This is a genomic window from Rickettsia monacensis, from assembly GCF_000499665.2.
Lineage (GTDB): Bacteria > Pseudomonadota > Alphaproteobacteria > Rickettsiales > Rickettsiaceae > Rickettsia > Rickettsia tamurae.
The window spans coordinates 922,743-1,153,428 of sequence record NZ_LN794217.1 but is presented as its reverse complement, the minus strand read 5'-3'; the positions used below and the strand labels follow the sequence as shown (position 1 = coordinate 1,153,428).

Here is a 230,686-nt window from a genome sequence, read left to right as displayed (position 1 = left end):
TTTATTGAATGAGGATTATAAAATATCCCGTCAATTTCTAAATTTTTATAATTGCTTTTTAGTAGAATATCAGACTTCCCATATGCCCTAACATGATATACTCGCTTTAACCTACTTGAGGGTAGCTCAAACTGACGAGCTAAATCGCCGCTATTAGTTAGTAATAACAAACCTTCACTATTTAAATCCAGCCTACCTATTGAAATAACACGAGGTAAACCGGTTAGCTGTTCAAACACCGTTTTACGAGATAAGGGATCTTTGTGAGTGGTAATTAAACCGACAGGCTTGTAATAAATCCAAAGCCTTGGTGTTTGCGATTGATTGATTAATATGCCTGATACTTCAATTTGATTACTAATATCAACATTTGTAGCCGGTGATAAAATTGTAATGCCGTCTACTTTTACCTGCCCTTCAGCTATCAGCTTTTCAGCATCACGCCTAGAACAGATTCCTGCATTACTAATTATTTTGGCTAATCTATGCATTTTTAAATATAGTAAATTTCAATAAGAATATATAAAATACCCTTAAAAAGCAATTATACTAATATCGTTACATATATTTTAACAAAATTATACGAATGTTAATTTTACTTATCAAAACTTTTTATTCTTTAAAATTCTTATCTTCTTTTTTTAGCTGATTTTCTTTTTAGCAAAAATTAAGTCCTTTTCTTTAATCTAAACTTCATTATTATGTAAAAACTTATTGGTTCAATCCTGTTAATTTCAGGTATTTGTATAGGTAGCGGTATGATAGCACTACCCATGGTATTAGCAAAATTAGGTATAATACCTAGTTATTGATGTTTATAATTTGGTTTATAATGTATTATACTTCTTTAATTAACCTAGAGCTTAATCTTCAAGCGGGTCAAGGCTTAACACTTGGGGCATTGGGAAAATATTTTTCAGGACATACTGCTCAAATCATCGGTATGGTAAGCCTTAAGCTCCTTTTATATGCTTTACTTGCAGTATTTATATACGGAGGCTCTTCAATATTACAGAAGTTATTAGCTTTAGATACAAGTATAACTTATATAGGAGCATGGTATGTTATTATTAGCATTCTAATATTATTATTACCTCTAAAGTTAGTAGATTATATAAATCGAGTGCTATTTATCGGATTGCTTATAATAATTGCAATTTTAGTTATTGGACTTGTTTCTATGATTCAGTGGGATAATTTACCTTTATTCTCACCAAATTATAAAGAAATATCTATATGGGGTGTAGTAACTCCGGTAGTTTTTACTTCATTTGGTTTCCAAGTAATCTTCCATACCTTAACTAATTATTGTAACAAAAATGCTAAAGACGGCGTTTTTATTTGGAAGCTTAATTCCTGCAATAGTATATATAATTTGGACTTGTAGTATTCTTATTGTAGTACATCATAATAATACAACATTTTATCAACAAATGATTACAAGTAATGTAGAAGTCGGAGATTTAATTAAGTAATATAGCAAAATGGCAGTCCGTACAATTATTAGTTTAGATAATTTCAACTCTTACTATCGCTACATCGATACTCGGAGTAGGGCTATGTGATTCCCTTAAAACTATGTTTATGAATTCGATACCGAATGTAGTAATTCGTAATATGACCGCTTCTATTGTTACTATATTACCGGCTTATATTGTAGCAGTAGTAGTACCTAATGCTTTTATTACAATTTTAGGATTTGCCGGTATGATTCTTGTAATTATTGCAATTTTATTACCGGTTTATCTGTTATATAAAGCAAAGATAAATAAGTTTTATTATCCTGAATTGCAAAAACAATATCTAATTATTATATGCGTAATTGTCGGAATGCTTATAATGGGATATGAACTTGTTAATCTAGTAACTAGATAACCCCGATTATGGATAAGGAATAGAGAGGAAGGAAGGTTGCAAGAGTTATTAAACCTTATATAAATAGGGCACTGAAGGAGTAAAATAAAGGTTTAATAACATGTGTAAATATACTACAATATTTTGTATAGTAGATAAATTTTGTAAAATTTATGAGAAATGGGTAAAACATCAATTGCTGAAAAGTAATAAGCAAAGATTTAGAGAAGGTAAGCTTTCCTTAAGTGAAGAACTCTCAATAATGATTTTTACCATTTTAGTGCATATAAACATTTAAAAGCTTATTACCAAAACTTTATTATTAATGGTAATTTGTTCAGGAATCCACCTTGTTATGAGAGATTTGTTCAGCTTATTCCTTCATTATTTCTGCCATTGATTGTGATGTTACATTACTTAAGTGGGAAAAGAACGGGAATTTATTATGCAGATTCCACACATTTTGCAGTATGTAAAAATATCAGAATTAATTCTAACAGAACTTTTAATAATCTTGCAAAAATGGGACGTAGTTCTGTCGATTGGTTTTTTGGATTCAAGCTTCATATGATAATCAATGATAAGGGAGAAATTATTGCTGTTAAAATTACCAAAGGTAATGTTGATGACAGAATTGCATTTGAAGCAATGGTTATCAAAAAGGTCTAAAAGGTAAGTGTTATGATGATAAGGGGTTTATTTCAGAAAAAATGTTTACAAAACTTTATAAGCAAGGTTTAATAAAAATTACCGGAATAAGAAAGGATATGAAAAACTATTTATTACCTCTTTTGGATAAAATCCTTTTAAGGAAGAGATTCATTATCGAAACCATTTTTGGCTACATAAAAGAGAATTTTAATATTACTCCTTCCAGACATCGATCACCTATTAATTTTTTTACTTCTCTATTCTCTGCTCTTATTGCTTACCAACTTAAACCTAATAAACCATGTATTTCTTATCCATAATCGGGGTTAAATAAACTATTAAATGTGAACAGGTATTGTTGTGTGGGTTGGTAAAATCTACTGTGTCACCCCGTGGCTTGACCACGGGGTCCATAAAAACAACTTAAAATACTAATAATTTTAGTATTTTAAATTAGATCCCGCATCAAGTCGGCCTTGTTGCATGGATAGGTTTTTCCGTCATTGCGAGAAGAATTACGCAGTAATTCGACGAAGCAATCTCGGGAAAATTCCTGAGATTGCCACGCACTAACGTTTGCTCGCAATGACGACTTGGTATCCACATGAGTAATGCCTGCTCACAATAACGTTAAAGCAATTCTGATTTAATTAGAGTTAAAAGTTCTTTTCTCCAAATTACCAAATTTAGAAAACTGACTATCATAATAAAGCGGAACATTTCCAACCGGTCCGTTACGATGTTTTGCAACAATTATATCGGCAATATTATATACTTTGTTGAGCTTATCTAACCATTCGGCATGTTTAGCATCACCTGCTGCCGGTTCTTTTCTAGTTAAATAATATTCTTCACGGTAAATAAACATTACTATATCAGCATCCTGTTCTATAGTTCCTGATTCTCGAAGATCGGATAGCATAGGTTTTTTATCCTCACGTAGTTCTACCGCTCTTGAGAGCTGAGATAACGCAATAACCGGAATATTTAACTCTTTTGCTATTGCTTTTAAGCCTTGGGTTATTTCTGAAATCTCGCTAACTCTATTTTCGGATTTACTTACTCCTCTAATTAATTGTAAATAATCGATAAATAATATACCGAGATTATGCTTGCGTTTCATTCTTCTAGCTCTTGTTCTTATAGCGGAAATAGATAGAGCAGGGGTATCATCGATAAAAAATTGTAATTCCGATAAAGTATTTGCTTCCTTGCGAAGACGGTTATATTTTTCTTCACCTAGAATCCCCGTACGAAGAGAAGTAGAATCAATTTCTGCACACATTGAAAGTAGACGTGTGGTTAGCTGTTCTGAGGACATTTCTAAAGAGAAAAAACCTACCGACTGAATTTCTTGATTATCTCTAATATTTTTAAGACGCATATTATTACAGGCATTAAGTGCAAGGTTTATAGCGAATGTTGTTTTACCCATCGACGGACGTCCTGCGAGAATTATAAGATCGGAATTATGAAAGCCGAATAATTTATTATCTAGATCAATCAAACCGGTAGATATACCGATTACGTGATCGTTATTTTTCATAGCTCTATTAATGCTAGCAAGGGATTCTGAAATAGATATACCGATTTTGGTAAAACTTTTTTCATTTAAGCCTTCGCTAGCTAAATCGTAAAGCTTAGCTTCGGCATGTTCAATCTGTTCCTTTGCTTCAACTTCTAATGAAGAATTATAGGCATTATTTACTACTTCTTCACCGATATTTATTAAATTACGCTTTATTGCTAAATCATATATTATTTTACCGTAATCAATCGGATTTATTACCATCATTGACATAGTTATCAATTTTGCTAAATATTCCGCTCCTTCTATTCCTTGAAATAGTTCATCTTGAGTTAACATACTACGTAAAGTAATAGGTGTAGCTATCAGCCCTTTTTCAGTAATTTTCTCAATTGCTTCATAGATTTTTTGGTGAATAGGCTCAAAAAAATGTTCATCACGTAAAAATTCCGATACGTAATTTAGTAATTCATTATTGGTTAGAATCGCCCCAAGTAGCATTTGCTCTGCTTGAACATTGGAAGGTAAAACCCTTGGTATAGGAATATCTACTTCTTCGTTAGCAGCTATATTTTTGTCATTATTTATTTTATTACGTGCCATTGTTGTTTGTTAAATTATTATATGGTTTGAAAAAAGAAGCCCTTTATGTTATCCCCACGAGGTATTGTTTCGTGGATACCGAGTCGTCATTGCGAGCAGCCGTAGGCTGCGTGGCAATCTAGGAGAATAATAAAAAAATTCTGTAAATCAGAATTTTTTACTGGATTGCTTCGTCAAAACTTACAGTTTTTCCTCGCAATAACGTTAAAACCGATCCACGCAATAAAACTCAAAACAGAACATTTTATATTATTCATTTGAGTTTTTATAAAGATAATTTACCACACTAATATAGTTTATGAGATGAGTTTGTTATAAATACATCAGACAATAATTAGTTAATTCTACTCTCTGATACAAAAAATTACCAGTAAGAATCTTAGCAAGATTAAAACATAAAAATTATTAATAGATGCACATAAACATGAAGCAACACCAAAGAGAATTATCGATAATATATAAATATTTTTTAAACCAAATTTATCTCCCAACCAATTACTAATTGGAATGGAAATAGAGAGTGCTAAGAGAAAAGCTATACTGATCCAATTTGCATTGATAACAGAAATCCCAAAATGATCAGCAATAGTTGGAAGAGCAACATTAATAATTGTTAGGTCTAATCTATCCAAAAATAAGGTAATAGTATAAATTATAGCAACTATATGTTTATATTGAACACACATTAAATAATTTTATTTATTTCATAAAATTCAGGTATAACATTTTTAGATGGGGGATATTTACTAACAGCACGATGAGTTTTTTAATGTAAGTTTAATAGTAAAGTTGATACTTTATTGCTCATAACTACCCCAGCGTTTAATTAAATTAGTTTCGATATCGAAAAAATCTAAAACTCTAGTAATAGAGTGATTGACTATATCATCTATATTTACAGGGTTATTATAAAAAGCCGGCACAGGCGGTGCTATGATACCGCCGTAACTCGCTACTTTTAGCATATTTTCTAAATGTCCGATATGTAGTGGAGTTTCACGGGTCATTAAAATAAGTTTTCGTCTGTCTTTAAGTACAACTCCTGCCGCTCTACTAATTAAACTATCTTCCATTGAGTGAGCAATACTTGCTAAGGTTTTCATACTACAAGGGGCTATTATCATTCCCAAAGTTTTAAAAGAACCGCTTGAAATAGTAGCACCTAAATCTTTATCGTTATAATAATAATTAGCCAGTAGCTTAACTTCATCTATAGAATATTTAGTTTCGAGCTTTATAGTAAGAGCTGCTCCCTCTGAAATAATCAAATGAGTTTCGATATTTTGCTCCTTTAGTACTTCAAGCAAACGAATACCGTATATTGCTCCTGAAGCTCCGGAAATTCCTATAATAATTTTTTTCATCTAAATTTCTACAATCTATTAAATTTAGTATATAATAAAAAAAAAATTATAAAATACATTATATATGCGAATAGCAAAAATATTATTGCCGGTAGCAAAATTATTTCCGTTAGATTATTTAATATCTGAAGATTTAGAGCTAAATATCGGCGATCTTGTTGTAGTGCCTTTTAGAAATAAAGAATTAACTGGTATAGTATGGGAGCTTGCTTCAAATTCCGAGGCAAAAAAAATAAAAACTATTAGAGCGAAAGTACCGTTAAATTTAAATATTACTTTAGAAGTTTTAGAATTAATTAAATGGATGAGTAGCTACTATATGTCAGAACTTGGGAGCATAGCCAAGTTAGTATTACCTATAGATATTGCTGAAAAACCGATTAAAGTTAAAGAGCAGAAAGTAAATAATAACTTTGTGCTACCTGATTTGTCAGAAGAGCAGAAACAAGCAGTAACAATTTTAAATGAAAGTAATAAGCCTGTGCTTATTAAAGGTGTTACGGGGTCAGGTAAAACGGAAATATATTTTCATCTAATAGCAGATTACTTAGCAAAAGGCAAACAAGTGCTGGTTATGTTGCCTGAAATTGCTTTAAGTACACAAATTATTAATCGATTTATAGAGCGATTCGGTTTTGAACCTATCATATGGAACTCAAACGTTACTAAAGCTCAAAAGAAAATGATTTTAAGAGGCATATTAAGTGATAAAGTTAAAGTAGTAATTGGGGCTAGAAGTAGTTTATTTTTACCTTTTAAAAATCTCGGTTTGGTGGTTATAGATGAAGAGCATGACGATTCCTATAAACAAGATGACGGTATATTATATAATGCTAGGGATACGGCTATCGTAAGAGGTACATTTGATAAAGCACAAATTGTTTTGTGTTCGGCAACACCGTCTATTGAAACGATGTATAATATAGAAATAGGTAAATATCAATTGGTTACATTGGTTAATAGATACAAAAATGTCGATTTGCCGAATATAGAAATAATCGACATGACTAAAGAAAAGCTACCTAAGAATTCATATTTATCTAAGCTTCTTATAGAAGCTATTAAAGATAATTTAGATAATAAAAAGCAAGTATTATTATTCCTTAATAGGCGTGGTTATGCTCCGCTAATGCTCTGCAAAGCTTGCGGTTACAGATTTACCTGCAAATATTGTTCTAGCTGGATGGTAGTACATAAAGCGACTAAAAAACTTGAATGTCACCATTGCGGTTATCAAAGTAAAATTTTTAGTTCTTGTCCTGAATGTCTAGAAGATGAAACATTAACTATTTGTGGTCCAGGTATAGAGAGAATAGAAGAGGAAGCAAAAGCACTCTTTCCTGAGAGTAAAATTGCGGTGATAAGTAAAGATCATGCTAAAAGTCCTGAAAAAATAGCACAGCTTCTACATCAAATGGAAAATTTAGAAATTGATATTTTAATAGGCACACAAATAATAACAAAAGGTTACCATTTCCCGAATCTTACCTTAGTCGGTGTAATAGATGCCGATCTTGGGAGTAATAACGCCGATCTTAGAGCATCTGAGCGAACTTTCCAGCTACTACATCAAGTGGGAGGTAGAGCGGGTAGGGGAGATAGTAAAGGTGTGGTATATTTACAAAGCTATTATCCTGATAATATAATTTTTAGTTATGTTAAGGCCGGTGATGAAGATAGTTTTTTTACAAATGAACTTGAAATAAGAAAATTAGCAGATATGCCGCCATTTTCTAAAACGGCATCGGTAATTTTATCAGGTTCCAGTGAGGCTAAAATTCTAGAAATTGCTAGGGATATGGTCCGAATCGCACCAAAAGCAAACGTGAAAATTTTAGGACCGGCAAGCTCATTAATGTCAAAGCTCGCCGGTAAATATCGTTACCGGATACTCATTATAGCCGATAAGAAATTTAATTTGCAGAAATATTTAAAATTTTGGCTAAGCCTTATAAAAATTCCTTCTTTTTGTCATCTAAAAATAGATATCGATCCTAAAAGTTTTTATTAGCTTCTATATCTTTCTCCTTTATTCTTCGACGGTGGAACATTAGATGAATGAGGAGAAGGATTAGTAAGAGATTTTTGTATTTCTGCTATAGCTTTTTTAGTATTTTGAGTAGAATTTTTTATAGCATCTTTATAAAAAGCAGCTTTAGCTTTATCTCCAGTAAAAGAATATTTTATAAAATTACCAATATTTTTCCAAATAGGATTATTATCCATTTTTGTAGTTTCTTCACACCATTTACCTACCTCTTTCAGTTTTGCTTCAACTTTAACTATAGCAGTTGGATTATGTTTATTATCATCATAAATCTGAATAATATTATTTACTTTTTCTTTAAATTCAATGTGTTTTCTACTTTGTTTCAAATGAGCTATTATATCATCATTGTTTACTAATTTTCTAAGATTATCAATTATATCAGATAATTTAGGTGGTTCAGGTAATTTATAATGTTGATTGCTTTTCTCAAATTTATCTTTGTGTGGATGATTCTTTATTAGATCATCTTCTATAAAAGAAACAAACTCTTTTTGAGGTACTCCTACTTGTTTTATTAGCCGTCCTAATGATTGTTCATAAGCTTTAATAGTAACATCAAGACGCTTCCCTGCCATAGAACCGCTTAATTCTATATAGCGGCTAAATTCTGGAATCAAAGCATCTTTGGTATCAATATTATGATCTTTAAAAAATTTCTCTATTTTCTCTTTTACGGTTAAATTAGATTGTTTTTTAGGTGTTTCTTCCGGTACTTTTGTTTGTTCCGGAGCCGGTTTTGAAAAAATAATAGGCTTTTGGGTTTCAACTTGCGGAGATGGGGTATCGACAAATATATCAAGTGCTTGGGAATGTGTAGTTAAGTCAGTCTGTTTTTTATGTGCCTCGTTCCATGCCTTTATTTGCTCAGAAGTAGGTTTTGGAGGAACAGCCGGTTTTGTATTTTTTGGTGGGTTATTTGACATATTTGATTTTTTTTCCCACTCTTTTATTCTATCTTTTACTGATTTTGGAATATTACCTTGTGCCATATTAAGCTCCTAATTTACATATTTTTATATTTTTATTAGTTTGCTTAAATTTTTTATAAATTGCAAGCAAAATTTCTTTTTGTAATGCAATATTTTTACTATAAGATAGTTAGGTTATATATTAGAATCCAAGTTATTAACTAAAATGAGATATGAATTTTATGTACCCCCATATTAGACTTAGAAGAAATAGAAAAGTTTTTTGGCTTAGAGAATTAATAGCTGAAAATAATTTATCAATTAGTGATTTAGTGTTGCCTTTATTTATTGTTGAAGGACATAATGAAAGGCAAGAAATTAAGACTATGCCCGGTATATATCGTTTATCGATTGATCAAATAGTAGAAACGGCAAAAGAAGCAGCAGAGCTTGGTATTAATGCTATTGCATTATTTCCTAGTATTGATCAAAGTCTAAAAAGCGAAAATGCCGACGAGGCTTATAATTTAGATAATTTGATATGTAGAACTATTAGAAGCATCAAAAACGCTAATATTGATATCGGTATAATATGCGATGTAGCACTTGATCCTTATACTACACATGGTCATGACGGTATTGTGTATCACGGGGAAGTTGATAATGATAAATCAGTAAGAGCCTTGTGTAATCAAGCATTAGTACTAGCAAAAGCCGGAGTAGATATTGTTGCACCTTCTGATATGATGGATGGAAGAATCGGGGCAATAAGGGAATATATTGACAAAGAGGGGTTTATAAATGTTGGAATTCTTGCTTATGCCGCTAAATATGCTTCAAGCTTTTACGGTCCGTTTCGTGAGGCAGTTAGAAGCACTCAAAAGAATTATTTAGATAAATCAAGCTATCAAATGGATGTGCGTAATATTAAGGAAGCAATGCTTGAGATTGAGCATGATATAGCAGAGGGAGCCGATATGGTTATGGTGAAGCCTGGTATGCCGTTTTTGGATGTTATTCGTGAAGCGGCAAATAATTTTAATGCTAAAATTTTTGCATATCAGGTTAGCGGAGAATATGCAATGTTAAAATTTGCAGCAGAAGCAGGGGCGATTGATTGGGAGAGAGCTTTGATGGAGTCATTAATTAGTTTTAAACGTGTCGGTGCAACAGGTATATTTACCTATGCAGCTCTTGAAGTAGCTGAAATATTAAAGAACAAATAAAATTAAGTAGAAAACGGCTTCTATCCTTGATAAAAAATAAATAATATGTTTTATAATTATATCAAAATTATCAATATAAAGAGGCGAGGATGACTCAAAATAAGAAATCAGTATTTAAAGGTTGGAATTTTTTAAAGCCTAAAGGAGGCGGAGCTAATGAAGTAGGAGAGCATGGCGGCGTATATCAAAGCTCAGACGGTAAAATTACGGCGATGATAAAAAAAGAGGCTTCAAGCTCAAAAAATATAGCCGAGTTTTTAGGATCTCAAATTTTTGAAGCTATAAGTCCCGGAAATGGAGCAAAGGTTAATTTAATTGCTCCTGATGATTTTAATAAATCTAAAGCTGTTGATTCGCAAATATATGTCAAATCTGAATTTTTTGAGAATTATAGTAGCGATATGTATGTGGACATGGATAAACATATGTCTGCTAAAACTAAACCGAGTTCTTGGTTTAGAAAGGACGGCGGTAGACCGCTTTTTATGGGGGCTAGAAATAAATTATTTAGAACCTTAGAAAATGCTTTTAAGGAAATTAAGTATCAGAACTTTGAAAACATTATGCCGGCAAGTTTATTGATCGGCGATTTTGATATACATGTTGGAAATATAGGAGTTATCAGAGATCAAAAAAATCCAAAAACTTTACCTAAATTAGTAAGAATTGATTTTGCCGGTAGTTTTGATAATTTAACAAATAATATCTATCCGCATTCAAGAGCCAAACATTTGCCTGGATTCGGTCCCACTAACCATTTTAGAGAATTTCCTTCTAATTTAAGAACAAAAAATCCTAATTTTGCCGATAGCTTACTTGCAGTTTCTAAAATTGATTTAAGCAAAACTATTGATAAAAGTTTTGATGAATTAACTAAATATTATAGTAATGAAGCAATTGCAGAATTTGCAAAACAAGCGATGCCAAAGAAATTTAATAATAAAAAATCTAAAGAAATAACGCCTGAAGAAATTAAGGCTAGTTTAATAGATACAATGAAAAAAAGGCAAGAATCCTTAAAGGAATACGGCTTAGAAATTAAAGTAAATAGTTTAATTTCTAAAAAATATAGTTTTCCTTATTACGAAGTGAAAGAGCAAGGATTAAAAACATTAATGAAAGAATATCCTGATTATTTTGAGAAAATTCTTAATTATGAAGAAAGAAAAAAAGGGGGACAAAAACTTAAATTAAGAAATAAAGTTACTACTAATTTTGTAAGAATTTTAGAAATACTTGGTATTAGAGATAGTGCGAAAAAACATTTAATAAAGACAATAAAAAGTTTAAATGAAGATATTAAAGATGAAAGAAATTTAGCTGATTCTTCTGATAAAATAAAGAAAGAATCAAAACAAAAATCAGTAAAGACAAATATAGACGCAAACAGAGAATATGTAGACGCTCTAGAAAAATTCAAAAAAGAAGTCGGAACGGATGATATTGTTAGTGTTACTCCAAGTCAATTAGGTCTAGCTAAAAAAGCTAAACAGAAAGACCAAGATTTATTAAAATTAGATGAAGAAGATCTAAAACATATAAAGAATCTAAAAGAAAAGGTTGTGAAGCCTACTAAAACTACTGCGGCTAGTGTTGTTAATAAAAAGTCTACACCATCTAAAACGAGATAATAAATGAACCAAGCAACAAGAAGCCTACAACTAAGTAATTAATCAGTAAAAGCCCATATTGCATAGGAAGCTTAATTATCTCAATCTTTTTAGAAAAATACAGGGCTTTTACTACTTTAAGATAATAAAAAGCAGCAACTACGCTGGTAAAAATACCACAATAAGCTAATGCGAATTCTTCTTGATTAATTGCTTGGTAAAAAAGGTAATATTTACCGAAAAATCCTGTAAGAGGAGGGATTCCAATCATTGAAAACATAACTATGCTAATTACGGTAGCTATAGTTTTATGGTTCTCTGCAATTCCTTGTATAGTTTTAAAACTAGCTTTATCGGTGTCTTTACCGAGCAGCATGATTAAGCAAGTAAAAAATCCTATACTTCCTACCGCATATATTAGAATATATAGTAAAGCTGCTTTATATCCTTCTTGATTATGCAGAAGAACGCCGATTAATACATAACCGATATTTAAAATAGTACTATAAGCCATTAATCTTTTTAGAGAAGTTTGACGAATAGCTCCAAAAGCTCCAAACAGCATAGATAATATAGCAATTATCTTTATTAAATTATAATTAATAGGGTAGTAGTTACCTATGATTAATTTGCTGATATTTAATAAAACAATAACCATACCTATTTTTGAGGCAGCGGTGAAATAAGTAACCGAAGTAATCGGCGATCCTTCATATACGTCAGGGACCCAAAAATGAAGTGGAACGCTTGAGAGTTTAAAGAAAATACTACTTAAAAATAATACAATACCGATTATTAAACCAAGATCCATCCCAGAATTATCATTTAGTTTATATAAGATATCCTCAAATTGTAGGCTTCCGCCGAATCCGTATATAAAAGAAATACCGAATAATGATAAACAACTAACTAAACTACCTAAGATAAAATATTTTAAAGCACCTTCCGATGATTTAATATCATTTAATTTGAATCCTGCAAGTGCATATGAAGTTAAAGCAGTAAGCTCCATACCGCAGAATAATAATAGAAAATTCCGTGATGAAATTGCAACAAAAATACCTACGACCGATAATAACATTAAAGTAATAAATTCAAACTTTAATTCCTCAGCAACAAGAATAGAGTAATCACGGTATATAATCATGGAGATAATAGTGAATAGTAGCACTATGCTTTTACTAATACCGATATTTATTTCGGTAGCAAATGAGTGCCATACTCCTTCATAGCTTGAGTACTTAAAGGTAAGAAAAATTGATAATATGCATAATAAAATAATGATATTAGAAATAATTCTATTTTTATTTGGTATAATTACGGCAAAAAACTGCCCTAAAAGTGCTATTAAAGTCAAAGTTATTTCAGGAAGTAGCAGTAGCATATAAAACTAATATTATTTATGGAAATATAGATATTAGTAAATAAATCATTTTTTATCAACAAACTTATATATAATATTGAACTTTAATAAAAAAGATAAAAGAGTTACTTAGTAAAGAATCGGCTAATAAGAATGATAAAGATGATTCAGAAAAAATAAAAAGAATCATAGATATAATAAATACCGAAAAAGAAGAAAATAATAAGATTAATCTAGTACATAAGGAATTAGGTAAAAATAATATAGAAGAAATAAAAGATATAATTGAATCAATAAACAGAATCCAAGCAGATATAGGGAAAATATTATTATTAGGCGGTGCAGGAGTTGGAAAAACAACGTTATTGCATAATATATCCTATAAATGGGGGAAAGGGCAGTTGTGGAATGATAAGTTTGATTATGTATTTAGAGTTAAGTTAAAAGAGCTATTAAATGAAAGTTGGAGCAGAGAATATGAACCTAGTGAGTTACGTCAAGATAAAGTTGGTTGTTTCATTCATTACTGTTTAACGCATAGTGCAAAATTTTCAAAATCAGAAAAAATACAACTACTGAAAGATATATTAAGTATTGAGGAAAAACAAAAAGATAAGGTTTTATTGTTGCTAGACGGTTATGATGAAGTAGCACATTTAAATATGTCTAATAGAAATGATTTTCAAGACATAATAGATGAAGTATCAGAATATAAAAATGTAATAATGAGTTCTAGACCTAATGCGGTTGTAGAGGAGATGAGTAGTCAGTTTGAGCGGAAAGTAGAAAACACAGGCTGGGATATGGAGGGAATAGAGAAATATATAAATAAAAATTTTGAGAATGATAAGGATAAAGAGTTTGGAGTGCAGTTAAAAAGCTTTTTAGCAGTTAATAACCAAATAAAAGAGATATGTGAAGTTCCTATCAATACGGCATTAATATGTTTAGTTTGGGAAGATAAAGACATACGATATAAATTTCAAAAAAATAACCAAGAAGATTTTAATATAAGTCAGTTATATCATGAAGTAGTAATATGGCTTGGAAAAAATATTTTCAGAAATTTGAAAATGAAAGAATAGTAAATTACCGACGGACAAATATTATCTACACCTGAATTGCAGTTCTTACAAGAAATAGCTTTTGAAGCTTTGGTAAATACAGGGAAGCTAGTAACACATCAATTAAAAGTTAGACGATAAGAATTTCAAAACTCTTAATATAGAAAAAATAAATAAGCTTGGATTGCTTAAAGCAGAAGGAACAGGCGAAAGCATAATAAATCTAAATCATCAATTTATTCATTTAACATTTCAAGAATATCTAGCTGCATGTTATTTAAAAAATCAGTTAGCAGATAATAATACAAAATACAAAACAGCAAGTTTTATCGGGGAGCATAGAAACGAGCCAAAATATCTAATGACTCTGAAGTTTTTAGCAGGGATAGTAAATAATGATAGTAATCAAGAATTAACAGAAATATTTTGGGAAGCTGTAACATGTAATGTTGACGGAATATTAGAGCTAGAGATTGAAAGAAAGATTATATTATTAATGCACCTACTAACTCAAAGCAAAATCAATGGGAAATTTGATAACAGAATACTGAATTTAAAACAAATCCAAAATTTAATAGACGATACCGTATTAAAAGATATTACAATTTGGGAACAACATATAATAGAAAGCGGATATTTATCAGAAGACATAATTAAAACAGTAAATGAGAAATTACAACAGAAAAACTCTAAACTTCAAGAATTAAAAGCAGCTATAGAAATAATCACAGACTTAACAAATAAAAATGTATGGGGTAGTAAAACAAAAATTTATGAAAGATTAATCGGTTTATTAAAAGTTGATGGTACGCAATTACAGCAAATAGTACTACAAAAATTAGTACAAATATTAGATGAGACGATAATACGAAAAAGCATAGGAGAGATAGTATCATTATTGGATACTTGGGTATTAAATGAATATGTAAATATAACATTGATCAAAATAATTAATGTTCCTGACTTAAATAAAAAAGTATTGAATCATGTAAAAAAATTGGATGATAAGCTTTTAATTGTTGAAAGTTTAGTCGGTATAGTAAAGGCACTACCTGGTTTAACCCCGATTATGGATAAGAAATACATGGTTTATTAGGTTTAAGTTGGTAAGCAATAAGAGCAGAGAATAGAGAAGTAAAGAAATTAATAGGTGATCGATGTCTGGAAGGAGTAATATTAAAATGTAAAAGTAAAGAATTGATCTGACAGTTAAGGATTGTTGGGTACGAAGAAAAAAGATAAGATAGTACCTGGCAAGTTTTAACAACCTACTAAAAAGGAGACTGTCAGATGACAACATATCAAGAAAAAATCATAAAGCCAAGAATCGGTTTATTAAAACTCGCTGAACAATTAGGGAATGTATCACAAGCTTGCAAAGTAATGGGTTATAGCAGGGATACATTTTATCGTTACAAAGAGCTCCATGATCAAGGTGGGGAGGGGGGAAGCTCTATATGAGATGACTAGACGTAAAGCTTGCATTAAGAATCGTGTGCCCGCAAATATAGAGGATGCTGTAGTTAATATAGCTGTTGAATTTCCAGCATTTGGTCAGGAACGTGCTGCTAATGAATTACGCAAGAGTGGGATAATCATTTCTGGTGGCGGAGTTAGATCTGTGTGGTTACGTCATGATTTAGAAAGTTTCAAAAAACGTCTAAAAGCTCTAGAGACTAAAGTAGCAAATGATGGTATTGTTTTAAGTGATAATCAACTTGCTGTTCTTGAAAAAGTTAAAAACCAACGTGAAGCTAGTGGTGAAATAGAAACTATGCACCCTGGCTACCTTGGTTCACAAGATACTTACTATGTTGGTAATATTAAAGGCATAGGCCGTATTTATCAGCAAACTTTTGTCGATACCTATTGAGGAGTAGCTATTTGTAAACTCTATACCGAAAAGACGGCTATTACAGCTGCAGACCACTTAAATGATAAGGTTATTCCATTCTTTGCAAACCATGATATCCCTCTGCTTAGAATATTAACTGATAGAGGTACGGAATATTGTGGAAAACCAGAAAACCATGCTTACCAACTATATCTTGGCATTGAGAATATCGATCATTCCAAAACTAAAGCATATAGTCCTCAAACCAACGGTATCTGTGAGCGTTTCCATAAAACTATGCAGGAAGAGTGCTATCACATTCTATTCCGCAAAAAATTTTATAATTCACTTGATGAATTGCAAACAGATATAGATAACTGGCTTGTGAGTTACAATAATGCAAGACCTCATTCCGGTAAACATTGCTTTGGTAAAACACCAATGCAATCTTTTACAGATTCACTTTATATTGCTAAAGATAAAAATATTGGTAATATTGGTAATATAGATAAAAATATTGGTAATATAGAGAGAATATCAGACAATTTGATGATTGCCCATCAAGCTGCCTGATTACTCAACTCTGTCAGATTAAGTCGTAACTTGTACATTTTAATATTACTCCTTTCATACATCGATCACCTATTAATTTCTTTACTTCTCTATTCTCTGCTCTTATTGCTTACCAACTTAAACCTAATAAACCATGTATTTCTTATCCATAATCGGGGTTACTTAAGGTTACTGTATAATATTCTGTAAAATGGCCTTTAAATATAATTCTATAGAATGTTGCATAATAAATTTGATTGGATAGATTAGTCTATCTTTCTAGCAATGATACTGTAGTTGTGCTGAGATTAAACCCCTTACTGCATCATAATAACCTTGTATATAGTCTACATACTAGCCCCTCATGCATACTAACTATGACATTCATATCTTGTCCTTTTTGTCTCACTTAATATCTCATTGTTAATTTAAAATACATTTTATTAATGCGAAACTCGCGTTAATAAAAGAAAATTACCTGAACACAAAAAATCTTATTATAACACCCCTTAAAATCGCTAATTTAGCATTGTGAACTTTGTTACTAAGGTGGTATTAAAAAATTTTATAAAAACATCTGTAATATTTTACGATAAAGAACGAATAAAGTCTTCTTCAAGACCAGTGACACTAGAAATGAAAGAAAAATTACAACCTTGAGATAGCATTTTTTTTGCTATTTCTACTCTTTCTTCAGCTTTTCCTTTCATTTGACCAATTTGAATCCCCTCAGCTTTTCCTTTTTCAATGCCTTGAATTATGCCATGCTGAATGCCCTCATCTATGTATTTTTGTGCTATTGTTCTCATAATATTATCTTTTTCCTCTGTTGATAAATGCTTAACTATTATTTGTTCTAATTCTTGCTGCTTCTCTTCAGAGATCTTAGCATCAGTATACCATAAAAACGATCTTAAGTAAATATATCCTGATTCCTTATCCATTATTAAACTTGGTTTAAATCTAGTTAAAAACTCATCCCATAGTTTTAGCATATCCCTTTGGTATATGTGCTTTAAAAAATACTCCATCATCCCAAGATGCTTCTTCTTTGCTATCTCATCATCAGACTGACTTTGCAAATCTACTAGTTGATAATCTTTCATCATTAGTTTCTTTGCTTGCTCTGGTTTTGTAAATAATTCCCAGAAATTTCTTGGTGCACTATATACTTCATAACCATTATATATTAACAATGGACAAATTAATGGTAATTTCTCTTTATTTGTCATGTGACGTTCACATAGAAGCAGCATATATTTCCATAATCTTAATGCTATCCAATAATCACAAGTAGATTGAGCCTCTATTAGTACATAGACAAATGCTTCTTTTTGATCTCTAGTTTTTACCGAATAAATTATATCACTATATTTTCTTTTTAAATCATCTTCGATAAACGACTCTTTTTCTACTGTTATTTCTCTTAAATCTATTAAATCCTTAAAATCTGAGGGCAAATAATGTTCTAAAAATTCCTGGGCTGCTATCTTCTCAGTTAGAATATTCTTTACTAAAGCATCATGTTTTAATTTTTTTGCCATATAACTTTTATTATGTGATTCGTATCGCAGTACTACTTGGTGCTCTTAAAGTCTTATTCCTTGATTGAGTTTGATCTCAGCAGCATTTTGAATCTCAGTTTTTATTTCTTTACCTATTTCGGAAGCTTGATTTATATACTGCATGACTTGCTTATCTTTTCCGATAGCTACTAAATAATCTTCAAAAACGAGATGACTTTTGCCTTGAAAATCATGTACTACTATATCACAAAATCTTTTATAACCAAGATTATAAGTTGTATTATTTAGGATCAAATTTATTCTTCATTATTTGTAGATCTTGCTGTATCTTCTGCTCTATTGCTGCTACACAAATCTTGTGACTATAGAGCATACAAGAATCTAGACCTTTTTCTCTATATAGTTGTAACGCGGTATTTATATCTTCTATAGTGCCAAACTTTACTAAAGCTTTTATTTGCTGCTGCTGCACATTACTTAGTTCACTATTATCGTTATTTGCCATTTTTGAAAATAGTAATTCTATGGACTGAAGTTGTGATTTTCTATTATTATGTGCTTTCAATGATGATTTAAGTTCAGCTACATTGCTAGCTGCTGTTAATTTTGCTATTTCAGGCTCTATAAGCTTGTCTATAGATTCTGCTCCTTGTGATTTTAACATATCATTAAAATCACCTTTTTCTGGTGGTCTTATTATTGATACCACAGCTCCTTTACTAAATAACCCCGATTATGGATAAGGAATAGAGAGGAAGGAAGGTTACAAGAGTTATTAAACCTTATATAAATAGGGCACTGAAGGAGTAAAATAAAGGTTTAATAACATGTGTAAATATACTACAATATTTTGTATAGTAGATAAATTTTGTAAAATTTATGAGAAATGGGTAAAACATCAATTGCTGAAAAGTAATAAGCAAAGATTTAGAGAAGGTAAGCTTTCCTTAAGTGAAGAACTCTCAATAATGATTTTTACCATTTTAGTGCATATAAACATTTAAAAGCTTATTACCAAAACTTTATTATTAATGGTAATTTGTTCAGGAATCCACCTTGTTATGAGAGATTTGTTCAGCTTATTCCTTCATTATTTCTGCCATTGATTGTGATGTTACATTACTTAAGTGGGAAAAGAACGGGAATTTATTATGCAGATTCCACACATTTTGCAGTATGTAAAAATATCAGAATTAATTCTAACAGAACTTTTAATAATCTTGCAAAAATGGGACGTAGTTCTGTCGATTGGTTTTTTGGATTCAAGCTTCATATGATAATCAATGATAAGGGAGAAATTATTGCTGTTAAAATTACCAAAGGTAATGTTGATGACAGAATTGCATTTGAAGCAATGGTTATCAAAAAAGGTCTAAAAGGTAAGTGTTATGATGATAAGGAGTTTATTTCAGAAAAAATGTTTACAAAACTTTATAAGCAAGGTTTAATAAAAATTACCGGAATAAGAAAGGATATGAAAAACTATTTATTACCTCTTTTGGATAAAATCCTTTTAAGGAAGAGATTCATTATCGAAACCATTTTTGGCTACATAAAAGAGAATTTTAATATTACTCCTTCCAGACATCGATCACCTATTAATTTCTTTACTTCTCTATTCTCTGCTCTTATTGCTTACCAACTTAAACCTAATAAACCATGTATTTCTTATCCATAATCGGGGTTAGTTACTATCTGAAAATATTAAAGATAGATATATGGCAAGTAACAAAATTAATCCTACTTACGGTATAGGTTATTTATGGACAAGACTAGATCAAGCAAGTTATATTTTTAGTACTAAGTTTGATGGCAAAGAAGATAAAAGCGGTAAGGATATAAATGAATATGTAAAAGCGATTAACTCCATATACGGTAAAAATTATATTACTAAAAATAAAATTCGTTCATATGCTTATTTAGATTTATTTGATCCGTTTTTAGTTTATTCAGGTTATTCATTTGTAATGAATACTAACTTAAATGATATTCCGATGATTGATTAGGACCGGTTAAATATTTATCGGCTACTAGAGCGATACTTGCTCCATACAGTTTAGAGCGTGGTTTAGTTAACCATTTTGTTTTTGATAACAAATATATTCAAGTTAATGTTAATTACGGCAAAAATCAGAAATTTAAGTCTTACGGTGTCGGAGTTAAAGCTAATAACTTAGTCAAATTTGATTTTATCGGTTTAGGTTTAGAAGCGGCATTTTGGAATCAGCCTAAAATGTTAACCGCTACTCCTTTAAAAGAGAGCTGTAAACAAGGTGGACTTGGAGCAGTTAATTTTGAGCTTAGCTTAAATGAAACATTTAAGATAGTCGGCTTAGGCGGTTACAAAACAGCCAGATTTATCGAAGGTATGCCTTTAAAAGCCTCAGCTATTCTTAGAGCAGGGCTAAAATTAGATTTATAAGCATTGCAAAAAACGTCATTGCGAGCGGGCGTTGTTGCGTGAATCTAAAAATGCGTTCGGTGTCATACCGTGGCTTGACCACGGGAAAAACAACTTAAAATACTAAATTTTAGTATTTTAAGCTGGATCCCGCGATCAAGTCGCGGATGACACTGGAAAAACTGATCCACGTAGGCAATGCTTTCGTAGGCATAACATAAGGACACTTATTTTTTTATTAACTCTCTACTTATTTTAAAGTATATATGTAATCATGATATTAAAGTAATGATATATGACTATATATGCTAACTATTCTAGAAAAATTTTTATTCTCTTCTGTAAAAACGTTCATTAATATACGTGAAGATACCGTATCTGCTCTTAAAAGGCTTGGTATTAACAATATTCGGGATTTATTATTTTATCTACCCGTTTCTTATCAAAATAAAATATTATCACCTAATTTAACCGAAGTTAGAGACGGTGAAATAATCCAAACGGAAATTGTAATTGAGAGCATTAATTTACCGAAAAAAAGCCATCAGCCGTTAAAGATTACGGCTAGCAATGATACCGGTTCGTTGTTATTAGTGTTTTTCCATAAGCCCCCTCCATTTATTTTTAACAAGTTAAAAATTGGTACTTCTCATATTATCAGCGGGAAAGTACAATTTTTTGATCATTATTTGCAGATTCCACATCCTGAATTTATTACTAATCCTAAGCTTGCAAAGGAAATAGAGCCGATTTATTCCCTGACATATTTACTGAGTAACAAACAGCTATATTCGTATATCATAAAAGCAATAGAGATATTTGAAGAGAAATGTAAGAGTATAGAAGATAAAGAAGTAAAAGATTATTTAGATATTATATTGCAGAATTTGAAAATGTTGCATGTAAGTGAGGCTGTCATACCGTGGCTTGACCACGGTATCCATAACAACAACTGGATCCCGCGGTCAAGCCGCGGGATGACAACCCCAAGCAATACAATAAAGCCGTGGGATGACACTGAGTCGGCCAAAAAACAACTAGCAGCTAAGGAGCTTATCGCTAATCAAATATCTCTTTTAAATGTACGTACGCAAATAAGTAGAAGACAAGGTAATATTTACCCTAAAGCTGCAGCTATTCAAGCAAATATATTAAATGAGCTAGAATTTGAGTTAACTTCTTATCAAAAGCAGGTTATAGAAGAAATAGAGTTTGATCAAAGCGATAAAGTAGAAATGATGAGATTGTTGCAAGGCGATGTCGGCTCAGGTAAAACTTTGGTAGCTTTGCTTACGATGGTAAATACCGTGAAAGCCGGGTTTCAAGCAACTCTTATGGCTCCAACCGATTTGCTTGCTAACCAGCATTACGAGTTTTTTGTTAAAGCATTAAAAAATACTGATATAAGTGTTGCGTTGCTTACCGGTAAGATTCTTGGGTCAGTTCGCAAAAATATTATGCTGCAGCTTGAAAGTGGTGAGATTGATATATTAGTTGGTACTCATGCGTTATTTCAAGAGAAAGTAAGTTTTAATAAGCTAGGTTATATAGTGATCGATGAGCAGCATAGATTCGGAGTGCAGCAGCGTTTGAATCTAATAAATAAAGGAGTAAATCCCGATGTATTAGTTATGACTGCTACACCAATCCCTCGGAGTCTTGCACTTACTATGTTTGGCGATATGAGTATCTCAAAGCTAATGGGTAAGCCGAAAAATCGTTTACCTATCGCTACGAACACTATGTCCGTTAACAAGATAGAGCATATTATCGAAGCAATAAACAAGAAACTTGTATTAGGTGAGCGGGTATATTGGATATGTCCATTGATAGAGCAGGGAAAACCCCCTGTTGTCATACCGTGGCTTGACTGCGGTATCCAAAAAACAACTTATAATGCTAGTAATTTTGACTGGATCCCGCTACAAGCTCGTGGGATGACTCCAGAGGAGGAAGAGGATAGTTTATTGATGGATGTGATGAATCGTTTTAACTCTATTGAAAATATCTATCAAGGTTATACCGGTATTATTCACGGTAAGATGAAGAACGAGCAGAAAGACCAAATAATGAAGCAATTTAAGGAAGGTGAAATTAAGATATTAGTTGCAACAACCGTTATTGAAGTTGGAATAGACGTACCTGAAGCCACCTTAATAATTATTGAAAATGCTGAGCAGTTTGGTCTCGCTCAACTTCATCAGCTTAGAGGTAGAGTAGGGCGGGGTAGTTTGCAGTCATATTGTATATTGTTATATAATCCTAAAAGGCTTGGAAAAGTTGCCCGAGGTAGGTTTGAGATAATGAAACAAACTAATGATGGATTTTATATAGCTGAGCAGGATTTAAAACTTCGAGGTAGCGGTGAGATTTTAGGAGTAAAACAAAGCGGCGAAATCGAATTTTTCTTTGCCGATTTAGCGGACGATTATGACCTACTTCTTAAAGCTCATAAATTTGCGGAAATAGGCTCAAAAGGTAATTTAAATTTTGTTAACTTTCAGATAAAGCTCTTCGCCAAATCGCAAGTAAGCGATTTGGTTTAGGTTTAGTGATTTTCGTCATTGCGAGGCAATTGCATAGCAATTGACGAAGCAATCCAGTAAAAAATCCTAATCTAAAGTATTTGAATCTATTTTGTTAGCAAAGGATTGGATTACTATTTTATTAAGATCATGAAGCTCTGCTATTTTATGATAAAGAATTTTTGAAACTTTTTTATTGTCTGCTACTGCAGCAATATTATAAATTGTCTCACCGTTATTATTAGGTATTAAAGGAAATAATTTAAAACCAGTTTCTACTTTTGTCTTGCTAAAATAATTTTTTAGTAGAGGGGTATTTTGTGATTGAAGTATATTCATTAAAACTGAATTTCCTTAGGCGTCCTTATAATTAAGATTAAGTTGACCTGATGAAAGTAGTAGTTTTGCAGTTTTGTAAGAATTATTTTGTAATGAAGTTTTGAAAGCTTCATCTAGATGTATATTTACAGCATTATAAGCACGTATAGTAGTATCTAACCCCGATTATGGATAAGAAATACATGGTTTATTAGGTTTAAGTTGGTAAGCAATAAGAGCAGAGAATAGAGAAGTAAAGAAATTAATAGGTGATCGATGTCTGGAAGGAGTAATATTAAAATTCTCTTTTATGTAGCCAAAAATGGTTTCGATAATGAATCTCTTCCTTAAAAGGATTTTATCCAAAAGAGGTAATAAATAGTTTTTCATATCCTTTCTTATTCCGGTAATTTTTATTAAACCTTGCTTATAAAGTTTTGTAAACATTTTTTCTGAAATAAACCCCTTATCATCATAACACTTACCTTTTAGACCTTTTTTGATAACCATTGCTTCAAATGCAATTCTGTCATCAACATTACCTTTGGTAATTTTAACAGCAATAATTTCTCCCTTATCATTGATTATCATATGAAGCTTGAATCCAAAAAACCAATCGACAGAACTACGTCCCATTTTTGCAAGATTATTAAAAGTTCTGTTAGAATTAATTCTGATATTTTTACATACTGCAAAATGTGTGGAATCTGCATAATAAATTCCCGTTCTTTTCCCACTTAAGTAATGTAACATCACAATCAATGGCAGAAATAATGAAGGAATAAGCTGAACAAATCTCTCATAACAAGGTGGATTCCTGAACAAATTACCATTAATAATAAAGTTTTGGTAATAAGCTTTTAAATGTTTATATGCACTAAAATGGTAAAAATCATTATTGAGAGTTCTTCACTTAAGGAAAGCTTACCTTCTCTAAATCTTTGCTTATTACTTTTCAGCAATTGATGTTTTACCCATTTCTCATAAATTTTACAAAATTTATCTACTATACAAAATATTGTAGTATATTTACACATGTTATTAAACCTTTATTTTATTCCTTCAGTGCCCTATTTATATAAGGTTTAATAACTCTTGCAACCTTCCTTCCTCTCTATTCCTTATCCATAATCGGGGTTAGCTAAATCGTATTTATAAGTAAGTTTACTAAAAATGCTTTTTGGTGTTGCTGTTAGTACGCGGAGTATTGGCATAACTTAATCCATTAATATTGTTTAATATTCATATAGCTTATATATTAAAAATTATAAATTATAAATAAGCTTTAGTGATATACATATAATGGATTTAAATGTCAATTAATTAGTTTTTATTTTCATTATTTTTAACTAGATAGCGGATTATGTAATAATTCGCTATTTACATTAGTTAGGTAGATAAAGCTAATCCTGTGTGATTTCAGCAAGTCTAGTAAACAGAGCTTCAATCATATCCCAGCTTTTTTTGAATATTGAGTAAAGAAGAATCATTAATATTTATTTGTTTTAATAAATCTATTCCCATTTGTTCATGTTCAGGATCAAGATGCATATGTGTTTTGAAATGTTTTGCTGCTTTATGATTAAAAAATATTGATCCTAATTTTTTATAAAATATAGTAGCACAAGACTCTATTACTAAATGGGCAAGGACGGCTCTTTCACTATCTCCAAGAGTTATCATTTTTAGCGTAAACCAAGAACCTAAGGCCTCAAAAATAGAATCTGTAGCTTCTTTACCATTTTCTAGATTTTGGGATAATTCTATATTATGTCCAAATTCATCGGTAAGATGCTCCCATGCAAGTTGTTTAAATTCTTTTGTTTCAGAAAACACTACTCTTGCTAATACCATTTTTTGAAATTCGTCTGACCAAATCCAAAAATGTTTAAGAAATTTATTTTTTTGTAGAGTATTATCTAACTTAATTTTAAATAGTTTGTTTTTTCTAAATTGCTCTTTATATTGTTCATTATCCGGAATTAGACGATCTATCAAATCCATATAAGTAATATCAACATTATCTAAATCATATTAATATTAATCTAGGACCACTGTCACTAATTATTAATGTTTACTTACCAATTTTTAAAACCATATGTGTATTTATAGATAAATATGAATTGTAAGATCATAATTTTTATGCAGTAAATATATAAAACATTCCGGCTTATCCATTTTAAATTTATCGGTATTTTTTGTGAATAATCGCTTATGATCATTAATATATAGGTAATTGTTAAGAAAGTGAGGTTTAAAATTAAGTCAGTATTTGAAAAATTAAACTCATTAAAGGAAATTGCAAGAGTAAAAAGAGTTGAATGCACGAAAGAAGCAAAAATTGCTATAAAACAGCAAAGTTTTAGATTTGCCTGTTCATGTTTTGAAATAAATCCAAGTATCATTATAGCAATTACAAGAGTCCCGTAATCAATCAAAGCCCAGCTAATATACCACAATATTACCATTATAATTGCATGACAATAACCGCTATAGAAAAAGCGAGTTAAAGAATTACGAAAATAATAAATATACCATTGCCCTAAATAGATAGAGATTAGAATATTTGTAGTAAGAAACTGTTTAAATAGCACAGTGGTATATATTTGTAGCAAAACACCGAATATTATTATATGGGTTTTTGGCTTATCATGAAAATTATAACCGGCAAAAAAGCAAAATACCGGCATAGCTGTACGACCTATGATCCGCATAATTGTTAATTCGGGATATAGATATAAACCCACATGATCAATAATCATGGCTATAATAGCTAAGGTTTTTAGCAAATCCTGATAATTTGATTGGTGCTTATTTCTTGTTATTATCATAATTAACCACTTTTAATAAATATGCCATGCCGAAAAATGCTCCCATTCCAACTGCAATTGTACTGCCTAGCATACAGACCTTAATCAGTAAATATTCCGAATAAAAATATTCTAAATAATAATGCTTTATTAAAGCAATTATAATAGACATTAATGTACAACATAACAAAATTTTACCACAGAAAAGCTTTATACCGGCTTCTATATGTAGCTTATTTTGTTTTGTAGTATAGCTATATAATAAACCTAGATTATACCAAGCTGCAATAGATGTCCCGACTGCAATACCGATATGTTTCAAAGAATCCATTAATAATAGATTCATACCGGTATTAATTATTATTGAAAATAAGGTTATTTTGAGCGGTGTTTTAGTATCTCCGTTAGCATAAAAAATAGGAGTTAAAATTTTTGCCAAAATAAAAGCAGGAAGCCCAAGTGCAAACGCAGAAATAGCCTCAGCTGTATTTGTAGTATCTTGGCTCGTGAATACTCCTCTTTCATAAATTATATTAATAATCGGATGAGATAGAATTATAATACCGAATGTAGCAGGCAATGATAACAATAGCCCCATTCTAATAGCGTTATTCTGTATTTTTTTTGCAGCTACTATATCATTTGATTTATATATTTTTGACAGCTCAGGTAGCAATATAGTAGAGAAGCTAGTACCTATTATCGATAAAGGAAATTGATATATCCGGTCGGCATAAGATAATATAGAAATAGCACCTTCAATAAAGCTAGCAATAGATTGGGATATGAAAAGGTTTAATTGCTGTACGCCGGAGCTAATGGTCGCCGGTCCCATATTAATCAAAAGCTTTTTTACATCGGGATCGCTTGGGTTAAAAATTATCGGAAAGTTTAAATCCGCTCTTTTCACACAGACAAACATAAAAGAAACTTGTAATATTCCGGCAATTATTAAAGATAAGCTAATTGAGATAGTAGACTCTATATAATTGTCAAATGTTAGAGTAAAAATTATTACGCATACACTTAAAATAACCGGTGAAAAAGCAAAAGCTGCAAATTTCTTTACGGAGTTTAATATTCCGCCAAGTAGAGCCGTTAATGAAACAAATATTAAATAAGGTATTGTAATTCGGCATAAAAATACCGTAAGCTCAAACTTTTCTTTTTTACCGTGAAATCCAGGAGCAATAAACAGCATTAATTGTGGCATGAAGATTTGCATTAATGCTATTATTACTATTAATGTCAGAAGTAGAAGGGTAAAAACCTCACCTGAAAAATTATTAGCGGCTTTCTTAGAAATAAGCATTTTTTCATTATAAATAGGAATGAATACGCTTGATAATGCACCTTCTGCAAAAATTCTTCTAAATAGATTCGGTAGTTTAAAAGCAACATTAATGCTATCACCCATAGGCATAGAGCCGAATAATGATGCGATAAATTGTTCACGCACAAGCCCGAATATGCGAGAAATTAGTGTAAAAAAAGCTACTACGACTCCTGAACGAAATAATCGACTTCTTGCATAACTTGCTTCTAAAGGTAATTTGTGCGTCAATCCGGTACTCGCATCCTCACGTACTAAAGTGTATGCTGTGGTGCTGCGTTCCGTGTTTCCTTCAAATTCCTCTTTATTAGCTTCGTTATGCAAGAAGTCGGCCACTGTTTGTTTTTATCTTATTTTAATGTTATTGCATGGATCAAAAAACGTACGCGCTGTCATACTACCGTGGCTTGACCACGGTATGACAGCGTTGCTCTACGCTCCTGCCCTGTCTATACCTTCATTAATCAAGCTATCGGCTTTTGCTTTATTTTCCCATCCGGTAACTTTAACCCATTTACCTTTTTCTAAATCTTTATAATACTCAAAGAAATGCACGATACGTTTCTTGAGCATGTCACATAAATCATCTAGCTCTTTAATATGATCGAAAGTAATATCGAGCTTAGAAGTCGGTACTGCGATTATTTTCTCATCAAGCCCTGATTCGTCTTCCATCATCAATACGCCGACTGCTCGGCATTTTATAACCGACCCATGCACTACCGGATGATGAGCTACGACAAGTACGTCTACGGGATCGCCGTCATTTGAAAGAGTATGAGGAATAAAACCGTAATTACATGGATAGCTCATAGTGGTTTGCATAAAGCGATCAACAAAAACCGCTCCTGATTCTTTGTCAAATTCATATTTGATTGGACCGCTATTCATCGGAATTTCGATAATTACGTTTATTTCGTCATTATTTGCTTTTGCTTTGATTTTATCTATAAACATGTTTTTTGTCTTGTTTTTGTCATACCGTGGCTTGACCACGGCATCCAGTTAAAAATGTTGAAACAACCTGTGTTTTAAGTTGTTTTTATAGATACCGTGGTCAAGCCACGGTATGACACCGAGTATTTTAACTCGGAGGTCTGTAATTCTCATCATGCTTTGCAAGTAATTGTCTTGCTATAAATTTCCCATCCGATAATTGCCCGATGGCAATAATTCCTTGTCCTTCCCGAAATAGGGCAGGGACTACACCTTGGTATAATATCTCTAAATCCTTAATATTATCGGTAATAACAAAACTTGTCTTATCAGCAGCAATTTTATTTATTGAGTCTGTTTTAACAAGTCCACCGACTCTTAACTCTTTGCCTTGTTCTATTTCATTAATTTTTGACGGCGGCAAAAAAAATACTATATTTTTCTCTAAATTGTAAAGTATTATACTAATTCCTAAACATGCTGAGCAGAAACAAATAATTATTGTTATTAATCTATTTCTTACTCTCTTTTGCATTAAAGTTCTGTTTATTTTTCAATGACTTGTAATTTAAAAAACTTGCAATTAACAATATCGTTAAAACTAAAAAAGTAAATAAATATGCAGCTAATATATAATTACTCATTAATTGCCTTTTAAAAACTCCATAATTTCCTTAGGTGAAGAATCTAAATAGAAATGTTTCAGATATTTTCCGTTTGCATCGATTAAATAGGTAAAAGATGAATGATCAAGTATATAGTTCGGGTCGTCATCATCACCATTTACACGAGCATAGAAAACCTTGAATTTATCGGTTACATCTTTTATCTGTTGCTCGTTACCGGTAAGACCTATAAATTTTGGATGAAAATGTTTTAGATATTCTTTAAGTACTTCTGGTGTATCACGTTTTGGATCAATAGTGATAAAAACAGGTAGAATATCTATGTTATGTTTACTTAAAATTTCTACAATCTCCGTCATCTTATTTAGAAAGGTCGGGCATATGTCAGGACAAGAGGTGAAACCAAAGTAAATGAGACTTAAATTGCCTTGCAACTTATCACTATTAAATATCTTTCCATTTTGGTCAGTTAGTTCAAAATCACCGCCGATTTTTACGTTATCTTCATAGATATTAACTTGACCGGCAAGCGGTTTGTCAGGAGTTTTTAAAGATAGCAATAAATATAATGCTCCTACTCCTATTAATAAGCTAATTACAATAATTATTTTTATAATATTTGACTGTATTTTCATAATATATTGTCCGTTTTTTCGTTGTCATTCTGTGGCTTGAGGAACGTTGTCAAAATCGTCATTGCGAGCAGCCGTAGGCTTTGTGGCAATCTCATGAAATAATAACAAACTCCTGAGATTGCTTCGTCAATTGCTATGCAATTTCCTCGCAATGACGACTCCGGTACGCAACAATACCATAAAAATCATTACTTATAACCTCTTACACCAGACCTAGTTTTTTAGGTTTAAAATATTTTACCCAAATATCTATTAACAATTTAGTAATGATAATCGCCGAAAACATTGAAGATATAATCCCGATTGTTAATGCAACGGCAAAACCTTTTATTGCCCCGACTCCAAATATATAAAGTAAAAAGGCAACGATTAAAGTAGTTAAGTTGGAATCAAGGATAGTAGCAACCGCAGATTCAAAACCGGTTCTAATAGCATAAAGATTAGAAACTCCCTTATGTAATTCCTCTTTAATTCTTTCATAAATCAATACATTAGCATCAACAGCCATACCCATAGTTAGTATTATTCCTGCAATTCCCGGCAGAGTTAAAGTAGCTTGGAAAAGTGAAAGTAAAGCTAAAATATATAACAATGCAAGGCTTAAGGCTATATTGGCAAATAAACCAAGCACACCGTAAGACCAAACCATAAATATACACACTGCTATAAATCCTATAAGTCCTGCCTTTTTGCCCGACTCTATAGAATCAGCACCCAAATTTGGCCCTATACTTCTCTCTTCAATAATTTTAAGTGGGGCAGGGAGCGAACCGGCTCGCAATAATAGTGCAAGCTCATTTGCCGACTCAACGGTAAAATTTCCTGTTATTATACCGCTTCCACCCATAATCGCTCCGTTTATCGTTGGAGCACTTAGTAATTTATTGTCTAAAACTATAGCAAGGCGTTTACCGGTATTATTTTTGGTTATTTCACCAAATATTTTACTACCTAAATTGTTGAAAGAAAAAGCAACTACCGCTTGCGAATTTTGGTCAAAAGAAGCTGAAGCGGTTGTAAGCTGATCCCCACCTAAAACAACTTTTTTCTTTATAACTACATAATACTCCCCATGACTTTCGCTATCTCCCTTAACTAGCATTGAACCTACCGGAACATGTCCTTTTACCGCTTCTTCGATATTGGCATTTTCATCAACTAAATGAAAAGTTAGCTTTGCAGTTTTCCCTAATATATTCTTCAGGTAAGAGGGATTCTCTTCACCGGGAACTTGCAGCAATATATGCTTATCGCCTTGTTTCTGTAGGGTCGGCTCTTTAGTGCCGGTACTATCAACTCTCATGCGAACGATCTCAATAGATTGGTCTACTACCTTATTAAGTAAGTCATTTAATCTAGATTCGCTGTAGCTAAGCTTTATTTTATTTTCATTTACTTCAGCGATAATTTCTGGATCGATTTTATTAATTATTTTCTTTAATGGCTTTAATTCCTCAGGCGATCTTACTTCTAATTGAATGCTATTTTGTCTAACTAACAGATTTTTATAGCCGATTTTATCCTCACGAAAATTTTTGCGTAAAGTGTCGGCAAGATTTTCCATTGAATCATTTAAGTAGGTGTCAAAATCAACATCGAATAATAAATGGGCTCCTCCTCTAAGGTCAAGCCCTAGATTTACTGAATCATGAGGCAGAAACTTAGAGTTTACCTGCATGAAATTAGGTAAGGCACAAATAACCGCAAAAACCGTACATATAATTGAAAGAAAAATTTTCCATTTAGGAAGATTTTGCACCGCTTACCTTCTTATCTTTTTTGTTATTTTCTTTTTTTACTGCTACTTACTTTTGTACAGTTATATCGATAATAGCACTTTTTAAAGCTTTAATACGTACGTCTTTAGCTATTTCGATTTCAATATTATTGTCATTTTCACTTACTTTAGTCACAATACCGTAAATGCCGCTATTTGTTAGAACTTCTTCGCCTTTTTTAACTTCACTTACTAATTTCTCTCTTTCTTTGCGGCGTTTTTCTTGTGGACGTAATAATAAGAAGTAAAATACGGCAAAAATTAAAACCATCGGTATTAAGCTTGTTAACCCCGATTGTAGAAAATTTGTTTCTACAGGTACTACCTCAGTTTCCTGTATTTCTATAGTGTCGTTATTGTTTGTCTGGTTATCTTGCGTATTTGCTGACATATGTAATTTCCTAATTGTTGCAATAGACTTCTTGCATAACTTGCTTCTAAGGGTAATTTGTGTGTCGATCCGGTACTCGAATCCTCACGTACTAAGTGTATGCTGCGGTTCGAGGTGAAGTGTCTCCTACAAATTTCTCCTTATTAACTACGTTATGCAAGAAGTTTAATAATAAAATAAAAATAGCTAGCTAAACGCTTTTATGCAAGGGTAAAATAAATAAATGGTTTGGAAGATTGAATTTATGATAAACTTACCGATGTCATTTGTGAAAGGGCGTTGTTGCCTGGCTCGAAAAACATGTTCTATGTCATTCCCGCGTAGGCGGGAATCCAGAATAAATAGCTTCAATATTGATATAGATTACATATTTGATAAAATAAACAGATAAAAAAATAAGTTTTTTATCTGCTTTACTGGATTCCCGCCTACGCGGGAATGATATAAAACGAGTTATGCAACAAGGCCTTGCGAAAGCAGGAATGACATCCTAAACATTCAGGTTAATAATGAAATAGTTTTAATATTTCTTAAGAAAAAATCACTGGAGCGGGTGAAGGGATTCGAACCCTCGACTTCGACCTTGGCAAGGTAGCGCTCTACCCCTGAGCTACACCCGCTTAAATAAAATAACGGCGTTTTAATGTAAAAAGTTTAAGGGGATAAAAATTAATTACATATAAAACGCCTTAGTGCTTTTTAATCTAAGCGAATCTGAATATAAGTAATTATAAGATAAATTGCAAGTATTAAATTAGAAATTTATTGGTATTGCTAAATATAGATTATTTAATAAATTAACGCCATTGCAAGGAAATTACAAAGTAATTGACTAAGCAATCTAGATAATCCCGATTATGGATAAGGAATAGAGAGGAAGGAAGGTTGCAAGAGTTATTAAACCTTATATAAATAGGGCACTGAAGGAGTAAAATAAAGGTTTAATAACATGTGTAAATATACTACAATATTTTGTATAGTAGATAAATTTTGTAAAATTTATGAGAAATGGGTAAAACATCAATTGCTGAAAAGTAATAAGCAAAGATTTAGAGAAGGTAAGCTTTCCTTAAGTGAAGAACTCTCAATAATGATTTTTACCATTTTAGTGCATATAAACATTTAAAAGCTTATTACCAAAACTTTATTATTAATGGTAATTTGTTCAGGAATCCACCTTGTTATGAGAGATTTGTTCAGCTTATTCCTTCATTATTTCTGCCATTGATTGTGATGTTACATTACTTAAGTGGGAAAAGAACGGGAATTTATTATGCAGATTCCACACATTTTGCAGTATGTAAAAATATCAGAATTAATTCTAACAGAACTTTTAATAATCTTGCAAAAATGGGACGTAGTTCTGTCGATTGGTTTTTTGGATTCAAGCTTCATATGATAATCAATGATAAGGGAGAAATTATTGCTGTTAAAATTACCAAAGGTAATGTTGATGACAGAATTGCATTTGAAGCAATGGTTATCAAAAAGGTCTAAAAGGTAAGTGTTATGATGATAAGGGGTTTATTTCAGAAAAAATGTTTACAAAACTTTATAAGCAAGGTTTAATAAAAATTACCGGAATAAGAAAGGATATGAAAAACTATTTATTACCTCTTTTGGATAAAATCCTTTTAAGGAAGAGATTCATTATCGAAACCATTTTTGGCTACATAAAAGAGAATTTTAATATTACTCCTTCCAGACATCGATCACCTATTAATTTCTTTACTTCTCTATTCTCTGCTCTTATTGCTTACCAACTTAAACCTAATAAACCATGTATTTCTTATCCATAATCGGGGTTAACAGAAGTAAAAGAGCTAAAACAAGTAGCAACCCAAAGCTATAAGTCTTCTATATCAACCCCTATATCTCATGTTGAAAACCTTAATAAAAGTAGAGAGAGTAGGCAACAGTCAGGGCATAGTAAGTAGTGATTTATATGATAATATAGTTGCAAATTTTTAAGAAGTTTGATAATTTAGTTCATTATATCAAATAACTTAATAATGAGTATTATATGGCAGAGATTATAACTAATATAGATGATACTATTGAAAAAATTAAAAAAAACGATGAAGTAACTGAGATATCGGCTGCAGTAAAAGGTAAAATAGTTGATATAAAAAACGTAGATAGTAGATTAGATACTTTGAATAAAAATATTGTTACTCCCGATCCTATTCAACAATATTTACAATCTGAAGAATATATCACTAGTACGCTTGAAGTACTTGCCAGTAAAATTATTAGTGAAGTTGTAGAAAATAAAGATGTACAAAAATTAGTAGATAATCTGCATATCAATTTAGGACAAGATACAAAACTAATACCTAGTGCAGCAGATAAGCTAAAGTTTGATGTCGCAAGGGCTGAAGCAGCACTTAAGGGTTTTGTACTTCCTCTAAATAAAGGAGGACCTTTTGATGAATTATCATTTATGGGTATAGAAGATGAAGAAGAAATCTTTGCCAATCCTATAAGAGCAACTAAAGAAGCATTAATAGCCGTAAGCGGAAATTCTATACCTAAAGAGCAATATGCACAGGCTGTAAAAGATAAAGCTATAGAAATCTTAAAACAAGATCCTAAAAACACTCCGGAAAAACTTGAGAAATATGAAAAATTTATTATTCAAGGAGATAAAAACCAGAAATTTAATAAAGATAGTAAGCAGTTTATCCCAAGAGTAAATCAATTATCTCAAGCGGAATTTAAGGAATTACAAAAGGCAGCCACTAATATGGTGCAGCAGATTAGTAATAGATTAGAAAAAAATAATAAAATTAGTAAGCAATTAGAGCAAACTATTATACTTACTAACTCATCAGGCATAAAGAATCCTGAAATAATAATAAGGGCATTAAATAAGTTAGATTCTACTTATCTAACTGAAAATAGTACTAAAATAGCCACTGAATTAAAAGATATTAATGATAGAGGCACTTCTTTATGGGGAAAATTTAAGCAGATATTTACAGGTAGAAACTATTTGGAAGAAAGATTAGGAAAAGTTGTAGATAAATATATTACTCTGAGTGATGGATATGTAGTGAAGACAATTAATGATAAAATCTTTTCAAACGCTTTAACAAATCCTGAAATTGCTGAAGGTCTAACAAAATTTTTAAATGAAAATAAAGATAAAGCAGCAACTAATCCTAAATTTAAAAATTTAATTCCTGTTACGGGTGAGCCTATTATAGTTCAACCGCAACAAGTTAATAATTTTAATTTAGCAGAATTAAGAAAAATCAATCCAATAGCATTTGATAAAACAATATTTGAAGATTTAATAAAACTAAGAAGCTCTAATATAAAACCCCCGCAAACTACTCCTAATACTTCTACTAAAAATCAAGAAGCAGTACGAAGAAGGGGTTAAATTTTAATATAACTTCATCATTGTGAGGAGGCTTTGTTACATTGCGTCTATGTCATTCCTGCGAGGCATTGTTGCATGGACACCGAGTCGTCATTGCGAGCGACTAAAAGGAGCGTGGCAATCCAGTAAAAAATTCTGTAAATCAGAATTTTTTTTAATTATTTTTCTAGATTGCCGCGTCGCTTCGCTCCTCGCAATGACGACTCGGTGTCCATGCAACAATGCCTCGCAGGAATGACATCAGAACATAAAGATTTAGGTGAGATGCTTAAATACTCCTCTTTCCATAGCTCGTTATAAAGAATAGGGGCGATATTACCGCCTGAGATTAGTACTAGTAGTTTTTGAGGTTTGGATTGTGTTTTTAAAAAATTTATTACTGAAACCATATTTATACTACTTGACGGCTCGCATATAACTTTAAGTAAATGAGTAAGCCACGCCGTCCAGTAATATATTTCATATTCTTCTGCTAAATAAAAATGATCTAGCTTTTTCAGATATTCAAATGTACGAGCCGATACGTTCAAGGTTTTAAGACCGTCCGCAATAGTATTCGGAGCATAGTTAAATCTATATATTTTATTATCTTTAACAGATAAATAAGCATCATTGGCATTTAAAGGTTCTGAACCTATTAACAAGCTTGTCGGTGATATTAATTCCTTGGCAAGATATGAGCCGGAAATTAAACCGCCGCCGCCGCAAGAGGCAAAAATAGCATCAGGACTAAAGCCTAGCTGCTGTAATGCTTCATAGCATAACGTGCCTGCTCCTGCTATTGTAGAATCACTATCGGAAGGATGCATATAGTAAAATCCTTGCTTTGCATCTTCTTTTGCTTTTTCTTCCGCTTCTTGTCGAGTATCTGTATATATAACTTCACCGCCGTAATAAAGAGCTGCTTGCTGTTTTACTTTTGAAGTATTTAACGGTAAATAAATCCTTGTTTTAATACCGAATAATTTACTTGCATAAGCAAGACCAATCCCATGGTTACCCGTACTATAACCGACTATTTTATCAGGTAATTTCCCTTGCTCTTTTAATTCTAATAAATGATTTAACACTCCTCTAACTTTAAATGCACCGGTTTTTTGTAATGATTCAACCTTAAAAAAAATCTCATGACCGAGCATCTCATTTAAGCTTTCAGAGTGAACGATCGGAGTTAAATGTAGATATTGTTTTATTCTATTATGTGCGGCTGCTACATTTTGAGGAGGTTGTAGTAATAAATTCATAAATATAATTAATAATGGTAGCTTGAAATCAGGTTGATACTATATTATATAGTTAATAATTAGAAATTTTAAAAGGTTTTAATTGATGAATAAAAAATCCCTCCCATTAATGGCACTGAGAGATATGGTAGTATTCCCAGGAGTAATCGCTCCTATTTTTGTGGGTAGGCAAAAATCGCTGCAAGCACTCTCTCATACTACCATTTCCGAGGAAGATAATAATAAATATATTTTAGTAACTTTACAGAAAAAATTTGATCAAGAAAACCCTAGTAAACATGAACTTTATAACACAGCTATACTTGCTAAGATTATCCAAATAGTGAAGCTGCCTAATAATACGGCAAAAATCTTAATAGAAGCAGTAGCAAGAGTAAAGCTAAGCAATATCAAAGGCGCAGAAGCTTTTGAAGCAAATTACGAAATTATTCCGGATGAAGAAATATTTGACTTTAATAACATGCGTTCATTAGTGGATAATGCAGTACAACTATTTAGTAAATATGCGATTAATGATAAGAAAGTTAATGCGGAAATTATTGAAACTATCAATAAAGAAATAAGTAATAGCACTAATTTCATAAATATTATAAATATATTAGCTTCACATCTGATAACTTCACTTGAGGTAAAGCAGCATTTATTAGAAGAAACTAGTCCTTTTAAGCGTATCACTACGGTTATTAGTACGCTTACTTCCAATACAGTAAATTCAGAAACCGAGCAGGCATTGCAGCAAAGAGTAAGAAAGCAAATCGAAAAAACGCAGCGTGATTATTATCTGCACGAACAAATGAAAGCTATTCAAAAGGAGCTTGATGAAGATAAATCGGAACTTGCCGATATCGAGAAAAAAATTAAAAGTTTAAAATTATCTAAAGAAGCTAAAGAGAAAGCAGAATCAGAGCTTAAAAAACTCCGTAGTATGAATCAAATGTCGGCAGAGTCGGGAGTGACGCGTAATTATCTTGAGACTTTGCTAAGTTTGCCTTGGGGTAAGCATGATAATAGTAAAATAGATATTAACCAAGCCGAGAAAATTTTAAATCGTGATCATTTTGGACTCGAAAAAGTTAAAGAACGAATTATAGAATATTTAGCGGTATTACAGCGTTCAAGTAAAATTAGAGGACCTATATTATGTTTAATCGGTCCGCCAGGGGTCGGTAAAACTTCACTTGTAAAATCTATTGCCGAAGGAATGGGTAGAAAATACACTAAATTTGCTCTCGGCGGTGTTAGAGACGAAGCAGAAATCAGAGGGCATAGAAAAACTTACCTTGGATCAATGCCCGGTAAAATTTTAGGTCAACTTAAGAAAGTTAAGACTAGTAACCCTGTAATGCTACTTGATGAAATCGATAAAATGAGTTCTGATTTTAGAGGTGATCCGGTATCCGCTTTACTTGAGGTATTAGACCCTGAGCAGAATAGTCACTTTGTTGATCATTATTTAGAAGTAGAATATGATCTATCAAATGTAATATTTATTGCTACTGCTAACTCTCATGATTTACCTAGAGCTTTAAGTGATAGAATGGAAAAAATATATATTTCCGGTTATGTAGAGGAAGAAAAGCTCCAAATCGCCAAAAATTATTTAGTGCCGAAACAATTTAAAATGCATAAAATTAAGAAAGATGAAATTACTATATCCGAGACGGCAATTTTGGATTTAATTAGATATTATACCAAGGAATCAGGCGTAAGAGCTTTAGAACGTGAAATAGGGGCATTAACTAGAAAGGCATTAAAGCAAATTTTAGCAGATAAAAGTGTTAAGCATATTGCCATAGATAGTAATAATCTTGAAGAATTTTTAGGGGCTAAGAAATATAATTTCGGGCTTGCCGAGAAAGAAGATCAAATAGGAAGTACTACGGGACTTGCTTACACCGAAGTAGGCGGGGAGCTTTTAACTATAGAAGCTTTAGCATTTCCAGGGAAAGGTGAAATAAAGACCACCGGAAAACTTGGTGATGTTATGAAAGAATCGGCAATGGCTGCCTATAGTTGTTTTAGAAGCAGAGCAACAAATTTTGGATTAAAATATGACAATTATAAAGATTTTGATATTCATATTCACGTACCGGCCGGAGCTATTCCAAAAGATGGACCGTCTGCCGGCTGTGCTTTGTTTACGACTATTGTTTCGTTGATGACTAAAATACCCGTACACCGCACCGTGGCAATAACAGGCGAAATTACTTTAAGAGGAAATGTTTTACCTATCGGTGGTCTTAAAGAGAAGTTACTTGCTGCAAGTAGGGGAGGTATTAAAACCGTGTTGATTCCTGAGGAGAATGTTAAAGACTTAAAAGATATACCGCCGAATATAAAAGAAAGCCTAGAAATTATATCTGTGTCAAATATTGATCAAGTACTTAAGCATGCTTTGGTAGAAACACCGATAAATAAATAGAGATTTGTTAATAGTCAAAATATCATATATTAAATTAATGCAAGCTATAGTATAAAAGTAAAGAATTGATCTGACAGTTAAGGATTGTTGGGTACGAAGAAAAAAGATAAGATAGTACCTGGCAAGTTTTAACAACCTACTAAAAAGGAGACTGTCAGATGACAACATATCAAGAAAAAATCATAAAGCCAAGAATCGGTTTATTAAAACTCGCTGAACAATTAGGGAATGTATCACAAGCTTGCAAAGTAATGGGTTATAGCAGGGATACATTTTATCGTTACAAAGAGCTCCATGATCAAGGTGGGGAGGGGGGAAGCTCTATATGAGATGACTAGACGTAAAGCTTGCATTAAGAATCGTGTGCCCGCAAATATAGAGGATGCTGTAGTTAATATAGCTGTTGAATTTCCAGCATTTGGTCAGGAACGTGCTGCTAATGAATTACGCAAGAGTGGGATAATCATTTCTGGTGGCGGAGTTAGATCTGTGTGGTTACGTCATGATTTAGAAAGTTTCAAAAAACGTCTAAAAGCTCTAGAGACTAAAGTAGCAAATGATGGTATTGTTTTAAGTGATAATCAACTTGCTGTTCTTGAAAAAGTTAAAAACCAACGTGAAGCTAGTGGTGAAATAGAAACTATGCACCCTGGCTACCTTGGTTCACAAGATACTTACTATGTTGGTAATATTAAAGGCATAGGCCGTATTTATCAGCAAACTTTTGTCGATACCTATTGAGGAGTAGCTATTTGTAAACTCTATACCGAAAAGACGGCTATTACAGCTGCAGACCACTTAAATGATAAGGTTATTCCATTCTTTGCAAACCATGATATCCCTCTGCTTAGAATATTAACTGATAGAGGTACGGAATATTGTGGAAAACCAGAAAACCATGCTTACCAACTATATCTTGGCATTGAGAATATCGATCATTCCAAAACTAAAGCATATAGTCCTCAAACCAACGGTATCTGTGAGCGTTTCCATAAAACTATGCAGGAAGAGTGCTATCACATTCTATTCCGCAAAAAATTTTATAATTCACTTGATGAATTGCAAACAGATATAGATAACTGGCTTGTGAGTTACAATAATGCAAGACCTCATTCCGGTAAACATTGCTTTGGTAAAACACCAATGCAATCTTTTACAGATTCACTTTATATTGCTAAAGATAAAAATATTGGTAATATTGGTAATATAGATAAAAATATTGGTAATATAGAGAGAATATCAGACAATTTGATGATTGCCCATCAAGCTGCCTGATTACTCAACTCTGTCAGATTAAGTCGTAACTTGTACAATTAAAATTCTCTTTTATGTAGCCAAAAATGGTTTCGATAATGAATCTCTTCCTTAAAAGGATTTTATCCAAAAGAGGTAATAAATAGTTTTTCATATCCTTTCTTATTCCGGTAATTTTTATTAAACCTTGCTTATAAAGTTTTGTAAACATTTTTTCTGAAATAAACCCCTTATCATCATAACACTTACCTTTTAGACCTTTTTGATAACCATTGCTTCAAATGCAATTCTGTCATCAACATTACCTTTGGTAATTTTAACAGCAATAATTTCTCCCTTATCATTGATTATCATATGAAGCTTGAATCCAAAAAACCAATCGACAGAACTACGTCCCATTTTTGCAAGATTATTAAAAGTTCTGTTAGAATTAATTCTGATATTTTTACATACTGCAAAATGTGTGGAATCTGCATAATAAATTCCCGTTCTTTTCCCACTTAAGTAATGTAACATCACAATCAATGGCAGAAATAATGAAGGAATAAGCTGAACAAATCTCTCATAACAAGGTGGATTCCTGAACAAATTACCATTAATAATAAAGTTTTGGTAATAAGCTTTTAAATGTTTATATGCACTAAAATGGTAAAAATCATTATTGAGAGTTCTTCACTTAAGGAAAGCTTACCTTCTCTAAATCTTTGCTTATTACTTTTCAGCAATTGATGTTTTACCCATTTCTCATAAATTTTACAAAATTTATCTACTATACAAAATATTGTAGTATATTTACACATGTTATTAAACCTTTATTTTGCTCCTTCAGTGCCCTATTTATATAAGGTTTAATAACTCTTGCAACCTTCCTTCCTCTCTATTCCTTATCCATAATCGGGGTTAGTTAATATATTAATATAGCTGTTGAATTTCCAGCATTTTTAATAGTAAGTCACAAGTACTTCTTGCTATAATTCTAAGACCATTTTTTGTAGCTATGCTTAATGCTGTTTCGCCGTCATTATTAACATGATTAATAGCTTCATCGGACATTCTAGGTATTAGCGTTTCACAAACTTTTTCTAAACCTTGTGAAGCAGCTAAAGTTAATACTGTTTCGCCATTATTATTGATAATACTAATAGCCTAATTATTCGTTTTAGATATAAGTAATTCACAGACTTTTTCTAAACCTTTATAAGCGGCTAAAGTTAAAGCCGTATTGCCGTTAGCATCAATTTTGCTAAGCATATCACAATTTAGCTCTTTAACTAAACTTTCTGCTTCTTCTGCTTTATTATCTTTTATTGCTAAAATTAGTTGATTATATTTTAGCTCATCAAGTTTTAGGCTCTGCTGTTGTTCTTCCTCTGCCTGTTTCTTCGCTTCTTCTTCTGCTAATAGTTTTCTTTTTTCTTCTTCCGATCGTTTCTTTTCTTCTTCTATTCGTTGTTTTTCTAGTTCTTGCTGCTGTTGTTCTTCATATTTCTTTTCTGCTTTTGCTTTATTTTCTTCATATAAATTTTCTTTTTTTATAGCTATAGCCATCCAGTTCTTTCTTGATCTTTATTGCTGCTTTATATTTTTCTATAGCTTCATCATACTTTTCTTGACTGCATAAATTATTACCCTCTGCATTTAAGCTTTCTGCTTTTTTTCTCGGCTATAGTTTTATTTCTTTGCAGATATCCGTTAATTGTCTTTAATGTTGTATCGCCTATGTTGTTACTAGAAAGATTAAGTTCCGTTAAAGAGTTATTATCTTTTAAGCTTGCCGCTAAGTCCCTTGCTCCAGTCTCGCCTATTTTGTTATCAGAAAGATCAAGCGATGTGAGAGTAGAATTATCTTTTAGCATTAAGGCTAATTCCTTTGCTTCACTATCGCCTATTTGGTTACTCCCAAGATATTGTATCACCTTTTCTTAAACTATCTGCTTGCCGGCCCCCTCTTTTTTCTAGAAATTCTATTAGTTCTTTCATATTTATATCCTTGTTAAATCCTATAAATTTTAATATTTTGTTAAAAATGAGCTATAGACAGAATCATAATAAGGAGTTTTAAGAATACAATAGAAATTTAACTAAAAGTGTGAATAAATGAGTTGAAGTTGCTTTAATGAATATATATAAGTTAGTTTATTATAATATTTAAACGGTATTTAAAAGAGTTTAATATAAAAAATTAGACATTTTGGAACATAAAAGGAGCATATGGATTTTTTAGAAAACGAAGGGAAGCCCCGAAACCCTGAAAGGGCTTGGCGAGAATGACGGGACTCGAACCCGCGACCTTCTGCGTGACAGGCAGACGCTCTAACCAACTGAGCTACATCCCCTTATACATAAGAGATAACATATATATAACAATTCTTCTATTTCTGCAAGAGTAAAATATCTTATTTTATCAAATTATCAAAAAATATACAGAACCTAACGTTTAGATTTTATAGCTTATTCCTAATATTATAATCAATAGATATTTCTATTAATCTAAATTAGTCACTATTAGTTGAAGTCTTGAAAAATTATTATACTTTTTAAGGACTTTGTTAAAAAAGAAAAACCTATTGGTTACATCTATATTAACAAAGCCTTACTTTATTAATAATTATTAGAGGTTTTATATGACTAAACCATATGTCATTAAATTAACTACTTCTTTTGAATTAACTACTTCTTTTGAGCATATTAAACTTTATAATCCTATAGATATTGCTCTTAGAAGTGCTATTATTATGCAGGCAATAATAGATGCAACTAATACTTCTACCAAGAAAGAGGCAACAAAAGCAGAATATAATGCTAAAAAGTGGCTTTTTGAAAATAATGAAAATTTTAATGCTACCTAGAAATCGGTATTGAGCCTAATTATGTAAGAAAGACTGCTAAAAAACTAATTAAATCACAACAAAATAAAGATAAGCGTCCCAAACTCTACGGCTAAAGTTTAAATAAATTAATTTGTAATAAAACTTGAAATTACTCTAAATATAAATTAATTGTATAGGCGTTACTAAGTAACACCTATATATTAATTATTTCAGATTATAAAGGTTATTTATGATTATTTCAGTTTCAGCTCAACATATTTCGATCGGTAATAGCTTACAAGAATATTCAAAAGAGAGGGCTACGCAAGTCGTTAAAAAATATTTTACCGATATAATAAATATAGATATACATTTTTCAAAAGAGGGAATTAACTTTAAATGTGATATTATAGTAAAATATGGTCCAGGTAAACATAATATAGTCAAAAGTAATGATAGTTGTAGCGATATATATGTAGCTTTTGATAAAGTTATGTCAAAACTAGAAAAACAGCTTAGAAAATATAAATCAAAATTCAAAAATCATCATGCGGGTAAAGTAAAGATATCAGAAATTGCTTACGCAGGTACCAAATATATTATTAATCCGCAATCTGATAGTGAAACCTCTAACTCCGAAGATAATGATAATCCGGCAATTATCGCTGAAAAGCCTGTAGAAATATTAAAATTATCAGTAAAAGAAGCGGTAATGAAAATGGATTTAGAAGATTTACCTGCGGTAGTATTTAAAAATATCAATAATGATCGTATCAATATAGTTTATTATCGTAAAGACGGTAATATTTCTTGGGTAGATTATAATTAATGCTTATTATCCCTTATAAAGGAGTTACGCCAAGAATCGATAAAAGTGCATATATTGCCGAAAGCAGCTCTTTAATAGGAGATGTTGAAATAGGTAGTAATTCAAGCATTTGGTTTAATACGGTTCTTAGAGGCGACGTTGAATCGATAAAAATAGGAAATAATACTAACGTGCAAGACGGTAGTGTAATTCATACTTCAAGATTTAACGGACCGGTAGAAATAGGCGATAATATAACTATCGGTCATCTCTCTCTTATTCATGCCTGCACAATACATAATAATGCTTTTATCGGTATGAGTACTACGATAATGGATTATGCAGTAATAGAAGAATATGCTTTTATTGCTGCAGGAAGTCTTATCCCGCCAAAGAAGATAATTAAATCTAAAGAATTATGGATGGGATCCCCTGCAAAATTTGTTAGATATTTAACCGATCAAGATTTAGAATATATGCAAGATAACGTAAGAAATTATGTAGAACTTGCGAGTATTTATAATAACCCCGATTATGGATAAGGAATAGAGAGGAAGGAAGGTTGCAAGAGTTATTAAACCTTATATAAATAGGGCACTGAAGGAGTAAAATAAAGGTTTAATAACATGTGTAAATATACTACAATATTTTGTATAGTAGATAAATTTTGTAAAATTTATGAGAAATGGGTAAAACATCAATTGCTGAAAAGTAATAAGCAAAGATTTAGAGAAGGTAAGCTTTCCTTAAGTGAAGAACTCTCAATAATGATTTTTACCATTTTAGTGCATATAAACATTTAAAAGCTTATTACCAAAACTTTATTATTAATGGTAATTTGTTCAGGAATCCACCTTGTTATGAGAGATTTGTTCAGCTTATTCCTTCATTATTTCTGCCATTGATTGTGATGTTACATTACTTAAGTGGGAAAAGAACGGGAATTTATTATGCAGATTCCACACATTTTGCAGTATGTAAAAATATCAGAATTAATTCTAACAGAACTTTTAATAATCTTGCAAAAATGGGACGTAGTTCTGTCGATTGGTTTTTTGGATTCAAGCTTCATATGATAATCAATGATAAGGGAGAAATTATTGCTGTTAAAATTACCAAAGGTAATGTTGATGACAGAATTGCATTTGAAGCAATGGTTATCAAAAAGGTCTAAAAGGTAAGTGTTATGATGATAAGGGGTTTATTTCAGAAAAAATGTTTACAAAACTTTATAAGCAAGGTTTAATAAAAATTACCGGAATAAGAAAGGATATGAAAAACTATTTATTACCTCTTTTGGATAAAATCCTTTTAAGGAAGAGATTCATTATCGAAACCATTTTTGGCTACATAAAAGAGAATTTTAATATTACTCCTTCCAGACATCGATCACCTATTAATTTCTTTACTTCTCTATTCTCTGCTCTTATTGCTTACCAACTTAAACCTAATAAACCATGTATTTCTTATCCATAATCGGGGTTATAATAGGGAATTAGAATAATCTTAATGTTATTCTAGGGGCTTTGTTGCATGGATCGGTTTATCCGTCATTGCGAGGAAATTGCATAGCAATTGACGAAGCAATCTCAGGAGTTTGTTATTATTTCATGAGATTGCCACAAAGCCTACGGCTGCTCGCAATGACAACTCGGTATCCATGCAACAAGGCCTATTCTACACGGGAATAACATTATGTATTATAAGAATCCTTAAATGCCTTAACCGTATTTTTAAGTAAAAACGCAATAGTCATCGGTCCGATGCCGCCTGGGACGGGAGTAATATATTTTACTTTAGATTTAACATTTTCAAAATCAACATCACCGATAATTTTATTGCCGCTAATTCTATTAATGCCTACATCAATTACTATAGATTCAGGATTAAAATATTCTGCAGTTAATTTTAAAGGCAAACCTATTGCGGCAACGGCAATATCGGCTTTAGAAGTAATAGAGCTTAAGTTTCGTGATTTGGAATGGCAAATAGTAACACTGCAATTTTCTTTTAACAGTAAAGCACTTAAAGGTTTTCCTACTATATTTGAGCGTCCGATAATTACAGCGTTTTTACCGGTTAAATTAGGTTCGTATTTTTTTATAACTGCAAGACAACCAAGGGCAGTGCAGGGGATAAAGCCTTGACTAATCCCGCTATGTAAGTAACCGACATTTAAAGGGTGGAAACCATCGATATCTTTAGAAGGTGATACTGCCGATAAAATTTTATTTTTATCTATGGAGCTTGGCAAAGGAAGCTGAACTATAATTCCCGAAATCTCGTTATCAAGGTTTAACTCGTTGATTTTCGATATTAAATCACCTGTATAAATAGTAGTAGATAGATTTACTAATAAAGTATCGATTCCTATTTTATGTGCATTTTTTATTTTATTTTTTACATAAATAATGCTTGCCGGATTATCGCCTACTAATACTATAGCAAGCTTCGGTGAAGCGTTGGTTTGGCTTTTAAGTTCTTGAATTTCTAGTTTTAAGTCTGCTAGTATCTCATTTGCTAACGCTTTACCGTCAATTATATTATTCACTATATACCCTTGATAAATGAAGTATTGATATACGAAGATCAACTTTAAAAAGAGCAAGGAGTTCACAAGGCGAGGAGCGGAGCGTATAATAATACGTGAGCACCGCAGAACTTGTAGAACGACGTAGCCAATTTTTAAAGTTCATCGAGTATATTTTGTGGTAGAATACTCAAAATGTAGAGCCTTGCCGTCAAATACTCTACTATAAGCATGATGAAGGCTACTTGCTGCTTCAGCAAAACCGGTAAGAATCAGTTTAAGTTTACCGGCATAATGAGCAATATCACCAATAGCGTAAATACCTTCTATATTAGTTTGATAATAGGAATTATCTACTTCAATATGGTGAAGCTTAACATTTAAACCCCAATTTGCTAAGCTACCCAGATCTTGTTTTAAACCAAAAAAAGGTAGTAATATATTGGCATCCAATTTGCGAGTATTATTTTGTAGATCTTTAACTGTAACCGATTGAAGTTCATTATTATTACCATCTAAAGCATTTAATTGATAACCGGTTACTAACTCGATTTTACCGGTTTCTGCAATATGCCTTAATTGCCTTACGCTTTCAGGGGCAGCCGTAAATTTATCCCGCCTATGTACTAAATATATTTTATTTGCAATCTCCGAAAGAGAAATAGCCCAGTCAACAGCCGAATCCCCGCCGCCTGCTATAACTATATTTTTACCCGCAAATTTGCTTTTATCATTGATGAAATAAAAAACCGACTTGCTTTCAAAATCTTCAATATTTGCAAGAGGCGGTTTATTCGGTCCGAATGAACCTGTTCCTGCTGCAATAATAATAACTTTGCTTTTAATAAGAGTGTTTTTTGAGGTTTTAATTTCAAAAAAATCATCTTGTTTATTTAGCTCTATAGCTTGCTGATTTAAGTGATATACAGGCTTAAAAGGAGCTGCTTGAAGCTCTAATTGTTTTATTAGCTCTTCTGCTGCAATTTTAGGATATGCCGGTATATCGTAAATAGGCTTTTCAGGATATAGGGTAATACACTGACCGCCAATAACTTCTTGTGCATCAATAACATGACATTTCATGCCAAGCATTCCTGCTTGAAAAACTGCAAATAATCCAACCGGACCGGCACCTATTATTACAACATCAGTATTATACATTACTTTTTATATTTAAATTTTAAAAAGAATTTTATTGGATATTGAGGAAATAATCAATTGTTATTGTGTTGAGGTTCTGTACACTTTTGATTAATGATTATAATTATGACTCTTTTTAGCTGCAAATTATAAGATTTTTTTTGAAATAGGAACAACTATTACTGCAAAAATCTTATTAATTTTCGCTTAAAAATATCTCATAATTATAATCATTAATCAAAAGTGTACAGAACCTAGATAGATATTGATTTAATATGTCCTAACTTAGCTCAGTTAAGAATTTTTTGATCTCTAGTAAGTAGGGTAGCTCCAAGACATTTTACTGTTGCTACAATAACTCTATCAGCTGTGGCACCATGAAAATCATCCATAAGAGAAATGCTTTCAGCAGCAATCTCCGGAGAAATATCTTTAATAGATAATCCGTTGATATTTGTTATAGAGTTTAGAAATCCTTTATAGGTTCGTAAATATTAATACGCTTTTTAAAGTTAAGTATAGCTATTTCCCATAATGAGATAGAACTTAGGAATAATTGCGAATTTTCTTGAGCTAAATTGATTTTGTGTTTTATTTGTTCTGATAATTCTTCAGGTTGTAATAGTGACCACAATAAAACATGGGTATCTAGTACTAAACCATTATTAATGTTCTGCATTCCATTTTTCTTCTATTGGTTCTAATATATCTATCTCGGCTTTGTTTTTTAGCATACCAAATATTGAGATCTTTTTAGTATTTATAGGTAATATTTGTGCTTCTTCCCTATCTCTTTTGGTAATTATAATAGATTCCTTATCTGTTTGTAATTTTTCTATTATTTCAAGACAATGAGACTTAAATTGACTTATTGCTATTTTAGTAGCCATTTTTATACTCTGAAAAAATAAAAGTATTATTATACTAGTAATAGTCAAATAAAATAGTCAATTATATTTCTATTTATAACAAGCTAATAATTCTGTGGGGAAAATATCATAAATTTATATTAAATATGAGTTTACCTTTGAAAATAGACTGAAACACGATGATTTAGAAGAAATTTATAGTGAACTTTCTGATAAATTCCCTTACTGGGATCATACATTAGCTCCTTCTAAAACGATTGAAGTGACTTTTCCAGACAGAGATCCAGGATATTATGTTGTAGAAGTTGATTGGATAGTAGCCGCCACACCACGTAAATTTGTTTCATCGTTTATTGTTGAATATAAGGATGAGGGTTACACCGATAGGTCTTAATACGAATGATGGAGAATGCCTTTAACGTTATTCCCGCATAGATAAGGTCTTGTTGCATGGATCGGTTTTCTTTCTGTTACGCTGTGACTTGATCACGGGATGACAGAGATGGAATCGATCCTTAAACTTATGCCTACGCAGAAATATAACTTGGAACCACGCAACGATGCCTTACTTTCACAGGATTAAGACTGTTTGTGCCTTAAGAAAGCATAAAACATTTGTAAAAACTATTCTATAAATAGTAATCAAGGGTGATTTGTGTCAAGTCAAAAATCTAAAAAAAAAATAAATATTTATATTGAATAAATTATTATTCTCGTGTCTACTTAGGTGAAGATTCTATACACTGAATATGGTGTCATTTTTTCAAAATAAGCATTATAAATAACGCCTACAACCCCATATTAGTACCTATAATGAACACGCTTAAAAAAAACAAATTTCAAATAACTATAAACAACAACCATAACAATTTACTTACTCCTTTCGGTAAAGCTATTCTGCGAGATCGATATCTTATGAAAGGTGAGGATTTTCAAGATTTATTTGCAAGAGTTTCTAGTTATTATGCCGAAAATAAACAGCATGCTCAGAAGTTATATGAATATATGAGTAAAATGTGGTTTATGCCGGCAACACCAATCTTAAGTAACGGCGGAACGGATAGGGGGCTTCCTATTTCATGCTTTTTGAATGAGACCGATGATAGCTTAGACGATATAGTAAATTTATGGACGGAAAATGTTTGGCTTGCTGCACGTGGCGGCGGGATTGGAAGTTATTGGGGTAATGTTCGTTCTATTAATGAAGGGATTCGTGATAAAGGTCATTCATCCGGTATTATACCGTTTATTAAAGTAATGGATTCTATGACTCTTGCTATTTCGCAAGGTTCTATTAGACGAGGTTCATCGGCTGTATATTTGCCTATTAATCACCCTGAAATTGAAGAATTTATCGATATAAGACGTCCGACAGGTGGGGATGTTAACCGTAAAGCTCTTAATATTCATCACGGTATAGCTATAACCGATGAATTTATGAAAGCCGTTGAAAACAATACGGATTTTGACCTTATTAGTCCTGCTACCAAAAAAGTCGTAAATAAAGTTAGAGCAAGAGATTTATGGGTTAAATTATTAACTACTAGAATAGAAACAGGTGAGCCTTACTTGTTATTTATCGATAGTGTTAATAAATCCATACCTGAGCATCATAAAAAATTAGGGCTTCAAGTTAAAATGTCCAATCTTTGTAGCGAAATTACATTGCCGACGGGAATTGATCATTTAGGAAAGTCAAGAACTGCTGTTTGCTGCCTTTCCTCTTTAAATTTAGAGTATTATGAAGAGTGGAAAGATGATAAAGAATTTATCCATTCTATTATGTTATTCCTTGATAATGTTTTAGAAGACTTTATTAATAAAGCACCGGATACTATGGCAAGAGCTAAATATTCGGCTTTGCGTGAGCGAAGCGTTGGGCTTGGTGTAATGGGCTTCCACTCATTTTTGCAAATGAAAAAAGTACCGATAGAATCGGTTATGGCCAAAGTTTGGAATAAAAAAATATTTGAATATATATCTGCTGAAGCAGATAAAGCCTCAATAGAAATCGGTAAAGAAAAAGGAGTATGTCCTGATGCTCTAGATGCAGGAAGTAATGAACGATTTAGCAATAAAACCGCAATAGCACCTACCGCCTCAATTTCGGTAATAGCAGGTAATGCCTCACCCGGGATAGAGCCGTTTGCCGCTAATAGCTTTGTACAAAAGACTTTAACCGGTTCTTTTAACGTGCGTAACAAACATTTAGAAAAATTATTAGAAGAGAAAGGATTTAATAATGATCAAGTCTGGTCTTCGATTGCAACACATGAAGGATCAGTGCAACATTTAACATTTTTATCCGAAGAAGAAAAACAGGTTTTCAAAACCGCTTACGAAATTGATCAGAATTGGCTAATTGAACTGGCAAGCGATCGTACTCCTTACATTACGCAAGCACAATCTTTAAACATCTTTTTACCGGGTAACATTAGTAAGAAATATTTAAATAATATTCATTATAAAGCCTGGAAAAAAGGAGTAAAAAGTTTATATTACTGTAGATCCACGTCAATACAACGAGCCGATAAAGTGTCGCATGATGTACCAAAAGCAGATTTTAAAGACTTAGAGAAACAAAACGATAAGTTAGCAGAAGCCGGTAACTACGAAGAATGCTTAGCTTGTCAGTAAGTATAATAAACTATGCAAAGATATTTAGACCCAACAAATGATGTAGCATTTAAAAAATTATTTACGGATAAAACAAGGTTACTAAGCTTTCTCAATAATATTATGAGGTTACCTGAAGAGTTAAGGATTATCGACCTTGAATATATTTCAAACGAACAAGTACCGGATTTAGGGCAGAATAAAAGAAGTATAGTAGACGTAAAAGTTAGAGATAACTCCGGCAATATTTATATTGTTGAGATGTAAAACGGCTATGCCGATGCCTTTTTAGCAAGAGTACAATTTTACGGTTGTATAGCATTTTCTTCGCAATTAAAAAGAGGAAAAGAATATGCTGATCTAGCTCCTGTAGTAATGGTAGTAATTACTTCTGGATTTCAGGCATTACCCGAGGAAAAAGAATGTATTAGCTATCATCAAACTATTAATGTCGGCAACGGTAAGCATCAACTTAAATGCTTGTCTTACGTATTTGTTGAATTAGACAAATTTACCAAAGAAGCAGATGAGTTAGAAAGCTTAGAAGATGATTGGTTATATATGATGGCTAAATTCGATAGAGCCAAAGAACCCCCGAAACATACAAAAGATGAAATAGTATTATCAGCCTATAAAACTATTGAACAATTTAACTGGAGCGAAGCAGAATATGATAATTATATTAAAGCGATGCTTGCTGCTCAAACGGAAGAAGTTAAATCAAAAAAGTAAATGAGGGGAAAGCTGATGGGAAAATTGAAATAGCAAAAAAATGCTAATTAAAGGAATGTTGCTAGAAGATATTATTGAGCTTACAGAATTATCTCCGGAAGAAATAGAAAAGTTAAAAGAATAGAATATGAAACAATACATAGATGTGACACCAAATCAAAAAAGTAAGTATACGAAGGTAGAGCTGAAAGCAAAATTGAAGCAGCAAAAAACGCATTACTTGAGGGAATTGATATAAATACTATATATAACGGGGTTATCAGTTACGGAAATAGAAAAATTAAAAGAATAAAAATAAAAGAAAAATTATGTCATTACTTGATGCAAGTCCAATTTATAAACCGTTTTCATATCCATGGGCATATGAAGCTTGGCACACTCAACAAAAAATTCATTGGTTACCGGAAGAAGTACCGCTTGCCGACGATGTTAAAGATTGGAAATATAACTTAACTCCAGGGGAAAAACATCTATTAACGCAAATATTTCGTTTTTTTACACAGGCAGATATTGAAGTGAATAATTGCTATATGAAGCATTATTCACGAGTATTTAAACCGACTGAAATATTAATGATGTTATCGGCATTTTCTAATATGGAAACGGTACATATTGCAGCATATTCACATTTACTTGATACGGTAGGTATGCCGGAAGTAGAATATTCAGCATTTCTTAAATATAAGGAAATGAAAGACAAGTATGATTATATGCAGCAATTCGGAGTGGATACCAAAGAAGATATAGCAACTACACTCGCAGTATTTGGAGCTTTTACTGAAGGATTACAGCTATTTGCTTCTTTTGCGATCATGCTTAATTTCCCTCGTTTTAATAAAATGAAAGGTATGGGTCAGATTATTGCTTGGTCAGTGCGTGATGAAACGCTTCATACTAATTCAATTATTACTCTGTTTAAGACTTTTGTAAGAGAAAACCCTGAAGTTTGGACGGAAACGCTGCGTAAACGTATTTATGAAGCTTGTACGACTATTGTGCATTTTGAGGATGCCTTTATTGAACTTGCTTTTGAAGTTGGCGGTATTGAGGGGTTAACGGCATATGAAGTAAGACAATATATTCGTTATATTGCCGACCGTCGTTTAATGCAGCTAGGACTCAAAGATGTATATTTGGTAAATCATAACCCGCTTCCTTGGCTTGATGAAATGCTAAACGGAGTCGAACATACGAACTTTTTTGAAAATAGAGCAACTGAATATTCAAAAGCAGCGACTACCGGTTCATGGGAAGAAGTATTCACTGACATGGATGCCAAAAGCGGAGGCTAAATAATATACTCAGATAGAACTTGAAAAATTGGCAGCAATGTCTTTGTAAGTCCTCGGATGCTGAACGTGTTGTGTCGAAGTATACATATTAACAACAAGAATAAAAAAAATTAAAAATACCTAATCTTTATTTTTAAAAATTTTTTAAAATAGATTTAGAATATTTAAAAATTTCGAGTAATTTTATGGCTGTTATAAATAATAAAAACTATCAAAAAGTTGTAGAAAAAGTTTTATCTTCTTCTAAAGCTAATAAAGTACTAAAGAGTGCAATTAAGGACTTATCGTCTTCAAAAAGTATAAGTTTAAGAACGATGTTACTCGGAGCAAGATTCGTTTTAACTAATCCTGTAAATACTTATAATCTTGTTAAGCTTGCTAACTCTTCTAAGATATATCTTGATCTGGAATTTCAAAAATCACTTCTTGAAAAATCTCCAATATGGGAATTTTTAAAAAAACATTCAGATGATTTGCCTAAAATAGGTCAAATCTTAGCAAATGCGGGCTTTAGAGAATTTCAAGATAAGAGTGCTTTAGATCAAAAGGGACTCGAAATACTAAAAGAATGTTTTAAAAATGAAAAAGTGCTGAAAAAACTTCAAGAAATTGCAGTTGAAGTAAAGCAAGAGCTACCGGACTGGAATAAAGTGACTTCTAGAAGTTTGGATATGCTGGTTACCGATAAAAACTTCAAAAAATTCTTTAATGAGAAGAGCGAAGATATTACGAATTATATACGTACCGGAGCAACTGAAATACTTCCAAGCGATTATATCAAAACTTTTGATGATATATTACAAAAACCTGAAAAGAAAAATTTATATTCATTAGTTATAAAAATATTTAATGAACATCCTGATTTTAAGCAAGAACTAGCTGAAAATATAAATAATACTCATTCTCTAAAAAGATTTAACAAACTATCTCCTGAAAAACAAATAATTATTGAAAATTTCTTAGCAGAAGCAAAAGAACAAGCTAAACCTTTCTTAAAAGAACATTTTGAAAGCTACAAAATCGATCTTAAAATTTTAGATATTATTCCTACTTTATTAAATAAAATTCCTGAGACAAAAGAGATTTTTGATGCTCTTAATGCTCCAAATCAAGGTGTAATGATATCTCTTGAGAAATCCTTAGAAAGGGTAGCGGGTGATGATAAATTAAAAAGTTTTTTTGCTAATAATAAAACAATCTTACCAAATATTGCTTTAGGTATTATTGAAAATACTCCTAGCGTACAAAGCATAACAAAAGAATATAATTTTGATAAACAAATGCTTAGTATAGTAGGCGAAGTTATGTCAAAGCCGGAAATTGCTCATGAGATTATTGCAGACTTAAATAAAGGCGATTATATGAGTTTAACCGGTAATATAATCTCTGCCCTTAATGATCCTTCATTTAAATTAAAAGATATATTAGTAGACCAAAGTAAAGAAGGTCTATTTGATAATTTAATTACAGGAGTTTTAGAACAAGATGAAAAAAATAGCCAAACTATAAAACAACAACTTATAAATTATGGTCTAGAAGCGAGTGATGTTATAAAGCTAACTAGCATAATGCCTATATTACTTGATAAACCTGAATCATTAAAAAAGGTTTTTCGAGATTTTATTAAAGGCGATTATACGGGAATGGCAAAAGAATTAATAGCTTTAACTAAAGACAATCCTGAAATTAAAAAATATTTAAATAATAATAGAGAAATATTTGCAAGTATTTTAGATAAAACTTTAGTGGACATACCAGGTATAAATAACCTTGATAAGAAAGAATTATATAATGTACTTCCATCAATGTTAAACCATCCTGATGAATTAGTTAAAGTTATAGAAGAGGTTGAAAAAAGTAATTATCGTGGGGCTGCTAGTGCTATATATAATCTAGCTCAAAAAACAAATTATTTTGAAGGGCAATTGCCGAATATTATAAAAGCAGGTTTTAGCTATGCTACTGAGAAAGTAAAAGACGTATTTAGTCCATCACAAGATTTTAAAGATAAAACTATAGATGAAATTACTCTTAGAAATAATTTAAATAAAATACAAAATGGAAAATTCAGCTTAAAGGGAGCTATATTAGTAGGTAATTTATCTAATATCGACTTCTCAGGCGTATCATTAAAAAATGCAGATTTAACTAAAGTAACTTCTTTAAAAGATTGTAATTTTAAAAATACTAATTTAACAGGTGCTAAATTACCTGATAATTTAATGCTACTTACTGATACTTACAATCTTGATAAGGCTATTCCTCCTTTAGTACCTAAACTAATTAAAGAACAACAAGCAAAATTAATTGATAAGGCAATTGATAAAGTATTTTTACAAATACAAGCTGAAGGAAAAAGAAATTTACTTAGTAAAAAAGAATTTGTTCAACAGGTAAAAATATTATATGAAGAAAATCAAACGATTAAAGACTATATTATAGAAAAACTAAATTCACTACCTATGAATATGGTTACTAACCTAGCTACTCCTAAAACAAATCAATATAAACATATTACAAATCATGTAAATTCTCCATTACAAATATTAAACCCTTTATATGAAAATATTGCAAATAAAAAAGATATTAAGAGTAATTTATTAGCAAATATTTTAAGCGAGAAAATATCACAAAAACTTTTTGATAAAGGTGATAATAGAGGTGAAGATTTTTATATGATTAATCAGATGCTAAAACCTATCGTTTCTGAATATTCTAAAGAGAATCCCGATAATATAAATAATTTTTTAGAGCCGAAAAATCTAGAAAAGTTAGCAAGTAATATTGCCTCTACTTTAAATTCTAAATCTAAATATACTTGGGCAGGCACTATTACCGGTGGAATTTATTTACCAAAAGAAATCTTCAATGAACAGTTAAAAGATAACTTTAAAAATGAGTTTGAAAACATTAATAAATTAAATGTTTTAAAAGAAGCACAAAGTATCGTCTCAAATTTAAATAGTAAGATTAATATTGTAGGATCTAAGACAAATGCACTTTCCATTACTCCTATTTCTAATAATAAAAAGAAAGAAGAAATACATAGATAACGCATTAATTATGGCTAAAGCGAGATAAAAAAGATATAAAAACTGTCATACCGGGACTTGTTCCCGGTATCCAGAAAACCTTAAAAAGTTTTGGATCCCATGGTCAAGCCACGGGATGACAAATTAATAGCTGTACAAGTTACGACTTAATCTGACAGAGTTGAGTAATCAGGCAGCTTGATGGGCAATCATCAAATTGTCTGATATTCTCTCTATATTACCAATATTTTTATCTATATTACCAATATTACCAATATTTTTATCTTTAGCAATATAAAGTGAATCTGTAAAAGATTGCATTGGTGTTTTACCAAAGCAATGTTTACCGGAATGAGGTCTTGCATTATTGTAACTCACAAGCCAGTTATCTATATCTGTTTGCAATTCATCAAGTGAATTATAAAATTTTTTGCGGAATAGAATGTGATAGCACTCTTCCTGCATAGTTTTATGGAAACGCTCACAGATACCGTTGGTTTGAGGACTATATGCTTTAGTTTTGGAATGATCGATATTCTCAATGCCAAGATATAGTTGGTAAGCATGGTTTTCTGGTTTTCCACAATATTCCGTACCTCTATCAGTTAATATTCTAAGCAGAGGGATATCATGGTTTGCAAAGAATGGAATAACCTTATCATTTAAGTGGTCTGCAGCTGTAATAGCCGTCTTTTCGGTATAGAGTTTACAAATAGCTACTCCTCAATAGGTATCGACAAAAGTTTGCTGATAAATACGGCCTATGCCTTTAATATTACCAACATAGTAAGTATCTTGTGAACCAAGGTAGCCAGGGTGCATAGTTTCTATTTCACCACTAGCTTCACGTTGGTTTTTAACTTTTTCAAGAACAGCAAGTTGATTATCACTTAAAACAATACCATCATTTGCTACTATAACCCCGATTATGGATAAGAAATACATGGTTTATTAGGTTTAAGTTGGTAAGCAATAAGAGCAGAGAATAGAGAAGTAAAGAAATTAATAGGTGATCGATGTCTGGAAGGAGTAATATTAAAATTCTCTTTTATGTAGCCAAAAATGGTTTCGATAATGAATCTCTTCCTTAAAAGGATTTTATCCAAAAGAGGTAATAAATAGTTTTTCATATCCTTTCTTATTCCGGTAATTTTTATTAAACCTTGCTTATAAAGTTTTGTAAACATTTTTTCTGAAATAAACTCCTTATCATCATAACACTTACCTTTTAGACCTTTTTTGATAACCATTGCTTCAAATGCAATTCTGTCATCAACATTACCTTTGGTAATTTTAACAGCAATAATTTCTCCCTTATCATTGATTATCATATGAAGCTTGAATCCAAAAAACCAATCGACAGAACTACGTCCCCTTTTTGCAAGATTATTAAAAGTTCTGTTAGAATTAATTCTGATATTTTTACATACTGCAAAATGTGTGGAATCTGCATAATAAATTCCCGTTCTTTTCCCACTTAAGTAATGTAACATCACAATCAATGGCAGAAATAATGAAGGAATAAGCTGAACAAATCTCTCATAACAAGGTGGATTCCTGAACAAATTACCATTAATAATAAAGTTTTGGTAATAAGCTTTTAAATGTTTATATGCACTAAAATGGTAAAAATCATTATTGAGAGTTCTTCACTTAAGGAAAGCTTACCTTCTCTAAATCTTTGCTTATTACTTTTCAGCAATTGATGTTTTACCCATTTCTCATAAATTTTACAAAATTTATCTACTATACAAAATATTGTAGTATATTTACACATGTTATTAAACCTTTATTTTACTCCTTCAGTGCCCTATTTATATAAGGTTTAATAACTCTTGCAACCTTCCTTCCTCTCTATTCCTTATCCATAATCGGGGTTAAGTTAGTCTCTAGAGCTTTTAGACGTTTTTTGAAACTTTCTAAATCATGACGTAACCACACAGATCTAACTCCGCCACCAGAAATGATTATCCCACTCTTGCGTAATTCATTAGCAGCACGTTCCTGACCAAATGCTGGAAATTCAACAGCTATATTAACTACAGCATCCTCTATATTTGCGGGCACACGATTCTTAATGCAAGCTTTACGTCTAGTCATCTCATATAGAGCTTCCCCCCTCCCCACCTTGATCATGGAGCTCTTTGTAACGATAAAATGTATCCCTGCTATAACCCATTACTTTGCAAGCTTGTGATACATTCCCTAATTGTTCAGCGAGTTTTAATAAACCGATTCTTGGCTTTATGATTTTTTCTTGATATGTTGTCATCTGACAGTCTCCTTTTTAGTAGGTTGTTAAAACTTGCCAGGTACTATCTTATCTTTTTTCTTCGTACCCAACAATCCTTAACTGTCAGATCAATTCTTTACTTTTACATAAATAGCATACCATTTTTATTTAACCCTAGCTATAGTACGTAAAATTTCTTAATATTTGTGCAAACTCTTCTTGGTTAGAATATTCTAATGTGGTTTTATCTTGTATCTGATTTTTAAACCAAGTAACTTGTCTTTTAGCATACTGACGGGTTCGTATTTGAGCTGCATTTAAAGCCTCATCTAAAGTGAGATTACCGTTTAAATAAGCTAAAATTTCTTTTATCCCTATTGCTTTTAAATTCGAATAATGTTGTGGGGTGAATTGTCTTTTTATTAAAGCAATTTCGTCAATTGCCCCTTCTTTAAATATCTTATCTAAACGCTCATCACATGTTTTATACAAAAATTTTCGCTCAGGATTTAAGAAGATAATTTTGAAATTAAAATCAGATAAGATTTGTTCTTTTAGCAAGGTTTGAAATGAAAAAATAGATTTACCGGTTTGCATGAATACTTCATAAGCTCTAATTAAACGTTGAGTATCATTTTGGTTTATTTTAGAAGCAGTAAGTGGGTCAAGCTTCTCTAATTTATTCCATAATTCTATATTGCCTATTTTACTATGCAATTCTCTAACTTCTTTGCGTAAATCCTCCATTATATCAGGAATATTATTATAGCCAAAAACTAGAGAATTGATATATAAGCCCGTTCCTCCTATTAATATGGGTAGTTTACCCCTGCCGGTTATTTCTTTTATTTTTTCTGTCGCAAGTTTTAGATATTTTATTACCGAGAAATCTTCTGTAATTGATAGAAAATTATATAAATGGTAATTAACTTCAGTTTTATAGCTTTTCGGAGGGGAGGCGGTAATAATAGGAATTTCCTTATAAACCTGCATTGAGTCGATATTAATGATTTCGCCGTTATAAGCTTTAGCCAATTCATGCCCTAAATAAGACTTCCCGCTAGCAGTCGGCCCGCATAATATAATTATATTCAAATGATTTGAAGAATTGTTTCTGCAAAACTTCGGAGGACTCGCATGCTCACCTATTAAGTATAGGCTGTGCGTGCTCGCTCCTCGTTTTACATTCCAATTCTTCAAATCATTTGAATATATTTCTTTCTTTGTCACTTGTTTAAACTATTTCATGTATTCGGTGTCATACCGTGGCTGACCACGGTATCCAGTCTTACGGAATTAGAATCGAAAATTTAATGTTTTTAATTTTTTCTAGATACCGTGGTCAAGCCACGGTATGACAACAAAAAGTACTGGATTCCTGCTTTTAGCTAGGAATGACATTAATACCCTTAAACGATTTCATACCGTTAGATGCTGCTACATCACTGTTAAGTTTAAAAATAAGAGGATCATTAGTAGGCTCAAGGTCTTTATTTTTTATTACCAATGGTGCCTTGTTGGTAATGTTAATATTTAATGTATTTGCACCTGTTGCTGTTATTGTAACTAATTTAGTATCAACAGATGATGTATCGATTAGGTCTGTTGTATATGAGATTTTAAACATATTATTTTTCCTTTATATTAATTTAATGTAAGAAAAATACATAAAATCATGATTTAGAAAGCAATAATTTTTTAATAATTAATTAATAGCCCGTATTTTTCAAGATATTTATTAATTATAGTTATTATTTTTTCTAAACCATCCTTATTAGCTGATTCAGCCCTTGCAACTATAATAGATTCTGTATTAGAGCTACGCAAGAGCCACCAACCATGCTTAGTATTTACCCGTACACCGTCAATATCGTTAAATTCTATTTTATCATCAAGTAACTTTTGCTTTATTTCTTCTATAATTTTTAGTTTTAACTCTGAAGAAACAAATATTTTAATTTCCGGTGTACTATAGCTTTTGGGTAACTCGTCTATTATCTCATCTAGAGTTTTATCCGATTTGCTAAGTAAATCTAAAAATCTAAGAGCTGCATAAATTGCATCATCAAAGCCAAAATATTTATCGGCAAAGAATATATGCCCGCTCATTTCACCGGCGAGTAAAGCCTTTGTCTCAAGCATTTTGCTTTTAATAAAAGGATGGCCTGTTCGCCATATTATAGGATTTCCACCGAATAATTTTATTTTATCAACGATGAACCGGCTGGCTTTTACATCGACTATTATAGTGGCATTTGGGTTTTCCTTTAAGATATCCTCAGCAAATATACATAAAATTTGATCACCGAATAATATCTTCCCGCTTGAGCTGATAATACCGATTCTATCACCGTCACCGTCAAAAGCTATACCAAGGTCACAATTTTGTTTTTTAACTAATTTAATTAGCTCTTGTAAATTAGCAGGGTTAGTAGGGTCGGGGTGATGGCTTGGAAAATTCCCGTCAATCTTACTATTTATGATTATATTCTTGTTAGCTAAATGTTTTTTTAGTTCTTCAATAATATTGCTGGTTGCTCCGTTACCGCAATCCCAAGCTACTTTTAATTTTGGATTAATATTTATTCCATCTAAAATACGTTTTAGGTATTTAGATTGGATGTCGTAAGGAGTTATTGTCATACTGCGGCTTGACTGCGGGATCCAGTTAATATCACTATGGATACCGTGGTCAAGCCAAGGTATGACATTAATCTTTGCTAGTAAATCCTGGATTTGAGGACCGAAAAAAGATTTGCCGTTTTGCAACATTTTAAAACCGTTATCGTCACGAGGGTTATGTGATCCCGTGACCATAATACTACCGACAGGCATAAAGTGTTTATTGGCAAAATATAAAACCGGCGTTGGAACTACGCCAATATTTATGATTTTAGCTCCTGCATCAGTTAATCCGAGTTCTAAAGCTTTACAAAGGGTAGGGGAGCTGAGCCGACCGTCTAAACCTATACAGATTTTATCGTTATCTTTCGTTATAGTCATCTCGGCGAAACAAAAGCCGATTTTATAAGCTACTTCTTCCGTTAAATCCTTAAGGCTATTACCTCGTATGTCATAAGCCCTAAAAATTTCTTTGTTAATTTGCATAAAAAACTGTTTTGAATGTTATTACATGGTTCGGAAAACGTATTCAATGTCATGCCGTGGCTTGACCACGCCATAAAAACAATTTATAGTAGTCAATTCTACTGGATCCCGTGGTCAAGCCACGGGATGACATCGAAAAGGATTGGATCCCCGCTTTTAGCTAGGGATGACATCGGAATCTAGAAGCTAAAGCTTTCTCCCAAATACACTTCCTTAACTTTCTTGCTATTTGCTATTTCCTTAGCACTTCCTTCTAATAATACTTTACCTTCAAAAATAACATAAGCACGGTCGACTATATCTAGAGTATCACGTACGTTATGGTCGGTAATTAATATGCCTATATTAAATTCACGTAAATAAGTAATTAGATTTTTGATATCGGAAATAGCAAGCGGGTCAATACCGGCAAGCGGTTCATCAAGCATGATAAATTTAGGCTCTATTGCAAGTGAACGTGCAATCTCAAGCCTACGCCTTTCACCGCCTGATAAGCTAGCAGCGGATGAATCTTTTAAATGAACTATCGAAAATTTCTCTAGCAAATTATGGGTTTTTTGTTCAATTACTTCTTTATCATTTTCAGATATCTCAACTACAGCTTTAATATTATCCTCAACTGATAATCCCCGAAATATCGAAGGTTCTTGAAGAAGATAACCGATTCCAAGCCTTGCTCGTAAATAAATAGGCAAGTTGGTAATATTTATATCATTTAAAAGTAATTGCCCTGAGCCCGGTTTCATTAAACCGATAATAATGTTAAAGCAAGTTGTTTTACCGGCTCCGTTCGGACCGAATAAACCAACTATCTCTCCTTGTTTTATATTCAGAGATATATCCGTTAATATATTCCTTTTTTTGTAGGATTTTGATATATTTTTAACTTGTAAGCTGTCCATCTTTTTTATTTGTTAAGATTTTGTTGCGTGGATTAATTTTCAACGTCATTGCGAGAAAATTACGTAAGTAATTGACGAAGCAATCCAGTTTCAAAATGCTAATCTTTAGCATTTTTTTAATTATTTTCTGGATTGCAACACTCCTTTCAGTCGCTCACAATGACGTACCAACGATAAATAGCTCTATTTCTTAATAATATCTACATAGTAGATTAGTTTATTAGTTTTTAAAACATTATCGTCACGCTGTAATATTACATTACCAAGTAGAATAAGTTGTTTATTATCGAAAAAATATTTAGCACTATCTGCAAGTAATAATTCATTATTTATTTTTCTTTCTACAGTCAATTTAGTAGGGACAACTACATGATCAATAGTTTGCTTTTCAGCTATTGTTTTATAAAAAATATATAATTCTTTCGTTCTAAGTATCGCATTATCGAAGTAAACAACAACATTTCCAAGATATTCTGCCTTTTGTTTGGTTCTATCAATAATTAAAGTATCAGATGTTATATGTAAATTTGAAATATTTTTATTATTAGCATATATTACGGTACTAATTATAAGAAGTAAAACAAGTTTAATAATAGACATCTTTCTAAACTTCGCTTCTAGAGGTAATTTAGACGTTGATCCGGTACTCGCATCCTCACGTATGTCTTCTATATACGCTGCGGTGCTGCGCTCCGTGTCTCCTTTAAATTCCTCTCTATAAGTTGGTTTAGAAAGATGTCTAATCCGATAAATCGATGATTGTAGAGACATTGCTTTTAAAAATTATAATATTATTTTCATCCTTCGTATTAAAACTATCCGAAGTAATTGAAGAGTTTTTGTAAAGTAACTTAGCAGGGGAATGACCGGTTATATTCTTATTTACTAAATCAATCCTTGCATCGTTAGTGTTAAATATGATCTCATCAAAAAAAAGTTTTACATCGTTTTTTAAATCTAATATGTTTGATTCTTCATCTAAAAAGCCTTCTTTCGCATTGATAATAAGAGTTTGGTCTTGATTTACGTTATAAATAGCATTTATTATATCTAGTTTATATTTGTTATCTGACTCTTTTATAGCTCGCTCAGTTTTAATCTTATACGCATTTAAATTTTTATTTACTCCCTCAAAAATTGAATCTTTCAATATAATATTATATTTAAAATCAAAATTTTTAGTATCTTTTAAACTTTTTTTTGTAACGTTAATATCGTTTTCTTCATTAATATAACCACTTTTAATTAATATATACCCTATATACAAAATTCCAACTATTATTAAAAGATATACAGATTTCCAAATTTTTTTTCGCCGTTTATAAGAAGAGGGCATAGATTTTAGCTAACTCCTATGCGTAGTAAATCATGAATATGGATAATGCCTATAATAACATTATCATCAACAATCGGTATATTAGTGATATTCTTGGCTTTCATTAAATTTAAAGCCTCTTTTGCAAATATTTCCGATGAGATATGAATAGGGTTTTTGGTCATAATGCTTGATGCTGTTTTTAAGTAGATTTGATCGTTAATATGACGACGTAAATCCCCATCGGTTATAATTCCCACCAAATTTTGGTTTTTATCTATTACAAGTGTACAACCTAAACGTTTTTTATTCATAACAATTATAGTTTCGGCAAAGGAAGTATCTTCATATACTAAAGGTATTTCATCACCGCTACGCATTAGGTTTTTAACTTTTGTTAAATTAGCACCGATTGTACCTCCCGGATGATAAATTTTAAAATCATCTTTAGTAAAGCCTCGTTTTTCATGTATAACAGTCATTAAAGCATCACCGAGTGATAACATTATTAAAGATGATATAGTAGGAGCTCCAATTACAGAAGCTTCCGGGTATTCAGGTACTATTAATAAAAAATCGCTTCTTTTAGCTAAAGTGGAATTTTTATTCATTGTCATCGCAGCAATTTTTATGGAAGAGTTCTTGCAATATTCAATTATATTAAATAGCTCTTTAGTTTCACCGGAATTAGATAGCATAATTACTAGATCATTTCTCGTCACCATACCTAAATCGCCGTGACTTGCTTCTGCCGGATGTAAATAAAAAGCAGGCATACCGGTTGAGGAAAAGCTAGCTGCTATTTTTTTTGCAATATAACCGCTTTTACCTATACCCGTTAAAATTACCCGTCCTTTGAAAGATAGTAAAAATTCTATAATTCTGTTAAAATCTTCAGGGATATTTTCGGATAATTTTTCTAAAGCACTTGCTTCACTAGAAATAACCCTCTTTGCGATAATGCGGTAATTATTTGTGTTGGTCATTTATTTACTCATTGTCATACCGTGGCTTGTCCACGGTATGACAAGATCAATTAAAATACTTACGTTCTGTAATTACTTCAGCCGTTTCAGTATTATTATCTTCATTCCAAGCTCGTTTTTTACTAGAATCACGTCGCTGCTCAGGTTCTGAATTTTCCTTAGCATTATTAATATTATTTTTTGGTTTTGGATTATTTGAAGATTTATCCTTATCGGTATTTTTAATAGTTAATTTTGCTTTGCCTTTATTATCAAAACCTATTAGCTTAACTTTTACTATATCGCCTTGTTTTAAAACACTACTAACCGTTTCTATTCTTTCTTCTGAAATTTTACTAATATGAACAAAGCCATCTTTATTACCTAAATAATTAATAAAAGCACCGGAATCTAAGACTTTCATTACCGTACCGTTAAATATTTCACCGATTTCAGGTTCAACGGCAATAGCTTTAATTTTATCTAAGGCAACTTTTAACTTACCTCTATCTGAAGCATAAACAGAAACGCTGCCGTCATCGCTTATATCTATTTTAGCACCGCTAGTTTCACAAATTTCCTTTATTACTTTACCGCCCGGTCCTATAATATCTCTAATTTTATCCTTATCTATTTTTATAGTAGTAGTAGAAGGAGCATTTTTACTTAGTTCGCTATTTGGTTTACTGATAACTTTATTCATTTGCTCCAGTATATGCAAACGACCGAGTCGTGCTTGCTCTAAAGCTACTTTCATTATTTTAAAATCTACTCCGGATATTTTGATATCCATTTGTAATGCAGTAATCCCTTCACTAGTTCCTGCAACCTTAAAGTCCATATCACCGAAATAATCTTCATCACCGAGAATATCCGATAATACGGCAAATTTTTTGCCTTCCTTAATAAGTCCCATAGCAATACCCGCAACCGGTGCTTTTATCGGTACGCCGGCATACATTAAAGCAAGAGAACTACTGCAAACAGTTGCCATTGAAGAAGAACCGTTAGACTCCGTAGTTTCGGCAACTACTCTAATAGAATAAGGAAATTGTACTTTATTAGGTAATATTGGATTGATAGCACGCCATGCGAGTTTACCGTGTCCGACTTCACGACGACTAGGTGCTTTCATCGGCATTGCTTCATTTACAGAGTAGGGTGGAAAGATATAATTAAGCATAAAACGCTCTTTATACTCACCCTCTAAACTGTCAACTATCTGCTCATCTAAACTAGTACCGAATGTAGTGCTAACTAAGCTTTGCGTTTCGCCTCTAGTAAATAAAGCTGAACCGTGTGCGGAAGGTAGTAAACCTATTTCACAAGCAATTTGTCTTATATCCGTGGTACTTCTTCCATCGATACGTCTATTTTTTTCTAAAATCTCGTTACGTAATATATCTGATTCAATAGATTTTAAAGCCGATTCGATTTGATAATTACTATATTTTTTATTTTCTATGTCGCTTACAAAATGTGTAAGAACTTTTTCAGGTATTAAATCTAAATTAGTGCTACGTTCTTGTTTAGATTTAATCGCAAAAGCTTGTTCAATTTCTTTTACAAATAACTTCTCAATTTCTTTCTTTAATGAGGCAGGATATAAATCTTGCATTTCAAGCTTTGGTTTTTTAGCTTCTTCTGCTAGTTCTTTAATTATCTTTATTACCGGCTGGAAGCTTTCAAATCCAAATTTTACAGCTTCTAACATTTGTTCTTCAGAGAGTAAATGAGCTTCCGATTCAACCATCATTACTGAATCTGATGTTCCTGCAACTACTAAATCAAGCTGACTTGTTTTTAATAATTCAAGTGCCGGATTTAAAACAAATTCACCGTTGATTAAACCGACTTTACTTGCAGCAACTATTTCTAGATAAGGAGCAGGGGATAGGCTCAGTGCAGCCGATGCGCCGATAATTGCAAGTATATCTACCGGAGTTTCAGGATCATATGAAAGAACACTGCAAGTTACATGCGTTTCATTCACAAAAGCCGGATGAAATAACGGTCTAATCGGTCTATCTATTAAACGAGATACTAAAACTTCTCTATCTGATGCTTTCCCTTCACGTTTAAAAAATCCTCCGGGGATTTTACCGGCAGCATACGCCATTTCTCTATAATTAATCGTTAAAGGAAAAAAGCTGATACCTTCTTTTGCTTTTTTAGCTACTACTGCTGTACATAATAAAACGGAATTACCCATTTTTACCGTAACTGCTCCGTCAGCTTGCCTTGCTATTTTACCTGTACTAAGCTCAAGAATTTTCCCGTCCCATGTAACACTCTTAGTTATTTCGTTAAACATCTATTTATCTCATTTCATAATTTATATTTAGGTTGTCATACCGTGGCTTAACCACGGTATGACACTAGGTCAAGTTGCGGTATGATATTTGTACTACTTAATCTTTCTAATTCCTAGCTTACTTATTAAATCTAAATATTCGCTAACATTATTCTTTTTAATATAGTTAAGTAATCTGCGGCGACGTCCGACTAAAATTAATAATCCGCGTCTTGAAGTATGATCTTTATGGTTAGATTTAAAATGCTCGGTTAAATTATTGATTCTTTCAGTTAAGATAGCACATTGCACCGCACTTGAACCTGTATCATTTTCCGTTATAGCATATTCTTTAATTAATTGTTGTTTACGTTCTGTAGTAATCGACATCGATAATTTCTCCTTAAATATATAGACTTCTAGTTTTAAAAGAAGTCTTGTGTTAAATTAAATACTCGTAAAGAATTAAAGCAACTCTTGTTTAAGCTACCTATTGCAAGCAAAACACCTTTATAGCGAACCCATAAAAGATTAACGTCTTTTTCATAATTAAATAAACATTTCTGTCCGTATTTAATTTGCTGTGCTTGGCTGTCAGTTGCATCAAGAACCAGGATGTCGTCCAGTATTGCTTCTATCTTTATGCTTTTTTCCTCTAGGGAATTTTTGGTAATTTCGTCAGGCGATTTAATTCGGATAGCATTTTCTTCTTTAAATATTCCAACCTGAGTACGGCGTAATTCTATCACAAATCCTAAACTTTGCAAGGACAATGCCAAATCTTCTGCTAAAGTCCTTATATAAGTACCTTTTGAGCATTCCGTATAGTATATAGCGGTAGCATTTTTCTCATCAAAATTTAAACATTTTAGATCATAAATAGTTATATTTCGTGGCTTTAATTCTACTTCTTTCCCCTCTCTTGCCAATTTATAAGCTCTTACGCCGTTAACTTTAAGAGCTGAAAAAGCCTGCGGTATTTGTGTTACGTTACCGATAAATTTAGAACATACGGCATAAGCCTCTTCTTGAGAAGGGATATAATCTTTCGTTGCTATTACTTTACCGGCATAATCGCCGCTATCTGTTTGTGTTCCAAATTTTACGGTAAAAATATAGGCTTTTCTAGCATTAATTAGTAGCTGTATTAGTTTTGTAGCTTCACCTACGGCAAGTGGTAATACTCCTTCCGCTTCTACGTCTAGAGTACCTGCATGCCCTATCTTAACTTTACCGAGTATTTTTTTTACTATACTAACAAGTATAGCAGAACTTATGCCTCTTGGCTTATAAATATTTAACCAATAATTACTCATTTTAATTTGACTTAAATTTAGAAAATCTTTAATATATAACTCTAGCCAATATAGTATTGTTGTATAGATCAGGAAAAGCTCTAGATGTAGAGTAAAGCGAGATAAATCGAGCTTTTCAAAAAATCTTTTAAAAAGCTTACTGGATTCCCGCTTTCGTGGGAATGACATGCAGTTCATACAACAAAGCTCCAATTACATGATAGGTTAGACCAAATAATGACGATTAACCCCAATAATATAGAAAATAATATAGAAAATTCTTCCTCTAAAATCAATACCTGTCTTTCTAAACTTACCGATTATATCTGGCCTATAAAACGCCACGAAGTTTCTAAATTTTTATTCATCACCTTATTAATGTTCTGTATTTTATTTATCCAAAATCTAATTAGAGCTTTAAAAGATAGTATTGTTACTACTATGATAGGCGCCGAGACTATCTCGTTTTTGAAGTTTTGGGGAGTGATGCCGTCAGCTTTCTTAATGACTGCTATCTATGTAAAGCTTGTTAATAGGATGAAAGCAGAAAATATATTTTATCTTATTATATCAATTTTTTTAACATTCTTTGCTTTATTTGCCTACGTTATTTTTCCAAATCATGAAATGCTGCATTTAAGCCCTGTAAACATTCAAAATTTAACGGCAAGTTTACCTAATTTAAAATGGTTTATACTGCTTTTATCAAAATGGAGTTTTTCACTATTTTATATAATAGCCGAATTATGGCCAAACGTAGTTTTTGCATTACTTTTTTGGCAGTTTGTTAATAATATTACTACAGTGGAAGAATCTAAAAGATTTTATCCGTTATTCGGTTTACTTAGTCAAACAGGTATTTATTTAGCAGGGCAGTTTTTAGAAAATCTAAGTAATATTAATGATTACGTAACTAATAAATTTGCATTGCAATCGTCTTTTCATACACTTTCTATACAAATTATACTAACTATAGTATTAATTTTAGGTATAATAGCTATTAAAACTTTTTGGCTGCTTAATCATAAAGTACTAGACAAAGAGCATATGGCGTTACTCAGGTTTAAAGCAAAGAAAAAATCTATGACTATTGCCGAAAGTTTTCAAATGATTCTATCGTCAAGACATATTAGATTAATTGCAACTTTGCTTATCTGCTATGGCATTGCCATTAATTTAGTAGAAGGTCCTTGGAAAGCAGTAGCTACTAAAATTTATAAAACTCCAACCGAATATGCAGCTTTTATAGGAAGTTATTTGAGCTATACCGGAGTATTTACTATTTTATTTGTCGTACTTGGTTCAAATATAGTTAGAAGACTTGGCTGGTTTACGGCAGCTGTTATCACACCTTTAATAGTTTTTATTACCGGTATATTATTTTTTGCCGTTAATAATTTTGAAGGATTTGCCGGCTTAATAATAGCAAATTTTATCCTAACCGATCCTGCTTTAATTGCTATAACAATAGGTGCTATTCAAAATGTGCTTAGTAAATCAAGCAAATATACCTTATTTGATTCAACAAAAGAAATGGCCTATGTTCCTTTAGATCCGGAAATAAAAATAAAAGGTAAAGCTGCTGCCGACGTGATAGGTACAAAACTCGGTAAATCCGGTAGTGCATTTTTACAATCATTGGTATTTATAATATTACCTTCCGCTAGTTATCAATCTATTTCCATCTGTTTAATGATTATATTTATAATTACTTGCTTAACTTGGCTTTGGGCAACTAAAGAACTCAATAAAGAATATAAAAATTCTATTAAATTTTCTCAATAATAATATCAGTTTTTTCTTGATATTACTAAAATCTCTATATACTATCTTTGACAGTATAACACAAACTGTGAAAAAGATGTAGTACTTGCATGGATCGGTCTTTTTGGTGTCACCCCGTGGTCAAGTCACGGGGTGACAGCGGAAAATTTGTGCTAATTAATTTTTGGTTAAATTAGAGGTTTTATGAGTAAAGATAATACTGGATATGAAAATGATGAAGGATATGAATCCGATATAGATGAAAAAAAACAAGAACAAGCTGCTCCCGCTCAACCTACACTAGATGCAGCTGACGATGGTTTTATCGTTACTTCTGCATCTTCTGCTCAATCTACCCCTTCAATTAGTGCTTTATTGGACAATATCTCTCCTGACGGTCAGACATCAGACCCAATAACCAAGGCTGTAAGAGAAACAATTATACAACCGCAAAAAGATAATTTAATAGAACAAATATTAAAAGACCTGGCAGCCTTTGCAGACCGTGATTTAGCTGAACAAAAAAGAAAAGAAATAGAAGAAGAAAAAGATAAAACATTAAATGCTTTTTTCGGTAATCCGGCTAATAGAAAATTTATTGATAAGGCTTTAGAAAATCCTGAGCTTAAAAAGAAATTAGAATTAATAGAAATAGCCGGCTATAAAAATGTTCATAATACATTTAGTGCCGCTAGTGGATACCCTGGTGGATTTAAGCCGGTACAGTGGAAAAATCAAGTAAGTGCAAGCGATCTTAGAGCAACAGTAGTTAAAAATGATGCAGGTGATGAACTCTGTACCTTAAATGAAACAACTGTTAAAACTCAGCCTTTTACTGTAGCTAAACAAGACGGTACTCAGGTTCAGATCAGCTCATATAGAGAAATAGATTTTCCTATAAAACTTGATAAAGCCGATGGGTCAATGCATTTATCGATGGTAGCATTAAAAGCTGATGGCACAAAGCCCTCCAAAGATAAAGCCGTATATTTCACTGCCCACTACGAAGAAGGACCAAACGGTAAACCTCAACTTAAAGAAATAAGCTCACCGAAACCTTTAAAATTTGCTGGAACCGGAGATGACGCAATAGCTTATATAGAGCATGGTGGAGAAATTTATACACTTGCGGTAACACGCGGTAAATATAAAGAAATGATGAAAGAGGTAGAACTAAACCAAGGGCAGAGCGTTGACTTATCACAAGCCGAAGATCTTATAATAGGACAAAGGCAAAGTAAGGCACTAGAAACAAACGAACCTACAATAAATCCAAATCAAGGATTACAGTCATCTATTGAAACGCCTACGCCTACTCAAACTACACAGATGCCACAGTCGCAACAAGTGAATCCAAACCTCCTTAATGCAGCTACAGCTTTATCAGGCAGCATGCAAGATTTATTAAATTATGTAAATGCAGGTTTAACAAAAGAAACTGACGGCAATAAACAAATTGATTTAATTAAAGAAGCAGCCACGGTAATTCTTAATAATGAGAAAAGTGATATTGCTGAAAAGCAGGCTAATATCATTGCTTTAACTGAAAATACGGTCAATAATAACGACCTCACACCGGACACAAAAGTAGCTGGAGTAAATGCGGTATTAGAAACCATAAAAAATGATCAGAATACCCCAGACCTAGAAAAATCAAAAATGCTTGAAGCTACAGTAGCTATCGCTTTAAATTCAGAGAATCTTGAACCGAAGCAAAAACAGCAGATGTTAGAAAAGGCAGTAGATGTCGGTTTAAGTCTTAAAGATGATGCAAGTAGAGCTGCGGCAATTGACGGTATTACGGATGCTGCAATAAAAAGTAACCTTTCTACTGAAGATAAAGGGACAATGCTTATAGCAGTAGGTGATAAGATTAATGCCTCTGAATTAAGCAATGCGGAAAAACAAAAATTATTAGGTTCTGTATTAAAGAAAGGTGTAGAAGTCCAAGTTCTCAGCCCGGAACAACAACAATTGATGCAACAGAATTTAGATAAGATTACGGCGGAACAAACTAAAAAAGATACAATAAAAAAAGTAAATGATATTTTATTTGATCCTCTAAGTAATACTGAATTAAAAACAACAAACATACAAGCCATTACATCTAATGTTTTAGATAGTCCGGCTAAAGTAGAGGTAAAAAGTGAAATAATTGAAGGAATTACTAACACAGTTGCAGGAAGCTCGCTTGAAGCTAAAGACAAAGCAGAGATTGTTAAAGGGGTAGGCGAGACTATAGCTACTCATAGTGATACCTCTTTATCCTTACCGGGTAAAGCACTTATTATTGCATCAGCGGAAAAAGGTATTGCAGAAAGTAAGACTGATTTACCTGATAGAGAGCTAATGACTAAAGGATTAGTAGACGGTATTTATGAAGGCAAAGGAGGTCCTGAAATAACTAAGGCAGTTTCTAGCGGAATCGATAATAGTAATATTAATAACTCTGAGAAAGAAGCACTTAAAAAAGCTAAAGATGCAGCGAGTGAGGCAGCTTTAGATAGAGAAACTCAAAATTTAACTGAAGGGTTAAAAGGACAGAATATAGAAGAACCCAAGCCTCGCGATGATATATATAACAAAGCCCAAGATGTAGCTAATGCATTAAAAAATGTTATTACCCCTGTTTTAGATGCTCATCCTGAAAAACGTGAAGTCTCAAAAGAAGAAGTTGTGAAAAAAACTTCAAATATATTAAATGATATCTCTAAGCTTGCAGTTGAGAAAGTCAATAATTTTCGTGCTATGCTTTCTCCAGATGGTAATCTTAAAACTCTCGAAGAAAAAAGAGCTGAATCAACAAAAAAAGTAGATGAGCTGGTAAAGGAATTTGGTACTAAATCTTCTACTGAAGAACAGCAAAGTTTCATTAAAGCTAATTTAATTGATGATAGAACTTTATCTAAAGAGGTACGTTTACAAACTATAGATAAGTTATTACAAGAACAGGCACAAAAACGAGCAGACGCAGTTGAAAACCGTAGTGTTAAAACGAAAGATGTAAGGGTAGTATCAGGACAGTCTGAATTAAAACCTATAAGTAAAGATGAGCCGGATATTGAAAAAGCTAAAATGGTAGTAGAAAGAGATAGAGTTAATATCAAAGATAATATAAAAATTATGGGAGCATTAATGAATGCAAGAGATAGCATTCAGTCGGAAATTTTAAATAAATCAAAACCTATTAAAAGAGATTCTTCTCCTCCACAACGCTGATCAAGATTTGTATTCTGTATATTATAAAGGCAAGCTGCCATCCTGATTATGTTTTGATATCATTTATGTCATCCCCGCGGAAGCGGGAATCTAGTAAAACATATAAAAAATAAGTTTTTTATATGTTTATTTTATCAAATATGTAACTTCTGTATCAATATTAAAGTTATTTTTCCAGATTCCCGCTTCCGCGGGGATGACATAAATGATATCAAAACATAATCAGGATGGCAGCTTGCCTTTATGCATTAGTTTTTTCTTTTCCAGCTAAACATTTTACTAAATTATTAACGGCTTGTTGTTCTTCCGTGCTATTAATTTTCATAAAATTTCTTGAAACTTCAATGCACATACGTTGATGTTGAGTATGTACGGGCTGCGGTTTATTAGCTTCTTCTAAACCTTCAAAGAAATAATCAATATTCCTATCTAAAGCTTCTGCGATTAGTACTAGCCTTCCTACAGAAATTCTATTAATTGCTTTTTCGTATTTTTGTAATTGTTGATGAGTAACATCAATTACTTCAGCAAGTTGTTGACGAGACAGCCCCTTAGCGAGTCTTAAAGAATAAATTTTCTTGCCGATAAAACTATCGATTTTTTGTATAATATCGTTTTTTCTACCCATTATCTTCTCCTTGGTTACTAATTATATCTATATTTAAAAATTTTCTTTGAACAAAAATGATATTATCCTATATTATTATAAAACATGTGGTATTAGTAATTTAGTACCATTAAACTTATCCAAGTGTAAGTAGAAATAATGCCATAAATTAATATTATAAGCAACTATAAAATAACATTTTATAAGTTTTTTGTAATCATTTGGTAAATAATTATTAAAGAATCATGCAAAATTATTTCTTATCAAATAAAAATATTATAAGAACTTTAAAATTATTTTAAAGATAAAATATGAATATCTTATGTTTTAAAAACTTATTTATGTCTATATATTCTGCTTGTTTTTTAAAAATATCGTTTGGTGCATAAACTATTTGATAGTAATGTTTCTCTTGATTCATTAATATACTCCGGATAAATGAAGAGTTATTTTTGCATTGCTAAATACTGAAGCATAAATTACAATTTATAAAAAAATAAAATTTTAGTGTATTATAGAAAAATATAAAATTAATGCAAGGGAAAATTTCATTTCTATATTAATATTTCAAATCAAGGATTAAAGTAATGAGAAAAATTTTTAATTGTCTTTACGTAGCCTTATTTAGAACAATAGAAGATGATGGCGTTGAACATTCGGGATATATGTCATTCATGATACTTTTATCTATTTTCCCTTTCCTAGTATTCTTATTAGCTTTAACAAGCTTTTTAGGAGCTTCAGAACTTGGTCAAAATTTTATACAAATTTTTCTAGAGAGTCTTCCGGAGCAAGCGACGGAATCAATAGAAAAGAGAATACGAGAATTACTAAGTGCTCCTCCTCAAAGTTTAATGAATCTTGCCATAGTAGGCAGTATTTGGACTGCTTCTTCTTTTGTAGAATGTTTAAGGACTATTTTAAATCGTGTATATCAAATAAAATCTCCCCCCCCTTATATAAGAAGAAGATTACTTAGTATTATACAGTTTCTTATAATTAGTGCCTTGATTACCTTTACTATGTTTCTTTTAGTGGTGATTCCAATATTATTTACAAAAATTCCGATAATATTAGAGACCATTGAAAAATATAAGATCATTTTAAATTTTATAAGATATTCTTTAATTTTAATTTTATTATTTTTAGGTGCCTCGTCTTTGTATTATATATTACCTAATGTAAAACTAAATTTTATTGATGTATTCCCAGGGGCTTTATTAACTGTGATATTATGGATAATAAGCGGCTATTTGCTTTCAACTTATATAGTCTACTATAATCAATTAAATCTAATGTATGGTTCCCTTGGTAGTATAATAGTTACATTAATATTCTTCTATATTATAAATATGATATTTATCTATGGTGCGGAATTTAATTATCTAATGAAAAATTATGAAAATATAGAGTGAAGTGTGGCTTAAAGCACTTCATAAGTATTTAGTTTTACAAAAATAAAATAATTAATTGAAACAATTTCGGCAGTTTTATATTTAAAACTTTATATCAATCTTTATTTTAGTTGTAAAAAAAACAATTATTTTTTAGTTTTTAGGTTTTGTGAACAAAATACAAATTATTTAAAAAACTCCGGTTTAAATAACATAAAGCTATCCTGAGATGATGTAGGTAATGGAGTTAAATTATATTGCGGATCGAAAGCGTTCCCATAAATTTTTTCTATTTTTTGGAGCGAATTTGGAGATTTTAAAGCCAATAATATTGATTTTAAAATAGTAAAAATTGCTATATACGGATCGGTTTCGGGGGAAGATAAGCGATGTTCTAAACGTTTTGGAAAAGAATTTGGAATTCTTACGGCTACGCTTCTATTATTTCCACCGTACGATATATGTGTAGGAGCCATAAATTTTTTATTTATCCGTGAATAATCTAGAGTAGTCGGCATAAAAGCGAGTAGGGTGTCTAACATATAGTGACATAGCCCTTGTGCTGCTAAAATTATATAATAATCATTGAAATCGGAATTAAAATTAATATGAAAATGCATACTATTACCATAATCATCCAAAAACGGCTTAGGAGAAAAATCTATATAACCGTTTAACTGCTGTGCCATTTTTTTTAAAATAGTTTTAACCTCTAATATATTTTTTATATATTGTATTAAGTTTACAGAAGGAGGGAGATCTATTTCAAATTGGTTATTGCCTTTTTCTTTTTTTATTTTAGAAATTTTAAATCTAGCTAAGTATTTTCTTGAAAGTATTTCAAATTTAGCTATATCAATATTGTGGCTTAAATAAAACTCTATTTCTACGCCGATAATAGGGATTAGGTTATAGTCTTGATGAAATTGTGCTATTATTTTTTCCAGCTGTTTATTTTTTTGTAAACGACCGGATAAAGTATTAATAAAACTATTATAATTAATATGGGGTATTTTCATGGAAGAATTAATAAACGGATCAGTTTATTATAAAATTTTTGATAAAACATTCAATAATTCTAGTCATAGATATATAAAAAAAAATAACTCTATAAATGAAACAGAAATAGTTGAAAACAAAAAATCTATTACTACTTATTTTAAAGCACAAGATATTTTAATTTTAAACCAAGTACATGGCAATCAAATTGTTAATGCTGATGAGTTCATAATTGCCGTACCTGATGCAGATGGAAGCATTACAACTAAGAAAAATTTAGTATTAGCGGTACAATCGGCAGATTGTGTACCGGTATTACTTGCAAGCGGCGACGGTAAAATAATCGGAGCGGCACATGCAGGTTGGAAAGGAAGTATAAATAATATTATTAGTAATATAGTTACTAAAATGACAGAAAAAGGAGCAAAGAATTTAATAGCAGTGATAGGTCCTGCTATAGCTCAAAGTTCATATGAAGTTGATGATGAATATTATAAAGCTTTCTTAAGTAAGGATATTAACAATAAACAGTTTTTTATAAACTCTATAAAAGAAAATCATTATATGTTTGATTTACCGGCTTTTGTAGAGTTAAAACTTAAAGAAGCAGGTGTCAAAGATATAAAAAATATTGCTGAAGATACTTACACAAATCCGTTAAAATATCCAAGTAAAAGATGCTTATATCATTTGCAAGAACCTTATAATCAGAATATATTATCAGCTATCATAATTAAATAATGGCATTACTAAATAAATATTGATGGTTTGAAAAAGCTACGTCATTGCAAGGAGGCGTTGTTGCATGGATCGAAAAACGCACTGGGTGTCATACCGTGGCTTGACCACGGTATCCAGAAAAATAACTTAAAATACTAATAATCTTAGTATTTTAAACTGGATCCCGCGATCAAGTCGCGGGATGACACTGGAAAAACTGATACACGCAACAATGCTCGCTCGCAATAACGATATCTATCTTTATTTAGCAATGCAAAAATAACTCTTCATTTATCCGGAGTATATTAATGAATCAAGAGAAACATTACTATCAAATAGTTTATGCACCAAACGATATTTTTAAAAAACAAGCAGAATATATAGACATTGTTGATGATAATATTCGTACTATTGTTGATAAAATGCTTCAGACTTTACATATAGAAAGGGCAGTGGGCTTGGGTGCTAATATGGTAGGAATATTAAAGCGTATAGCGGTAGTTGACCTACATGAAAATAATAAATCATCGCCTATAGTTTTTATTAATCCGGAAATAACTTATTTTTCGGAAGAAAAACAAACTTTTATTGAGGGTTCTTTATCGTTTCCAGGCATTGAAGCATCTATTACACGATCAAAAGCAATCAAGGTAAAGTATCTTGATTATAACGGTAATAAGCAAGAACTAGCAGCAGAAGGCTTTTTAGCAACTGTAATTCAGCATGAAATAGATTATTTAAACGGCAAAACTTTCTTAGATTATTTATCAAAACTTAAGCGTGATACACTACTTAAAAAGATGCTAAAGCATATAAAACTCCATCCTCCACATATTCACGGTAGAGGTTGTAGGCATTAATTAATTCTTAAAATTTATTTTTTATTAATAAATATGGAGGAAATATTTTATGTATCAACAACAACCGAATATATCTAATCAATATCCGGAAGAATGCTATATATCACAAGAAAAAGGAATACTTAGAACACCTCGCAATTTATACAATAATTCATTAGAAAATATACCATTTGCAAAACAGACAATTAAAGATTTACAAAAGACTTTAGTATTCGGAATTGCCGACGCCGCAACACTTCTAGCATATCTTTGTTATAACGGTTTTGGTGACAAACTAAATCTATAGATAAAATAAAGTTATTTATAGCTGTAGGAAAAAACTTAGGTAGCGAAATATGTACGCGATATATGGAAGGACAAAATGATGAAACTTTTGACCTGGCTGAATTTTTACAAAATAATCCAAAATATTATCAAAATCTTTTAAATAAAGCCGAGCGATTTGCTAATATAACCCCGATTATGGATAAGGAATAGAGAGGAAGGAAGGTTGCAAGAGTTATTAAACCTTATATAAATAGGGCACTGAAGGAGTAAAATAAAGGTTTAATAACATGTGTAAATATACTACAATATTTTGTATAGTAGATAAATTTTGTAAAATTTATGAGAAATGGGTAAAACATCAATTGCTGAAAAGTAATAAGCAAAGATTTAGAGAAGGTAAGCTTTCCTTAAGTGAAGAACTCTCAATAATGATTTTTACCATTTTAGTGCATATAAACATTTAAAAGCTTATTACCAAAACTTTATTATTAATGGTAATTTGTTCAGGAATCCACCTTGTTATGAGAGATTTGTTCAGCTTATTCCTTCATTATTTCTGCCATTGATTGTGATGTTACATTACTTAAGTGGGAAAAGAACGGGAATTTATTATGCAGATTCCACACATTTTGCAGTATGTAAAAATATCAGAATTAATTCTAACAGAACTTTTAATAATCTTGCAAAAATGGGACGTAGTTCTGTCGATTGGTTTTTTGGATTCAAGCTTCATATGATAATCAATGATAAGGGAGAAATTATTGCTGTTAAAATTACCAAAGGTAATGTTGATGACAGAATTGCATTTGAAGCAATGGTTATCAAAAAGGTCTAAAAGGTAAGTGTTATGATGATAAGGGGTTTATTTCAGAAAAAATGTTTACAAAACTTTATAAGCAAGGTTTAATAAAAATTACCGGAATAAGAAAGGATATGAAAAACTATTTATTACCTCTTTTGGATAAAATCCTTTTAAGGAAGAGATTCATTATCGAAACCATTTTTGGCTACATAAAAGAGAATTTTAATTGTACAAGTTACGACTTAATCTGACAGAGTTGAGTAATCAGGCAGCTTGATGGGCAATCATCAAATTGTCTGATATTCTCTCTATATTACCAATATTTTTATCTATATTACCAATATTACCAATATTTTTATCTTTAGCAATATAAAGTGAATCTGTAAAAGATTGCATTGGTGTTTTACCAAAGCAATGTTTACCGGAATGAGGTCTTGCATTATTGTAACTCACAAGCCAGTTATCTATATCTGTTTGCAATTCATCAAGTGAATTATAAAATTTTTTGCGGAATAGAATGTGATAGCACTCTTCCTGCATAGTTTTATGGAAACGCTCACAGATACCGTTGGTTTGAGGACTATATGCTTTAGTTTTGGAATGATCGATATTCTCAATGCCAAGATATAGTTGGTAAGCATGGTTTTCTGGTTTTCCACAATATTCCGTACCTCTATCAGTTAATATTCTAAGCAGAGGGATATCATGGTTTGCAAAGAATGGAATAACCTTATCATTTAAGTGGTCTGCAGCTGTAATAGCCGTCTTTTCGGTATAGAGTTTACAAATAGCTACTCCTCAATAGGTATCGACAAAAGTTTGCTGATAAATACGGCCTATGCCTTTAATATTACCAACATAGTAAGTATCTTGTGAACCAAGGTAGCCAGGGTGCATAGTTTCTATTTCACCACTAGCTTCACGTTGGTTTTTAACTTTTTCAAGAACAGCAAGTTGATTATCACTTAAAACAATACCATCATTTGCTACTTTAGTCTCTAGAGCTTTTAGACGTTTTTTGAAACTTTCTAAATCATGACGTAACCACACAGATCTAACTCCGCCACCAGAAATGATTATCCCACTCTTGCGTAATTCATTAGCAGCACGTTCCTGACCAAATGCTGGAAATTCAACAGCTATATTAACTACAGCATCCTCTATATTTGCGGGCACACGATTCTTAATGCAAGCTTTACATCTAGTCATCTCATATAGAGCTTCCCCTTCCCCACCTTGATCATGGAGCTCTTTGTAACGATAAAATGTATCCCTGCTATAACCCATTACTTTGCAAGCTTGTGATACATTCCCTAATTGTTCAGCGAGTTTTAATAAACCGATTCTTGGCTTTATGATTTTTTCTTGATATGTTGTCATCTGACAGTCTCCTTTTTAGTAGGTTGTTAAAACTTGCCAGGTACTATCTTATCTTTTTTCTTCGTACCCAACAATCCTTAACTGTCAGATCAATTCTTTACTTTTACAAATAATAACAAACTCCTGAGATTGCTTCGTCAAAACTTATAGTTTTTCCTCGCAATGACGAATTGGGTATCTACTCAACAATACTTTCCTGTCTCCGTAGGAATAACATTATTCAAGCTCAGAATTAAATATATCTTTTATATTTTTTATATCACCGCCTAAAGGAGTTTGACTTTCACCAAGTGTATTAATTTCATCAAGTGAAAAGAATTTTGATTTAGCAGTTTCTCCTAATCTAGAACCTGTTTTAGTTTCAATATTAGCCTCAGAAACATTTACATTATTTATGCTTGTTTCTTGTATTATTTCTGCTTTTAACTTTTCTATAATTGCTATATATTTTCTTATGCTTATCATTATTATGCTTAAATCTCGAAGTATCAGCTTCATGCTTAATTAATAATTTGCAAATATCTTTATATATAACCCCGATTATGGATAAGAAATACATGGTTTATTAGGTTTAAGTTGGTAAGCAATAAGAGCAGAGAATAGAGAAGTAAAGAAATTAATAGGTGATCGATGTCTGGAAGGAGTAATATTAAAATTCTCTTTTATGTAGCCAAAAATGGTTTCGATAATGAATCTCTTCCTTAAAAGGATTTTATCCAAAAGAGGTAATAAATAGTTTTTCATATCCTTTCTTATTCCGGTAATTTTTATTAAACCTTGCTTATAAAGTTTTGTAAACATTTTTTCTGAAATAAACCCCTTATCATCATAACACTTACCTTTTAGACCTTTTTGATAACCATTGCTTCAAATGCAATTCTGTCATCAACATTACCTTTGGTAATTTTAACAGCAATAATTTCTCCCTTATCATTGATTATCATATGAAGCTTGAATCCAAAAAACCAATCGACAGAACTACGTCCCCTTTTTGCAAGATTATTAAAAGTTCTGTTAGAATTAATTCTGATATTTTTACATACTGCAAAATGTGTGGAATCTGCATAATAAATTCCCGTTCTTTTCCCACTTAAGTAATGTAACATCACAATCAATGGCAGAAATAATGAAGGAATAAGCTGAACAAATCTCTCATAACAAGGTGGATTCCTGAACAAATTACCATTAATAATAAAGTTTTGGTAATAAGCTTTTAAATGTTTATATGCACTAAAATGGTAAAAATCATTATTGAGAGTTCTTCACTTAAGGAAAGCTTACCTTCTCTAAATCTTTGCTTATTACTTTTCAGCAATTGATGTTTTACCCATTTCTCATAAATTTTACAAAATTTATCTACTATACAAAATATTGTAGTATATTTACACATGTTATTAAACCTTTATTTTGCTCCTTCAGTGCCCTATTTATATAAGGTTTAATAACTCTTGTAACCTTCCTTCCTCTCTATTCCTTATCCATAATCGGGGTTACTTAGTACAAAAAGTATGTGAACATAGCGGAATGGTAACAATAGGGCATGAAGATCCTCCTTATTCTTTAGAATTAATAAGTTGATATTTTTAGTTTTCTGATATGGGAGTATGGCTAAACTACAAGAAGGAGATGAGAAGCAAAAATCACATTTTCACAAGTCGCAGCCAAGCTTCCCAGTCACGTTTGCCTAAATCTTTTTCAAACGATAATAAGTCTTTTACCGTCTGCTTACATATTTCTACGGAAGGGATTATAAGCTCTTGTTCTTTTGTGGAATTTAGCAAACATTGCGTTTTACAAGTTTGTTCTAAATGGTAAGTATAAAACATAGCTTCATGGATAGTTTTGCCGCAGGTAATAGCACCGTGATTACGAAGTAACATCACGTAATTTTGCTTAAGGTCATTAACAAGTCTAGTGCTTTGCTTGTCAGCATCTAGTACTAGAGAATTATAATCATGATATGATATTCTATCGTAAAAATGTAATGCCCATTGACTGATCGGTAAAAGCCCGCATTTTAAAGCAGAAACGGCAATAGCTGCGGGAGTATGATAATGAAAAATGGCAGAAATATCAGAGCGTGCTTTATAAATACTACCATGAATAAAGTAACCGGTTTTATTATATTGATATTCTTCCCCTTCTAAAATTTTTCCGTCTAAACTAACTTTTAAAAGATTCTCTGTAGTTACTTCTTCAAACCTTAGTCCAAAAGGATAAATATAGTAAAAATCGGCATTTTTAGGTCTTGCGGATAGATGCGTATAAGTATGATCATCCAGCGATAAATACGCCATTATTCGGTAAGCGGCAGCTAAATTATATTTTATATCCATTATTGTTAAAATCTATATTGGTTTTATGTTATTCTCGCGTAGACCGGTTTTTTATTGTCTATCATACCGCGACTTGATTGCGGGATCCAGTAAAAATATTAAAACAACTAATACTAGTTGTTTTTTTGGATACCGTGGTCAAGCCACGGTATGACAACAAAAAAGTTTGGATTCCTGCCGTTGCTGGAATGACATAGGAGCTGTGCAACAAATCCTCAACGCTATTTAAAGGGAACGTATACTGCTTCTTTCTCTGTTTCTATAATCGCTTCTTTAGGAGCTTTTATACATTCTTGTAAAGATTTTTTCCCTAAATACGGTGCTAGATTATAATTTAATATATAACATTGTAAATTATCTTTCTTACCGCTAAAGTTAAATTCAATTTTATTTCTTTGCGCCAATAGCTTTTTAATCTCTGTCGTTTGCTGGATAAAATTCTTTTGTTCTAAGTTTAAGTGCTTGATTCTTAGTATATTTTTTACTACGGAAAACGTAGAAACAGCAAGAAGCAAAAGAAATATAAATAACTCTTTATTACTTTGCTTATTTAAGAAAATACTATTTTTAATATATGCAGCTGCAATCATTCCGATACCGATAACATAGCATCCTAGATATCTAAGTAACGATGCTCCTCTAATTGCCTCCTCATAACTAAAGTTAAAGAAATATAAATATAACCGCCACAAAGCAAAAATTATAAAACACGCAAACGTACTTATCAGGAAAAATTTATATTCTTTCAACAAATCAGGTTTATATTTACGAATTCCGTACCATGCAGCTATACAAATAGTATATACAACTAAACTTCCTTCTTTTACTAAGAATAACAAGAGAAATTTACCGTAATTTAGTAATAATGATCTATGCTGTTCATTAAAATTTTCAGCAATATATACTAAATTGCTAAAACTATGTTCGCCTCTGTCAAAAAAATCATGAGTATTTTTAAAATAACTCATCCAAATAAAATTACACAAAATCGGTAAGGTAAGTAGAATTAGATATATAATGTAATCACTTGATTTTTTATGTTTTTTATAAAAAATTGTATAATGAGCTATAAGAATTACTGAAGCAAAACTAGCAAACCATGTTCCAATTTCTCGGAAAGAGGCAAGTAATATCGTAATAGGTAAAATAAGCAATAATGCTTTTTTCTTGTCTTCCTCAAGGATATAAATTGCAAAAATAGCTCCGAACATTAAGCCAATAGTACTATCGTTATATATTGAGCGAATTCCGGTCGTATATAATACTACACTACAAAGCAAAAGTGTGAACAACACACTGGTTTGCCACAATTTCTTATTTGCGGCTAAAGGAGCTAGAAATGCTAAATGTAATAAGAAATGAGCAAATAATACGTTACCGTCCGAATAACCTGAAAGTAACAGCATAAAATAATGATAAACAGCAGCTCCTCTTGGATAATGGGCATGAGTAGTAATAATGGAGGTTAACAAAGACTGATTCTTAAAAACACCGAAATATAGCAATTCTTTAGTAAATATCCCCCAATGTGAGAAATCATCATAAGCATGCAGCGATGAATCTCTGGTATAAAGAAAAAATAAAAGAATCAATAAAGTAAATACAATGATTTCAATTATATTTTTTCTAGATTCCTGCTTTCGCAGGAATGACATGAAGGAGGTATTATTACGTAGATCAATAAATGCGTGCGGTGTTATACCGTGGCTTGACCACGGTATCCAAAAATATAACTTAAAAATACTAAACATTTTTAATTGGATCCCGCGATCAAGTCGCGGGATGACAGGAGCGGAGCCACCCCCTGCAACAACGCCTATGAAATGCAGGAATGACATGAAAGCTAAAAATATACCGATGAAATAACTTACATATGTTGCAGCCGGTAATAGCTTTAACATAGCAAAACAATATAAAACCGGTACTAATATGCTGATTGTTACAGGAATAACGAAAGTCAATTTCGTTTTGAAATATTTGGCAAAAAAAGACGAAAACCCAAAAATGCTTAATATCGATATTATGATCATATTAATTTGTAAATAATTTTTCCGTCATTGCGAGGAAAAATTGAAAATTTTGACGAAGCAATCTCAGGATATTTGACAAGATTGCCACGCGGTCTTCGACCGCTCGCAATGACGGGGTAGTGTCTCCTCGCAATGATTATATATTATCACCCATGTTTAATTTTAGCTTGTGCTGCGGCAATTCTTGCTATAGGGATTCGGTATGGAGAGCAAGAAACATAGTTTAAATTCATTCTGTGAAAAAATTCTATAGAGCTAGGGTTTCCTGCATGCTCTCCGCAAGCTCCGAGTTTCAAATTAGCATTACTGCTTTTTCCTCGTTTTATAGCAATTTCAATTAATTCTCCTACACCTTCTTCATCTAGAGTAGTAAATGGATCGGATTCAAAAATCTTCGCTTCTAAATAATATGGAAGGAAGGAAGCAATATCATCTCTAGAAATTCCGTAGGTAGTCTGAGTTAAATCATTAGTACCAAAACTAAAATAGTCAACTTCCTTAGCTATTTTCTTACTGCCGAGTGCTGCCCTTGGTAGTTCTATCATAGTACCGAGCGTAAAGGAAAATTTATATCTATAACGTTGCTCTAATTCCTCTATTACCTCATAAATATCCATTTTAAGCTTTTTTATTTCACCTACATTGCTAATTAAAGGAATCATTAGTTCTAAGTTACATTCTATATGTTCTTTTTTATGTAGCTCAAAAATAGCTGTAAAAATTGCTTCAATTTGCATTTGGTAAATTTCCGGCGAACATATACCAAGTCTACATCCACGGTGACCGAGCATAGGATTTACTTCATGCATAGCATGAAGACGTTGATTAATCATGGATAAAGGTAGATTTAAGTTATTTGCCAAATTCTTTTTATCTTCTTCGGTGGTAGGTAAAAACTCATGCAACGGCGGATCAAGTAATCTAATATTTACTGGTTTATCTTTCATTACTCTGAATAAAGCTTTAAAATCCTCAGTTTGCAGAGGTAATAATTTCTGCACAGCAAGCTTTCTCCGTTCTATATCAGGAGCAATAATCATTTCCCTTACTAAAGGAATTTTATTTTTATCAAAAAACATATGTTCGCTACGACACAAACCTATACCTTGAGCTCCAAACTTTATAGATACTAAAGCATCGTTAACCGTTTCGGCATTTGCACGAACTTTTAAGCTACTAATCTCGTCTGCCCAATCTAAAATTAATTTTGATTCCTCACTGAAAGTAGGTTGAATTAACGGCATTTCACCTAAGAAGATTTTACCACTACCTCCGTCAATCGTTATAATATCACCTTGTTTAATAACTATGTCGCCTGCTGTTAATATTTGCTTTTTCTCATCTATAGATAAATTACTTGTGCCGCAAACACAAGGCTTCCCCATACCTCTTGCCACAACTGCGGCATGTGAAGTCATTCCCCCTCTAATAGTTAAAATACCTGAAGAAACATGCATTCCATTAATATCCTCGGGACTAGTATCATGGCGTACTAAAATTACTTTATGATGATGAGATAATTTTTCGGCATCATAAGGTGAGAATACTGCAATACCTGTTGCAGCCCCAGGAGAAGCAGGTAGCCCCTCGGCAATAGAAGTAAGCCCCTTACTGTAATCAATTCTTGTATGTAATAATTGATTTAATGATTCCGGATCAATTCGCATTAAGGCTTGTTCTTTAGAAATAAGCTTTTCTTCTACCATTTGTACGGCAATATTAATAGCAGCGATGGCTGTTCTTTTTGCGGTACGTGTTTGCAAGATATATAGCTTATTATTTTCTATAGTGAATTCTATATCCTGCATATCTAAGTAATGTTCTTCAAGCTTTTTCGCAATTTGTGATAACTCCTTAAACACTTCCGGCATCATTGCTTGCATAGAATTTGAATCATGTGTAATAATAGGCATAGGTGTTCTAGTTCCCGATACTATGTCTTCACCTTGAGCATTTATTAAAAACTCTCCAAAGAGCTTTTTTTCTCCTGTAGAAGGTGATCTAGTAAAAGCAACTCCCGTAGCTGAAGTTTTACCTAAATTACCGAAAACCATTGCTTGAATATTAATAGCCGTACCGAAAACCTCCGAAATATTATTGATTTTTCTATATATAACCGCTCTATTACTCATCCAAGAATGTAGCACCACTTTAATTGCCGATTCTAACTGTTCATAAGGATCATTAATTAGTTGCTTAGTATACTTAATATGCAACCGTTTGAAATCATCAATAATTTTTTCTAATAATTCTACGGTAATATCGCTATCTTTATAAATATCGGCTTGAATCTTGTGCTTTTCGTAAATTTGTGCAAATAGATCACTAGGTATAGATAATACCGTTGAACCGTACATTTCTAAAAATCTTTTGTAACTATCAAGAGCAAATCGTTTATCACCGCAGGAATCCGCAAGAGCATTACACACTTCGTTATTCATTCCAAGATTAAGGATAGTATCCATCATTCCAGGCATTGAAATCGTAGAGCCCGAACGCACCGATAATAACAAAGGATTGCTTGTACTGCCGAAAATTTTACCGGTAGTTATTTCAAGTTCGGTGATAGCTTTTTTTAAGTCGCTTTGAAAATTTTTAGGAAAGTTATTATTGTGGGTATAAAAGTAATTACATAGCTCTGTAGTTATTGTAAAACCATCAGGAATAGGTAGTTTTAGGTTAGACATTTCAGCAAGACCGGCACCTTTGTTACCAAGTATATTCTTCATGCTAGCGTTTCCATCACTACCATTACTGCCAAAATAATAAATTAATTTTTTCATATCATATATCAAAATTTGCTAACAATTTATGTGTTTAGAAGCATTAAATACATATTTATACAGTATGAAAAAAATAGTAGCAATGTTAAATTAAGAATATCTTTAATAAAATAGTTGAAATTTTAAATTTGTTATTATATTTATTAATTATTTATTAATTTAACGCCGATTATGGATAAGGAATAGAGAGGAAGGAAGGTTGCAAGAGTTATTAAACCTTATATAAATAGGGCACTGAAGGAGTAAAATAAAGGTTTAATAACATGTGTAAATATACTACAATATTTTGTATAGTAGATAAATTTTGTAAAATTTATGAGAAATGGGTAAAACATCAATTGCTGAAAAGTAATAAGCAAAGATTTAGAGAAGGTAAGCTTTCCTTAAGTGAAGAACTCTCAATAATGATTTTTACCATTTTAGTGCATATAAACATTTAAAAGCTTATTACCAAAACTTTATTATTAATGGTAATTTGTTCAGGAATCCACCTTGTTATGAGAGATTTGTTCAGCTTATTCCTTCATTATTTCTGCCATTGATTGTGATGTTACATTACTTAAGTGGGAAAAGAACGGGAATTTATTATGCAGATTCCACACATTTTGCAGTATGTAAAAATATCAGAATTAATTCTAACAGAACCCCGATTATGGATAAGAAATACATGGTTTATTAGGTTTAAGTTGGTAAGCAATAAGAGCAGAGAATAGAGAAGTAAAAAAATTAATAGGTGATCGATGTCTGGAAGGAGTAATATTAAAATTCTCTTTTATGTAGCCAAAAATGGTTTCGATAATGAATCTCTTCCTTATAAGTTAATTGAACTTCTTCTAAATGTTATTGACTAATTTAAGAAAATTGACCATAATTCTAAATGGTCGTGCAGTTGCGTGATGATATAGCAAAGCTATAGATCACGAGGAAAGTCCGGACTCTATAGAGGTATGGTGCCGGTTAACCTCCGGCAGAGTATTATTACTTTAGGGAAAGTACCACAGAAAATATACCGCCGAATATGAATATTTCGACACAACTTCAAATTTTGAAGTTCTATCTTAGTATTTTCGGTAAGGGTGAAAAGGTACGGTAAGAGCGTACCGGTAAGTTGGTAACAAATTACGCATGGTAAACCCCACCAAGAGCAAGATCAAATAGGCGTTACAGAACTTATCAAGTTCCCGGGTTATCTCTAACCGGCTTGTAATGCGGGTAGATCGCTTGAGGTAAACGGCAACGTTTATCCTAGATAAATAACTGCAATGAATTTCTATTCATACAGAACCCGGCTTATAGACCTTATTGTCATCCCGTGGTCCTTATGTCATTCCTGCGAAAGCAGGAATCTAGCAAAATCTATAAAAAACTTGTTTTTTTATAGACTTGTTTTATCAAATGTGTACTTATATTTTTCTAGATTCCTGTTTTCGCAGGAATGACATATGAAGTGTTTGTACAATATAGGACAAGACCACGAGATGACACCGAACTTATTATGACATAAATTTAATGAAAAAGTTATATCATTATCCTATTTGTCCTCTTTCAAGACAAGCCCGTGTCTTCTTAAAAGAATTAGATATAGAATTTACTACGATTAAAGAAGATTATTGGCAATTCAATAAAGATTTCTTAAAAATAAATCCTGCCGGAACATTGCCTATTTTAGAAGAATCATACGGCTTATTTGTGGTAGGTATTTATCCTTTTGTTGAATATCTTAATAGCAAATATCCGAATTTTAATTTTTTAGATGAAGATATTGATATTTGCTGTGAAATTCGGAGATTATTTTTTTGGTTTAACGATAAATTTTATCGTGAAGTTACTAAGATTATTATCGATGAAAAAGTTATAAGATCAATTGCTAAAATGAGCAGCCCACGAACCGAGTTTTTACGTGCTGCAAAAAATAATTTAAATTATCATTTAGAATATATAACTTCTTTACTAGAAAAAAGAAGTTATCTTGTATCGGATTCTTTAACTATTGCCGATATTGCCGCAAGTTGTCACTTATCGGTACTCGATTATTTCGGTGAGATTTATTGGGATAAATGGACGCTTATCAAACATTGGTATTCACTAATTAAATCAAGACCCGCTTTTAGGTTATTACTACAAGATAGAATCCCGGGCTTTACCCCTCCGAACTATTATACAGATTTAGATTTTTGAATAGACTTCTTCGGGAACTCTACTTCTAGAGGTAATTTGTGCGTCAATCCGCTGCTCGCATCCTCTCTCACGTACTTCTATGTACGCTGGTGGTGCTGTGCTGCGTGTTTCCTACAAATTCCTCTCTATAAGCGAGTTTCCGAAGAAGTCTAATATATAATTTAATAATTTGATTCTTTCCGTATCATGAGCTTTTAGTATTTTATGAATATTATTAAAAGATTGATTTTTTATGAGTGCAGGCTCATATTCAAGATGAACTCCACTTAAAATAGCTTTCCCATCACCGTAAGTACATTTTATTATTGCAGGTTTATTATCTTCATAACTTGCTATTATTTCAGTATCTTTAGTATTTTCTGCACCAACAAAATATCCACCGCCATTATAAAAAGCATAACAATCCTTAATATTTAAATTAAGTGTTGGATTTATTTTTAGATAAGCGGCTCTTGCTCCTTTATGTGAGTTGTAATAATAAGGAGCAAGCAGCGGTCCTCTAACCGTTCCATTGAAAATCTTTAATTCTCTTTCACCTATTACCTCTATATTTGTTCCTTTAGCGAATTCTACATAGTTACCGCTATAGTAACTGCCTGCACATATCCCAAGAAAATTACCGCCACTTTTTAAATAATTTTTTATATTAGCATTTCCTTTACCTTGCAATTTTTGTACATAGTATAAATCTCTTCCACCAAGTAAAATAAGTAATAAGGTGTTTTGAACCCACTTTTCGCCTATAATTTCTTGTGCAGTAATATAATCTACGTTATGCTTTGGAGCATAAAGTCTTAAGGTATGCACGCAATGCTTAATACTTTCTTTTGAAACTCCTAGATCATTATAAATTTTTATTTTCATTTTTATATTCTTGACAAGGACATTATATAATTCTATTTAGTGTAATTACTTAAAAATAAATTATGAGGCAATTTTATGCAAGTTAATTCAATCTCACTACCGTTAACCAAAAGGCAAGCAATAGAAATAGTTTTAGGAGTGGCATTACTTACTATTTGTTCACAAATAGTAATACCTATGAAGCCTATATTTATTTCATTGCAAACCGTTGCAGTGATGTTCATCGGACTTACATATAATAAGACTACTGCATCTTTAACTATACTATCTTACATAACTCTTGGAGCAATGGGAATCCCTGTGTTTGGAGAGTTTTCGGGCGGGTTACGAATATTATTCGGTCCCACCGCAGGATATCTAGCGGGTTTTGTAATTGCCGTATATATTATGACTAGCTTAAAAGATAAAATTTTTACTTCTAATAAATGGTTAAATCAGGTATCTTTATGTTTAATCGGTAATATAATTATTATGAGTTTTGGCTGGATGTGGCTTTCTAAACTCTTAGGACCAAGCGGTGCATTTTATGGTGGTGTATTACCTTTTATAATACCGGGAATAATTAAATCAGTATTATTAATTGGACTTATTAATGTAGTAAAACCAAAAACTCGATGAACTTCAAAATTTGACTATTTTAGTGTCATGCTGTGGCTTGACCACGGCATCCAGAAAAATAATAAAAATACTAATAATTATTAGTATTTTTTAATTAGACCCCGTGGACAAGCCACGGGGTTACAGAGGTGGAACTGATTATATTATTAAAGCAAAAAAAACAGTAACAAATGCTAATGCCGCATTTTCCGGTGCCGATCTGGAAAAATAATATTAAATATGATCTTGAAAATGTATCAAGGCTTTTAAAAGCCTTAGGTAATCCTCATTTAAGGCTTCCTCCCGTCATACATATAGCAGGTACAAACGGTAAAGGTTCAAGTACCGCTATGCTCAAAAGCATCTTTATGCTTGCCGGTTATAAGGTACATTGCTATACATCTCCTCATTTATTAGAATTTAATGAACGAATCGTAGTAGCAGGTGAGAAAATCTCGGATAATGAATTATGGCAGGTTTGTGAGCAGGTGAGGGTAGCAAGCGAAAAATTTAATATCGAACCTAGCTTCTTTGAAGGTACTACGGCAGCAGCATTTCTAGCATTTGAGAAAACAAAAGCTGATATATTAATTTTAGAAACGGGACTTGGCGGACGATTAGACGCAACAAATATAGTAGAACGACCGTTAATTACTTTAATTACACCTATTTCATATGATCATATGAATATGCTTGGTAATACATTACCCCTAATAGCAATTGAAAAAGCTGGTATTATGAAGTCTTGCGTTCCTTGCGTTATAAGTATGCAAGCTTTGGAAGTTTATGAAACATTATTTGCAAAGGCTGAAGAGTTAGAAGTACCGAGTTTCTGTTATGAATATGATTCCGGTATTAAAAAGACGGACAACGGATTTATTTATTCATCACGAAATTTTAGTTATGAGTTTCCGACTCCTTCGCTACTTGGTGATCATCAATTAATAAATGCTGCAAGCGTTATTGCTTTAATAAGTTTGATAAATAAACAATTTAATATCAGCAACGAAATTATCTCTAAAGGACTGCAAAATACTATTTGGGGAGCTAGAATCGAAAAAATAGAACCGAAAAAATATTCTAAATTAATAGGTGATAATGTTCAAATTTGGGTAGACGCAGCTCATAATAATAGCGGAGCTCAAGTTTTGGCAAATTGGATTTGTGATAATTTAAAATCACCGATATATTTAATACTCGGTATGACTAAAAATAGGAATATCGAGGAATTTTGCTCCTACTTTAAGGGTTTGACAATTAAAGGTTACGGTGTTAAAGTTTTATCCGAACCACTAAGCCATAGTGCAGAAACAATAAATTTGGAAGGCAGAAAGAGCGGTATTGATTTTAGCGAAAGCGACTCACTCGAAGAAGCGATTAGTGATATAAAGAAGATAAACGGCGATAATAAAGCAAATATTATAATAACCGGATCGCTTTATTTAGCTTCCGATTTTTATAAGTTACTATGATGTCATTCCTGCGTGGATACTAAATCGTCATTGCGAGCTACTGCAGGCCTTGTTGCATGGATCAATTCCACCACTGTCCATCCCGCGACTTGATCGCGGGATCCAGTTTAAAATACTAAAATTGTTAGTATTTTAAGTTGTTTTCTGGATACCGTGGTCAAGCCAAGGTATAACACCGAGTGCTTTTTTCGATCCATGCAACAAAGCCAATTTTTCCTCGCAATGACGTATTGATTCTCGCTATAAATATATAAAAACCAACATAGGAGAAAATAAATATGACCTATTGCAACAAATCTAATCAAACCTCATATCCTTTTATCTTACCTGATTTACCTTATGAGAAAGAAAGTTTTAAACTACATTTTACTCCCGAGACTTTTGATTATCATCATGGTAAACATCATAATACTTATGTACAAAATCTAAACAATTTACTCAAAGATAAAGAAGAATTACAAAAAAAAGATTTAGAAGAAATAATAGAATGGTCCTCTCAAAACTCAAATGCAGCTATTTTTAATAACGCAGCCCAAATATGGAATCATACCTTTTTTTGGCATTCAATAAAGCCGCAGGGCGGAGGTAAGCCAAACGATAAAATATTAGAACAAATTAATAAAGATTTCGGTAGTTTTGAAGGATTTTGTGAGCAGTTTAAGCAAGAGGCAGTAGGGCATTTCGGTAGCGGCTGGGCATGGCTTGTATATCACGATAATAGGTTACAAATTATAAAAACCGCTAATGCCGGTACACCTATAGCAAACGGTATGAAGCCGCTTCTCGCATGTGATGTATGGGAACATGCTTATTATATTGATTATCGTAATAAACGACCTGATTATGTTGACATATTTATTAAGCATATGATTAACTGGAAGTTTGTAGAAGATAACTTAATTAAGTAAAATTATGAATTTAGAGGATATTAAAAAGGCTCAAGAAACTCCCATCGAATATATAGCTTTTAGTGGAGGGGGAGCTAAGGGAGCAATATATTCCGGAGCTTATGAGGCAGCAAAAAAAGCCGGTATTTTGGATAATGTCAAGGCGGTAGCCGGTTCTTCCGCCGGTGCTATAACTGCAGCAGTGGTAACTCTTGGGACACCGCCTGAGCGATTTGAAGAAATTTCTAAAAATACAAATTTACAAACATTGCTTGGAAAAAAAGGATTTTCTGCGGGTATAGTACAGTTAAATAAAGACGGTAAACCTTTATATGATCTATTAGAACTTGTTATTAAAGAAAATATAGGAAATTTTTTACAGAGATCAGATATAGTAAATGTTAAAGATGATAAAGCTCTTGATGAATTAAGAGGAAGATACAACCAAAAAGACGGTAAAATATATTTTAAAGACATAGCGTTACTCCGAAAATACGATCCCGTACAATATAAGGATTTAGTAATTACGGCAACTCAGCAAGAGACAAGCGAACTAACTATTTTCAATAGCTTTGATACGCCAAATGTGGAAATTGCTTTAGCTTGCCGTGCTTCTGCTTCTATACCGCTTGTTTTTGAGCCGGTAGAAATTGATGGTAAAAAATATGTCGACGGCGGATATAGAGATAATATACCGACAAAATATTTTAAAGGCAATGAACTGGAATTTGACACAAAAGAAGTAACTGATAATATGGAGGAGATTACCTTAGCTAAAAAGCAAGGTAGAACTCTAGCTATGGCTTTTGGTACGGGTATAGAAGCTGATGCAAATATTGCTATATATAGTGCAAAAAAATTTGAAAGCCCAAGTGATATCGTGAAGTTTTTAGCTGATGTATTATTTAAGACGCTTGCAAAAGTAGGAGGAAAATTTAAATATACTGAAACTCTAAGAGAAACTAATGAGCAGTTACGTGAAAATGCTTTAAACACCGTTGTTTTAGATACTGCCGGAATAGATACTTTGGATTTCAAAGATGCACAAAAATATTCTGATTATTTGCATATTAAAGGATATTGTCAAACTAGAGAACATTTGAATAATCATGACCTTGGCAAAGAAGCAGATAAAACATTTGACCATCAAAAATTTCTACTAAATGTTTATGAAGTTTATGATAATAAAAATCTACATAAAACATTTGGAACTAAATTATTAGAAATGTTTATTCCGTCAAAAGAAAATAATACTTCTAAATGGCAAGAAGGAGTTATTGAAAATCATGATGATAAAGCAAAAATGTTATTATCATTTTGTAAAACCGGAGCATTAAACGAAAAAGAATTAAATGAAAAGCTTAAAGAATATGTAATTATTGCTGCAACTAGTCGTAATAATACACTAAAAGCCGATACAAACTCATTGAAAGCTTTGCTGCATACCTTAAATGATCCTGCTGCTTCAAGTAAAATAAAAGATAGTTTCATTGAGGTACTTGGAATAGATAAAAATAAAGATGTACGATTTGATAAAACTAAAACCTTTGATGAAAATATTGCTAAGTTTAAATTTACCAAACAAGATTTAGAAAGCTTTATAACTAAAAGTAAAAGCGAAGCACCAAAAATTCAAAGCAAACATAACGTAGCTACAAGTCATGTAAGTAGGGGGTGAGTTAGGTGGTGTCTACTGTTACCCCGTGGCTTGACCACGGTATCCAGAAAAACAATTTAAAATGCTAATAATTTGGACCCCGTGGTCAAGCCACGGGGTGACAATGGAAAAATGAACATCGGTAAATTTAAACTAATTGTTTTTGACAAGCTAGACAGTACAAACTCTGAGGCTATGAGAATTGCTCGGAATGCTAAAGTTGATTCAAACTATGCAGTACTTGCCAAATCTCAAACTAGCGGATTTGGTAGAAGCGGCAAACACTGGCAGTCTAGGTCAGATAACTTACATGTAAGTTTACTAATAAAGCCTGATAAAGAGCTAGAATTATTACCGCAATTATCTTTTGTTACGGCACTTGCCGTTTATGAGAGTATAGAATTGTTGACTATGTCATCTAGTAGCTTGACCACGGGATCCAGTAAACCAACAACCAATGATGCTGCAAGTTATTTTTTGGATCCTGTGGTCAAGCCACGGGATGACAGTGTACAACTAAAATGGCCCAATGATGTATTAATTAACGGTCGGAAAATTGCCGGTATACTTCTTGAATCTGTTAAAGTAGAAAATAATTATTACCTTATTATCGGTATCGGTATTAATATCACCTATCACCCTGATAATATCGACCAGCCTACTACTAGCTTAATAGGCGAAAATCTACCGCCTATAGAACCACAAGCTTTACTTAAGATATTAATAGAGAATTTTGAAAAATATTATCAAATTTGGTATAATAACGGTTTTCCTTTTATTAGAGAAAAATGGTTAGAACATGCTTATAAGTTACATGAAAATATTAGCGTTAAATATCAAAATGATATAGTAACCGGTTTTTTTAAAGATATTGATAGTACCGGCAGAATAATATTGCAACTACCTTCCAAAAAAATAATCTCTTTTTCCACTGCCGAACTTTTCTTTTAGCAAAAATATTACTAAATTTAAATTGTAGATTTAATTTTTGTTAACTTCTACTTAAGCTCTAATTTAACAAGGTAATAAATATATGCCCCAAGAGAACAGCAATCCAAGTTATACGTCTCAAGCATTTTTAACAAATGCATATAAGCAATTAAACGAATTTAAAAAACTTTCTTCTAATAACATTCGTACATTAATGCAAGATTTTTATAAAATTGAAAAAGCTTTTAAATGTGCCTTATTTACCGGTAATAATAACGCATGTGAAGGTTTAGTAGAATTATATGACGAAATAATAAAAAAATGCCTGATTATGAACTTCAAAATATAAATATAACACAATTTAGAGATATTATGGTCTTAGTCAGAAGAGAACTTAAAAATGAAAAATGTATAAATACTTCCTTATTGTCATTAGATATTAATGAAAAATTTTTTAAACCAAGTGTTGTTGCTCACGTAAAAGCTATTGAAATATGTCAAAAGCAAAATAGTGAAGATCCTTTCGTAATTAATGAGTATGAAATTATTGACAATTTTAATCTCACTCTTGATAGCCTCTGTATATCTGTAACAATAGACTATTCAGAGCTTGTATCCTCAATAACCATACATGAAGATGAGGTTAAAATAATAACCTCAGATAATTCGTGTAATATATTATAGGGATATGGATTATGAAACAAACTCCTATTTCAGCTCAAAAATTTATACAACTAACTCCTGAATATTTATATGAAAAAGGTAAAATCTTATAAAGATGCTTTACTGGAAGAAGAGATTTCTAAGCAACAAGAAAAATTTGTAGATACCATATTATATTTTCAAGGTGCTATGTTTTTAGGAAGTAATTATGCTTGTGCATATTTATCAGAATTAAATGAAAATCACCTTGGAATCAATAATGAACAACTAAGTAATTTAATAAAAATTGTAATTAATATAGGAAAATTTTTACATCATAGCAAGTTAACAAATTCTGTATGTTTAAAAGATTTTGGGATATCTGATTACTCTGAACTTATGGATATATGAATGCAGTACAGGGAGAATGGCGTAAAATTCCTGTTCCTGAATACTTAATTTTTTCTAATTTAAAATCAATTATAACAGATTTTAATAGCACTTTACCCACTGAGTACCATTTAATTACCGATGAAAGGTGGATATATTAGGTGAGGAAAATAAAGAAAACCCCCCTGCCTTATTAAATGTCTAATGTTGTGATAATATTTTGAAAAACGTAGAAATAAAAAACAATAAAATTTTTTATTTATCACCGGTAAATCAGTTGCTTAAGGAAGGTTTAAGACAACAAGAAATGTTTTTTGTTTTTCACGATAAATGGCCTTCCTATACTAAAAAAGCAGTTAATCTATTGTTTGAGTCAGCAGTAGAAAATTTAACCTGTGCGATGTTACTTGGTAAAGAAGAGGCAATATTGCCTCTATCTCAGCTTTATTATAGCGGTACTATTTACGATATTTTACCGGATTTAGTTTTTGGTGATTATATTGTTTTAATAGGTCAAAAACTTGGATATAAATCATGCCAAAATATTCCTTTAAGAATGATTACTAATATTAAGTGTTTAGAAAAGCAGCTAGATAGTCTCGCTATTACTATTACTTCTAATATGTTATTTTATTATCGTAATTTTAAATGCATAGGTGATAATATTAAAAAAAATTATTAAAGACTGCAATGAGCAATTTGATAAAGCATGGCATTTTTGTAAAATTGAATATTCCTATTCAACATTATTATCTTTTGAAATGCCGGAAGAAGAAGCCAAAAAACTTGAAGAAGTACCTTTAATAGGCACAAAATCTACTGATGATAGTAAATGTTTAATGTCTTAAATATTTTCTCTATGTTTAGTTTTTTCGTCATTGCGAGGAAATTGCATAGCAATTGACGAAGCAATCTCAGGATATTTGATGAGATTGCCACGCAGCCTATGGCTGCTCGCAATGACGATTTAATGCCTCACAGTAATAACATAATAGAATTCCTACCCACCTCTTAGTGCTAGCATTTTTTCAGTTATATTATCTTTAGCTTTTTAAAATCAAAAGGTAATAAATATATGAAAAAATAATCTACAGCAATCAAACTTTCGACAAATCCGTAACCGATAATGAGGTAGTAATTATCGGCTATGCGAGTGTTTATAATATTGCCGATCATCATAACGATTTAATTTCTAAAGGGGCTTTTGCAAATGCTTCTCACCATAACGTAAAATTTCTTTGGCAACATGACAGTAAAAAACCTATCGGGATTATTACTCATTTGGTGGAAGTAATTTTGCTTTTAGATTTAGGGATTATGCCGATTATAAAGTGTAGATTACAACGAGTGACCTTAACAATTCCCTTAGGTCAAGATGTAATTTTAACTGCTTTGAATATTCTTATTGTAATGACGGCTCTATAGAATTATCCAACATAGAATTAGTAGAGGTAGTTATACTCGTTTAATTTGAAAAATTGGCAGCGTTACTTTTCGCTTATAATCCTCACGTATTATATATACGCTGCGGTCATAAGCTTCAAAGTGCCTTGCTCTTTTCCAAATTAAACTTCGTCTATCTACTTTATTTATCAGGAGTATATATGAGTATTTTATCATCTAATAATATTGAAGAAGTGATTACAAAGCTTGCGAATTTTGTTTATTGTTTTCAAATTAAGCTAGCTAGCGGTGAGGAATTAAACTTAACAAATAGCGATCATGCTATAAAAAGTGAAGAGAGCGTTTTTTTGCCGAATTCCGGTTTAGATTTAAAAGAAGCGGAATTTAACGATTCCGCACAAAACCATATAATAATTGAAGGTATTTTTGAGGAAAACGGCATTACGACGACAATGGATTTAAATAATGCTATTGTTAAAATAATAATATATACTGACAAGTTAAACTTTAAAATACATTTAAAACCTGAATCAGACTATAATTAATCGATATAGCAAAACATGTAGAGCAGTTTTCGGAGATAGTAAATGTAAAATAGATAAAGCTTTATATAGCGGCATATATAAGGTTAAAGAAATGCTCAAGGAAAGTTTAAGAATACTAGATTTAGATAAAGAAAACGGCTATTATAACGGCGGTCAAATTATATTCGGCAAAAATCGTTTTAGCAGTAAAATTCTAAGCAATTTCGGTGATTTGATTATATTAGAGAATATTATACCGGATTATGCTAAAGATGCCGAGGAAGTAAAAATTACTGCCGGATGTGATAAAAATTTTATAACCTGTTGCAATAAATTTAATAATGCTATAAATTTGGGGGCGAACCGCTAATACCAAAAAAAGATTTTATAAATTTAGTATAATCAATGAAACAAAGTTTTATAAAACTAGTATATGCAGAGCTAAAGAATATAATAAATATGAAAAGCTCCAAACAACAGCAAAAAAAAGAAACGCAATTAATTGATTATTTTAAAATAGTTGAAAGTAATATATTATATACATTTCAAAAAATAAAAAAGGAATATGAAAGAGACTAAACGTTTTTTTAACAAAAATAATAGATTAAATAAAGGTTATGCTAAGACTTTTAGTGTAAATGAGCCTGATAATAATTTTTACCGTAAAAAATTTGAACATATATTACCGCCAATTGATTTAATCAGTGAGTATGAGAGTATTTATCCTGGTACTTTACAGGAATTAATACATATGGCACAGAAAGAACAAGCTCATAAGCATGCTATAGACCTAAAAAACTTGAAAATACAGGAGAGAGTCGCTAAATTAACACGAATCTGTTTATTAACATTTGGAATTTGCCTTGTAGTTTCAATTTTTTTTAAAGCTTTCTAAATAAAATTAAAGATAAAATATTTTATTTACTTGTAATTTTAAATAAAATAAGTTAAATGCAATATATATTTATTTATAAACATAATACGGAGAAATTTTATTTCTAAAAATAATTTTCCTAAGGCTAATAGAGGAATCAGAGCTAGAGAAGTTCGTCTAGTAGGCGAAAACGGCGAAATGCACGGCATCGTAAATATTAGAGAAGCATTAGATATGGCGGAAAGAGCCGGTCTTGACTTAGTCGAGATATCACCGAATGCTGTACCCCCTGTCTGTAAAATTCTAGATTTTGGTAAGTTTAAGTATGAAAGCAAAAAGCGTTTGCATGAAGCACGCAAAAAGCAAAAAATCGTCGTACTTAAAGAGATGAAATTTAAACCTAATATTAGTATAGGTGATTTTGAAACTAAGCTAAGAAAAATAAAAGAATTTTTAAAAGACAGAGATAAAGTAAAAATTTCTTTATTGTTTAAAGGGCGAGAGATTCTTCATAAAGAGGTCGGTCAAGAACTATTTAAACGTATAGAAGTAGGACTCGAAGGACTCGTTAAAATCGATCAGCATGCTAAAATGGAAGGTAAGCAGATGATAATGATAGTTAGCCCTGATATTAAGGTGCAATAGCTACTCAAATCGTCATTGCAAGCGGATATTGTTGTGTGAACCGGTTTTCCCATCATTGCGAGGGAATTGCATAGCAATTGACGAAGCAATCTCAGGAGTTTGTTATTATTTCATGAGATTGCCACGCAGTCTACGACTACTCGCAATGACAGGGTGGTATCCACGCAACGATACCTCCTCGCAATGACGTGTAAATGTAATAACAATAATAAAAAATCAAATCTAAATAAGTTATGCCGATTAAAATTTTAATGCCTGCTTTATCTCCAACTATGACGGGAGGAAATCTAGCTAGGTGGTTAAAAAAAGAAGGGGACAAAGTTAATCCCGGGGAAGTAATTGTCGAAATTGAAACCGATAAAGCAACGATGGAAGTAGAAGCAGTAGACGAAGGTATACTTGCCAAAATAGTTATCCCACAAAATAGTCAAAATGTACCTGTTAACTCTTTAATTGCCGTGTTAAGCGAAGAGGGTGAAGAAAAAACGGACATTGATGCGTTTATTGCAAAAAATAATAGTGTATCACCGTTACCGAAAACAGATACTAATCTTCCAAAACCCCACGAAAATATAGCTAATGTAGAAGAACAGGGAGCAGTTATAAAACATGATACTAGTAAAATATTCACCTCACCGCTTGCAAAAAGACTTGCAAAAATGGGGAATATTAGGCTTGAGAGCGTGAAAGGTAGCGGTCCGCACGGTAGAATAGTTAAACAAGATATCTTATCATATACTTCTAGCACTGTTCATAATAAAATAGTTAGTAGAAATCCTGAAGAATATCGTTTAGTACCAAATAATAACATCCGTAAGATTATAGCCAAGCGTCTGCTTGAATCTAAACAAACAGTTCCGCATTTTTATTTATCTATAGAATGTAATGTCGATAAATTGTTAGATATAAGAGAAGACATTAATAAATCTTTTTCTGAAGATAAATCAACAAAGATATCGGTTAATGATTTTATTATTTTAGCAGTAGCCAAAACTTTACAAGAAGTGCCAAATGCCAATGCTAGCTGGGGAGAAGATGCGATTAGATATTACAATAATGTTGACATTTCAGTAGCAGTAGCAATTGAAAATGGGCTTGTTACGCCGATAGTTAAAAATGCCAATCAAAAAAATATTATAGAACTATCTCGTGAAATGAAAGAATTAATAAAGAAAGCAAAAGATAATAAATTAACCCCTGAAGAATTTCAGGGCGGAGGGTTTACCATTTCTAACCTTGGTATGTACGGTATTAAGAATTTTAATGCTATAATTAATCCACCGCAAAGTTGTATAATGGGCGTCGGTAGTAGCTCAAAACGTGCTATAGTCAAGAATGATCAAATAACTATAGCAACAATTATGGACGTAACTCTTTCTGCCGATCACCGAGTAGTAGACGGAGCAGCCGGTGCTGAGTTCTTGGCAGCATTTAAAAAGTTTATAGAGAGTCCCGCTTTGATGTTGATATAAGTCGTCATTGCGAGCAGGCATTATTGCGTGGATCAATTTCACCTCTGTCATCCCGTGGCTTGACCACGGGATCCATAAAAACAATTTAAAATACTAATAATATTAGTATTTTAAGCTGAATACCGCGATCAAGTCGCGGTATGACAATAATAAATCACAAATAACATGAGTTTTTCAGATAATTTAGCAAAAATTTTAGATAAATATGAAAATTTAGGCAAAAAACTATCTTCCGGCATTATGGGAGATGAGTTTGTTAAGGCATCTAAAGAATATGCCGAATTTGAAGATGTTGTAGCAAAAATTAAAGAATATAATAAGGCTAAATCTGAGCTTGAAGAAGCAAATAATTTTAAGCTAGAAGTAGGACTTGATAATGCTACCTTAGAAATGATTGAAGACGAAATCCACACTCTTGAAAATTCGTTACCAAAACTTGAAAGAGCCGTAAAAATTGCTTTATTACCGAAAGATGATGCGGATAGTAAAAGTGCTATTATTGAAGTTAGAGCAGGAAGCGGCGGAGAAGAAGCCGCACTTTTTGCTGCCGTACTTTTTAATATGTATCAAAGATATGCTGAGTTAAAAGGATGGCGTTTTGAGATATTAGCAATTTCCGATACGGGAATAGGCGGTTATAAAGAAGCATCGGCGTCGATAAAAGGTAAAGATGTATTCTCTAAACTCAAATTTGAGTCAGGCGTTCATAGAGTGCAGAGAGTACCGGAAACGGAATCACAAGGACGTATTCACACTTCGGCAGCAACGGTTGCGGTACTTCCTGAGGCTGAAGAGGTTGATATTAAAATTGAAGATAAAGACTTAAAAATCGATACTTATAGAGCTTCAGGAGCTGGCGGACAGCACGTTAATACTACCGATTCTGCCGTGCGTATAACCCATATCCCTACCAGTATTACTGTAGCCTTACAAGATGAGAAGTCACAGCATAAAAATAAAGCAAAGGCGTTTAAAATTCTACGTGCTAGAATTTATGAAGAAGAACGACGTAAAAAGGAACAAGAAAGAGCTGATAGCAGAAGAGGGCAGGTAGGTTCGGGAGATCGTTCGGAGCGGATACGTACTTATAATTTCCCACAGGGAAGAGTATCCGACCATAGAATAAACTTAACACTTTATAAGATAGACGAAGTAGTTAAAAACGGACAATTAGATGAGTTTGTTGAAGCTTTAATTGCAGATGATGAAGCTAAGAAACTTTCGGAGATATAAAAGTGTATACGTCATTGCGAGTAGGCATTGTTGCGTGGACCGGTAAAAGCTACGGGGTGACACACAGTGGCTTTTACCGGTCCACGCAACAATGCCTACTCGCAATGATGATATACAGCAAAAATACAGCCTAATAAACAAATGAAACCACAAGCATCTATAAACGGTAAAATCTGGCAGCAGAAACTGATTAACGAAGATATAGTCACCGAGTTATGTCGTAGTTTCAAAATTAGTGATTTACTTGCTAGGATAGTATCATTAAGAGTAAATAATCTAGAGGAAGTAGAAAATTTTTTGATACCGAAAATCAAAAATTTATTACCTGATCCTTTTCATCTACTTGATATGGAAAAGGCTGTAGATAGAACCGTTAAAGCTATTTTAAATAACCAAAAAATATGTATCTTTGCCGATTATGATGTGGACGGTGCTACTTCAGCCGCTTTACTTAAAAATATTTTTAGAGATTTAAATATAATATGTGATATTTATGTTCCCGATCGTATAGCTGAAGGATACGGTCCAACTCCTTTTGCTATGCAAAAAATTAAAGATAACGGCACAGAATTATTAATTACGGTTGATTGCGGTGCTATGGAACATGAAGCCCTAAAATACGCAAAAGACGTTAATCTTGATGTTATAGTAATCGATCATCATATAGCTACGGAAATATTACCGGATGCAGTAGCTATAGTAAATCCAAATCGTATTGATGAAAAAAGCGAATATAAACATTTGGCAGCCGTAGGAGTTGCTTTCTTATTTGCAACTGCAATATTATCGAATTTAAAGAAGCAAAATTATTTCACGCAAACAATGCTTCAGCCTAATCTAATGAAGTATCTAGATTTAGTGGCTCTTGGTACTGTTTGCGATATGATGAAATTAACAGGCTTAAATCGTGCATTTGTCGCAAGCGGATTGAAAGTAATGCAACAAAGGCAAAATATAGGGATTAAAACATTATATGATATGGCAGGGCTTAATGAAATACCAAAATGTTATCATTTAGGGTTTATTCTAGGTCCGCGTATCAACGCAGGCGGTAGAGTAGGAAAGTCAAGTTTAGGAGCTAATCTCCTATCTACTAGTTGTTCTAATGAAGCAAATAAATTAGCTGAAGAACTTGAAAAACATAATAATGAGCGTAAAGTAATTGAGTTATTAATGATAGAAGAAGCAATGGAAATTGCTTTGACACAACAAGATAGTAGTTTATTATTTATCGTAAAAGAAGGATGGCATCCAGGCGTTATAGGAATCGTTGCCGGCAGATTAAAAGAAAAATTTGATAAGCCGGTGGCAGTTATAGCTTTAAATGACGGGATTGGTAAAGCTTCATGCCGTTCTATTTTAGGTATTGATTTTGGTGCTGAAATTATCAATGCTAAAAGCAAAGATTTGCTAATAGCAGGCGGAGGTCATGCTATGGCGGCAGGTTTTACCGTAACTGCTGAAAAATTACAAGAATTGCAGAATTTTTTTAATAATGCTTTTAGAATTAGTATAAATAAACTAGAAAATTATAAGCATGCGGAATATGATATTGATTTAACGGTTAATAGTGTGAATTTCCATTTAATGGAGGAATTAAACACTTTAGAGCCTTTCGGTCAAGGAAATCATGAGCCTATATTTAAATTCGATGATTTATTTGTATTAAAAGCGGATATCGTTGGAAGTAAGCATATTAAATGTATGCTTGTTCCAAATAAGCGAGGCTGTGGTAATAAAGCCTTATCTGCTATTGCTTTTAATTCGGTAGGAACTTCATTTGAAGATGTTTTATTAAGCCCTAAAGCAAAAAATATTACCGCAATAGGAACGTTAAAAACAAATAATTGGCAAGATAATTATACTATTCAATTAATTATAAAAGATATACTTCTAAAAGAGTAGATAGACAAGTATATATAATAACAACTTAAAAAATAATAATTTATGAACGATTTAAAGAAAACAAAAAATACTACAATTTCTAAAGATTTAGCAGAAGTACAAGAGCATTATCAAGATTATCCTTATCCTTTCAGAGACCCAAATCAAGAAAAAGAACGTTTACTTGCAATTTGCGGTGAGTTCTTAGGAGAATTAAACCATTTTCTATATAAAGGAAAAGAAAATTTTAATAATAATTTTAGATGCTTAATAGCAGGTGGCGGCACCGGTGATTCAACTATTTATCTTGCTGAACAGTTAAAAGATAAAAATGCCGAAATAATATATCTAGATTTTAGCAAGCCTAGTATGGAAGTAGCACAAAAACGTGCAGAAGTACGAGATCTTAAAAATATTAAATGGATTAATGATTCAATATTAAATATACCTAATCTAAAACTTGGAAAATTCGATTATATAAATTGTATCGGCGTGCTTCATCATTTAGCAAATCCTGATGAAGGTTTAAAAAATCTAAAAGATTCTTTAAAGCCGACCGGCGGTATGGGTTTAATGGTATATGCTAAATACGGACGTACCGGTGTTTATCAAATTCAGGATTTAATGAAAATGATAAATAAAGATACTAAAAGCCGTGTCGAAGAAGTAATGAACGGGAAGCTAATTCTAGATAACCTGCCTGCTACTAACTGGTATAAAAGAGGTTGGGAGTTATTTTCAGATTACCAAAATTTCGGTGATGTTGGAGTTTATGATATGTTCCTGCACAAACAGGATAGAGCCTATTCCGTTCCTGAGTTATATGAATTCGTAGAAAAAGCAGACTTAAATTTTGTTGATTATCTTGATCCTTTAGAGAAAATTTTATTAAGACCGGAAAATTATATAAAAGATTTTTCACTTCTGCAAAAAGTTAAAAAGATGGATAAAGTAACTAGAGAAGCAATTTCCGAAATACTTACCGGTAATATTATTAAACATTCATTTTACGTATCAAATCAAAAAGATAGTGTAGCCTCGTTTGATGATCTTGATAATATACCGTACTTCCATAATATCGCCAATTTTGCTAAACAAATTTATGAACATTTGGAGTCTAATCCTTCAGCAGTAAATAATGTTATTAATTTTACTATTAATAATGGAGTGCTAAATAATGTTAATATCTCAATATCGATATTTAGAAGTACTAAATATATTTTCAAATATATGGTAGAAGAGAAAAGTTTAAGAGAAATATTTGATGCGGTACGCAGCGAATTAAACCAAGAAATAAGCAATGAAGTCTTATTAAACGAAGTTAAAAACGTATTCTTTCCATTACTTAATACAAATGTGTTATTGTTAAAATCAAAGGATTTATAGAGTTACGTGGATTGGTTTATCCGTCATTGTGAAGAGAGGTTACCTGAGTCGTCATGAGCTACGCAGCCGTATGCTGTGCGGTAATCTCATGAAATAATAATAAACTTTGATTCCTAATTTAAATAAGTATATTACTTACCTTTAAACTTAATTGCTAACTCAACTTTTCAATTATAATCTATTAATAATAAAATAATGAACACAACTAATAAAGAATCCACAGAAGAACTTAACAATAACAATCATAATAATTTTGCAGAGAACGGTAATATTATTAATTTAAAACAATTAAAACGTAAATTACCGGAGGAACTACAAGCTAAAGCAGAAGAATTAAAAATTGAAAATATTAATTCATTACTTAAACAAGAATTAGTTTTTGCAATTTTGAAAAAATCCGTAGAGCAGGGAGGTTTAATAGTGGGAGAGGGGGTACTTGAAGTACTACCTGACGGATTTGGTTTTTTACGTTCGCCGGAAGTAAACTATTTAGCAGGCCCTGATGATATTTATATCTCTCCTAGTCAGATTCGTCGTTTTGGTCTACGTACCGGTGATACGGTAGAAGGTCAGATCAGAGCTCCAAAAGCCGGGGAGCGTTATTTTGCTTTACTGAAAGTCAATAGAGTAAATTTTGAAGACCCTTCTAAAGCTTATCATCGTGTTCATTTTGATAATTTAACTCCCTTATATCCTGATGAAAAACTAGGATTAGAACTTGAAAATAATAGTAAAGATAGTAAGGATTTTAGTACACGAGTTATTGAACTTGTTGCCCCTATGGGTAAAGGGCAACGTGCATTAATAGTAGCACCGCCTCGTACAGGTAAAACCGTATTATTACAAAATATAGCACATGCAATTACAACCAATAATCCGGAAGTATTTTTAATAGTACTGTTAATAGACGAAAGACCTGAAGAAGTAACAGATATGCAACGTTCCGTGCGTGGGGAGGTTGTTAGCTCTACTTTCGATGAACCGGCAAGTAGGCACATGCAGCTTGCAGAAATGGTTATTGAAAAAGCAAAGCGTTTAGTAGAACATAAAAAAGATGTGGTGATTTTAGTAGATGCGATAACACGTTTAGCTCGTGCTTATAATACTGTAGTACCATCATCAGGGAAAGTATTAACGGGCGGTGTTGATGCTAATGCACTACAAAGACCGAAAAGATTTTTTGGAGCAGCAAGAAATATCGAAAACGGCGGCTCGCTTACTATAATCGGTACGGCTTTAATTGAAACCGGTTCTCGTATGGATGAGGTAATTTTTGAGGAGTTTAAAGGTACAGGTAATTCCGAGATAGTTCTAGATCGTAAGATTGCCGATAAGCGTATTTATCCGGCTATTGATATGACTAGATCAGGAACTAGAAAAGAAGATTTGTTAGTAGATAAAATAATATTAAATAAAATGTGGGTTCTTCGTCGTATTATCGATCCGATGGGTAGCAGTGAAGCAATAGAATTTTTACTCAAAAAACTTGAAAATACTAAAACTAACGGTGAGTTTTTTGAGATGATGAAGAGTCCTGAACGTCCTAAGAACGGTTTATAATACTTGATGTCATTCCTGCGAGGCCGTGGGGGGTGGCATGGATCGAAAAACGCACTCAGTGTCATATACCATGGCTTGGCCACGGTATAAATAATTTAAAGCACTATAGTATTTTAAACTGGATCCCGCGATCAAGTCGCGGGATGACAGCGGCGGAATTAATCCACGCAACAATGCTTCGCGGGAATGACATCGAATTTAATACAACAACGCCTTGGATAACTACAAAAACATAAGAAATCATGAATATATCATCCGATTATTTAATTGAAAGAAGACAAATAAAATCTCGTTTGTTAATTTGGAAGCTAGCAGCTATTATTTTAATTGCTATCGTATTCTTACTAGTCGGTAAAGATTTTGCTCCAAAAGAGGTTTTACCTATTAATAGTAATGAAGACTATATAGCTTCCGTATTAATAGACGAAATAATTCTTGAAGACGAAAAGCGTGACAAAAAGCTCAAAAAAATAATCGATGATTCTCATATTAAAGCGTTAATAGTTAACGTAAATTCTCCCGGCGGTACGGTAGTCGGCTCTGAAAAAATTTATAATATTCTGCGTAAAATATCTGAAAAAAAACCGGTAGTGATAGTTATGGGAACAATAGCTGCAAGCGGCGGTTATTTAATCTCTCTTGGAGGTGATTATATTGTCAGCCATAACGGAACTATTACGGGTTCAATCGGTGTAATACTACAAACAGCCGAGGTAACGGAACTTGCTCAAAAATTGGGGATTAAATTTAATAATTTCAAATCGGGTGAATTAAAAGCCGTCCCAAATCCTACCGAAAAACTGACGGAAGCAGTGCGGGTAGCCATTATGGAAAATATAGAAGATACTTATAATTTCTTCCTTGAACTTGTTTCAGAGAGGCGTAATCTTCCTATAGAAGAAGTAAAAAAGCTCGCAGACGGACGAGTATATTCAGGTCGTCAGGCTTTAAAGTTAAAGCTTGTGGATGCTATAGGTTCGGAAGATACTGCATTAAAATGGTTACAGGAAGTTAAGAAAATTAATGTTAATCTACTAGTTAAAGATTATCAATTAAAACCAAAACCAAAATTAATGGACATAATACTTGAAGATTTTGATAGTATAACACCTAGTTTTTTTAAAAATAGTTTTAACGGAATCAAAGCGATTTTTTAATAATGGTTACTAAGAATTATTTAATAGATAAAATACATGATAAGCTGAATTATCTTTCTAAAGAAGATGTTAAAGATTCAGTAGATTTAATTTTAGATTATTTAAACGAATCTCTTAAAGAACAAAAGCGTATCGAAATCAGAAATTTTGGTAATTTCTCTATCCGCAAACGCAAATTCCCTGAAAGTAGAGTTCTTTCCAAATTCGCTTATAGAGAGGAATTTGAAGGAGACACGGAACGTAGCACCGCAGCGTACAAAAGCGTACGTGAGGATGCGAGTACCGGATCGACATACAAATTACCTCTAGAAGTAGAGTTTGGGAAGAACTCTGTCGAAAAATTCTATAATACGGTTTATTACCGAATGCCTAAAAATTTATTTAAGGAGTAAATAAGTTATGGAATGGTCTAAATATAATACTATAGAGAAGTGGACAATAATAAAAAGCATGGTACTACATAATAATATTTTTTCCATCATATTGAAGATTTAGAACTCTTCAAAAAAATATTATCGATAGATGGGAAGCTGGTTATTCAAGCACTCAATATAGACTCTCTTTATATCACGATATTATAGGTAATGGGAAATATGATTCTTTTTTTTGAAGCATTATATAACGTGCTGCTAATGAATTACGCAAGAGTGGGATAATCATTTCTGGTGGCGGAGTTAGATCTGTGTGGTTACGTCATGATTTAGAAAGTTTCAAAAAACGTCTAAAAGCTCTAGAGACTAAATTAACCCTGATTATGGATAAGGAATAGAGAGGAAGGAAGGTTGCAAGAGTTATTAAACCTTATATAAATAGGGCACTGAAGGAGTAAAATAAAGGTTTAATAACATGTGTAAATATACTACAATATTTTGTATAGTAGATAAATTTTGTAAAATTTATGAGAAATGGGTAAAACATCAATTGCTGAAAAGTAATAAGCAAAGATTTAGAGAAGGTAAGCTTTCCTTAAGTGAAGAACTCTCAATAATGATTTTTACCATTTTAGTGCATATAAACATTTAAAAGCTTATTACCAAAACTTTATTATTAATGGTAATTTGTTCAGGAATCCACCTTGTTATGAGAGATTTGTTCAGCTTATTCCTTCATTATTTCTGCCATTGATTGTGATGTTACATTACTTAAGTGGGAAAAGAACGGGAATTTATTATGCAGATTCCACACATTTTGCAGTATGTAAAAATATCAGAATTAATTCTAACAGAACTTTTAATAATCTTGCAAAAAGGGGACGTAGTTCTGTCGATTGGTTTTTTGGATTCAAGCTTCATATGATAATCAATGATAAGGGAGAAATTATTGCTGTTAAAATTACCAAAGGTAATGTTGATGACAGAATTGCATTTGAAGCAATGGTTATCAAAAAGGTCTAAAAGGTAAGTGTTATGATGATAAGGGGTTTATTTCAGAAAAAATGTTTACAAAACTTTATAAGCAAGGTTTAATAAAAATTACCGGAATAAGAAAGGATATGAAAAACTATTTATTACCTCTTTTGGATAAAATCCTTTTAAGGAAGAGATTCATTATCGAAACCATTTTTGGCTACATAAAAGAGAATTTTAATTGTACAAGTTACGACTTAATCTGACAGAGTTGAGTAATAAGGCAGCTTGATGGGCAATCATCAAATTGTCTGATATTCTCTCTATATTACCAATATTTTTATCTATATTACCAATATTACCAATATTTTTATCTTTAGCAATATAAAGTGAATCTGTAAAAGATTGCATTGGTGTTTTACCAAAGCAATGTTTACCGGAATGAGGTCTTGCATTATTGTAACTCACAAGCCAGTTATCTATATCTGTTTGCAATTCATCAAGTGAATTATAAAATTTTTTGCGGAATAGAATGTGATAGCACTCTTCCTGCATAGTTTTATGGAAACGCTCACAGATACCGTTGGTTTGAGGACTATATGCTTTAGTTTTGGAATGATCGATATTCTCAATGCCAAGATATAGTTGGTAAGCATGGTTTTCTGGTTTTCCACAATATTCCGTACCTCTATCAGTTAATATTCTAAGCAGAGGGATATCATGGTTTGCAAAGAATGGAATAACCTTATCATTTAAGTGGTCTGCAGCTGTAATAGCCGTCTTTTCGGTATAGAGTTTACAAATAGCTACTCCTCAATAGGTATCGACAAAAGTTTGCTGATAAATACGGCCTATGCCTTTAATATTACCAACATAGTAAGTATCTTGTGAACCAAGGTAGCCAGGGTGCATAGTTTCTATTTCACCACTAGCTTCACGTTGGTTTTTAACTTTTTCAAGAACAGCAAGTTGATTATCACTTAAAACAATACCATCATTTGCTACTTTAGTCTCTAGAGCTTTTAGACGTTTTTTGAAACTTTCTAAATCATGACGTAACCACACAGATCTAACTCCGCCACCAGAAATGATTATCCCACTTTTGCGTAATTCATTAGCAGCACGTTCCTGACCAAATGCTGGAAATTCAACAGCTATATTAACTACAGCATCCTCTATATTTGCGGGCACACGATTCTTAATGCAAGCTTTACGTCTAGTCATCTCATATAGAGCTTCCCCCCTCCCCACCTTGATCATGGAGCTCTTTGTAACGATAAAATGTATCCCTGCTATAACCCATTACTTTGCAAGCTTGTGATACATTCCCTAATTGTTCAGCGAGTTTTAATAAACCGATTCTTGGCTTTATGATTTTTTCTTGATATGTTGTCATCTGACAGTCTCCTTTTTAGTAGGTTGTTAAAACTTGCCAGGTACTATCTTATCTTTTTTCTTCGTACCCAACAATCCTTAACTGTCAGATCAATTCTTTACTTTTACATATTGTCTAATGTTAATCTCTTTTGACACCCAATAAATGCAAAAGTTGTTGATGCGATATTCATCTTGATAACTTCTTGGGCTTCTTTCATTAAGGATCAGATATCTTTATCATATTGGCTATCTAGCAACTTATCTGATTGTAATTATTAGAAAGGAATTGCTTTCACGAGATTTTCCCTATGCTTAAGAGTATTTCGTCACATTGTCAGGGTAGCTCTTTTTCATACCCTTAGATTCATCTAGTGACATAGATGGTTTCCTGCCTAGCGGAAACAACTCTTTGATACAACCTCGTGTCATACACTATTATATGGCTTTTTGGTTATTTAGGTATATGTTAAATATTGATGAATATCATATGAAAGTAATAAAAAACAAAAAATTTCCTTTCATATATCCTTGAGTGTTTTATAATGGCATACAAAATAGAGTTAATTTTATTCTACATTTTGACCAAATTTGGTCAAAATGATAATAGAAATAGAAAAAATACTTAAATCACAATTAATATAGCCAAAAATTTAATCAAAGCCGGTAAAAAACTGACTTAATAGCTACCTCAACCGGATTAAGAAGGAAGAGGGTGAGAAACTTAAATAAATTACTCATACATGTATTTATTATCATTTATATTAGGAGGATTAAATGCATTACTCCGTCAATTACGTTTATCAATTAGCTCTATAGAGTTTTATAAAGACGTATATATAAACTATCAAGGATACGGAATAAGATATTTATTTACCGTGTCTTTTATTTCGTCAATAATTTATTGTATTTTTATATTAAATTACATAATAACTTTAAAAGATTATTTTAACGGAATACAATCATCAAAAGTTACAGACAACATTGAATATATTATCAATCAATTACCGGAAATTAAATATAATAATTCAAAAATTTCAGTTGAAGAAGTAGAGCCTATATATTTATATAGTAAAAATAACAATAAAATAGTCGTCATTGATACAAAAAATCAAGTTTCTAATAAAGAAAAAAGCAAAATACCGTTTGTACTTGAAGAGAATAAGCTGAAGATAAATTTAATTGTAACCAATACTAAGAAAAACTTTCCAAGTACTGTTAACTATTCTGAGATATTCAAACAAAATGAAGTAATTTTAACTCCTGAAATAATAAAAAAATATTTTGCTGATAATTTATTATATGCACCAAATTTATTTATTTATTTCGGTATGCCGGCTATTATATTATTTTGGTTTGTAACATTCTTATTAGAGAGAAGTATTATAGTTTTGTTAGTATATAGCTTAGCTAATTTACTTACTATTAAAACTTCAATACAAACTTCTATAAGGTTAGTAATGTTTTCAAGCGGAGTCCTGATAATATTACAACCGGTTATTATTATATTAATACCGGAATTAAGCATATTATTACAGCTACTACAAATGTTTACAACTTGTTTAGTATTTGTTGCTATTTGGCAAATTAACAAGAGCCTGTCGAGTTATATATAAGGAAGAATTTAATTTAAAATTATTTATGATACTTTGATCATCTTTTCTACTTCTCCCAGACCCTACACAATTAAAGAAAGCATGACGAGCTTGAATCTCATTTGAAAAAAAATCCAGCTTCAGCAATCTTTATATATTGTGTCCTGTATATTGTGCATCTTTATTTATTGTGCTACAAAATTGCTGAGCAAGGTTTGTAGCTTCTTGTAAATCATTTAAAGAGTAATTTATAACTACGCTTGCTGGTGTAAAACTTATTACTGTTGGATGATAGCGAGGAGATTCAGGAGTTATTATACATGAAGTTAATTCAAAACAAATAATTAAATAAAATCTTTAATTTGCCTAAAATATAGATGTTTTTTGTCATAACTATAATAGTTTATATTAACAAGCTAATTTTTTATTAAATAATATAATTATATACTTGACTAAATTACTTGGGTATTGTAGATATAAAACAATTTTAAGTTTTAAGGTTATATGATGCTGACGACGAAAGGAAGATATGCCGTAATGGCAATACTTGAAATGGCTTCAAAATCAAGTGCTGAACCGGTCACTTTGAATGAAATTTCCGTAAAACAAAATATATCGCTTAACTATTTAGAGCAGATATTTTCTAAACTTAAAAAAGCTGATCTAGTTAAGGCTATTAGAGGATCGAAAGGTGGGTATATTTTAATAGGTAACTTAGAAGAAATAAAAATTTCTGATATTATGGACGCCGTTAACGAAAATTTTATAATGACTACCTGCTATAAGAAATCAGTTAAAACTTGCGTACCTGATACAATAAAATGTAATTCGCATAAATTATGGAAAGGTCTTGGGAAGCATATTAGAGATTATTTTGAAAATATATCCATTAAGGATGCTTTAGAGCTAAGTATTATTTAAATATATGATATATTTAGACCATAATGCTACTACTTCTATCGACCCTAAAGTTAAGGAATTCATAATAAGTTTGATGGACAAGGAGCTTAACCCTTCATCAACACATAGTTTAGGTAGATTTGCTAAGAATATCATAGAAACGGCACGTTCGCAAATAGCGGCGGCTCTTGGTGTAACCTTATCATCTAGAGAATATGATATTACCTTTACGTCATCGGGAACTGAAAGTAATAATTTAATAATGAAAAATTTTTATGACGGCGATATTTTTATTTCAGCTATTGAACATTTATCGATCTATAACCGTATAAACTACGCTCCAAATATTAAAGTTATAAGAGTTAATACGCAAGGGCTAGTTGATTTAGAACATCTAGAAGAGTTGTTATCTCAGAGTAATACTAGTAAAAAACTAGTTTCCGTAATGATGGCTAATAATGAAAGTGGGGTTTTGCAAGATATAACCAAAATAAGTGAAATAACTAAAAAGTATTATGCAAGATTTCATAGCGATTTAGTGCAAAGTTTTGGCAGAATACCCATAAATATCAAGGATTTAGGTTTAGATTTTGTGACGATTTCAGGGCATAAAATAGGAGGGGGGCAGGGTGGTGCTGCTTTAATCTCTAACTCTAACTTTCAAGTTACTCCAATGATTATAGGAGGAGGGCAGGAAAAATCAGTACGCTCAGGCACTGAAAATGTTTTAGCTATTGCAGGGCTTGGTTTGGCAGCTGAATTAACAACAAAAGATATCTCAGAAAAATATATAAAAATCAAAAGCTTACAGGAAGTTTTAGAGAAAAAATTAAAAGAATATCCAAACGTAAATATTGTTAGTAATAGCGTAGCGAGATTACCTAATACTACCTTAATTACTATACCGAATACGGATGCACAAGTGAAATTAATCGGGTTTGATTTACGTAATATTTGCGTAAGTTCCGGCTCTGCTTGTTCATCGGGAAAAATATCTAAATCACACGTATTAACCAATATGGGTATGAATGAAGAAGAAGCAAAATCTTCGATTAGGATATCTTTAAGTCATACTAATACGGTAAGTGATATAGAAACTTTTATAGAAGCTTTTGAGGAGATTTACGATGTCATTCCCGCATAGGCGGGAATCCATAAAAATAAAAAAAGACTGAACCCCGTGGTCAAGCCACGGGGTGACGAAAAACAAACTATTTAACATGTAACCATATGAACCCACAATTAAACAATTTAACCTTACCGATATATATGGATTATCAGGCAACAACGCCACTAGATCCAAGGGTAATGGAAGCAATGTTGCCCTATTTTACTACCAAGTTCGGGAATCCTCATTCACGTAGCCATTCTTTCGGCTGGGAAGCAGAAAACGCCGTTGAAGGGGCAAGAAGTAGGGTAGCAAGGTTAATAGGAGCGGATACTAAAGAAATTATTTTTACCTCTGGTGCAACCGAATCTAATAACCTTGCAATAAAGGGAATAGCAAAATTTTACGGCAATAAAAAGAATCACATTATTACTATAGTTAGTGAACATAAATGCGTACTTGACGCTTGCAGGCATTTAGAGCAAGAAGGTATAAAAATCACATACTTACCGATTAAACCAAATGGAATAATCGATTTAGAAATATTAAAAGAAGCTATTACCGATCAGACTATGTTAGTTTCAGTTATGGCAGTTAATAATGAAATAGGTGTTGTTCAGCCTTTAAAGGAAATCGGGAAAATTTGTCGTGAAAGAGGCGTTTTCTTTCATTCCGATATTGCTCAAGGTTTTGGTAAAATTCCAATTGACGTTAACGAGTTTAATATTGATCTTGCCAGTATCTCAGGACATAAAATTTACGGTCCGAAAGGAATAGGGGCCTTATATGTAAGGAAAAAACCTCGTGTGCGTGTTACGCCGCTTATAAACGGTGGCGGGCAGGAGAGAGGTATGCGTTCGGGTACGTTACCGACTCCTTTAATCGTAGGGCTTGGCATGGCTGCTGAAATAGCGTATAGTGAGATGGAAAAAGATACTAAGCATGTAAATTACTTATTCGACAGATTTTTAAATAATATACATAGCCGAATTTCAGAAGTTTATTTAAACGGTGATAAAAATCAAAGATATAAAGGTAATTTAAATTTAAGCTTTGCCGGAGTTGAAGGAGAATCAATTATCCTTGCCATTAAAGATTTAGCGGTTTCCTCCGGTTCTGCTTGTACTTCTGCCTCTTTAGAGCCGTCATATGTTTTACGTTTCATGGGAATCGGTGAAGAGCTTTCCCATACTTCAATCAGGTTCGGCATAGGTAGATTTACTACCGAGCAGGAAGTTGACTACGCAGTAAATTTAATATGCTCAAAAATCGATAAACTAAGGGAATTAAGCCCTCTTTGGGAAATGATGCAAGAGGGGATTGATTTGAAAAAGATTAAATGGGCTGTACATTGAGAATATCGTCATTGCGAGCAGCCGTAGGCTGCGTGGCAATCTCGTCAAATATCCTGAGATTGCTTCGTCAAAACTTGCAGTTTTTTCTCGCAATGACGGCTCGGGTATTCACGCAAGTATAACATACAAAACCAAATTTTAGAGAATAACAATGGCTTATAGCAAAAAAGTGATAGATCATTATGAAAATCCTCGTAATGTTGGATCGCTTGATAAAGAAAATAAAAATGTCGGGACGGGACTAGTTGGAGCTCCTGCTTGCGGTGACGTTATGAAGTTACAAATCGAAGTTGATGATGACGGGATTATTACAGATGCTAAATTTAAAACATTCGGCTGCGGTTCAGCTATTGCTTCAAGTTCTTTAGTAACGGAGTGGGTTAAAGGAAGATCGGTAGAAGATGCTGAGACTATTAAAAATACCGAAATAGCAAAAGAATTGTCACTTCCACCGGTAAAATTACATTGCTCACTACTTGCTGAAGATGCAATAAAGGCAGCTATAGCCGATTACAAACAGAAAAAAGACTCTTAAAAAACATGAAAAATGTTATTTCATTAACCGATTCTGCTGCAAAGCAAGTAAAATTGCTAATAGAAAAACGAGCCAAGCCTACCTTTGGTATTAGGGTAGGGGTTAAGTCAGGCGGTTGTGCTGGTCAGACTTATTCCGTTGAATATGCCGATAGTAAAAATCAATTCGATGAAATAGTTGAAGAAAAGGGCGTACGGATACTAATCGACCCTAAAGCATTAATGTATATTCTAGGTTCTGAAATGGACTATGTAGAGACTAAATTCAAATCCCAATTCACTTTCACCAATCCCAACGAAAAAGCTAATTGCGGCTGCGGCAAATCTTTTAGCGTATAACACTTTAAAATCAATAAAGGTTTTAAAATATGTGTAACTGGATTTATAATAAAATAGAGGGGATAAAGATTGAGCAAGAGTATGGATATTTTTCAAGAGATATTCGCAAAAATATTTTCATACTTTTGTTTTTCTATGAAAATATATGATTTGAAAAATAGTCATATTGTAGGAGGAAAAGATACTAGTGGGCATTATGAATATGTTAATAATACAAACACAACCGGACATTTAGACAAGTTTCAGGATAAAGATAATATCACTATTCTAGCAATTACAGTACATCCATAAAAAGTCAATTGCGGTTAACTATTACACCAATAGCTTTATTTTAAGAAAAATCATGCGAATCACCGGAAAATGAAATCTCCCAGCCTACTTCGATATGATTAGGATCGCTTATATTATTATATTTAACTAAATCCTGAACAGAAGTACCGTAATTTTGTGAAATTTTTGATAAAGTGTCTCCTGATTTCACTGTATAAACTTTAGCGGTGCGATTTGGCATATTAACTTCTAAGATTATTTTTGATAGCTTAAAAAGCTATCAATCTTTTGTTTAGAAATCAAGAGTAAAATAATTATAGTAGTTTTAACTATTGCTAAAAATCATTATTTCAGCTAATTTAAAGCTGTTTCTTTAAATTAGATTAATATGTCACAGAAATTAGGTTTCTGGGCGGTTTTTGCCTTAGTAACCGGCAGTCAAATCGGTACTAGCGTTTTTATATTGCCGTTAAGTTTAGCACCATTCGGTATATACAGCATTTGGGGCTGGGTACTTTCATTATTCGGTGCTATGAGTATAGCACTTGTATTTTCTACACTTTGTGCAAAATTTCCTAAAACAGGCGGTCCGCACGTTTATGTACGGGAAAGTTTCGGGGATAAGATAGCTTTCTTCACCGGCTGGACTTACTGGGTTATATCCTTCGTCAGTACAAGTATAGTTGTTATCTCTGCAATAGGTTATCTAACACCTTTTTTTAAATCACAAGCGATTTTGGATTTAACATTACAGATAATATTATTAGCTGCTATTACGGTTTTAAATTTAAAAGGTCCTGAAGTAGCAGGAAAAGCAGAGTTTTATTTGACTCTCTTAAAATTTGTTCCGTTGCTTGTAGTAGGTTTATGTGCATTATCTCATTTTAATATAGATAATATAACTATAGCTGAAGAAGTAGAAAGTTTAAGCATTCCGAGTATTATGGGAAGAGTTGCACTTCTTACTTTTTGGGGATTTATCGGAGTAGAATGTGCAACTACTACAGCAGGAGCGGTAAAAGATCCGGCAAAAACCATTCCAAGAGCCATAATAGTTGGAACTTTCTGCGTAGCAGTTTTATATATTATCAATAGCGTAGGTATAATGGGATTAATCCCTGCTTCTGAACTTATTAGTTCTAAAGCTCCTTATGCCGATGCCGCTTCATTATTATTCGGGGGTAAATGGTCAAGCGTAATTACGGTTATAGCCTCGATTATATGTATAGGTACACTCAATGCTTGGGTACTAACTAGCGGACAAATTGCTCTAGGACTTGCAGAAGACGGGTTATTACCGAAATTTTTTGCTAAGAAAAATAGCAATAACGCTCCAACTCACGGAATTATTGTAAGCTGCCTTGGCATTGTGCCGTTATTAATCTTTACGGCAAATGATAATTTTGCCAAACAGATTACACAAATAATAGATTTCTCGGCAATAACATTCTTATTCGTCTATTTAATTTGTAGCTTAGCATTTTTAAAAGTAATTCTTAGTTCAAAAGAAAATTTTTCTTATTATTATTTACTTATAGCCATAATATCGATTATCTTTTGTGCTTGGGTTATCTATGAAACACCTGTTAAAACTCTAATTATAGCTAGCTCCTTTACTATTCTCGGTATTCCTTTATATTATGGATGGTATACTCGGTGAATTTCAAAAATTGGCGTTATCGTCTAGCAAGTTCTGCGGTACTCACGTAAATTTAAGTAACGGCTTCCGTTCCTCGCCTTGCAAACCTATTACTCTTTTTGAAATTGACCTTCGTCTACCAATTTTTCATTATGACGGCTCAGCCTCCAAGCGGGCAAGAGAACGACATAAGAGATATAAACATGACAAAAATCCGTATTAATCTACTTAGAAATTTATTCACAGAATATGATATAGACGGTTATATAATTCCGTCTAACGATAAATATATGAGTGAATATGTTCCAAGCTACGCAAAGAGACTTGAATATATAACAGGTTTTACTGGTTCAAACGGTATAGCTATTATATATAAAGATACAGCATTATTTTTTACTGACGGACGTTATTTAGAGCAAGCAAGTAAAGAGCTGGATTTAGAGCTTTTTAAGATTTTTGACTTAAAAGATATATCTAAGTTTGGTAAAGATGCAAAAATAGGATACGATTCTGAATTATTTACTTATCCCGCTATATCAAATTTAAAGTTCAACTTTCAGAAAATTAACGGAAATTTAGTTGATAAGATTTGGCAAAATCAGCTGCTAAAGCCAAATTCTAAAGTTTATTTGCATGATATTAAGTTTGCGGGCGTTAGTCATACTGATAAAATAAGTAAATGTCGTGAAATTGCATTGTCATCCCGCGGCTTGACCGCGGGATCTAATAAAAATAAAGCAGTTAATAATAATTGTTTTTTGGATCCCGCGGTCAAGCCGCGGGATGACACCGAGCAATCTGCCTTAGTTATTCTCGATAGCTCCTCCATATGTTGGTTACTAAATTTGCGGGCTAGTGACGTTACTTATACGCCTTTAATGTTTGCAAAAGTTATACTCACTTCTACACAATTATATTTGTTTATAAATCCTACAAGAATCGATGCCGAAATTATTAATGCTCGTCCTGAAATAACGATTTTACTGGAAGAAGAATTTGAAAATGTTTTAAGAGATAGCGAAAATATTTTTATTGATGATACTATAGCCTCTGTTCATATAATGGACTTAGTAGCTGATAAAAAAGTACAAAAAATTACCGATCCGTGCTTAATGCTTAAAGCTTGTAAGAACGATGTAGAAATTAAGCATGCAATCGATTTTCATATTAAAGATGCAGTAGCTTTATGTGAGTTTTTTGCTGATTTGGATAGAAGTATTCGTCATTGCGAGGAGGCATTGTTGTGTGGACCGGTAAAATCCAACTGGATCCCGTGGTCAAGCCACGGTATGACAAAGACTATAACCGAACACACCCTTGGTTTAAGGCTTACAGAGTATCGAGCTAAACAAGAGGGATATGTTTCGGATAGTTTTCCTGCTATTTGTGGATTTCAGGAAAATAGTGCCATTATTCATTATAGAGCTGATCAAAAAACTGCTAAAAAAATTATAGGGCAGGGGATATTACTAATAGATTCCGGGGGTCAGTACCAAGGTGCTACTACCGATATAACTCGAACAATAGTTATAGGTACGCCGAATGATGAGCAGAAAAAGCGTTATACGCAAGTACTTAAAGGACATATTGCTTTAGCTAAAACCAAATTTCCTAAAAATATCGTTACAGGAGCTAATCTTGATATACTAGCTCGGCAATATTTATGGCAAGAAATGCTAGATTATCCGCACGGTACGGGTCATGGGGTAGGGAGCTTCTTAAGCGTTCATGAAGGACCGCAAAGCATAAATCTTCGTAATAAAACAATACTTAAAGCAGGTATGATCTTATCTAATGAGCCTGGATTTTATATTCCAGGAAAATACGGAATTAGAATCGAAAATTTAATGTATGTAAAAGAAAATAATGGATGGCTTGAGTTTGAGACCTTAAGCCTAGTGCCTTATGCTAGTAAATTGATTGATACGAAACTACTTAATATTGATGAAATAAACTATATCAAGGAATATTATAACAAAATTAGAGCTAAAATTTATGATTTATTATCTCCGCAAGCGAGGAATTGGCTTAATAATGAAATAAATATATTGATGAAATAAACTATATCAAGGAATATTATAACAAAAATTGTAATTGACGTTTCCGCTATTTATTGGTATAAAGTCTGTTCTGTACATTTTTCTACATTGGGACGTCGCCAAGTGGTAAGGCAACGGTTTTTGGTATCGTCATTCGGAGGTTCGAATCCTCCCGTCCCAGCCATTTTACAATTAAGAATTAAGTAATTGTTCTATAATCGATATTATGGAAAATGGAGTTAATTTAGTTTTAGTTAGTGATTGGTGCATTCGATTGGATTTGAACCAACGACCTTTGCCTTCGGAGGGCAACGCTCTATCCAGCTGAGCTACGAATGCAGACGATTAATAAGAGCGATCCAAAATAAATCTAATAATCGAAAACAAATAATCTTTATAAATATTCTGAACCGGATTCTGAACCGGAATTTTATTTAATAACTTATTTGTTTCATTTTCTAAGTTACTCAAATAATTAATTGTTTCATTGTAGATTTCATGCTTTACCATTAAGTCACGTATTTGCATAAACTCATCATTAGTACGCTTATCACATTTAATTATATTTTCGAGCCAAAGCTGTGTGTCTTGCTCTAGCTTATTATATAAAAAAATCAGCGGTAACGTAACTTTTCCTTCTAAGAAATCATCACCGATATTTTTGCCTACCTGTTTATCATTACCCCAATAATCAAGTAGATCATCTATAACCTGAAATATCGTACCGAGTAATTTCCCAAAGTCCTGCATATCTTTAGAAACATGGTCTAACTGCTCTGCTATAATAGCTCCAACTTCACAAGAAGCTCCAAATAGTTCGGCGGTTTTAGATTTAACTATTTGCTGATATTCTTCGATAGTTATAATGCGTCGCTCATTTAGCTTAACTAGCTGTACTACCTCCCCTTCGGAAATAATCGCTGAAGCTTTAGCTAGAACATTCATAGCTTTAATAGAACCGGAAGCTATCATTAACTTAAAAGACTGACTAAAGAGGAAATCACCCACTAAAATACTTGTTTTACTTCCCCAAATAACGTTAGCCGTAGGTTTGAATCTTCTTAAAGTGCTGTCGTCTACCACATCATCATGAAGCAATGTGGCGTTGTGAATGAATTCAACGGCACTTGCGAGCTTTATATGATTATCGCCTTTATAATCAAACATTTTAGCGGTTATTATAGTTAAAAGCGGACGAATTCTTTTACCGCCTGCCTCTAGTAAATATTTACCGACCTTTTCTATTAACTCTTCATCACTTTTTAAACAGCTAATGATTAAATCGTTTAACTTAGTTACTTCATCTTTTAAATCTTGCTGTATTTTTACTATAATATTCATGGTATTTTTATAAATTTTTCCGTCATTGCGAGAAAAAATTGAAAATTTTGACGAAGCAATCTCGTGCCAAAATCCTGAGATTGCCACGCTCCTTACAGTCGCTCGCAATGACGATTAACTAAGTTCATCGAGTATACATTCCTCTAATATTTTTTGATTAACATTAGGAATTAATTCCATAATTTTTTCTTTTACGTTTTCTCCCGGTTTCACTTTTTTTACTGCTGCTTGATATAAAGATAAATAATATAAAGGTATAAGTTTATTTATATCATCTATATTACCTATTTTAGCTTTGTTTAAATCGGATAAATCAAATACATACTCAATACTAACGTCAATTAAATTAGATGAATTCGGGTGATCGGAAATGGTTTTTAAAAATGATTTTAGAGCATCTCCGTATACTTCTTTGCTCTCTTTGGATAAGTTTTTAAAATCCCCTACCCCATATACATATAGACTTAAAACATCTATTATTCTAGAGTAATCATTAATTACTATCGTACCTTTACTGTAAGAATCTTTAAGAGCATTTACTATAGTTTCATTTGTTATATTAAATCCCGATGCGTTTGAATATAGACTTAAAGCATTTATCTGTGCTCTAGTTAATTTATTTAATTCAGTAACTAAATTAATATTTAAATTAAAATTATATTGCCTATCTTCAAAAAGACTAAAATTATTATTATTTAAAATATAGCTTAGTTCATTATTAAAATCTTTATATAGCTTATTATCGAAAAGTTTAAACAGATAGGTTTGCATATCGTAATATTTCTTTATAAATTCTAATGAATCTATTATAAAACCCGGTTTTAGCTTAAATTGCGAATCTACCAAAAGATCAATATTATTATTGCCGAAATCGTTTAACTTACCTTTATATAATAAATTAATATTATTTTCAAAGTTATTACTATTTATTTTTGCATTAGTAACTTCAATTGTTAAATCTTTAACAATATCTTTAAAATGCAAACTACTAGTACTAATCAAGAAATTACCAGAAAATTTGAAATTATTATTCCAAGCGGGTCTATATAATAATAAGCCGGCAGGTATTATTCTATCTTCAAGGTTACTTTTTACTATTTCGGTTTCATAATAAATTTCTAATTTTTGCGGTATATTATCAAGGAAATCCTGTTTACTTGTATAATACTTACTTTTGTCAAATAACATAGTAAGTATAGTATGATCTTCTTCATATAATTTTTGATTATCGACTAAGTCAAAAATTTCTGTTTTACCGGAAGTAAATTTAATATTTTCTATTAAATTTATAACTTCAAATAAATCTTTTTTTGATCGTACTATTTCAAATAATTTAAAATTTAACTGTATCTTTGCTGATAATATGCAGTTATCATTATAAAACCTTACTCCAAACCCTCTTTCAACCGGCTTAAATCGCCCGAATGCTTCTCCGGAAAAATTTATAAATAATTTCTGCTTAAGTAAATCATAACCGATATTTATCGGTGTGGTAAATTCAATTGCTCTATTAATACTCTCTTCTTGCCAATTAATTACCGAAATACCTAATTTAAAAGGAAAACCATAGGGCTGAACTTTGGAAAATTTAATAAGATATTGCTGATTAGGATTATTATCAGCCTCTTCTATATTAAGGTTGGTACCGGCATATTTTTGATTTATAGAGTGTGATAAAGAGAACATAATAGTAAACCACAGCCCACTATATGCGAGTATAATAAAGATAGTTATAAATAATATTATTTTAAGAATTTTTTTCATCTTTAAATCGGCTTTGTTGCGTGGATCGGTTTTTCCAGTGTTATCCCGCAACTTGATCGCGGGATCCAGTTTTTTTAATTTGTTATAGATGCCGTGGTCAAGCCACGGTATGACACTTTAGCTACTTACACAGCTCTATATATTCCTTATTCAATTTTATAACGTTCCAAATCCATAAACTCATCATAACTATAAAAATTACTAATAAATATATTATAATAGAATCAAAGGTAGCAGTTGGAATAATAATAAATATCAAAGACTGTATAAATGCTCCAAGCGATTTACCGAATTTAGTACTTATTACCTCTACGGCAGCTTTTCCCTTAGTTCTAAGCTCTAAAGATAAAGGAATATACGCCATTTCTTTTGTTGAATCGAATAATGAATATTTGGACGATTTACTAAGTATGTTCTGAATTGCTCCAACAATAATCGCTGCATATAGAAGATTAAAATCACCGAAACATGCTCCTATTTCTTCAATAAAAATTATAAAGATAAAAAACACCAAGCCGGTAATAGACAACATAATAGGAGTTAATAATGCAGAAATGAGCCAACCGAGTCTTCTAAGAATATTGCTGCCTATTACCATGAAAGTAACGCATGATATTCCCATCCAAATATTAAACCTGCCCATAAAGTTAACATAGTCTATAGTGTTCGGATGTAATTCTTTTATTTTTGCTTTCCAAGGTCCTTCGACTATATTTATTAATAATCCATAATAAATTATTAGTAAAGCAATACGACCTATATATTTTGAGTGAATTACTAATTTGATACTTTCAATTACCGAAAGTTTTGTTTTCGTTTTAGCCGTAACTTTTTTTGTATCTAAAACATTTATGGAATCCGTTAAAATAAATCTATTTATTATTCTAAATAGAAGCATAGCAATTATTCCTGCAGTAACAATAATTGACATGATTGGCTGAAGCATTATAGTATTTCCGGCAGATGAATTAAAAGAATCCGGTAACAATTCTGAATCAATGACGTTCTGCCCGCTTGAGAAAAAGACAAGTACGCTGCCTGCTATTATAAGACCGATATTGCCGACCATTCCAAGAACTGGATAGAATCTTTTAGCTTTAGAAGTATCAAAAATGTGATTGGCAAACTGCCAAAACATTAAGTTTATGACTACTGCACTCCATAATTCCGAGAAAATATACATCAGCGCATAACTCCATTTACTACCTATTTTAATGAACCATTTAAAATTAGGGTATGAAGCAATTAAATTATTTATCATTTCATCATTAGGATGATAAATATCTTGATTTGGATAAATAATATAGGCAAATAATAAGAAAAATAGTAAAAAGCTGCCGACTATAATGTAGAAAATATATTCAAAATTTAATTTATTACTAAGCTTAACATAAAGTACGGTAAAAATTACGCACGAGGGTAATACTAACCATAATTTTAAGAAACTAATAATTTCAGCCCCCATAGAGGGTACTACTAAACTATCTTTGATAGATCTTAAAGCCCCAAAATTAAAAAGGATACATAACATCATTAAAGCCATAGGTATAAATAGCTTTAATTCTTTCCTTTCTATAGGCCAAATTATTTCTTTAACTTTTTCAAAGAAAATTTTAGACGGTAACATTTTTATTGTAACCTTACATATTAAAGTTAACTTTTAAATCTCTTAAGTGCTAAAGTCAATTAAAATAATTAATTTATACTACTCCAAGGTGTTATTTCTCTATATCGCCAGTAATATTTTGTGATCTTATCTAAATAGAACTTTTTATAACTATAAGTTCCAATATCCATAATACAACGTATTTTTATGCATTCTGTAATTACTTTTGGAAAACCAAAGCACTCCTGATCCGTATATGGCTTTTCGTTTGTTTAAATATATGTTAAAAATTGCTGAATATCATAGGAAAGTGACAGGAAACAAAAAATTTCCTTTTGTGTACCCTTGTGTGTTCTACAATGGTATACAAAACTATAATGCATATACTAATCTATGAGAGTTATTTGAAAATAGTGAACTTGTAAAAAATACATGGATTAATGATTATCAGTTAATTAATGTTCAAATCGGTATAGATTATATAGAGCTCATTTTGTCCTACACCTTGAATAAGATTAAGGAAAATGATAAAATAGAAATAGAAAAAATGCTTAAATCGCATTTAAATCCTGAATTAGGAGGAAAACTTATGAATAGCTTAGCTCATAGCTGGAAAAATTACATTACATGCCGCAAATAAACAGACTACTCACATTTTTGCATATTAAGCCTATAGGAACTTAGAGCTAAAGGCATATATACTCGATCAACTTCAAAAATTGGCTAAGTCGCCTCATAAGTTCTGCGGTGCTCACGTATTAAGTATACGCTCCGCTCCTCGCCTTATAGACTCCTTGCTCTTTTTGAAGTTGATCTTCGTCTATCAATTTTTCATTTACTCGAAGTATATAAATTCATGTTAAATAACTCTCGTTTATGTATTATTTGGTTGTTTGGGCTTGTTAGCGGTTTTAATCTAATGATTACCGGTAATACTTTAAATTATTGGCTTGCTAAAAAAGATATAGCATTGCAAACAATCGGTATATTATCATTCATAACGCTTCCCTACTCTATTAATTTCTTGTTAGCACCGATTTTTGATGCAGTGCAAATTAAATATTTAAACAAAATATTCGGTCATAGATTATCTTGGATTTGCTTAACTAGTAGTGCATTGATATTTCTTATATATATTTTCAGCTTTCTAGATCCTAGTACTAATCTATTATTATTTGCTTTCACGGCTTTAATTATTTCTTTTTTTAGTGCCGCCCAAGATACTATATTAAGTGCTTTAAGAACAGAAATAGTACCTAAAGAATCGCTTGGGTTTACTTCAGGAATATATATATTCGGTTATCGAGCCGGTATGCTTTTAGCCGGTTCTGGAGCTATTTATTTATCTATTTATTTAACATTTAATGAAATATATAAAATTTTTGCCGGTTTAGTATTTATTTATTTAATTTTATTGATAGTAGGAATTAAGTATTGTTATTTAAACGAGAACATACATATACAGATAATCAAGAATGATATAAAAAATAATCAAAATAAAAAAAACATAATAAATTTTATATATAATGCGTTAAAACCTATAGGTTCTGTTTATTTCATTATTCTTATATTAATTTTCCTAGTATTATATAGATTACCGGATAACTTAATTAATGTTATGATTAATCCGTTTTTGCTTCATCTTGAGTATGATGCTTTTAAAATAGCAAGTGTTGGAAAGTTTTGGGGCGTTGTAGGAGCTATAATCGGTGGACTTGTCGGCGGTGTTATTATGAAACATAAAAATATATTAAATAGTATATTTTTATTTGGTATTATTCATGCTTTAGGACATATTTTATTTATTTTTCTTGAAATAAACGGTAAAAATTCTTTATTATTATTTATTACGATAGGAATAGAAAGTATTACCGGTGGTATGACGATGACTGCTTATATCGCTTTTATTTCTTCACTCTGTCAAGGTAAATTTCGAACTACTCAATATTCTTTTCTTTCATCGATGATGGGAATTTCACGCTCAATTTTTCCTATAATTTCAGGCTATATGGTAGTAAATTTTGGTTGGCAAAATTTCTTTTTATTTACTACTATTATAACTATCCCGTCTTTATTAATATTATTAAAAATAAAAACTAAATTACAATAATGAATGATATATTAAGTGCTTTTTTACATGGCATCGTTTTAGCTCTCGGTTTAATAGTGCCGCTTGGAGTACAGAATATTTTTATATTTAATCAAGGAGCAAAACAGCCAAAATTTAGCAAGGCTTTACCTAGCATAATTGCAGCCTCAATATGTGATACTATTCTTATATGTATGGCAGTTCTTGGGATATCTTTATTAATTCTTGAAATTTCTTGGTTAAAATTATCTATATTTATTGTTGGATTTATTTTCTTAATTTATATGGGATATAATACTTGGAATCAGCCTCCTATTGATCTTACAATGAATTCCGGGGCTTTTTCAGCTAAAAAACAAATTTTATTTGCTATATCGGTGTCAATATTAAATCCGCATGCAATTATGGATACGATTATAGTAATAGGTACTAGTGCTTTAAAGTATAATGGTATTGCAAAAATTATATTTACCTTAACTTGCATACTTATATCTTGGATATGGTTTTTTTCTTTAGCAGTTGCAGGTTATAATATCAGAAAGCTAAATAAAAGTAGTACGATTTTAACCATAATTAATAAAATAGCTGCTATTATTATTGGGGCAGTTGCTTTTTATATTGGAGTACAAATATTGTATGAAATCGGTTTTATTAACTAGAAATATTGAAGAAAATAATGAAACTATAAAGGAAATAAGTAAATCTAATTTAGATTTACGTTATATTCATTGTCCTTTAATTAAATATAAAACTCTAGATTTTAATATCGATATTTTAGATAATTACTCAAATATAATAATAACTAGTAAATATGCGGCAAATATCTTAGCCGGTCATAACTTAAAACAAGATGTTTGGGTAGTAGGTAGTAAGTCAAAACGATTATTAGGCAAGAAAGTAATTTATACTGCTAAAAACGTGGAAGATTTGATTAAGCATTTTCCTCCTGATTTATATGAGCAGACTATATATTTATCTTCAAATGAAATTACTAAAGATTTGCCTAATAAAATAGCTAGACATATCATTTATAATGTAGAATATTTGAATGAGCTGCCCTTATCTATTATAAAAGAATTTAAAAGCAATATTGACTTTATACTTCTTTATTCTCAGAATAGTGCTAAGACTTTTGTAAGATTATTACTTCAAAATAATTTACTAGAATACTTACAAGATAGTTTAGTTGTAGCTATAAGTTTGAAAGTCGCAAATATAGTTAGACCTTTTATAAAAAATGTGGTTTATTGTGATGATCAGAACCCTAACGATGTAATCAAGTTATTATCCGAAAATGCAAAAATTCGATAGTTTATTTAAAAGCAAAAATATCTTTTTTATAGCAATAGTAATATTTGTCTTATCTTCTTTTACTCTTTATCATAATAGATCCGATATTTTAAAACTGTTTAAAAGTGAAAATAAAGATTTAAGCCAAATTTCTGATCAAGCAGTAGAAAATAAAGAAAATACTACCCTGGAAGAAAAGGAAGCAGCCCCTCTATCTACCAAGTCGCTTTTAAATTACTTAAGTTCTTTAAAGTTTCCTGAAGCACCGACTAATTTAGTAGAACCAAAATTAGAAACTGTAGTCAATTCAGCTTCATTCCGATACAAGGAACAAGGAGCGAAGCCTATAACTAATAGGAGAGCGACGAGTGACGATGTAGGCGGATGGGGATCAATTGACTATATTAATTACTTATTAAATGTAAATCTATTAGTATATAATTTCATGCAGGATAAGGATTATAGTAAAGAACTAAGACTAGTAAAATCCCGTCTGCTGCCTCAATATATAAGGAATATTTTAAATAACTTAGAAGCATATAATAATAATTATCTTTTTTCTAAATCAAGTAGTACGGAAGTAATTTTTCCTACCAACCATAAGTGGCTGGAGAAGTTTATCAAAATTGAGAAAAAACCTTCTGCTATGATGGTAAAAGAACAAGATAAAGCTCTAATTTTAGAGAAATTAAACTATTTAATCGATTTTCTTTATTCAGAAAAATTTATGCAGGAGTTTGTAAATAAAGATGTTTAGGTTATTATTAATATGTGCTACTTTTTTACTGCTTTATTTCGGGTTTACTTTAATAGAGAGCTTTGATTCAAAAGTTTTTATTAGTTTATACGATTATAATATTGAGATTACTTTGTTTTTTAGTCTTATTTTAGGATTATTATTACTAATTTCTTGTTTTATTGTCATTAGATTTCTAATATTAATTATCGATTTACCGTCTAAAATACATAATATTTTTAATAAACGAAAAATTAATCATGATAGATATGCTTTAATTTTAGCTTTTGCCGAATATATTATGAATAATACAGCTAAATCTGCTTCTATTGTCCGCAAAAATTTATCTTCTGAAGATCTAAAAGATTCACAAGAATTCCATAATTTAATCTTAGCCGTAACTGAAGAGGATGTAGATAGAAAAATTTCCTATTTTCAAAAACTTATTACATCTAAAGAATTTGTTTTTTACGGTAGCAAAAACCTAGCAAAACTTTATTATGATAAATCTTTGTATGAGAAAGCAGAAAATTACGCAACAAAGGCTTATAATTTCAATGAACTTGATAGTGACAATTTAATTACTTTAATGCGTTGTTATGCTAGACTTTCTCTATGGACGAAATTTATTTTTATAACGAATAAGCTTGCAAAATTTCATAAACATGAGTCTATGCCGGAAATTGCTGAGTATTATTTATTAGCAGCGAAGCAGGAAGTAGAAGGTAATAATACGGCTAATGCTATAGATTATTTGGAAACGGCTGTAGATTTAAATTTTTATAACGACGAATTACTAGAATTTTACTTTAATTTAAATGATAAGCTTAATGTTAATAAAAAGATCAAAATATTAAAAGATGCTTTTTGTATTATCCCATCTTTAAAATTAGTGCAGCTATTTAAAAAATTCACTTCTCTATCAGATAGACAAATTTACGAAGAATTAACTCAAGAATTAGATGCTAAAAAAGATGAAATATTAATTTTGGCAATGGAAGCTTATTTAGAATTGTAGACGTTGTGATATGGATCAGTTTTAGCGTCATTGCGAGGAAAAATTAAAAATTTTGATGAAACAATCTCAGGAGTTTGTTATTATTTCATGAGATTGCCGTGCAGCCTACGGCTGCTCGCAATGACAGATAAGCCGAACCACACAACAAAAACTAATATAAAAATAGTTTCTTTTGGCTCTTACTAATTTCTTCATTTACATTATTATTATGGTGATGATAATTAGATTGGATTGTTATTAAATAATCATTTATTGCTTTAGAAAATTCTTCAGTTTTATAACGAAAGAAATGGTCAGCCCCATTGATAATTTTATAATCAACTTTAATATGGGATTGTTGCTTAGATAATCTATTTGCTAGGTCTTTTACATCATCTGCCGATACTATACTATCATTATCTCCCTGTAATATAAATCCTGGGATAGGACAAGGTGAAAGGAATGAAAAATCATATTTATGAATTGTATTAACCGGTGGTGAAATAGCAATAAAATGATTTATTTCCGGACGTCGCATTACAAGTTGCATAGCTATCCATGCTCCGAACGAAAATCCTAATATCAGATTAGACTGAGCATTTGGGTTATTCTGCTGTAACCAGTCGAGAGCTGCCCCCGCATCAACAACTTCACCGACTCCGTTATCAAATTTACCTTGCGATCCCCCTACTCCTCTAAAATTAATACGTAAGACGGTATAACCGTTATCTGCTAAAATCTTATAGGCATTATAAACTACTTTATTATTCATATTACCCTCATATAAAGGATGAGGATGAAGAACTAATGCAATAGGAGCATTAGGTGAGGTAGCTTTTGCATATCTTCCTTCAATTCGTCCTTCCGGACCGTTAAAATAAATTTGCGGCATAATTATTCATAATATTTAATTTGTTCGATATGATATTTTACCACTTTTTCTTATTAGTGCAACTATTCTTAATTAAAATATGATTGTATTGACGCATGCCGCCATATATCCTAAGAGGATATTCCTAAATCAATGTATAAATTAGCGGCGGTTTGCCTTTCAAACCACATATTAAGATTCCTAATGAAAAACTATAAAAACTTTTGAGGATACAGATAAGCAAATTGGTTTAACTATCTCAAATAATATAAAAGAAATGTTTAATAAGTTAGGTATCTAATTTGTATCATCATTGCAAGCGACTAAAAACCTTGTTGTACAACTTCTATGTCATTCCTGCGAAAGCGGGAATCCAAAAAAATAACCTTAATACTAGTACAAAAAAACAAGTTTTTTATAGGTTTTGCTGGATTCCCGCTTTCGCGGGAATGACATATAAAGATGATCTAAGAAAATACTGCTCGTTCGACATAAGAAAAATTTTCTTTTGAACTATGCATCTACGCTATGTTGCACTAAATCCTTAGCAATTTCTTTAGTAATCATCTTTTTTAGACCGTTTTTAAGTTCTTGTCTAACACATCCAAGCATTTGCGGTTCTGCTACAATAATCAACTCCTTATATTTAGCTTGATCAGCAGTAGTTACTTTCTCTAAATGTTTAATAACGCTCCTTGCTGCTTCTTTATGTTCTATATCTTTTAGCGAAGTATGCGGCTCAAAAAGTGATCCAGATTTATTTTGGTAAGGGCTTTGTCTTTTTTCTCTATGGTTGTGATGTTCCTCTAAATCTAAAGATAATTTTAAAGGTTTATTAGTAGTAATTTTAACTCCTTGAGCGTCATAAAGCATTATTTGTTTACTATCGATAACCGCAATTAATTTTAACGGTGCTGTACTTACCATAAATATCTATAAGAACTAAGTTGTAATTTTATGATAATACTAATTATTTTTAAAACCTAATATTAATTTAATAATTTTTGCTTTTCACTGTTAATAATTTGCTCAACCTTGTCATTAAGTATACGTACGTCAGTTTGTTCTATTTCTTCTTTTTCTATTACACCTATAATCTTTACCTTTATAGTTCCAGGCTGCTTAAACCAAAACCCTCTAGGCCAAAATAAACCGGCATTATGAGCCATCATTACAATTGGAACTTTAGTAATTGAAGCAAGCTTTACGGCACTTGGTTTAAATTTCACCGTTCTATCAGGCGGAACTTTAGTTGATTCCGGAAATATTATTAACCATAATCCTTCTTTTATTTTTTCCTGACCTTCTCTTAAAATCTGAGCAACCGAGCTATTAGTACCACGGTCAACCGCAATAGGTTTAACCATCCGAAGTCCCCAACCAAGCAAGGGTATATTAAATAATTCACGCTTTAATACCCAAGAATGTTTAGGAATAATCAACTGCATAAACATTTGATCCCAAAAGGATTGGTGATTAGATATAACTATTGAGATTGTTTCCGGTAATTTCTCAAGCCCCTCTACTTCATATTTTAAACCGCAACAAATTTTTGCAAGCCATACAAAAGCATAAGAAAAGATAATGGCAATTCTATATCTTATTTGATAGTTGACATTGAAAAATGTTACGGGTATGTAACATATAAGAAAAAAAATAAATGTAAATAACGATAATAATCCGTAAAATGATAAAATTCTTAAACGCCACAGCATAATTATTAAGATAATTATATTAATTAAAATGGTATTTATAACATAATTTTACAATGAGTAAAATAAAAAGGTATTAAATGGAAAAAACTGTTCTTTCCGGTGTGCAAGCAACCGGTTCTTTACATCTCGGTAACTATTTAGGGTCAATTAGAAACTGGGTTAAAATACAGGAAGAATATAATTGTTTTTTCTTCTTAGCAGATTTGCATGCTATCACGGTTGATATTAAGCCATCAGAACTTAATAATTCAATTATGGGGGTTCTTGCTGTTTATTTAGCAGCAGGACTTAACCCCGACAAAGTAACGATTTTTGCCCAAAGTATGGTGAAAGAGCATACTGAACTTGCTTGGCTACTAAATTGTGTTACACCACTTGGATGGTTAAAGCGAATGACGCAATTTAAAGATAAAGCAGGTAGCGATCAAGAAAAGGTTTGCCTTGGGCTATTTTCCTATCCGGTACTTATGGCAGCGGATATCTTAATATATAAAGCCGATATAGTGCCTGTAGGCGAGGATCAGAAGCAGCATTTAGAGCTAACAAGAGATATTGCAGGTGTGATAAATAGGAGATTTGATAAAGAAATTCTAAAAGTCCCGGATATTTTAATTAGTGAAACAGGTACAAGAATCATGAGTTTACGGGATGGATTAAAGAAAATGAGTAAATCTGATATTTCGGATTTTTCCCGTATCAATTTAAAAGACGATAACGATCTTATTCATCAAAAAATAAAAAAAGCTAAAACCGATCATTTAAGCTTTGTTAGCTATGATAAAGAAACAAGACCGGAAATTAGTAATTTATTAGATATTTATAGAAGTTTATCCGAAGAAAGCTTAGAAAAAATAATCGCTAATTATCAAAACCAAGGTTTTGCAAAATTTAAAGAAGATTTGGCAGAAATTATTATTACAAATCTACAACCGATACGTGATAAATATTTAGAATTAATGAATGATAAAGAATATTTATTAAACATACTGCACAAAGGAGCAGAAAAAGCAAGAATTAGAGCTTCTGAAACGGTTAACGAAGTGAAAGAACAATTCGGATTTGTAATTTAAATTTATATATTGCAAGATTTCCCTTGAAATATATAAGATTATTTGGTATGAATCTTCTTGGATAGGTGGCCGAGCGGTTTAAGGCACTAGTCTTGAAAACTGGCGTACGGGCAACCGTACCGTGGGTTCGAATCCCACCCTATCCGCCAGCTCAGTTTATAGTATTATGCCCTTTTATTTTCTTTATAGTGCTTAGTATATTTATCTAGTAAAATCCTAATCATTTTTTTGATAAGGAACATGTGCAGTTGCTGCTTCTGATTTAAAAAACTCTACGCTCTCTTTACTTAAAGAAATGGTTACTTTTACAGAATCATCTTTTAATAACAGTTCTCTAGGATGTGGTAAGAAATCTTTTACTATTTTTACTTCCCCTATTTCCCCATCAGTGTATTTTATTCTCTTACCTTTACGCCAGTATCCTGCTCCAAAAATTCTTATATGATTATCTCGGAACATAAAATGGACTGTTAAAATATTACCATCAACTTTACCTAAACAAAAATATCTTTTTTCTGTAATACTATGGTCTACATCTTGAAGAATTATCCTTTTTATATCTAGAAAAGCTTTTTGAGCTTCATAAAAGCTTAAGTTATGATTACCAATATTAATTTTATTTTTTTCTTCATCCCATTCAAAAGAAGAATGCTTTTTTAGCCTTTAATCGATTAATTTAATAATACTTAGCTCTATACTAAATGTCCATATATTTATATGGGTAATAAACCATATTTTAATTTCAAAGTAAGACATAACAAGGCTTAAGCGTAGAATCAAGGCTAAACTGGTTAAAGGTTCGCATAACGTACCACGTTCTCCGCCAGCTCATATTCTACTTAAAATCAAGCTACTTCCAACAAAATATAAACAGAAACATAATAACTTAACAATAACCTCTTAGTATAAAGTATTTATAGTGATATTATATCTGTAATATTGCTAAAAGTTACACACCATGACTAATCAAGGGTATTGCTGTATGGATCGAAAATTATAACAAGCTCGCCTATGTCATTCCTGCGAAAGCAGGAATCTAGAAAAAAGTAAGATTTATCTTACTTTTAGCTTTAAAGTGCCATAGAATTTACTTCTTTTCATTACTGGATTCCTGCGATCAACGGAATGATATCAAACACCTTGAATAATCCATGCAACAAAGCTCTAATCAAAATGAAAGTGCAATTGAGAACTATTCTAAATTTGCTACTTGGGAATTTAAATTATGAGTCAACTTAGTCTTTTTGATGACCAAATAATTGTTTCGGGACTGAAATAGAGTTCAGCATTACGGCTATAATATGATTATAAAAGCCGTTCTATAGATCAATCATATTATTTAGGGCTTTTACCTAAATGGTTACAGGTTATAGCTGATATACTTTATAAACAAAATATTTTTAATGAAATCCCAAATCAAGTAATTATGAATATATGCCGGGACAAGGCATCGCCTCCCATATAGATTGTATACCTTGCTTTTCAGATACCATATGTTCTCTAAGCTTAAGTGGGGGCTGTGTTATGGAACTAACAAATTATAAAGAAAAGCGTTTTATTGCTCTTCAACCTAGAAGGTTATTAATTCTTAAGAATTAAGCAAGATATAAGTGGCAACACGGAATTGCAGCTAGAAAGAGTGATAATAAAATAATGCGTAATAGACGCATATCTTTAACTTTCAGGAAAGTAATTTTATAAAAAATTAAATAGCTCGCTTGAATTAAAGCCTAATACTCCAACAGGTAGAAAACAAGGAGCAAAACAAATTGAAATTTATAAAAGAGTTTTTGAAACAGATAGAGCAAGAGTAATATATTATGACCCCAATAAATACAAAGGCTAAAGTAATTTTGCAAGACCGATTAGACTATATTGTACAAGTTACGACTTAATCTGACAGAGTTGAGTAATCAGGCAGCTTGATGGGCAATCATCAAATTGTCTGATATTCTCTCTATATTACCAATATTTTTATCTATATTAACCCCGATTATGGATAAGAAATACATGGTTTATTAGGTTTAAGTTGGTAAGCAATAAGAGCAGAGAATAGAGAAGTAAAGAAATTAATAGGTGATCGATGTCTGGAAGGAGTAATATTAAAATTCTCTTTTATGTAGCCAAAAATGGTTTCGATAATGAATCTCTTCCTTAAAAGGATTTTATCCAAAAGAGGTAATAAATAGTTTTTCATATCCTTTCTTATTCCGGTAATTTTTATTAAACCTTGCTTATAAAGTTTTGTAAACATTTTTTCTGAAATAAACCCCTTATCATCATAACACTTACCTTTTAGACCTTTTTGATAACCATTGCTTCAAATGCAATTCTGTCATCAACATTACCTTTGGTAATTTTAACAGCAATAATTTCTCCCTTATCATTGATTATCATATGAAGCTTGAATCCAAAAAACCAATCGACAGAACTACGTCCCCTTTTTGCAAGATTATTAAAAGTTCTGTTAGAATTAATTCTGATATTTTTACATACTGCAAAATGTGTGGAATCTGCATAATAAATTCCCGTTCTTTTCCCACTTAAGTAATGTAACATCACAATCAATGGCAGAAATAATGAAGGAATAAGCTGAACAAATCTCTCATAACAAGGTGGATTCCTGAACAAATTACCATTAATAATAAAGTTTTGGTAATAAGCTTTTAAATGTTTATATGCACTAAAATGGTAAAAATCATTATTGAGAGTTCTTCACTTAAGGAAAGCTTACCTTCTCTAAATCTTTGCTTATTACTTTTCAGCAATTGATGTTTTACCCATTTCTCATAAATTTTACAAAATTTATCTACTATACAAAATATTGTAGTATATTTACACATGTTATTAAACCTATTTTACTCCTTCAGTGCCCTATTTATAAGGTTTAATAACTCTTGCAACCTTCCTTCCTCTCTATTCCTTATCAATAATCGGGGTTAGATACTAATTTATCCTCAAATTTAATTATTTCCCTTATTTTATCACTAAAAGTATCTAATATTTTCTTAAAATTTTCATAAGTTTTACATTCTTCTACTAAGTATTTTTTTAAATTATTGTAAATATCATAATTGCTATTATTAAAACTAATAACCTTTAATAAAGTTTCTGCTTCTGAGTCTTTAGATATTTCAAGCTTTTCATTATTTGCTACTAAAAAGCAAAATCTTTTTAATGCTAAATCTTTTACAGTTACTATATCTTCATCTTTATAACTTAATAATTCCGATGGGTTATGTGCCAAAATAGATAATATCTTACTACTTTTAATAATTTGTAATATTTTTTCTTTAGTAGATTCTAACATTGCAACACCGTGAGACACAGGTGGAGTAGAACTTATGTCCTTTAAGGATATTAAAGAATTAATAAAAGACTTTGTACTTATATAAACTAATTCCACTAACTATATATAATAATTCAGTAATTGGTGCATATACTTCCTCATTTAAAATAGTAATATGAGAATCATTAGGTAACCCCGATTATGGATAAGGAATAGAGAGGAAGGAAGGTTGCAAGAGTTATTAAACCTTATATAAATAGGGCACTGAAGGAGCAAAATAAAGGTTTAATAACATGTGTAAATATACTACAATATTTTGTATAGTAGATAAATTTTGTAAAATTTATGAGAAATGGGTAAAACATCAATTGCTGAAAAGTAATAAGCAAAGATTTAGAGAAGGTAAGCTTTCCTTAAGTGAAGAACTCTCAATAATGATTTTTACCATTTTAGTGCATATAAACATTTAAAAGCTTATTACCAAAACTTTATTATTAATGGTAATTTGTTCAGGAATCCACCTTGTTATGAGAGATTTGTTCAGCTTATTCCTTCATTATTTCTGCCATTGATTGTGATGTTACATTACTTAAGTGGGAAAAGAACGGGAATTTATTATGCAGATTCCACACATTTTGCAGTATGTAAAAATATCAGAATTAATTCTAACAGAACTTTTAATAATCTTGCAAAAATGGGACGTAGTTCTGTCGATTGGTTTTTTGGATTCAAGCTTCATATGATAATCAATGATAAGGGAGAAATTATTGCTGTTAAAATTACCAAAGGTAATGTTGATGACAGAATTGCATTTGAAGCAATGGTTATCAAAAAAGGTCTAAAAGGTAAGTGTTATGATGATAAGGAGTTTATTTCAGAAAAAATGTTTACAAAACTTTATAAGCAAGGTTTAATAAAAATTACCGGAATAAGAAAGGATATGAAAAACTATTTATTACCTCTTTTGGATAAAATCCTTTTAAGGAAGAGATTCATTATCGAAACCATTTTTGGCTACATAAAAGAGAATTTTAATATTACTCCTTCCAGACATCGATCACCTATTAATTTCTTTACTTCTCTATTCTCTGCTCTTATTGCTTACCAACTTAAACCTAATAAACCATGTATTTCTTATCCATAATCGGGGTTAGGTAGCAAATATAAATCGTTATTAAAAATTTTAGCTACTAAACCTTTAATTTTACCTTTAGATAGCTTAGATAAGATTTCTTTATTTAAAACTAAATGTTGACCTTTTTCTCTCTTGTCCCTAATATATATGTTATATTAGACATATTACATACTCCTTAATTTAGATTAATAATTTTTGTATAGAATAGTTAATAAAAATTAATAATCAAGAATTATTATCATGAATTATGATTTTTAACAATATTTGTTTCATTTTACAAATGTGTTATACTAAGCATAAAACAAATATTTATGGCTTATTTAGAGATATTTGCTCAGTACATCATTGATAAATTAGGGAAAGGTACAGAAGTTCAAATAATATTGCCTAATAATTTCTCATGCCTAGAATTAAAGAAGATTTTAACCGATAAATATAAAATTAAATTACCTATCATTATTCCTTTTAATTCTCTTATTTCAAAAAAAACCGATTCGGATTATGTATCTAAAATAGAAGAACTTCTTATTATATCAAAAATAATTACAGAATATAAAGACTTACCATTTAATAAAAATGAATCGTTAAAAGCTGCAGAAATTCTAAGAAAATTGTTTAATGACCTTATAATAAATAATATCGATATAAAATTAATTGAAGTCTATAACAATTCTAACTATTGGCAAAAGATTTATAAATTTCTAGAATATTGCTTTTTAAGATGGCAAGAAGAAATATCGTTTACTCAAAAACAAACTAAAGCAGTTTATAAATTAAAGCTATTACAAGAAGAAATAATAAGGATAAAGAATAGGAATAAGCAAATAATACTCGCCGGAATATTCAAGCCTAATGTTTTTTTAAAAAGATTTGAAGAAGAATTAAAGGATTACATAATTTACTATAACCCCGCCTCCAAGCAGATTAGCAATGGCATATCTTATTTAGAACCCGCAAATATTTATGAAGAAGCTAAACAAATAGCTTATATATGTAGCCGTAATAAAGATAAACGGATTGCAATCATTACAAATAATAATAAGCTTAAGAGAGTATATTGTAATTTTTTAGATAAATATGAAGATCTACTAGGTAATGACTTAAGGCTTACTAATATCAGCGAATTACTAACTTCCATTATTAAAATATTATGTAATAATTTTGATTTAAAACTTCTATTTTTATTACTTAAAAATCCTTTAATTAATTGTCCTATAGGACAGCTAAATTCACAAAGCTTCAGACAGGATGAATTTAAGAGTAAGTCTGCACAGCGTACAATACACAGACTTAACTCAAAAAATTCGCCTGTATCAAGCTTTGTGAATGACGCTGTGCAAAAGTTAGAGTTAATGCTCTCTAATAAAAACCGTTTTATATCCTCGCCGAAATATTTATTGCAATTACAATTTGATAACGAGGATACAAAGGAGTATTGCCGTAACTTAATAGATATTTTATTTACCGATAACCCGCATAATATACCAGATATTCTAATAGCGGCTAAAGGAATAGCTGAAAAACTTTTACCTACTATTTGGGAGGGAGAAGGAGGAGTAGAACTACTTGAATTTTTAACAAATTTAACCGCATATCTCTCTACGTCATGGGAATCCGGTAAATATATAAATTTAACGGATAAAAAGGATTTTCCTAAAATTTTCTCTTTTCTACTTTCTAATATCAAATATTACAAAAATACCGACTCTGCTAGTATAATTATCGGTTCACCGGAAGATTTAGCATTATGCGGATTCGACTTAATTATATTACCGCATTTTAATAATGAAAACTGGACACCTACTGCTAAAGCTCACCCATGGCTTAGCAAAAAAGCCTTGCAGATACTAAATATAGATTACAATGAAATTGCCCCTACTCTATATTCAGATTACTTCAATTTATTTCTACAAAATAAACAAATAGTTATACTGAATGCTAAAAAATATGATGGGAAGTTGTTAGTGCCGAGTAATTTATTTTTGAAGCTGCAACTTAAACATGTCATACCGTGGCTTGACCACGGTATCCATACGATTAATAGAAGTAACAATATTTTTCTGGATCCCACGATCAAGTCGCGGGATGACAAAGTAGCAAGCAGCACCTTTTTTCCAGCCGTCTTATCAGTAACCGACATAGAAACATTAATAAGAAACCCATACGGTTTTTATGCTAAGAAAATTCTTGGACTACGTAAAAAAGATAATATATGGGAAGAACCTAAAATATCGGATTTCGGGAATTTTATTCATAAAGTTTTAGAGGAATATTCTAAAAATCACGACAAACAATATATTAATTTAAATTTGCTTGATAAACAAAATGCTTTAATAAATATCGGTAATCATATTTTATATAGCACTATTTTACCAAACTACACAAAAAAAACTTGGCAAATAAAACTCACGGCTTTCAGTAAAGCTTTTATTTTATTTGATATAGAACGCCGAAAAAACTGCAAAGAAATCTATTTTGAAACTAAAGGGGAATTACAGCTAAATATTGCAGGTCAAGATATAAAAATAATCGGTATAGCTGACCGAATTGAAATAAGTAAATCAAATAATATAACTATACTGGATTATAAAACCGGTACTATCCCAACTAGAAAAGAAATAGAACTAGGACTCTCTCCACAACTTATTATAGAAAGTTTAATGTTACTAGAAAACGGATTTTATACAGCTAGATTCAGAAAGCTTGATACAAGCGAATTTTCTGACATTCGCCTTTGCTCACGTACTTTTGTACGCTCCGCAGGCTCAGTCGTCAATTCATCTTGTCTAAAGCTTTCTGAATCTAGCTGTATAAATAAAGAAATCACTATTGCTTATGTAAAAATAACCAGTACCGAACCTTATGTGCAAACAACGGAAATAGCTTTAAGCATCGAGACTTTAAATAGACATAAAGCAGGATTAGTAAAATTACTTGAACATTATATTACAAATAAGTTCTTTTCTTATGATTTGAATTTATCAAAGTATAATGATTATTTGCATTTGATGAGGTAGAGTTAACTGTAAAAATCGTCATTGCGAGGAAATTGCATAGCAATTGACGAAGCAATCTCAGGAGTTTGTTATTATTTCATGAGATTGCCACGCAGCCTATGGCTGCTCGCAATGACGAGGTGGTATCCATGCAATAAACCTAGTCAAGCCACGGGGTAGCATAACGTTTATAGCCCCATCACTAACTTAAATCCTTTATTTTTAATAATCTTACTATTCGTATTATAAATAATCGGATCGTTAATTTTTTCATGACCGAATCTATTTGTTTTAAATACCGGTACATCTAAACTATCTGCAAAATTACGAAGCACTAACATTGTGCTTTCAGAATTTTTATCAAATGAACCAAATATTATGGCCTTAACATCCTCAAATAACCCTGCTTGCTTTAAGTTTAAAAGCTCACGATCTAATCTAAAAGCAACTATATTCACATCTTCTAAAAAAAGAATTTTGCCTTTAGTTCTTATCTGCCAATTTGTACCGATACTAGTCTGCACCATAGTTAAGTTACCGCCTGTTAGTTTGCCGTTAACAAGATCACTTGATTTTGCTATATCGTTAAGAGGCACTAAATTATCTATAGTAACCTGCTTTACTTTACCTTTTAATATTTCAGCAAGCTTGGTAAAATTACCTTGATCTTTTTCCGGCTTTAAGAGATCGGCTATATTACTGCCGTGAATAGTTTTCCAGCCCCATTCTTGTGATAGAAAAAGATGTAAAGCCGTTACATCGCTATACCCTATAAAGAATTTCTCTTTATTTGGTTTTGGTAGCTTTAGTAAATCGGGAATTATCCTAGCAGAGCCGTAACCGCCTCGTAAACTCCATACTACATTATCAGACTTATCAAATAATGCATCCCGCAGGCAATTAAACCTTACTTCATCACTACTTGCAAGAAAGGATAACTTACCTTTAGCAAAACACTTAGAAGGAATTTGTAAATTTAGTCCATTAATATTTTTTAAATCCGACAAGGTTTTATTATCCGCTCCTGTTGCCGGAGCGACAACAGTAATAGGGATATTTTTTAGACTATGACCAGCAGAAAAAGCTGATATTGAAAAGAATAATATTATTAGTAAAGATATATTTTTAAGAATCATGGAATTATATATTCAGTGTTATACCGTGGCCCCGCCACGGTATCCAGTTAAGCATACTAGAATTGTTAGTATTTTTTATTGTTTTTATGGACCCCGTGGTCAAGCCATGGGGTGACACAGTGGATTTTATCGATCCACACAACAATGGCTACTCGCAATGACGACTTGATATCCACGCAGACAATGCCTTACGAGAATGACATAAGAAACGAGAACAACATTAAAAAACTAGTCTAAATAAGAAGCGCCGCCAGTAAGTTCTACTTCTTTAGCTTTTATTTCTTCAATATTAAGGTCGCTATATTCTACAAACCAACTTAATAAGGTTGGTGCATTACTAAAAGAATTAATTACCTTAACAGTACTTGACTTATCGACACGACCTTCCTGTATATTATTATATACAAGCTGTAATGCTATTTCTTTTTGTAACAGTGTTCACTAGTATTAGGTTCAACTCTTTTTAAAGCCATATTCACAAACTCTTTATCAGATAGGTCTTTTAGAATAGCCTTAACTTCAATTTCAGTACCATTATTAAGCTTTACTTTTTCTCCAAGTTTATTCGCCGAAGCCTCTGATATTTCATCATCTTCAGATTCATCAGTTGAATTTTCGCTTATTCTAAGGTTTTCTATTTTAGTCCATAGCTGCTCAACTGAATCACAACCACTATCAGCTAGATATTTGTTACTTTCCTCTCTAGGTGGTAAAAAAGTATTATCAATAAATTCTTTAACTATCCACTTATTGTTAAATTTGTTATAAGCAGCTTTTATGAATAGTTCTAAATTATTAGAACCTAACTCTAAGAATTTTTGCTTAAGTTCTAGAGGGATATGACTTTTTGTATCTAACCATATTTGCATTCCTGATAATATTTCTGATACTACCTTATTAGTGTCTTGCGTCGGTACAGTAATATTATGCTTCTTAATATTAACATCAAGTGCATTTTTAGTACTAGCATCCAAGTTAGATACTAAGTTTTCTACTGGGCTGGGTATACTTTTAGCTTCTTTTAAAGTTCTTACTATTTTCTTAAATATTTGTACTATTTCTGAATGACTCCCGTAGTGCTTGTCATCCAATCCCATTTAAAATATTCAAACCCGCCGGTAGCATGATTTGGAACTTCAACATGTGCAGATTTATGGTCATATCTAATGCCGATTACATCAAGATCTTTTTTATATTTCTTTATTTGAGTATCGATATCATTACGCTGTTTCTTAAAGTGTTGCTCTAATTTTTTCATAATCTCCTCTTTAATTCATATTTTTAATTAGTGTCCATATCATACTTATTACTATATGTCAAAATAAAACACTAATAGAAATTAATTTTTTGCTATATCACAAGCATGTAAATCACGCTTAAAGTACAAGCTACTATTCTTATTTAAGATTACCCGATAAATCTGAACATTTTCAAGTACTCTTTGAACGTAATCTCTTGTTTCTCGATAAGGTATAAGTTCTATCCAGTCAATAACTTTTCTTGTATCTTTTATATCCCTTGGATCACCAAACCTATCTATCCATTTTACTACATTATGACTTCCGGCATTGTAAGAAGCAATGGATAGAATATAAGAACCTTTATGATCATCTAATAATTTTTTGAAATGATGCGAACCAAGTTTAATATTATATACCGGATTTCTAGTTAAGTCTGCTACATTACATTTAACATTTATAGATCTTGCGGTATCACAAGCAGTAACTTTAATAAGTTGCATGAGACCCATAGCATTTGCATAACTTACTGCTTTATGATCAAAAACCGATTCTTGTCTAATTATTCCATAAGTTAAATGAGGTGGGATAGGCAAACCTGCTAGATTATAAGGCGTTGGAAAAGCATAATCCGGAATAAAAGCATTATTTTGGGCGGCAATTTTTGCTACCTCAACCATATGATTAGTATTATTATTTGCTTTAATAATATTCGCAATTATTTGAATTTCTGCAGGATTTTTAGTGTTTTTAATCACTGCTTTGGAATATATCATGGCTAAGTAGTTTTTATTATATTTAACCAATAACCTTATTGCTTTAATAATCTCTTTATTTTCTATAGTTTTCCTTTCTTCAGAAGTTATTACGGGAATAGGAGGTAAAACTAACTTTGTCCTATTTAATTCAATATTTGCTACCTGCCCATAAAAGGTAAAAGAATATTTGGCTGCCTGCTCGTAAAATTTTCTAGCCGTTTGCTTATCGCCTTTTGCTTCATAAGTACGACCGAGCCAATAAAATCCACGTGCCAAACTAATCGGAGTCTTAACAACTTTAATAAATTTATTAAAATGCACTAATGCTTGATCAGGCTTTTTTAAAAAACTTAAAGAAAGCCAGCCCGCAAGCCACTCCTGCTCCCTTATAGTTTCAGGACAAGTAGCAAAAGGAAGCGTTGCCATTCTATAGCTATTAGCAAAATCTTTGTAATCGATGAATTCACGAGCATAATAGGATTGAATACGACACCATTTAGCAAAATGTTTACGGTTATTTTTAGCTTTCTTAAACAAAGTAATAACTTCCTTTGTCGGCTTTTGTGTTTTTTTAGAATCTAAATAACGATATAATAAACCGGAAGTATAGTATTTTTCAGGAACGCTTCTAAAAAGCTTTTCGGCATTCGGTGATTTACCTATAATAGCAATTTGTGCTTTAAAAGAATTACGATAGCCTTGATCTACATATTTTAACGATTGCTCAACAGACCTAATATCATTTTTCCATAAATGCTCTTCTATTCGCTCTAAATGATCATTTGCAGTTAAATATTTATGCCACTTATTGTAATATGCATTTTCTTCTTCAGGAGTGAAATTGGCATATACCCAAGCTTCCTTAATAATAGGTAGTAATATTTTCTGATCTTTGATTAAACTACTTGCAGCAATTGCATAAAATTTATAACCTTTGCCGGTAAGAGGCGGATGTTTATTAAACCAATCAAAAATTATTTTTTTATTCGTACTATTACTTAGATACTCTTCCGCTCTTTCTTCAAGCAGCTTATTTTGAGGCCAATCCGGATTATTGCGTAAAAACCTTATTACCTGCTCAAAACTATTATCTGAATATTTATTATCTAAATATTTCTGAGAAAGTACAATTTTTGTTAAAACTTTACTATTTACTTCTAGAGCTAAATATTCAGCTTGTGACCAATTTTTTTGATCGATATAGGTAAAAACTTGCTTAACATTATCTACAGGATCAGAATTAGCATTTACTTTTAAAGCTAATAACAGAAATATAGCAATTAATAATTTTATTTTCATAAGTTTTATGATTTGTTGCAGTTGTCATCCCGTGGCTTGACCACGGGATCTAGTACCTTTATGTCATACCGCAACTTGATTGTGGTATCCAGTCTTTTTTTTCTGGATCCCGTGGTCAAGCCACGGGATGACAACTGTCAAACACCCGTAGAACCAAAGCCGCCGCTACCACGCATTGTTTCCTCAAGCGTGCTACTTTCTTCCCATAATATACGTTCGTACTTTGCGATTATCATTTGAGCAATTCGCATGCCTTTTTCTATAATGAAATCTTCTTTACCGAGATTAATAAGAATGACCTTTATTTCACCTCGATAATCTGCATCAATAGTACCGGGTGAATTAGCAACCGTAATACCGTATTTAACGGCAAGACCCGAACGAGGTCTTATCTGTGCTTCAAACGAATCCGGTAGTGCTATAGCGATGCCTGTTGGAATTAGCTGTATTTCGCCTGCTTTTATTGTTATAGGTTGCTCGTTTGCGGCTATTAAATCCATCCCCACACTATGCTCTGTAGCATATTCCGGCAAACTGTCGGAAAAATTTTCTAGTTTTTTAATTTTAACTTGTGTTATTGTCATATTATTTCATATCAAATTTATCGTTAATAATTTTATTTTCAACTGCATCAATTAAAGAATTAGCAAAATTATATGCCAATATTTTACTTGACATACCGAGTTTCTTTTTAAGCCAAGGCTGCTTAGCACACAGATATTGAAACTTTATGTTATCGCCGAATTTTTCTTTCATTACGCTATACATATCACCTATGCCGTCAATTAAACCGTAATCAAGAGCCGTTTGTCCTGCCCAAAATTCACCGTTAAATAAAATCTCGTCTTGCTGTGTTAACTTCCCTACCCTTCTTGTTTTTACATATTCTACAAAATGCTCGTAAACCTGCTTTTGCAAATCTTTAATAATTTTAAGGTCATCTTTATTAATAGGTTTAAACGGATCCAAAATTGCTTTATTCTTTCCTTCCGTATAAACTCTTCTCTCTATTCCAAGTTTATTAATCGCTTCATGAAAACCGAATCCGCTTGACACTACTCCGATACTACCTATAACTGAGCTATAAGAAGCATATATCCGGTCTCCACTGCAAGCAAGCCAATATCCGCCTGAAGCCGCCATATCTTCAATAAAACTATAAATTTTTATTTTATTTTCTTTAGCAAGGTCACGAATACGTTTCGCAATAAGTTCAGATTGTACCGGAGATCCGCCGGGAGAATTAATAATTAAACATAACGCTTTTAATTTCTTTATTTTAAAAGCCTTTTCTATTAGTTCATTTAATGATTCTAATGTAAGTCCCGATTGCATAGTACTTACTTTACCGATAACGCCGCTAAGGCGTAAAACGGCAATCACCTCTTTAGAATCACCAAAAACCGAAGCAACTAATTGATCTAATTTACTTATCTGCCGTTTGGTTATTATCTGATCAAATTCTGCATTCGCCATAGTTGATTTATTCACTTCATTCATTAATTTTACTCATTTTTAATTTGTGCTGTACTTTCCTTAATTATATCCTTTTTTATCGGCGGCAAAGGCTTAGCCGGTTTATTCAGAGATTGCTCGTTATAACTATTTTTAGGTTCAGAATAATTTCCGGGAATGGCAGATAAAATAGTATCTCTAACTTTTTCGTCATACCAATTTGTATTGCCGACAAAGCTAGTTACTATTTTGCCGTTTGGGTCTATTAATATACTAGTCGGTAAACTAACAACCCCTAAAGCTTTAAATAATTCATTTCTATAATCATGATAAATCGGCAAATATCTTATTTGATAGCTTTTAAAATATTCTTTAACAACTTTTATGTCTTGATAATCTTCTGAAATCGGAATTACTGAAAAAGGTAATTTCCTAAAATCTTTTTGCAACATATCAAGGTCAGGCATTTCTTTGACACAAGGAGCACTCCAAGTAGCCCAAAACACTAACAATATAGTCTTTCCTTCAAACTGATCAAGAGAATATTGATTTTTTTCTTCATCAAAAAAAATTATATTATCAGGAACGCTTGAACCTCTTAAAAATTCTAATTTATCCTGATGCTTAGCATAAATTTTAGGAATAAAGATTGTTATAGATAATAAAAATACTATAATATATATAAGATATTTATTATAATTTCTTAAGGTCATATAATAATTTATAGTAATGAAGACATTTTATTTATTCGTATTAGCACTTACATTATGTAGTTGTGGTATAAAAAAGCCTTTAGAAGCAACGCAGAAAGAGGCAAAACGTCATTGTGAACAGTCGTAGACTGCGTGGCAATCTCGTCAAATATCCTGAGATTTAGTCAAATTACTTCGTAATTTTCCTCGCAATGACGTACTGTATCAATACCTCTTAAGCGTCGTACCTTGCAAAACTAAGTCAAAACAATAAGACGGCATATTTTCCTGCGGTTCGATTAATATCGGATTTACTTCACCGCATTCATTATCACACATATTTTTATCAGATAAATCTAAGCGTGTTTCAAGAGTCGTAAGGCTAGGATGCTCTATTCTTATATTTGCACTTCTTAAATAACGAGAAGATTTATAAGGTAACATACTAATGAAGTAATATTCTCCTTTATTATTAGTAGTAGCAATACCGGAACCGGTAAAGCTTGAATCGCTTTTACTTGTAAATCTTCTTTTATCAACTCTAGTTTTTAAAGGTTCGTAAGGATATTTACCTCCGCTTCCTGCTTGCCATAAATAAACTTTAGCATCTGCAACCGGCACACAATTTTGATCCAATATTTTTCCTTTAATTAATATCCTTTCACCGTAAAATTTTGATAATCTTCCTGTTTTACGTAATAAATTATTAGTAGTCTCAAAAACTTTCGGTTCATAATCATTAAATATATTTCTAGTAATTTTACAACGATTAAGCTTATTAGGGTAAGTTTTAGAAGCAGCAAATATGTTTAATGTCCATAAACATAAAAAACAAAATATAAATTTTTTCACTTTTCACCACTATATTTATAAAATTCTGCATCTAAATTTAAATCAATTATTTTTATTAATCAAATTATTTTTATTCTCATTTGATTATTAAGTAATTGATTGTTATAGTAAACTTTGTTGTACTAAAACATATACTCCTGATAAATGACAGAGTAGATAGACGAAGTTTAATTTGGGAAAGAGTAAGGAGTATATAAGTCAAGGAGAGGAACGTAGATAAACTACGTGAGCACCGCAGACTTAGTATCAAATTAAACGAGTATATATGCAAAAATTTTTATCTTTAATAATTGTAATTCTAATACTTTACAATATAGTAAAGTTAAAAATATCTCCCGACAACAATAATCCTACAACTGTAGAGCAAACGGCTTCAAATAATTCATCTACCGATGAAAACCAAACTAGTATAAATAATGAACCCCCTATTTCATTAAACGGTAATTTATTTGAACGTACGATTTCAAAAATAGTAATAAATGCTCTTAAAACCGAAGAAGGGAAAGCATTCTTTGAAAATATTTTACAACCGTTAAATGGACCTATCAATCCTAATGATTACACTATTGAAGTACGTAAGGATTTAGTAAAAACACTGTTCAAAATTAATACGCTCGGTAGCGGTAATACCGGTCCCGCTTCTTGCGGACATGTAGTTACCGTATTTTATCAAATATCAGATATGAACAATACTTTAATATCTGAAGATACTAAGACTTTTACTTTAGGCTCTGCTCCTATAATGCTTGGCTTAGATAATGTAATAATCGGTATGATGGTAGGAGAAGCACGAGAAGCTATTATTCCGGCAAAATACGCCGTTAATAATAGTAATAATATTATCTTCGATGATGCTTATAATTATAAAGTTAATGTAATTTTAAAATCCATATTACCGCAAAATTTTGTTAAAAATAATGAAGTGAAAATTTATGATGATGAGATAGCTTATCGTGTTCCTTTATTATGTGGTGAAAAAGTAAGCTTTAATGCTAAAATTACTCGATTATCAAACGGTAAAATATTATATGATTCTAAAGAAAAAGGACAACGAATAGATATGAAAATCGGCGATATTACATATCCTTTAATTTTTTCTTATGCCTTGCAAGGTAAAGTAACGGTTGGAACACGCAGTGTTATTGCTGAAGGCAAAACATTTAAAGCCTTAGGTTCTAATATAAATAAAATTATTTCTCATGAATCATTACCGATAAATGAATATCTTTTACTTGAAATTAACGATTTTAAATAAATATGAAACAAAATAAAATATCGGATATTAGCCCTATTTTGAAACTCGCTTATAGAAAGGAATTTAAAGGAAACACGGAACGCAGCACCGCAGCGTACAAAGAAGTACGTGAGGATGCAAGTACCGGATTGACGCATAAATTACCTCTAGAAGTAGAGTTTCAAAATAGGGCTAATAAAAAACAAAAAAATTATATTTTATTATCTATCCTTGTCATAATGATAATAATTGTATATCTTATAGCATTAATAAAAATTGCAGGATAAATTTTGTAATTATTAAAAATTTAAAACTCAAATTAAACGAGTATATAAGAATCTTACTTTAAACTTTAATTAAGCTAGGAGTTTAGTATGGAAATTATTAAAAAAACCAAAAATATTATTATAATAGTAGGTTTAATATTTCTAGCAACAATCATTTATATCTCTACAAATAAGAGTCCCGATAATAAAACAAATGATAATATATTAGAAGTAAAGATAGCTATAAAAGATCATAAATTTGTTCCGAATATAGTTGAAGTACCAAAATCTACTAAGATAAGGTTAATTGTTCATAATGAAGATGATACGGTAGAAGAATTTGAAAGTCATGATTTACATCGTGAAAAAATAGTTATGCCAAATGAGTCAATAAATATTATACTTGCACCTCTCAAGTCCGGAAAATATGAATTTTTTGGAGATTTTCATCAAGATACGGCTCAGGGTTTTATAATTGTTAATGATTAGATAAAAAACATGTTTAAAATTGCTTTAGTAATGTTTCGTGAATGTTTAGAAATATCTTTATTACTTGGTGTAATACTCGCCGCAACAAAACAAATAGAAAAATCTCGTCTTTATATTATTGCCGGAGTAATGCTTGGAGTAGTATTTGCTTCAATTTTTGCATTTTTTACACGTAAATTATCTTTATCTTTTGGCGGAATAGGCGACGAGTTATTCAATTCCGGAATTATGATACTAATAACAATTCTGATTAGCTGGACAATAATATGGATGCAAGGTTACGGTATAAAAGTAAAGCAACATATAAACGACTTATCGGTAAAAATTCATGAAGGTAATGCCAGTTATTTCATGTTGGTTTTTTTAGTTGCCACTACCATATTACGAGAAGGTGCAGAAATTATTATTTTAGTATATAGCATATCTTCAGTTGAAACAATACCAAGCAGTATTTACTTGCAAGGAGTGATAATAGGTGCTACAAGTGGCTTCTTACTTGGTTTAGTAATATATTTCGGTTTAATTAAGATTGCTAATCAAAAATATATTTTTAAAATCTCTACCGTATTATTAATGCTAATAGCAGGCGGATTTGCAGCAAGTGCTGCAGGTATTTTAACCTCTTCCGGTCTAGTTATGTTTTTATCCGATCAACTTTGGGATAGTTCATGGTTAGTAGCAGATAGAAGTATGATAGGTAAAATCTTACATATTGTTACCGGTTATATTGCAAGACCTAACGGGCTACAAGTACTTGCCTATTTTACTATTATATTACTGATAAATATTTTCATACAAATAAAATTAAGATATTCAAAAAATACCTTAATATCAGTACAAAAAATGAATCAAATTAATTTTATCAAAAAGAACAATTAAATTAAATATGTTAAAACTTTTATCAGAAATTGGTCCGGTAATAGCATTTTTTGCGGGCTTTTTTTATGGAGGCGGTATACAAAACGCTACTCTTTATATGCTTATTACCTCTGTTATTTGTATTACCCTTTGTTATGTTATAGATAAGAAAGTATCCAAGCTTTCTATTATTTCTACGGCTGTTTTATTAGTTTCGGGAAGCATTACTTTAATTAGCGGCGATTCAATATACATAAAAATCAAACCTACTATATTATATGTTATTTTTGGAATAATATTTCTCATGAGCGGTATAAGAAAAAATCCCTTTATCAAATATGCTTTAGAGAGTATAGTACGTCTTAAAGAAGAAAGCTGGATAACTTTAAGCTATAGAACAGCGACTTTTTTCTTTTTTATGGCTGTAGTTAATGAAATAGTTTGGCGTAATTTCTCAGATGAAACATGGGTAAAATTCAAAGTATTCGGCGTAATACCTATTACTTTTGTTTTTATTTTACTGCAATTACCTCTTTTATTAAAGAATAAATTACCGGATAGTAAGATATGATATATAATACCTTACCATTTTTACTCTATGTCATCCCCTATAGTACCGGGCCTTGTTGCATGGATCGAAAAACCTACTCGATGTCATTCCCGCGTGGCATTGTTGCGTGGATCTAAAAACGCGTTCGGTGTCATACCGTGGCTTGGACCACAGTATCCAGAAAAACAATTTAAAATACTAAAATTTTAGTATTTTAAGCTGGATCCCGCGATCAAGTCGCGGGATGACAGAAAAACTGATCCACGCAACAGTGCCACGCGGGAATGACATCGAGTAGGTTTTTCGATCCATGCAACAAGGCCCGGTACTATAGGGGATGACATAAACAAACAGTTAATTCTTGAACAAATACAATCTTTTTAAAAATCGTAGGGTACTATTGTTATGATATTACGAGTTCTAATTTTTATAGCTCTTTCTTTTAGTCTATCTGCTTGTTTACCTGCCATTTTTACCGCAGCAACCACTACCGGCATTGTTGCTTCAAAAGATCAACCAATATCTGAAACATTAAATGATTCAAGGACTTCTGCCGGTATTAAAGCTGATTTAGTAAAAAATAATTTTAGAGATTTAGGTACTAAAATAAAGGTCGAAGTATCACAAGGAAGAGTATTATTAACAGGAAATATTCAAAAAGAATCTGATGCGTTAAAAGCCGTAGAAATTGCTTGGAATCAAAAAGGCGTAAAAGAAGTTATTAATGAGTTAAAAGTAAATAAAAACAGTAATCATTTTGACTTAGCCCAATATACTAAAGATAGTATGATAACCACGCAAATTAAAGCTAAAAACTTAGTCAGAAAAGACATTAAATTTGCTAATTATACTATTCTAACTATAGATAATATTGTTTATTTATTTGGAGTTGCAAGATCAGAAGAAGAGCTAGAAAAGCTTGCTTCTATTGCATCAAAAATAAAAGGTGTTGAAAAAGTTGTGTGTTACGCTAAAATAATGAATAACTTTAACACAAATAATGATAATAGTGAAGAATCATAAATTCAAATTAGACCTCTTGCAGAACGAAGCTAATAAAGAGGAATTTGAAGGAAACACGGAACGCAGCACCGCAGCGTACACTTTAGTACGTGAGGAGGCTTTGTTACGTAGACCAGTAAAATCCACTGTGTCATCCCGTGGTCAAGCCACGGGATGACAGAGGTGAAATTGATCCACGCAACAATGCCACGTGATGATGCGAGTACCGGATTGACGTACAAATTACCTTTAAGAGCAAGTTATGCAAGGGGTCTAATACTTTTGTTAATTTTTTGTTTTGGTCTAAGCGGTTGTAATACCTCAAAAAGATTACCTTATTCCCGTAAATATTCATACAAAGAATTATCAAAAGATGATCCTCATAATCTAACTTATAAAGGACATTATAAAGTTGGAAAAAATTATAAAATAAAAGGAAAGACTTACAAACCTCACAACCCTAAATCTTTTACCGAAACAGGTTATGCCTCATGGTACGGTGGACGTAAAGACGGTTTTCATGGTAAAAAAACAGCTAACGGTGATAGATTTAATAGAAATTTATTAACTGCCGCACATAAAACTCTCCCGCTTCCTTGCTTAGTTAAAGTTACCAACAAAGCCAATAATAAATCAGTAATTTTAATGGTTAATGATAGAGGTCCTTTTAAGAAAAATCGTATAATAGATGTTTCTCAAAAGGCGGCTGAAATTTTAGCATTTAAAAATCAAGGTATAACTAAAGTAAAAATAGAATATTTACCTAATGAAACTGAGAAATTTCTAAAAAATATTAATCTAAAAAAACCACAAAGTAAAACTTTAGCCAAAAAATCTTCATCTACTAAAGTTACAAAAAACAATAAATGTAGCGTTAATTGTCATATAAAACTTGTAAATCTGAAATATAAGCTAGCCGTAAATCCTTAAAAGATGAGTGAATATTAAATCATCATTGCGAGTAGTCGTAGGCGTTGTTGTATGGCTCGGAAAGCACGTTTGGTGTCATACCGTGGCTTGTCCACGGTATCCAGTAAAACAAATAAAAATACTATTTTAACTAGACCCCGTGGACAAGCCACGGTATGACAAACGTTTTTTGATCCATGCAACAATACCCGCTCGCAGACGATGCATATCAACTACGTATATTCTTTTTCTTTATTATTTTTGATTTAGCTTTTGTAGTAGATTTATTATTAGAGGCAAGCTTGATTGAAGGTTTAGGGACTATAGGCTTAATATTAAAATGCTGATCTAGTAGCCCCATCATTTTTTGATCACGAGATGTGGCACTTTTGCCTCCTGTAACAACGGCAATCAATGATTTGCCATTCCTAGAAGCGGTAGTTACTAAATTATAACCTGCCGGTGTATGAAAACCTGTTTTCATGCCTTCTGCACCTTGATAATTTTTAGTAACTCTATTATGTCCGTTTACTATGTTTCCACGAAATACAAAACTGGTTTTAGCAAATAACGGATAATATTTTGGATAATCTCTTTTCAGGGCCATAGCAAGTTTAGCCATATCTCTTGCGGTAGTTTGCTGCAATGGGTCATGCCAACCTGAAGCATTTTTAAAATAGGTATTCTTCATACCGAGCTGTTTAGCTTTAACATTCATTAAATGAGCAAAAGCTTTCTCTGAACCTTTCATATTCTCAGCAACCGTTACAGCAGCATCATTAGCGGATTTTATGATTAACCCATTAATTGCCTCTCGAACGGTTATAGTTTCCCCTGCTTTTAAACCCAACTTACAAGGCGGCATTTTTGAAGCTTTTGCTGATACAAGTAATTTTTTATCTAAAGGCAATTTACCGGCTTCAATTGATTCAAACATTAAGTATAGAGTCATTAGCTTAGTTAAAGAAGCGGGATAAATCCGAATTTGTGAATTATGGGCCTGCAACACTTTACCGCTTTTTGCATCAATTACTAAACTAGTTTGAACAGGAGGTTTAGGTGTATTTTTTACAGCTTTCTTCGCTTCGCTTATGGGAGCAAAGAAAAATGTTGAAATAAAAATATAAGGTAATAAAAATTTACTAAACATTTTAAATAAATAAAATATTATTCAAATAAAATCAAATAAAATACTGTGTCATCCCGCGACTTGATCGCGGGATCCAGTTAAAAATACTAATAATTAGTATTTTTAGTTATATTTCTAGATACCGTGGTCAAGCCACAGTATGACAGCTTACTTTTTGCCTAATACAACAAATATTACTACACATTAACCCTTTTATTAAGATACATTAATATAAATAAAGCAGGCAAGGCTAAAATTATAGTAAAGATGAAAAAACCGTCCCAGCCCATCATATTTACGAGTTTTCCGACATAAATAGTGACAGTATTGTTACATAAACTACTAGCACTACTAAGTAAAGCATATTGTGTTGCCGAATATTTTTTATTACATAAATTACCTATATATCCGACTAAAGCAGTAGCCCCCATAGAAGCAGCAAAATTCTCTATAGTAATAGCAATTAATAAAGCTTCAAAAGAAGGAGGTTGGTGATTAAGCCAAATAAATGCAAAATGCGTTAAGCTTTGGACAATACCGGTAATAATCAAACCTTTAAAATTTCCCACTCTATACATTACAATACCACCGGCAAAACCACCGACTAAGGTTGCAATCAATCCATAAAGTTTAGCGATTATTGCTATTTCGCCTTTTGTATAACCAAGTTCTATATAAAAAGGTGAGGCAACCGCTCCAAGCATAGCATCGCCTAATTTAAAAAATATTACCGCAAGTAAAATAGTTACGGCAAATTCTCTTTTGAAAAAATCCTTGAAAGGATTAATTACTGTAGAAATCCATGAAGTAATAGAAGTAATATTAATTTTTTCTCTTACTAATTCTTTTTCGTTTACGGTTATTATAAATATCGTTGCAACGGCAAATATTATAGCTATAACAAAGAAAGTTAGTTGCCAATTATTTCCGGTTATTTCTGCAAGATATAAAGCACCTGCCCCTGTAATAAGCATACCGATTCGATAACCGAATACGGCAGTTGCACTAGCTATGCTTTGTGTTTCCTGATCAAACTTATCTATACGCAACGCATCAACGGCAATATCGAACGTGCTAGATAAAAAGCCTAATAATATAGTCAAAAAATATAAAGAAGTTAAAGAAACTTCAGGATTTTCCTTGCTCATAGCAATTAGTACTAAAACCATTAAAGAGCTACATAATATAAGCCAGCTTTTTCGATGTCCCCACCTACTTAAAAAAGGTATTTTAAAATTATCGACTAACGGTGACCAAAATACTTTTAACGAATATGATAACCTTGCAACCGCAAAAGTAGTAATAACAGCGATATCTATTCCAGATTCTTTTAACCATACCGAAAGAGTAGAAAAAATTATAACCAGCGGCATACCGCTAATTATTCCTAAAATAAATATTTCAAATAATCGATAGTCTTTAAAAATCTTGGTAATGAGCATTGTGGTATTTCCTTGTGTTGATGTCATTCCTGCGTAGGCGGGAAAGCGTTGTTGCGTGGATCGAAAAACGCATTCGATGTCATACCGTGGCTTGACCACGGTATCCAGTCTTTATTTTTATTTTTTACTGGATCCCGCGATCAAGTCGCGGGATGACAGTGAGTGCCTCAATAATAATTAAGAATTATGAGCTATTTACTTTATAAATCAACCATTTTCTCTTAACTCCTTATACAATCTATAATACTCATCCTTATTCTTAAGTAATTGTGTGTGAGTACCCTGCTCACAAATCTCACCGTTTTTCATGACAATAATGTTATCAAGGTCGGTAATACTGCTTAAATGATGCGTAATAATTAAAGTGGTTTTTCCTTGGCGTAATTTCTTTAAAGATTCTAGAATTTTCTGTTCGGAAGCTTGGTCTAAGCTGCTTGTTGCTTCATCCCAAATTAAAATAGGTGTGTCTTTTAAGAAAGCCCTAGCAATAGATAAACGTTGACGCTGACCGCCTGAAAGAGTCGTCCCCTGCACTCCTATCTGCGTGTCGTAACCGTTCGGCAGATGCATAATAAACTCATGAGCATCTGCATATTTCGCTGCTCTAATTATTTCTTCTCTTGTAGCGTTTTCCTGACCGTATGCTATATTTTCTGCAACGCTTGTATCAAATAAATGAGTATCTTGAGTAATTAAGGAAATCTGACCTCTAAGTGAAGTAAGCTTAATATCTTTAATATCATGATTATTAATTAAAATTCTTCCTTCATTTGGATCATAAAAACGCACTAATAAATTACTAAGCGACGTCTTACCGCTACCTGAACGCCCGACAAACGCAATCATTTTATGAGGCTCTAGCTTTAAATCTATATATTTTATAGCTATTTTACTCTCAAAACTTAAAGCCAGTTTTTCAAAAGTAATTTGTGGATTATATAAATCTACTTCTTTAGCATCTTTATGATCTTTAATAAGAGGTTCGGTATCCAAAATACTAAATACCCTCTTAGCTGCTGCTATTCCTTCTTGCAAATTAATATTTAACGATACCAAACTTTTAAACGGTCTATAAGCTGCAGCAAAGGCAGCTAAAAAAGCAAATAATGCACCGGGTGTTGTTTTACCCTCAAGGACTAAATTACCTCCGTACCATACCATCCCTCCGACTGCAAGACCGCTTAAACCCTCCATAATCGGTGAAACCATCGCATCTAGCTTAGATGTTTTTTTGTAGAACTCTAAAATATTATTAATAATCAACGATGCTCTATTACTTTCTATTTTTTCGCTTACAAAAGATTTAATAATCTTAATTGACTGAAATGTTTCATCAAGCCTAGAAGTATAATGCCCAAGCTCCTCTTGTGATTGTGAAAATATTTTTCTTATCTTTCTGCCCATCCTTTGCACCGGATAAACGGCCAAAGGGAAAACAAGAAAAACTACGCAAGATAATAGCGGTTCTAAATGAAACATCGTTATTATTAAACATGTTACAGTTAGAAAATGTTTAGCACATCCGACAAGTAAATTAGAAACAGCCCCACGCATCAAAGAAATATCATTAGTAAGACGAGATATTAAACGTCCTGAAGATTGGTTTTGAATAAAAGAAATATCGGTAAATAACAAATGCTCATACATTTTTATCTGTAAATCGTTTAGTACCCTCTGCCCAACAAATTTTATTAGGTAATTCTGATAGTACTCTGAAATTCCTTTTATGAAAAAAGTAGCAATCAGCACTATAGGCATTATTATAAGCATTTTCTTATCATGTGTTAAAAAAATCTTATCAATAATAGGTCTAACCGCATGTACAATCACTGCCGTACAAAGTGCTGCAATAACCATACAAAATATCGAAAAATATATTTTATTTGCGTAAGATTTAACATGATCTTTTATCAGCCTCCTTATAACATCTGCGGCTGTATAATCATGATTCAAATTATTATTATTCATTCTCATTAAAAATATTAAATTGATGATGTGATTGATTCGGTATCGGCATTTTCAAATGCTCAAAAGCGGCAATCGTGATTACCCTACCTCTAGGAGTTCTTTGTAGTAAACCTATCTGTATAAGATAAGGCTCTATGGTTTCTTCAAGTGCGTCACGCTGTTCAGATAAGGCAGCGGCGATCGTTTCAATTCCGACAGGACCGCCGTTATAATTATCCGCTATGAATTTCAAATAACGATAATCATTGCTATCAAGTCCTATGCGATCAACTTCCAAACGATTTAACCCAAAATCAGAGATTTCTTTATCTACTCTTGATTTACCGTCAACTGCCGCAAAATCTCTTATACGACGAAGCAATCTTAATGCAATTCTTGGCGTTCCTCTACTTCTCTTAGCTATTTCTTCAGAACCCGAATCGGTCAAATCAATATCAAGTAGTTTACTTGCTCTATTTAAAACTTTCTTAAGCTCCTCGGTATTATAAAAATTTAGCCGCATAGGAATACCGAACCTATCACGCAAAGGATTACTAAGCAGCCCAAGGCGTGTGGTAGCCCCGATTAAGGTAAATTTCGGCAAGGTTATTTTCACTGACCTTGCGGCAGGTCCTTCACCGATAATTATATCAAGCTCAAAATCTTCCATAGCAGAATATAAAACCTCTTCAACCGCAGTATTTAAACGGTGGATTTCATCAATAAATAATACGTCGTTCTTTTCAAGATTAGTGAGAATAGCAGCAAGATCAGCCGCCTTAAGTATAGCAGGACCGGAAGTAGATTTGAAATTACCACCGATTTCATTAGAGATAATCTTAGCAAGCGTAGTCTTACCAAGACCGGGCGGACCGTAAAATAAAGTATGATCAAGATGTTCATTTCGAGATTTTGCAGCTTTAATAAATACCGAAAGATTTTCTTTAATCTGCTGTTGACCGACAAATTCTTGCAAATATGACGGTCTTATCGGCAATTCTTGATCATTTTCAATTTTTTCGGGTGATAATATATTAGTCATTAATTTAAATCGAATATAATGACTAATAATAGCGGAAAAATAGTTTTATGCTATAAATTATTTTATACTTTTATATTAGCCCTCTTCACAGAAACTAGTTACCCCTTCTCCAAGTTTATCTACGGTTTCAAAAAATTTTTCTGTATCAGTAACTCCTAAGTTTTTTAATTCTTCTTTAAGATAATTTTTATTTAATCCTTTATATACCTTTAAATAATGACCAAATATCTCATTTGATAATATCATATTAGGATTTTCATAATAATTTTTTAAAACTTCTGCTACATCTTTTAGAGTAAGATTATTTTCATCAGTTATTTCTGTAATTTGTGCATCTAATGCTTGTCTATCTTGAGATTTCATTCCTATCTTATAACCAAAATATTAATCCAATTAAGCTTTTATTCTCTTTTATAGCATCCGATTAGTATTTTTAACAAATGAGGATAAGGCAGGAACATTAACATTATCAAAAAATATCCCACTTATATCTAAATCGCTTATTTTTGTAGAACTATGAATAAAATTAATCCAAAACATTTAGGTTCTAATTTTGATGACTTTCTTGATAAAATTTGGAATATTAGAAGAAGTTACGGCAATAGCTCATAAACGTATTCTTGCACAACAAATAAAGCAAATTATGGAACAAAAGCATATAACAAAATCAGAAATGGCGAAAAAAATGGAAACTAGTAGATCAGCTGTAGATAGACTCTTAAACCCTAATAATCCTAATGTCACCCTTGATACCTTAGACCGTGCTGCTATAGCTCTAGGAATGAAATTAAATATTTCCTTAAACTAATTTCAATCGATATTTCTAAAAATTAGCATTTCGATTTTTTAGGGCTGTTTTGATTAACTGATCAATAGAGATTTCGGGATTTTGGGTAACGATACTTTGAACGGCGTTTTGAGCTTCAAATCTAGAAAAGCCTAGATTTACTAGAGCTTTTATTACTTCATTGCTTGCGACGGGTGTAATATTCTTAATATTTAAGCTATCTTTAATAATAGTTGAGCCGCTTGATATTTTCGCTACTTTACCTTTCAGCTCTAACACTATACGCTCAGCAAGTTTAGCTCCCACTCCGGATATTGCTTTAAATATATTTTTATCTTCATTATTTATAGCAATTTGAATATCCGAAGGTGTAAGGCTTGATAAGATAGATAAAGCCATTCTTGTACCGATACCGTTTACTGATTGCAGCAAATTAAAAAAACTCTTCTCTTCTAGAGTCAGAAAACCGTAAAGATGAATATGTTCCTCTCTAACATGGGTTTCTATAAATAGTTTATAAAACTCCCCTTCAGCAAGTTTACCTAAAGTTTTACCCGAAGCATAAACAAGATACCCTACCCCGTTTACGTCAATTATAACATAATCATCACCTTGGGAATCAACTTTACCGCTTAATTTACCAATCATATATTTACTTTTTCTTTTTACTATATATTAAAATTAGTGTCGGTAAAGCGGTAATAATTGCTGCTAAGATGTAATGAATAACAAGCGGTCTATCCATCATATGACACTGCCCATCATTAGGAATAGTTTGAGCCAAAACCATATAAGCAACTATTATCATCACTACTATATATAGACCGGTAAAAAACAAATATTTTATAAAATTTTTCATGTTAATCCTTTTTTTGTCATACCGTGGCTTGACCACGGGGTGACAATGACACGTTGTAACCGTATAACAACTACACAAACTTGTAATAAGTCTGATTCTTATCACCTTTGCTTATTAAAAATTTATGTTCTAAACCATATAACAAATCTCTACTAGCCGTTGCCGTAGAAATATTTTTATGTACATTAATATAATCTTTTCTAGAAAACCATTTATCTATTAAATTAACCTCAGCACATTCCATTCTAGATAAAGGCGTATTTGCCTCATATGTAATATTATTACTATATAATCTTAATGCTGCAACTATTTTATCAAGCATAAACTCGATAAATAACGTCGATTCACCAAGCTTATCACACCTGCGTAAAACACTATAATACTCACTTTGATTATTCCTTATCAAACTTTCAACGGAAATATATTCAAAAACTTTATTAGTGTGCATTAGTAATAATTGTTGCCATAACCTACCGATTCGTACGTTACCGTCTGAAAAAGGATGGATAAATTCAAACTCATAATGAAATATACAAGCCTTAATTATTCCGGAAACATTCTTATCTTGTGTTATAAACTCAAATAAATCCTGCATTAATAAAGATACACGGCTTGCCGGAGGTGCAAAATGTATAATCTCCGTGCCTTTAAATATAGCGGCATTACCTTTACGCCACTTTCCATTATCTTCTACTAATCCTTGCATTAATATCTCATGTGCTTTTAATAATGATTCAAACGAAAAAGGATCAAACATGGTTAAATCATTATATAATTTTATAGCATTATTTACTTCTAAAATATCTTTTTCAGGTGCAAGTACACGCTTGCCGTTTATTATATCGGTTATCTGCTCTACACTTAAACTATTTCCTTCAATTGCTAAAGAAGAATGGATGGTTTTAATTTGATTATTTTTTCTAAGTTTTATAGGTTGAGAGTAAAGCTTGCTACCGGCTAAAATACCAAGCTCATAAGAAATATCTTGTGATAACTCCAAGATTTTATTAGTTATTTGAAAAGGCGGTTTACTATTCATTATATGATAGTATCATATGATACTATCATTGTCTACGAAGAAATTTTTTCTATATCATTCCCATAGGGTATTAGACTTGTTGCATGACTCCAAAATCGTCATTGCGAGCAGCCGTAGGCTACGTGACAATCTCATGAAATAATAACAAACTCTCCTGAGATTGCTTCGTCAATTGCTATGCAATTTCCTCACAATGACGTATATCTCTTTATTTTACAATACACTCATTAGACTACCTATCTCAATATCTTCTATCACCCCACTTTTACGGTTTTTCAGCTCAACAATATTATCTGCTGCTTTTTTAGGACCGATTATAATTTGATAAGGTGAACCGATAAGATCGTGCGTAGCGAATTTACTGCCGGCACGTGCTTCGGTATCGTCATATAGTACTTCTATGTTTTGAGCAGATAGCTCTTTATAAGCTTTTGCCGCAAGCTCTACACATTTACTATCATGAATATTTAAATTAATTAGAGAAACTTTAAAAGGAGCAACGCTAGAAGGCCATATGATACCTTTCTCATCGCAATTTGCTTCTATGATAGCTGCAACTAACCTTGAAATGCCTATGCCGTAAGAACTCATTTCTACAGGAGTTAGTTTACCATGCTCGTCATTAATTAGAGCATTCATATTAACCGAATATTTTGAGCCGATATAAAAAATATGCCCCACTTCTATCCCTTTACTGCTAGTTATTTCTTGTTCAGATATAGGTAATTTATTTACGTCATGCTTTTCTTCAGCTGCCGCATACCAACTTTTAATTTCCTCTACATCGATATCAGGATTATCTTTTAATGTCTTAAATCTTTTATCGTAATAAATAGTACTTTCACCGGTTTCGGCAATTATATGAAACTCATGGCTTAAATTGCCGCCAATTGGACCGTTATCGGCAATAACAGGAATAGCAAACACGCCTAAATCCCGAAAAGTATTAATATAAGCCTGATACATTTGATTATAGGTCTTAACGGCATTTTCTTCATTTATATCAAAAGAATAAGCATCTTTCATAAGAAACTCCCGACCTCTCATAACGCCAAAACGAGGTCTAATCTCATCACGAAATTTCCATTGGATATGATAAAGATTTTTCGGCAAATCCTTATATGACTTAATATTATGACGAAAAATATCCGTAATCACATCTTCGTTAGTCGGACCGAATAGTAAAGTATTATCGTGGCGATCTTGAAATTTCAGCATTTCTTTACCGTAATTATCAAAACGTCCCGATTCTATCCATAAATGTGCCGGTTGAATGCAAGGCATTAGAACTTCCAAAGCTCCTGCTTTATTCATATTTAAGCGTACTATATTCTCGATATTCTTCAATAGTTTTAAGCCGAGCGGAAGCCATGTATAAATCCCTGCCGCTTGCTGCCTAATCATTCCGCTTCTAAGCATTAATTTATGCGAAGTTACCTGAGCTTCACTTGGCTCTTCTTTTAAAACAGGTAAAAAATATTTTGATAATAACATAGAATTTTTTTAGTTTAATATATTTTTCCGTCATTGCGAAGAAAAATTGAAAATTTTGACGAAGCAATCTCGTGCCAAAGTCCTGAGATTGTCACGCTCCTTTCAGTCGCTCGCAATGACGACCCGACTATCCAATCCATACAACGCCAGCAGGATGACAACAAAAACAATATTTTACCTTTTCGAGGTAAGGTTTAAAAACTCATGGCGATATTTCTGCTGCTCCGCAAATATACCTGTACAATGCATAGTGTTCATTACGCTGTTATCTTGCATCACTCCACGCATCGACATACAACTATGCAAGGCAGAAATCTTAACGGCAACGCCAAGCGGCTTTAAATTCTCCTGTACGCTTTCTGCTATTTGTACCGTCATTTTTTCTTGAATTTGTAGTCTTCTAGCAAAAATATTTACTATTCGTGCTAGCTTACTTATACCAATAATACAATTATCAGGAATATAAGCTATATATACCGTACCATTAAAAGGTAACATATGATGTTCACAAAAAGAGGTAAATTTTATGCCTTCCAGCGAGATAAAGTCCTGAAAATTACAAGTATCGTAAAATTTGGTACTTAATATTTCAGCTATATCTTTTTCATAACCGGAAAATATCTCTTCATAGCTATTAATTACTCTCTCGGGAGTTTTAAGTAACCCTTCTCTATTAGGATCTTCACCAATGAATTTTAGTAATGTTCTTACTGCTTCTTTAGCTTCTTCTCTAGTTGGTTTACTCATGTTCTAGTTTTATACTTTTAAAAAACATTACTTTAACACAAATATATAAAAACATCAAGCCACCTACTATAGCAATAAGCCCTCCTCCGCCCATCATTCCCATTAATAGCTTAGCTGACATCGGCATTACGCTATTTGAGTCTTTCCGCATAACACCGTAACCACCGGCGAGTGCTAGTCCCAGTATGTGCAGAATCTGCCCGAATGTTAGGAGGTAGATTACAATGTCATCCCGAGGCTTGACCACGGGATCCAGCTTTTCTTTGTTTTTTTTGGATCCCGTGGTCAAGCCTCGGGATGACATTGTTATTTTTAGACACTATAATACCCAAATAACTATACCCCATACAAGCAATGCTAATCCCTACTATAGACCCGTGATAATGAGCAGGGATTACTACATTTATACCTGAGATATTCATTGCTATAAGTCCGCCAAGTAGGAATAAAGTAATGGAGCAGAGTAAGATGGTTTTGATGATAGAATATGTCATGCCTGCGTAAGCAGGAATCCATTCTTTTTTTTCTGGATTCCCGCCTTCGCGGGAATGACATAATGGGCGGGGATGACATAAAAATACCAACTCAAACCCCATACCGACCAAACATAAAACAGGAGCAAGACCGCCTAGATATTTCATATGATTTGTATAGAATTCTTTGAAGGCTCCATCGATAATGTCATAAGACGCATGACCGAATATAGCAATAATGCCGAAAATAAAATTTAAATAAAGTAAGAAAAGATAGAATTTTTGAAATTTCAATTCTCTAGCTATTAACTCTCTAAATAAACTAACCCAAATAAATATTAATATTTGAGTATATATAAATTGTAGTAAATGACCTCCGCTCCAAAAAAGTAATTCATAATAAAATTCTATCTCGATAGGAATAATTTGGATAATGTTTTGCAAACCATTATAAGACCATCCAAAACAAACAAAGCTTAAAATAAACATTATAATAGTCGATAATACGGTAAAATTAACTAGACTATTTAAGTTCATCCAATCGAAGAAATATAAAATATTTATAGCATATAATAGTAGCGTAACGCCAAATAAGCTTAACCCCAAAATAAATACGATATTTTCAAGCATCGGTATATAATTATTCATCACCGGATTATGTCCTGCTATTGGGGAGATGGCTATAAGTATCGTGCTTAGGAAAGCAAGTTTGCACAGTATGTCATTCCCGCGAAAGCGGGAATCCAGAAAAAATATACTGGATTCCCGCTTTCGCGGGAATGACATAGACCAAACACTAGCCGTAACGGACAACAACCAAACTAATACCGATAAATTAACATGAATAATTAAAGCAGATTTGAAAATATGAGGATTTGGAAAAAAGCTTGATAATTGCGGGGTACGTAATACCACCAAAATAATTGAATATAAACCTGCAAACCCCAAGGATAAAATACCAAGCTTAAGCCAAGAGATAGTTAAGCTATTATTTTGTGATTGATTGGTAGAATTCATAACTACAGGTAAATATTAAATATAATCTACAAATAGCTCACGGTATTTAAATAAGCAATATTTTTTTATTTGCTTTAGAAGTTAACATACGATAACCCCGATTATGGATAAGGAATAGAGAGGAAGGAAGGTTACAAGAGTTATTAAACCTTATATAAATAGGGCACTGAAGGAATAAAATAAAGGTTTAATAACATGTGTAAATATACTACAATATTTTGTATAGTAGATAAATTTTGTAAAATTTATGAGAAATGGGTAAAACATCAATTGCTGAAAAGTAATAAGCAAAGATTTAGAGAAGGTAAGCTTTCCTTAAGTGAAGAACTCTCAATAATGATTTTTACCATTTTAGTGCATATAAACATTTAAAAGCTTATTACCAAAACTTTATTATTAATGGTAATTTGTTCAGGAATCCACCTTGTTATGAGAGATTTGTTCAGCTTATTCCTTCATTATTTCTGCCATTGATTGTGATGTTACATTACTTAAGTGGGAAAAGAACGGGAATTTATTATGCAGATTCCACACATTTTGCAGTATGTAAAAATATCAGAATTAATTCTAACAGAACTTTTAATAATCTTGCAAAAAGGGGACGTAGAATACCAAAAGGATCTACATATTTTGTATCTACTAAATATAAATTTTTTTCTTTCAACCAGCTATTTAACCCCGATTATGGATAAGAAATACATGGTTTATTAGGTTTAAGTTGGTAAGCAATAAGAGCAGAGAATAGAGAAGTAAAAAAATTAATAGGTGATCGATGTCTGGAAGGAGTAATATTAAAATTCTCTTTTATGTAGCCAAAAATGGTTTCGATAATGAATCTCTTCCTTAAAAGGATTTTATCCAAAAGAGGTAATAAATAGTTTTTCATATCCTTTCTTATTCCGGTAATTTTTATTAAACCTTGCTTATAAAGTTTTGTAAACATTTTTTCTGAAATAAACCCCTTATCATCATAACACTTACCTTTTAGACCTTTTTTGATAACCATTGCTTCAAATGCAATTCTGTCATCAACATTACCTTTGGTAATTTTAACAGCAATAATTTCTCCCTTATCATTGATTATCATATGAAGCTTGAATCCAAAAAACCAATCGACAGAACTACGTCCCATTTTTGCAAGATTATTAAAAGTTCTGTTAGAATTAATTCTGATATTTTTACATACTGCAAAATGTGTGGAATCTGCATAATAAATTCCCGTTCTTTTCCCACTTAAGTAATGTAACATCACAATCAATGGCAGAAATAATGAAGGAATAAGCTGAACAAATCTCTCATAACAAGGTGGATTCCTGAACAAATTACCATTAATAATAAAGTTTTGGTAATAAGCTTTTAAATGTTTATATGCACTAAAATGGTAAAAATCATTATTGAGAGTTCTTCACTTAAGGAAAGCTTACCTTCTCTAAATCTTTGCTTATTACTTTTCAGCAATTGATGTTTTACCCATTTCTCATAAATTTTACAAAATTTATCTACTATACAAAATATTGTAGTATATTTACACATGTTATTAAACCTTTATTTTATTCCTTCAGTGCCCTATTTATATAAGGTTTAATAACTCTTGCAACCTTCCTTCCTCTCTATTCCTTATCCATAATCGGGGTTAACTTACAGATATTACATGCAACATTTGAATTTTAATCCATTTTTTATATTATTTTAAGATCTCATAACCACAATAAAGAATTCAGAATATCTTAATAATCCTTCACCCCACAATCACTTTCAGCTTCTCTATAGTTTTTGGATCTTTTGCGAGTTCTAAAAATATTTCCCGCTCATAGGCAAGTAGCTCTTCTTCATTCGTTTCATTTCAGTTGCTAAATTTATTTTAGGCAAAGTAATTTTATGAGGAACAGGCAATATCTTTTTAGGTAGGTTTAATTTTAAAGCTTCATCTAAAATATAATGCTTGTTCATATTTACGTGCATATTCTATACATCATAATCTGCTTTAAAGTAATCTGCCAAGCTTGTTTTATTCTGCTATATAATATTTCTGATATTTTTAATTAGTTTAGTTTTATCTCCTCTAGTTCGAGCAAAAATTTCGGTAACACCGACCCATCTCGGTATTAAACCGACACCAAGTTCTACAAGTCCTGCGTTAAGTTCTTGATTTCCTATAATAAAGCTTGAGTGTAGTAATAGCTCACATCCACCTCCAAGGGCCACACCAAGACCACAGCTAATAACATGTGTAGAGGAATATTTTAAGTGGAACATGGTTTGCTGTACAAACTCTTCTAATGCTTTGGTATCTATTTTTGCTTGCCTTTCTTTTTCAAGCAAGTCTTTCTTATTTTCATAATTTCCTATTGATGTTTTTAAACTATTTATTTTATCTTTGTGTCGCTCCATACGCACTAAATTAGCATCTCCTTCACCTATTACATTAGCTCCTCCCCCATAAGCACCCCCCCTGCTACCAAACCGCCTATAATACCGCCTACAGAGCTTGCTTGTGCTACTAAAGATACCGTCTCTAAGGTAGTATCTCGTATTACTTTTAAAATCTCTTTAGTTCTAGTTGTATTTAATTTTTCAGGTTCAACTTTTTCTTGGTAAATTTTAGGTAATTGAGTATCCAAGAAATTTTTAAGTTCAGGGCTATCTTTTGCTTTATCTATTTGAGTAGTAACTACTAACTCTGCTTGCTTCACATAATTAGCTTTAATATTTTCTAAAGTTTTTTTCTTTCTATCTAAACGCTTATCTTCTTTTACTTCTAAAGTTTCTTTTCCAACATTGTAAGCAACAGCTGATAAAGAAAGTGCAGCAAACCCAACCCGACGGGAGTGGGATTAAGGACTAACGATACTGCGACGCCGCCAATTCTAGCCGCACGTCTTACTGCTTTACTACCTAATGTTTTATATGTTTTCTCTAGAACATTTGCTGCAGTTTCACCACCGGGTAGTGTCCTGATTTTATTTAATGCCTTATCGGCTAAACCGGGACTTGGGGAACCTTTTTCTTTAATTTTTGTACCTTGCTGAAGTTTATCAACCGGATCATAAGCTTTTGCTACTTTTTCTCCGACATTAACTACTCCGTCTGCTATATGAGTAAGATCATGGGTAATGGCAACTTTACTAACTCCCTTTACTACTTCTACAGCTACACCACCTACACCAATTCCGGCACGAACAACTCTAGCACCGTAAAGTGCCGTATCCTCTTTCAGCGTTCTTTTTCCTGCTGGCTTATTTTGCGATTGCCGTTCCTGTGGAGACTCAGAAGCTTTTGTTTGTGCTGCTTCTAAAGGCTCCACTCTTTCAGGGGTATTTATTGAAGATTTAAGCTTATTATCTTCTGCTGCATTTTTTATTCCTTCTTCAGGAGTATTAATAGATGATTTACTGCTTAAATTTTCTTTACTCATGAATGCTCTCTAACTTTTTTAGGTATTAACACTCCTATGTAATACAGTGGCTTGACCACGGTATCCAGTAAAAACGTCAAAGAATACACGCTATAAGTTGTTTTTCTAGATACCGTGGTCAAGCCACTGTATGACAACAAAAACTAACATCTTATCGTCTTCCCATCGCATAGCTAGTAATCAAGTTTTTTATAGGTTTAAAATTACTTATCACCTTAAACCCTATTTGTCTTATACATCTTAAATTTTTGGAATAATTTGAGAAAATATTATTTAACTCATCAGTCAACTTATACATAATAAAATTATCGTCTTGCCTTAGCTTTTGATATTCTTGTAATGTACCATTATTACTAACGATTATGCTCAAAGTCTCTATATCTTTTATACCTTGATTAAGCCCTTGTCCGGCGAGCGGATGTATTGTGTGGGCAGTATCTGCAATAAGAACTATACGGTTATGAAAATATCTATTTGCTATACGGGCTTTTAACGGGAAGCTACTAATCTCGCTATCAATAGTAATTTTACCTAAGGAATTACCGGCATTTCTTTGAGTTAAAAACCTGACTTCTTCTATATGAAAATTAACAATTAAAGCAGCTTGACTAGCAGAAGTTGACCATATTACGGAAGAGCTATATTGATCTTTTAAAGGTAACAAAGCAAAAGGACCAAGCGGCAAAAAATGCTCCATAGCACAATTTTCATGCGGCTTTTCATGCTTAATATTAAATGTAAGAGCTGTTTGATAAGGTTTTTCAATTTCATTAGCGAAATAATGAGATCTTACTTTTGAATTTACTCCGTCACATATAATTAATAAATTACATTTAATTTGTTTATCATCAAATTTTATAATTGAATAATCACTATGACTTATAACTTCTTGATATTCATCATTATCAATTAAGGTTATCAACGGATTATTAGTTACTTTTGACAATAATATTTTTTTAAAATCGCTATTCTTAACCACATATCCAAGTACAGCATCATCATTTCGTAAGTCTAATATCTCTGAAGCCTTATTATCTACTACATATACGTCTTGCATTTCTGCCACAAACTTCTTAAGCTCTTCCCATATATCAATAGAGAATAAGAAATTTTTAGAATGCGGCGTTAAAGCAGTAGTTCTTATATCTTTAAAAAACTCCGGGCTTTTTACCGATTTACTCTCGAATATAGTAGTTTTTATACCCTTTTGTGCAAAAGAAAGTGCCGTGAGCATGCTGCTCAAACCACATCCTAAGATTATCGTATCAATCTGCTTTGTTTTCATTCGATTCATTTATGAAATATTTTAAATAACCGTTTGTGGCTATAAAGCTTAAAAGAAAATAAATAATTGCTATATCTAAATATGAACTATTTCCTGAGTATAAACCTAAACAGCAAATAAATAAACTCGCTAAAGTCGTGAAGCTATTTAAAATCAATAAATTTGTAAAAATATCCGTTTTTCTGATAAATAGGTAGGTTATTAAGCAAATAAATAATGAAATAATAATTAAAAAGATGTTAAGCATAATTTTTTAAATCGGTTTTTCCGTCATTACGAGGAAAAACTGTAAGTTTTGACGAAGCAATTCAGTAAAATGATTTTTCTGGATTGCCACGCTCCCTACGGTCGCTCGCAATGACGATTTCGGTATCAACACACCACTCATTATATATAATCATTTATAACACTACAAACTGCAAATAAAATTCCTTAAATAATTTTAATATTATGTAATCTTAGCCAACCTTTACACTATAAATAGCTATTGTGACAAAAATGTTATAAAAAAATGTTGCTTTCTTTTACATTTGGCATTAACGTATATATTTAGGTTTTGATTAATATTTTTAAGGTAAATTGTAATGTCACAACTAGATGTTTTAATAGTAGACGATGAAGAGAGTATACGAAATCTCATTGCTGCAAATTTGAAAGATGAAGGTTTTAACCCTAAGGTTGCCGCTAATAGTACTCAAGCCCTTAAAATACTTTCCGAAAAACCGGTCTCTGCAGTTATACTTGATATTTGGCTTCAAGGAAGCGAAATTGATGGGCTTGGGATTTTAGAGATAATTAAAAAACGCTATCCTTTAATGCCGGTAATAATTATTAGCGGTCATGGCACTATAGAAACAGCTGTAAATGCTATAAAAATGGGGGCTTACGATTATATAGAAAAACCGTTTAATAATGATAAATTAGTTATTTTACTTAAAAGAGCTTGTGAAGTAACGAAATTAAAACGTGAAAATATAGATTTAAAATCAAAGGTTATAGATAAAACTGAATTAGTAGGCGGCTGTTCGGTAACTTTAAAATATAAAATGGAAATAGAAAAGGCAGCTAGCTCTAGCAGTCGTATAATGATTCACGGTAAAGTCGGTAGCGGTAAAGAACTTGCAGCAAGGTTAATTCATAAACAATCTAAAAGGGTTAATAATCCGTTCATTATTTTCAGCCCTACCTGTATGACTACAGAAAAAATTAATCAAGAATTATTCGGCGAATCGGAAAAGCAGGAAAATAATAATAAACGCCCTACTATCTTAGAATTCGCCAATAACGGTACTTTATATATAGATGAGGTCAGTAATATTCCTATTCCTATCCAGGTAAAATTATTAAAATTCCTTAAAGATCAAACTATTACAAAACCTTGCGGAAAAAATATTAAAGTTGATATAAAAATTATTACCGGCACTTCTAAAAATATCCAAGATGAAGTTAATAACGGCAAATTCCTAGAAGATCTATATTATCGTCTTAATGTATCCTCTCTAAAAGTACCTTCATTATATGAAAGGAAAGAAGACATACCGCTACTCGTTAAATATTTTGTTAAGCAACTTTCAAAATTTTCAGGTTTAAAAGAGCGTAGCTTTGCGGATGAAACTATTGCAGCTCTTCAATCCTATGAATGGCCAGGCAATATTAGACAATTACGTAACGTTGTTGAATGGACTTTAATTATGAATCCGTTAACTACAAGCAATAATGAAATTATCAAACCTTATATGATACCTTCGGAAATATTAGCCAATAGTGCTAATCTCACAAAACTTGAAGATAGCTTTGATATGTTATCTATGCCACTTAGAGAAGCTAGGGAAGTTTTTGAACGTCAATATCTATCGGCACAAATGAGTCGTTTTAATAATAATATTTCAAAAACATCCTTATTTGTCGGTATGGAAAGATCGGCTTTGCATCGTAAATTAAAATTATTAAGCTTACATATACCTCCTACAAATAGAATAAATGAAGAAGAATATGAGGAAGCAAATGCTTAAAGTCGTATCGATAATTACTATTTATTTGTTATTAGGCAGCTGTTCCGAATCTACTCGTGATGCAAATGGATTACTTACAGATAGCCAAAGCACGGTAATTCGAAATTATATAATATCGCAAAATTCTAAAAACCTTAAAGTGAACCTTAAAGAGAAGTTCGGTTCAAATTTAAAAGGAGTAAAATTAATAGGAGTAAAGCTAATAAATGAAGATTTATCAGGAATAGATTTAACTTCCTGCGAAATATTACGTGCTGATTTTGCAGGTAGTAATTTAGAAAAAGCTATACTTACAAATGCTATAATTCAAGAAAGTAATTTTGCAGATTCGGTAATAAAAAATATTTCCGGATATAATTCCGATTTTCAAGGTTCAATTTTTAACAATATAACATTACAAAATACAAATTTCGTTCAATCAAATTTTAGTGATACTGCTTTTAATAAAACTACTATAATAAATGTCAACTTTGAAAATTCTAAATTTAGTCATGTATTATGGAGCAATAATACTATCGACGGTGTTAATTTTCAAAAAGCTAACCTAAAGAATAATAGCTTTAAAAATACTAATATAACAAATTCAATATTTTACGGTACGGACTTAGAAAAAAGTGTAATAAATAATACCAATTTTACTAATAATTATTTTGAATCTAGCGACCTAAGTCAAACTAAATTAACAGCAGTAATAATTAAGGATTCCAACTTCACACAAAGTATTTTTAATGAAGTAAACTTTAATAACGTACAAAGTAATAACTCTTTCTTTTCATACGCTTCCTTTCAAGATTCAACATTACAAAATATTAGCCTTACTAAATGTGATTTACAAAATAGCACAATTAGTAGTTCAGTTTTAAATCATTTTAAAATCGATAATGCTATATTAAATAATATGAGTCTAAACGATAATAAATTTAATAATTTATCAATAAAAAATAGTAATGCTAATTTTGTAAGGATTAATAAAACTAAAGGCTTAAATATTACTTTAGATAATATTAGTTATACTAATATTGTTTTTAGCAATAATGATTTTAAAAAATTTATAGTGATTAATACTGACTTAAACAGCAGTGAAATAATAAACTCAAATATAACTAACGGGCAATTTAATAATGTAAATTTTTCTAAATCTTTAATACAAAACGTAAATTTTTCAGATGTTAAAATTACTTTAGGTAATTTAAACCAAGTAGCTCTAATAAATTCTAATCTAACAAATACTACGGTTATTAACTCCGTCCTTTCTAATTCACAAATAAATAATATTAACTACCAAGCATATTCCGGTTTTATTAATACTAACGTTTTTAATAATATTATTTTAAATAGCGATAATTCGAGTAAAATTCCACCAAATAATATAGTAATAAGTTCGGTAAAAGATTTGCAAAAAATAACTAACTTAACAAATATAAATTTAACAAATCTTGACTTAAGTAGTTTAGTATTTAATGGAGTAGATTTTTCAAATAATATCTTTAAAAATACTAATTTAACAAATACGGTAATAAAAAACTCTATTCTAAAAGAAGCTAATTTTTCTTCTGCAATACTTACTAAAACAGATTTCTCAAACTCAATATTAACAGATAGCATATTTAAATCAGCTAAAATTGATCAGGCGGGCTTTAGTAACTCTGACCTAACAAATGCCGATTTTACCGAAGCAACAATTAAAGATACTTCATTTGATAAAGCTAAGACAAGCGGAATGAAAGGGGTGGATAATCTTTAAATACCTTGATCCCTATATGAACATTCAGTATGTCATTCCCGCATGGATCAATTACACCGCTGTCATTCCGCGACTTGATCGCGGAATCCAGTTAAAAATACTAATAATTTTAGTATTTTTTATTGTTTTTGGATACCGTGGTCAAGCCACGGTATAGCTAGACCATAGGAAATAGGTACAGTTAAATAAACTTTAGTACGTGTTCTACAGCCATACTGATATCTTTGAATTGCCCCGTAACTTTTCTTATTTCGTTCTTAATCTTAAACCAATAATGTTCTATAGGATTTAAGTCTGGGCTATATGTAGGTAAGAATAAAATTCTGCACCCAACCGACTCGATTAATTCTCTTATTATATTATTCTTATGGAAGTTGATATTATCCATAATTACTGTTTGTCCAGGATGTAATTCTTTAGTTAATATAGTCTCTACATAGGTTGTAAATATTTCTTTATTACAATTTCCTTCAAATATTACTGGCGCTATAATTTGATTATTACGAAGCCCCGCTATCATACTGATCCTGGATTTATGTTGATACACTTTGTTTCCATAACATCTAGTACCTTTTATACTCCATCCATATTCTCTACAAACATTATCTTCTATTCCTGACTCATCAATGAATACTAGAGTTTCTTTAGAAATTTGCTGTATCTTTTCTATAAATTCATTCCTTAAACCAATATCCCTTTTGGGATGAAGATGACTTTTTTTTATAAGTGTAGCCTAGTAGTTTTCTATAGTAATTTATTCTAGTTCTTTGTAATCTATTACCTAGTATAATACTTAATTCTTTAGCTGTTTTATCATGATTATTAGATAATTAATTCTTCAAATTCTTTGAGATTTATTTTTGCATTATAACCCTTTGCTGGACCATAAGGTTTTGCTTTTATATCTCCTGTTTCCCATTTAAGAGTTTTCCATCTATATATAGTGTTACGACCTATATTGAATATTTTACATGCTTTAACAATTGAGAGCCCATCATCTAGAGCTTTGAATAGTTTCATTCTTAAATCGTAACTGTAACTGCTTGCCATAATTTATTTTATTATTTATAACATATATATTAGCATAGTATGTACCTACTTACTATGGTCTAGCTATATGACACCGAATCCATTTTTTGATCCACACGAACAATACCCCGCAGGAATGACATAGAATTTACCTTTGGTTGCTCTTTGAAGATTTTCCTTTATTAGTAGGTGTATTAGAGGGTGTAAATGAATTTTTATTTATAAAAGCAGTAGGACTTTGCTTCTTCATTCTATTGATAATTTGTTGTTGTTTAAGATTATTTATCTTTTGTTTTCCGGCTATCCTTATAGATTTAGTAATTTTGGCAGTTTCTACAAATATTTCCTTAGGAGTTTGTAGCTGATCAATTCGCTCATAATGTTTTTTAAGAAACTCTTCTTTTATCTTTGGCTTTACTCCTTTCAAATCAACATATGTTTTATATAACTTCTTTAATTTTATTTTAGATTCTTTTATTTTTTGTTTGGAAGATTTTTGAGGAAATGATTTAATCGAATTAACAAGACTACTAACTATTTCTTTTATAATATTAACTGCAGGCGAAGCTATTTTCTTTATTCCTTCATAAATTTTACCTAACCCACTAGCGATAACATCTAATATTTTAGGCTCATATTCTTTAGATATAGAGGGTATATCCCTAATAATATCTCTAGCTTCAGTTAGATTATTAGCTAAATGAAATAATGCTTTTTTCTCTTCTAGCTCGGTAGATCGATTAGCATATAAACTAGCTATATCTGCCTGAGCATCTATAGTATCGGTAATTATTGATTTAGTATCATTAAAAGAAAGATCTATAGGTGTCTTTTTTTGCGTTATAGGACTATCTTCTCTTAATTTATCTAGCCTATCACGTATTGCTTGGTCTTTTTGATCATTGAGGCTTTTACTTTTTTGTTCTAGTTTAAGCTCAGATTGCATCTGCTCAATTAGATCGTCTACTTCATTACCGAATTTTTTTGTGGGGGTATAAGGTCTATCTTGGAGCTTTGCAAACCTTTCTTCTAATTCTTCAAGTGTTGGAGGAGTGCCTTTAAGTTTTGCTAGTCTTTCTTCTAATTCTTTTATTATTTGATCGTCCTGCTTTTTCTTAGACATATATACCTCTATAATAATTCCTAGGTTTTGTGAAGAAAATTAATAAGATTCTTGAGAGGATAGTTGTTCCTATTTCAAAAAAATCTTATGATTTACAGCAAAAAATAGCAAAAATAGACTAATTTAATTTTCTTTCACAGAGCCTAGTTATTAATAACACAAACTACTAAATAAAATAAAGTATTTTTTAATATGAGTTAAGATATAATTACATAAAGATAGTATTGTTGCGTGGATACCAAATCGTCATTGCAAGCAAGCATTGTTGCGTGGATCAATTTCACCTCTGGTCATCCCGTGGCTTGACCACGGGATGACACAGTGGGTTTTACCGGTCCACACAACAATGCCTTGCGAACGACTAAAGGCGTTATTGTATAGCTTGTTTATGTCATTCCCTAACTTCATAAGTAGTATAAGTTTTAAAATCAGGGGCGTTAATTCTTTGTAAAGCAATTTTAGCGTCTTCCATATCTTCTTGCATTTCCTGTAGATAATATTCAATTGCTTTACGTACTATATTACCCTTTTGATCTGTCTAAGTTTTTTGCTGACCATGCTAAACTATTATTTAGTTCGTCCGGAATACTTAAATTAAGTCTTGCCATCTTTTGACCTATATTTCATTGATAACACATCACGACACATAATACTGAAAAAAGCTATAAATACTTATCCAGCACATCCGACATGATTTTTCTAGCTATTGGAGCGGCGGCTTTACTACCCCCTCCGCCATGATCAACAAAGACGGTGACGGAATAACGAGGATCGTGATAAGGAGCAAAGCCTAAGAACAAGGCATGATTACGTCTTCCCCAAGCTATAGAATCACGGCTTAAATCATCTTTAGCATTTAGTTTACCTTGTATTTGGGAAGTACCAGTTTTACCGGCGAGCTGCCTATTTTCGCCTAAAATTCTATTATAATACGCCGTACCTCCCGCAACATTAACGGTATTATACAAGCTTTCTTGTATTATTTTGATATTTTCGGGCTTAATATTGACATTATAAAATTCCGGATCATTTTTTAATATTCTAGGAGTATATAGCTTACCGTTACTTGCAATAGCCGTAATAAACCTTGCAAGCTGCATTGGTGTCACCCCTAGAAATCCCTGTCCTATTGCTAGATTAAAACTATCCCCTATTGACCAAGGAAGCTTTAATTTTTTCTTTTTCCACTCTTTTGACGGTACAAACCCGCTATTTTCAGGAGCTAAATCAATACCGGTTTTTGAGCCGAGGCCAAATTCTCTTGCAACTTCAAGAATTTTATCTGGACCTACTATTCTTGCTAATTCATACATATAAATATTACAAGAATGCTTTAAAGCAGACATCATATCTACCGTCCCGTGTCCGCTATGATTCCAACATCTAAAGCTATTAGTACCAAGAGCAGAGCTACCGTCACAAAAAACGGTTTTATTAGGATTAATGCCTACTTCAAGGGCTGCAAGTACGGTAATTATTTTAAAAACCGAACCTGGGGGATACGAGCTTTGTATTACCTTATTAATTAAAGGCTTATAAGGATCGCTCATTAAACTTTGCCAATAATTTTCCGATAATTTACTGAAATTATTTGATTCAAAACCCGGTGTGGAAGCACAAATTAGTATGTTTCCAGTTCTAGTATCCATAACTATTGCCGAAGAACCTTTAGGATTTAAATATTGCTGTATATTTTCCTGAAGAGACGCATCGATATTTAAATGCATATCTTCGCCTGATTTAGTAGGGGTTCCTGCTATTTCTCTTACCTGCTTACCGTAAGCATTTACTTCAACTTTTTTATAACCAAATTCTCCTCGTAACTTGTTATCGTAATATTTTTCAATACCGGATTTACCGATATTAAAATCACTTAAACTATGTATATTTAACTCTTGCTTCTCTTGCTCATTTATCTGACCGAGATAACCGATTAAATGAGAAGTAGTGCTTGAAAAAGGATAAAACCTTAAATATCCTATATCAATAAATATCGAAGCCAGTTTATGCTTTTGTTCTTCAATCATCGATACTTGCTGCCAATCAAGCTGATCAAGTATTATTAAAGGAGTGTGGCGACTAGATTTTTTAATTTTTTGCTTAATATAATTATATTTTTCCGGAGATAAATTTAAAATATTACTAATTATTTCTAATTCGTCCCTATAATTATTATTAATGCTCCTATCTATTACTAGCTGATAACATGGGTTATTAGTAGCTAAAATATTGCCGTCTAAATCGTAAATTCTTCCTCTACTAGGAGAAAGTACAACAAAATTAATACGATTCTTATCTGATAAAGTCTTATATTCTTCACTTTTAATAAGCTGTAAATAAAACATTCTTATTCCAAGCAGTGATAAAAATCCGAGTTTACCTAATCCTATTATAAAGGCCCTTCGTGAAATTAACTCACCATGTAGTATTTTTTTATTTAGCATACTTTTTAAAGTAATTCATAGGAGAGTCAAGTATAAGACGAATTATATTATAAAAAAATATAGTTGTTAAAAATTGAAAGAAAATTATTAAATATCCGTCTGCTTCTAGCTTCTTGCTTGTTACTAGTAAATATTTAAAATTCAATATAAATAAACAATAAACACAAAAAACAACAAAATTTATCAAATAGTTTTTAGCTATAAAAAATTTTGAAGAGAGTTTATATATTATATATGCCGACAAAAAAACTAACGAATTTGTACCGATAGGCATACCGCTTACTTGATCTATTAATAGACCGAGGGAAAATATGCTAAAAATATTTAAGGAATATAACGACATAAAATAATAAATAAATATAATTTCCATCGCTGGGAAAATTCTGCTTTGAATATTTATTTTATAACTCACCAACGGAAATAATATTATAAAAAAACATAATAAAGCAAACAGCAATTTCAATATTATTTGTAAGCTATTTTTATATATTTCCTGTTTTATCTTTAACATAAATAGTGTTTTGTTTGTAGTTGTTATATGGATCAGTTTTTTCGTCATTGCGAGGAACTTACAAAGTAATTGACGAAGCAATCTCAGGAGCTTGTTATTATTTCATGAGATTGCTGCGTCGCCTACGGCTCCTCGCAAGGCATTGTTGCGTGGACCGGTAAAACCCACTGTGTCACCTAGTTCGCTTGACCACGTGGTCCATAAAAACAATAAAAAATACTAATAATTTTATAACTGGATCCCGTGGTCAAGCCACGGGATGACAGAGGTGAAATTGATCCACGCAACAATACTTTCTCGCAATGACGATTTGGTATCCACCCAATAACCATATCAACCGTATACAAAATATAAATTAATTTTCTATTTTGTACAGTTTTAAAAAATGAATATGGACTCTACAATAACTCACAACAACTAGGATTACATACTTGTGGTGGAGAAAAATGGCTGTTTTGATATAATATTATTTCTATCGTAGGATCAAAAGACTTAAGCCGTGGGATTAGGTATATTAGGTTTATCTGTTATATTTTTATTTTTTGACATAAAAACCTCCTTTTTAGCTTATATACTTATCATTGCGAGGAAAATTAGGCTTTGTTGTACAGACCGTTTTAATTCCCGCGAAAGCGGGGATCCAGTTAAAAATACTAATGATTTTAGTATTTTTTATTGTTTTTTGGATACCGTGGCTTGACCACGGTATGACACCGAATGCGTTTTTCGATCCACGCATGCCTGCTCGCAATGACGAAATCTATAGTTATTAAGTAATATTTTTAATTTTCCTCTTCACTTTGTTCTATCGGCTCTAAACCATATAAAGATATCATACGTTCAAACACTCTACCGGCAGTAGGGGCAGCCGTCCAGCTCGCCGTTGCAAAGCCAAAGCTTTCTTTAGTGGGCTTTGGTTCATCAAATCTAATAAAAATAACATATTGCGGGTTAGATGCAGGTAGCACTCCTAAAAACGATGAAGCTCTACTATTTTTTAGATATTTCTTTTTACCCCCTGCACCTTGTGAAAGTTTTTCTGCCGTACCGGTCTTACCACCGATAAGATAGCCTTTGACCTCTGCTCTTTTACCGTTACCTTCTTTTACTACCGATCTAAATAATTTCTTCATTTGGGTAGAGGTATTTTCACTAAAAACTTTTGTACCTATTACTTTTTTATCTTTTCTTTTTAATAAAGTAAGATCATATAAAGTACCGCCGTTAACAACCGGTAACATTGCTCTAACAAAATGCAAAGGACTAATCGAAATGCCGTAGCCGTACGACATAGTAACACTAGTTAACTCATTCCATCTTTTCTCGGAAGGAAATAACGGAGTACCTCGTTCAGGTAATTCTATTTGTAACTGATCTAATAAACCTAATTTTTTTAGATATTTTTTAAAATTGCTTTTACCGATTTCAAGCATAATTTGACTTGTGCCAATATTTGAAGAATATAGAAAAATCTCAGGTACACTATGCCACCCTTGCCTTGGCGTATAATCCTTAAGCTGGAATCCTCCTACTTTCATATAGCTTATATCATAAGCATCATTCATATTTATTGCACCGGTATCAAAACCGACTGCCATAGTTAATGCCTTAAATACCGAACCCATTTCGTAAATGCCGAGACTTGCTATATTAAACAACTCTTCCGGTTTTGCTAAACTCGGATGATGAGGATCGAAATCAGGCTTATTTACTAATGCTAAAATCTCGCCGTTATTTGGATCGGCAATAATACCTACTGCTCCTATAGCCTTAAATTGCTTTAAAGTTTTATCAATCTCTTCACTTAAAATACTTTGTAATCTGATATCAATAGATAATTGAAGTGGTTCTTTCTGATTCTTTGGTTCGTTTAATTCATAATCAGAATTAGTTAAATATTTATCGTAAGCGAGTTCTAAGCCACTAAGCCCTACCGAATCTCTACCTACATAACCGACAACATGCGACAATAAATTAGAAAATGTATAAATTCGTTTCTGCTCTTCTTCAAATTCAAAACCAAGTAACCCAAGGCTAGTTATCTTTTCTTGCTGACTAGGTAATAAATCTCTTTTTACCCATATAAAGCTTTTATTTGACTTAAGTTCTGCAAGTAATTTAGCCTTATTAATATCAGGCAAAATTTCTGCTAGCTTTTTTACGGAAGTTTCAGGATCAAGTACTATTTGTGGATTAGCAAATAATGATGCTGAAGGTAGGTTAACGGCTAATAAATTACCGTTTCGATCAACTATTTCTTTTCTAAATTGATGATTTTTTTTAAAAGAATTTTGGTTTTTATCGTAAACATTTGTAGCAACGATTATTAACCGGTAAGATAAAGTACAAAAAAGAAAAGAAAAGCCACAAATAACCATTAATAATCGGATTTTTGTATTTCTACAAACATTCCAAATTATCAGACTTTTAATTGCAGGTTTCCATTTTTCCAAAATTTGTTTCATATGTTATTTATGGTGTTTTAAGTGGGTAGCGATCCCGTCATGATAGGAGGCATTGTTGCGTGGATCAATTTTACCTCTGTCATCCCGTGGCTTGACCACGGAATCTAAAATTATTAGTATTTTTTATTGTTTTTATGGCCCCCGTGGTCAAGCCACGAGGTGACACAGTGGGTTTTACCGGTCCACGCAACACAATGTCCGCTCGCAATGACGTTTAAGGCTTCGTCCTACTCGAAACAGTCTGTATATACTTATTATTCGTAATTCTTTTGTAACGCCATTTACTACTCTTTGAAATACTAATATTATGATTAAATTTAATATTTTGATCGATATTTGGCCCTAACGGATCTTTTATCATTTGATAAGATTTAACTGTTTCTAATTTTAAATAAGCTGCCGCAAGTTTTTCCAATCTAGCCGGTAAAAGTAGATAAGCTTGCTCTGCTTTTAAAATATGAATATTATTATTCTCACTATTTATCTGTTTTACAACGCTACTTAATTGATAATCAAGAGTTGAGACTCGCTCCTTTATGCTGAACAAACTACATATTGCTATAATTGTTATCAATAATGTTAAATAGTGAAACTTTCTTATACTCATAATTAATTACTCATATATCGCTTTTGCTGCTCGAAGTTTTGCCGATCTCGCTCTAATATTTAGCCCTACTTCTTTATCTGACGGTGCTAGAGCTTTGTTAGTAATAATCTTAAGCCATTTATCTGGATCAATTGCCATATCGTCTTTAGCATATTTTGACCTTGCTACCGGCTTTTCCGAATTTTCTTTAAAGAAATTCTTAACTATCCTGTCTTCTAAAGAGTGAAAAGACACCACAACTAAACGTCCGTCTTTCTTTAATATATTTTTTACATTCGCTAAAAACCGCTCTAACTCCCCAAGCTCATCGTTTATATAAATCCTAATGGCTTGAAAGGTTTTAGTGGCAGGATCAATTTTGCCTTTTCTAAATCCTATACTATTTCTAACAATCTCGGCTAACTTGTCCGTGCTATCAATTCTCGCCGTTTTTCTATATTCTACGATTCTCCTAGCAATTCTTCGTGAAAAGCTCTCATCTCCGTATTTGTAAATTACGTCAGCTAGCTCTTTTTCCTCTGCCGTATTTACAAACTCCTCAGCATTAAGTCCCTGCCCACTCATACGCATATCAAGCGGTCCGTCATGCAAAAACGAAAATCCTCTATCTGCTATATCTAACTGCATTGATGAAACGCCTAAATCCAGCACTATCCCATCAAAATTTTTTTTCTTAAGTTTTGTAAAGCTATCCGCAAAATTCGTTTCTATAAAATCAAACCTCTCACCGTAATTTTGCTTAATTTCTTCGGCTCTTTTAATCACGTTCGGATCACGATCCAAAGCTGTAATATAACAGTCACAGCTTTCTAATATTGCTTTGCTATATCCTCCTGCTCCAAACGTACAATCTAAATAAGACTCACCGTCTTTTGGGCTTAAGGCCTCTAACATTTCATTTAGCATTACAGACACATGAGATTGTATCATTAATGAGCATTTCTTAGAGTTAAACGCTTTTCATGAGCAATTTTTTGAGCGGAATTTAAATATTTCTCAAAATTCTGCGGCTGCCAAATCTCAAAAATCACCCCTTTACCTACAAAACATGCTTGCTCTTCGATTCCTGCATGCTTCATTAAAGATTGCGGCAATATAACTCTTCCCTCACCATCAAAGGAAAGCTGCACTGCTTCCCCGAATATCATAGTCTCAAAGGCATCACGCTCCTCGGAATAAGGATCAAGCGTCTCTATCATCTGCCTTAATTTCTCGATATGCGAAATACCGCATGCTTCAATACAATTATTCCTAATCGACGGATAAGCAATCACACCATTAAATAATTCTTTCCCTAGTACCGCACGGTAATTCGCCGGCACCGACACCCTACTCTTTTTATCAACACCATTTACATACTTAGATAAAAATACATTCATTGGTATAATTTGGGTTAATTTGGGATTTAATGGAAAATTATAGGATATTATAGGAATATAACGTAGTCAAGCGTTTTTAACAGGTAGGAGTTAAATTATTAACTTGTGTCTTTATTGTCATTGCGAACTGGCATTGTTGCATGGATCGGTTTTTCCGTCATTGCGAGGAAATTGCATAGCAATTGACGAAGCAATCTCGTGCCAAAATCCTGAGATTGCCACGCTCCTTTCAGTCGCTCGCAATGACGATATCATTCTTTATTTTACAATGCCCTAATAACTTAACATTTAAAATCTTGACATATATTTTAAACTGAACTAAACTAAGCTAGTTTAAATCAATTAAAAATTTAAAGGTTTAAAATGCAAATAGTTAACATTCACAATGCAAAAACTCATTTATCCGAATTAATAAAATTAGCTGCAAACGGCGAAGAAATAATTATATGTAAATCAGGCAAGCCTACCGTCAAACTTATACAATATAATCCTAAGAAACAACGGCGTAAACCCGGCTATTGGGAAGGTAAAGTGGTTGTAAAAGAGGATTTTGATGATTTACCCGATGATTTTATGGATTTTTTTAAGTAATTGTCTCAGATGAAATACCTATTAGATACACATATTTTATTGCAGTGGCTAAATAATGATAAAACCTTGCCGCATAAAATAGCAGAAATTATAGCTAATCCTAATAATATAATTTTCGTAAGCAGTGTAAATACATGGGAGATTACTATTAAAAAATCTTTAGGAAAACTAGAAGCTCCAAATGACCTAGAAAAAGCCATTGAGGCTAATGAATTTCAAAAATTACCGATTTCTATAGCACATAGCACTTATATTGCAAATTTACCTTTATATCATAAAGACCCGTTTGATAGACTATTGATAGCCCAAGCAATAGTAGAAGGCTTAACCTTATTAACTTGCGATACTTACATATCTAAATATTCTGTACATACAATTAAAGCTTAATATACAAAAAAATATTGATTTATTAATTTTTATTAATGATTACTCTGTTTTGAACATAAATAAAGGTTAATTATGCCGCAATTTGAATGTATAGCCACGATACTTAGATCACTCGGAAGTTATCAACCAAACTTTCCTTTACCTTATTTGTTTAATATTGGCGACAAGCTATTTACTTCCGTACCCTATCATGCATTTATGAAAGATAATACTACTAATACCCTTATAGATTTTGAAGAATGTGAAGACAACTCAAATTATAGAATTCATAACTGGGCAAGAATTTTAATGAGAAAATGTCCGAAAGAAGTTAAACATACTATTAACTCTATAATAAAAGCCGGATACAAAATAAGCTTTATATTTAATGATAGTTTTGAAATATTCTCAAATAATACGATTTCTATTTTCGGCGAGCTATACGATGTTATCGGAAATATAATAAAAGATTCAAATATACCGGCTTTTATAGGCTTTAATACTACTGAAGATTGTATTATTAATGCTAACTTTGAAGCTAATTTAAGAAACTTTACTTCATATGCTTTAGGACCAACAATACATACTGCCGGGTTTATGATGTTCGATAAAGAAGATTCAAACATGCCGTCCGGTAATTCTTCAATTACTTCAACATTTTTATCATTCACTAAAGACGGAGTAGTAACAATTTGTTGTGTAATTTTTGCTATATTAGCTATTTTAAAAATACAAGAATATTGTAAAAATAGTAAAAAAACTTTAGACCAAGATAATGATAACACTTATACGCCAATGGAGCTATTAAGTAAAAAAGAAAATAAGTTTATAGAGCATCAAGATAATATATATAAATATAATCCTGATAAAGATATTTATGAAAAATATAGTACTACCATTTTAGGTTCTGCATCTGAAGTTTAAATTAATTATAGTACATTAAAAAATAATAACCTATAGTGAATGTCATTTAAAAACTTAACCTAATTTATGCTTAAAATACCTATAGATAATGTTATTGTATTCATATATCTAATATCTATTCTACTCATTGGTATATATTACCGAGCTAAACATAGTAGTTTTAAGAACTATGCAAATGTCGAAAGTAAAGAGAAAAATAGTAAGCTGTTATTAATAGCTACGATATTTGCAAGCTCTGTCGGAGGAGCTACCACTTTCGGCATTATGGAAAAGGCTTTTTTGGGGCATGAATATTATGCTTACGCTCTTATACTTACAATACCTATAGATATATTAATTGCGATCTATATAGTGCCTTTAATTGCCAAACATTACGGAGCTGAAAGTATCGGCGACATTATGAGTACATATTACGGTAATATCGGTCGTTTTATCGGCGGTGTTAGCTCAGTCATTGTTTCAGTGGGGTTTTTGGCTGCTCAAATAAGCGTAAGCGGCTATATTTTTCAATATATCTTAGAAATAAATTATGTAAATGGGGTAATTTTAAGTTATAGTATAGTACTTATATATACTACAATAGGCGGTTTACAATCTATTGTTTTTACTAATTTACTACAATTTTTGGCGATGATAATCGCTATACCAACCATAACTTTTATCAGTTTAAATAAAGTTAATTTTGTAGATTTTATCGGTAGCTTATCAAGCACGAATTTTGATCAGAGCAACCTACTTTCTTATACGATTGCAGCAGCTTTAAGCTTTAGCGTCATGAATCTATATCCTACATTTATCCAAAGAGCTTTAATTAATAAAAATCCTACGCAAACAACTAAAGCAATATATGCAAAATCTGCTATATATTTTTTCTTCTTGATTTGCATTACTTTAAACGGTTTAATTGCTTATAAGCTTTATCCAAACCAACCGTCAAATTTAGTATTACCTTATTTAATCAACCAAATCATCCCGACTTTAATTCAAGGGATAGTAATGAGCGGCCTCTTAGCTGCCGTTATGTCTACTGCCGATTCTGATTTAAACGTTACTTCTATAGCTCTCGTTAAGGACATAATTAACCCTACACTTAAAGTAAAAAATCAGCAAAAATTATTATTAATTGCTCGAATTATTAACGTTATAATAGGAAGTTTTGCAATAATTGTAGCTTTAAAATTTAGTAATGTAATTGACTTAGTAGTGTTCTTTACCGGTTTTTGGGGACCGGTAATATTAGTACCGTTAATAACAACACTTTTTGGTATCAGAACATCTAAAACCGCAATGGCTTTATCATCACTCGGCGGAGCAGCTACTTTTTTAACGTGGGAATATTATTCTTTATACCTAAAATATTTTAACCTGAAAGGAGTATTTATAGGGACAATGACAAGTCTGATAATATTTATTTTAACCCTGATTATGGATAAGGAATAGAGAGGAAGGAAGGTTGCAAGAGTTATTAAACCTTATATAAATAGGGCACTGAAGGAGTAAAATAAAGGTTTAATAACATGTGTAAATATACTACAATATTTTGTATAGTAGATAAATTTTGTAAAATTTATGAGAAATGGGTAAAACATCAATTGCTGAAAAGTAATAAGCAAAGATTTAGAGAAGGTAAGCTTTCCTTAAGTGAAGAACTCTCAATAATGATTTTTACCATTTTAGTGCATATAAACATTTAAAAGCTTATTACCAAAACTTTATTATTAATGGTAATTTGTTCAGGAATCCACCTTGTTATGAGAGATTTGTTCAGCTTATTCCTTCATTATTTCTGCCATTGATTGTGATGTTACATTACTTAAGTGGGAAAAGAACGGGAATTTATTATGCAGATTCCACACATTTTGCAGTATGTAAAAATATCAGAATTAATTCTAACAGAACTTTTAATAATCTTGCAAAAATGGGACGTAGTTCTGTCGATTGGTTTTTTGGATTCAAGCTTCATATGATAATCAATGATAAGGGAGAAATTATTGCTGTTAAAATTACCAAAGGTAATGTTGATGACAGAATTGCATTTGAAGCAATGGTTATCAAAAAAGGTCTAAAAGGTAAGTGTTATGATGATAAGGGGTTTATTTCAGAAAAAATGTTTACAAAACTTTATAAGCAAGGTTTAATAAAAATTACCGGAATAAGAAAGGATATGAAAAACTATTTATTACCTCTTTTGGATAAAATCCTTTTAAGGAAAAGATTCATTATCGAAACCATTTTTGGCTACATAAAAGAGAATTTTAATATTACTCCTTCCAGACATCGATCACCTATTAATTTCTTTACTTCTCTATTCTCTGCTCTTATTGCTTACCAACTTAAACCTAATAAACCATGTATTTCTTATCCATAATCGGGGTTATTTAGATATTCACCTTCAATTTCAGAACTATTCAATGCTTCGTCACTTGCAAGCATAACAATTAAGTTATTTTGATCTGCTTCTGAAAGATATTTAGTTGCTCCTAAAAGAATACCGCTATTTTTAACAAAATTTTTCTCTAAATCTAATATATGTTTCTGATCATATTCAAAGTTAGGCCAATCCTTATTCTGCCAGTTCCATATCATGAGTTATATATACTTTTTTCTATATAAAGCTGATACCCAAAACAGTTATTGCAGTTATTGCTATTACGTACATAATATGGTACACTTGAGTATACAACTTTTTTAGAGATAATATTGTGGCTATTTATACAAGCTCGCAAGCACGAGCTAAATTATTCACTCTTATTGATGAGACAAATAAAACTCATGAACCTATTTATATAAAGGGAAAACGTAATAATGCGGTAATCATATCAGAACAAGATTACGAAGGGTTGCAAGAGACTTTATATTTGTACTCTAAACCAGGCTTAGTAGAAAGAATTCTCGAAGCTAGTAAAGAACCGTTAGAAGAATGTATTAGTCATGAAGAAGCATGGAAATGATATATACTATACTGTACACAAAAAAAGCAATTGAATATATACAAAATTTAAAAGCAGCTAAATTAGCCGATAAAGCAGAAAATTTATGTAAATCCTTAACAATAAATTCAATGCCATTAAATAGTAAAAAACTTTATCGTAATTTAGTTGGTAAACGTTCTATAAGAATTAATTTACAACATAGATTAGTTTATGAAATAAAAAAATTATAAAAATACTTAGCATGTGGGGACATTATGAGTAATTATTCATCAATCCTTATGCAACGCTCTAAAAATCATCTCGGCAAGTGACCTACTAATGCCGTTTACTTTAGCAAGCTCATCTATTGTTGCATCACATACTGCTTTGTATGAACCGAAATAATGCAGCAATGCTTTTTTACGAGTTTCACCTACGCCCTCTATATCGTCAAGGCTTGATATTTTTATAGCACGTGATCTACCTAATCTATGATTCTTTATGGCAAAATTATGAGCTTCATCTCGTAAGATTTGTAAATATTTCATAATCGGCAAATTTTTATCCAAAGTAAATACTTCTTTACCTGTCATATGGAATTGTTCAAGACCGGCATTTCTATCTACTCCTTTCGACATACAAACAAAAGGAATATTCATTTCAAATTTATCCATTACCTCTTTAACAATGCCTAAATGCCCTCTGCCGCCGTCTATAATCATTAAGTTTGGCAATTTATGCGGCTCATTCTTAAGTCTAGTTAATCTTCGTGTTAAAACTTGCCGGAGCATTTCATAATCGTCACCTTTAGTCATGTCATCCCCGCAAGGCATTGTTGCGTGGATCAATTTTACCTCTGTCATCCCGTGGTCAAGCCACGGGATCCAGTTAAAAATACTAAAATTATTAGTATTTTTTATTGTTTTTATGGACCCCGTGGTCAAGCCACAGGGTGACACAGTGGATTTTACCGGTCTACGCAACAATGCCTCCCCGCGAAGGCGGGGATCCAGATTGTTTATTAATGTACTGGATCCCGCTACAAGCTCGCGGGATGACAGTGGGAAAGTGCGGGAGGACAATGAGAAAACCCGATATTCCTTTTTATCAAAACCGGCTTTACCGGCAACTACCATAACACCAACCGCAAACTTACCTTGAATATGGCTATTATCATAAATCTCAATTCTTTCAGGAATTTCAGAAAGACCAAATAGCTCTTTGATTTCAAGCATAATCTCTTGATTTTTTGCAAATTTCTTCAAATATTGCTCTAGAGAGAATAAAGCATTTGTTGCGGCGTTCTGAACTAGATTGGCCTTACCTCCACTAATAGGTATTATAATATTGAGTTTAGTAATATTATTGATTTTCTTAATCGCCTCTATCACATTCTCTTTATCATTGATTTCACGATTAATTATAATTTCCGCAGGCACTTGTTGTTTTTGATAAAATTGTAATAAAAAATATTCTAATACTTCTTCTTTAGTACTATTTTCGGTAGAAGTAGGAAAATAAGGAATATTACCGCATGCTTGCCCTGCCCTATATAAAAACACTTCTACACAATAATGTCCGTTCTTTTCTACAATAGCGATTATATCTGCGTCTTTAACAATATCTGAAACACCTGCCTTAAGCTGCACATAACTAAGTGCCTTAATACGGTCTCTGATTTCTGCCGCCTCTTCAAAACGCATCTGACTACTTAGCTCTTCCATCTTTTTAGATAAGTTCTCTTGGAGTTCTTTAGTACGACCTTGTAAGAAATCTTTTACCTGCGTTACTAAGTCTCTATAGACTTCCTTGTTTATTTTACCGACGCAAGGAGCATAACAACGTTTTATTTCATATTGTAAGCAAGGGCGAGTGCGTGAATTAAAGCAATTATCCGTGCAGGAACGTAATTTAAAAATTTTTTGTAGTTCGGTCAAAGTAGTATTAACTTCCGTAGGTGAGGCAAAAGGACCGAAAAATTTTCCGTCATTTAGAGTTTTACCTCGATATTTTAGCAATTGCGGAAAATCATGATCTAAACGTAACTTGATGAAAGGAAAAGACTTGTCGTCCTTAAGAAGAATATTAAATTTCGGCTGAAATTTTTTGATTAGCTGTGCTTCTAAAAGTAGTGCTTCAACTTCGGAATTAGTGATGCTGTACTCTAAAAAACAAGTATTTGCAATCATCCGAAGCGTCTTATTATCTAAATCGCTTTTAATGTAATTAGTAAGGCGTTTCTTTAAATTTTTAGCTTTACCGACATAGATAACCTGCTTGTTAACGTCAAACATTCGATAAACCCCTGAACGTTCAGGAGCATCTATAAGTTTAGATTTAATTAACTCACTTCCAGTAATTTCTAGGGTCATGTGTATAGTTTCCTATGTCATTCCCGCGAAGGCGGGAATCCAGAAAAAATAATCTTAATATTGATATAAAAATTAAACCTAAAAAAACAAGTTTTTTATAGGTTTTACTGGATTCCCGCCTTCGCGGAAATGACATAGAAGAGTGAACCATGCAACAATAACCTTCAATTCCCCGTTGTATTATACGGATTGTCATTTGCTACTTTAACATCCACTGTTTTTCGTGTATTGTCATCAAAGAAAAAGGTTATTTTAAACTCATCTCCTACATTTAAATCTACTTTTGGGTCATAAAGCATAATATGCATGCCACCAGGCTTAAAATCAACATTAATATTACCGGCGATTGAAAATGGATAATCCACTTTTACCATTTTACTAACCCCTTGATCATTAATTGTTTGATGAATTTCTATTCCACTTACCTTATCTGAAGATATATTCACTAAATTATAACTCTTACTTCTACTATTTATTAATGTAAAATACATAGCAGAATTGCTAACTTTACCTTGCACATTTGTTGTAGGTCTTGCCCAAGGCTGTGCAAAGTTAACGGCTGCCTCTGCAGGTAATAGATCATCGAGCTGATCAGAAGAAGAATTTGTAGAATTAGGATTTTGAGCTGTTTGGTTATCAGCATAGCTTACTGCACAAATTAAAGTTATAAAACCAACTAATAAAGTTTTTAGCATAATAGTACCTATGATAAATTAAAATAGGATATTAGCATAAGTTATTTTTTTTGCAAAATATTCTTACGCACCTCTTCAGGAAATTTCTCTATTGCATAACGTAGCATAGTTCTTGGCATTTGTAATATATAACGCTCCAAAAAATCTATTAACTGCTTTTCATCTTTTTTGCCTGCTTCACGTAGCATCCAACCTATTGCTTTATGCATTAAATCATGTTTATCGTTTAAGAGTAATTTTGCTATTTCAAAAGTCGTATCTAACTCATTATTTTTAATAAAATACCAAGTAGCAACTATAGCTATTCGTCTTTCCCAAAGAATTTCCGATTTTGTTAATGTAAAAAGATAATCCTTTTCTTTATCCCATAAATAAGCTCCAATTATATGATGGGCTGAAGCATCCACTAAATTCCAATTATTTACGTGTTTTATATTGTTTAAATAAAAATTATAAAAAACTCTTTATCTTGTGCTTTCTGATATTGCATAATCAAAATAGCTAACGCTAAAAATCTTTCTTCATTAAATTCTGAAGTAATAAGGCGGCTTAAATCCCCCACATTTAAATTATAATAACTTTTAGCTATTTTAGTAAAGTCGGTACGGTAACCCCAATAAACCGGTCATGCTCTCCATACTCTCCTTTCCTAGTTTTAAAGAACAACGTTCTACGTTCTAAAGGAATAGTAGCGTTCTCAAGTAAAATATTTCTAATGTGTTGTAAATTTTCTCTCATGTTCAATAAGCCATTTTTTACGATGTAATCCCCCGCCATATCCTCCAAGTTCGCCATTGCTATTAATAATACGATGACAAGGAACAATTATTGCTAACTGATTCATACCGTTAGCATTTGCAACAGCTCTATAAGAAGTAGGTTTGCCCAAAGCTTTAGCCTGATTTAAATAACTTCGTGTTTCACCGTAAGGTATATTAATTAATTCTTGCCAAGCCATTTTTTGAAATTCGCTTCCTAAAAGATATATAGGCGTATTAAATTTTTGTAAAGTACCGGTAAAGTAAAATTTAAGCTCCTCTTCAATCATTAAAATTGGTTCAGTACTTCCAGGAATAATAGCAGATTTCGTCTTAATTCTTAGCCTTTCAATTTCCAGCTCTAGACCTCTTCTATCAACAAATTCTAATAAATAAAGTAATTTTTCATCGCTAATTGCAATTATAGCACCAAGAGGCGTATCTAACCAAGCTGCTTTTAAAATATTTAAATACAGGTTAAATTTTGTCGGCGGTCCTCCCATTATTTTAGAGAAAGCATCTCGAAAACCTCTACTTGATTCATAACCCATATCAATTTGTGTATTAATTACCGATTCACCCATGCGAATTTGCTTCATCGCAATACCCATACGCCTTGCTCTTACATATTCTACAAACGTCATACCGAAACGTTTTTTAAATTGGCGACGTGCTGTAGAAGCATCTACTGATAACTCATCAAAATCACTATCTTTCCATCGTTTAGCAGGATTAAGCTCAATAGCATTAACAAGAGTACAAACTAAATCCGAAACTTCGCAAGGATGTGAAAGAGGCTTGCAACGCTGACAAGGTCTATATGAAGCATGCAAAGCTTCCTTAGCAGTTTTATAAAATTCACAATTTTCAAATTTAGGTTTCCGTGCAGGACAAGTCGGTCTACAAAATACTCCTGTTGTTTTAACCGCTACAAAAAAGATATTTTCATACCTGTCATCTTTATTAATTAATGCCTGATAATATTCTTATCTTTGAAGCTCATTAAACATATTAATTTATCCTATAATATAAATTTATAATTATATTATATGAACTTTTTAAAACCCCTGTAACCGAAATTCAGGTATTGATTTTTTATTTAATAATTCTGTCTCTCATACTCAATGAGCCATGTTTTACGATCTAGCCCTGAACCGTAACCGCCAAGCTCACCGTTATTATTGATGATGCGGTGACACGGAATAATTATAGCAAATTTATTTGCTCCGTTAGCATTTGCAACAGCTCTATAAGATCTTTCCATACCTATTAATTTAGCTTGAGTGAAGTAACTTCTTGTTTCACCGTAAGGTACGTTTGTTAGCTCTTGCCATACTAATTTTTGAAATTCGCTTCCTGAAAGATATATCGAAGTATTAAATTTTTTAAAATACCGTTAAAGTACAATTTTATGACAATTAATAACCAAAATCAACCAAAAGATAATCATAATATTACTAAAATAAATTGGAATCTTCAATTATCTCCTATATCTGTCACATTAATACCATATCAGCAAGAAGAGAATATCATTAACTCGACGATCACAAATTATACTGATATAATTAAATATAAGTTAGAATTACAAGAAGCAAATAATAAATTGAAAGAATCTGAGTTATTTAAAAGAGATGTGGTTCAAAATATGGTACATGGATTAAAGATTCCATGTAATGGAATCTTTTCATTAGTAACAGCTCTTTATGAAATAGAAGATAATCCTGAAAAAAAGGATTATTTAGCTAGTGTGGTAAGTTGTGCTGAAGAATTACTGGATTATTATAACAATATACTTAGTTATCTACAGAATAATTCTGGATTACCTCCTATAGTTTTAAATAAGTTTGATCCAAAACAGTTGGTAAATAAGATTATTGATAAAGCGATGCCAATAGCTCAACGTAAGGGATTAAATTTATCTTGTAATTTTCAGTATGATTTAACAAATGCTATAATTAGTGATACTTATAGAATAGGAGCAATATTAGAACAGTTAATAGATAATTCTATTAACTTTACTAAAGCAGGAAAAGTTGTGGTAACAGTGAACATGTTTGGTATTAGTCCAGCCGTTTCAGAATCAGAACAACAAAACAGAGAAATGGTATTCCAATTTATGGTGCATGATAGTGGCATTGGTCTGTCTAAAGAAATCAGGAAACATCTTCATGAAAAGATTGATAAATTTGATGTTGCTATACAATATCATGGACTTGGATCAGGATTAAGTTTTGTAAAACGTCTAATTGGTGAGCTAAATGGAGAGATTGAAGTAACAAGTGAAAAAGGTAAAAGTACTACTATCGTCTGTAATATACCAATTAAGTTACCTCTTCTTGATGATCTGATTTATGATACATAATGTTGATATTGATAAGGTTTTGATGATTATGCATTAACTAATAATGATGATTTTCTTGATTATTGCGATTTACTTGCTACACTTAAATAACCCCGATTATGGATAAGAAATACATGGTTTATTAGGTTTAAGTTGGTAAGCAATAAGAGCAGAGAATAGAGAAGTAAAAAAATTAATAGGTGATCGATGTCTGGAAGGAGTAATATTAAAATTCTCTTTTATGTAGCCAAAAATGGTTTCGATAATGAATCTCTTCCTTAAAAGGATTTTATCCAAAAGAGGTAATAAATAGTTTTTCATATCCTTTCTTATTCCGGTAATTTTTATTAAACCTTGCTTATAAAGTTTTGTAAACATTTTTTCTGAAATAAACTCCTTATCATCATAACACTTACCTTTTAGACCTTTTTTGATAACCATTGCTTCAAATGCAATTCTGTCATCAACATTACCTTTGGTAATTTTAACAGCAATAATTTCTCCCTTATCATTGATTATCATATGAAGCTTGAATCCAAAAAACCAATCGACAGAACTACGTCCCATTTTTGCAAGATTATTAAAAGTTCTGTTAGAATTAATTCTGATATTTTTACATACTGCAAAATGTGTGGAATCTGCATAATAAATTCCCGTTCTTTTCCCACTTAAGTAATGTAACATCACAATCAATGGCAGAAATAATGAAGGAATAAGCTGAACAAATCTCTCATAACAAGGTGGATTCCTGAACAAATTACCATTAATAATAAAGTTTTGGTAATAAGCTTTTAAATGTTTATATGCACTAAAATGGTAAAAATCATTATTGAGAGTTCTTCACTTAAGGAAAGCTTACCTTCTCTAAATCTTTGCTTATTACTTTTCAGCAATTGATGTTTTACCCATTTCTCATAAATTTTACAAAATTTATCTACTATACAAAATATTGTAGTATATTTACACATGTTATTAAACCTTTATTTTACTCCTTCAGTGCCCTATTTATATAAGGTTTAATAACTCTTGTAACCTTCCTTCCTCTCTATTCCTTATCCATAATCGGGGTTAAGTTAGATAAATTAATTGCTTTACTCTCTTACCCAATATATTGTTGTCATTTAATTGTCTTGTATAACATATTACCTGCTATTTCATATTGGGCTGATAATGGGAAATTTCTTAATACGTTGGTTACTTTTATAACAGTAATAATTATTTCTTTTTTAATTTATTTCTTTTAAAATTGAAAAGCCTATAGAGCATTATAGAAAAAGATATAAAACTCATAATTTAGCTTAATATTTAAAACTATGCTATATTACATAAATAAAATTCTTTCAAACAATAAGGTACAAGCTGTTATCTTAGGGATAATCGGGCTTGGTATTGTTACTGTTCTCACGTCATATAATATAGACGATCCGTCTTTTAACTCGGTCACAACAGAGTACCCTAATAATTTAGTCGGAATTTTTGGCTCTTATTTATCGGATTGTTTATATCAATTTTTTGGATTGGCTGCTTTTATTATACCGCTTGCTTGCTTTGTTTGGGTGAGAAATTGTTGGTATGGAAGATATCGCGGCTCATTTATCCGTATATTTGTAATGTTGCTCGCTCTCGTTAGCAGTAGCACGTTATTATCTAAGATTAAGCTAGAATTCATACCGGCAAATGCAGGCGGAGCTATTGGAATAATAGCTTCTAATTTTTTTGAGCGATTTACAAATCAACTATACTTATTATTAATATTTTTTACCTTTATTATATTAGTTGTTTTACTTGAAATTAAATTTACTTCTTTAAGTAATTTTATTATTAAGCTAGGTAAATTTTTAATCTATCGGGTACAATCTTTTTTACATAATGTATTTTCACGATTGTCGTCGATAAGATTATTCCCTACTAAAAAAAGTGATAAGATAACTATAACTTCTTCTTACCAAAAGCCTGTAAGTGAAAAAGTAAAATTCACTGAAGAAGCAAGACCCATACCTGCAAATCCTATAAAATTCTTTAGCAAACCTGTTAGCCCTAAAATATCTCAAAGCGAAATAGCAGAATTGCCGCCTATTTCCTTATTACGTGATCCTGAAAACCATCATGTAAAAGGGGCTTCTTCCTCAGAGCTTAAACAAAAGGCTGAAGAGTTATTAACCGTGCTTAATGATTTTGGAGTTAAAGGGCAGATAATTAATATCAATCAAGGACCGGTGGTAACTCAATATGAATTTGAGCCGGCAGCAGGTACTAAAACATCAAGGGTAGTAGGATTATCTGGCGATATAGCACGCTCACTATCTGCTTTATCAACAAGGATAGCAGTCATACCCGGCAAAAACGTACTTGGTATTGAGCTTCCTAATAAGCAACGTGAATTCTTTTGTTTGAAAGAGCTTATAGAGACTCCCGAATACCAAGACAAATCAACTTTATTGCCGTTAGTCTTGGGTAAAGATTTAGCAGGTAAGCCGTTAATTGCCGATCTTGCTAAAATGCCTCATTTATTAGTAGCAGGAACCACCGGCTCAGGTAAATCCGTCGGTATTAATGCGATGATTGTATCGCTCTTATACCGCTATACTCCCGAAGAATGCCGCTTTATCATGATCGATCCAAAAATGCTTGAATTATCGGCTTATGATGGAATACCGCATTTGCTAACTCCCGTGGTAACCGAGCCTTCTAAGGCGGTAGTTGCTCTTAAATGGGCAGTTAAGGAAATGGAAAACCGTTATAGAATGATGAGCAATATCGGTGTTAAGAATATCGCAGGTTATAATGCAAAAATCTTAGAAGCGGTTAAAGAGAATAGAGTAATTGAGCGTTCGATTCAAACGGGTTTTGATCCTGAAACCGGTAAGCCTATTTACGAAACTGTTACGATGAATATGGAAAAACTACCTTACATTGTGGTTATTGTTGATGAGATGGCTGATTTAATGCTAATTGCCGGTAAGGATATTGAAATGCTGATTCAAAGGCTTGCTCAAATGGCAAGAGCGGCAGGCATTCATATTATTATGGCAACGCAAAGACCTTCTGTAGACGTTATTACCGGTGTTATTAAAGCCAATTTTCCAAGTCGTATTAGCTTTAAAGTTACCTCTAAAATCGATAGCCGAACGATTTTAGGCGAGCAAGGCTCCGAGCAGTTACTCGGTATGGGTGATATGCTATTTATGGGTAATACTTCAAAGATAAGTAGGGTACACGGACCGTTTGTTAATGAAGCCGAAATTGAGAAAATTACGGAATATTTGAAAGAGACCGGTACACCTGAATATATCTCTGCCGTTACCGAGCAGTCTGAAGAAGACGATAGTAGCATTGATATCGGTGACGGCACATCTGATGAAGTGCTTTACAAAAAAGCCGTGCAGATAGTGCGTGACGAGCGAAAATCTTCCATTAGCTATATCCAAAGGTCGCTTAGAATCGGCTATAACAAAGCCGCCAACTTAGTTGAGAAGATGGAGAAAGAGAGAATAGTCTCACCACCGAATCATACAGGTAAAAGAGAGATATTATTGCCTGAGAGGTAAATGTCATTCCCTCGAAGGCGGGAATCCAGTACTTTTAGCTGTCATACCGTGGCTTGACCACGGGATCTTGTATCACAGACTTCGTGGCAATCTCGTCAAATATCCTGAGATTGCTTCGTCAATTACTTGCGTAATTTCCTCGCAATGACGACTCGGTATCTACATTTATCATTGACATTATTAATATATTTTAATAATTGCCGCCGCAATATATTAAATAATGGAAATAATTCAATGACTACCTCTAACACTGGAACCAGACACCCAAGTTACTATGCCTCATATGCAAAAATTACCCCTAAAGATTATATAATATCACGTCTTAAAGCTTTAAAAGCTAAGATAGCGAAAGTAAACCCGATGGCTATAAGAGATAATAAATGGTCGGATTTACATATAGCGGTAGGGTCTAAAGAAATAAAGTTAGTAGAAGCTTTGTGTAATGAAAAAAATATTAATGCTACAGATGCTAAATGTAGAACTCCTTCGGAGTTAGCAATACTTGGTCATGATTTAGAAATAGTAAAATTTTTAGTTCAGATGGGAGGAAAGATTGGTCCTAACATGTATGGTTGGTCTGCTATTCACTTAGCAATAAAAATCGGTAATGTGTAGAAATGGTAGAATATTTATATGAGAATACGGAATTTCAAAAGTACGATAAATATGGCTATACTTTACATGATTGGGCAAGAGCAATGGGGAATGGTAAAATAGTACAATTTTTTCATGATAAAAATCATAATAATAAAACGCCTCTAGAGCTAGCCGTAGAATCGAAAAATATCTCGTCAGTAAAAGCGTTAATTAGCAAAGGTGCTAAATTTGATATTAAAAGCGAACTCGGTTATAAGATTTTTGAACTTGCTATTGATTCTGAAGATTTGAGATTAATATAGTATCTAACCCTGATTATGGATAAGAAATACATGGTTTATTAGGTTTAAGTTGGTAAGCAATAAGAGCAGAGAATAGAGAAGTAAAAAAATTAATAGGTGATCGATGTCTGGAAGGAGTAATATTAAAATTCTCTTTTATGTAGCCAAAAATGGTTTCGATAATGAATCTCTTCCTTAAAAGGATTTTATCCAAAAGAGGTAATAAATAGTTTTTCATATCCTTTCTTATTCCGGTAATTTTTATTAAACCTTGCTTATAAAGTTTTGTAAACATTTTTTCTGAAATAAACCCCTTATCATCATAACACTTACCTTTTAGACCTTTTTTGATAACCATTGCTTCAAATGCAATTCTGTCATCAACATTACCTTTGGTAATTTTAACAGCAATAATTTCTCCCTTATCATTGATTATCATATGAAGCTTGAATCCAAAAAACCAATCGACAGAACTACGTCCCATTTTTGCAAGATTATTAAAAGTTCTGTTAGAATTAATTCTGATATTTTTACATACTGCAAAATGTGTGGAATCTGCATAATAAATTCCCGTTCTTTTCCCACTTAAGTAATGTAACATCACAATCAATGGCAGAAATAATGAAGGAATAAGCTGAACAAATCTCTCATAACAAGGTGGATTCCTGAACAAATTACCATTAATAATAAAGTTTTGGTAATAAGCTTTTAAATGTTTATATGCACTAAAATGGTAAAAATCATTATTGAGAGTTCTTCACTTAAGGAAAGCTTACCTTCTCTAAATCTTTGCTTATTACTTTTCAGCAATTGATGTTTTACCCATTTCTCATAAATTTTACAAAATTTATCTACTATACAAAATATTGTAGTATATTTACACATGTTATTAAACCTTTATTTTATTCCTTCAGTGCCCTATTTATATAAGGTTTAATAACTCTTGTAACCTTCCTTCCTCTCTATTCCTTATCCATAATCGGGGTTAGTTATGCTCCTGCCGGTGGACATTTAGAATTTGGAGAAACATTTGAAGAATGTGCTATCCGTGAAGTCTTAGAAGAAACAAATCTAATCATTGAAAACCCACAATTTATAGCGGTGACTAACGATTTTTTTGAAAAAGAGCAAAAGCATTATGTCTCGATTTTTCTTAAAGCTCATTGTTTAAATGAACATGAATTACAAAATCTTGAACCTGACAAGGTAGAAAGTTGGCAGTGGTTTGCTCTTGATAACTTACCTGATAATCTTTTTCTACCTCTAAAAAGACTAATTGAGAAACAATGTTATTTATATAAAGAAATTATTGATTAACCCAATTTATCTAATTTTAAATATCCGGATGCGTATTTGTGTAAAACACTAGAAATAAGAGTTTGATAAGGCATCCCCTCCTGTACTGCAATTCTTTTTATATGATTTAAATCGTATAACGGCAATCTAATATTAATTCTTTCCAATTTTTTAAAAAAATTAGCTGCTGCGATTTTAGCTATATTTTTTTGGTTCTCTAGTTCTTTTCCAGGTAACTCTAAAAGTTCACCTTTTTCAAAATAATCTAATATTTCTTGTTCTTCTTCAGTCAATTTGTATTTTTTCACAATCTAAACCTTAGTTTGACAATATAATCATAACTTAGCAATATTAATAAATGATCACCTTATTTAAATTATGATAATACAGATTTTGTTGTTGCGGTGGATTTAGTGGTGGGTTTGAGAAGACTTGAACTTCCGACCTCACGCTTATCAGGCGTGTGCTCTAACCAGCTGAGCTACAAACCCACAATATAGAGATGTGGTGAGCTCGCCGGGATTCGAACCCGGGACCCTTTGATTAAAAGTCAAATGCTCTACCGACTGAGCTACGAGCTCTTAAATATATTTATGCTTTTTCTGTGTGTCATCCTGTGGTCAAGCCACGGGATGACATCTAAGTATAAAATATATTCAAAAATTATGTTTTACTTTATCGCCAAAAAAGGCTAATTTGTCAACAATTATTTTTTAATTTAAATATAGGCAGTTTATGCAGCATCAGGACGTGGCTATAATTATCCCCTCAAGGCTAAGTTCAACTAGGCTTAAACAAAAACCTTTACAGCTTATCGGCTCTATAACTTTAATCGAGCGGGTATTAAAACAAGTAAATCAGACTAACCTTAAGCATATATACGTTGCAACCGATTCGGAAGAGATAGCAAAAATTATTAAAAAAGTCGGAGGGAAAGTAATATTTACCGATAGCAATATCCCTACCGGCACTGATCGTACTTATGAAGCTTTTAAATTAATTCCAAATAATCAAAATATTAATTACATAGTTAATGTACAGGGAGATATGCCTTTCATTGAACCTAGCTCTATTTTGAAAATTATAGAATATTTAAAAAACAGCGAATACGATATTGTTACACCGGTAGTAAAAGTAGATAGGGAATCAGTGGAAGCTAGTAGTAATGTTACCGTAGCGGTTGACTCAGCGGGAAAAGCATTGTATTTTTCGCGTAGTCTTATTCCAAACGGTGCAGAAGAATTTTTATATCATGTAGGCATGTATGGTTTTCGCAAAAACGCTTTAGAAAAATTTGTATCTCTTAAGCCAACTTTTTTAGAAAAAACAGAACGTTTAGAACAATTACGTGTCCTTGAAAACGGTATGACTATAGGTACATGTTTAGTTGAGAATGTTCCTATTTCCGTAGATACGGAAGAAGACTTAAAAAAAACAGTAAAATTTTACGAAAATATTAATAAACTAGGCTTATAATAAATAATGGTACGTTTCATTTTTGTTACCGGCGGCGTTGTTTCATCACTCGGTAAAGGTCTAACGGCAGCATCTCTTGCTATGCTATTACAAGAGAAAGGATTTAAAGTTTGCGTACGAAAACTAGACCCTTATCTTAACGTCGACCCTGGGACTATGAATCCTCACGAACACGGGGAAGTATATGTAACGGATGACGGAGCAGAAACCGATCTAGATCTTGGCCATTATGAACGTTTTACCGGAGTTTCCTCGTGCAAGTTTGATAGTATCACGACAGGAGCGATATACTCAAAATTACTTAAAGATGAACGTTTAGGAAATTACACCGGCGTTACCTTTCAAATCATCCCGCATGTTACGAATATAATAAAAGATTTTATACTTTCAAACACCAAGGGTTTTGATTTTATTATTTGTGAAATAGGCGGTACAGTCGATGATATTGAAGGTCTACCGTTTTTTGAAGCTATAAGGCAAATCGGTAACAAATTAAAAAGCAAAAATTGTTTATTTATTCATTTAACATTATTATCTTATGTTAAAACCGCCCGTGAATTAAAAACAAAGCCTACCCAACACTCAGTTAAAGAATTACGTGCTATAGGTATTTCACCTAATATACTAGTCTGTCGTGCAAAACGTAATATTTCAAAAAGCGAAATAGATAAAATAGCTTTATTTTGTAATATAGAATCTGAATATGTTATTCCGGCAATAGATCAAAAAAATATATATTTAGTACCGATTGCGTATCATAAATTCAGGTCTTGACAATAAAGTATTAAAATTTTTTAATATTAATGTCGTGCCGTCCAAATTAGATAAATGGCATGATATAATTGGTAGGCTAAAAGATTCTAATTCAAAAGTAAGAATCGCTATAATAGCTAAAAAAGATGCTTATAAATCAGTAATCGAGGCACTTATGCAGGTATTTATTACAAATACAAAATTGACTTAGTATGGATAAATGCTGAAAATCTAACTGAAGAGAATATTAATAAAAAATTATTAGATATAGACGGGATTTTAGTACCGGGCGGATTTGGAAAACGGGCAACTGAAGGAAAAATTATAGCAATAAAATATGCCCGTACTAATAACATACTTTTTTTTGGAATATGTTTCGGTATGCAATTTGCGACAATCGAAATAGCTCAGAATTTAATCGGTATTAAAGATGCAGTAACGGAAGAATTTAAAGTAGACGGTACAAAAATTATTGAGAAAATAAATAAAAACCGTGAAGACTCAAAAATAACAATTAAAAATGTAAAAAAGACTATGAGGCTTGGCTCTTATCCTTGTAGTTTGGTTGCAAGTACCATTGCAGCTAATGCTTATAAAAGCCTTGAAATAAATGAGAGACATCGTCATAGATATAAATTTAATAATAAAACGGAGTAGTATTTAGCGGTTTTTCAAAAGATGAAGAGATTGTAGAAATAATTGAACTACCGGCACTTCGTTGGTTTGTAGGAGTACAATTTCATCCAGAATTTAAATCTAAACCTTTTGAAGGTTATCCTTTATTTATTGAATTTGTTAAGGCTGCAATTGAGTATAATAAATGTAATTAACAACAATATATGAGACTATTTTAAAAAATCTTGATATAGTTTTTATTATAGTCTAGGTTGCATAAAAAATAATATAGCCGGACAGTTTTTGAAAAGCGTTTGATGTCATTCCCGCGAAAGCGGGAATGACATATAAAGCTCTAAGCCTTGCAAAAACATAACATTTTTAAAAACTATTCGGTACTAAAAAAATAAGCTCATAGTAAATCAATGGATGCCGTGGATTCTAACTTCACAATTTGGAATAAAGCCAGAAACAGTAAATTTAGGCATATAGTATGGCCGATTAGATCGTATGAATTAACTAAATTCATCCCGATGGCTTTACTAATGTTTTTTATTCTACTTAATCAAAACTTAGTTCGTAGTATTAAAGATAGTTTTGTTGTTACCTTAATTAGCTCGGAAGTATTGAGTTTTATCAAACTTTGGGGCGAAATGCCGATGGGAATTTTATTTGTTATCCTTTATTCTAAACTCTGTAATATTATGACAACAGAGCAGGTTTTTAGGATAATTACCGGTACTTTTTTATTTTTCTTCGCAATTTTTGGTTTTATTTTATTTCCGTACAGAGAGTTTTTTCATCCCGATCCCGAATTAGTTAAACATTATATAACCCTTCTTCCCCATTTAAAGTGGTTTTTAATAATCTGGGGACAATGGAGCTTGGTATTGTTTTATATTATGGGCGAATTATGGCCGGTTATAGTTTTTACTCTTTTATATTGGCAGCTTGCAAATAAAATTACTAAAGTCGAAGAAGCACCGAGATTTTACTCATTTTTTACTTTATTTGGACAAACTAATTTACTCATCTCAGGAACCGTAATTATTTATTTTGCTAAGAGCGAGCATTTCTTATTACCTTTATTTTCTCATCTAAACGATACAAATGAAATCCTTTTAAAGTCTTTTATTACGGTTATTTTAATATCCGGATTAATTTGTCTAGCTCTTCATAAATTTATTGATAAATCAGTCGTAGAAGCTGACAAAAATATTAAATTTAAAAATCAAAGAACGGATATATTAAAATTAAGCTTGGTCGAAAGTGCAAAAGTAATATTGACTTCTAGATATCTCGGTTTTATTTGTCTTCTTGTAATGTCTTATTCTATGAGTATTAGCCTAATAGAAGGATTATGGATGTCAAAAGTAAAACAACTCTATCCTGCTACAAAGGATTTTATATCCTATCACGGTGAAGTGTTTTTTTGGACGGGAGTACTCACGTTAGTTAGTGCGTTTTTAGGAAGTAGTTTAATTAGAATATGCGGCTGGTTTTGGGGAGCTATTATAACACCGATTATGATGTTTGGAGCAGGTGTTATGTTCTTTTCATTCACGGTTTTTGAAAATCATCTAGGAAATATCGTAAATACTCTCGGCTATAGTTCGCCGCTTGTCGTTATAGTTTTTATCGGCGGACTTTGGCATATACTTTCCAAATCCGTAAAATATTCACTTTTTGATGCTACTAAAGAAATGGTATATATTCCGCTCGATAGTGAAATGAAGACCAAAGGTAAAGCTGCCGTTGATGTTATGGGTACTAAAATCGGTAAATCAATAGGTGCTATTATTCAATTCATATCCTTTAGTATTTTCCCGAACGCCGTACATAACGACATAGCCGGCTTATTGATGTTTAGCTTTGTAAGCGTATGTCTATTATGGCTATATGGCGTGAAAGTTTTATCAAAATATTATAATAAGATGATACAACGTTGATAAGGGTATCCATTCCTGCGAAGGCTTGCTTGCGTTGATACCTAATCGTCATGAGCTACGCAGCCGTAGGCTGCGTGACAATCCAGTAAAAAATAAAAAGATGCTAAAGATTAGCATTTTTAAACTGGATTGCTTCGTCAAAATTTTCAATTTTTCCTCGCAATGACGGGAAAACCAATCCACGCAGGAATGACATCAAACCATACAACAAGGTCGGCTTGACCACTAGTGACAATCGTGAAATCGATCCACGTAATAGTTGATCAAACTAATGTATTTTGAGCATCCTCTCCTATTAATCCTTGATCAAGCAAATCAAAAGCCTCATCCAAGCACTTATATACTGCATTTTCTTGAGCTACTTCCGAATAATCTTCGATTAACCCTAGATTTTGACAAGTAATAACAAGTTTAGCTTTTAAACCATCACTCTCTTGATTTTCAATATAATCTAATATTATTTTTGAAACAGCTTGGCTGCTATCCTTTGCTTTTTCATATTTATTTTTTAAGCTCTGTAATCTGTCAACATATACTCTTAACGTCTCTACTTCTTTACTTTGATGTATTAAACCCTTTGTTTTTTCAATTCGTTTTATTAACCGCTCTGCCTCTTCATGCGGTTCTTTACATTGTCTTACTAAATTTGCTTTTGTAAAATTAGTATTAGCATTATTATGCATTAATAGTGAAAGAATAATTTTGTTTTCTACTGAGTTACGACCACAGTAATGTAATACTTCACCCATCTGTTTATAGTCATTCACCGTAGCACCATATTCAAGTAACATTTTGGCTTTTTTAAAATTACCTGTAACCTCTAAAGCTGTTTTATCATTCTCATCTCGTATATTAGGATCAATACCTTTTTGAAGTAACTTTTTAAGATCTGCTAAGTCAGTTATATAATGTAACCCCGATTATGGATAAGAAATACATGGTTTATTAGGTTTAAGTTGGTAAGCAATAAGAGCAGAGAATAGAGAAGTAAAGAAATTAATAGGTGATCGATGTCTGGAAGGAGTAATATTAAAATTCTCTTTTATGTAGCCAAAAATGGTTTCGATAATGAATCTCTTCAAAAGGATTTTATCCAAAAGAGGTAATAAATAGTTTTTCATATCCTTTCTTATTCCGGTAATTTTTATTAAACCTTGCTTATAAAGTTTTGTAAACATTTTTTCTGAAATAAACTCCTTATCATCATAACACTTACCTTTTAGACCTTTTTGATAACCATTGCTTCAAATGCAATTCTGTCATCAACATTACCTTTGGTAATTTTAACAGCAATAATTTCTCCCTTATCATTGATTATCATATGAAGCTTGAATCCAAAAAACCAATCGACAGAACTACGTCCCATTTTTGCAAGATTATTAAAAGTTCTGTTAGAATTAATTCTGATATTTTTACATACTGCAAAATGTGTGGAATCTGCATAATAAATTCCCGTTCTTTTCCCACTTAAGTAATGTAACATCACAATCAATGGCAGAAATAATGAAGGAATAAGCTGAACAAATCTCTCATAACAAGGTGGATTCCTGAACAAATTACCATTAATAATAAAGTTTTGGTAATAAGCTTTTAAATGTTTATATGCACTAAAATGGTAAAAATCATTATTGAGAGTTCTTCACTTAAGGAAAGCTTACCTTCTCTAAATCTTTGCTTATTACTTTTCAGCAATTGATGTTTTACCCATTTCTCATAAATTTTACAAAATTTATCTACTATACAAAATATTGTAGTATATTTACACATGTTATTAAACCTTTATTTTACTCCTTCAGTGCCCTATTTATATAAGGTTTAATAACTCTTGCAACCTTCCTTCCTCTCTATTCCTTATCCATAATCGGGGTTAATGTAGGGTACTTTTGTTTTCTGGGCTACCTACCGTATCAAAGCTTACATCTTTACTGTTCTTGCTATTAAGACTATTGTTAATACTAACGCATAAATCGTGAAACACATCTGGAACGGTTTTACATTCTTTTGTATTACTCCCCTTTCCCACACAAGATTTAATAATATTTATCAACTTAGAAATTTTAGGCATAGTTATTTTATTAAAATTCCATGTTTCATGGTATTTTCGACTCGGCATTATATTAATTAATCTATTTTAATCAAAGTCAATGTGAATGGTTAATTCATAAAAATTAACCAACTAACAATATAATTTAAAAATTCTTTTTTCTTGAATGTATTTGTAATATAGTAATAGGCATATTTAATATTTGTAGAGGGAGTAATGAAAAAAAATCCAAAAATCTCATTAATAGGTAGCGGTAACATAGGTGGTACGCTTGCTCACTTAATTAGCCTTAGAGAACTCGGCGATATCGTGTTATTTGATGTGGCTGAAGGAGTACCGCAAGGAAAAGCATTGGATCTCATGCAAGCCGGTACAATAGCCGGGTCTAATATCAAAATAAAAGGCACAAACGACTATAAAGATATTGAAGGATCTGATACCATAATTATTACTGCCGGTTTACCAAGAAAACCAGGGATGAGTAGAGACGATTTAATTAGCATTAACACCGGTATTATGAAAACGGTTGCAGAGAATGTTAAAAAATACGCTCCTGATGCCTTTGTAATAGTAATTACCAATCCACTTGATGTTATGGTATATGTCATGCTTAAAGAAAGCAGGCTACCTCATAATAAAGTAATAGGTATGGCAGGCGTACTTGACTCATCAAGATTTAATCTTTTTCTTGCTGAAGAATTTAAAGTATCGGTTAGCAATGTTAATAGCACGGTTCTCGGCGGTCATGGTGATGCAATGGTACCTCTTGCAAGATATTCTACAATATCAGGCGTACCGATACCTGACTTGATAAAAATGGGCTTATCAAGTAATGAGCGTATTGAAAAAATAATTGATCGTACTAGAAACGGCGGCGGTGAGATTGTTGCATTACTTAAAACAGGTTCTGCTTATTATGCTCCCGCAGCCTCAGCAATAGAAATGCTTGAAGCATATTTAAAAGATAAACGTCAAATTCTAACTTGTACCTCTTATTTACAAGGTGAGTACGGCGTACATGATTTATATGTCGGAGTACCTATTATTATCGGTAAAGAAGGTGTTCTAAAAGTAATAGAACTACAGTTAACTGCAGAGGAAAAAGCACTATTTGATAAATCAGTCGAAGGAGTTAAAAAACTCATTGAGACGATAAAATAAATGATAAAATTATATTAATGAAGCACAAATGCAACAATATTTAAAATATTGAATTAATACTAATTATTTAGTGTTGTTAATTTAACATAAATGGTATTACATTTTGGTTTATTTTTATTAATAGAGGGAAATTATGAAACATAAGAATGAATTAGACCAGCTAATAAGAAATCTTTATTTAATAAAAAATACTATATTTAAATAATATTTTAGAAACAGATAAACTAGCTATAACACGTACAACTAATTTTATAGAAGCTCTAATAAATAAAATAGACCCTAGAAAACCGGGATCGTATGTTTCTCAGCAACAAACTAACTTTAAAGTAGCAAATGATAAAAATATACAGGGTGCTAGTAAAGAAATTTATCTAAAAAACCTACCTATTAGTATTGGTAAAGTTGAAGGCTTTAAGGAAGACAGAAAAGGTAGAAAAGCAAAGGCTCAACTTGATGTCCTAATATCCCCTTCAGATTTTTCAGAATTATTAAGACTAAGTAATTCATTACCGGTCACTAATGAGCAAGGACTAGAAATAAAGGACAATATTAATCTATTGCAATTGATGGAAGAAGTTGTTCAGAAAGTAGGGAAAAGAGCTTAAATATACAACAAGATAAAAAAGTACTTGCCTCACAAGAAAATGAACAAGCTATAACACACGGTCAACAAAAAGTAGAACTTAGCCTTAAAGAAGCGATAATAAAGTTAAGGGAAGCAGTTCAAGAAACAATCAAAAATCCAACTAATAATGAAGAATTTAATAAGACATCAAAAGAAATTTTAGATTTGATTAATAATATCAACTCTCATCAACCATCTAGATTACAGGCAGCTAGAAATAAAATCCTGAGTAGTGGAGGAAGCCCTAATACTAAAAATACAAAAATAGAGGAATTTTTTCTTGAACAACATGAATGGGATAAATTTCAAGAATTAAGAGAAAGATTACAAAAAATAAAAGAGCCTAGAGAAAAATTAGATGAAATGAAAAATTTTTATGATGTGATTAATTCATTAGATAAAAATATCATTCTAGGAGTAATGCAAGAGAAACAAAAAGTGCAACAAGCTTCCAATCAAAAAGCACAAGAGATTATAAGAAGTAAATTTTTATACCTTGATAATGCCGGGAATTTTTCAGATGGTTTACAAAATTTATTTGAGAAGTTAAAAAATAAAGAAGAGACAGAGGAAAAAGAACTCATAGAAGCTTCTAAAAATATACTCAGCAAAAGTATATCAGTAAATAAAAATTACTTTCGTAATACTAATAATTCAAGCGAATTAGATTTACAATATAAGATGTTGTTAATAGATCATGCAGATAATATCTCGCAAAATATAAAGGAGGCTCTAGTCTTATATGCCGGAAGTAATAACAATAACAAAATTGATATATTATCTGAAGAATTAGCAAATAAATTTAAAAATATATCAAATTTAAATACAGCAAAAGATAAGTTAACGGCGACAAAAGAACTACAAAAATCTATCCAACAAAAAGAAGTAAACAATGAAAGACTTACTCAAGAAGAAATAAGATAATATTTATAAGACACTAGGTATATTTGAAGAAATTAAGGAATATGAAAAGAGCGAAAATTCACGTGATCCTCGCTTGTTAAATAAAAATTACTATAAGCTAACTGATCCGCGTCAGGAGCATAGAAGCGATAATATAGCTTTAGAGTGGGATGACACCGGAATGCTACCTCCTTCCCAAAATAGTGCCGTTTTAGATAAATTAAAAGAAGCAGTAGATGATTATATATCTGAGCTACAAAATGAAAAGCTATCTAAAGACACATCCCCAAAACACGTTAATATCAACAATGTATTACCTAAAATACGTAACTTGTTTAATGATGAATTAGCTAAAGATACGCCTCCAAAGCAGGTTGAGACAATAACTCATCTAATGCAGGAAGCAATACCGACTCCTCCTGCTCTTTCCTGGAATACTCATCCTATATTCGGTGATACAATAAAGTTCTTAAAGAGATTTAAAGAAGAGATCGATAAATTTCCACAAGATTATACTAAAGCCTCTACCATACCTCTATATTTAAGTAATGTTAATAGAAATTTAGGAAGAAGTGAATTTTTAGCAAGTATGGTATCGACTTCCCAAAAAGATGAGAGAATTAACAATATATTAGATAAGCTTCAAAAAATTTCTACTAATTGTAGTAAGATAAGTAATAGTGATGATAAGTTTAATAAAGAGATTAAAGAATCTTTTGTAGAAATTAATACCATATTAAAAAATATAATAGAATAAAGGACCTGAAATAGAATATTTAACCCCGATTATGGATAAGAAATACATGGTTTATTAGGTTTAAGTTGGTAAGCAATAAGAGCAGAGAATAGAGAAGTAAAGAAATTAATAGGTGATCGATGTCTGGAAGGAGTAATATTAAAATGTAAAAGTAAAGAATTGATCTGACAGTTAAGGATTGTTGGGTACGAAGAAAAAAGATAAGATAGTACCTGGCAAGTTTTAACAACCTACTAAAAAGGAGACTGTCAGATGACAACATATCAAGAAAAAATCATAAAGCCAAGAATCGGTTTATTAAAACTCGCTGAACAATTAGGGAATGTATCACAAGCTTGCAAAGTAATGGGTTATAGCAGGGATACATTTTATCGTTACAAAGAGCTCCATGATCAAGGTGGGGAGGGGGGAAGCTCTATATGAGATGACTAGACGTAAAGCTTGCATTAAGAATCGTGTGCCCGCAAATATAGAGGATGCTGTAGTTAATATAGCTGTTGAATTTCCAGCATTTGGTCAGGAACGTGCTGCTAATGAATTACGCAAAAGTGGGATAATCATTTCTGGTGGCGGAGTTAGATCTGTGTGGTTACGTCATGATTTAGAAAGTTTCAAAAAACGTCTAAAAGCTCTAGAGACTAAAGTAGCAAATGATGGTATTGTTTTAAGTGATAATCAACTTGCTGTTCTTGAAAAAGTTAAAAACCAACGTGAAGCTAGTGGTGAAATAGAAACTATGCACCCTGGCTACCTTGGTTCACAAGATACTTACTATGTTGGTAATATTAAAGGCATAGGCCGTATTTATCAGCAAACTTTTGTCGATACCTATTGAGGAGTAGCTATTTGTAAACTCTATACCGAAAAGACGGCTATTACAGCTGCAGACCACTTAAATGATAAGGTTATTCCATTCTTTGCAAACCATGATATCCCTCTGCTTAGAATATTAACTGATAGAGGTACGGAATATTGTGGAAAACCAGAAAACCATGCTTACCAACTATATCTTGGCATTGAGAATATCGATCATTCCAAAACTAAAGCATATAGTCCTCAAACCAACGGTATCTGTGAGCGTTTCCATAAAACTATGCAGGAAGAGTGCTATCACATTCTATTCCGCAAAAAATTTTATAATTCACTTGATGAATTGCAAACAGATATAGATAACTGGCTTGTGAGTTACAATAATGCAAGACCTCATTCCGGTAAACATTGCTTTGGTAAAACACCAATGCAATCTTTTACAGATTCACTTTATATTGCTAAAGATAAAAATATTGGTAATATTGGTAATATAGATAAAAATATTGGTAATATAGAGAGAATATCAGACAATTTGATGATTGCCCATCAAGCTGCCTGATTACTCAACTCTGTCAGATTAAGTCGTAACTTGTACAATTAAAATTCTCTTTTATGTAGCCAAAAATGGTTTCGATAATGAATCTCTTCCTTAAAAGGATTTTATCCAAAAGAGGTAATAAATAGTTTTTCATATCCTTTCTTATTCCGGTAATTTTTATTAAACCTTGCTTATAAAGTTTTGTAAACATTTTTTCTGAAATAAACCCCTTATCATCATAACACTTACCTTTTAGACCTTTTTGATAACCATTGCTTCAAATGCAATTCTGTCATCAACATTACCTTTGGTAATTTTAACAGCAATAATTTCTCCCTTATCATTGATTATCATATGAAGCTTGAATCCAAAAAACCAATCGACAGAACTACGTCCCATTTTTGCAAGATTATTAAAAGTTCTGTTAGAATTAATTCTGATATTTTTACATACTGCAAAATGTGTGGAATCTGCATAATAAATTCCCGTTCTTTTCCCACTTAAGTAATGTAACATCACAATCAATGGCAGAAATAATGAAGGAATAAGCTGAACAAATCTCTCATAACAAGGTGGATTCCTGAACAAATTACCATTAATAATAAAGTTTTGGTAATAAGCTTTTAAATGTTTATATGCACTAAAATGGTAAAAATCATTATTGAGAGTTCTTCACTTAAGGAAAGCTTACCTTCTCTAAATCTTTGCTTATTACTTTTCAGCAATTGATGTTTTACCCATTTCTCATAAATTTTACAAAATTTATCTACTATACAAAATATTGTAGTATATTTACACATGTTATTAAACCTTTATTTTACTCCTTCAGTGCCCTATTTATATAAGGTTTAATAACTCTTGTAACCTTCCTTCCTCTCTATTCCTTATCCATAATCGGGGTTAATTAGCAAAGGAGCTGTGGTATCAATAATACGACCAGCAGAAAAAGGTGATTTTAATGATATGTTAAAATCCCAAGGAGCAGAATCAGTCAGAAATCTTATAGAGCCTGAAATAGCAAAATTAACAGTAGCTAGCAATGTAGCTGAACTTAAATCATCCTTAAAAGCAAGTGATGATAGAAAATCACAATTTCAGTCTATAGAATTACTATTTTCAAAAATGGTAAATAACGATAATAACGGACTAAATAATTTGCAGCAACAGCAAATACAAGCTTTAGCACAGTTTGGCAAAACAGAGAATATCAATACCGCAATACAAATCTACAGAGAAAAAGGTATAGATTCTTGTCTGCTCTATAGTAACAAAATTTGCATAGCAGCAATAGAGAAGAAGATACAGAAGGATTTACAAATTATGCAGAATAAATTTGATCCTAATTATAATCTTGGTGATAAAAGATTTTCTGATATAGTAATATATGATTTTCAAGGCAAAAGCCATCTCGTTCCTGAAGATTACTTAAATGCCATAGGAAAAGATAAACAAGTAATGCAGTACATAAGTCCAAACTCAGAAATAGATAAAGAAATAAAAAATACGGTAAAGAATTGCTCTAAGATCAAACTAAATCAAGGAATAAGAGTTTAGAGTGTAGTGTAATAATATTTTATCAAGTTAAAAAATGTCAACATATGAGTGAACAAGGAAACCTGCTGGGTGATCCAGATAAGGATAAAAAGAAATCTAAGCATGATAAGATATTTCGTAAGGCACTGGAGAATCCTCTAGTTGCCCATGAGTTCTTTAATGCACATTTGCCCCCAAATATTAAAAGTTTAATAGATTTTCCTAGTTTAGCAATGAAAAATACCACTTTTGTAGAAAGCTCTTTAAAAGATTCTATCTCTGATGTTTTATTCTCATGCAAATTTGATAAACAAGACGGATATTTATTTTTGCTTGTCGAGCATCAATCAAAAGCAGATCATTTCATGCCTTTTAGGCTATTTAAATATATGATTAATATTTGTGAGCGACATTTAATACAAAATCCTCAAGCTAAGACTTTACCATTAATATACCCGATGATATTTTATAATGGTCAGTAGAAATACAATGTTGCAAGGAATTTATGGGATTTATTTGCTAATAACAAATTAGCAAAAGAATTATGGATTAATGATTACCAGTTAGTGAATGTTCATGAAATACCAGATGAGGAGTTTAAACAAAGAATATGGTCAGGGATATTAGAATTTTTTCTCAAACATATACATGAGAGGGAATTATTAAAAAGATGGCAAGAAATATCAGATATATTACCGGAATTAACTAAAATAACGATAGGTTATGATTATCTAGAAATGATATTATATTATACTTTGACAAAGATAGAGCAAGCTGATAAAATAAAGCTAGAGAATTTATTAACAAAGTTGAATCCAGAAATAGGAACAAGGCTTATGAGAAGTTTAGCACAGCATTGGCAACAAGAAGGGAAAGAACTAGGTATTCTTGAAGGCTTACAAGTTGGTGAAGCTAAAGGTATCCAAATCGGTGAAGCTGAAGAAAGAGTTGAGATAGCAAAAAAAATGCTATCCCAAGGTTGTAATGTTTCTTTAATTTCTAGTGTAACAGGTCTTGATGAAGCTTTTATTAGTTCTTTAGAGTAAATATGTTTTTTGTAAAATTTACTCTATACAAATTCTGAAATAACAAAAAAGTTTTTTATGCACAGCTTACCTCTAAAACTTGTAATACTAAATTAGCGATTTAAATGGGCATTATAATAGAATTTTTCTTTATAAGGTATCCCCCTCCATCAAACAATTGAAATCTTTTAAAAATGCCATTAAAATGGTTTTATGTTTTTGGATTTAAATCAAGTTTGTAAATTCATTTGTAATTTAGTAATTGGGAAATTACCCAAAAGTTTTACATAATAGGTAAGATCTTCTAGATTCATAATTTCAGAAGGCATTACTAATAATTTTCTTCTTTCTAGGTGGTTCATATTCACTCCATCACGCATGGAGTTAGCTCCGTATGAGAGACTTTCTTGAGTTTCAATAATTTCTTGCTCACCAAGCATTAAAGCTGATTTATGTGCTATCTGCTGATCACTCACTCGAAAAATAAATTTGCTACCAAATAGATCAAGCATTGAAGCTGCTCCTGCATGACCATATATTTCCTCTAATTGATGAATATTCTGCATACCTGCAACAACGCAGCCACCATATTTCCTGCTTTCAGCTAAAGCTATAGGGAGTGAAGATATCTTTTGTAAAGCTGGCAGCTCATCAATCACAAACCACATATTACTATGAGTATTATTGATGTTCCTATTCATTAATGCTTTTATCGCTATGCTAATCCATGCAGCAATAAGTGGTCGTAGCATTCTCTTTGATTAGGAGTATTAGTTATAAATAACCAACCTTTGTCCGCAGTAAACCACTTTCTAATACTAAACCTACCATCAGGCTTTAAATGTTGCAGAGCTTCAATATTTTTACTAATAGTTGCTTGAATACCTGAAGAAGTCTCAGGTGCATTACTGCTAATTATACCAGCTACTGCACTATTCTTAAAGATCCTAACAAATTCTTTATTATTTGCATAAAGAATAGTATTTATTAGCTTTTTGATATCTTTACTATCATGATATAATCTTAATCCTTCAGCTAATACTAACTCAGCACTTTTAGCAAAAAAATCATCTAATTTTGGATTATAATTACTAAAACTACTGGCTATATCATTAAAATCCCAAATTGCATGACAATCATTCCACGGTAACCATGCTGAAGTATTCTCTTGCAAAGGATTAAGTATCTTATCACATTTGGGATCAAAAAATCTATCAGTAAAGCTACCTGTTAAATCAACAATAATTGCTCTACCACACTCTTTTCTAATCTGAGGTAACAGCTCATTTAACATGTTAGTTTTACCACTACCTGTAGTACCGGTAATAAGAATATATCTCCTTTCACTATTTTTAACTAATGGCAATCCAGAAAAACAAATGTTAGCAGCTTGTTTGTTTTTATAAAGCATTTTTGCTAAAGTTTTAGCTTCCACAAAATCTGCTCCCCTAATCTTATCTTGGATAACAGCTTTTTTACCTCAATACATAAAAAAGATGATAGCAGTAAATAGACCAATAGTAAAAGTAATAATACCTTCTTGCCAAGCTGAATGCAATAAGAATTGCCCAAATTGATTGATATTATGCGAATGTGGTGTAATATGCCAGAATTTATGAACAAATTCTTCAGCATTACGGTAAACCCAAGCTTTTTGCTCTAAATAATAGAATTGAATACTTATTTGTAGGATAAAAATATTCTCCTATAGCAAGTTTTAATTGTACGTATCGTTCTATGATAAAATAATATAGACTTATCAAAGATAATTTCTGAAATACTCGCCATATTAGCCAAGATACAGTAAATACCAATCCAACTATTAAAGCATTATACTGCCTTGCCCAAGCATTCTCATCTGATGAGCAAAAATTTGTGAACCACGAGTAAAATTATTTTGATTTTGTGGTTGCATAGAATTACAAATTATTTTTTATTATCTTTAATTTTTCTTCAAACTCATCAGCCATAAGATCATTACCTAATTTTCTTAAAGCTTTAATTATTGCTTCATATTCTTCTATAAGATTAGGTTTGTATTTAATAGCTAAATTAAAATTTTCCTTAGCTTCTTTATGTTTACCTAAATTAACTAAAACAATACCTTTTTCTAAGTAACTTTCAGCATAATCAGATTTATACTTAATAGCTAAGTCGTAGCTCTTAATTGCTTCTTCATATTTACCTAATTTTCTAAAAGATACTCCTTTTTCTAAGTATGATGCTATATAATTAGGATCATATTCGATTGCTAAATCACAATTTTCTATTGCTTCATGATGTTTTTTTAATATGTTTAAAGAGATAGCCTTGTTATAGTATGCTTCTACACAATTGGGCTGATATTTAATGGCTATATTACAGGTTTCAATTGCTTCTTGATATTTTCCTAAGTTTATTAAAGCTGCACCTTTATTGTTGTAAGCATCTGCATAATCAGATTTATATTTAATAGCTAAATCATAGTTTTCTATCGCTTCCTGATGTTGCCATAAAGACATCAAAGATATTCCTTTGTTGTAATAAGCTTCCGGATATCTAGGATTATATTTAAGAGCAGTATCAAAATTTTCTATTGCATTTTGGTATTCTCCTAAGTCATTTAATGCACTACCTTTATTATTATAAGCTGCTGCATTTACCTAATTTATAAAGAGATCTTCCAATATTAAAATACTCTTCTGCTAAAATATTGGGATCTTGAATCTTGCTTTGTGGATCTATTGGTTGTGGTTTTTCATTAACAATACTAGTGGTATTTTCTGCAAAAGCACTGCTAAAAAATATTAATGGTAAGATAAATATGAATGCTAATTTTTTGATATTTGCGATTTAAAACTATTCATGATTATTTCCCTCCTATTTAATACCAGTTAGCAGTAATAAATGATTAGCTCCTCGCTTATAGGATAAAAGATATGTCTTATCAGCTGAGATATGTTTATTCTCAGAAAACCAATAACGAAATGTGCCATTTATTAATACTCCATCTTTAGTAATCTTTGTTTTCTTAAGAAAGAATACTGATGATACATTTGAGCCTTTCACAAATTGTAAATGCTCTTTAAAGAATTTACCTAGCTGCTCCGTATTACTAGACACCACTTTTAAATCAGCTATTTGACGCTCTACCTCCTCGGGTGAAGTAGTAAATAATTCTTTCATTACAAAAACAGCCCATTCTCTTAAGTAAGTCTCATGATAGCTTTTTGATGATACTATCATCCTGCGATCTGGCTCTATGGCTGGAATTAATAACCATTGATCTTCTTTAGTAATTACTTTGATCATGCTAAGTAAGCAAGTAAGTGCAAGTAATAATGTAATCAGTAATAATCTCTTGTTATATTTAACTAATTCTTGAATAGAGCTTTGCTTAAATAAATGATCCATTACTTTTTTCCAACTACTTACCTACTTTTTTACCAAGTAGATTAGGATAAGAAGTAGGAGCATGTAGCCATTTCTTAGCTACTAAATAACTCTTACGCACAAAATATTCTGATACTTTCTTAAACTTCTTAAACATATAGCAGAGCGTAATACCGATAATAATGCACATGACCCCAAGCTTGGCATTCCCGCTATTAAGCAAAACTATTCCAGGTACTATCCCAAGTAATACGACAAACCACTCATCTAAGCTTAAACCCATATATTTTAAGGAAGTAGATAGTGACCAGTATAATCTTTGATTAGAGCAATTATTGTTCATATTAACGAGCTTGATAGACATTATAGATCATGACATTAACATCCTAATTTGGACATTGCCAGTGAAGTTTTATATCAAAAATAAAAAAGCTATTATTTAACTTGAAACTGCGTTAATTGGGAGATGGAATGTTATTTATGACTTGCTGATAAAAAGATTTTTGTTTTTTGAAAGCTTTTTATGTTGACGGTAAACATATATTAGCTGTAAAATGAGTGGTGATAATACCCATATATTATATACCATAAATGATTTTATGACTATATTTTGCTTATAACATCTAATATGTCTTATCTAGGTTGTGATGGTAACTTCATTATATGTTTCTTCTTCCTAAATACTATAAATCTCTTATCCCACAAAGGAAAAAATTAATCTTGCTTAGTAAGATTGTTATTGACATGTTCTCTAGATAGCCAATTTTGCAAATACTGTCTTGCTACTATTGGATCATTGATAATAATTACATTTTCTGCATTCTTATAATCTGCATTCTTACTAAAATTAAAGCTGCCAGTAATTACTGTGTACTCATCAATAATCATAACTTTGTTATGAGCAATACCAGGTACGTTATCGATTAATACATCAATTCCTGCTGATTTAATTTTAGCAAGCTTGGAGTATTTAGAGTATAAATTGCTTTTGTCTAATAGGATTTTAACTTGTACACCTCGCTTATGGGCTGCAATTAAGGAATCTGCTATATCAACATCAGTAAAACCATATGCCTGAACATATATAGAGGTGCTCGCCTTATCTATTATCGCAGTGATAACTTTGCTACAACCGGATGGGGGAGTAAAGCATGTATCAATTTTACTAGAAGGCATCACAATTGCTCGTGACTCTTCTGGTATAATTTTACTTGGTATACTCATCTCATTCTGAGTAGAGTGAGCAGTTTGGACATCAGGACTAACTAATAGATTTAATATACTATGATCAATTGTTATACCTAAAGTAATACCTATAATTAGTGAAATAACTATATTATGGATATTTCGAGATTTTTTAGCTAATTTTACTTTATTCTCAAACATAAAATCCAAAAACTTCCATCATTGTTGCACTTTCGGGATCATTGCATCAATTGCCCTTTGCATGTATTCTCTAGCAGTATCATTCGCCAGTCTAGCATAAACTGCAGTTGATCTTGGATCCATATGATTGAGTAGTTGCCCAATAACATATTGATTTGCTCCAGTCATTGCCATCCAGCTTGGTATTGTTCTTCTTAAATCATGAATCCTTAAATTTTCTATAACTGCTTTTTTACAAATTCTGCTCCATGCCTTCTTTGGCTCTTGCAAGTGACCACTACTGCTGGTCTCACTTGAAAATACCCATTTACTAGTAGATTGCTCTTTTCTTGCTTTTAATATTTCTAATGCTTGATCTAACAAAGGTAAAGAATGAGACTTACCATTTTTAGGTTCTGGCAGATATAATTGTTTGTCAGTAAAACTTACTTGTTCCCACTTCATAGTAAGTAAATTATCTTTACGAACTGATGTATATAAAGCTATTAAGAAAAAATCCTTCATTACCTCGTTGTTCTCTTTGCTATTGCTGCAAAAAACTGCGGTATTTCTTCTCTAGTTAAATAACGGTCTCTAGATTGTTCCTTATGCTTTTGTATCCCAATAACTGGATTTACCTTAATCAATTCCCATTCTATTGCTTTGCTAAACATAGGTCTTAATATTTCAAGAAATCTATTGGCTCCATATTTACCAGTTTTAGTTAGGTTATTAAATAACTCTTGAATATCTGTGTTTTGAATCGTAGATATTTTTCTATTATATAAATGCCTAGCATATCGATTGACAGAAGCAGCATAATCCTTCCATCTTTTATTATTAATTTTACTGTATTCATCAAGGTATCTGTCATAAAACTCTTTAAAGGTAGGCTCTTTAGATAATCTAGCTTTTTCTTCTATAGGATTATATCCTTTGGCAATCTCACCCTTTAATTCAGATGCTTTGGCTCTAGCATCAGTAATGGATAGATCAGGAAATACTCCTATTTTGATTCTATGATACTTTTTGCTAAGTACTACCCCTAAATAAAATATTTTACTACCACCGTATGAAACGATTAGCAATAATCCTTTTTCTTTGGTATCTTTATATATATCTCGCTTTTCTTCTGGGGCTTTAATCTCCTGAAGTATCTCTTTAGTAAAAAGTAATGATCTAACTGGCATAATATTACCTACCACAGCTTAACTAAATATATACTTAAACTGTAATATGTTTTAATTGTAATAGCAAATTCTATATCCAATATAATTACAAAAACTTAACTTATCTTATTTTTTAATGTAATCAACTAATAATTGTAATTATTTATTCGTAAATTCAAATGGTCCAAGTAGATTGCAAGGTAAAAATTGATAATAAAATTTGACTTGCTATATGCTCATTATATCCACATGTTGTTTTCACATTTCTAATATTTTTTAGAGATTGACAAATTATTGTAACTCTACTACAGTTAAGCTATAATTTTTGGCACCCAAGAAAAGTACTATTAACATTAGGGTTATGAGCTATAAATTAGTGTATAAGAAAAAAGCAAAAAAGTAGGGCGAAACAAGCCGTTACGTTGACATTCAAACTCTACCAACTGAGCTATGACCCCAATATAGTCAATTGATTTGGACTCGCCTACATCGTCACTCGTCGCTATCCCATTATTTAGGCTTAACTCTTCGCTCCTTATATGCAAATCCCACTGAATTGACTATAACAAATTAATTCTCTTATATAATAATAAAACTAAATCTATAAGATTTTTTTATAAAATTTAATCTTTATTTTGCTGACATTGTCATAGCATCTCTAGAAGAAATTATATTATCTATTATTCCAAATTTTTTTGCTTCTTCCGGTGACATAAAATTATCACGTTCCATACTTTTTTCGATATGTTTTAACTCTTGTCTAGTATGTTTACTATACAATTCGTTAAGTAACCTTTTGATTTTTAGGGTTTCTTGAGCGTGGATTTCTATATCGGTAGCTTGTCCTTTATAACCTCCTGACGGTTGATGGATCATAATACGGCTATGAGGTAAACTATAACGCATTCCCTTCTCGCCTCCGCAAAGTAAAAGTGAACCCATAGAACAAGCTTGACCTATGCATAATGTAGCCACTTTAGGTTTTATATATTGCATTGTGTCATAAATCGCAAGACCTGCGGTTACAACTCCTCCGGGGGAATTGATATACATATATATATCTTTTTTAGGATTTTCTGCTTCAAGAAACAATAATTGTGCAACAATTAAGTTTGTCATATGATCTTCAACAGTACTACATACAAAGATTATACGTTCTTTTAGCAATCTTGAATATATATCATAAGCACGTTCACCGCGTGATGTTTGTTCAATTACTATCGGTACATACGACATTAATATTTTCTCCTGAAATTGATGAATTAAATAGCTTTTCGTCATTGCGAGAACCGATGTGGCAATCTCATGAAGTAGCATAGAACTCCTGAGATTGCTTCGTCGAAACTTACAGTTTCTCCTCGCAATGACTTATAGATTATTACTTCTTATCTTCTAAAGCATTAGCAAGTATATCTCCCATATTGGTAGTATTATCACTAGAACCATATTCTTTGAGAGCTTTTTGACGTTCTGCTATTTTATGAGCTTTTACCGATAATAAAATTCTACCGGTTGATTTCTCGATAGAAACAACTTTTGCTTCTATTTCTTCGTCTATTTTAAACATTTCAGGCTTCTGCTCGTCTTTTTCATCCGATAGTTCAGTTCTTTTAATAAAACCTGCTACTTTATTGTTTAATAATACTTCGAGTCCATCATCTTTAACTTCTGTTATAAGGGCTTTAACTATTGTGCCTTTTTTATATTCATCACTGATTTCTTGATATGGATTCGGCGACAATTGTTTTATACCTAAACTAACTTGTTCTTTTTCAATATTAATGGCTAGAACTTTGCATTCTATTTCGTCACCTTTTTTGTATGATTTTAATAGATCCGTTCCTTTATCTTCCCAGCTAATATCACTTTCATGAATCATGCCGCCCATATTATTACCGAGTGCAACAAAAATACTGAAATCCGTAATATTTATAATCGGTGCTTTAATTACAGTACCAACAGGATTATTTTCAGCGAACTTTATTAAAGGATTTTCTTGGCATTGTTTAATACTTAAAGAAACACGATGCTTTTCGGTATCAACCTCTAAAACTACGAATTCTACTTCCTGACCGATAGTTAGCGTTTTTCTAGGATTCTGATTAGATTTTAACCAACTAATTTCGCTTGAATGAACAAGCCCTTCTAGCCCGTCTTTTAACTCTATAAATACGCCGTAATCAGCAAAATTTGTAACTTTACCCGTCATTTTTTTGCCGACCGGGAACTCTTCTTTAATTGCTTCCCATGGGTTAGAATCAAGTTGTTTTATACCAAGTGATATTCTTTTGGTTTTTTCATCAAACTTAATAACCATTACTTTAACCTTTTGGTTAAATTCTAACATTTCTGAAGGATGGTTAACTCTTCCCCAAGAAATATCGGTTAAATGTAATAAACCGTCAACACTTCCAAGATCGATAAATGCACCGTAATCAGTAATGTTTTTTACAGTTCCTTCTAACACCATGCCTTCTTTAATTTTAGATAGCATCTCATCTCTAGCTTCAGAACGTGATTCTTCTAAGATAGCTCTTCTTGAAACTACTATATTACCAAGCTTTTTATCCATGCTTAAAATTTTAAACGGTTGCTTGATATTCATTATAGAAGTAGGATCTTTAATAGGTCTAACGTCAACTTGGCTTCCCGGTAAGAATGCTACTACACCGGATAAATCCACGGTAAAGCCTCCTTTCACACGACCGAAAATCGTACCGTCGACAAATTCGCCCTTGGAACACATGATTTCTAGTTGTCCCCATAATTCTTCTTTAACTGCTTTTTCACGGCTCAATATCGTTCTACCGTTACGTCCTTCAATTTTCTCGATGAAAACTTCAACTACGTCCCCAACTTCAGGTAAAGCTAAAAATTCAGACTTAGGTATTCTACCTTCATTTTTTAATCCAACGTCAACAATAATCATATCGTTTTTTATTTCGATTACTTGACCTTTAACTACCGTTTTTTCTTTTATATGACTTGTATCAACGGTTTCAAGCATTTTAGAAAAATCTTCTTCAAATTCGTGATTAATTGTTGCAAGTTGTGGAACAAATCGTTGTTTTAGTTTTATTGGCATATTTTTCTCGTAATATTAGCTAAAGTGCCCTAGGTTCTATGAACATTTCTAAAAAGATTTAATTTTGGTTATTTTTTGCTGCAAATTATAAGATTTTTTTGAAATGTGAATAACTATTCCGGCAAAAATCTTATTAATTTCGCTAAAAAATACCTCAAAATAGCAAATCAATTAGAAATGTTCATAGAACCTAAACTAATAAATTTTTTTAAAAGGTTAATAAAATTGAATAAAATAACCTAGCACTTTGAAAGTTGTATGAAGTTTGTTGCATGGACCAAAAAGTACTCAAAATGTCATACCGTGGCTTGACCACGGTATCCAAAAAAACAATTTAAAATACCAATTAGTATTTTAAGCTAGACCCCGTGGTCAAGCCACGGGGTGACAGATAAGTTTTTTGAGCCAGGCAACAAGACTGGTTACTTTCAAGTTATTTTATTCTTTATGTAATTTGTTACTTCTTCTACGACTTCCATTGCCGAAAGCTCTGAAGTATCGATAATTAAAGCATCTGAAGCTGGTAATAACGGTGCAGCTTTTCGCTCTTTATCTCTTTTATCTCGCAAAATTATTTGCCGTAAAATCTCATCGAGTATACATGTTTTTCCTTTTGCTTGCAACTGTTTATATCGTCTTTCAGCCCTAATTTGAGGATTTGCGGTTATAAAAATCTTTAAATCGGCGTCAGGTGCAACAACAGTGCTTATATCCCTACCCTCCATAATGATTCTAGGCGTTGTTTTTACTAGATTAATCAGGTATTTGTTTAAATTATTTCTAACTTCACTTATTACAGCAATTTGCGATGCTATATCTCCTATATTCTCATTCTCTAAGTCAAGGTTAGACATCTTCCCAAACTCTACTTCTAGAGGTAATTTATACGTCGAACCTAGACTCGCATCTGCGCGATCGCTTGTGTACGCTGCGGTGCTGCGTTCCGTGTCTCCTTTAAATTCCTCTCTATAAGCGACTTTGGAAAGATGTCTAGTATTATCGAGCTTTAATTCTTTAGATAAAGCAATTACTGCATCTATATCAGTGATATCTATTTTTTGACTAATACAGTCAAAAGCAAGCTGCCTATAAACAATACTTGACTGAAAATATTTAAGAGAAAATTTCTTTGCCAGTATTAAACCGATAGTCCCCTTACCTGAAGCAGCAGGACCATCAAGAGAAATAGTAAAATTTTGAGAAATATCAAAGGCTTTAGTTTTTAAATCCACCATAAAATTATAGACTAAATAATAAAATATTATAAATAATGGAAATAAAGCTTGAAATCTAGTACATTATGCAATAAATATAAAATTTAAAATTATAAGAGGCTATCTATAAAATAGTTTTAAAGCTAATTAAGTTCTTTTTTGCTACAAATTATAAGTTTTTTTGAAAAAGTAACTAGCTATTCTAGCAAAAAACTTATTAATTTTCGCTATAATAAGTTCTTTAATTATCAGTTAAAATTACTTTACAGATACCTCTAAGGGTGATTAGCTCAGTTGGTTAGAGCATTACGTTGACATCGTAAAGGTCAGGGGTTCGAGTCCCCTATCACCCACCACCATAAAGTCAAGCTTTTCATAATCTACTAATTTTACCTCCCTACTCCGTATGCTGCTTATATGCTCCTCGCGTTTTTAAAAATAGTACTATAATTGTCTTAAATACCTCTTTTAAACTGATGTTTAAGTCGAGGTCTTATGCACACTATATGCTCATCACATTTTACTTCTGATTGTACAACACATAATTTTGATGATCAAAATTCAATCATTTTCTATAATTTTGTTGGTAATTTTATCCCACCTGAATGGAGTAATCTGGTCTCGAGTAGTGGTAAAATATTAAGTAAAACCTCAAGACAGCTACTATCTCTAATAGTCTTCCGCTTACAAATCTACTATAACAACAGTATCGACGAACTTCAGGAAACCTATCATTTCTTTGAACAACACTTAGGAGTTTGTCAAGAACGTGTCAGACAGTGCCTAATTGAATTAGAAACGAGTGGCTTCATTAAGTTTTATAAAGCAACTATTATTAAATATGGTATTAAATGCCGCAATACTCCTTGTATTAAGCTGGCTAGAAATTTCCAGCCATTTTCTCAGAGAATCACTCCTGAAAATGAAAAAAATTTTACATCAACTCCAAAAAACTTTGGGGTGAAACCCAAAGAAATTTTGCCTCAACCCCAAAAAAGTTTGGATGAGACAATATATATAGATAATAATAAAAATATATCTAATAAATCTAGATCTAGCAAATCTACAATTTTTCAAAATAAAAAAAATGAATCTAATTACAATAACCAAACTCAGTTACAAGAACAAAAACCTGAAGCAAATTTACAATGCAATGTTATAAAATCAATCAATGATGAACAACAAGGTGATAATATCAGTTCATCTAGTGCTAATATCACAATAGGTGCTACACGGATTAATACTGTACTGCAAGCAGTTATTGATAACATTTCTAAAAAATATAATCCTACAGCATCAAGTAGCAATAATGCTGCAATTACTGCTATTAATCATAAAAGCTGGTTCAAAAGAAAGAAATTAGCAGATTTTTATCCATTAAGCCAAGAAGATGCTGATTTACTGCAAGTAAAATCAAATAGAGAATTTAACCTAGATTTTATCAACAAATTGCTCTTAAAGCTTGCAGGAGAATATTCCAATCACCATTTTGGCCATAAGAAAGTCCTACTGAACTATATGGCTAAAGCTTTAGCTCATGAGTTACGTGAAACTACTAAAGCTAATAATGCTACATTTCAGTTTAAATCTAGCGACTTAAACAACGCTAAAGAGCAATACCTAGATAAGATAGAAAGTAGCCTTGATACTAGCTTGCAAGCTCAGCTAAAACGTAAAATTGTTGGTAGTTTTGATCCTGATTCAGCTTATGAATTACTAAGCTCCTGCTTATTTATTGAGGTAGTAGGTAATAGCTATCAAATAAAACTGCTTAAAAATATTATGCTTTCAGAAAATGCACAAGATAAAATACTACAGCAAGTACAAATGATCTATGGCAGTAGTATTGGACAGTTGCAAATCATACAATTTACTGAGCTTGAAGCGAAGCAGAATAATACTGAAGATGAAAAACAAAATTATCTATTGCAGCTAAGCAAACAATTAAATCCTGATTCAGTATGGTATAAAGTGAGGAAATTTCTTATTGAACGTTATAACCAATATATTGATTTTCGAGTATTAAGTAAATTAGTAGTTGTAGAGGAAGATATCATCAATAAGAAAATAATCCTTAAATCAACAACGGCTTTTAATGATTATTATGTTAGGAATCATCATATGCAAGATCTAGAAGGAGCTTTTAAGACTCAAGATTATTGCTTTGAATTAATCAAGTTTGAATATAACTAAGCTATTGTGATAATTGATAATTTGTAATAACTACTTCATCAGATATTTTATTGTGCTCGGGCATAGAATATTTAACCTTAATAGTACTAATATTAAAATTTTTGTATAAGTTTCTAATAAAGGGAGTATTACTATTAGAAACCATTATTTTAACATTTTTATCATTGAGTTCTGTAGCAAAATCTTTAAGTCTCGTTTGCTCATTTTCATCAAAGGGTAATCTGGTATAAAACTTCTCACCTGATTTATGATAAGGAGGATCAAAATAAACAAAATCACCTTTTTGTGGTTCAATGAAAGAAAAATCCATAGCACAAATAAATGTGCCAGCTAAAAGCTGACTACACTGTTTTAATCTAAAGGCAAGATCAGATTTACTATAATTCCTACCAGAGAAAGTTTGAGCTGGTTTGCCATCAATATTAATTCGGTAAATACCTTTAAATGAATATCTATTAAGATAGATAAATCTTGCAGTAATCTTCGCTGGGTCATTACTGTCATTATTACTTCTAACTTGATAATAATGTTCTTTGGAGTGTTTTTCTTTATGGGAGTCTAATAGTTTACTAACCTTATCTGGATTCTTCTTAACCGCATTATAGGACGTCACTAGCTCTAATTAATATCAGATAAATAGCAATGTTTAAATTTATCTCTAACTTAAAAAATAAAGCCCCACCACCAAGGAATGGTTCATAGTAGTTATTCAGTGTTGATGGAAGAAACTTAATTAATTGATCGGCAATTTTTCTTTTACCACCAACCCATTGTAGGAATGGTTGTGCCTTGTTTGAGTTATTTACTGACATGAAATTATTATTAAAATATTTATACTAAATTATAGTATAAAATAGGTTTAAATGCCAGCAAAATGCTGTATTCAAAGGAACTCTTGAGGCTTGCTGTAGCATAATTAATGCTGATTTTGATTTATATGTAATGGATAAAGAGTTGAGCTAATAAACAATAGTAATTTAGCTGTGTCTCATTTGTGCAGCTGTTTGCCCAATTGTATAAAAATCTGTCAAAAAAGCTCTTAAATCCTCTGTACTTCACAGAATTGTGGTGATATCTGTCCTTGTTAAGAGCAGCCGTGGTGCAGTTCTAGTTCAGAGGTTAAACTAAAAACTACAAAATTTTATCTCTTTAACCTCTGAGCTGTTTTCTTAACTTTAACAGCAAGGCAATGCTATGACAATTAATAACCAAAATCAACCAAAAGATAATCATAATATTACTAAAACAAATTGGAATCTTCAATTATCTCCCATATCTGTCACATTAATACCATATCAGCAAGAAGAGAACATCATTAACTCGACGATCACAAATTATACTGATATAATTAAATATAAGTTAGAATTACAAGAAGCAAATAATAAATTGAAAGAATCTGAGTTATTTAAAAGAGATGTGGTTCAAAATATGGTACATGGATTAAAGATTCCATGTAATGGAATCTTTTCATTAGTAACAGCTCTTTATGAAATAGAAGATAATCCTGAAAAAAAGGATTATTTAGCTAGTGTGGTAAGTTGTGCTGAAGAATTACTGGATTATTATAACAATATACTTAGTTATCTACAGAATAATTCTGGATTACCTCCTATAGTTTTAAATAAGTTTGATCCAAAACAGTTGGTAAATAAGATTATTGATAAAGCGATGCCAATAGCTCAACGTAAGGGATTAAATTTATCTTGTAATTTTCAGTATGATTTAACAAATGCTATAATTAGTGATACTTATAGAATAGGAGCAATATTAGAACAGTTAATAGATAATTCTATTAACTTTACTAAAGCAGGAAAAGTTGTGGTAACAGTGAACATGTTTGGTATTAGTCCAGCCGTTTCAGAATCAGAACAACAAAACAGAGAAATGGTATTCCAATTTATGGTGCATGATAGTGGCATTGGTCTGTCTAAAGAAATCAGGAAACATCTTCATGAAAAGATTGATAAATTTGATGTTGCTATACAATATCATGGACTTGGATCAGGATTAAGTTTTGTAAAACGTCTAATTGGTGAGCTAAATGGAGAGATTGAAGTAACAAGTGAAAAAGGTAAAAGTACTACTATCGTCTGTAATATACCAATTAAGTTACCTCTTCTTGATGATCTGATTTATGATACATAATGTTGATATTGATAAGGTTTTGATGATTATGCATTAACTAATAATGATGATTTTCTTGATTATTACGATTTACTTGCTACACTTAAATAAAATTATA

211 protein-coding genes, 8 tRNA genes, 1 other RNA gene and 49 pseudogenes (1 of these 269 running past the window's edge) are annotated in these 230,686 nt (G+C 31.8%); 127 read left to right on the top strand and 142 right to left on the bottom strand.

Annotated features, from left to right (window positions below; translation table 11 throughout):
- A protein-coding gene (locus RMONA_RS06025) for a pseudouridine synthase (protein WP_023508115.1) crosses the window boundary here: on the bottom strand, nt 1–491 show its 5' portion. The gene continues 199 nt to the left of window position 1, outside the view; the window shows 491 of its 690 coding nt (coding positions 1–491); its start codon is at nt 489–491; its stop codon lies off the left edge, out of view.
- A gap of 267 nt (nt 492–758) precedes the next feature.
- Here RMONA_RS06025 and RMONA_RS06020 point away from each other — a divergent pair.
- From RMONA_RS06020 to RMONA_RS10990, 4 genes and pseudogenes are all read left to right on the top strand, one after another.
- Nucleotides 759–1,387, top strand: a pseudogene (locus tag RMONA_RS06020) (aromatic amino acid transport family protein).
- 191 nt (nt 1,388–1,578) lie between these two features.
- A pseudogene (locus RMONA_RS10545) lies at nt 1,579–1,770 on the top strand (aromatic amino acid transport family protein); the annotation flags it as partial.
- Nucleotides 1,771–2,259: 489 nt separating this feature from the next.
- Nucleotides 2,260–2,523 carry a transposase gene (locus tag RMONA_RS10995; protein WP_023507103.1) on the top strand — a complete coding sequence of 88 codons (264 nt, stop codon included), beginning with the start codon at nt 2,260–2,262 and terminating at the stop codon, nt 2,521–2,523.
- Nucleotides 2,524–2,564: 41 nt separating this feature from the next.
- Nucleotides 2,565–2,825, top strand: coding sequence for a transposase (locus RMONA_RS10990; RefSeq protein ID WP_023507102.1), 261 nt, complete (start codon nt 2,565–2,567; stop codon nt 2,823–2,825).
- Here the strand turns inward: RMONA_RS10990 and RMONA_RS10985 are convergent.
- From RMONA_RS10985 to RMONA_RS05995, 4 genes are all read right to left on the bottom strand, one after another.
- Nucleotides 2,797–2,919 (bottom strand): hypothetical protein, encoded by a 123-nt coding sequence (locus tag RMONA_RS10985; protein WP_277914365.1) that lies wholly within the window; start codon nt 2,917–2,919, stop codon nt 2,797–2,799. The genes RMONA_RS10990 and RMONA_RS10985 overlap by 29 nt on opposite strands.
- A gap of 232 nt (nt 2,920–3,151) precedes the next feature.
- A complete protein-coding gene (locus tag RMONA_RS06005) occupies nt 3,152–4,636 on the bottom strand; it encodes a replicative DNA helicase (RefSeq protein ID WP_008580185.1) in 1,485 nt (494 codons plus the stop codon).
- 344 nt (nt 4,637–4,980) lie between these two features.
- A complete protein-coding gene (locus RMONA_RS11550) occupies nt 4,981–5,322 on the bottom strand; it encodes an MFS transporter (RefSeq protein WP_023508118.1) in 342 nt (113 codons plus the stop codon).
- Between the two features lie 111 nt (nt 5,323–5,433).
- A complete protein-coding gene (locus RMONA_RS05995) occupies nt 5,434–6,000 on the bottom strand; it encodes a UbiX family flavin prenyltransferase (protein WP_023508119.1) in 567 nt (188 codons plus the stop codon).
- Nucleotides 6,001–6,064: 64 nt separating this feature from the next.
- On the opposite strand from RMONA_RS05995, the gene RMONA_RS05990 reads away from it, so the two are divergent.
- The gene (locus tag RMONA_RS05990) at nt 6,065–8,011 is read left to right on the top strand and encodes a primosomal protein N' (RefSeq protein WP_023508120.1); all 1,947 of its coding nucleotides are present in this window, start codon (nt 6,065–6,067) and stop codon (nt 8,009–8,011) included.
- On the opposite strand, the gene RMONA_RS05985 is transcribed toward RMONA_RS05990, so the two are convergent.
- Entirely contained in the window at nt 8,008–9,039 is a 1,032-nt protein-coding gene (locus tag RMONA_RS05985; protein ID WP_023508121.1) for a hypothetical protein, read from the bottom strand. The genes RMONA_RS05990 and RMONA_RS05985 overlap by 4 nt on opposite strands.
- A gap of 161 nt (nt 9,040–9,200) precedes the next feature.
- On the opposite strand from RMONA_RS05985, the gene hemB reads away from it, so the two are divergent.
- Both hemB and RMONA_RS05975 read left to right on the top strand, forming a co-directional pair.
- Nucleotides 9,201–10,184, top strand: a complete 984-nt coding sequence (hemB, locus tag RMONA_RS05980) for a porphobilinogen synthase (RefSeq protein ID WP_023508122.1) — start codon at nt 9,201–9,203, stop codon at nt 10,182–10,184.
- A gap of 89 nt (nt 10,185–10,273) precedes the next feature.
- Nucleotides 10,274–11,815 (top strand): hypothetical protein, encoded by a 1,542-nt coding sequence (locus RMONA_RS05975; RefSeq protein WP_023508123.1) that lies wholly within the window; start codon nt 10,274–10,276, stop codon nt 11,813–11,815.
- Here the strand turns inward: RMONA_RS05975 and nuoN are convergent.
- Complete coding sequence (gene nuoN, locus RMONA_RS05970; protein WP_023508124.1) at nt 11,802–13,178, bottom strand: NADH-quinone oxidoreductase subunit NuoN; 1,377 nt, start codon at nt 13,176–13,178, stop codon at nt 11,802–11,804. The two genes, RMONA_RS05975 and nuoN, sit on opposite strands and share 14 nt — an antisense overlap.
- Nucleotides 13,179–13,522: 344 nt before the next feature.
- Here nuoN and RMONA_RS05965 point away from each other — a divergent pair, with 344 nt between their 5' ends.
- From RMONA_RS05965 to RMONA_RS05950, 3 genes and pseudogenes are all read left to right on the top strand, one after another.
- Nucleotides 13,523–14,242 carry an NACHT domain-containing protein gene (locus RMONA_RS05965; RefSeq protein WP_023508125.1) on the top strand — a complete coding sequence of 240 codons (720 nt, stop codon included), beginning with the start codon at nt 13,523–13,525 and terminating at the stop codon, nt 14,240–14,242.
- A gap of 163 nt (nt 14,243–14,405) precedes the next feature.
- Nucleotides 14,406–15,317 carry a hypothetical protein gene (locus RMONA_RS10535; protein ID WP_023508126.1) on the top strand — a complete coding sequence of 304 codons (912 nt, stop codon included), beginning with the start codon at nt 14,406–14,408 and terminating at the stop codon, nt 15,315–15,317.
- A gap of 194 nt (nt 15,318–15,511) precedes the next feature.
- Nucleotides 15,512–16,628: pseudogene (locus tag RMONA_RS05950) on the top strand (IS481 family transposase).
- 566 nt (nt 16,629–17,194) lie between these two features.
- On the opposite strand, the gene RMONA_RS05945 reads toward RMONA_RS05950, so the two are convergent.
- Together RMONA_RS05945 and RMONA_RS08725 are read right to left on the bottom strand one after the other, a co-directional pair.
- A complete protein-coding gene (locus RMONA_RS05945) occupies nt 17,195–18,151 on the bottom strand; it encodes an Rpn family recombination-promoting nuclease/putative transposase (protein WP_023508127.1) in 957 nt (318 codons plus the stop codon).
- Between the two features lie 45 nt (nt 18,152–18,196).
- Nucleotides 18,197–18,860: pseudogene (locus tag RMONA_RS08725) on the bottom strand (hypothetical protein); the annotation flags it as partial.
- Nucleotides 18,861–19,157: 297 nt separating this feature from the next.
- Here RMONA_RS08725 and RMONA_RS05930 point away from each other — a divergent pair.
- The 4 genes from RMONA_RS05930 (at nt 19,158) to RMONA_RS05915 (ending at nt 23,080) form a co-directional block, all read left to right on the top strand.
- Entirely contained in the window at nt 19,158–19,811 is a 654-nt protein-coding gene (locus RMONA_RS05930) for an IS982 family transposase (protein ID WP_339325421.1), read from the top strand.
- A gap of 40 nt (nt 19,812–19,851) precedes the next feature.
- Nucleotides 19,852–20,139 carry a hypothetical protein gene (locus RMONA_RS10530; RefSeq protein ID WP_023508132.1) on the top strand — a complete coding sequence of 96 codons (288 nt, stop codon included), beginning with the start codon at nt 19,852–19,854 and terminating at the stop codon, nt 20,137–20,139.
- Between the two features lie 227 nt (nt 20,140–20,366).
- On the top strand, nt 20,367–20,555 hold the full coding sequence (locus tag RMONA_RS05920; RefSeq protein WP_023508133.1) for a hypothetical protein: 189 nt from the start codon (nt 20,367–20,369) through the stop codon (nt 20,553–20,555).
- 284 nt (nt 20,556–20,839) lie between these two features.
- A complete protein-coding gene (locus RMONA_RS05915; RefSeq protein WP_023508134.1) occupies nt 20,840–23,080 on the top strand; it encodes an ATP-dependent DNA helicase RecG in 2,241 nt (746 codons plus the stop codon).
- A gap of 66 nt (nt 23,081–23,146) precedes the next feature.
- Here RMONA_RS05915 and RMONA_RS05910 read toward each other — a convergent pair whose 3' ends face one another.
- The 12 genes and pseudogenes from RMONA_RS05910 to RMONA_RS05860 all read right to left on the bottom strand — a co-directional run bounded on the left by RMONA_RS05910 (nt 23,147) and on the right by RMONA_RS05860 (nt 32,505).
- Entirely contained in the window at nt 23,147–23,398 is a 252-nt protein-coding gene (locus RMONA_RS05910; RefSeq protein ID WP_023508135.1) for a hypothetical protein, read from the bottom strand.
- Between the two features lie 165 nt (nt 23,399–23,563).
- Nucleotides 23,564–24,214, bottom strand: coding sequence for an IS982 family transposase (locus tag RMONA_RS05905; protein ID WP_242402836.1), 651 nt, complete (start codon nt 24,212–24,214; stop codon nt 23,564–23,566).
- Nucleotides 24,215–24,780: 566 nt separating this feature from the next.
- Nucleotides 24,781–25,381 (bottom strand): annotated as a pseudogene (locus RMONA_RS05900) (hypothetical protein).
- 74 nt (nt 25,382–25,455) lie between these two features.
- Nucleotides 25,456–26,208, bottom strand: a complete 753-nt coding sequence (locus RMONA_RS05895; protein WP_023508138.1) for a TraX family protein — start codon at nt 26,206–26,208, stop codon at nt 25,456–25,458.
- A complete protein-coding gene (gene murJ, locus RMONA_RS05890) occupies nt 26,189–27,751 on the bottom strand; it encodes a murein biosynthesis integral membrane protein MurJ (protein WP_410526361.1) in 1,563 nt (520 codons plus the stop codon). The genes RMONA_RS05895 and murJ overlap by 20 nt, the downstream gene beginning before the upstream one ends.
- 201 nt (nt 27,752–27,952) lie before the next feature.
- On the bottom strand, nt 27,953–28,477 hold the full coding sequence (gene ppa / locus RMONA_RS05885; protein WP_023508140.1) for an inorganic diphosphatase: 525 nt from the start codon (nt 28,475–28,477) through the stop codon (nt 27,953–27,955).
- 127 nt (nt 28,478–28,604) lie between these two features.
- Nucleotides 28,605–28,991: a cytochrome c maturation protein CcmE gene (gene ccmE / locus RMONA_RS05880; RefSeq protein ID WP_023508141.1), complete on the bottom strand. Its 387-nt coding sequence runs from the start codon at nt 28,989–28,991 to the stop codon at nt 28,605–28,607.
- Nucleotides 28,992–29,099: 108 nt separating this feature from the next.
- Nucleotides 29,100–29,717 (bottom strand): SCO family protein, encoded by a 618-nt coding sequence (locus RMONA_RS05875; RefSeq protein ID WP_023508143.1) that lies wholly within the window; start codon nt 29,715–29,717, stop codon nt 29,100–29,102.
- Nucleotides 29,718–29,919: 202 nt separating this feature from the next.
- A complete protein-coding gene (gene secD / locus RMONA_RS05870) occupies nt 29,920–31,476 on the bottom strand; it encodes a protein translocase subunit SecD (protein ID WP_023508144.1) in 1,557 nt (518 codons plus the stop codon).
- Nucleotides 31,460–31,885, bottom strand: a pseudogene (yajC, locus tag RMONA_RS05865) (preprotein translocase subunit YajC). The gene secD and the pseudogene yajC overlap by 17 nt, the downstream one beginning before the upstream one ends.
- Before the next feature lie 20 nt (nt 31,886–31,905).
- Nucleotides 31,906–32,069 (bottom strand): annotated as a pseudogene (locus tag RMONA_RS08715) (palindromic element RPE1 domain-containing protein); the annotation flags it as partial.
- Nucleotides 32,070–32,430: 361 nt separating this feature from the next.
- Nucleotides 32,431–32,505 (bottom strand) — tRNA-Gly (locus RMONA_RS05860).
- A gap of 613 nt (nt 32,506–33,118) precedes the next feature.
- On the opposite strand from RMONA_RS05860, the gene RMONA_RS10980 reads away from it, so the two are divergent.
- The 3 genes from RMONA_RS10980 (at nt 33,119) to RMONA_RS05850 (ending at nt 35,273) form a co-directional block, all read left to right on the top strand.
- Nucleotides 33,119–33,382: a transposase gene (locus RMONA_RS10980; RefSeq protein ID WP_023507103.1), complete on the top strand. Its 264-nt coding sequence runs from the start codon at nt 33,119–33,121 to the stop codon at nt 33,380–33,382.
- 41 nt (nt 33,383–33,423) lie between these two features.
- Nucleotides 33,424–33,684 carry a transposase gene (locus RMONA_RS10975; protein ID WP_023507102.1) on the top strand — a complete coding sequence of 87 codons (261 nt, stop codon included), beginning with the start codon at nt 33,424–33,426 and terminating at the stop codon, nt 33,682–33,684.
- A 224-nt stretch (nt 33,685–33,908) separates the two neighbouring features.
- On the top strand, nt 33,909–35,273 hold the full coding sequence (locus RMONA_RS05850; protein WP_046058401.1) for a hypothetical protein: 1,365 nt from the start codon (nt 33,909–33,911) through the stop codon (nt 35,271–35,273).
- Between the two features lie 158 nt (nt 35,274–35,431).
- Here RMONA_RS05850 and RMONA_RS05845 read toward each other — a convergent pair whose 3' ends face one another.
- A complete protein-coding gene (locus tag RMONA_RS05845; protein WP_023508147.1) occupies nt 35,432–36,517 on the bottom strand; it encodes a serine/threonine dehydratase in 1,086 nt (361 codons plus the stop codon).
- A gap of 85 nt (nt 36,518–36,602) precedes the next feature.
- Between RMONA_RS05845 and lon the strand changes: the two genes are divergently transcribed.
- Nucleotides 36,603–38,939 carry an endopeptidase La gene (lon, locus tag RMONA_RS05840; protein ID WP_023508148.1) on the top strand — a complete coding sequence of 779 codons (2,337 nt, stop codon included), beginning with the start codon at nt 36,603–36,605 and terminating at the stop codon, nt 38,937–38,939.
- 158 nt (nt 38,940–39,097) lie between these two features.
- Nucleotides 39,098–40,214: pseudogene (locus RMONA_RS05835) on the top strand (IS481 family transposase).
- Nucleotides 40,215–40,227: 13 nt separating this feature from the next.
- Here RMONA_RS05835 and RMONA_RS10970 read toward each other — a convergent pair.
- The 7 genes and pseudogenes from RMONA_RS10970 to RMONA_RS05815 all read right to left on the bottom strand — a co-directional run bounded on the left by RMONA_RS10970 (nt 40,228) and on the right by RMONA_RS05815 (nt 42,529).
- The gene (locus RMONA_RS10970; RefSeq protein ID WP_242402797.1) at nt 40,228–40,404 is read right to left on the bottom strand and encodes a transposase; all 177 of its coding nucleotides are present in this window, start codon (nt 40,402–40,404) and stop codon (nt 40,228–40,230) included.
- Between the two features lie 41 nt (nt 40,405–40,445).
- Nucleotides 40,446–40,709, bottom strand: a complete 264-nt coding sequence (locus RMONA_RS10965) for a transposase (RefSeq protein WP_023507103.1) — start codon at nt 40,707–40,709, stop codon at nt 40,446–40,448.
- Between the two features lie 396 nt (nt 40,710–41,105).
- Nucleotides 41,106–41,327, bottom strand: a complete 222-nt coding sequence (locus RMONA_RS10515) for an ankyrin repeat domain-containing protein (protein WP_242402865.1) — start codon at nt 41,325–41,327, stop codon at nt 41,106–41,108.
- 12 nt (nt 41,328–41,339) lie between these two features.
- Entirely contained in the window at nt 41,340–41,741 is a 402-nt protein-coding gene (locus RMONA_RS10510) for an ankyrin repeat domain-containing protein (RefSeq protein WP_023508150.1), read from the bottom strand.
- Nucleotides 41,707–41,799: pseudogene (locus RMONA_RS11545) on the bottom strand (hypothetical protein); the annotation flags it as partial. The pseudogene RMONA_RS11545 and the gene RMONA_RS10510, both read right to left, overlap by 35 nt.
- Nucleotides 41,800–41,818: 19 nt before the next feature.
- Nucleotides 41,819–42,109, bottom strand: coding sequence for a Ran GTPase-activating protein (RanGAP) involved in mRNA processing and transport (locus RMONA_RS05820; RefSeq protein WP_023508151.1), 291 nt, complete (start codon nt 42,107–42,109; stop codon nt 41,819–41,821).
- Nucleotides 42,110–42,452: 343 nt separating this feature from the next.
- Nucleotides 42,453–42,529: transfer RNA gene (locus tag RMONA_RS05815), tRNA-Asp, on the bottom strand.
- A 288-nt stretch (nt 42,530–42,817) separates the two neighbouring features.
- Between RMONA_RS05815 and RMONA_RS05810 the strand changes: the two are divergent.
- The 5 genes and pseudogenes from RMONA_RS05810 to RMONA_RS10955 all read left to right on the top strand — a co-directional run bounded on the left by RMONA_RS05810 (nt 42,818) and on the right by RMONA_RS10955 (nt 45,287).
- Nucleotides 42,818–43,137: pseudogene (locus tag RMONA_RS05810) on the top strand (hypothetical protein).
- Nucleotides 43,138–43,253: 116 nt separating this feature from the next.
- Nucleotides 43,254–43,832, top strand: a complete 579-nt coding sequence (gene hpf, locus RMONA_RS05805; protein WP_023508153.1) for a ribosome hibernation-promoting factor, HPF/YfiA family — start codon at nt 43,254–43,256, stop codon at nt 43,830–43,832.
- On the top strand, nt 43,832–44,353 hold the full coding sequence (locus tag RMONA_RS05800) for a gamma carbonic anhydrase family protein (RefSeq protein WP_023508154.1): 522 nt from the start codon (nt 43,832–43,834) through the stop codon (nt 44,351–44,353). Before hpf ends, RMONA_RS05800 begins: the two co-directional genes overlap by 1 nt.
- A gap of 368 nt (nt 44,354–44,721) precedes the next feature.
- Nucleotides 44,722–44,985, top strand: coding sequence for a transposase (locus tag RMONA_RS10960; RefSeq protein WP_023507103.1), 264 nt, complete (start codon nt 44,722–44,724; stop codon nt 44,983–44,985).
- A gap of 41 nt (nt 44,986–45,026) precedes the next feature.
- Nucleotides 45,027–45,287 carry a transposase gene (locus RMONA_RS10955; RefSeq protein ID WP_023507102.1) on the top strand — a complete coding sequence of 87 codons (261 nt, stop codon included), beginning with the start codon at nt 45,027–45,029 and terminating at the stop codon, nt 45,285–45,287.
- A 217-nt stretch (nt 45,288–45,504) separates the two neighbouring features.
- Here RMONA_RS10955 and folD read toward each other — a convergent pair whose 3' ends face one another.
- The 5 genes from folD to RMONA_RS05775 all read right to left on the bottom strand — a co-directional run bounded on the left by folD (nt 45,505) and on the right by RMONA_RS05775 (nt 48,371).
- Nucleotides 45,505–46,362 (bottom strand): bifunctional methylenetetrahydrofolate dehydrogenase/methenyltetrahydrofolate cyclohydrolase FolD, encoded by an 858-nt coding sequence (folD, locus tag RMONA_RS05790; RefSeq protein WP_023508157.1) that lies wholly within the window; start codon nt 46,360–46,362, stop codon nt 45,505–45,507.
- Between the two features lie 141 nt (nt 46,363–46,503).
- Nucleotides 46,504–47,502: an NAD(P)/FAD-dependent oxidoreductase gene (locus RMONA_RS05785; protein ID WP_023508158.1), complete on the bottom strand. Its 999-nt coding sequence runs from the start codon at nt 47,500–47,502 to the stop codon at nt 46,504–46,506.
- A gap of 269 nt (nt 47,503–47,771) precedes the next feature.
- Entirely contained in the window at nt 47,772–47,873 is a 102-nt protein-coding gene (locus tag RMONA_RS11540; RefSeq protein WP_410526351.1) for a hypothetical protein, read from the bottom strand.
- Nucleotides 47,874–47,947: 74 nt separating this feature from the next.
- Complete coding sequence (locus RMONA_RS10500; protein WP_023508159.1) at nt 47,948–48,160, bottom strand: PIN domain-containing protein; 213 nt, start codon at nt 48,158–48,160, stop codon at nt 47,948–47,950.
- On the bottom strand, nt 48,147–48,371 hold the full coding sequence (locus RMONA_RS05775; RefSeq protein ID WP_023508160.1) for a type II toxin-antitoxin system Phd/YefM family antitoxin: 225 nt from the start codon (nt 48,369–48,371) through the stop codon (nt 48,147–48,149). The genes RMONA_RS10500 and RMONA_RS05775 overlap by 14 nt, the downstream gene beginning before the upstream one ends.
- 792 nt (nt 48,372–49,163) lie before the next feature.
- On the opposite strand from RMONA_RS05775, the gene RMONA_RS05770 reads away from it, so the two are divergent.
- The 4 genes and pseudogenes from RMONA_RS05770 to RMONA_RS05750 all read left to right on the top strand — a co-directional run bounded on the left by RMONA_RS05770 (nt 49,164) and on the right by RMONA_RS05750 (nt 56,043).
- Nucleotides 49,164–50,987 carry a ribonucleoside-diphosphate reductase subunit alpha gene (locus tag RMONA_RS05770; protein ID WP_023508161.1) on the top strand — a complete coding sequence of 608 codons (1,824 nt, stop codon included), beginning with the start codon at nt 49,164–49,166 and terminating at the stop codon, nt 50,985–50,987.
- Between the two features lie 12 nt (nt 50,988–50,999).
- Nucleotides 51,000–51,698, top strand: a pseudogene (locus tag RMONA_RS07450) (Rpn family recombination-promoting nuclease/putative transposase).
- 308 nt (nt 51,699–52,006) lie between these two features.
- Nucleotides 52,007–52,990 carry a ribonucleotide-diphosphate reductase subunit beta gene (locus RMONA_RS05755; RefSeq protein WP_023508164.1) on the top strand — a complete coding sequence of 328 codons (984 nt, stop codon included), beginning with the start codon at nt 52,007–52,009 and terminating at the stop codon, nt 52,988–52,990.
- A 185-nt stretch (nt 52,991–53,175) separates the two neighbouring features.
- Nucleotides 53,176–56,043 carry a pentapeptide repeat-containing protein gene (locus tag RMONA_RS05750; RefSeq protein WP_023508165.1) on the top strand — a complete coding sequence of 956 codons (2,868 nt, stop codon included), beginning with the start codon at nt 53,176–53,178 and terminating at the stop codon, nt 56,041–56,043.
- Nucleotides 56,044–56,211: 168 nt separating this feature from the next.
- Here RMONA_RS05750 and RMONA_RS08685 read toward each other — a convergent pair.
- The 7 genes and pseudogenes from RMONA_RS08685 to RMONA_RS11535 all read right to left on the bottom strand — a co-directional run.
- Nucleotides 56,212–56,937 (bottom strand): annotated as a pseudogene (locus tag RMONA_RS08685) (integrase core domain-containing protein); the annotation flags it as partial.
- Nucleotides 56,938–56,948: 11 nt separating this feature from the next.
- Nucleotides 56,949–57,599 (bottom strand): IS982 family transposase, encoded by a 651-nt coding sequence (locus RMONA_RS05735; protein ID WP_242402864.1) that lies wholly within the window; start codon nt 57,597–57,599, stop codon nt 56,949–56,951.
- A gap of 301 nt (nt 57,600–57,900) precedes the next feature.
- Nucleotides 57,901–58,294, bottom strand: a pseudogene (locus RMONA_RS09835) (helix-turn-helix domain-containing protein); the annotation flags it as partial.
- A gap of 135 nt (nt 58,295–58,429) precedes the next feature.
- Nucleotides 58,430–59,485 carry a tRNA (adenosine(37)-N6)-dimethylallyltransferase MiaA gene (gene miaA / locus RMONA_RS05725; protein WP_023508166.1) on the bottom strand — a complete coding sequence of 352 codons (1,056 nt, stop codon included), beginning with the start codon at nt 59,483–59,485 and terminating at the stop codon, nt 58,430–58,432.
- A gap of 154 nt (nt 59,486–59,639) precedes the next feature.
- Entirely contained in the window at nt 59,640–59,882 is a 243-nt protein-coding gene (locus RMONA_RS05720; protein ID WP_023508167.1) for a hypothetical protein, read from the bottom strand.
- A gap of 71 nt (nt 59,883–59,953) precedes the next feature.
- Nucleotides 59,954–60,880, bottom strand: a pseudogene (locus RMONA_RS05715) (phosphomannomutase/phosphoglucomutase); the annotation flags it as partial.
- An 87-nt stretch (nt 60,881–60,967) separates the two neighbouring features.
- Nucleotides 60,968–61,363, bottom strand: a pseudogene (locus RMONA_RS11535) (phosphomannomutase/phosphoglucomutase); the annotation flags it as partial.
- Nucleotides 61,364–61,378: 15 nt separating this feature from the next.
- Between RMONA_RS11535 and RMONA_RS10495 the strand changes: the two are divergent.
- Entirely contained in the window at nt 61,379–61,546 is a 168-nt protein-coding gene (locus RMONA_RS10495) for a hypothetical protein (protein WP_231569242.1), read from the top strand.
- On the opposite strand, the gene lptB is transcribed toward RMONA_RS10495, so the two are convergent.
- From lptB to truB, 7 genes are all read right to left on the bottom strand, one after another.
- Entirely contained in the window at nt 61,543–62,265 is a 723-nt protein-coding gene (lptB, locus tag RMONA_RS05710) for an LPS export ABC transporter ATP-binding protein (protein WP_023508169.1), read from the bottom strand. The genes RMONA_RS10495 and lptB overlap by 4 nt on opposite strands.
- A 183-nt stretch (nt 62,266–62,448) precedes the next feature.
- Nucleotides 62,449–62,865 (bottom strand): LptA/OstA family protein, encoded by a 417-nt coding sequence (locus RMONA_RS05705; RefSeq protein WP_096001081.1) that lies wholly within the window; start codon nt 62,863–62,865, stop codon nt 62,449–62,451.
- A 139-nt stretch (nt 62,866–63,004) separates the two neighbouring features.
- Entirely contained in the window at nt 63,005–63,601 is a 597-nt protein-coding gene (lptC, locus tag RMONA_RS05700; protein WP_023508171.1) for an LPS export ABC transporter periplasmic protein LptC, read from the bottom strand.
- Nucleotides 63,602–63,606: 5 nt separating this feature from the next.
- Nucleotides 63,607–64,566 (bottom strand): KpsF/GutQ family sugar-phosphate isomerase, encoded by a 960-nt coding sequence (locus tag RMONA_RS05695; protein ID WP_023508172.1) that lies wholly within the window; start codon nt 64,564–64,566, stop codon nt 63,607–63,609.
- A 46-nt stretch (nt 64,567–64,612) separates the two neighbouring features.
- Complete coding sequence (pnp, locus tag RMONA_RS05690; RefSeq protein ID WP_023508173.1) at nt 64,613–66,859, bottom strand: polyribonucleotide nucleotidyltransferase; 2,247 nt, start codon at nt 66,857–66,859, stop codon at nt 64,613–64,615.
- Nucleotides 66,860–66,952: 93 nt separating this feature from the next.
- The gene (gene rpsO, locus RMONA_RS05685; RefSeq protein ID WP_008580203.1) at nt 66,953–67,228 is read right to left on the bottom strand and encodes a 30S ribosomal protein S15; all 276 of its coding nucleotides are present in this window, start codon (nt 67,226–67,228) and stop codon (nt 66,953–66,955) included.
- A 35-nt stretch (nt 67,229–67,263) separates the two neighbouring features.
- Complete coding sequence (gene truB, locus RMONA_RS05680) at nt 67,264–68,154, bottom strand: tRNA pseudouridine(55) synthase TruB (protein ID WP_037231775.1); 891 nt, start codon at nt 68,152–68,154, stop codon at nt 67,264–67,266.
- A 216-nt stretch (nt 68,155–68,370) separates the two neighbouring features.
- On the opposite strand from truB, the gene tlc4 reads away from it, so the two are divergent.
- Together tlc4 and RMONA_RS05670 are read left to right on the top strand one after the other, a co-directional pair.
- On the top strand, nt 68,371–69,918 hold the full coding sequence (gene tlc4, locus RMONA_RS05675) for an NTP/NDP exchange transporter Tlc4 (protein WP_023508175.1): 1,548 nt from the start codon (nt 68,371–68,373) through the stop codon (nt 69,916–69,918).
- Nucleotides 69,919–70,101: 183 nt separating this feature from the next.
- Complete coding sequence (locus RMONA_RS05670) at nt 70,102–73,116, top strand: Sca4 family spreading effector (RefSeq protein WP_023508176.1); 3,015 nt, start codon at nt 70,102–70,104, stop codon at nt 73,114–73,116.
- Nucleotides 73,117–73,357: 241 nt separating this feature from the next.
- On the opposite strand, the gene RMONA_RS05665 is transcribed toward RMONA_RS05670, so the two are convergent.
- Nucleotides 73,358–73,744: a helix-turn-helix domain-containing protein gene (locus RMONA_RS05665; RefSeq protein WP_023508177.1), complete on the bottom strand. Its 387-nt coding sequence runs from the start codon at nt 73,742–73,744 to the stop codon at nt 73,358–73,360.
- 319 nt (nt 73,745–74,063) lie between these two features.
- Nucleotides 74,064–74,144: pseudogene (locus RMONA_RS08675) on the bottom strand (peptide deformylase); the annotation flags it as partial.
- A gap of 166 nt (nt 74,145–74,310) precedes the next feature.
- Between RMONA_RS08675 and RMONA_RS05660 the strand changes: the two are divergent.
- On the top strand, nt 74,311–75,138 hold the full coding sequence (locus tag RMONA_RS05660) for a YihY/virulence factor BrkB family protein (RefSeq protein WP_014014351.1): 828 nt from the start codon (nt 74,311–74,313) through the stop codon (nt 75,136–75,138).
- 164 nt (nt 75,139–75,302) lie between these two features.
- On the opposite strand, the gene RMONA_RS05655 is transcribed toward RMONA_RS05660, so the two are convergent.
- Nucleotides 75,303–76,136 carry a type I glutamate--ammonia ligase gene (locus RMONA_RS05655; RefSeq protein WP_023508179.1) on the bottom strand — a complete coding sequence of 278 codons (834 nt, stop codon included), beginning with the start codon at nt 76,134–76,136 and terminating at the stop codon, nt 75,303–75,305.
- Here RMONA_RS05655 and pgeF point away from each other — a divergent pair.
- Nucleotides 76,135–76,857 (top strand): peptidoglycan editing factor PgeF, encoded by a 723-nt coding sequence (pgeF, locus tag RMONA_RS05650; protein ID WP_023508180.1) that lies wholly within the window; start codon nt 76,135–76,137, stop codon nt 76,855–76,857. The genes RMONA_RS05655 and pgeF overlap by 2 nt on opposite strands.
- Nucleotides 76,858–76,907: 50 nt before the next feature.
- Here the strand turns inward: pgeF and RMONA_RS11530 are convergent.
- Nucleotides 76,908–77,091 (bottom strand): annotated as a pseudogene (locus RMONA_RS11530) (hypothetical protein); the annotation flags it as partial.
- 53 nt (nt 77,092–77,144) lie between these two features.
- Here RMONA_RS11530 and def point away from each other — a divergent pair.
- The 5 genes from def (at nt 77,145) to RMONA_RS08670 (ending at nt 79,016) form a co-directional block, all read left to right on the top strand.
- Nucleotides 77,145–77,696, top strand: coding sequence for a peptide deformylase (def, locus tag RMONA_RS05645; RefSeq protein WP_023508181.1), 552 nt, complete (start codon nt 77,145–77,147; stop codon nt 77,694–77,696).
- A 49-nt stretch (nt 77,697–77,745) separates the two neighbouring features.
- Entirely contained in the window at nt 77,746–77,982 is a 237-nt protein-coding gene (locus RMONA_RS05640) for a hypothetical protein (RefSeq protein WP_023508182.1), read from the top strand.
- A gap of 62 nt (nt 77,983–78,044) precedes the next feature.
- Nucleotides 78,045–78,173: a hypothetical protein gene (locus tag RMONA_RS10950; RefSeq protein WP_023508183.1), complete on the top strand. Its 129-nt coding sequence runs from the start codon at nt 78,045–78,047 to the stop codon at nt 78,171–78,173.
- Nucleotides 78,174–78,534: 361 nt separating this feature from the next.
- Nucleotides 78,535–78,798, top strand: a complete 264-nt coding sequence (locus tag RMONA_RS05635; RefSeq protein ID WP_023507103.1) for a transposase — start codon at nt 78,535–78,537, stop codon at nt 78,796–78,798.
- A 41-nt stretch (nt 78,799–78,839) separates the two neighbouring features.
- Nucleotides 78,840–79,016, top strand: coding sequence for a transposase (locus tag RMONA_RS08670; protein WP_242402797.1), 177 nt, complete (start codon nt 78,840–78,842; stop codon nt 79,014–79,016).
- Nucleotides 79,017–79,029: 13 nt separating this feature from the next.
- Here the strand turns inward: RMONA_RS08670 and RMONA_RS05630 are convergent.
- From RMONA_RS05630 to RMONA_RS05610, 6 genes and pseudogenes are all read right to left on the bottom strand, one after another.
- Nucleotides 79,030–80,145 (bottom strand): annotated as a pseudogene (locus RMONA_RS05630) (IS481 family transposase).
- Nucleotides 80,146–80,361: 216 nt separating this feature from the next.
- Nucleotides 80,362–80,643 (bottom strand): hypothetical protein, encoded by a 282-nt coding sequence (locus RMONA_RS05625; protein ID WP_157699824.1) that lies wholly within the window; start codon nt 80,641–80,643, stop codon nt 80,362–80,364.
- 42 nt (nt 80,644–80,685) lie between these two features.
- Nucleotides 80,686–80,958, bottom strand: coding sequence for a transposase (locus tag RMONA_RS07440; RefSeq protein ID WP_046058373.1), 273 nt, complete (start codon nt 80,956–80,958; stop codon nt 80,686–80,688).
- A gap of 29 nt (nt 80,959–80,987) precedes the next feature.
- Entirely contained in the window at nt 80,988–81,251 is a 264-nt protein-coding gene (locus RMONA_RS07435; RefSeq protein WP_046058374.1) for a transposase, read from the bottom strand.
- 534 nt (nt 81,252–81,785) lie between these two features.
- On the bottom strand, nt 81,786–82,481 hold the full coding sequence (locus tag RMONA_RS05615) for a class II aldolase/adducin family protein (protein WP_023508184.1): 696 nt from the start codon (nt 82,479–82,481) through the stop codon (nt 81,786–81,788).
- A 221-nt stretch (nt 82,482–82,702) separates the two neighbouring features.
- Complete coding sequence (locus RMONA_RS05610; RefSeq protein ID WP_037231782.1) at nt 82,703–84,382, bottom strand: hypothetical protein; 1,680 nt, start codon at nt 84,380–84,382, stop codon at nt 82,703–82,705.
- A 28-nt stretch (nt 84,383–84,410) separates the two neighbouring features.
- Between RMONA_RS05610 and RMONA_RS11290 the strand changes: the two genes are divergently transcribed.
- Nucleotides 84,411–84,527: a pyruvate phosphate dikinase gene (locus RMONA_RS11290; RefSeq protein WP_156147428.1), complete on the top strand. Its 117-nt coding sequence runs from the start codon at nt 84,411–84,413 to the stop codon at nt 84,525–84,527.
- 130 nt (nt 84,528–84,657) lie between these two features.
- Here the strand turns inward: RMONA_RS11290 and ppdK are convergent, their stop codons facing one another.
- Nucleotides 84,658–87,294, bottom strand: coding sequence for a pyruvate, phosphate dikinase (gene ppdK, locus RMONA_RS05605; protein WP_023508186.1), 2,637 nt, complete (start codon nt 87,292–87,294; stop codon nt 84,658–84,660).
- 547 nt (nt 87,295–87,841) lie between these two features.
- Between ppdK and RMONA_RS10485 the strand changes: the two genes are divergently transcribed.
- Nucleotides 87,842–87,973, top strand: coding sequence for a transposase (locus RMONA_RS10485; protein WP_242402808.1), 132 nt, complete (start codon nt 87,842–87,844; stop codon nt 87,971–87,973).
- On the opposite strand, the gene RMONA_RS11525 is transcribed toward RMONA_RS10485, so the two are convergent.
- The gene (locus RMONA_RS11525; RefSeq protein ID WP_410526360.1) at nt 87,945–88,052 is read right to left on the bottom strand and encodes a hypothetical protein; all 108 of its coding nucleotides are present in this window, start codon (nt 88,050–88,052) and stop codon (nt 87,945–87,947) included. The two genes, RMONA_RS10485 and RMONA_RS11525, sit on opposite strands and share 29 nt — an antisense overlap.
- 115 nt (nt 88,053–88,167) lie before the next feature.
- Between RMONA_RS11525 and rnpB the strand changes: the two genes are divergently transcribed.
- Nucleotides 88,168–88,603: RNase P RNA component class A (rnpB, locus tag RMONA_RS07510), an RNA gene on the top strand.
- A 200-nt stretch (nt 88,604–88,803) separates the two neighbouring features.
- Nucleotides 88,804–89,472 carry a glutathione S-transferase family protein gene (locus RMONA_RS05600; protein ID WP_023508187.1) on the top strand — a complete coding sequence of 223 codons (669 nt, stop codon included), beginning with the start codon at nt 88,804–88,806 and terminating at the stop codon, nt 89,470–89,472.
- On the opposite strand, the pseudogene RMONA_RS08665 reads toward RMONA_RS05600, so the two are convergent.
- Together RMONA_RS08665 and RMONA_RS05595 are read right to left on the bottom strand one after the other, a co-directional pair.
- Nucleotides 89,460–89,629: pseudogene (locus RMONA_RS08665) on the bottom strand (palindromic element RPE1 domain-containing protein); the annotation flags it as partial. The gene RMONA_RS05600 and the pseudogene RMONA_RS08665 overlap by 13 nt on opposite strands.
- Nucleotides 89,584–90,336, bottom strand: coding sequence for a BPL-N domain-containing protein (locus tag RMONA_RS05595; protein ID WP_023508188.1), 753 nt, complete (start codon nt 90,334–90,336; stop codon nt 89,584–89,586). The pseudogene RMONA_RS08665 and the gene RMONA_RS05595, both read right to left, overlap by 46 nt.
- Nucleotides 90,337–90,411: 75 nt before the next feature.
- Here RMONA_RS05595 and RMONA_RS05590 point away from each other — a divergent pair, with 75 nt between their 5' ends.
- Nucleotides 90,412–90,954 carry a biotin transporter BioY gene (locus RMONA_RS05590; protein WP_023508189.1) on the top strand — a complete coding sequence of 181 codons (543 nt, stop codon included), beginning with the start codon at nt 90,412–90,414 and terminating at the stop codon, nt 90,952–90,954.
- 170 nt (nt 90,955–91,124) lie between these two features.
- The gene (locus tag RMONA_RS05585) at nt 91,125–92,405 is read left to right on the top strand and encodes a folylpolyglutamate synthase/dihydrofolate synthase family protein (protein WP_037231786.1); all 1,281 of its coding nucleotides are present in this window, start codon (nt 91,125–91,127) and stop codon (nt 92,403–92,405) included.
- Between the two features lie 44 nt (nt 92,406–92,449).
- Here the strand turns inward: RMONA_RS05585 and RMONA_RS11520 are convergent.
- Nucleotides 92,450–92,606: pseudogene (locus RMONA_RS11520) on the bottom strand (MFS transporter); the annotation flags it as partial.
- A 77-nt stretch (nt 92,607–92,683) separates the two neighbouring features.
- On the opposite strand from RMONA_RS11520, the gene RMONA_RS05580 reads away from it, so the two are divergent.
- From RMONA_RS05580 to RMONA_RS08625, 26 genes and pseudogenes are all read left to right on the top strand, one after another.
- Nucleotides 92,684–93,313: a superoxide dismutase gene (locus tag RMONA_RS05580; RefSeq protein WP_023508191.1), complete on the top strand. Its 630-nt coding sequence runs from the start codon at nt 92,684–92,686 to the stop codon at nt 93,311–93,313.
- A gap of 4 nt (nt 93,314–93,317) precedes the next feature.
- Nucleotides 93,318–94,970: a patatin-like phospholipase family protein gene (locus RMONA_RS07430; RefSeq protein ID WP_023508192.1), complete on the top strand. Its 1,653-nt coding sequence runs from the start codon at nt 93,318–93,320 to the stop codon at nt 94,968–94,970.
- Nucleotides 94,971–95,081: 111 nt separating this feature from the next.
- Complete coding sequence (locus tag RMONA_RS05570; RefSeq protein ID WP_037231791.1) at nt 95,082–95,900, top strand: biotin--[acetyl-CoA-carboxylase] ligase; 819 nt, start codon at nt 95,082–95,084, stop codon at nt 95,898–95,900.
- Between the two features lie 82 nt (nt 95,901–95,982).
- Nucleotides 95,983–96,228, top strand: a complete 246-nt coding sequence (locus RMONA_RS05565; protein WP_023508194.1) for a hypothetical protein — start codon at nt 95,983–95,985, stop codon at nt 96,226–96,228.
- Nucleotides 96,201–96,563, top strand: coding sequence for a hypothetical protein (locus RMONA_RS05560; protein ID WP_023508195.1), 363 nt, complete (start codon nt 96,201–96,203; stop codon nt 96,561–96,563). The genes RMONA_RS05565 and RMONA_RS05560 overlap by 28 nt, the downstream gene beginning before the upstream one ends.
- 69 nt (nt 96,564–96,632) lie before the next feature.
- Entirely contained in the window at nt 96,633–96,932 is a 300-nt protein-coding gene (locus RMONA_RS05555; protein WP_023508196.1) for a hypothetical protein, read from the top strand.
- 199 nt (nt 96,933–97,131) lie between these two features.
- A complete protein-coding gene (locus RMONA_RS10480) occupies nt 97,132–97,593 on the top strand; it encodes a hypothetical protein (protein WP_242402807.1) in 462 nt (153 codons plus the stop codon).
- On the top strand, nt 97,568–97,759 hold the full coding sequence (locus tag RMONA_RS10475) for a hypothetical protein (protein ID WP_052691096.1): 192 nt from the start codon (nt 97,568–97,570) through the stop codon (nt 97,757–97,759). Before RMONA_RS10480 ends, RMONA_RS10475 begins: the two co-directional genes overlap by 26 nt.
- Nucleotides 97,760–97,982: 223 nt before the next feature.
- Nucleotides 97,983–98,336 (top strand): HK97 family phage prohead protease, encoded by a 354-nt coding sequence (locus RMONA_RS11515; RefSeq protein WP_410526359.1) that lies wholly within the window; start codon nt 97,983–97,985, stop codon nt 98,334–98,336.
- Nucleotides 98,300–98,380: pseudogene (locus RMONA_RS11280) on the top strand (phage distal tail protein, Rcc01695 family); the annotation flags it as partial. The gene RMONA_RS11515 and the pseudogene RMONA_RS11280, both read left to right, overlap by 37 nt.
- 135 nt (nt 98,381–98,515) lie before the next feature.
- Nucleotides 98,516–98,860, top strand: a complete 345-nt coding sequence (locus tag RMONA_RS08650) for a baseplate hub domain-containing protein (RefSeq protein ID WP_023508199.1) — start codon at nt 98,516–98,518, stop codon at nt 98,858–98,860.
- A 91-nt stretch (nt 98,861–98,951) separates the two neighbouring features.
- Nucleotides 98,952–99,241: pseudogene (locus RMONA_RS08645) on the top strand (phage BR0599 family protein).
- A 3-nt stretch (nt 99,242–99,244) separates the two neighbouring features.
- Complete coding sequence (locus RMONA_RS09690) at nt 99,245–99,418, top strand: hypothetical protein (RefSeq protein WP_008580225.1); 174 nt, start codon at nt 99,245–99,247, stop codon at nt 99,416–99,418.
- Nucleotides 99,405–99,734 (top strand): DUF2335 domain-containing protein, encoded by a 330-nt coding sequence (locus RMONA_RS05540; protein WP_023508201.1) that lies wholly within the window; start codon nt 99,405–99,407, stop codon nt 99,732–99,734. The genes RMONA_RS09690 and RMONA_RS05540 overlap by 14 nt, the downstream gene beginning before the upstream one ends.
- Before the next feature lie 63 nt (nt 99,735–99,797).
- Nucleotides 99,798–100,358 carry a translation initiation factor IF-3 gene (gene infC, locus RMONA_RS05535; RefSeq protein WP_096001038.1) on the top strand — a complete coding sequence of 187 codons (561 nt, stop codon included), beginning with the start codon at nt 99,798–99,800 and terminating at the stop codon, nt 100,356–100,358.
- 233 nt (nt 100,359–100,591) lie between these two features.
- Entirely contained in the window at nt 100,592–101,830 is a 1,239-nt protein-coding gene (locus tag RMONA_RS05530) for a pyruvate dehydrogenase complex dihydrolipoamide acetyltransferase (RefSeq protein ID WP_023508203.1), read from the top strand.
- Nucleotides 101,831–101,995: 165 nt separating this feature from the next.
- Nucleotides 101,996–103,063: a peptide chain release factor 1 gene (prfA, locus tag RMONA_RS05525; protein WP_023508204.1), complete on the top strand. Its 1,068-nt coding sequence runs from the start codon at nt 101,996–101,998 to the stop codon at nt 103,061–103,063.
- Between the two features lie 141 nt (nt 103,064–103,204).
- Nucleotides 103,205–104,968 carry a single-stranded-DNA-specific exonuclease RecJ gene (gene recJ / locus RMONA_RS05520; RefSeq protein ID WP_023508205.1) on the top strand — a complete coding sequence of 588 codons (1,764 nt, stop codon included), beginning with the start codon at nt 103,205–103,207 and terminating at the stop codon, nt 104,966–104,968.
- A 42-nt stretch (nt 104,969–105,010) separates the two neighbouring features.
- Nucleotides 105,011–106,333, top strand: a complete 1,323-nt coding sequence (locus RMONA_RS05515; protein ID WP_023508206.1) for a class I SAM-dependent methyltransferase — start codon at nt 105,011–105,013, stop codon at nt 106,331–106,333.
- Nucleotides 106,334–106,528: 195 nt separating this feature from the next.
- Complete coding sequence (gene rho, locus RMONA_RS05510; RefSeq protein WP_023508207.1) at nt 106,529–107,893, top strand: transcription termination factor Rho; 1,365 nt, start codon at nt 106,529–106,531, stop codon at nt 107,891–107,893.
- A 32-nt stretch (nt 107,894–107,925) separates the two neighbouring features.
- Nucleotides 107,926–108,129 carry a hypothetical protein gene (locus RMONA_RS09355; protein WP_023508208.1) on the top strand — a complete coding sequence of 68 codons (204 nt, stop codon included), beginning with the start codon at nt 107,926–107,928 and terminating at the stop codon, nt 108,127–108,129.
- A 6-nt stretch (nt 108,130–108,135) separates the two neighbouring features.
- Complete coding sequence (gene sppA, locus RMONA_RS05505) at nt 108,136–109,050, top strand: signal peptide peptidase SppA (RefSeq protein ID WP_023508209.1); 915 nt, start codon at nt 108,136–108,138, stop codon at nt 109,048–109,050.
- Nucleotides 109,051–109,052: 2 nt separating this feature from the next.
- Nucleotides 109,053–109,238 (top strand): annotated as a pseudogene (locus RMONA_RS09685) (HU family DNA-binding protein); the annotation flags it as partial.
- A 434-nt stretch (nt 109,239–109,672) separates the two neighbouring features.
- Nucleotides 109,673–109,795: pseudogene (locus tag RMONA_RS08630) on the top strand (IS481 family transposase); the annotation flags it as partial.
- Between the two features lie 385 nt (nt 109,796–110,180).
- Nucleotides 110,181–110,444 (top strand): transposase, encoded by a 264-nt coding sequence (locus RMONA_RS05495; protein WP_046058374.1) that lies wholly within the window; start codon nt 110,181–110,183, stop codon nt 110,442–110,444.
- A 41-nt stretch (nt 110,445–110,485) separates the two neighbouring features.
- Nucleotides 110,486–110,662, top strand: coding sequence for a transposase (locus RMONA_RS08625; protein ID WP_242402797.1), 177 nt, complete (start codon nt 110,486–110,488; stop codon nt 110,660–110,662).
- Here RMONA_RS08625 and RMONA_RS05490 read toward each other — a convergent pair.
- Nucleotides 110,634–111,792: pseudogene (locus RMONA_RS05490) on the bottom strand (IS481 family transposase). The gene RMONA_RS08625 and the pseudogene RMONA_RS05490 overlap by 29 nt on opposite strands.
- Before the next feature lie 721 nt (nt 111,793–112,513).
- Here RMONA_RS05490 and RMONA_RS05485 point away from each other — a divergent pair.
- The 7 genes from RMONA_RS05485 (at nt 112,514) to RMONA_RS05455 (ending at nt 117,892) form a co-directional block, all read left to right on the top strand.
- The gene (locus RMONA_RS05485; RefSeq protein ID WP_023508212.1) at nt 112,514–113,386 is read left to right on the top strand and encodes a DUF1189 family protein; all 873 of its coding nucleotides are present in this window, start codon (nt 112,514–112,516) and stop codon (nt 113,384–113,386) included.
- A gap of 483 nt (nt 113,387–113,869) precedes the next feature.
- The gene (locus RMONA_RS05480; RefSeq protein WP_037231814.1) at nt 113,870–114,286 is read left to right on the top strand and encodes a Fe-S cluster assembly transcription factor; all 417 of its coding nucleotides are present in this window, start codon (nt 113,870–113,872) and stop codon (nt 114,284–114,286) included.
- A gap of 4 nt (nt 114,287–114,290) precedes the next feature.
- Entirely contained in the window at nt 114,291–115,409 is a 1,119-nt protein-coding gene (locus RMONA_RS05475) for a cysteine desulfurase family protein (protein ID WP_023508214.1), read from the top strand.
- Between the two features lie 86 nt (nt 115,410–115,495).
- The gene (locus RMONA_RS05470) at nt 115,496–116,728 is read left to right on the top strand and encodes an IscS subfamily cysteine desulfurase (protein WP_023508215.1); all 1,233 of its coding nucleotides are present in this window, start codon (nt 115,496–115,498) and stop codon (nt 116,726–116,728) included.
- 151 nt (nt 116,729–116,879) lie between these two features.
- Nucleotides 116,880–117,263, top strand: a complete 384-nt coding sequence (iscU, locus tag RMONA_RS05465; protein ID WP_023508216.1) for a Fe-S cluster assembly scaffold IscU — start codon at nt 116,880–116,882, stop codon at nt 117,261–117,263.
- Nucleotides 117,264–117,268: 5 nt separating this feature from the next.
- Nucleotides 117,269–117,601 carry an iron-sulfur cluster assembly accessory protein gene (locus RMONA_RS05460; protein WP_023508217.1) on the top strand — a complete coding sequence of 111 codons (333 nt, stop codon included), beginning with the start codon at nt 117,269–117,271 and terminating at the stop codon, nt 117,599–117,601.
- 150 nt (nt 117,602–117,751) lie between these two features.
- Complete coding sequence (locus RMONA_RS05455; protein ID WP_157699836.1) at nt 117,752–117,892, top strand: hypothetical protein; 141 nt, start codon at nt 117,752–117,754, stop codon at nt 117,890–117,892.
- A 40-nt stretch (nt 117,893–117,932) separates the two neighbouring features.
- On the opposite strand, the gene RMONA_RS05450 is transcribed toward RMONA_RS05455, so the two are convergent.
- A complete protein-coding gene (locus tag RMONA_RS05450; protein WP_023508219.1) occupies nt 117,933–118,112 on the bottom strand; it encodes a LysM peptidoglycan-binding domain-containing protein in 180 nt (59 codons plus the stop codon).
- Nucleotides 118,113–118,259: 147 nt separating this feature from the next.
- On the opposite strand from RMONA_RS05450, the gene RMONA_RS05445 reads away from it, so the two are divergent.
- The 3 genes from RMONA_RS05445 to RMONA_RS05435 all read left to right on the top strand — a co-directional run bounded on the left by RMONA_RS05445 (nt 118,260) and on the right by RMONA_RS05435 (nt 121,733).
- Nucleotides 118,260–119,531 (top strand): APC family permease, encoded by a 1,272-nt coding sequence (locus RMONA_RS05445; RefSeq protein WP_023508220.1) that lies wholly within the window; start codon nt 118,260–118,262, stop codon nt 119,529–119,531.
- Between the two features lie 131 nt (nt 119,532–119,662).
- Entirely contained in the window at nt 119,663–121,570 is a 1,908-nt protein-coding gene (locus RMONA_RS05440; protein ID WP_023508221.1) for an aminopeptidase P family protein, read from the top strand.
- A gap of 88 nt (nt 121,571–121,658) precedes the next feature.
- Nucleotides 121,659–121,733: transfer RNA gene (locus RMONA_RS05435), tRNA-Gln, on the top strand.
- 78 nt (nt 121,734–121,811) lie between these two features.
- Here the strand turns inward: RMONA_RS05435 and RMONA_RS05430 are convergent.
- The 4 genes from RMONA_RS05430 to tlc3 all read right to left on the bottom strand — a co-directional run bounded on the left by RMONA_RS05430 (nt 121,812) and on the right by tlc3 (nt 126,281).
- Nucleotides 121,812–121,888: transfer RNA gene (locus RMONA_RS05430), tRNA-Arg, on the bottom strand.
- A 6-nt stretch (nt 121,889–121,894) separates the two neighbouring features.
- Entirely contained in the window at nt 121,895–122,890 is a 996-nt protein-coding gene (locus RMONA_RS05425) for a polyprenyl synthetase family protein (protein ID WP_037231820.1), read from the bottom strand.
- Between the two features lie 114 nt (nt 122,891–123,004).
- Nucleotides 123,005–124,654 carry a hypothetical protein gene (locus RMONA_RS05420; RefSeq protein WP_023508223.1) on the bottom strand — a complete coding sequence of 550 codons (1,650 nt, stop codon included), beginning with the start codon at nt 124,652–124,654 and terminating at the stop codon, nt 123,005–123,007.
- A 121-nt stretch (nt 124,655–124,775) separates the two neighbouring features.
- On the bottom strand, nt 124,776–126,281 hold the full coding sequence (gene tlc3 / locus RMONA_RS05415) for a nucleotide exchange transporter Tlc3 (protein WP_023508224.1): 1,506 nt from the start codon (nt 126,279–126,281) through the stop codon (nt 124,776–124,778).
- Between the two features lie 235 nt (nt 126,282–126,516).
- Here tlc3 and RMONA_RS10460 point away from each other — a divergent pair, with 235 nt between their 5' ends.
- The 6 genes from RMONA_RS10460 (at nt 126,517) to RMONA_RS05390 (ending at nt 131,393) form a co-directional block, all read left to right on the top strand.
- Nucleotides 126,517–126,657 carry an Rpn family recombination-promoting nuclease/putative transposase gene (locus RMONA_RS10460; RefSeq protein ID WP_339325425.1) on the top strand — a complete coding sequence of 47 codons (141 nt, stop codon included), beginning with the start codon at nt 126,517–126,519 and terminating at the stop codon, nt 126,655–126,657.
- A gap of 459 nt (nt 126,658–127,116) precedes the next feature.
- The gene (locus RMONA_RS05410) at nt 127,117–128,370 is read left to right on the top strand and encodes an AmpG family muropeptide MFS transporter (RefSeq protein WP_023508225.1); all 1,254 of its coding nucleotides are present in this window, start codon (nt 127,117–127,119) and stop codon (nt 128,368–128,370) included.
- A complete protein-coding gene (locus RMONA_RS05405) occupies nt 128,367–129,008 on the top strand; it encodes a LysE/ArgO family amino acid transporter (protein ID WP_172643960.1) in 642 nt (213 codons plus the stop codon). Before RMONA_RS05410 ends, RMONA_RS05405 begins: the two co-directional genes overlap by 4 nt.
- On the top strand, nt 128,986–129,660 hold the full coding sequence (locus RMONA_RS05400) for a uroporphyrinogen-III synthase (protein WP_023508226.1): 675 nt from the start codon (nt 128,986–128,988) through the stop codon (nt 129,658–129,660). Before RMONA_RS05405 ends, RMONA_RS05400 begins: the two co-directional genes overlap by 23 nt.
- The gene (locus RMONA_RS05395; RefSeq protein ID WP_023508227.1) at nt 129,644–130,396 is read left to right on the top strand and encodes a palindromic element RPE2 domain-containing protein; all 753 of its coding nucleotides are present in this window, start codon (nt 129,644–129,646) and stop codon (nt 130,394–130,396) included. Before RMONA_RS05400 ends, RMONA_RS05395 begins: the two co-directional genes overlap by 17 nt.
- Nucleotides 130,389–131,393 (top strand): tetratricopeptide repeat protein, encoded by a 1,005-nt coding sequence (locus RMONA_RS05390; RefSeq protein ID WP_023508228.1) that lies wholly within the window; start codon nt 130,389–130,391, stop codon nt 131,391–131,393. Before RMONA_RS05395 ends, RMONA_RS05390 begins: the two co-directional genes overlap by 8 nt.
- Nucleotides 131,394–131,544: 151 nt before the next feature.
- Here the strand turns inward: RMONA_RS05390 and RMONA_RS05385 are convergent, their stop codons facing one another.
- Nucleotides 131,545–132,264, bottom strand: a complete 720-nt coding sequence (locus RMONA_RS05385; protein ID WP_023508229.1) for an alpha/beta hydrolase — start codon at nt 132,262–132,264, stop codon at nt 131,545–131,547.
- 152 nt (nt 132,265–132,416) lie between these two features.
- On the opposite strand from RMONA_RS05385, the pseudogene RMONA_RS11270 reads away from it, so the two are divergent.
- Nucleotides 132,417–132,544 (top strand): annotated as a pseudogene (locus tag RMONA_RS11270) (damage-inducible protein J).
- 212 nt (nt 132,545–132,756) lie between these two features.
- Here the strand turns inward: RMONA_RS11270 and RMONA_RS05380 are convergent.
- A complete protein-coding gene (locus tag RMONA_RS05380; protein WP_023508230.1) occupies nt 132,757–133,170 on the bottom strand; it encodes a host attachment protein in 414 nt (137 codons plus the stop codon).
- Between the two features lie 62 nt (nt 133,171–133,232).
- Complete coding sequence (locus RMONA_RS05375) at nt 133,233–133,958, bottom strand: lysophospholipid acyltransferase family protein (protein WP_023508231.1); 726 nt, start codon at nt 133,956–133,958, stop codon at nt 133,233–133,235.
- 77 nt (nt 133,959–134,035) lie between these two features.
- On the opposite strand from RMONA_RS05375, the gene trpS reads away from it, so the two are divergent.
- Complete coding sequence (gene trpS, locus RMONA_RS05370; protein ID WP_023508232.1) at nt 134,036–135,028, top strand: tryptophan--tRNA ligase; 993 nt, start codon at nt 134,036–134,038, stop codon at nt 135,026–135,028.
- A 59-nt stretch (nt 135,029–135,087) separates the two neighbouring features.
- A tRNA-Ser gene (locus RMONA_RS05365) sits at nt 135,088–135,177 on the top strand.
- A gap of 15 nt (nt 135,178–135,192) precedes the next feature.
- On the opposite strand, the pseudogene RMONA_RS10455 reads toward RMONA_RS05365, so the two are convergent.
- The 5 genes and pseudogenes from RMONA_RS10455 to RMONA_RS05350 form a co-directional block, all read right to left on the bottom strand.
- A pseudogene (locus RMONA_RS10455) lies at nt 135,193–135,487 on the bottom strand (hypothetical protein).
- Between the two features lie 9 nt (nt 135,488–135,496).
- Nucleotides 135,497–135,637 (bottom strand): annotated as a pseudogene (locus RMONA_RS10450) (BrnT family toxin); the annotation flags it as partial.
- Between the two features lie 1,384 nt (nt 135,638–137,021).
- Nucleotides 137,022–137,282 (bottom strand): transposase, encoded by a 261-nt coding sequence (locus RMONA_RS07420; RefSeq protein WP_023507102.1) that lies wholly within the window; start codon nt 137,280–137,282, stop codon nt 137,022–137,024.
- A gap of 41 nt (nt 137,283–137,323) precedes the next feature.
- Entirely contained in the window at nt 137,324–137,587 is a 264-nt protein-coding gene (locus RMONA_RS07415; protein ID WP_046058374.1) for a transposase, read from the bottom strand.
- 367 nt (nt 137,588–137,954) lie between these two features.
- Entirely contained in the window at nt 137,955–138,434 is a 480-nt protein-coding gene (locus RMONA_RS05350) for a hypothetical protein (protein WP_023508235.1), read from the bottom strand.
- A gap of 373 nt (nt 138,435–138,807) precedes the next feature.
- Here RMONA_RS05350 and RMONA_RS05345 point away from each other — a divergent pair, with 373 nt between their 5' ends.
- Together RMONA_RS05345 and RMONA_RS05340 are read left to right on the top strand one after the other, a co-directional pair.
- Nucleotides 138,808–139,461, top strand: a complete 654-nt coding sequence (locus RMONA_RS05345) for an IS982 family transposase (protein ID WP_339325421.1) — start codon at nt 138,808–138,810, stop codon at nt 139,459–139,461.
- A gap of 302 nt (nt 139,462–139,763) precedes the next feature.
- On the top strand, nt 139,764–142,469 hold the full coding sequence (locus RMONA_RS05340; RefSeq protein ID WP_023508236.1) for a PD-(D/E)XK nuclease family protein: 2,706 nt from the start codon (nt 139,764–139,766) through the stop codon (nt 142,467–142,469).
- A gap of 167 nt (nt 142,470–142,636) precedes the next feature.
- Here RMONA_RS05340 and RMONA_RS05335 read toward each other — a convergent pair whose 3' ends face one another.
- The 7 genes and pseudogenes from RMONA_RS05335 to RMONA_RS05305 form a co-directional block, all read right to left on the bottom strand.
- A complete protein-coding gene (locus RMONA_RS05335) occupies nt 142,637–143,584 on the bottom strand; it encodes an LD-carboxypeptidase (protein ID WP_023508237.1) in 948 nt (315 codons plus the stop codon).
- Nucleotides 143,585–143,812: 228 nt separating this feature from the next.
- Nucleotides 143,813–144,842 (bottom strand): annotated as a pseudogene (locus RMONA_RS05330) (hypothetical protein).
- 81 nt (nt 144,843–144,923) lie between these two features.
- On the bottom strand, nt 144,924–146,879 hold the full coding sequence (locus RMONA_RS05325) for a lytic transglycosylase domain-containing protein (protein ID WP_023508240.1): 1,956 nt from the start codon (nt 146,877–146,879) through the stop codon (nt 144,924–144,926).
- Nucleotides 146,880–147,016: 137 nt separating this feature from the next.
- A complete protein-coding gene (dut, locus tag RMONA_RS05320; RefSeq protein ID WP_023508241.1) occupies nt 147,017–147,463 on the bottom strand; it encodes a dUTP diphosphatase in 447 nt (148 codons plus the stop codon).
- Between the two features lies 1 nt (nt 147,464).
- A complete protein-coding gene (locus tag RMONA_RS05315) occupies nt 147,465–148,379 on the bottom strand; it encodes a S49 family peptidase (protein WP_023508242.1) in 915 nt (304 codons plus the stop codon).
- A gap of 5 nt (nt 148,380–148,384) precedes the next feature.
- Nucleotides 148,385–149,047: a TlpA disulfide reductase family protein gene (locus RMONA_RS05310; protein WP_023508243.1), complete on the bottom strand. Its 663-nt coding sequence runs from the start codon at nt 149,045–149,047 to the stop codon at nt 148,385–148,387.
- A gap of 204 nt (nt 149,048–149,251) precedes the next feature.
- The gene (locus RMONA_RS05305) at nt 149,252–149,878 is read right to left on the bottom strand and encodes a dioxygenase family protein (RefSeq protein WP_008579775.1); all 627 of its coding nucleotides are present in this window, start codon (nt 149,876–149,878) and stop codon (nt 149,252–149,254) included.
- 265 nt (nt 149,879–150,143) lie between these two features.
- On the opposite strand from RMONA_RS05305, the gene RMONA_RS05300 reads away from it, so the two are divergent.
- The 8 genes and pseudogenes from RMONA_RS05300 to RMONA_RS05270 all read left to right on the top strand — a co-directional run bounded on the left by RMONA_RS05300 (nt 150,144) and on the right by RMONA_RS05270 (nt 155,207).
- The gene (locus RMONA_RS05300; protein WP_023508245.1) at nt 150,144–151,133 is read left to right on the top strand and encodes an FKBP-type peptidyl-prolyl cis-trans isomerase; all 990 of its coding nucleotides are present in this window, start codon (nt 150,144–150,146) and stop codon (nt 151,131–151,133) included.
- A 2-nt stretch (nt 151,134–151,135) separates the two neighbouring features.
- Nucleotides 151,136–151,399 (top strand): palindromic element RPE1 domain-containing protein, encoded by a 264-nt coding sequence (locus tag RMONA_RS05295; protein WP_023508246.1) that lies wholly within the window; start codon nt 151,136–151,138, stop codon nt 151,397–151,399.
- An 87-nt stretch (nt 151,400–151,486) separates the two neighbouring features.
- Complete coding sequence (locus tag RMONA_RS05290) at nt 151,487–151,867, top strand: cupredoxin domain-containing protein (RefSeq protein ID WP_023508247.1); 381 nt, start codon at nt 151,487–151,489, stop codon at nt 151,865–151,867.
- 9 nt (nt 151,868–151,876) lie between these two features.
- Nucleotides 151,877–152,746, top strand: coding sequence for an FTR1 family protein (locus RMONA_RS05285; RefSeq protein WP_023508248.1), 870 nt, complete (start codon nt 151,877–151,879; stop codon nt 152,744–152,746).
- 7 nt (nt 152,747–152,753) lie between these two features.
- Complete coding sequence (locus tag RMONA_RS05280) at nt 152,754–153,296, top strand: septation protein A (RefSeq protein WP_023508249.1); 543 nt, start codon at nt 152,754–152,756, stop codon at nt 153,294–153,296.
- Nucleotides 153,297–153,680: 384 nt separating this feature from the next.
- Nucleotides 153,681–154,298: a BON domain-containing protein gene (locus RMONA_RS05275; protein ID WP_023508251.1), complete on the top strand. Its 618-nt coding sequence runs from the start codon at nt 153,681–153,683 to the stop codon at nt 154,296–154,298.
- Nucleotides 154,276–154,398 (top strand): annotated as a pseudogene (locus RMONA_RS11510) (palindromic element RPE1 domain-containing protein); the annotation flags it as partial. The gene RMONA_RS05275 and the pseudogene RMONA_RS11510, both read left to right, overlap by 23 nt.
- Before the next feature lie 53 nt (nt 154,399–154,451).
- A complete protein-coding gene (locus tag RMONA_RS05270) occupies nt 154,452–155,207 on the top strand; it encodes a septal ring lytic transglycosylase RlpA family protein (RefSeq protein ID WP_023508253.1) in 756 nt (251 codons plus the stop codon).
- 208 nt (nt 155,208–155,415) lie between these two features.
- Here RMONA_RS05270 and RMONA_RS05265 read toward each other — a convergent pair whose 3' ends face one another.
- From RMONA_RS05265 to RMONA_RS10945, 6 genes are all read right to left on the bottom strand, one after another.
- Entirely contained in the window at nt 155,416–156,336 is a 921-nt protein-coding gene (locus RMONA_RS05265; RefSeq protein ID WP_023508254.1) for a D-alanyl-D-alanine carboxypeptidase family protein, read from the bottom strand.
- A gap of 176 nt (nt 156,337–156,512) precedes the next feature.
- Entirely contained in the window at nt 156,513–157,757 is a 1,245-nt protein-coding gene (locus RMONA_RS05260) for an AmpG family muropeptide MFS transporter (protein ID WP_023508255.1), read from the bottom strand.
- A 207-nt stretch (nt 157,758–157,964) separates the two neighbouring features.
- Nucleotides 157,965–159,725 carry an ABC transporter ATP-binding protein gene (locus tag RMONA_RS05255; RefSeq protein WP_023508256.1) on the bottom strand — a complete coding sequence of 587 codons (1,761 nt, stop codon included), beginning with the start codon at nt 159,723–159,725 and terminating at the stop codon, nt 157,965–157,967.
- Entirely contained in the window at nt 159,718–160,746 is a 1,029-nt protein-coding gene (gene ruvB / locus RMONA_RS05250; RefSeq protein ID WP_023508257.1) for a Holliday junction branch migration DNA helicase RuvB, read from the bottom strand. Before ruvB ends, RMONA_RS05255 begins: the two co-directional genes overlap by 8 nt.
- A 75-nt stretch (nt 160,747–160,821) precedes the next feature.
- Nucleotides 160,822–161,109, bottom strand: a complete 288-nt coding sequence (locus RMONA_RS05245) for a hypothetical protein (protein WP_023508258.1) — start codon at nt 161,107–161,109, stop codon at nt 160,822–160,824.
- A 48-nt stretch (nt 161,110–161,157) separates the two neighbouring features.
- Nucleotides 161,158–161,286 (bottom strand): hypothetical protein, encoded by a 129-nt coding sequence (locus RMONA_RS10945; protein WP_023508259.1) that lies wholly within the window; start codon nt 161,284–161,286, stop codon nt 161,158–161,160.
- 16 nt (nt 161,287–161,302) lie between these two features.
- On the opposite strand from RMONA_RS10945, the gene RMONA_RS05240 reads away from it, so the two are divergent.
- Nucleotides 161,303–161,554, top strand: a complete 252-nt coding sequence (locus RMONA_RS05240) for a helix-turn-helix domain-containing protein (RefSeq protein WP_023508260.1) — start codon at nt 161,303–161,305, stop codon at nt 161,552–161,554.
- Between the two features lie 15 nt (nt 161,555–161,569).
- On the opposite strand, the gene ruvA is transcribed toward RMONA_RS05240, so the two are convergent.
- The 7 genes and pseudogenes from ruvA to RMONA_RS11505 form a co-directional block, all read right to left on the bottom strand.
- Nucleotides 161,570–162,181 (bottom strand): Holliday junction branch migration protein RuvA, encoded by a 612-nt coding sequence (ruvA, locus tag RMONA_RS05235; protein ID WP_023508261.1) that lies wholly within the window; start codon nt 162,179–162,181, stop codon nt 161,570–161,572.
- Nucleotides 162,182–162,185: 4 nt separating this feature from the next.
- Entirely contained in the window at nt 162,186–162,392 is a 207-nt protein-coding gene (locus RMONA_RS05230; RefSeq protein ID WP_023508262.1) for a hypothetical protein, read from the bottom strand.
- 70 nt (nt 162,393–162,462) lie between these two features.
- Entirely contained in the window at nt 162,463–163,431 is a 969-nt protein-coding gene (locus tag RMONA_RS05225) for a Fic family protein (protein WP_023508263.1), read from the bottom strand.
- A gap of 213 nt (nt 163,432–163,644) precedes the next feature.
- A complete protein-coding gene (gene proS / locus RMONA_RS05220; RefSeq protein WP_023508264.1) occupies nt 163,645–164,925 on the bottom strand; it encodes a proline--tRNA ligase in 1,281 nt (426 codons plus the stop codon).
- A gap of 174 nt (nt 164,926–165,099) precedes the next feature.
- The gene (gene folE / locus RMONA_RS05215) at nt 165,100–165,672 is read right to left on the bottom strand and encodes a GTP cyclohydrolase I FolE (RefSeq protein ID WP_023508265.1); all 573 of its coding nucleotides are present in this window, start codon (nt 165,670–165,672) and stop codon (nt 165,100–165,102) included.
- The gene (locus tag RMONA_RS10440; RefSeq protein ID WP_242402878.1) at nt 165,665–165,823 is read right to left on the bottom strand and encodes a hypothetical protein; all 159 of its coding nucleotides are present in this window, start codon (nt 165,821–165,823) and stop codon (nt 165,665–165,667) included. The genes folE and RMONA_RS10440 overlap by 8 nt, the downstream gene beginning before the upstream one ends.
- A gap of 168 nt (nt 165,824–165,991) precedes the next feature.
- Nucleotides 165,992–167,162: pseudogene (locus RMONA_RS11505) on the bottom strand (hypothetical protein); the annotation flags it as partial.
- Nucleotides 167,163–167,641: 479 nt separating this feature from the next.
- Between RMONA_RS11505 and RMONA_RS05205 the strand changes: the two are divergent.
- The gene (locus tag RMONA_RS05205) at nt 167,642–167,854 is read left to right on the top strand and encodes a transposase (protein ID WP_046058398.1); all 213 of its coding nucleotides are present in this window, start codon (nt 167,642–167,644) and stop codon (nt 167,852–167,854) included.
- On the opposite strand, the pseudogene RMONA_RS05200 reads toward RMONA_RS05205, so the two are convergent.
- The 7 genes and pseudogenes from RMONA_RS05200 to RMONA_RS05165 all read right to left on the bottom strand — a co-directional run.
- Nucleotides 167,845–168,534 (bottom strand): annotated as a pseudogene (locus RMONA_RS05200) (IS982 family transposase); the annotation flags it as partial. The gene RMONA_RS05205 and the pseudogene RMONA_RS05200 overlap by 10 nt on opposite strands.
- Nucleotides 168,535–168,900: 366 nt before the next feature.
- Nucleotides 168,901–169,508: pseudogene (locus RMONA_RS11265) on the bottom strand (Clp protease/crotonase-like domain-containing protein); the annotation flags it as partial.
- A gap of 74 nt (nt 169,509–169,582) precedes the next feature.
- Nucleotides 169,583–169,855 carry a hypothetical protein gene (locus RMONA_RS05185; RefSeq protein ID WP_023508271.1) on the bottom strand — a complete coding sequence of 91 codons (273 nt, stop codon included), beginning with the start codon at nt 169,853–169,855 and terminating at the stop codon, nt 169,583–169,585.
- A 27-nt stretch (nt 169,856–169,882) separates the two neighbouring features.
- Nucleotides 169,883–170,175: pseudogene (locus RMONA_RS11260) on the bottom strand (hypothetical protein); the annotation flags it as partial.
- Nucleotides 170,176–170,375: 200 nt separating this feature from the next.
- Nucleotides 170,376–170,577: pseudogene (locus RMONA_RS09680) on the bottom strand (2-octaprenyl-6-methoxyphenyl hydroxylase).
- A gap of 151 nt (nt 170,578–170,728) precedes the next feature.
- Nucleotides 170,729–171,871 (bottom strand): 2-octaprenyl-6-methoxyphenyl hydroxylase, encoded by a 1,143-nt coding sequence (ubiH, locus tag RMONA_RS05170; RefSeq protein ID WP_037231837.1) that lies wholly within the window; start codon nt 171,869–171,871, stop codon nt 170,729–170,731.
- Nucleotides 171,843–172,109, bottom strand: a complete 267-nt coding sequence (locus RMONA_RS05165; protein WP_008580390.1) for a monovalent cation/H+ antiporter complex subunit F — start codon at nt 172,107–172,109, stop codon at nt 171,843–171,845. The genes ubiH and RMONA_RS05165 overlap by 29 nt, the downstream gene beginning before the upstream one ends.
- Nucleotides 172,110–172,446: 337 nt before the next feature.
- On the opposite strand from RMONA_RS05165, the gene RMONA_RS05160 reads away from it, so the two are divergent.
- Together RMONA_RS05160 and RMONA_RS05155 are read left to right on the top strand one after the other, a co-directional pair.
- Nucleotides 172,447–173,874, top strand: a complete 1,428-nt coding sequence (locus RMONA_RS05160) for a sigma-54-dependent transcriptional regulator (RefSeq protein WP_023508274.1) — start codon at nt 172,447–172,449, stop codon at nt 173,872–173,874.
- Nucleotides 173,867–175,618, top strand: coding sequence for a pentapeptide repeat-containing protein (locus RMONA_RS05155; protein WP_023508275.1), 1,752 nt, complete (start codon nt 173,867–173,869; stop codon nt 175,616–175,618). The genes RMONA_RS05160 and RMONA_RS05155 overlap by 8 nt, the downstream gene beginning before the upstream one ends.
- A gap of 181 nt (nt 175,619–175,799) precedes the next feature.
- Here the strand turns inward: RMONA_RS05155 and RMONA_RS08560 are convergent.
- From RMONA_RS08560 to mraZ, 10 genes and pseudogenes are all read right to left on the bottom strand, one after another.
- Nucleotides 175,800–176,668, bottom strand: a pseudogene (locus tag RMONA_RS08560) (IS630 family transposase).
- Nucleotides 176,669–176,795: 127 nt separating this feature from the next.
- Nucleotides 176,796–177,770, bottom strand: coding sequence for a hypothetical protein (locus RMONA_RS05140; RefSeq protein WP_023508277.1), 975 nt, complete (start codon nt 177,768–177,770; stop codon nt 176,796–176,798).
- A gap of 662 nt (nt 177,771–178,432) precedes the next feature.
- On the bottom strand, nt 178,433–180,214 hold the full coding sequence (gene mrdA / locus RMONA_RS05135; RefSeq protein WP_023508279.1) for a penicillin-binding protein 2: 1,782 nt from the start codon (nt 180,212–180,214) through the stop codon (nt 178,433–178,435).
- The gene (locus RMONA_RS05130; protein ID WP_023508280.1) at nt 180,204–180,725 is read right to left on the bottom strand and encodes a hypothetical protein; all 522 of its coding nucleotides are present in this window, start codon (nt 180,723–180,725) and stop codon (nt 180,204–180,206) included. Before RMONA_RS05130 ends, mrdA begins: the two co-directional genes overlap by 11 nt.
- A gap of 562 nt (nt 180,726–181,287) precedes the next feature.
- Nucleotides 181,288–181,464: a hypothetical protein gene (locus tag RMONA_RS08540; protein ID WP_157699833.1), complete on the bottom strand. Its 177-nt coding sequence runs from the start codon at nt 181,462–181,464 to the stop codon at nt 181,288–181,290.
- 43 nt (nt 181,465–181,507) lie between these two features.
- The gene (locus RMONA_RS05125; protein WP_023508281.1) at nt 181,508–183,190 is read right to left on the bottom strand and encodes a peptidoglycan D,D-transpeptidase FtsI family protein; all 1,683 of its coding nucleotides are present in this window, start codon (nt 183,188–183,190) and stop codon (nt 181,508–181,510) included.
- 79 nt (nt 183,191–183,269) lie between these two features.
- A complete protein-coding gene (locus RMONA_RS10940) occupies nt 183,270–183,398 on the bottom strand; it encodes a hypothetical protein (RefSeq protein WP_277914364.1) in 129 nt (42 codons plus the stop codon).
- Nucleotides 183,399–183,404: 6 nt separating this feature from the next.
- On the bottom strand, nt 183,405–183,797 hold the full coding sequence (gene ftsL, locus RMONA_RS05120) for a cell division protein FtsL (protein WP_008580117.1): 393 nt from the start codon (nt 183,795–183,797) through the stop codon (nt 183,405–183,407).
- Nucleotides 183,798–183,803: 6 nt separating this feature from the next.
- A complete protein-coding gene (rsmH, locus tag RMONA_RS05115; RefSeq protein ID WP_023508282.1) occupies nt 183,804–184,727 on the bottom strand; it encodes a 16S rRNA (cytosine(1402)-N(4))-methyltransferase RsmH in 924 nt (307 codons plus the stop codon).
- Nucleotides 184,727–185,176 (bottom strand): division/cell wall cluster transcriptional repressor MraZ, encoded by a 450-nt coding sequence (gene mraZ, locus RMONA_RS05110; RefSeq protein WP_008580119.1) that lies wholly within the window; start codon nt 185,174–185,176, stop codon nt 184,727–184,729. Before mraZ ends, rsmH begins: the two co-directional genes overlap by 1 nt.
- A gap of 363 nt (nt 185,177–185,539) precedes the next feature.
- Between mraZ and RMONA_RS05105 the strand changes: the two genes are divergently transcribed.
- The 5 genes from RMONA_RS05105 to RMONA_RS05085 all read left to right on the top strand — a co-directional run bounded on the left by RMONA_RS05105 (nt 185,540) and on the right by RMONA_RS05085 (nt 189,425).
- Nucleotides 185,540–185,767 carry a type II toxin-antitoxin system Phd/YefM family antitoxin gene (locus tag RMONA_RS05105; protein ID WP_023508283.1) on the top strand — a complete coding sequence of 76 codons (228 nt, stop codon included), beginning with the start codon at nt 185,540–185,542 and terminating at the stop codon, nt 185,765–185,767.
- A gap of 9 nt (nt 185,768–185,776) precedes the next feature.
- Nucleotides 185,777–186,154, top strand: coding sequence for a type II toxin-antitoxin system VapC family toxin (locus RMONA_RS05100; protein ID WP_023508284.1), 378 nt, complete (start codon nt 185,777–185,779; stop codon nt 186,152–186,154).
- A gap of 72 nt (nt 186,155–186,226) precedes the next feature.
- The gene (locus tag RMONA_RS05095) at nt 186,227–187,057 is read left to right on the top strand and encodes a hypothetical protein (protein WP_023508285.1); all 831 of its coding nucleotides are present in this window, start codon (nt 186,227–186,229) and stop codon (nt 187,055–187,057) included.
- Between the two features lie 66 nt (nt 187,058–187,123).
- A complete protein-coding gene (locus tag RMONA_RS05090) occupies nt 187,124–188,497 on the top strand; it encodes a sodium:solute symporter family protein (protein WP_023508286.1) in 1,374 nt (457 codons plus the stop codon).
- A 274-nt stretch (nt 188,498–188,771) separates the two neighbouring features.
- On the top strand, nt 188,772–189,425 hold the full coding sequence (locus RMONA_RS05085) for an IS982 family transposase (protein WP_339325422.1): 654 nt from the start codon (nt 188,772–188,774) through the stop codon (nt 189,423–189,425).
- On the opposite strand, the gene RMONA_RS05080 is transcribed toward RMONA_RS05085, so the two are convergent.
- The gene (locus RMONA_RS05080) at nt 189,416–189,643 is read right to left on the bottom strand and encodes a DUF4172 domain-containing protein (RefSeq protein WP_023508288.1); all 228 of its coding nucleotides are present in this window, start codon (nt 189,641–189,643) and stop codon (nt 189,416–189,418) included. The genes RMONA_RS05085 and RMONA_RS05080 overlap by 10 nt on opposite strands.
- Nucleotides 189,644–189,759: 116 nt before the next feature.
- Between RMONA_RS05080 and RMONA_RS05075 the strand changes: the two genes are divergently transcribed.
- Nucleotides 189,760–190,008 (top strand): type II toxin-antitoxin system Phd/YefM family antitoxin, encoded by a 249-nt coding sequence (locus RMONA_RS05075; protein WP_023508289.1) that lies wholly within the window; start codon nt 189,760–189,762, stop codon nt 190,006–190,008.
- Complete coding sequence (locus tag RMONA_RS05070; RefSeq protein WP_023508290.1) at nt 190,005–190,220, top strand: hypothetical protein; 216 nt, start codon at nt 190,005–190,007, stop codon at nt 190,218–190,220. The genes RMONA_RS05075 and RMONA_RS05070 overlap by 4 nt, the downstream gene beginning before the upstream one ends.
- A 39-nt stretch (nt 190,221–190,259) precedes the next feature.
- Here the strand turns inward: RMONA_RS05070 and uvrC are convergent, their stop codons facing one another.
- The 7 genes and pseudogenes from uvrC to RMONA_RS08535 all read right to left on the bottom strand — a co-directional run.
- Nucleotides 190,260–192,341, bottom strand: coding sequence for an excinuclease ABC subunit UvrC (gene uvrC / locus RMONA_RS11500; protein ID WP_023508291.1), 2,082 nt, complete (start codon nt 192,339–192,341; stop codon nt 190,260–190,262).
- A gap of 164 nt (nt 192,342–192,505) precedes the next feature.
- The gene (locus RMONA_RS05060) at nt 192,506–193,036 is read right to left on the bottom strand and encodes a copper chaperone PCu(A)C (RefSeq protein WP_023508292.1); all 531 of its coding nucleotides are present in this window, start codon (nt 193,034–193,036) and stop codon (nt 192,506–192,508) included.
- A 41-nt stretch (nt 193,037–193,077) separates the two neighbouring features.
- Entirely contained in the window at nt 193,078–193,443 is a 366-nt protein-coding gene (locus RMONA_RS05055; protein WP_023508293.1) for a DNA alkylation repair protein, read from the bottom strand.
- Nucleotides 193,444–193,607: 164 nt separating this feature from the next.
- A pseudogene (locus tag RMONA_RS11245) lies at nt 193,608–193,774 on the bottom strand (DNA alkylation repair protein); the annotation flags it as partial.
- Nucleotides 193,749–194,297, bottom strand: coding sequence for a methylated-DNA--[protein]-cysteine S-methyltransferase (locus RMONA_RS10420; RefSeq protein WP_242402859.1), 549 nt, complete (start codon nt 194,295–194,297; stop codon nt 193,749–193,751). The gene RMONA_RS10420 and the pseudogene RMONA_RS11245, both read right to left, overlap by 26 nt.
- 36 nt (nt 194,298–194,333) lie before the next feature.
- A pseudogene (locus RMONA_RS10415) lies at nt 194,334–194,735 on the bottom strand (Ada metal-binding domain-containing protein); the annotation flags it as partial.
- Between the two features lie 158 nt (nt 194,736–194,893).
- Nucleotides 194,894–195,207 (bottom strand): annotated as a pseudogene (locus RMONA_RS08535) (methylated-DNA--[protein]-cysteine S-methyltransferase); the annotation flags it as partial.
- On the opposite strand from RMONA_RS08535, the gene RMONA_RS05035 reads away from it, so the two are divergent.
- Nucleotides 195,206–196,156 carry a sensor histidine kinase gene (locus tag RMONA_RS05035; protein ID WP_023508297.1) on the top strand — a complete coding sequence of 317 codons (951 nt, stop codon included), beginning with the start codon at nt 195,206–195,208 and terminating at the stop codon, nt 196,154–196,156. The pseudogene RMONA_RS08535 and the gene RMONA_RS05035 overlap by 2 nt on opposite strands.
- A gap of 96 nt (nt 196,157–196,252) precedes the next feature.
- Here the strand turns inward: RMONA_RS05035 and RMONA_RS05030 are convergent, their stop codons facing one another.
- Nucleotides 196,253–196,903: an IS982 family transposase gene (locus RMONA_RS05030; protein WP_242402841.1), complete on the bottom strand. Its 651-nt coding sequence runs from the start codon at nt 196,901–196,903 to the stop codon at nt 196,253–196,255.
- A gap of 545 nt (nt 196,904–197,448) precedes the next feature.
- Between RMONA_RS05030 and RMONA_RS05025 the strand changes: the two genes are divergently transcribed.
- From RMONA_RS05025 to RMONA_RS11490, 3 genes are all read left to right on the top strand, one after another.
- Entirely contained in the window at nt 197,449–199,683 is a 2,235-nt protein-coding gene (locus RMONA_RS05025; RefSeq protein ID WP_023508298.1) for a DNA translocase FtsK, read from the top strand.
- Nucleotides 199,684–199,917: 234 nt separating this feature from the next.
- Nucleotides 199,918–200,298, top strand: coding sequence for an ankyrin repeat domain-containing protein (locus RMONA_RS11495; RefSeq protein ID WP_023508299.1), 381 nt, complete (start codon nt 199,918–199,920; stop codon nt 200,296–200,298).
- Nucleotides 200,299–200,300: 2 nt separating this feature from the next.
- Nucleotides 200,301–200,582 (top strand): ankyrin repeat domain-containing protein, encoded by a 282-nt coding sequence (locus RMONA_RS11490; RefSeq protein ID WP_023508300.1) that lies wholly within the window; start codon nt 200,301–200,303, stop codon nt 200,580–200,582.
- Between the two features lie 13 nt (nt 200,583–200,595).
- On the opposite strand, the pseudogene RMONA_RS05015 reads toward RMONA_RS11490, so the two are convergent.
- A pseudogene (locus tag RMONA_RS05015) lies at nt 200,596–201,285 on the bottom strand (IS982 family transposase); the annotation flags it as partial.
- 212 nt (nt 201,286–201,497) lie between these two features.
- Between RMONA_RS05015 and RMONA_RS05010 the strand changes: the two are divergent.
- Nucleotides 201,498–201,779 (top strand): annotated as a pseudogene (locus RMONA_RS05010) (nucleotide triphosphate diphosphatase NUDT15); the annotation flags it as partial.
- A gap of 95 nt (nt 201,780–201,874) precedes the next feature.
- Here the strand turns inward: RMONA_RS05010 and RMONA_RS05005 are convergent.
- The 3 genes from RMONA_RS05005 to RMONA_RS04995 form a co-directional block, all read right to left on the bottom strand.
- Nucleotides 201,875–202,165: a CopG family antitoxin gene (locus tag RMONA_RS05005; protein WP_023508304.1), complete on the bottom strand. Its 291-nt coding sequence runs from the start codon at nt 202,163–202,165 to the stop codon at nt 201,875–201,877.
- A gap of 106 nt (nt 202,166–202,271) precedes the next feature.
- Nucleotides 202,272–202,348: transfer RNA gene (locus tag RMONA_RS05000), tRNA-Ile, on the bottom strand.
- Between the two features lie 14 nt (nt 202,349–202,362).
- Nucleotides 202,363–202,438, bottom strand: a tRNA-Lys gene (locus RMONA_RS04995).
- A 154-nt stretch (nt 202,439–202,592) separates the two neighbouring features.
- On the opposite strand from RMONA_RS04995, the gene RMONA_RS04990 reads away from it, so the two are divergent.
- The 3 genes and pseudogenes from RMONA_RS04990 to tlc2 all read left to right on the top strand — a co-directional run bounded on the left by RMONA_RS04990 (nt 202,593) and on the right by tlc2 (nt 206,650).
- Nucleotides 202,593–203,333, top strand: a complete 741-nt coding sequence (locus RMONA_RS04990) for a 3-deoxy-manno-octulosonate cytidylyltransferase (RefSeq protein WP_046058395.1) — start codon at nt 202,593–202,595, stop codon at nt 203,331–203,333.
- 6 nt (nt 203,334–203,339) lie between these two features.
- A pseudogene (locus tag RMONA_RS04985) lies at nt 203,340–204,916 on the top strand (CTP synthase).
- A 210-nt stretch (nt 204,917–205,126) separates the two neighbouring features.
- Nucleotides 205,127–206,650 carry a nucleotide exchange transporter Tlc2 gene (gene tlc2, locus RMONA_RS04980; RefSeq protein WP_023508306.1) on the top strand — a complete coding sequence of 508 codons (1,524 nt, stop codon included), beginning with the start codon at nt 205,127–205,129 and terminating at the stop codon, nt 206,648–206,650.
- A gap of 263 nt (nt 206,651–206,913) precedes the next feature.
- Here tlc2 and RMONA_RS09675 read toward each other — a convergent pair whose 3' ends face one another.
- The 3 genes from RMONA_RS09675 to RMONA_RS04965 form a co-directional block, all read right to left on the bottom strand.
- Nucleotides 206,914–207,441: a hypothetical protein gene (locus tag RMONA_RS09675; RefSeq protein ID WP_023508307.1), complete on the bottom strand. Its 528-nt coding sequence runs from the start codon at nt 207,439–207,441 to the stop codon at nt 206,914–206,916.
- A gap of 129 nt (nt 207,442–207,570) precedes the next feature.
- Nucleotides 207,571–207,828, bottom strand: a complete 258-nt coding sequence (locus RMONA_RS04970) for a transposase (RefSeq protein ID WP_023508308.1) — start codon at nt 207,826–207,828, stop codon at nt 207,571–207,573.
- 41 nt (nt 207,829–207,869) lie between these two features.
- Entirely contained in the window at nt 207,870–208,133 is a 264-nt protein-coding gene (locus RMONA_RS04965) for a transposase (protein ID WP_023507103.1), read from the bottom strand.
- Between the two features lie 777 nt (nt 208,134–208,910).
- Between RMONA_RS04965 and mdh the strand changes: the two genes are divergently transcribed.
- The 4 genes and pseudogenes from mdh (at nt 208,911) to RMONA_RS04930 (ending at nt 213,509) form a co-directional block, all read left to right on the top strand.
- Nucleotides 208,911–209,855 (top strand): malate dehydrogenase, encoded by a 945-nt coding sequence (mdh, locus tag RMONA_RS04955; RefSeq protein WP_023508310.1) that lies wholly within the window; start codon nt 208,911–208,913, stop codon nt 209,853–209,855.
- A 790-nt stretch (nt 209,856–210,645) separates the two neighbouring features.
- Nucleotides 210,646–211,404 carry a hypothetical protein gene (locus RMONA_RS10410; protein ID WP_023508311.1) on the top strand — a complete coding sequence of 253 codons (759 nt, stop codon included), beginning with the start codon at nt 210,646–210,648 and terminating at the stop codon, nt 211,402–211,404.
- Between the two features lie 73 nt (nt 211,405–211,477).
- On the top strand, nt 211,478–212,140 hold the full coding sequence (locus tag RMONA_RS11485) for a hypothetical protein (RefSeq protein WP_023508312.1): 663 nt from the start codon (nt 211,478–211,480) through the stop codon (nt 212,138–212,140).
- Nucleotides 212,141–212,392: 252 nt separating this feature from the next.
- A pseudogene (locus RMONA_RS04930) lies at nt 212,393–213,509 on the top strand (IS481 family transposase).
- Nucleotides 213,510–213,522: 13 nt separating this feature from the next.
- Here RMONA_RS04930 and RMONA_RS08515 read toward each other — a convergent pair.
- Together RMONA_RS08515 and RMONA_RS04925 are read right to left on the bottom strand one after the other, a co-directional pair.
- Complete coding sequence (locus tag RMONA_RS08515; RefSeq protein WP_242402797.1) at nt 213,523–213,699, bottom strand: transposase; 177 nt, start codon at nt 213,697–213,699, stop codon at nt 213,523–213,525.
- Between the two features lie 41 nt (nt 213,700–213,740).
- Nucleotides 213,741–214,004, bottom strand: a complete 264-nt coding sequence (locus RMONA_RS04925; RefSeq protein WP_023507103.1) for a transposase — start codon at nt 214,002–214,004, stop codon at nt 213,741–213,743.
- Nucleotides 214,005–214,388: 384 nt separating this feature from the next.
- Between RMONA_RS04925 and RMONA_RS04920 the strand changes: the two are divergent.
- Both RMONA_RS04920 and RMONA_RS04915 read left to right on the top strand, forming a co-directional pair.
- Nucleotides 214,389–215,042 (top strand): annotated as a pseudogene (locus tag RMONA_RS04920) (hypothetical protein); the annotation flags it as partial.
- A 44-nt stretch (nt 215,043–215,086) separates the two neighbouring features.
- Nucleotides 215,087–216,067 (top strand): annotated as a pseudogene (locus RMONA_RS04915) (Rpn family recombination-promoting nuclease/putative transposase).
- Between the two features lie 209 nt (nt 216,068–216,276).
- On the opposite strand, the pseudogene RMONA_RS08510 reads toward RMONA_RS04915, so the two are convergent.
- From RMONA_RS08510 to RMONA_RS04870, 9 genes and pseudogenes are all read right to left on the bottom strand, one after another.
- Nucleotides 216,277–217,961, bottom strand: a pseudogene (locus RMONA_RS08510) (type IV secretion system DNA-binding domain-containing protein).
- A gap of 4 nt (nt 217,962–217,965) precedes the next feature.
- Nucleotides 217,966–218,878, bottom strand: a pseudogene (locus RMONA_RS11235) (tetratricopeptide repeat protein).
- 27 nt (nt 218,879–218,905) lie between these two features.
- A complete protein-coding gene (locus tag RMONA_RS04900) occupies nt 218,906–219,439 on the bottom strand; it encodes a TraE/TraK family type IV conjugative transfer system protein (protein WP_023508320.1) in 534 nt (177 codons plus the stop codon).
- Between the two features lie 13 nt (nt 219,440–219,452).
- On the bottom strand, nt 219,453–219,761 hold the full coding sequence (locus tag RMONA_RS04895; RefSeq protein WP_023508321.1) for a hypothetical protein: 309 nt from the start codon (nt 219,759–219,761) through the stop codon (nt 219,453–219,455).
- A gap of 371 nt (nt 219,762–220,132) precedes the next feature.
- Nucleotides 220,133–220,804, bottom strand: coding sequence for a phospholipase D family nuclease (locus RMONA_RS04890; RefSeq protein ID WP_023508322.1), 672 nt, complete (start codon nt 220,802–220,804; stop codon nt 220,133–220,135).
- 18 nt (nt 220,805–220,822) lie between these two features.
- Nucleotides 220,823–221,988, bottom strand: a pseudogene (locus RMONA_RS04885) (tyrosine-type recombinase/integrase).
- 594 nt (nt 221,989–222,582) lie between these two features.
- Nucleotides 222,583–223,188, bottom strand: coding sequence for an ATP-dependent Clp endopeptidase proteolytic subunit ClpP (gene clpP / locus RMONA_RS04880; RefSeq protein ID WP_037231890.1), 606 nt, complete (start codon nt 223,186–223,188; stop codon nt 222,583–222,585).
- A gap of 142 nt (nt 223,189–223,330) precedes the next feature.
- Nucleotides 223,331–225,037 carry a 30S ribosomal protein S1 gene (locus RMONA_RS04875; RefSeq protein ID WP_023508326.1) on the bottom strand — a complete coding sequence of 569 codons (1,707 nt, stop codon included), beginning with the start codon at nt 225,035–225,037 and terminating at the stop codon, nt 223,331–223,333.
- A 428-nt stretch (nt 225,038–225,465) separates the two neighbouring features.
- Complete coding sequence (locus tag RMONA_RS04870) at nt 225,466–226,272, bottom strand: (d)CMP kinase (RefSeq protein ID WP_023508327.1); 807 nt, start codon at nt 226,270–226,272, stop codon at nt 225,466–225,468.
- A gap of 258 nt (nt 226,273–226,530) precedes the next feature.
- Between RMONA_RS04870 and RMONA_RS04865 the strand changes: the two genes are divergently transcribed.
- Nucleotides 226,531–226,607, top strand: a tRNA-Val gene (locus RMONA_RS04865).
- A 139-nt stretch (nt 226,608–226,746) separates the two neighbouring features.
- A complete protein-coding gene (locus RMONA_RS04860; RefSeq protein ID WP_023508328.1) occupies nt 226,747–228,444 on the top strand; it encodes a hypothetical protein in 1,698 nt (565 codons plus the stop codon).
- A gap of 1 nt (nt 228,445) precedes the next feature.
- Here RMONA_RS04860 and RMONA_RS04855 read toward each other — a convergent pair.
- Nucleotides 228,446–229,256: pseudogene (locus RMONA_RS04855) on the bottom strand (DNA adenine methylase).
- 382 nt (nt 229,257–229,638) lie between these two features.
- Between RMONA_RS04855 and RMONA_RS04850 the strand changes: the two are divergent.
- The gene (locus tag RMONA_RS04850) at nt 229,639–230,589 is read left to right on the top strand and encodes a sensor histidine kinase (RefSeq protein ID WP_023508329.1); all 951 of its coding nucleotides are present in this window, start codon (nt 229,639–229,641) and stop codon (nt 230,587–230,589) included.
- Nucleotides 230,590–230,686: the final 97 nt, after the last annotated feature.

Coding starts and splice junctions, on each gene's coding strand:
- RMONA_RS10995 (WP_023507103.1), top strand. CDS start 2,260: ATGTTACATTACTTAAGTGGGAAAAGAACGGGAATTTATTATGCAGAT.
- RMONA_RS10990 (WP_023507102.1), top strand. CDS start 2,565: ATGTTTACAAAACTTTATAAGCAAGGTTTAATAAAAATTACCGGAATA.
- RMONA_RS10985 (WP_277914365.1), bottom strand. CDS start 2,919: ATGGACCCCGTGGTCAAGCCACGGGGTGACACAGTAGATTTTACCAAC.
- RMONA_RS06005 (WP_008580185.1), bottom strand. CDS start 4,636: ATGGCACGTAATAAAATAAATAATGACAAAAATATAGCTGCTAACGAA.
- RMONA_RS11550 (WP_023508118.1), bottom strand. CDS start 5,322: ATGTGTGTTCAATATAAACATATAGTTGCTATAATTTATACTATTACC.
- RMONA_RS05995 (WP_023508119.1), bottom strand. CDS start 6,000: ATGAAAAAAATTATTATAGGAATTTCCGGAGCTTCAGGAGCAATATAC.
- RMONA_RS05990 (WP_023508120.1), top strand. CDS start 6,065: ATGCGAATAGCAAAAATATTATTGCCGGTAGCAAAATTATTTCCGTTA.
- RMONA_RS05985 (WP_023508121.1), bottom strand. CDS start 9,039: ATGGCACAAGGTAATATTCCAAAATCAGTAAAAGATAGAATAAAAGAG.
- hemB (WP_023508122.1), top strand. CDS start 9,201: ATGTACCCCCATATTAGACTTAGAAGAAATAGAAAAGTTTTTTGGCTT.
- RMONA_RS05975 (WP_023508123.1), top strand. CDS start 10,274: ATGACTCAAAATAAGAAATCAGTATTTAAAGGTTGGAATTTTTTAAAG.
- nuoN (WP_023508124.1), bottom strand. CDS start 13,178: ATGCTACTGCTACTTCCTGAAATAACTTTGACTTTAATAGCACTTTTA.
- RMONA_RS05945 (WP_023508127.1), bottom strand. CDS start 18,151: ATGGCAAAAAAATTAAAACATGATGCTTTAGTAAAGAATATTCTAACT.
- RMONA_RS10530 (WP_023508132.1), top strand. CDS start 19,852: ATGGCAAGTAACAAAATTAATCCTACTTACGGTATAGGTTATTTATGG.
- RMONA_RS05920 (WP_023508133.1), top strand. CDS start 20,367: ATGTTAACCGCTACTCCTTTAAAAGAGAGCTGTAAACAAGGTGGACTT.
- RMONA_RS05915 (WP_023508134.1), top strand. CDS start 20,840: ATGCTAACTATTCTAGAAAAATTTTTATTCTCTTCTGTAAAAACGTTC.
- RMONA_RS05910 (WP_023508135.1), bottom strand. CDS start 23,398: ATGAATATACTTCAATCACAAAATACCCCTCTACTAAAAAATTATTTT.
- RMONA_RS05895 (WP_023508138.1), bottom strand. CDS start 26,208: ATGATAATAACAAGAAATAAGCACCAATCAAATTATCAGGATTTGCTA.
- ppa (WP_023508140.1), bottom strand. CDS start 28,477: ATGTTTATAGATAAAATCAAAGCAAAAGCAAATAATGACGAAATAAAC.
- ccmE (WP_023508141.1), bottom strand. CDS start 28,991: ATGCAAAAGAGAGTAAGAAATAGATTAATAACAATAATTATTTGTTTC.
- RMONA_RS05875 (WP_023508143.1), bottom strand. CDS start 29,717: ATGAAAATACAGTCAAATATTATAAAAATAATTATTGTAATTAGCTTA.
- RMONA_RS10980 (WP_023507103.1), top strand. CDS start 33,119: ATGTTACATTACTTAAGTGGGAAAAGAACGGGAATTTATTATGCAGAT.
- RMONA_RS10975 (WP_023507102.1), top strand. CDS start 33,424: ATGTTTACAAAACTTTATAAGCAAGGTTTAATAAAAATTACCGGAATA.
- RMONA_RS05850 (WP_046058401.1), top strand. CDS start 33,909: ATGGCAGAGATTATAACTAATATAGATGATACTATTGAAAAAATTAAA.
- RMONA_RS05845 (WP_023508147.1), bottom strand. CDS start 36,517: ATGAATTTATTACTACAACCTCCTCAAAATGTAGCAGCCGCACATAAT.
- lon (WP_023508148.1), top strand. CDS start 36,603: ATGAATAAAAAATCCCTCCCATTAATGGCACTGAGAGATATGGTAGTA.
- RMONA_RS10970 (WP_242402797.1), bottom strand. CDS start 40,404: ATGTTTACAAAACTTTATAAGCAAGGTTTAATAAAAATTACCGGAATA.
- RMONA_RS10965 (WP_023507103.1), bottom strand. CDS start 40,709: ATGTTACATTACTTAAGTGGGAAAAGAACGGGAATTTATTATGCAGAT.
- RMONA_RS10510 (WP_023508150.1), bottom strand. CDS start 41,741: ATGGCTATAGCTATAAAAAAAGAAAATTTATATGAAGAAAATAAAGCA.
- hpf (WP_023508153.1), top strand. CDS start 43,254: ATGATTATTTCAGTTTCAGCTCAACATATTTCGATCGGTAATAGCTTA.
- RMONA_RS05800 (WP_023508154.1), top strand. CDS start 43,832: ATGCTTATTATCCCTTATAAAGGAGTTACGCCAAGAATCGATAAAAGT.
- RMONA_RS10960 (WP_023507103.1), top strand. CDS start 44,722: ATGTTACATTACTTAAGTGGGAAAAGAACGGGAATTTATTATGCAGAT.
- RMONA_RS10955 (WP_023507102.1), top strand. CDS start 45,027: ATGTTTACAAAACTTTATAAGCAAGGTTTAATAAAAATTACCGGAATA.
- RMONA_RS05785 (WP_023508158.1), bottom strand. CDS start 47,502: ATGTATAATACTGATGTTGTAATAATAGGTGCCGGTCCGGTTGGATTA.
- RMONA_RS11540 (WP_410526351.1), bottom strand. CDS start 47,873: ATGGATGATTTTCATGGTGCCACAGCTGATAGAGTTATTGTAGCAACA.
- RMONA_RS10500 (WP_023508159.1), bottom strand. CDS start 48,160: ATGCAGAACATTAATAATGGTTTAGTACTAGATACCCATGTTTTATTG.
- RMONA_RS05775 (WP_023508160.1), bottom strand. CDS start 48,371: ATGGCTACTAAAATAGCAATAAGTCAATTTAAGTCTCATTGTCTTGAA.
- RMONA_RS05770 (WP_023508161.1), top strand. CDS start 49,164: ATGAACACGCTTAAAAAAAACAAATTTCAAATAACTATAAACAACAAC.
- RMONA_RS05755 (WP_023508164.1), top strand. CDS start 52,007: ATGTCATTACTTGATGCAAGTCCAATTTATAAACCGTTTTCATATCCA.
- RMONA_RS05750 (WP_023508165.1), top strand. CDS start 53,176: ATGGCTGTTATAAATAATAAAAACTATCAAAAAGTTGTAGAAAAAGTT.
- RMONA_RS05720 (WP_023508167.1), bottom strand. CDS start 59,882: ATGTTTAAAATCTCATATACAACAGACCTAATCGATACATCATCTGTT.
- RMONA_RS10495 (WP_231569242.1), top strand. CDS start 61,379: ATGTTATTACATGGTTCGGAAAACGTATTCAATGTCATGCCGTGGCTT.
- lptB (WP_023508169.1), bottom strand. CDS start 62,265: ATGGACAGCTTACAAGTTAAAAATATATCAAAATCCTACAAAAAAAGG.
- RMONA_RS05705 (WP_096001081.1), bottom strand. CDS start 62,865: ATGTCTATTATTAAACTTGTTTTACTTCTTATAATTAGTACCGTAATA.
- lptC (WP_023508171.1), bottom strand. CDS start 63,601: ATGCCCTCTTCTTATAAACGGCGAAAAAAAATTTGGAAATCTGTATAT.
- RMONA_RS05695 (WP_023508172.1), bottom strand. CDS start 64,566: ATGACCAACACAAATAATTACCGCATTATCGCAAAGAGGGTTATTTCT.
- pnp (WP_023508173.1), bottom strand. CDS start 66,859: ATGTTTAACGAAATAACTAAGAGTGTTACATGGGACGGGAAAATTCTT.
- rpsO (WP_008580203.1), bottom strand. CDS start 67,228: ATGTCGATTACTACAGAACGTAAACAACAATTAATTAAAGAATATGCT.
- truB (WP_037231775.1), bottom strand. CDS start 68,154: ATGAGTAATTATTGGTTAAATATTTATAAGCCAAGAGGCATAAGTTCT.
- tlc4 (WP_023508175.1), top strand. CDS start 68,371: ATGACGATTAACCCCAATAATATAGAAAATAATATAGAAAATTCTTCC.
- RMONA_RS05670 (WP_023508176.1), top strand. CDS start 70,102: ATGAGTAAAGATAATACTGGATATGAAAATGATGAAGGATATGAATCC.
- RMONA_RS05665 (WP_023508177.1), bottom strand. CDS start 73,744: ATGGGTAGAAAAAACGATATTATACAAAAAATCGATAGTTTTATCGGC.
- RMONA_RS05660 (WP_014014351.1), top strand. CDS start 74,311: ATGAGAAAAATTTTTAATTGTCTTTACGTAGCCTTATTTAGAACAATA.
- pgeF (WP_023508180.1), top strand. CDS start 76,135: ATGGAAGAATTAATAAACGGATCAGTTTATTATAAAATTTTTGATAAA.
- RMONA_RS05655 (WP_023508179.1), bottom strand. CDS start 76,136: ATGAAAATACCCCATATTAATTATAATAGTTTTATTAATACTTTATCC.
- def (WP_023508181.1), top strand. CDS start 77,145: ATGAATCAAGAGAAACATTACTATCAAATAGTTTATGCACCAAACGAT.
- RMONA_RS05640 (WP_023508182.1), top strand. CDS start 77,746: ATGTATCAACAACAACCGAATATATCTAATCAATATCCGGAAGAATGC.
- RMONA_RS10950 (WP_023508183.1), top strand. CDS start 78,045: ATGGAAGGACAAAATGATGAAACTTTTGACCTGGCTGAATTTTTACAA.
- RMONA_RS05635 (WP_023507103.1), top strand. CDS start 78,535: ATGTTACATTACTTAAGTGGGAAAAGAACGGGAATTTATTATGCAGAT.
- RMONA_RS08670 (WP_242402797.1), top strand. CDS start 78,840: ATGTTTACAAAACTTTATAAGCAAGGTTTAATAAAAATTACCGGAATA.
- RMONA_RS05625 (WP_157699824.1), bottom strand. CDS start 80,643: ATGAAGCTGATACTTCGAGATTTAAGCATAATAATGATAAGCATAAGA.
- RMONA_RS07435 (WP_046058374.1), bottom strand. CDS start 81,251: ATGTTACATTACTTAAGTGGGAAAAGAACGGGAATTTATTATGCAGAT.
- RMONA_RS05615 (WP_023508184.1), bottom strand. CDS start 82,481: ATGGATATAAAATATAATTTAGCTGCCGCTTACCGAATAATGGCGTAT.
- RMONA_RS05610 (WP_037231782.1), bottom strand. CDS start 84,382: ATGTTAAAGCTATTACCGGCTGCAACATATGTAAGTTATTTCATCGGT.
- RMONA_RS11290 (WP_156147428.1), top strand. CDS start 84,411: ATGCTGATTGTTACAGGAATAACGAAAGTCAATTTCGTTTTGAAATAT.
- ppdK (WP_023508186.1), bottom strand. CDS start 87,294: ATGAAAAAATTAATTTATTATTTTGGCAGTAATGGTAGTGATGGAAAC.
- RMONA_RS10485 (WP_242402808.1), top strand. CDS start 87,842: ATGTTACATTACTTAAGTGGGAAAAGAACGGGAATTTATTATGCAGAT.
- RMONA_RS05600 (WP_023508187.1), top strand. CDS start 88,804: ATGAAAAAGTTATATCATTATCCTATTTGTCCTCTTTCAAGACAAGCC.
- RMONA_RS05595 (WP_023508188.1), bottom strand. CDS start 90,336: ATGAAAATAAAAATTTATAATGATCTAGGAGTTTCAAAAGAAAGTATT.
- RMONA_RS05590 (WP_023508189.1), top strand. CDS start 90,412: ATGCAAGTTAATTCAATCTCACTACCGTTAACCAAAAGGCAAGCAATA.
- RMONA_RS05585 (WP_037231786.1), top strand. CDS start 91,125: ATGCTAATGCCGCATTTTCCGGTGCCGATCTGGAAAAATAATATTAAA.
- RMONA_RS05580 (WP_023508191.1), top strand. CDS start 92,684: ATGACCTATTGCAACAAATCTAATCAAACCTCATATCCTTTTATCTTA.
- RMONA_RS07430 (WP_023508192.1), top strand. CDS start 93,318: ATGAATTTAGAGGATATTAAAAAGGCTCAAGAAACTCCCATCGAATAT.
- RMONA_RS05570 (WP_037231791.1), top strand. CDS start 95,082: ATGAACATCGGTAAATTTAAACTAATTGTTTTTGACAAGCTAGACAGT.
- RMONA_RS05565 (WP_023508194.1), top strand. CDS start 95,983: ATGCCCCAAGAGAACAGCAATCCAAGTTATACGTCTCAAGCATTTTTA.
- RMONA_RS05560 (WP_023508195.1), top strand. CDS start 96,201: ATGCCTGATTATGAACTTCAAAATATAAATATAACACAATTTAGAGAT.
- RMONA_RS05555 (WP_023508196.1), top strand. CDS start 96,633: ATGAAAAAGGTAAAATCTTATAAAGATGCTTTACTGGAAGAAGAGATT.
- RMONA_RS08650 (WP_023508199.1), top strand. CDS start 98,516: ATGAGTATTTTATCATCTAATAATATTGAAGAAGTGATTACAAAGCTT.
- RMONA_RS09690 (WP_008580225.1), top strand. CDS start 99,245: ATGAAACAAAGTTTTATAAAACTAGTATATGCAGAGCTAAAGAATATA.
- RMONA_RS05540 (WP_023508201.1), top strand. CDS start 99,405: ATGAAAGAGACTAAACGTTTTTTTAACAAAAATAATAGATTAAATAAA.
- RMONA_RS05530 (WP_023508203.1), top strand. CDS start 100,592: ATGCCGATTAAAATTTTAATGCCTGCTTTATCTCCAACTATGACGGGA.
- prfA (WP_023508204.1), top strand. CDS start 101,996: ATGAGTTTTTCAGATAATTTAGCAAAAATTTTAGATAAATATGAAAAT.
- recJ (WP_023508205.1), top strand. CDS start 103,205: ATGAAACCACAAGCATCTATAAACGGTAAAATCTGGCAGCAGAAACTG.
- RMONA_RS05515 (WP_023508206.1), top strand. CDS start 105,011: ATGAACGATTTAAAGAAAACAAAAAATACTACAATTTCTAAAGATTTA.
- rho (WP_023508207.1), top strand. CDS start 106,529: ATGAACACAACTAATAAAGAATCCACAGAAGAACTTAACAATAACAAT.
- sppA (WP_023508209.1), top strand. CDS start 108,136: ATGAATATATCATCCGATTATTTAATTGAAAGAAGACAAATAAAATCT.
- RMONA_RS05495 (WP_046058374.1), top strand. CDS start 110,181: ATGTTACATTACTTAAGTGGGAAAAGAACGGGAATTTATTATGCAGAT.
- RMONA_RS08625 (WP_242402797.1), top strand. CDS start 110,486: ATGTTTACAAAACTTTATAAGCAAGGTTTAATAAAAATTACCGGAATA.
- RMONA_RS05485 (WP_023508212.1), top strand. CDS start 112,514: ATGTATTTATTATCATTTATATTAGGAGGATTAAATGCATTACTCCGT.
- RMONA_RS05480 (WP_037231814.1), top strand. CDS start 113,870: ATGATGCTGACGACGAAAGGAAGATATGCCGTAATGGCAATACTTGAA.
- RMONA_RS05475 (WP_023508214.1), top strand. CDS start 114,291: ATGATATATTTAGACCATAATGCTACTACTTCTATCGACCCTAAAGTT.
- RMONA_RS05470 (WP_023508215.1), top strand. CDS start 115,496: ATGAACCCACAATTAAACAATTTAACCTTACCGATATATATGGATTAT.
- iscU (WP_023508216.1), top strand. CDS start 116,880: ATGGCTTATAGCAAAAAAGTGATAGATCATTATGAAAATCCTCGTAAT.
- RMONA_RS05460 (WP_023508217.1), top strand. CDS start 117,269: ATGAAAAATGTTATTTCATTAACCGATTCTGCTGCAAAGCAAGTAAAA.
- RMONA_RS05450 (WP_023508219.1), bottom strand. CDS start 118,112: ATGCCAAATCGCACCGCTAAAGTTTATACAGTGAAATCAGGAGACACT.
- RMONA_RS05445 (WP_023508220.1), top strand. CDS start 118,260: ATGTCACAGAAATTAGGTTTCTGGGCGGTTTTTGCCTTAGTAACCGGC.
- RMONA_RS05440 (WP_023508221.1), top strand. CDS start 119,663: ATGACGGCTCAGCCTCCAAGCGGGCAAGAGAACGACATAAGAGATATA.
- RMONA_RS05425 (WP_037231820.1), bottom strand. CDS start 122,890: ATGAATATTATAGTAAAAATACAGCAAGATTTAAAAGATGAAGTAACT.
- RMONA_RS05420 (WP_023508223.1), bottom strand. CDS start 124,654: ATGAAAAAAATTCTTAAAATAATATTATTTATAACTATCTTTATTATA.
- tlc3 (WP_023508224.1), bottom strand. CDS start 126,281: ATGTTACCGTCTAAAATTTTCTTTGAAAAAGTTAAAGAAATAATTTGG.
- RMONA_RS10460 (WP_339325425.1), top strand. CDS start 126,517: ATGGCTTTTCGTTTGTTTAAATATATGTTAAAAATTGCTGAATATCAT.
- RMONA_RS05410 (WP_023508225.1), top strand. CDS start 127,117: ATGTTAAATAACTCTCGTTTATGTATTATTTGGTTGTTTGGGCTTGTT.
- RMONA_RS05400 (WP_023508226.1), top strand. CDS start 128,986: ATGAAATCGGTTTTATTAACTAGAAATATTGAAGAAAATAATGAAACT.
- RMONA_RS05395 (WP_023508227.1), top strand. CDS start 129,644: ATGCAAAAATTCGATAGTTTATTTAAAAGCAAAAATATCTTTTTTATA.
- RMONA_RS05390 (WP_023508228.1), top strand. CDS start 130,389: ATGTTTAGGTTATTATTAATATGTGCTACTTTTTTACTGCTTTATTTC.
- RMONA_RS05385 (WP_023508229.1), bottom strand. CDS start 132,264: ATGCCGCAAATTTATTTTAACGGTCCGGAAGGACGAATTGAAGGAAGA.
- RMONA_RS05380 (WP_023508230.1), bottom strand. CDS start 133,170: ATGGTAAGTACAGCACCGTTAAAATTAATTGCGGTTATCGATAGTAAA.
- RMONA_RS05375 (WP_023508231.1), bottom strand. CDS start 133,958: ATGCTGTGGCGTTTAAGAATTTTATCATTTTACGGATTATTATCGTTA.
- trpS (WP_023508232.1), top strand. CDS start 134,036: ATGGAAAAAACTGTTCTTTCCGGTGTGCAAGCAACCGGTTCTTTACAT.
- RMONA_RS07420 (WP_023507102.1), bottom strand. CDS start 137,282: ATGTTTACAAAACTTTATAAGCAAGGTTTAATAAAAATTACCGGAATA.
- RMONA_RS07415 (WP_046058374.1), bottom strand. CDS start 137,587: ATGTTACATTACTTAAGTGGGAAAAGAACGGGAATTTATTATGCAGAT.
- RMONA_RS05340 (WP_023508236.1), top strand. CDS start 139,764: ATGGCTTATTTAGAGATATTTGCTCAGTACATCATTGATAAATTAGGG.
- RMONA_RS05335 (WP_023508237.1), bottom strand. CDS start 143,584: ATGATTCTTAAAAATATATCTTTACTAATAATATTATTCTTTTCAATA.
- RMONA_RS05325 (WP_023508240.1), bottom strand. CDS start 146,879: ATGAAAATAAAATTATTAATTGCTATATTTCTGTTATTAGCTTTAAAA.
- dut (WP_023508241.1), bottom strand. CDS start 147,463: ATGACAATAACACAAGTTAAAATTAAAAAACTAGAAAATTTTTCCGAC.
- RMONA_RS05315 (WP_023508242.1), bottom strand. CDS start 148,379: ATGAATGAAGTGAATAAATCAACTATGGCGAATGCAGAATTTGATCAG.
- RMONA_RS05310 (WP_023508243.1), bottom strand. CDS start 149,047: ATGACCTTAAGAAATTATAATAAATATCTTATATATATTATAGTATTT.
- RMONA_RS05300 (WP_023508245.1), top strand. CDS start 150,144: ATGCAAAAATTTTTATCTTTAATAATTGTAATTCTAATACTTTACAAT.
- RMONA_RS05295 (WP_023508246.1), top strand. CDS start 151,136: ATGAAACAAAATAAAATATCGGATATTAGCCCTATTTTGAAACTCGCT.
- RMONA_RS05290 (WP_023508247.1), top strand. CDS start 151,487: ATGGAAATTATTAAAAAAACCAAAAATATTATTATAATAGTAGGTTTA.
- RMONA_RS05285 (WP_023508248.1), top strand. CDS start 151,877: ATGTTTAAAATTGCTTTAGTAATGTTTCGTGAATGTTTAGAAATATCT.
- RMONA_RS05280 (WP_023508249.1), top strand. CDS start 152,754: ATGTTAAAACTTTTATCAGAAATTGGTCCGGTAATAGCATTTTTTGCG.
- RMONA_RS05275 (WP_023508251.1), top strand. CDS start 153,681: ATGATATTACGAGTTCTAATTTTTATAGCTCTTTCTTTTAGTCTATCT.
- RMONA_RS05270 (WP_023508253.1), top strand. CDS start 154,452: ATGACAGAGGTGAAATTGATCCACGCAACAATGCCACGTGATGATGCG.
- RMONA_RS05265 (WP_023508254.1), bottom strand. CDS start 156,336: ATGTTTAGTAAATTTTTATTACCTTATATTTTTATTTCAACATTTTTC.
- RMONA_RS05260 (WP_023508255.1), bottom strand. CDS start 157,757: ATGCTCATTACCAAGATTTTTAAAGACTATCGATTATTTGAAATATTT.
- RMONA_RS05255 (WP_023508256.1), bottom strand. CDS start 159,725: ATGAATAATAATAATTTGAATCATGATTATACAGCCGCAGATGTTATA.
- ruvB (WP_023508257.1), bottom strand. CDS start 160,746: ATGACTAATATATTATCACCCGAAAAAATTGAAAATGATCAAGAATTG.
- RMONA_RS05245 (WP_023508258.1), bottom strand. CDS start 161,109: ATGAAATCTCAAGATAGACAAGCATTAGATGCACAAATTACAGAAATA.
- RMONA_RS10945 (WP_023508259.1), bottom strand. CDS start 161,286: ATGTTTTGGATTAATTTTATTCATAGTTCTACAAAAATAAGCGATTTA.
- RMONA_RS05240 (WP_023508260.1), top strand. CDS start 161,303: ATGACTTTCTTGATAAAATTTGGAATATTAGAAGAAGTTACGGCAATA.
- ruvA (WP_023508261.1), bottom strand. CDS start 162,181: ATGATTGGTAAATTAAGCGGTAAAGTTGATTCCCAAGGTGATGATTAT.
- RMONA_RS05230 (WP_023508262.1), bottom strand. CDS start 162,392: ATGAAAAATTTTATAAAATATTTGTTTTTTACCGGTCTATATATAGTA.
- RMONA_RS05225 (WP_023508263.1), bottom strand. CDS start 163,431: ATGAATAGTAAACCGCCTTTTCAAATAACTAATAAAATCTTGGAGTTA.
- proS (WP_023508264.1), bottom strand. CDS start 164,925: ATGTTATTATCAAAATATTTTTTACCTGTTTTAAAAGAAGAGCCAAGT.
- folE (WP_023508265.1), bottom strand. CDS start 165,672: ATGAGTAAACCAACTAGAGAAGAAGCTAAAGAAGCAGTAAGAACATTA.
- RMONA_RS10440 (WP_242402878.1), bottom strand. CDS start 165,823: ATGCGGAAAGACTCAAATAGCGTAATGCCGATGTCAGCTAAGCTATTA.
- RMONA_RS05205 (WP_046058398.1), top strand. CDS start 167,642: ATGTTACATTACTTAAGTGGGAAAAGAACGGGAATTTATTATGCAGAT.
- ubiH (WP_037231837.1), bottom strand. CDS start 171,871: ATGAATCGAATGAAAACAAAGCAGATTGATACGATAATCTTAGGATGT.
- RMONA_RS05165 (WP_008580390.1), bottom strand. CDS start 172,109: ATGCTTAACATCTTTTTAATTATTATTTCATTATTTATTTGCTTAATA.
- RMONA_RS05160 (WP_023508274.1), top strand. CDS start 172,447: ATGTCACAACTAGATGTTTTAATAGTAGACGATGAAGAGAGTATACGA.
- RMONA_RS05155 (WP_023508275.1), top strand. CDS start 173,867: ATGCTTAAAGTCGTATCGATAATTACTATTTATTTGTTATTAGGCAGC.
- RMONA_RS05140 (WP_023508277.1), bottom strand. CDS start 177,770: ATGTCTAAGAAAAAGCAGGACGATCAAATAATAAAAGAATTAGAAGAA.
- mrdA (WP_023508279.1), bottom strand. CDS start 180,214: ATGCTAAATAAAAAAATACTACATGGTGAGTTAATTTCACGAAGGGCC.
- RMONA_RS05130 (WP_023508280.1), bottom strand. CDS start 180,725: ATGTTAAAGATAAAACAGGAAATATATAAAAATAGCTTACAAATAATA.
- RMONA_RS08540 (WP_157699833.1), bottom strand. CDS start 181,464: ATGCGTGGATCGAAAAACGCATTCGGTGTCATACCGTGGTCAAGCCAC.
- RMONA_RS05125 (WP_023508281.1), bottom strand. CDS start 183,190: ATGAAACAAATTTTGGAAAAATGGAAACCTGCAATTAAAAGTCTGATA.
- ftsL (WP_008580117.1), bottom strand. CDS start 183,797: ATGAGTATAAGAAAGTTTCACTATTTAACATTATTGATAACAATTATA.
- rsmH (WP_023508282.1), bottom strand. CDS start 184,727: ATGATACAATCTCATGTGTCTGTAATGCTAAATGAAATGTTAGAGGCC.
- mraZ (WP_008580119.1), bottom strand. CDS start 185,176: ATGAATGTATTTTTATCTAAGTATGTAAATGGTGTTGATAAAAAGAGT.
- RMONA_RS05105 (WP_023508283.1), top strand. CDS start 185,540: ATGCAAATAGTTAACATTCACAATGCAAAAACTCATTTATCCGAATTA.
- RMONA_RS05100 (WP_023508284.1), top strand. CDS start 185,777: ATGAAATACCTATTAGATACACATATTTTATTGCAGTGGCTAAATAAT.
- RMONA_RS05095 (WP_023508285.1), top strand. CDS start 186,227: ATGCCGCAATTTGAATGTATAGCCACGATACTTAGATCACTCGGAAGT.
- RMONA_RS05090 (WP_023508286.1), top strand. CDS start 187,124: ATGCTTAAAATACCTATAGATAATGTTATTGTATTCATATATCTAATA.
- RMONA_RS05080 (WP_023508288.1), bottom strand. CDS start 189,643: ATGATATGGAACTGGCAGAATAAGGATTGGCCTAACTTTGAATATGAT.
- RMONA_RS05070 (WP_023508290.1), top strand. CDS start 190,005: ATGATATATACTATACTGTACACAAAAAAAGCAATTGAATATATACAA.
- uvrC (WP_023508291.1), bottom strand. CDS start 192,341: ATGACCCTAGAAATTACTGGAAGTGAGTTAATTAAATCTAAACTTATA.
- RMONA_RS05060 (WP_023508292.1), bottom strand. CDS start 193,036: ATGCTAAAAACTTTATTAGTTGGTTTTATAACTTTAATTTGTGCAGTA.
- RMONA_RS10420 (WP_242402859.1), bottom strand. CDS start 194,297: ATGGGAGGACCGCCGACAAAATTTAACCTGTATTTAAATATTTTAAAA.
- RMONA_RS05035 (WP_023508297.1), top strand. CDS start 195,206: ATGACAATTAATAACCAAAATCAACCAAAAGATAATCATAATATTACT.
- RMONA_RS05025 (WP_023508298.1), top strand. CDS start 197,449: ATGCTATATTACATAAATAAAATTCTTTCAAACAATAAGGTACAAGCT.
- RMONA_RS11495 (WP_023508299.1), top strand. CDS start 199,918: ATGACTACCTCTAACACTGGAACCAGACACCCAAGTTACTATGCCTCA.
- RMONA_RS11490 (WP_023508300.1), top strand. CDS start 200,301: ATGGTAGAATATTTATATGAGAATACGGAATTTCAAAAGTACGATAAA.
- RMONA_RS04990 (WP_046058395.1), top strand. CDS start 202,593: ATGCAGCATCAGGACGTGGCTATAATTATCCCCTCAAGGCTAAGTTCA.
- tlc2 (WP_023508306.1), top strand. CDS start 205,127: ATGGATGCCGTGGATTCTAACTTCACAATTTGGAATAAAGCCAGAAAC.
- RMONA_RS09675 (WP_023508307.1), bottom strand. CDS start 207,441: ATGTTACTTGAATATGGTGCTACGGTGAATGACTATAAACAGATGGGT.
- RMONA_RS04970 (WP_023508308.1), bottom strand. CDS start 207,828: ATGTTTACAAAACTTTATAAGCAAGGTTTAATAAAAATTACCGGAATA.
- RMONA_RS04965 (WP_023507103.1), bottom strand. CDS start 208,133: ATGTTACATTACTTAAGTGGGAAAAGAACGGGAATTTATTATGCAGAT.
- mdh (WP_023508310.1), top strand. CDS start 208,911: ATGAAAAAAAATCCAAAAATCTCATTAATAGGTAGCGGTAACATAGGT.
- RMONA_RS08515 (WP_242402797.1), bottom strand. CDS start 213,699: ATGTTTACAAAACTTTATAAGCAAGGTTTAATAAAAATTACCGGAATA.
- RMONA_RS04925 (WP_023507103.1), bottom strand. CDS start 214,004: ATGTTACATTACTTAAGTGGGAAAAGAACGGGAATTTATTATGCAGAT.
- RMONA_RS04900 (WP_023508320.1), bottom strand. CDS start 219,439: ATGGATCATTTATTTAAGCAAAGCTCTATTCAAGAATTAGTTAAATAT.
- RMONA_RS04895 (WP_023508321.1), bottom strand. CDS start 219,761: ATGAACAATAATTGCTCTAATCAAAGATTATACTGGTCACTATCTACT.
- RMONA_RS04890 (WP_023508322.1), bottom strand. CDS start 220,804: ATGTTTGAGAATAAAGTAAAATTAGCTAAAAAATCTCGAAATATCCAT.
- clpP (WP_037231890.1), bottom strand. CDS start 223,188: ATGTCGTATGTACCGATAGTAATTGAACAAACATCACGCGGTGAACGT.
- RMONA_RS04875 (WP_023508326.1), bottom strand. CDS start 225,037: ATGCCAATAAAACTAAAACAACGATTTGTTCCACAACTTGCAACAATT.
- RMONA_RS04870 (WP_023508327.1), bottom strand. CDS start 226,272: ATGGTGGATTTAAAAACTAAAGCCTTTGATATTTCTCAAAATTTTACT.
- RMONA_RS04860 (WP_023508328.1), top strand. CDS start 226,747: ATGCACACTATATGCTCATCACATTTTACTTCTGATTGTACAACACAT.
- RMONA_RS04850 (WP_023508329.1), top strand. CDS start 229,639: ATGACAATTAATAACCAAAATCAACCAAAAGATAATCATAATATTACT.